This window comes from Enterococcus sp. DIV2449a, assembly GCF_051711225.1.
Classification (GTDB): Bacteria; Bacillota; Bacilli; order Lactobacillales; family Enterococcaceae; genus Enterococcus_D; species Enterococcus_D casseliflavus.
This window is the reverse complement of record NZ_JBIOME010000001.1, coordinates 2,515,733-2,746,418: the sequence shown is the minus strand read 5'-3', so window position 1 is coordinate 2,746,418 and position 230,686 is coordinate 2,515,733. Positions and strand designations below refer to the sequence as shown.

General features: G+C 43.0%; 224 protein-coding genes, 3 tRNA genes, 1 other RNA gene and 2 pseudogenes (1 of these 230 only partly in view). 176 read left to right on the top strand and 54 right to left on the bottom strand.

Annotated features, from left to right (window positions below; all coding sequences use genetic code 11):
- The first annotated feature begins 176 nt into the window (after nucleotides 1–176).
- The 11 genes from IGI76_RS13095 (at nucleotide 177) to IGI76_RS13045 (ending at nucleotide 15,894) form a co-directional block, all read left to right on the top strand.
- Complete coding sequence (locus IGI76_RS13095; RefSeq protein WP_438781603.1) at nucleotides 177–1,691, top strand: extracellular solute-binding protein; 1,515 nt, start codon at nucleotides 177–179, stop codon at nucleotides 1,689–1,691.
- A 267-nt stretch (nucleotides 1,692–1,958) separates the two neighbouring features.
- Entirely contained in the window at nucleotides 1,959–2,627 is a 669-nt protein-coding gene (locus IGI76_RS13090; protein ID WP_231434786.1) for a DUF1961 family protein, read from the top strand.
- Nucleotides 2,627–3,301, top strand: a complete 675-nt coding sequence (locus tag IGI76_RS13085; protein WP_060791381.1) for a YesL family protein — start codon at nucleotides 2,627–2,629, stop codon at nucleotides 3,299–3,301. The genes IGI76_RS13090 and IGI76_RS13085 overlap by 1 nt, the downstream gene beginning before the upstream one ends.
- Entirely contained in the window at nucleotides 3,276–5,789 is a 2,514-nt protein-coding gene (locus IGI76_RS13080) for a hypothetical protein (RefSeq protein WP_060791380.1), read from the top strand. The genes IGI76_RS13085 and IGI76_RS13080 overlap by 26 nt, the downstream gene beginning before the upstream one ends.
- Nucleotides 5,774–6,721, top strand: coding sequence for an ABC transporter permease (locus IGI76_RS13075; RefSeq protein ID WP_005234199.1), 948 nt, complete (start codon nucleotides 5,774–5,776; stop codon nucleotides 6,719–6,721). The genes IGI76_RS13080 and IGI76_RS13075 overlap by 16 nt, the downstream gene beginning before the upstream one ends.
- Nucleotides 6,722–6,732: 11 nt before the next feature.
- Complete coding sequence (locus tag IGI76_RS13070; protein WP_005234200.1) at nucleotides 6,733–7,611, top strand: carbohydrate ABC transporter permease; 879 nt, start codon at nucleotides 6,733–6,735, stop codon at nucleotides 7,609–7,611.
- A gap of 86 nt (nucleotides 7,612–7,697) precedes the next feature.
- The gene (locus tag IGI76_RS13065; protein ID WP_231434784.1) at nucleotides 7,698–9,908 is read left to right on the top strand and encodes a helix-turn-helix transcriptional regulator; all 2,211 of its coding nucleotides are present in this window, start codon (nucleotides 7,698–7,700) and stop codon (nucleotides 9,906–9,908) included.
- 193 nt (nucleotides 9,909–10,101) lie between these two features.
- The gene (locus tag IGI76_RS13060; protein WP_060791378.1) at nucleotides 10,102–12,774 is read left to right on the top strand and encodes a beta-galactosidase; all 2,673 of its coding nucleotides are present in this window, start codon (nucleotides 10,102–10,104) and stop codon (nucleotides 12,772–12,774) included.
- Nucleotides 12,746–13,585: a sugar phosphate isomerase/epimerase family protein gene (locus tag IGI76_RS13055; RefSeq protein WP_438781599.1), complete on the top strand. Its 840-nt coding sequence runs from the start codon at nucleotides 12,746–12,748 to the stop codon at nucleotides 13,583–13,585. Before IGI76_RS13060 ends, IGI76_RS13055 begins: the two co-directional genes overlap by 29 nt.
- Nucleotides 13,586–13,871: 286 nt before the next feature.
- On the top strand, nucleotides 13,872–14,855 hold the full coding sequence (locus IGI76_RS13050) for a LacI family DNA-binding transcriptional regulator (protein ID WP_071859228.1): 984 nt from the start codon (nucleotides 13,872–13,874) through the stop codon (nucleotides 14,853–14,855).
- 271 nt (nucleotides 14,856–15,126) lie between these two features.
- Nucleotides 15,127–15,894 carry a histidinol-phosphatase gene (locus IGI76_RS13045; RefSeq protein WP_060791376.1) on the top strand — a complete coding sequence of 256 codons (768 nt, stop codon included), beginning with the start codon at nucleotides 15,127–15,129 and terminating at the stop codon, nucleotides 15,892–15,894.
- Between the two features lie 69 nt (nucleotides 15,895–15,963).
- On the opposite strand, the gene add is transcribed toward IGI76_RS13045, so the two are convergent.
- The 4 genes from add to IGI76_RS13025 form a co-directional block, all read right to left on the bottom strand.
- Nucleotides 15,964–16,980 (bottom strand): adenosine deaminase, encoded by a 1,017-nt coding sequence (gene add, locus IGI76_RS13040; protein WP_231434783.1) that lies wholly within the window; start codon nucleotides 16,978–16,980, stop codon nucleotides 15,964–15,966.
- Between the two features lie 151 nt (nucleotides 16,981–17,131).
- Nucleotides 17,132–18,238 carry an alanine dehydrogenase gene (gene ald, locus IGI76_RS13035; RefSeq protein ID WP_086295671.1) on the bottom strand — a complete coding sequence of 369 codons (1,107 nt, stop codon included), beginning with the start codon at nucleotides 18,236–18,238 and terminating at the stop codon, nucleotides 17,132–17,134.
- Nucleotides 18,239–18,386: 148 nt separating this feature from the next.
- Nucleotides 18,387–19,109, bottom strand: a complete 723-nt coding sequence (locus tag IGI76_RS13030; RefSeq protein ID WP_086295670.1) for a C39 family peptidase — start codon at nucleotides 19,107–19,109, stop codon at nucleotides 18,387–18,389.
- Nucleotides 19,110–19,209: 100 nt separating this feature from the next.
- Nucleotides 19,210–21,141 (bottom strand): ABC-F family ATP-binding cassette domain-containing protein, encoded by a 1,932-nt coding sequence (locus tag IGI76_RS13025; RefSeq protein ID WP_086295669.1) that lies wholly within the window; start codon nucleotides 21,139–21,141, stop codon nucleotides 19,210–19,212.
- 217 nt (nucleotides 21,142–21,358) lie between these two features.
- Here IGI76_RS13025 and IGI76_RS13020 point away from each other — a divergent pair, with 217 nt between their 5' ends.
- On the top strand, nucleotides 21,359–22,033 hold the full coding sequence (locus IGI76_RS13020; protein ID WP_005228549.1) for a redox-sensing transcriptional repressor Rex: 675 nt from the start codon (nucleotides 21,359–21,361) through the stop codon (nucleotides 22,031–22,033).
- A gap of 93 nt (nucleotides 22,034–22,126) precedes the next feature.
- Here the strand turns inward: IGI76_RS13020 and IGI76_RS13015 are convergent, their stop codons facing one another.
- Nucleotides 22,127–22,489 (bottom strand): thioredoxin family protein, encoded by a 363-nt coding sequence (locus tag IGI76_RS13015; protein WP_231434782.1) that lies wholly within the window; start codon nucleotides 22,487–22,489, stop codon nucleotides 22,127–22,129.
- Nucleotides 22,490–22,709: 220 nt separating this feature from the next.
- Here IGI76_RS13015 and IGI76_RS13010 point away from each other — a divergent pair, with 220 nt between their 5' ends.
- The 15 genes from IGI76_RS13010 to IGI76_RS12940 all read left to right on the top strand — a co-directional run bounded on the left by IGI76_RS13010 (nucleotide 22,710) and on the right by IGI76_RS12940 (nucleotide 34,953).
- The gene (locus IGI76_RS13010; protein ID WP_086295667.1) at nucleotides 22,710–23,657 is read left to right on the top strand and encodes a permease; all 948 of its coding nucleotides are present in this window, start codon (nucleotides 22,710–22,712) and stop codon (nucleotides 23,655–23,657) included.
- 3 nt (nucleotides 23,658–23,660) lie between these two features.
- Entirely contained in the window at nucleotides 23,661–24,491 is an 831-nt protein-coding gene (locus IGI76_RS13005; RefSeq protein WP_005228555.1) for a TIGR03943 family putative permease subunit, read from the top strand.
- Between the two features lie 145 nt (nucleotides 24,492–24,636).
- Complete coding sequence (locus IGI76_RS13000) at nucleotides 24,637–24,903, top strand: IreB family regulatory phosphoprotein (RefSeq protein WP_005228556.1); 267 nt, start codon at nucleotides 24,637–24,639, stop codon at nucleotides 24,901–24,903.
- The gene (gene ruvX / locus IGI76_RS12995) at nucleotides 24,903–25,334 is read left to right on the top strand and encodes a Holliday junction resolvase RuvX (protein ID WP_005234242.1); all 432 of its coding nucleotides are present in this window, start codon (nucleotides 24,903–24,905) and stop codon (nucleotides 25,332–25,334) included. Before IGI76_RS13000 ends, ruvX begins: the two co-directional genes overlap by 1 nt.
- Before the next feature lie 22 nt (nucleotides 25,335–25,356).
- Complete coding sequence (locus tag IGI76_RS12990; protein ID WP_005228559.1) at nucleotides 25,357–25,674, top strand: DUF1292 domain-containing protein; 318 nt, start codon at nucleotides 25,357–25,359, stop codon at nucleotides 25,672–25,674.
- 104 nt (nucleotides 25,675–25,778) lie between these two features.
- A complete protein-coding gene (locus IGI76_RS12985) occupies nucleotides 25,779–26,201 on the top strand; it encodes an NUDIX hydrolase (protein WP_060791370.1) in 423 nt (140 codons plus the stop codon).
- Nucleotides 26,202–26,346: 145 nt separating this feature from the next.
- Nucleotides 26,347–27,450 carry an alpha-hydroxy-acid oxidizing protein gene (locus tag IGI76_RS12980; RefSeq protein ID WP_010749842.1) on the top strand — a complete coding sequence of 368 codons (1,104 nt, stop codon included), beginning with the start codon at nucleotides 26,347–26,349 and terminating at the stop codon, nucleotides 27,448–27,450.
- 177 nt (nucleotides 27,451–27,627) lie between these two features.
- Entirely contained in the window at nucleotides 27,628–28,254 is a 627-nt protein-coding gene (locus tag IGI76_RS12975; RefSeq protein WP_010749841.1) for a glycosyltransferase family 32 protein, read from the top strand.
- 113 nt (nucleotides 28,255–28,367) lie between these two features.
- Nucleotides 28,368–28,877: a GNAT family N-acetyltransferase gene (locus IGI76_RS12970; protein ID WP_010749840.1), complete on the top strand. Its 510-nt coding sequence runs from the start codon at nucleotides 28,368–28,370 to the stop codon at nucleotides 28,875–28,877.
- 122 nt (nucleotides 28,878–28,999) lie between these two features.
- Complete coding sequence (locus IGI76_RS12965; protein ID WP_015510213.1) at nucleotides 29,000–29,842, top strand: DUF368 domain-containing protein; 843 nt, start codon at nucleotides 29,000–29,002, stop codon at nucleotides 29,840–29,842.
- Between the two features lie 258 nt (nucleotides 29,843–30,100).
- Entirely contained in the window at nucleotides 30,101–31,552 is a 1,452-nt protein-coding gene (locus tag IGI76_RS12960; RefSeq protein WP_231434780.1) for an amidase, read from the top strand.
- 12 nt (nucleotides 31,553–31,564) lie between these two features.
- Nucleotides 31,565–32,416 (top strand): transporter substrate-binding domain-containing protein, encoded by an 852-nt coding sequence (locus tag IGI76_RS12955; RefSeq protein ID WP_060792811.1) that lies wholly within the window; start codon nucleotides 31,565–31,567, stop codon nucleotides 32,414–32,416.
- Entirely contained in the window at nucleotides 32,416–33,096 is a 681-nt protein-coding gene (locus IGI76_RS12950) for an amino acid ABC transporter permease (protein WP_060792812.1), read from the top strand. The genes IGI76_RS12955 and IGI76_RS12950 overlap by 1 nt, the downstream gene beginning before the upstream one ends.
- A 277-nt stretch (nucleotides 33,097–33,373) precedes the next feature.
- On the top strand, nucleotides 33,374–34,012 hold the full coding sequence (locus IGI76_RS12945; protein WP_005228587.1) for a GyrI-like domain-containing protein: 639 nt from the start codon (nucleotides 33,374–33,376) through the stop codon (nucleotides 34,010–34,012).
- The gene (locus IGI76_RS12940) at nucleotides 34,009–34,953 is read left to right on the top strand and encodes an ROK family protein (RefSeq protein ID WP_231434779.1); all 945 of its coding nucleotides are present in this window, start codon (nucleotides 34,009–34,011) and stop codon (nucleotides 34,951–34,953) included. The genes IGI76_RS12945 and IGI76_RS12940 overlap by 4 nt, the downstream gene beginning before the upstream one ends.
- A 43-nt stretch (nucleotides 34,954–34,996) precedes the next feature.
- Here IGI76_RS12940 and IGI76_RS12935 read toward each other — a convergent pair whose 3' ends face one another.
- Together IGI76_RS12935 and IGI76_RS12930 are read right to left on the bottom strand one after the other, a co-directional pair.
- Nucleotides 34,997–36,196, bottom strand: coding sequence for an AI-2E family transporter (locus IGI76_RS12935; protein ID WP_231434778.1), 1,200 nt, complete (start codon nucleotides 36,194–36,196; stop codon nucleotides 34,997–34,999).
- Nucleotides 36,197–36,398: 202 nt separating this feature from the next.
- Nucleotides 36,399–36,767, bottom strand: a complete 369-nt coding sequence (locus IGI76_RS12930; RefSeq protein WP_005228593.1) for a PaaI family thioesterase — start codon at nucleotides 36,765–36,767, stop codon at nucleotides 36,399–36,401.
- A gap of 188 nt (nucleotides 36,768–36,955) precedes the next feature.
- On the opposite strand from IGI76_RS12930, the gene menB reads away from it, so the two are divergent.
- From menB to menC, 6 genes are read left to right on the top strand one after another with little or no spacing between them, the layout of a single operon-like run.
- On the top strand, nucleotides 36,956–37,771 hold the full coding sequence (gene menB / locus IGI76_RS12925; protein ID WP_005228595.1) for a 1,4-dihydroxy-2-naphthoyl-CoA synthase: 816 nt from the start codon (nucleotides 36,956–36,958) through the stop codon (nucleotides 37,769–37,771).
- The gene (menE, locus tag IGI76_RS12920) at nucleotides 37,771–39,270 is read left to right on the top strand and encodes an o-succinylbenzoate--CoA ligase (protein ID WP_231434777.1); all 1,500 of its coding nucleotides are present in this window, start codon (nucleotides 37,771–37,773) and stop codon (nucleotides 39,268–39,270) included. Before menB ends, menE begins: the two co-directional genes overlap by 1 nt.
- A complete protein-coding gene (locus tag IGI76_RS12915) occupies nucleotides 39,248–40,612 on the top strand; it encodes an isochorismate synthase (RefSeq protein ID WP_231434776.1) in 1,365 nt (454 codons plus the stop codon). The genes menE and IGI76_RS12915 overlap by 23 nt, the downstream gene beginning before the upstream one ends.
- Nucleotides 40,605–42,317: a 2-succinyl-5-enolpyruvyl-6-hydroxy-3-cyclohexene-1-carboxylic-acid synthase gene (gene menD, locus IGI76_RS12910; protein WP_218213204.1), complete on the top strand. Its 1,713-nt coding sequence runs from the start codon at nucleotides 40,605–40,607 to the stop codon at nucleotides 42,315–42,317. The genes IGI76_RS12915 and menD overlap by 8 nt, the downstream gene beginning before the upstream one ends.
- Nucleotides 42,314–43,153 (top strand): 2-succinyl-6-hydroxy-2,4-cyclohexadiene-1-carboxylate synthase, encoded by an 840-nt coding sequence (gene menH, locus IGI76_RS12905; protein WP_231434775.1) that lies wholly within the window; start codon nucleotides 42,314–42,316, stop codon nucleotides 43,151–43,153. Before menD ends, menH begins: the two co-directional genes overlap by 4 nt.
- Nucleotides 43,154–43,168: 15 nt before the next feature.
- Nucleotides 43,169–44,296: an o-succinylbenzoate synthase gene (gene menC / locus IGI76_RS12900; protein ID WP_231434774.1), complete on the top strand. Its 1,128-nt coding sequence runs from the start codon at nucleotides 43,169–43,171 to the stop codon at nucleotides 44,294–44,296.
- 72 nt (nucleotides 44,297–44,368) lie between these two features.
- On the opposite strand, the gene IGI76_RS12895 is transcribed toward menC, so the two are convergent.
- Complete coding sequence (locus tag IGI76_RS12895) at nucleotides 44,369–45,907, bottom strand: AMP-binding protein (protein ID WP_231434773.1); 1,539 nt, start codon at nucleotides 45,905–45,907, stop codon at nucleotides 44,369–44,371.
- 194 nt (nucleotides 45,908–46,101) lie between these two features.
- On the bottom strand, nucleotides 46,102–46,725 hold the full coding sequence (locus IGI76_RS12890; RefSeq protein ID WP_333718669.1) for a DapH/DapD/GlmU-related protein: 624 nt from the start codon (nucleotides 46,723–46,725) through the stop codon (nucleotides 46,102–46,104).
- A 94-nt stretch (nucleotides 46,726–46,819) separates the two neighbouring features.
- On the opposite strand from IGI76_RS12890, the gene IGI76_RS12885 reads away from it, so the two are divergent.
- From IGI76_RS12885 to IGI76_RS12870, 4 genes are all read left to right on the top strand, one after another.
- Nucleotides 46,820–48,013: an NAD(P)-dependent oxidoreductase gene (locus tag IGI76_RS12885; protein WP_231434771.1), complete on the top strand. Its 1,194-nt coding sequence runs from the start codon at nucleotides 46,820–46,822 to the stop codon at nucleotides 48,011–48,013.
- A gap of 54 nt (nucleotides 48,014–48,067) precedes the next feature.
- Nucleotides 48,068–48,721, top strand: a complete 654-nt coding sequence (locus IGI76_RS12880; RefSeq protein WP_074535519.1) for a GntR family transcriptional regulator — start codon at nucleotides 48,068–48,070, stop codon at nucleotides 48,719–48,721.
- Nucleotides 48,722–48,856: 135 nt separating this feature from the next.
- Nucleotides 48,857–50,071, top strand: coding sequence for a quaternary amine ABC transporter ATP-binding protein (locus IGI76_RS12875; protein ID WP_005228609.1), 1,215 nt, complete (start codon nucleotides 48,857–48,859; stop codon nucleotides 50,069–50,071).
- Nucleotides 50,064–51,788 (top strand): ABC transporter permease/substrate binding protein, encoded by a 1,725-nt coding sequence (locus IGI76_RS12870; RefSeq protein WP_005228611.1) that lies wholly within the window; start codon nucleotides 50,064–50,066, stop codon nucleotides 51,786–51,788. The genes IGI76_RS12875 and IGI76_RS12870 overlap by 8 nt, the downstream gene beginning before the upstream one ends.
- A 118-nt stretch (nucleotides 51,789–51,906) precedes the next feature.
- Here the strand turns inward: IGI76_RS12870 and IGI76_RS12865 are convergent, their stop codons facing one another.
- From IGI76_RS12865 to IGI76_RS12855, 3 genes are read right to left on the bottom strand one after another with little or no spacing between them, the layout of a single operon-like run.
- Nucleotides 51,907–52,743, bottom strand: coding sequence for a histidinol-phosphatase HisJ family protein (locus IGI76_RS12865; RefSeq protein WP_231434769.1), 837 nt, complete (start codon nucleotides 52,741–52,743; stop codon nucleotides 51,907–51,909).
- A gap of 19 nt (nucleotides 52,744–52,762) precedes the next feature.
- A complete protein-coding gene (locus tag IGI76_RS12860; RefSeq protein ID WP_231434768.1) occupies nucleotides 52,763–53,404 on the bottom strand; it encodes a sugar O-acetyltransferase in 642 nt (213 codons plus the stop codon).
- Between the two features lie 13 nt (nucleotides 53,405–53,417).
- Nucleotides 53,418–53,810 carry a VOC family protein gene (locus IGI76_RS12855; RefSeq protein ID WP_016619764.1) on the bottom strand — a complete coding sequence of 131 codons (393 nt, stop codon included), beginning with the start codon at nucleotides 53,808–53,810 and terminating at the stop codon, nucleotides 53,418–53,420.
- Nucleotides 53,811–53,969: 159 nt separating this feature from the next.
- Between IGI76_RS12855 and IGI76_RS12850 the strand changes: the two genes are divergently transcribed.
- The gene (locus IGI76_RS12850; protein WP_060792827.1) at nucleotides 53,970–54,950 is read left to right on the top strand and encodes an ROK family protein; all 981 of its coding nucleotides are present in this window, start codon (nucleotides 53,970–53,972) and stop codon (nucleotides 54,948–54,950) included.
- 89 nt (nucleotides 54,951–55,039) lie between these two features.
- On the opposite strand, the gene rnhC is transcribed toward IGI76_RS12850, so the two are convergent.
- Nucleotides 55,040–55,966 (bottom strand): ribonuclease HIII, encoded by a 927-nt coding sequence (rnhC, locus tag IGI76_RS12845; protein ID WP_167826954.1) that lies wholly within the window; start codon nucleotides 55,964–55,966, stop codon nucleotides 55,040–55,042.
- Nucleotides 55,967–56,182: 216 nt separating this feature from the next.
- Here rnhC and zapA point away from each other — a divergent pair, with 216 nt between their 5' ends.
- From zapA to IGI76_RS12805, 8 genes are all read left to right on the top strand, one after another.
- On the top strand, nucleotides 56,183–56,623 hold the full coding sequence (gene zapA / locus IGI76_RS12840) for a cell division protein ZapA (RefSeq protein ID WP_005228634.1): 441 nt from the start codon (nucleotides 56,183–56,185) through the stop codon (nucleotides 56,621–56,623).
- A gap of 23 nt (nucleotides 56,624–56,646) precedes the next feature.
- Entirely contained in the window at nucleotides 56,647–57,201 is a 555-nt protein-coding gene (locus IGI76_RS12835; protein WP_005228642.1) for a CvpA family protein, read from the top strand.
- 78 nt (nucleotides 57,202–57,279) lie between these two features.
- Nucleotides 57,280–59,643 (top strand): endonuclease MutS2, encoded by a 2,364-nt coding sequence (locus IGI76_RS12830; protein ID WP_128488384.1) that lies wholly within the window; start codon nucleotides 57,280–57,282, stop codon nucleotides 59,641–59,643.
- A gap of 96 nt (nucleotides 59,644–59,739) precedes the next feature.
- On the top strand, nucleotides 59,740–60,054 hold the full coding sequence (trxA, locus tag IGI76_RS12825) for a thioredoxin (protein ID WP_005228645.1): 315 nt from the start codon (nucleotides 59,740–59,742) through the stop codon (nucleotides 60,052–60,054).
- A 281-nt stretch (nucleotides 60,055–60,335) separates the two neighbouring features.
- The gene (locus IGI76_RS12820; protein ID WP_010749815.1) at nucleotides 60,336–60,662 is read left to right on the top strand and encodes a PadR family transcriptional regulator; all 327 of its coding nucleotides are present in this window, start codon (nucleotides 60,336–60,338) and stop codon (nucleotides 60,660–60,662) included.
- Nucleotides 60,649–61,329 carry a DUF2812 domain-containing protein gene (locus tag IGI76_RS12815; protein ID WP_231434767.1) on the top strand — a complete coding sequence of 227 codons (681 nt, stop codon included), beginning with the start codon at nucleotides 60,649–60,651 and terminating at the stop codon, nucleotides 61,327–61,329. The genes IGI76_RS12820 and IGI76_RS12815 overlap by 14 nt, the downstream gene beginning before the upstream one ends.
- Before the next feature lie 17 nt (nucleotides 61,330–61,346).
- Nucleotides 61,347–62,246 (top strand): ABC transporter ATP-binding protein, encoded by a 900-nt coding sequence (locus IGI76_RS12810; RefSeq protein ID WP_005228654.1) that lies wholly within the window; start codon nucleotides 61,347–61,349, stop codon nucleotides 62,244–62,246.
- Complete coding sequence (locus IGI76_RS12805) at nucleotides 62,239–63,492, top strand: ABC transporter permease (RefSeq protein ID WP_005228656.1); 1,254 nt, start codon at nucleotides 62,239–62,241, stop codon at nucleotides 63,490–63,492. The genes IGI76_RS12810 and IGI76_RS12805 overlap by 8 nt, the downstream gene beginning before the upstream one ends.
- A 72-nt stretch (nucleotides 63,493–63,564) precedes the next feature.
- Here the strand turns inward: IGI76_RS12805 and IGI76_RS12800 are convergent, their stop codons facing one another.
- Together IGI76_RS12800 and gloA are read right to left on the bottom strand one after the other, a co-directional pair.
- Nucleotides 63,565–64,278, bottom strand: a complete 714-nt coding sequence (locus IGI76_RS12800; protein ID WP_015510190.1) for a gamma-glutamyl-gamma-aminobutyrate hydrolase family protein — start codon at nucleotides 64,276–64,278, stop codon at nucleotides 63,565–63,567.
- Between the two features lie 87 nt (nucleotides 64,279–64,365).
- On the bottom strand, nucleotides 64,366–64,740 hold the full coding sequence (gene gloA / locus IGI76_RS12795; protein WP_201688537.1) for a lactoylglutathione lyase: 375 nt from the start codon (nucleotides 64,738–64,740) through the stop codon (nucleotides 64,366–64,368).
- A gap of 147 nt (nucleotides 64,741–64,887) precedes the next feature.
- On the opposite strand from gloA, the gene IGI76_RS12790 reads away from it, so the two are divergent.
- Nucleotides 64,888–65,331, top strand: a complete 444-nt coding sequence (locus IGI76_RS12790; protein ID WP_005228661.1) for an NUDIX hydrolase — start codon at nucleotides 64,888–64,890, stop codon at nucleotides 65,329–65,331.
- 44 nt (nucleotides 65,332–65,375) lie between these two features.
- Here the strand turns inward: IGI76_RS12790 and yidA are convergent, their stop codons facing one another.
- The 3 genes from yidA to IGI76_RS12775 are packed head-to-tail and all read right to left on the bottom strand — an operon-like array spanning nucleotide 65,376 to nucleotide 68,379.
- Nucleotides 65,376–66,194 carry a sugar-phosphatase gene (gene yidA / locus IGI76_RS12785; protein WP_005228663.1) on the bottom strand — a complete coding sequence of 273 codons (819 nt, stop codon included), beginning with the start codon at nucleotides 66,192–66,194 and terminating at the stop codon, nucleotides 65,376–65,378.
- Nucleotides 66,195–66,203: 9 nt separating this feature from the next.
- Nucleotides 66,204–67,574, bottom strand: coding sequence for an HD domain-containing protein (locus tag IGI76_RS12780; RefSeq protein WP_010749809.1), 1,371 nt, complete (start codon nucleotides 67,572–67,574; stop codon nucleotides 66,204–66,206).
- Nucleotides 67,558–68,379: a lipoate--protein ligase family protein gene (locus tag IGI76_RS12775; RefSeq protein ID WP_074535534.1), complete on the bottom strand. Its 822-nt coding sequence runs from the start codon at nucleotides 68,377–68,379 to the stop codon at nucleotides 67,558–67,560. Before IGI76_RS12775 ends, IGI76_RS12780 begins: the two co-directional genes overlap by 17 nt.
- 223 nt (nucleotides 68,380–68,602) lie before the next feature.
- Between IGI76_RS12775 and IGI76_RS12770 the strand changes: the two genes are divergently transcribed.
- Both IGI76_RS12770 and rpoE read left to right on the top strand, forming a co-directional pair.
- A complete protein-coding gene (locus IGI76_RS12770; protein WP_005228669.1) occupies nucleotides 68,603–69,040 on the top strand; it encodes a DUF1934 domain-containing protein in 438 nt (145 codons plus the stop codon).
- A gap of 84 nt (nucleotides 69,041–69,124) precedes the next feature.
- The gene (rpoE, locus tag IGI76_RS12765; RefSeq protein ID WP_005234347.1) at nucleotides 69,125–69,733 is read left to right on the top strand and encodes a DNA-directed RNA polymerase subunit delta; all 609 of its coding nucleotides are present in this window, start codon (nucleotides 69,125–69,127) and stop codon (nucleotides 69,731–69,733) included.
- Nucleotides 69,734–69,898: 165 nt separating this feature from the next.
- Here rpoE and IGI76_RS12760 read toward each other — a convergent pair.
- Nucleotides 69,899–69,970: transfer RNA gene (locus IGI76_RS12760), tRNA-Arg, on the bottom strand.
- Between the two features lie 51 nt (nucleotides 69,971–70,021).
- Between IGI76_RS12760 and rpoN the strand changes: the two genes are divergently transcribed.
- From rpoN to IGI76_RS12565, 39 genes are all read left to right on the top strand, one after another.
- Complete coding sequence (gene rpoN / locus IGI76_RS12755) at nucleotides 70,022–71,341, top strand: RNA polymerase factor sigma-54 (protein ID WP_201688539.1); 1,320 nt, start codon at nucleotides 70,022–70,024, stop codon at nucleotides 71,339–71,341.
- Between the two features lie 242 nt (nucleotides 71,342–71,583).
- On the top strand, nucleotides 71,584–72,621 hold the full coding sequence (locus IGI76_RS12750; protein WP_005228675.1) for a sugar-binding transcriptional regulator: 1,038 nt from the start codon (nucleotides 71,584–71,586) through the stop codon (nucleotides 72,619–72,621).
- Nucleotides 72,622–72,661: 40 nt separating this feature from the next.
- On the top strand, nucleotides 72,662–73,663 hold the full coding sequence (gene gap / locus IGI76_RS12745) for a type I glyceraldehyde-3-phosphate dehydrogenase (protein WP_008380858.1): 1,002 nt from the start codon (nucleotides 72,662–72,664) through the stop codon (nucleotides 73,661–73,663).
- A gap of 99 nt (nucleotides 73,664–73,762) precedes the next feature.
- On the top strand, nucleotides 73,763–74,953 hold the full coding sequence (locus IGI76_RS12740) for a phosphoglycerate kinase (RefSeq protein WP_005234355.1): 1,191 nt from the start codon (nucleotides 73,763–73,765) through the stop codon (nucleotides 74,951–74,953).
- A 63-nt stretch (nucleotides 74,954–75,016) separates the two neighbouring features.
- Complete coding sequence (gene tpiA, locus IGI76_RS12735; RefSeq protein ID WP_010749804.1) at nucleotides 75,017–75,772, top strand: triose-phosphate isomerase; 756 nt, start codon at nucleotides 75,017–75,019, stop codon at nucleotides 75,770–75,772.
- Between the two features lie 112 nt (nucleotides 75,773–75,884).
- Entirely contained in the window at nucleotides 75,885–77,186 is a 1,302-nt protein-coding gene (gene eno / locus IGI76_RS12730) for a surface-displayed alpha-enolase (protein ID WP_005228686.1), read from the top strand.
- A gap of 157 nt (nucleotides 77,187–77,343) precedes the next feature.
- A complete protein-coding gene (locus IGI76_RS12725) occupies nucleotides 77,344–78,399 on the top strand; it encodes a hypothetical protein (RefSeq protein ID WP_231434765.1) in 1,056 nt (351 codons plus the stop codon).
- A gap of 525 nt (nucleotides 78,400–78,924) precedes the next feature.
- Nucleotides 78,925–82,776, top strand: coding sequence for a Cna B-type domain-containing protein (locus IGI76_RS12720; RefSeq protein WP_333718667.1), 3,852 nt, complete (start codon nucleotides 78,925–78,927; stop codon nucleotides 82,774–82,776).
- A 139-nt stretch (nucleotides 82,777–82,915) separates the two neighbouring features.
- Nucleotides 82,916–83,872: an alpha/beta hydrolase gene (locus tag IGI76_RS12715; RefSeq protein WP_231434763.1), complete on the top strand. Its 957-nt coding sequence runs from the start codon at nucleotides 82,916–82,918 to the stop codon at nucleotides 83,870–83,872.
- Between the two features lie 17 nt (nucleotides 83,873–83,889).
- Entirely contained in the window at nucleotides 83,890–84,162 is a 273-nt protein-coding gene (locus IGI76_RS12710; RefSeq protein ID WP_015510184.1) for a GNAT family N-acetyltransferase, read from the top strand.
- A 155-nt stretch (nucleotides 84,163–84,317) separates the two neighbouring features.
- Nucleotides 84,318–84,554, top strand: a complete 237-nt coding sequence (secG, locus tag IGI76_RS12705) for a preprotein translocase subunit SecG (protein ID WP_005228700.1) — start codon at nucleotides 84,318–84,320, stop codon at nucleotides 84,552–84,554.
- 123 nt (nucleotides 84,555–84,677) lie between these two features.
- Entirely contained in the window at nucleotides 84,678–85,430 is a 753-nt protein-coding gene (locus IGI76_RS12700; RefSeq protein ID WP_074536100.1) for an alpha/beta hydrolase, read from the top strand.
- Between the two features lie 3 nt (nucleotides 85,431–85,433).
- Nucleotides 85,434–87,794, top strand: a complete 2,361-nt coding sequence (gene rnr, locus IGI76_RS12695; RefSeq protein ID WP_231434761.1) for a ribonuclease R — start codon at nucleotides 85,434–85,436, stop codon at nucleotides 87,792–87,794.
- 15 nt (nucleotides 87,795–87,809) lie between these two features.
- On the top strand, nucleotides 87,810–88,268 hold the full coding sequence (smpB, locus tag IGI76_RS12690) for an SsrA-binding protein SmpB (protein ID WP_008380870.1): 459 nt from the start codon (nucleotides 87,810–87,812) through the stop codon (nucleotides 88,266–88,268).
- Nucleotides 88,269–88,561: 293 nt separating this feature from the next.
- A complete protein-coding gene (gene atpB / locus IGI76_RS12685; RefSeq protein ID WP_008380872.1) occupies nucleotides 88,562–89,281 on the top strand; it encodes a F0F1 ATP synthase subunit A in 720 nt (239 codons plus the stop codon).
- Between the two features lie 32 nt (nucleotides 89,282–89,313).
- On the top strand, nucleotides 89,314–89,526 hold the full coding sequence (gene atpE, locus IGI76_RS12680; RefSeq protein WP_005228705.1) for an ATP synthase F0 subunit C: 213 nt from the start codon (nucleotides 89,314–89,316) through the stop codon (nucleotides 89,524–89,526).
- A gap of 88 nt (nucleotides 89,527–89,614) precedes the next feature.
- A complete protein-coding gene (gene atpF / locus IGI76_RS12675; RefSeq protein WP_005228706.1) occupies nucleotides 89,615–90,139 on the top strand; it encodes a F0F1 ATP synthase subunit B in 525 nt (174 codons plus the stop codon).
- A complete protein-coding gene (locus IGI76_RS12670; RefSeq protein ID WP_010749797.1) occupies nucleotides 90,126–90,668 on the top strand; it encodes a F0F1 ATP synthase subunit delta in 543 nt (180 codons plus the stop codon). Before atpF ends, IGI76_RS12670 begins: the two co-directional genes overlap by 14 nt.
- Nucleotides 90,669–90,691: 23 nt before the next feature.
- Nucleotides 90,692–92,248 carry a F0F1 ATP synthase subunit alpha gene (gene atpA / locus IGI76_RS12665; protein WP_005228708.1) on the top strand — a complete coding sequence of 519 codons (1,557 nt, stop codon included), beginning with the start codon at nucleotides 90,692–90,694 and terminating at the stop codon, nucleotides 92,246–92,248.
- 15 nt (nucleotides 92,249–92,263) lie between these two features.
- Nucleotides 92,264–93,166, top strand: coding sequence for a F0F1 ATP synthase subunit gamma (locus tag IGI76_RS12660; protein WP_010749796.1), 903 nt, complete (start codon nucleotides 92,264–92,266; stop codon nucleotides 93,164–93,166).
- A 26-nt stretch (nucleotides 93,167–93,192) separates the two neighbouring features.
- A complete protein-coding gene (gene atpD / locus IGI76_RS12655; protein WP_231434760.1) occupies nucleotides 93,193–94,599 on the top strand; it encodes a F0F1 ATP synthase subunit beta in 1,407 nt (468 codons plus the stop codon).
- A 31-nt stretch (nucleotides 94,600–94,630) separates the two neighbouring features.
- Nucleotides 94,631–95,053 carry a F0F1 ATP synthase subunit epsilon gene (locus IGI76_RS12650; protein WP_005228716.1) on the top strand — a complete coding sequence of 141 codons (423 nt, stop codon included), beginning with the start codon at nucleotides 94,631–94,633 and terminating at the stop codon, nucleotides 95,051–95,053.
- 160 nt (nucleotides 95,054–95,213) lie between these two features.
- Nucleotides 95,214–95,447, top strand: a complete 234-nt coding sequence (locus tag IGI76_RS12645; RefSeq protein WP_008380880.1) for a DUF1146 family protein — start codon at nucleotides 95,214–95,216, stop codon at nucleotides 95,445–95,447.
- 90 nt (nucleotides 95,448–95,537) lie between these two features.
- Nucleotides 95,538–96,830, top strand: coding sequence for a UDP-N-acetylglucosamine 1-carboxyvinyltransferase (murA, locus tag IGI76_RS12640; protein ID WP_005228721.1), 1,293 nt, complete (start codon nucleotides 95,538–95,540; stop codon nucleotides 96,828–96,830).
- Nucleotides 96,831–96,851: 21 nt separating this feature from the next.
- The gene (locus tag IGI76_RS12635; protein ID WP_005228723.1) at nucleotides 96,852–97,028 is read left to right on the top strand and encodes a DNA-directed RNA polymerase subunit beta; all 177 of its coding nucleotides are present in this window, start codon (nucleotides 96,852–96,854) and stop codon (nucleotides 97,026–97,028) included.
- Between the two features lie 91 nt (nucleotides 97,029–97,119).
- Nucleotides 97,120–97,395: a membrane protein insertion efficiency factor YidD gene (yidD, locus tag IGI76_RS12630; RefSeq protein ID WP_008380886.1), complete on the top strand. Its 276-nt coding sequence runs from the start codon at nucleotides 97,120–97,122 to the stop codon at nucleotides 97,393–97,395.
- 39 nt (nucleotides 97,396–97,434) lie between these two features.
- Nucleotides 97,435–97,893, top strand: a complete 459-nt coding sequence (locus tag IGI76_RS12625) for a GNAT family N-acetyltransferase (RefSeq protein ID WP_061053131.1) — start codon at nucleotides 97,435–97,437, stop codon at nucleotides 97,891–97,893.
- Between the two features lie 123 nt (nucleotides 97,894–98,016).
- Nucleotides 98,017–98,898 carry an ROK family protein gene (locus IGI76_RS12620; RefSeq protein WP_231434759.1) on the top strand — a complete coding sequence of 294 codons (882 nt, stop codon included), beginning with the start codon at nucleotides 98,017–98,019 and terminating at the stop codon, nucleotides 98,896–98,898.
- 33 nt (nucleotides 98,899–98,931) lie between these two features.
- Nucleotides 98,932–99,090: a hypothetical protein gene (locus IGI76_RS12615; protein WP_438781595.1), complete on the top strand. Its 159-nt coding sequence runs from the start codon at nucleotides 98,932–98,934 to the stop codon at nucleotides 99,088–99,090.
- Between the two features lie 92 nt (nucleotides 99,091–99,182).
- Complete coding sequence (locus tag IGI76_RS12610) at nucleotides 99,183–100,370, top strand: ABC transporter substrate-binding protein (RefSeq protein WP_010749790.1); 1,188 nt, start codon at nucleotides 99,183–99,185, stop codon at nucleotides 100,368–100,370.
- 108 nt (nucleotides 100,371–100,478) lie between these two features.
- The gene (locus IGI76_RS12605; protein WP_005228742.1) at nucleotides 100,479–101,357 is read left to right on the top strand and encodes a branched-chain amino acid ABC transporter permease; all 879 of its coding nucleotides are present in this window, start codon (nucleotides 100,479–100,481) and stop codon (nucleotides 101,355–101,357) included.
- Nucleotides 101,358–101,366: 9 nt separating this feature from the next.
- Nucleotides 101,367–102,344 carry a branched-chain amino acid ABC transporter permease gene (locus IGI76_RS12600; protein WP_438781594.1) on the top strand — a complete coding sequence of 326 codons (978 nt, stop codon included), beginning with the start codon at nucleotides 101,367–101,369 and terminating at the stop codon, nucleotides 102,342–102,344.
- Nucleotides 102,325–103,101 carry an ABC transporter ATP-binding protein gene (locus IGI76_RS12595; RefSeq protein ID WP_015510179.1) on the top strand — a complete coding sequence of 259 codons (777 nt, stop codon included), beginning with the start codon at nucleotides 102,325–102,327 and terminating at the stop codon, nucleotides 103,099–103,101. Before IGI76_RS12600 ends, IGI76_RS12595 begins: the two co-directional genes overlap by 20 nt.
- A complete protein-coding gene (locus tag IGI76_RS12590; RefSeq protein WP_015510178.1) occupies nucleotides 103,101–103,802 on the top strand; it encodes an ABC transporter ATP-binding protein in 702 nt (233 codons plus the stop codon). Before IGI76_RS12595 ends, IGI76_RS12590 begins: the two co-directional genes overlap by 1 nt.
- Before the next feature lie 3 nt (nucleotides 103,803–103,805).
- On the top strand, nucleotides 103,806–104,453 hold the full coding sequence (locus IGI76_RS12585) for a CBS and ACT domain-containing protein (RefSeq protein WP_231434757.1): 648 nt from the start codon (nucleotides 103,806–103,808) through the stop codon (nucleotides 104,451–104,453).
- Between the two features lie 126 nt (nucleotides 104,454–104,579).
- Nucleotides 104,580–104,813 (top strand): DUF2969 domain-containing protein, encoded by a 234-nt coding sequence (locus IGI76_RS12580; protein WP_005228752.1) that lies wholly within the window; start codon nucleotides 104,580–104,582, stop codon nucleotides 104,811–104,813.
- An 85-nt stretch (nucleotides 104,814–104,898) separates the two neighbouring features.
- Nucleotides 104,899–104,982, top strand: a tRNA-Tyr gene (locus IGI76_RS12575).
- A gap of 4 nt (nucleotides 104,983–104,986) precedes the next feature.
- Nucleotides 104,987–105,058, top strand: a tRNA-Gln gene (locus tag IGI76_RS12570).
- Between the two features lie 152 nt (nucleotides 105,059–105,210).
- The gene (locus IGI76_RS12565) at nucleotides 105,211–105,378 is read left to right on the top strand and encodes a hypothetical protein (RefSeq protein ID WP_005228760.1); all 168 of its coding nucleotides are present in this window, start codon (nucleotides 105,211–105,213) and stop codon (nucleotides 105,376–105,378) included.
- A gap of 49 nt (nucleotides 105,379–105,427) precedes the next feature.
- Here IGI76_RS12565 and IGI76_RS12560 read toward each other — a convergent pair whose 3' ends face one another.
- A complete protein-coding gene (locus IGI76_RS12560) occupies nucleotides 105,428–106,033 on the bottom strand; it encodes a TetR/AcrR family transcriptional regulator (protein ID WP_086337982.1) in 606 nt (201 codons plus the stop codon).
- Between the two features lie 174 nt (nucleotides 106,034–106,207).
- Here IGI76_RS12560 and IGI76_RS12555 point away from each other — a divergent pair, with 174 nt between their 5' ends.
- Both IGI76_RS12555 and IGI76_RS12550 read left to right on the top strand, forming a co-directional pair.
- Nucleotides 106,208–110,434 (top strand): 2-hydroxyacyl-CoA dehydratase, encoded by a 4,227-nt coding sequence (locus IGI76_RS12555; protein WP_231434756.1) that lies wholly within the window; start codon nucleotides 106,208–106,210, stop codon nucleotides 110,432–110,434.
- 198 nt (nucleotides 110,435–110,632) lie between these two features.
- The gene (locus tag IGI76_RS12550) at nucleotides 110,633–111,340 is read left to right on the top strand and encodes a GntR family transcriptional regulator (protein ID WP_005228765.1); all 708 of its coding nucleotides are present in this window, start codon (nucleotides 110,633–110,635) and stop codon (nucleotides 111,338–111,340) included.
- A gap of 193 nt (nucleotides 111,341–111,533) precedes the next feature.
- Here the strand turns inward: IGI76_RS12550 and IGI76_RS12545 are convergent, their stop codons facing one another.
- Nucleotides 111,534–112,175 (bottom strand): YigZ family protein, encoded by a 642-nt coding sequence (locus tag IGI76_RS12545; protein WP_086337984.1) that lies wholly within the window; start codon nucleotides 112,173–112,175, stop codon nucleotides 111,534–111,536.
- 110 nt (nucleotides 112,176–112,285) lie between these two features.
- Between IGI76_RS12545 and IGI76_RS12540 the strand changes: the two genes are divergently transcribed.
- From IGI76_RS12540 to cls, 16 genes and pseudogenes are all read left to right on the top strand, one after another.
- Complete coding sequence (locus IGI76_RS12540) at nucleotides 112,286–112,579, top strand: DUF7662 domain-containing protein (protein WP_231434755.1); 294 nt, start codon at nucleotides 112,286–112,288, stop codon at nucleotides 112,577–112,579.
- 72 nt (nucleotides 112,580–112,651) lie between these two features.
- Nucleotides 112,652–112,972 carry a PTS sugar transporter subunit IIB gene (locus IGI76_RS12535; RefSeq protein ID WP_005228768.1) on the top strand — a complete coding sequence of 107 codons (321 nt, stop codon included), beginning with the start codon at nucleotides 112,652–112,654 and terminating at the stop codon, nucleotides 112,970–112,972.
- A 106-nt stretch (nucleotides 112,973–113,078) separates the two neighbouring features.
- Nucleotides 113,079–114,389: a DEAD/DEAH box helicase gene (locus IGI76_RS12530; protein ID WP_231434754.1), complete on the top strand. Its 1,311-nt coding sequence runs from the start codon at nucleotides 113,079–113,081 to the stop codon at nucleotides 114,387–114,389.
- Between the two features lie 196 nt (nucleotides 114,390–114,585).
- The gene (locus tag IGI76_RS12525; RefSeq protein ID WP_016608760.1) at nucleotides 114,586–115,062 is read left to right on the top strand and encodes a ComF family protein; all 477 of its coding nucleotides are present in this window, start codon (nucleotides 114,586–114,588) and stop codon (nucleotides 115,060–115,062) included.
- A 137-nt stretch (nucleotides 115,063–115,199) separates the two neighbouring features.
- Nucleotides 115,200–115,757, top strand: a complete 558-nt coding sequence (hpf, locus tag IGI76_RS12520) for a ribosome hibernation-promoting factor, HPF/YfiA family (protein ID WP_005231866.1) — start codon at nucleotides 115,200–115,202, stop codon at nucleotides 115,755–115,757.
- Between the two features lie 185 nt (nucleotides 115,758–115,942).
- Complete coding sequence (locus tag IGI76_RS12515; protein WP_231434753.1) at nucleotides 115,943–116,890, top strand: LacI family DNA-binding transcriptional regulator; 948 nt, start codon at nucleotides 115,943–115,945, stop codon at nucleotides 116,888–116,890.
- 156 nt (nucleotides 116,891–117,046) lie between these two features.
- Nucleotides 117,047–118,312 carry an extracellular solute-binding protein gene (locus tag IGI76_RS12510; RefSeq protein WP_086337986.1) on the top strand — a complete coding sequence of 422 codons (1,266 nt, stop codon included), beginning with the start codon at nucleotides 117,047–117,049 and terminating at the stop codon, nucleotides 118,310–118,312.
- 160 nt (nucleotides 118,313–118,472) lie between these two features.
- Nucleotides 118,473–119,762 (top strand): carbohydrate ABC transporter permease, encoded by a 1,290-nt coding sequence (locus tag IGI76_RS12505; RefSeq protein WP_010749778.1) that lies wholly within the window; start codon nucleotides 118,473–118,475, stop codon nucleotides 119,760–119,762.
- A gap of 2 nt (nucleotides 119,763–119,764) precedes the next feature.
- On the top strand, nucleotides 119,765–120,598 hold the full coding sequence (locus tag IGI76_RS12500) for a sugar ABC transporter permease (protein ID WP_016608756.1): 834 nt from the start codon (nucleotides 119,765–119,767) through the stop codon (nucleotides 120,596–120,598).
- A 10-nt stretch (nucleotides 120,599–120,608) separates the two neighbouring features.
- Nucleotides 120,609–121,424 (top strand): DUF1189 family protein, encoded by an 816-nt coding sequence (locus IGI76_RS12495; protein ID WP_010749776.1) that lies wholly within the window; start codon nucleotides 120,609–120,611, stop codon nucleotides 121,422–121,424.
- A 248-nt stretch (nucleotides 121,425–121,672) separates the two neighbouring features.
- Nucleotides 121,673–124,057, top strand: a pseudogene (gene secA, locus IGI76_RS12490) (preprotein translocase subunit SecA); the annotation flags it as partial.
- A gap of 45 nt (nucleotides 124,058–124,102) precedes the next feature.
- A pseudogene (locus tag IGI76_RS12485) lies at nucleotides 124,103–124,177 on the top strand (SEC-C metal-binding domain-containing protein); the annotation flags it as partial.
- An 88-nt stretch (nucleotides 124,178–124,265) separates the two neighbouring features.
- Nucleotides 124,266–125,373, top strand: a protein-coding gene (gene prfB, locus IGI76_RS12480) for a peptide chain release factor 2 (RefSeq protein ID WP_100214389.1) whose coding sequence is annotated in 2 segments (ribosomal slippage) — nucleotides 124,266–124,337 and nucleotides 124,339–125,373 — 1,107 coding nt in all. Because the reading frame shifts where the segments join, the coding sequence is not laid out codon by codon here.
- Nucleotides 125,374–125,485: 112 nt separating this feature from the next.
- Nucleotides 125,486–126,172, top strand: coding sequence for a cell division ATP-binding protein FtsE (gene ftsE / locus IGI76_RS12475; protein ID WP_005228783.1), 687 nt, complete (start codon nucleotides 125,486–125,488; stop codon nucleotides 126,170–126,172).
- A complete protein-coding gene (gene ftsX, locus IGI76_RS12470) occupies nucleotides 126,165–127,049 on the top strand; it encodes a permease-like cell division protein FtsX (RefSeq protein ID WP_010749773.1) in 885 nt (294 codons plus the stop codon). Before ftsE ends, ftsX begins: the two co-directional genes overlap by 8 nt.
- Nucleotides 127,050–127,171: 122 nt before the next feature.
- The gene (gene cls, locus IGI76_RS12465; RefSeq protein WP_231434752.1) at nucleotides 127,172–128,617 is read left to right on the top strand and encodes a cardiolipin synthase; all 1,446 of its coding nucleotides are present in this window, start codon (nucleotides 127,172–127,174) and stop codon (nucleotides 128,615–128,617) included.
- A gap of 64 nt (nucleotides 128,618–128,681) precedes the next feature.
- Here the strand turns inward: cls and IGI76_RS12460 are convergent, their stop codons facing one another.
- Nucleotides 128,682–128,801: a DUF4044 domain-containing protein gene (locus IGI76_RS12460; RefSeq protein WP_005237290.1), complete on the bottom strand. Its 120-nt coding sequence runs from the start codon at nucleotides 128,799–128,801 to the stop codon at nucleotides 128,682–128,684.
- A gap of 332 nt (nucleotides 128,802–129,133) precedes the next feature.
- Between IGI76_RS12460 and IGI76_RS12455 the strand changes: the two genes are divergently transcribed.
- The 19 genes from IGI76_RS12455 (at nucleotide 129,134) to IGI76_RS12365 (ending at nucleotide 153,850) form a co-directional block, all read left to right on the top strand.
- Complete coding sequence (locus IGI76_RS12455) at nucleotides 129,134–129,502, top strand: DUF3397 domain-containing protein (protein WP_005228786.1); 369 nt, start codon at nucleotides 129,134–129,136, stop codon at nucleotides 129,500–129,502.
- Between the two features lie 198 nt (nucleotides 129,503–129,700).
- The gene (gene mraZ, locus IGI76_RS12450; protein WP_005228792.1) at nucleotides 129,701–130,132 is read left to right on the top strand and encodes a division/cell wall cluster transcriptional repressor MraZ; all 432 of its coding nucleotides are present in this window, start codon (nucleotides 129,701–129,703) and stop codon (nucleotides 130,130–130,132) included.
- 25 nt (nucleotides 130,133–130,157) lie between these two features.
- Complete coding sequence (rsmH, locus tag IGI76_RS12445; RefSeq protein ID WP_010749771.1) at nucleotides 130,158–131,117, top strand: 16S rRNA (cytosine(1402)-N(4))-methyltransferase RsmH; 960 nt, start codon at nucleotides 130,158–130,160, stop codon at nucleotides 131,115–131,117.
- A gap of 5 nt (nucleotides 131,118–131,122) precedes the next feature.
- On the top strand, nucleotides 131,123–131,542 hold the full coding sequence (ftsL, locus tag IGI76_RS12440) for a cell division protein FtsL (protein WP_005228796.1): 420 nt from the start codon (nucleotides 131,123–131,125) through the stop codon (nucleotides 131,540–131,542).
- On the top strand, nucleotides 131,543–133,738 hold the full coding sequence (locus IGI76_RS12435; RefSeq protein WP_333718663.1) for a penicillin-binding transpeptidase domain-containing protein: 2,196 nt from the start codon (nucleotides 131,543–131,545) through the stop codon (nucleotides 133,736–133,738).
- Nucleotides 133,739–133,757: 19 nt separating this feature from the next.
- Complete coding sequence (gene mraY / locus IGI76_RS12430) at nucleotides 133,758–134,720, top strand: phospho-N-acetylmuramoyl-pentapeptide-transferase (RefSeq protein WP_010749769.1); 963 nt, start codon at nucleotides 133,758–133,760, stop codon at nucleotides 134,718–134,720.
- Nucleotides 134,721–134,732: 12 nt separating this feature from the next.
- Nucleotides 134,733–136,091 carry a UDP-N-acetylmuramoyl-L-alanine--D-glutamate ligase gene (murD, locus tag IGI76_RS12425; protein WP_231434751.1) on the top strand — a complete coding sequence of 453 codons (1,359 nt, stop codon included), beginning with the start codon at nucleotides 134,733–134,735 and terminating at the stop codon, nucleotides 136,089–136,091.
- 15 nt (nucleotides 136,092–136,106) lie between these two features.
- The gene (gene murG / locus IGI76_RS12420; RefSeq protein ID WP_010749767.1) at nucleotides 136,107–137,201 is read left to right on the top strand and encodes an undecaprenyldiphospho-muramoylpentapeptide beta-N-acetylglucosaminyltransferase; all 1,095 of its coding nucleotides are present in this window, start codon (nucleotides 136,107–136,109) and stop codon (nucleotides 137,199–137,201) included.
- Between the two features lie 86 nt (nucleotides 137,202–137,287).
- Entirely contained in the window at nucleotides 137,288–138,271 is a 984-nt protein-coding gene (locus tag IGI76_RS12415) for a cell division protein FtsQ/DivIB (RefSeq protein WP_128487821.1), read from the top strand.
- A gap of 153 nt (nucleotides 138,272–138,424) precedes the next feature.
- Entirely contained in the window at nucleotides 138,425–139,747 is a 1,323-nt protein-coding gene (gene ftsA / locus IGI76_RS12410) for a cell division protein FtsA (protein WP_005228814.1), read from the top strand.
- Nucleotides 139,748–139,778: 31 nt separating this feature from the next.
- Nucleotides 139,779–141,023 carry a cell division protein FtsZ gene (gene ftsZ / locus IGI76_RS12405; RefSeq protein ID WP_005228816.1) on the top strand — a complete coding sequence of 415 codons (1,245 nt, stop codon included), beginning with the start codon at nucleotides 139,779–139,781 and terminating at the stop codon, nucleotides 141,021–141,023.
- A 12-nt stretch (nucleotides 141,024–141,035) separates the two neighbouring features.
- Nucleotides 141,036–141,707: a YggS family pyridoxal phosphate-dependent enzyme gene (locus IGI76_RS12400; RefSeq protein WP_333718662.1), complete on the top strand. Its 672-nt coding sequence runs from the start codon at nucleotides 141,036–141,038 to the stop codon at nucleotides 141,705–141,707.
- A gap of 16 nt (nucleotides 141,708–141,723) precedes the next feature.
- Nucleotides 141,724–142,377, top strand: coding sequence for a cell division protein SepF (locus IGI76_RS12395; protein WP_010749764.1), 654 nt, complete (start codon nucleotides 141,724–141,726; stop codon nucleotides 142,375–142,377).
- Between the two features lie 26 nt (nucleotides 142,378–142,403).
- Entirely contained in the window at nucleotides 142,404–142,667 is a 264-nt protein-coding gene (locus IGI76_RS12390; protein WP_005228822.1) for a YggT family protein, read from the top strand.
- Nucleotides 142,668–142,685: 18 nt separating this feature from the next.
- A complete protein-coding gene (locus tag IGI76_RS12385) occupies nucleotides 142,686–143,468 on the top strand; it encodes an RNA-binding protein (RefSeq protein ID WP_005228823.1) in 783 nt (260 codons plus the stop codon).
- A 20-nt stretch (nucleotides 143,469–143,488) separates the two neighbouring features.
- The gene (locus tag IGI76_RS12380; RefSeq protein ID WP_005228824.1) at nucleotides 143,489–144,244 is read left to right on the top strand and encodes a DivIVA domain-containing protein; all 756 of its coding nucleotides are present in this window, start codon (nucleotides 143,489–143,491) and stop codon (nucleotides 144,242–144,244) included.
- A 497-nt stretch (nucleotides 144,245–144,741) separates the two neighbouring features.
- Nucleotides 144,742–147,537 carry an isoleucine--tRNA ligase gene (gene ileS / locus IGI76_RS12375; protein WP_231434749.1) on the top strand — a complete coding sequence of 932 codons (2,796 nt, stop codon included), beginning with the start codon at nucleotides 144,742–144,744 and terminating at the stop codon, nucleotides 147,535–147,537.
- 366 nt (nucleotides 147,538–147,903) lie between these two features.
- Nucleotides 147,904–152,409 (top strand): glutamate synthase large subunit, encoded by a 4,506-nt coding sequence (gltB, locus tag IGI76_RS12370; RefSeq protein WP_438781593.1) that lies wholly within the window; start codon nucleotides 147,904–147,906, stop codon nucleotides 152,407–152,409.
- A gap of 1 nt (nucleotide 152,410) precedes the next feature.
- A complete protein-coding gene (locus IGI76_RS12365) occupies nucleotides 152,411–153,850 on the top strand; it encodes a glutamate synthase subunit beta (protein WP_005228830.1) in 1,440 nt (479 codons plus the stop codon).
- A gap of 83 nt (nucleotides 153,851–153,933) precedes the next feature.
- On the opposite strand, the gene vanS is transcribed toward IGI76_RS12365, so the two are convergent.
- The 11 genes from vanS to IGI76_RS12310 all read right to left on the bottom strand — a co-directional run bounded on the left by vanS (nucleotide 153,934) and on the right by IGI76_RS12310 (nucleotide 165,392).
- Nucleotides 153,934–155,064, bottom strand: a complete 1,131-nt coding sequence (gene vanS, locus IGI76_RS12360; protein WP_311902450.1) for a vancomycin resistance histidine kinase VanS — start codon at nucleotides 155,062–155,064, stop codon at nucleotides 153,934–153,936.
- Nucleotides 155,054–155,749 (bottom strand): vancomycin resistance response regulator transcription factor VanR-C, encoded by a 696-nt coding sequence (vanR-C, locus tag IGI76_RS12355; protein ID WP_005228837.1) that lies wholly within the window; start codon nucleotides 155,747–155,749, stop codon nucleotides 155,054–155,056. The genes vanS and vanR-C overlap by 11 nt, the downstream gene beginning before the upstream one ends.
- Before the next feature lie 98 nt (nucleotides 155,750–155,847).
- Complete coding sequence (gene vanT, locus IGI76_RS12350; protein WP_438781591.1) at nucleotides 155,848–157,950, bottom strand: membrane-bound serine racemase VanT; 2,103 nt, start codon at nucleotides 157,948–157,950, stop codon at nucleotides 155,848–155,850.
- Entirely contained in the window at nucleotides 157,947–158,519 is a 573-nt protein-coding gene (gene vanXY / locus IGI76_RS12345) for a D,D-carboxypeptidase/D,D-dipeptidase VanXY (protein ID WP_087627814.1), read from the bottom strand. The genes vanT and vanXY overlap by 4 nt, the downstream gene beginning before the upstream one ends.
- On the bottom strand, nucleotides 158,516–159,568 hold the full coding sequence (vanC, locus tag IGI76_RS12340; protein ID WP_074933485.1) for a D-alanine--D-serine ligase VanC: 1,053 nt from the start codon (nucleotides 159,566–159,568) through the stop codon (nucleotides 158,516–158,518). Before vanC ends, vanXY begins: the two co-directional genes overlap by 4 nt.
- Before the next feature lie 339 nt (nucleotides 159,569–159,907).
- The gene (locus tag IGI76_RS12335) at nucleotides 159,908–160,456 is read right to left on the bottom strand and encodes a TIGR01440 family protein (protein ID WP_015510154.1); all 549 of its coding nucleotides are present in this window, start codon (nucleotides 160,454–160,456) and stop codon (nucleotides 159,908–159,910) included.
- A gap of 5 nt (nucleotides 160,457–160,461) precedes the next feature.
- The gene (locus tag IGI76_RS12330) at nucleotides 160,462–160,941 is read right to left on the bottom strand and encodes an ECF transporter S component (protein ID WP_015510153.1); all 480 of its coding nucleotides are present in this window, start codon (nucleotides 160,939–160,941) and stop codon (nucleotides 160,462–160,464) included.
- Nucleotides 160,938–161,726, bottom strand: a complete 789-nt coding sequence (locus IGI76_RS12325; protein WP_005237263.1) for a bifunctional hydroxymethylpyrimidine kinase/phosphomethylpyrimidine kinase — start codon at nucleotides 161,724–161,726, stop codon at nucleotides 160,938–160,940. The genes IGI76_RS12330 and IGI76_RS12325 overlap by 4 nt, the downstream gene beginning before the upstream one ends.
- A 103-nt stretch (nucleotides 161,727–161,829) precedes the next feature.
- Nucleotides 161,830–163,356, bottom strand: coding sequence for a glucose-6-phosphate dehydrogenase (gene zwf, locus IGI76_RS12320; RefSeq protein WP_333718658.1), 1,527 nt, complete (start codon nucleotides 163,354–163,356; stop codon nucleotides 161,830–161,832).
- Nucleotides 163,357–163,365: 9 nt separating this feature from the next.
- A complete protein-coding gene (locus IGI76_RS12315; protein ID WP_015510150.1) occupies nucleotides 163,366–164,013 on the bottom strand; it encodes a metal-dependent transcriptional regulator in 648 nt (215 codons plus the stop codon).
- Nucleotides 164,014–164,156: 143 nt separating this feature from the next.
- Nucleotides 164,157–165,392, bottom strand: a complete 1,236-nt coding sequence (locus IGI76_RS12310; RefSeq protein ID WP_015510149.1) for an aminopeptidase — start codon at nucleotides 165,390–165,392, stop codon at nucleotides 164,157–164,159.
- Between the two features lie 231 nt (nucleotides 165,393–165,623).
- Between IGI76_RS12310 and IGI76_RS12305 the strand changes: the two genes are divergently transcribed.
- Nucleotides 165,624–166,199 (top strand): TetR/AcrR family transcriptional regulator, encoded by a 576-nt coding sequence (locus IGI76_RS12305; protein ID WP_005228861.1) that lies wholly within the window; start codon nucleotides 165,624–165,626, stop codon nucleotides 166,197–166,199.
- A 55-nt stretch (nucleotides 166,200–166,254) separates the two neighbouring features.
- Here the strand turns inward: IGI76_RS12305 and IGI76_RS12300 are convergent, their stop codons facing one another.
- Nucleotides 166,255–166,701 carry a flavodoxin gene (locus IGI76_RS12300; protein ID WP_015510148.1) on the bottom strand — a complete coding sequence of 149 codons (447 nt, stop codon included), beginning with the start codon at nucleotides 166,699–166,701 and terminating at the stop codon, nucleotides 166,255–166,257.
- Between the two features lie 176 nt (nucleotides 166,702–166,877).
- Between IGI76_RS12300 and map the strand changes: the two genes are divergently transcribed.
- From map to IGI76_RS12260, 8 genes are all read left to right on the top strand, one after another.
- A complete protein-coding gene (map, locus tag IGI76_RS12295; protein ID WP_005228863.1) occupies nucleotides 166,878–167,642 on the top strand; it encodes a type I methionyl aminopeptidase in 765 nt (254 codons plus the stop codon).
- A 79-nt stretch (nucleotides 167,643–167,721) separates the two neighbouring features.
- Nucleotides 167,722–168,645, top strand: a complete 924-nt coding sequence (locus tag IGI76_RS12290) for a YihY/virulence factor BrkB family protein (protein ID WP_005228865.1) — start codon at nucleotides 167,722–167,724, stop codon at nucleotides 168,643–168,645.
- Between the two features lie 19 nt (nucleotides 168,646–168,664).
- Complete coding sequence (locus IGI76_RS12285; RefSeq protein ID WP_010749745.1) at nucleotides 168,665–169,885, top strand: glycosyltransferase family 4 protein; 1,221 nt, start codon at nucleotides 168,665–168,667, stop codon at nucleotides 169,883–169,885.
- 274 nt (nucleotides 169,886–170,159) lie between these two features.
- A complete protein-coding gene (locus IGI76_RS12280) occupies nucleotides 170,160–171,146 on the top strand; it encodes an aldose epimerase family protein (protein WP_015510146.1) in 987 nt (328 codons plus the stop codon).
- 141 nt (nucleotides 171,147–171,287) lie between these two features.
- The gene (locus IGI76_RS12275; protein WP_060792542.1) at nucleotides 171,288–171,734 is read left to right on the top strand and encodes a CopY/TcrY family copper transport repressor; all 447 of its coding nucleotides are present in this window, start codon (nucleotides 171,288–171,290) and stop codon (nucleotides 171,732–171,734) included.
- Between the two features lie 37 nt (nucleotides 171,735–171,771).
- On the top strand, nucleotides 171,772–171,981 hold the full coding sequence (copZ, locus tag IGI76_RS12270; protein WP_005228873.1) for a copper chaperone CopZ: 210 nt from the start codon (nucleotides 171,772–171,774) through the stop codon (nucleotides 171,979–171,981).
- Nucleotides 171,982–172,107: 126 nt separating this feature from the next.
- Nucleotides 172,108–174,531, top strand: a complete 2,424-nt coding sequence (locus IGI76_RS12265) for a heavy metal translocating P-type ATPase (protein ID WP_311902448.1) — start codon at nucleotides 172,108–172,110, stop codon at nucleotides 174,529–174,531.
- 101 nt (nucleotides 174,532–174,632) lie between these two features.
- On the top strand, nucleotides 174,633–175,160 hold the full coding sequence (locus IGI76_RS12260; RefSeq protein ID WP_010749742.1) for a hypothetical protein: 528 nt from the start codon (nucleotides 174,633–174,635) through the stop codon (nucleotides 175,158–175,160).
- Between the two features lie 164 nt (nucleotides 175,161–175,324).
- Here IGI76_RS12260 and IGI76_RS12255 read toward each other — a convergent pair whose 3' ends face one another.
- Nucleotides 175,325–176,044: a DUF2087 domain-containing protein gene (locus IGI76_RS12255; RefSeq protein WP_074536053.1), complete on the bottom strand. Its 720-nt coding sequence runs from the start codon at nucleotides 176,042–176,044 to the stop codon at nucleotides 175,325–175,327.
- A gap of 178 nt (nucleotides 176,045–176,222) precedes the next feature.
- On the opposite strand from IGI76_RS12255, the gene IGI76_RS12250 reads away from it, so the two are divergent.
- The gene (locus tag IGI76_RS12250; RefSeq protein WP_074536051.1) at nucleotides 176,223–177,392 is read left to right on the top strand and encodes a pyridoxal phosphate-dependent aminotransferase; all 1,170 of its coding nucleotides are present in this window, start codon (nucleotides 176,223–176,225) and stop codon (nucleotides 177,390–177,392) included.
- A 194-nt stretch (nucleotides 177,393–177,586) separates the two neighbouring features.
- A complete protein-coding gene (locus IGI76_RS12245) occupies nucleotides 177,587–178,495 on the top strand; it encodes a phosphate ABC transporter substrate-binding protein PstS family protein (RefSeq protein WP_060792538.1) in 909 nt (302 codons plus the stop codon).
- 147 nt (nucleotides 178,496–178,642) lie between these two features.
- Here IGI76_RS12245 and pnpS read toward each other — a convergent pair whose 3' ends face one another.
- Together pnpS and IGI76_RS12235 are read right to left on the bottom strand one after the other, a co-directional pair.
- A complete protein-coding gene (gene pnpS, locus IGI76_RS12240; RefSeq protein WP_087627809.1) occupies nucleotides 178,643–180,379 on the bottom strand; it encodes a two-component system histidine kinase PnpS in 1,737 nt (578 codons plus the stop codon).
- Nucleotides 180,376–181,083: a response regulator transcription factor gene (locus IGI76_RS12235; protein ID WP_231434849.1), complete on the bottom strand. Its 708-nt coding sequence runs from the start codon at nucleotides 181,081–181,083 to the stop codon at nucleotides 180,376–180,378. Before IGI76_RS12235 ends, pnpS begins: the two co-directional genes overlap by 4 nt.
- A gap of 150 nt (nucleotides 181,084–181,233) precedes the next feature.
- Between IGI76_RS12235 and IGI76_RS12230 the strand changes: the two genes are divergently transcribed.
- The 4 genes from IGI76_RS12230 to IGI76_RS12215 all read left to right on the top strand — a co-directional run bounded on the left by IGI76_RS12230 (nucleotide 181,234) and on the right by IGI76_RS12215 (nucleotide 184,063).
- Entirely contained in the window at nucleotides 181,234–181,707 is a 474-nt protein-coding gene (locus IGI76_RS12230; protein ID WP_010749736.1) for a DUF523 domain-containing protein, read from the top strand.
- A complete protein-coding gene (locus IGI76_RS12225) occupies nucleotides 181,697–182,035 on the top strand; it encodes a putative DNA-binding protein (RefSeq protein ID WP_005228897.1) in 339 nt (112 codons plus the stop codon). Before IGI76_RS12230 ends, IGI76_RS12225 begins: the two co-directional genes overlap by 11 nt.
- 15 nt (nucleotides 182,036–182,050) lie before the next feature.
- Nucleotides 182,051–183,469 (top strand): signal recognition particle protein, encoded by a 1,419-nt coding sequence (gene ffh / locus IGI76_RS12220; protein ID WP_005228902.1) that lies wholly within the window; start codon nucleotides 182,051–182,053, stop codon nucleotides 183,467–183,469.
- Nucleotides 183,470–183,862: 393 nt separating this feature from the next.
- Nucleotides 183,863–184,063: a CsbD family protein gene (locus IGI76_RS12215; protein WP_005228904.1), complete on the top strand. Its 201-nt coding sequence runs from the start codon at nucleotides 183,863–183,865 to the stop codon at nucleotides 184,061–184,063.
- A 46-nt stretch (nucleotides 184,064–184,109) separates the two neighbouring features.
- Here the strand turns inward: IGI76_RS12215 and IGI76_RS12210 are convergent, their stop codons facing one another.
- The 3 genes from IGI76_RS12210 to IGI76_RS12200 are packed head-to-tail and all read right to left on the bottom strand — an operon-like array spanning nucleotide 184,110 to nucleotide 186,547.
- Nucleotides 184,110–185,270 (bottom strand): ABC transporter permease, encoded by a 1,161-nt coding sequence (locus IGI76_RS12210; RefSeq protein ID WP_231434848.1) that lies wholly within the window; start codon nucleotides 185,268–185,270, stop codon nucleotides 184,110–184,112.
- 12 nt (nucleotides 185,271–185,282) lie between these two features.
- Nucleotides 185,283–186,164, bottom strand: coding sequence for an ATP-binding cassette domain-containing protein (locus tag IGI76_RS12205; RefSeq protein WP_015510136.1), 882 nt, complete (start codon nucleotides 186,162–186,164; stop codon nucleotides 185,283–185,285).
- A complete protein-coding gene (locus IGI76_RS12200; protein WP_005228910.1) occupies nucleotides 186,161–186,547 on the bottom strand; it encodes a GntR family transcriptional regulator in 387 nt (128 codons plus the stop codon). Before IGI76_RS12200 ends, IGI76_RS12205 begins: the two co-directional genes overlap by 4 nt.
- Nucleotides 186,548–186,647: 100 nt before the next feature.
- Here IGI76_RS12200 and IGI76_RS12195 point away from each other — a divergent pair, with 100 nt between their 5' ends.
- Nucleotides 186,648–187,217 carry a DNA-3-methyladenine glycosylase I gene (locus IGI76_RS12195; RefSeq protein WP_231434847.1) on the top strand — a complete coding sequence of 190 codons (570 nt, stop codon included), beginning with the start codon at nucleotides 186,648–186,650 and terminating at the stop codon, nucleotides 187,215–187,217.
- A gap of 13 nt (nucleotides 187,218–187,230) precedes the next feature.
- On the top strand, nucleotides 187,231–187,764 hold the full coding sequence (locus IGI76_RS12190) for a dihydrofolate reductase family protein (protein ID WP_438781587.1): 534 nt from the start codon (nucleotides 187,231–187,233) through the stop codon (nucleotides 187,762–187,764).
- Nucleotides 187,765–187,849: 85 nt separating this feature from the next.
- Here the strand turns inward: IGI76_RS12190 and IGI76_RS12185 are convergent, their stop codons facing one another.
- Nucleotides 187,850–188,401 carry an NADPH-dependent FMN reductase gene (locus tag IGI76_RS12185; RefSeq protein ID WP_005228916.1) on the bottom strand — a complete coding sequence of 184 codons (552 nt, stop codon included), beginning with the start codon at nucleotides 188,399–188,401 and terminating at the stop codon, nucleotides 187,850–187,852.
- Nucleotides 188,402–188,655: 254 nt separating this feature from the next.
- Between IGI76_RS12185 and rpsP the strand changes: the two genes are divergently transcribed.
- The 16 genes from rpsP to IGI76_RS12105 all read left to right on the top strand — a co-directional run bounded on the left by rpsP (nucleotide 188,656) and on the right by IGI76_RS12105 (nucleotide 199,527).
- A complete protein-coding gene (gene rpsP / locus IGI76_RS12180) occupies nucleotides 188,656–188,931 on the top strand; it encodes a 30S ribosomal protein S16 (protein ID WP_005228917.1) in 276 nt (91 codons plus the stop codon).
- Nucleotides 188,932–188,942: 11 nt separating this feature from the next.
- Nucleotides 188,943–189,188 carry a KH domain-containing protein gene (locus tag IGI76_RS12175; protein ID WP_005228918.1) on the top strand — a complete coding sequence of 82 codons (246 nt, stop codon included), beginning with the start codon at nucleotides 188,943–188,945 and terminating at the stop codon, nucleotides 189,186–189,188.
- A gap of 113 nt (nucleotides 189,189–189,301) precedes the next feature.
- Nucleotides 189,302–189,559, top strand: coding sequence for a hypothetical protein (locus tag IGI76_RS12170; RefSeq protein ID WP_005228919.1), 258 nt, complete (start codon nucleotides 189,302–189,304; stop codon nucleotides 189,557–189,559).
- An 86-nt stretch (nucleotides 189,560–189,645) separates the two neighbouring features.
- On the top strand, nucleotides 189,646–190,470 hold the full coding sequence (locus IGI76_RS12165; RefSeq protein ID WP_438781585.1) for a hypothetical protein: 825 nt from the start codon (nucleotides 189,646–189,648) through the stop codon (nucleotides 190,468–190,470).
- A 155-nt stretch (nucleotides 190,471–190,625) separates the two neighbouring features.
- Nucleotides 190,626–191,150: a ribosome maturation factor RimM gene (gene rimM / locus IGI76_RS12160; RefSeq protein WP_231434845.1), complete on the top strand. Its 525-nt coding sequence runs from the start codon at nucleotides 190,626–190,628 to the stop codon at nucleotides 191,148–191,150.
- On the top strand, nucleotides 191,140–191,886 hold the full coding sequence (gene trmD / locus IGI76_RS12155; RefSeq protein ID WP_231434844.1) for a tRNA (guanosine(37)-N1)-methyltransferase TrmD: 747 nt from the start codon (nucleotides 191,140–191,142) through the stop codon (nucleotides 191,884–191,886). The genes rimM and trmD overlap by 11 nt, the downstream gene beginning before the upstream one ends.
- Nucleotides 191,887–192,052: 166 nt before the next feature.
- Nucleotides 192,053–192,400: a 50S ribosomal protein L19 gene (gene rplS, locus IGI76_RS12150; protein ID WP_002357176.1), complete on the top strand. Its 348-nt coding sequence runs from the start codon at nucleotides 192,053–192,055 to the stop codon at nucleotides 192,398–192,400.
- Nucleotides 192,401–192,527: 127 nt separating this feature from the next.
- Entirely contained in the window at nucleotides 192,528–193,304 is a 777-nt protein-coding gene (locus tag IGI76_RS12145) for an aminoglycoside phosphotransferase family protein (RefSeq protein ID WP_142968782.1), read from the top strand.
- 344 nt (nucleotides 193,305–193,648) lie between these two features.
- On the top strand, nucleotides 193,649–194,662 hold the full coding sequence (gene adhP / locus IGI76_RS12140) for an alcohol dehydrogenase AdhP (protein ID WP_005229064.1): 1,014 nt from the start codon (nucleotides 193,649–193,651) through the stop codon (nucleotides 194,660–194,662).
- Between the two features lie 100 nt (nucleotides 194,663–194,762).
- The gene (locus IGI76_RS12135) at nucleotides 194,763–195,482 is read left to right on the top strand and encodes a response regulator transcription factor (protein ID WP_174273013.1); all 720 of its coding nucleotides are present in this window, start codon (nucleotides 194,763–194,765) and stop codon (nucleotides 195,480–195,482) included.
- A gap of 260 nt (nucleotides 195,483–195,742) precedes the next feature.
- Nucleotides 195,743–196,147, top strand: a complete 405-nt coding sequence (locus tag IGI76_RS12130) for a VOC family protein (RefSeq protein WP_005229066.1) — start codon at nucleotides 195,743–195,745, stop codon at nucleotides 196,145–196,147.
- 191 nt (nucleotides 196,148–196,338) lie between these two features.
- Nucleotides 196,339–196,764 carry an Rrf2 family transcriptional regulator gene (locus IGI76_RS12125; RefSeq protein ID WP_231435092.1) on the top strand — a complete coding sequence of 142 codons (426 nt, stop codon included), beginning with the start codon at nucleotides 196,339–196,341 and terminating at the stop codon, nucleotides 196,762–196,764.
- Nucleotides 196,765–196,900: 136 nt separating this feature from the next.
- The gene (locus IGI76_RS12120; RefSeq protein ID WP_231435091.1) at nucleotides 196,901–197,548 is read left to right on the top strand and encodes an NAD(P)H-binding protein; all 648 of its coding nucleotides are present in this window, start codon (nucleotides 196,901–196,903) and stop codon (nucleotides 197,546–197,548) included.
- Between the two features lie 179 nt (nucleotides 197,549–197,727).
- A complete protein-coding gene (locus IGI76_RS12115) occupies nucleotides 197,728–198,189 on the top strand; it encodes a GAF domain-containing protein (protein WP_015510123.1) in 462 nt (153 codons plus the stop codon).
- A gap of 178 nt (nucleotides 198,190–198,367) precedes the next feature.
- Nucleotides 198,368–198,595, top strand: coding sequence for a hypothetical protein (locus tag IGI76_RS12110; protein WP_005229082.1), 228 nt, complete (start codon nucleotides 198,368–198,370; stop codon nucleotides 198,593–198,595).
- Between the two features lie 158 nt (nucleotides 198,596–198,753).
- Nucleotides 198,754–199,527 carry a hypothetical protein gene (locus IGI76_RS12105; protein WP_231435089.1) on the top strand — a complete coding sequence of 258 codons (774 nt, stop codon included), beginning with the start codon at nucleotides 198,754–198,756 and terminating at the stop codon, nucleotides 199,525–199,527.
- A 74-nt stretch (nucleotides 199,528–199,601) separates the two neighbouring features.
- Here IGI76_RS12105 and IGI76_RS12100 read toward each other — a convergent pair whose 3' ends face one another.
- Nucleotides 199,602–199,937 carry an antibiotic biosynthesis monooxygenase family protein gene (locus tag IGI76_RS12100; protein ID WP_074536028.1) on the bottom strand — a complete coding sequence of 112 codons (336 nt, stop codon included), beginning with the start codon at nucleotides 199,935–199,937 and terminating at the stop codon, nucleotides 199,602–199,604.
- A 709-nt stretch (nucleotides 199,938–200,646) separates the two neighbouring features.
- Here IGI76_RS12100 and IGI76_RS12095 point away from each other — a divergent pair.
- From IGI76_RS12095 to IGI76_RS12080, 4 genes are all read left to right on the top strand, one after another.
- Nucleotides 200,647–202,308 (top strand): peptide ABC transporter substrate-binding protein, encoded by a 1,662-nt coding sequence (locus IGI76_RS12095; protein WP_231435088.1) that lies wholly within the window; start codon nucleotides 200,647–200,649, stop codon nucleotides 202,306–202,308.
- Nucleotides 202,309–202,496: 188 nt separating this feature from the next.
- Nucleotides 202,497–203,570 (top strand): dipeptide epimerase, encoded by a 1,074-nt coding sequence (locus tag IGI76_RS12090; RefSeq protein ID WP_231435087.1) that lies wholly within the window; start codon nucleotides 202,497–202,499, stop codon nucleotides 203,568–203,570.
- Nucleotides 203,571–203,591: 21 nt separating this feature from the next.
- Complete coding sequence (locus IGI76_RS12085; protein ID WP_231435086.1) at nucleotides 203,592–204,503, top strand: C40 family peptidase; 912 nt, start codon at nucleotides 203,592–203,594, stop codon at nucleotides 204,501–204,503.
- Between the two features lie 36 nt (nucleotides 204,504–204,539).
- Entirely contained in the window at nucleotides 204,540–205,304 is a 765-nt protein-coding gene (locus IGI76_RS12080; protein ID WP_231435085.1) for a serine hydrolase, read from the top strand.
- Nucleotides 205,305–205,357: 53 nt separating this feature from the next.
- On the opposite strand, the gene IGI76_RS12075 is transcribed toward IGI76_RS12080, so the two are convergent.
- Complete coding sequence (locus tag IGI76_RS12075; protein ID WP_074536019.1) at nucleotides 205,358–206,059, bottom strand: GntR family transcriptional regulator; 702 nt, start codon at nucleotides 206,057–206,059, stop codon at nucleotides 205,358–205,360.
- Nucleotides 206,060–206,230: 171 nt separating this feature from the next.
- Here IGI76_RS12075 and IGI76_RS12070 point away from each other — a divergent pair, with 171 nt between their 5' ends.
- A complete protein-coding gene (locus IGI76_RS12070; RefSeq protein ID WP_015510115.1) occupies nucleotides 206,231–207,535 on the top strand; it encodes a PTS sugar transporter subunit IIC in 1,305 nt (434 codons plus the stop codon).
- Between the two features lie 14 nt (nucleotides 207,536–207,549).
- Nucleotides 207,550–208,965, top strand: coding sequence for a glycoside hydrolase family 1 protein (locus tag IGI76_RS12065; protein WP_231435084.1), 1,416 nt, complete (start codon nucleotides 207,550–207,552; stop codon nucleotides 208,963–208,965).
- Between the two features lie 53 nt (nucleotides 208,966–209,018).
- On the opposite strand, the gene IGI76_RS12060 is transcribed toward IGI76_RS12065, so the two are convergent.
- Nucleotides 209,019–210,119: a mandelate racemase/muconate lactonizing enzyme family protein gene (locus IGI76_RS12060; protein WP_333718653.1), complete on the bottom strand. Its 1,101-nt coding sequence runs from the start codon at nucleotides 210,117–210,119 to the stop codon at nucleotides 209,019–209,021.
- 60 nt (nucleotides 210,120–210,179) lie between these two features.
- Between IGI76_RS12060 and IGI76_RS12055 the strand changes: the two genes are divergently transcribed.
- Entirely contained in the window at nucleotides 210,180–210,302 is a 123-nt protein-coding gene (locus IGI76_RS12055; RefSeq protein WP_268259960.1) for a hypothetical protein, read from the top strand.
- 325 nt (nucleotides 210,303–210,627) lie between these two features.
- Here the strand turns inward: IGI76_RS12055 and IGI76_RS12050 are convergent, their stop codons facing one another.
- Nucleotides 210,628–210,996 (bottom strand): ACT domain-containing protein, encoded by a 369-nt coding sequence (locus IGI76_RS12050; RefSeq protein ID WP_010749708.1) that lies wholly within the window; start codon nucleotides 210,994–210,996, stop codon nucleotides 210,628–210,630.
- 491 nt (nucleotides 210,997–211,487) lie between these two features.
- Between IGI76_RS12050 and IGI76_RS12045 the strand changes: the two genes are divergently transcribed.
- Both IGI76_RS12045 and IGI76_RS12040 read left to right on the top strand, forming a co-directional pair.
- On the top strand, nucleotides 211,488–211,733 hold the full coding sequence (locus IGI76_RS12045; protein WP_010749707.1) for a hypothetical protein: 246 nt from the start codon (nucleotides 211,488–211,490) through the stop codon (nucleotides 211,731–211,733).
- A gap of 63 nt (nucleotides 211,734–211,796) precedes the next feature.
- Nucleotides 211,797–211,931, top strand: coding sequence for a 3-oxoacid CoA-transferase (locus tag IGI76_RS12040; RefSeq protein ID WP_438792264.1), 135 nt, complete (start codon nucleotides 211,797–211,799; stop codon nucleotides 211,929–211,931).
- Nucleotides 211,932–212,319: 388 nt separating this feature from the next.
- On the opposite strand, the gene ssrA is transcribed toward IGI76_RS12040, so the two are convergent.
- Nucleotides 212,320–212,683, bottom strand: a transfer-messenger RNA (tmRNA) gene (gene ssrA / locus IGI76_RS12035).
- Nucleotides 212,684–212,745: 62 nt separating this feature from the next.
- Nucleotides 212,746–213,516, bottom strand: a complete 771-nt coding sequence (locus tag IGI76_RS12030; protein ID WP_081116485.1) for a Cof-type HAD-IIB family hydrolase — start codon at nucleotides 213,514–213,516, stop codon at nucleotides 212,746–212,748.
- Nucleotides 213,517–213,661: 145 nt separating this feature from the next.
- On the opposite strand from IGI76_RS12030, the gene IGI76_RS12025 reads away from it, so the two are divergent.
- From IGI76_RS12025 to IGI76_RS12015, 3 genes are read left to right on the top strand one after another with little or no spacing between them, the layout of a single operon-like run.
- On the top strand, nucleotides 213,662–214,012 hold the full coding sequence (locus IGI76_RS12025) for an SdpI family protein (RefSeq protein ID WP_015510109.1): 351 nt from the start codon (nucleotides 213,662–213,664) through the stop codon (nucleotides 214,010–214,012).
- Nucleotides 213,993–214,706, top strand: coding sequence for a response regulator transcription factor (locus IGI76_RS12020; protein WP_010749704.1), 714 nt, complete (start codon nucleotides 213,993–213,995; stop codon nucleotides 214,704–214,706). The genes IGI76_RS12025 and IGI76_RS12020 overlap by 20 nt, the downstream gene beginning before the upstream one ends.
- On the top strand, nucleotides 214,706–216,166 hold the full coding sequence (locus IGI76_RS12015; protein WP_231435082.1) for a sensor histidine kinase: 1,461 nt from the start codon (nucleotides 214,706–214,708) through the stop codon (nucleotides 216,164–216,166). The genes IGI76_RS12020 and IGI76_RS12015 overlap by 1 nt, the downstream gene beginning before the upstream one ends.
- A 116-nt stretch (nucleotides 216,167–216,282) precedes the next feature.
- Here the strand turns inward: IGI76_RS12015 and IGI76_RS12010 are convergent, their stop codons facing one another.
- The 3 genes from IGI76_RS12010 to IGI76_RS12000 all read right to left on the bottom strand — a co-directional run bounded on the left by IGI76_RS12010 (nucleotide 216,283) and on the right by IGI76_RS12000 (nucleotide 219,738).
- A complete protein-coding gene (locus tag IGI76_RS12010) occupies nucleotides 216,283–216,756 on the bottom strand; it encodes a hypothetical protein (protein ID WP_231435081.1) in 474 nt (157 codons plus the stop codon).
- On the bottom strand, nucleotides 216,735–217,472 hold the full coding sequence (locus tag IGI76_RS12005) for a hypothetical protein (protein ID WP_128489347.1): 738 nt from the start codon (nucleotides 217,470–217,472) through the stop codon (nucleotides 216,735–216,737). The genes IGI76_RS12010 and IGI76_RS12005 overlap by 22 nt, the downstream gene beginning before the upstream one ends.
- 181 nt (nucleotides 217,473–217,653) lie before the next feature.
- Nucleotides 217,654–219,738 (bottom strand): LTA synthase family protein, encoded by a 2,085-nt coding sequence (locus tag IGI76_RS12000; RefSeq protein ID WP_050979041.1) that lies wholly within the window; start codon nucleotides 219,736–219,738, stop codon nucleotides 217,654–217,656.
- A gap of 237 nt (nucleotides 219,739–219,975) precedes the next feature.
- Here IGI76_RS12000 and IGI76_RS11995 point away from each other — a divergent pair, with 237 nt between their 5' ends.
- The 3 genes from IGI76_RS11995 to ybaK are packed head-to-tail and all read left to right on the top strand — an operon-like array spanning nucleotide 219,976 to nucleotide 222,445.
- Nucleotides 219,976–221,145, top strand: a complete 1,170-nt coding sequence (locus IGI76_RS11995; RefSeq protein WP_010749701.1) for a class I SAM-dependent rRNA methyltransferase — start codon at nucleotides 219,976–219,978, stop codon at nucleotides 221,143–221,145.
- A 5-nt stretch (nucleotides 221,146–221,150) separates the two neighbouring features.
- The gene (aroD, locus tag IGI76_RS11990; protein ID WP_005229128.1) at nucleotides 221,151–221,903 is read left to right on the top strand and encodes a type I 3-dehydroquinate dehydratase; all 753 of its coding nucleotides are present in this window, start codon (nucleotides 221,151–221,153) and stop codon (nucleotides 221,901–221,903) included.
- Nucleotides 221,904–221,953: 50 nt separating this feature from the next.
- Nucleotides 221,954–222,445: a Cys-tRNA(Pro) deacylase gene (gene ybaK, locus IGI76_RS11985; protein ID WP_010749699.1), complete on the top strand. Its 492-nt coding sequence runs from the start codon at nucleotides 221,954–221,956 to the stop codon at nucleotides 222,443–222,445.
- A gap of 55 nt (nucleotides 222,446–222,500) precedes the next feature.
- Here the strand turns inward: ybaK and IGI76_RS11980 are convergent, their stop codons facing one another.
- On the bottom strand, nucleotides 222,501–223,538 hold the full coding sequence (locus IGI76_RS11980) for a tagatose 1,6-diphosphate aldolase (protein ID WP_231435080.1): 1,038 nt from the start codon (nucleotides 223,536–223,538) through the stop codon (nucleotides 222,501–222,503).
- 137 nt (nucleotides 223,539–223,675) lie between these two features.
- On the bottom strand, nucleotides 223,676–224,938 hold the full coding sequence (locus IGI76_RS11975) for an NAD(P)/FAD-dependent oxidoreductase (RefSeq protein ID WP_010749698.1): 1,263 nt from the start codon (nucleotides 224,936–224,938) through the stop codon (nucleotides 223,676–223,678).
- Nucleotides 224,939–225,098: 160 nt separating this feature from the next.
- Here IGI76_RS11975 and gdhA point away from each other — a divergent pair, with 160 nt between their 5' ends.
- From gdhA to IGI76_RS11960, 3 genes are all read left to right on the top strand, one after another.
- Nucleotides 225,099–226,448: an NADP-specific glutamate dehydrogenase gene (gene gdhA, locus IGI76_RS11970; RefSeq protein WP_010749697.1), complete on the top strand. Its 1,350-nt coding sequence runs from the start codon at nucleotides 225,099–225,101 to the stop codon at nucleotides 226,446–226,448.
- 102 nt (nucleotides 226,449–226,550) lie between these two features.
- Nucleotides 226,551–227,897, top strand: a complete 1,347-nt coding sequence (locus IGI76_RS11965) for a glucose-6-phosphate isomerase (RefSeq protein ID WP_005229134.1) — start codon at nucleotides 226,551–226,553, stop codon at nucleotides 227,895–227,897.
- Nucleotides 227,898–228,258: 361 nt separating this feature from the next.
- A complete protein-coding gene (locus tag IGI76_RS11960; protein ID WP_231435078.1) occupies nucleotides 228,259–228,468 on the top strand; it encodes a hypothetical protein in 210 nt (69 codons plus the stop codon).
- A gap of 61 nt (nucleotides 228,469–228,529) precedes the next feature.
- On the opposite strand, the gene IGI76_RS11955 is transcribed toward IGI76_RS11960, so the two are convergent.
- Nucleotides 228,530–230,332 carry a glycerophosphodiester phosphodiesterase gene (locus IGI76_RS11955; protein ID WP_333718650.1) on the bottom strand — a complete coding sequence of 601 codons (1,803 nt, stop codon included), beginning with the start codon at nucleotides 230,330–230,332 and terminating at the stop codon, nucleotides 228,530–228,532.
- A 172-nt stretch (nucleotides 230,333–230,504) separates the two neighbouring features.
- A protein-coding gene (locus IGI76_RS11950) for a TVP38/TMEM64 family protein (RefSeq protein WP_333718649.1) crosses the window boundary here: on the bottom strand, nucleotides 230,505–230,686 show its 3' end. It continues 418 nt past the right edge of the window; 182 of the gene's 600 nt are visible here — the last part of the coding sequence; its start codon lies beyond the right edge, outside the window — the gene reads right to left on this strand; it ends in the stop codon at nucleotides 230,505–230,507.

The following is a 230,686-nucleotide window of genomic DNA, read 5'->3' as shown; positions in this document are numbered from 1 at the left end:
TCTTTTTCCTATAATTTACGATACCTGCAAATGTAGAGCAAAACTCCCTATCTAGCCATATATCAACGATTAACAAAAAATGTCAATTGCTGGAAATCCTGCTTTTCGTTATGCTTTTGGTATTGAAAGCGGTTTATTTAATCGGGCTCAACAACAAAATCTAAGGAGGAAAAGTAGTGAAAAAATTAAGTACGATTCTTGGTTTGGGGTTACTATCAGTTGCCTTTTTATCGGCATGTGGGAAGGAGGAAGCAGGTTCCACAACAGATTATGATACGATTTCGATTTTATCGCCGTACATTGAAACTGAACCACCTGCAAGTGACAACGAGATTTTGAAGCAATTAGAAGCTTACACTGGCAAAAACATTGATATTACCTGGGCACCCAATACATCCTACGAGGATAAAATGAATATTACGTTAGCTTCGGATGATATTCCAGAAGTGATGGTCATTCAAGGAAAATCAGGAGGGTTTATCAAGTCAGCAGAAAATGGCGCTTTTTGGGATTTGACCGACTATTTAGCTGATTATCCTAATCTCTCTCAATCTAACGAGGATGTTTTGCGTAATTCTTCTGTGAATGGCAAAGTGTACGGAATTTATCGGAAACGTGATGCGATGCGGACGGCGGTGATCATCCGAAAAGATTGGTTAGAAAACTTAAACTTAGATGTACCAGAAACGATCGATGATCTCTATGAGGTTGCCAAAGCATTTACTGAGAACGATCCCGATGGGAATGGTGAAAATGATACGTTTGGTTTGATTATTCCCCAATGGCCTGGCTCGATCAATTCAAATAGTCCTTACGATGTGTTAGCTACTTGGTTTGGGGCAGGAAATGCTTGGAAAGAAATAGACGGCACTTTAGAGCCATCCTTTATGCAACCAGAATACCTAGAATCAATGCAATTTGTTAAAGATATGGTGGAACAAGGCTATGTCAATCGTGATTTTGCAACTATGGCAGCAGATAAATGGGATGAGCCGTTTATCAATGGACGTGGTGGGATCATTATTGATACGTATTCACGAGCAGCACAAATCAGTAATAAATTATTGCAAGCTGGAGAAGAAGACCTCGTCGTCTTTACAGGGAATTTAAAAGATAATAGCGGTACGATGAATGAGTTACCGACAGATGGCTATTCTGGTTTCTTGGCGATTCCTAAGTCGAGTGTCCAGACAGAGGAACATCTAAAAGAGGTGTTGACGTTCCTTGATAAATTAAATGATAAAGAAGCACAGGTATTGCTGAACAACGGAATCGAAGGAATCAATTTTGAAGTAGTGGATGGAATGTCCGTCGCATTAGAAGGATCAGAAGCTGAAGCGTTAGCCAATGCGGTCAAAGGGTACTCACAAATTGGGATGAATGTAACGGAAGATACCCTGTACTATATTGCTAAGCCTGATACAGAAGCGGCTACTGAAAGCTATGAAAAACGATTGTCATTGATGGAAGCTGATTTAGAGCACGCTGTCTTTAACCCAGCAGCCTCCTATAATACAGATACGTATGTAACAAAAGGGGCACAGCTTGATCAGATCATTAGTGATGCGCGGGTTCAATTTATTGCAGGACAAATCGATGAAGCGGGTTGGGAAGCTGCGATCGAACTTTGGAAGAATCAAGGAGGCACGCAGCTGATGGAAGAAACGAATGCCCTTCATCAAGCACAATAACGACAGTCGAAGAAGGTTGAGTGGATCTTGCTCTCAACCTTTTTCTTTTTCAATGATTTTTTTCAGCTAATAAAATGGAGTAATAGTCAGGTGAGACGAGACAGGTAGTAAGAAATCAGAAAAGAAAAAATGGAAAAAAACAAGTGGAAACCCTGATCTAACGCTTGATATCAAGGAATTCAAAAAAAGTCAATTGTTAGAAATGTAGGTCAAGTTTACTATGAAAAGAGAAAAGTAGCTCATATACGCATAAAAGGAGAAGAAGAAATGTTAGCGAAATTGATCTATGAAAATCCGCTGAATCAAGCAGCAGATATTCAACACTTTATTGCTGAAGGAGAGCCCAAGATTACTTTCCAAGACGGGATGATTCTGGCGAATACGTATTCTGAAGAATCAAACAAACAACCACATTTTGTTTTATGGCTGCCTCAACAATTTCCAGCGGACCTACGAATCACCTGGCAGTTTCAACCACTGGCTGAACCAGGCTTATGTATGCTCTTTTTTGCAGCAGCCAATCGCAAGGGTGGCTCGATCTTCGATTCTGGAGTACCCAAACGAACCGGGGCATATCCCGAGTATCATTCTGGAGGGATCAATGCTTACCACCTTTCTTATTTTCGAAGAAAGTATGAGGAGGAACGGGCGTTTGAAACGTGTAATTTGCGCAAAAGCCATGGGTTTCATCTGGTCGCCCAAGGCGCAGATCCACTTCCGAGTGTAGCAAATGCCCGAGGGTTTTATCACCTAAAAATCGATAAGGTAGGTGCAACGATTTCCTTTTGGATCAACGACTTATTGGTGTTAAGGTACCTTGATGAGGAACAGTTTGGTCCCGTATTAACCAAAGGAGCGATCGGATTTCGGCAAATGGCGCCAATGAAGGCCCGCTATAAAGACTTAAAGGTATATTCCTTAGAGGAGGAACGGTGATGAATTGGCAGAAAGCATATCAAGCAGCAGATTTTGTCTTTTATTGTTTGCTGATAAATGTAACCGTTATTATAGGTGCACTAGTAGGTGGGATCATCTTTGGACTGGCGCCTAGCGTACAAGCAGGATTCCACGTAGCAAAGAAAACCCTTAAACAGGAATCGCCGCCTTTTTTTCAAACGTTCTTTGGGTATTACCGCAGGAACTTTTGGCGATCGAATCGCTTGGGCTTACCGATCATTCTCTTTTATTTGTGCCCCATGGTGGTGATCCAGCAAGGATTTTTAGCGGCATTGACTCAAACAGGCTTGATCCTATTGATCGTTAGCCAATGCGTCGCGATCGCTGTGATCAATACATTGCATAGCATGTACGAATATTATGTGCTCCCAACGAAGAAGTACCTAGGCGCTTCGCTACGCTTTCTTTTTTTTCAACCTATTGGCACCTTTTTAGGCGTCCTTTGGTTTGGGATTTGTAGTACGATCAGCTTTTTTCTCCCCGGTCTCCTTCCTTTTTTAAGTATTGGGATGTGGATCATTGGCACAATGGGGATTTACTTGAAATTATTTGATGAAAATGAACAAAAGCTAAAGCAACAAAACGATGCAGTTCAACCTGCAGAGAGGGAAGAGGAGGAGATCGAACATGGCATTGAAATGGCTCAAAAATAAACCTAAGGGAAAACGTGGGCTGAGTTTTGGGTATCCATGGGAAAAAGGGGCTTTACAACCTGAGGTTCTAAGGGAGGAACTGTTTTTGCTGGGGGAGGAGCCGCTGCAAACGAAAGTACTGGCTTACTGGCCAGATGGCAGTGTGAAATGGACAGGACACAGTGGTCTGGTGGCAGAAACGACGCAGTTACTTTTTCAAAGAAAACAGCGTGTCCAGAAGAAACAGGCGATTGCTAGGGAAGCTTACAACGGTATTTATTTTGACAACGGTACGATCAAAGGCTTCTTCCCGAAACATGGGGAAGGGAAAAATGTATTGGACTGGGTAGCGGTCAATGGGCAGAAAAAATTGCAAGATCTTCACGCAATCCTGCAATACCAAAACAAAAAGGTGCAGTCCAAAGTAACGGACTTGATGTTGGAAGAAAATGGTTCCGAGAAAGCCGTTATCAAAGTATCGGGCGTCATTGAGATCAATCAAGAAGTGGTGCAAGAGTTTATTTTACGGTTCCGTATCTTTCGCGAAATCAGCAAATTGGAAATCATTCATACGGTCATTATCATCAAACCACTTGTTTATGAAGGCATGGGGATAGCATTTGATTATGCGTTCACAGGTGAAAATTGGAATCGACAAGTCAAATTTATTGCAGATGCTGTGTATCATGAAGCGGCGCAATTGTTACTTTCACGGCGACACTATCAGCAAAACATTCCCTATCAAGAACAAGCCAGTGGCCAGCTCGTTTCATTGACCCCAGCGGACGAGCCGATGCTGTCTCATGCGGTGGAAAATGCTATTTGGGACAATTTTCGGGTCAATCAAATCAATCATCGGTCATTTGAATTAGAAAAACAGACCGAAGCTGGGTACTGTTGGTTGCCCATTGGGGATGGCGAGCATTATTCAGGTACCTTTTACGCTGGGGGAGAAACCGGCGGCGTTGCTTGCAGCATGGAGAAATTTTGGGAAAAAGCACCATCTGCGATCGAGGTGACAGGCATCACCCAAAAAGAAACCCAAATCACGATGTGGCAGTGGTCACCGAATGCCAAGCCAATGGATTTTCAGCACTATTCCAAACGGGATCATATGCTTAGCGGATACGAAGGAATGGAAGAGATTCGTTCGACCGCAGTTGGTGTAGCAAATACGACGCGTTGTTGGTTGGATCTATATGAAGAAGCCCCGTCAGAAGAAGTGTTGCTGGGCTTAGCTCAAGAAAACCAAGAACCTGCCCAGATCGTTTCATTGCCAGAGCGTTATCAAGAGACGAAGGTTTTTGGCAGGATCAGTTTACCAGATGAATCAACGAAAACGAAACAGTTGCTGGAGCAACAATTGGCTGAGATGCGTCAATTCTATTTAGCAGAAGTCCAACAAAGAAGTTGGTATGGCTATTGGAACTATGGTGATGTCATGCATACCTATGATCAGTTTCGACACCAATGGCGCTACGATCTTGGTGGGTACGCTTGGCAAAACACTGAATTGGTCCCTAACATGTGGCTTTGGCTAGATTTCTTACGGACTGGTGATCCAAGCGTCTACTATCTGGCTGAAAGCATGACGAGACATACTTCAGAAGTCGATCAGTATCATGCTGGTGAATACAAAGGATTAGGGTCACGGCATAATGTCGTTCATTGGGGCTGCCAAGCAAAAGAAGTTCGAATTTCAATGGCGGGTCTCCATCGCTACTACTACTATTTGACAGCGGATGAACGCATTGGGGAGATTATGGAACAAGTCAAAGACAATGAAACCTATGCTTTTGATGCGTTACCACCGATGCGCGAGTTTTATGAACGAGAAACGAAGCGGATACCGATTCGCATCGGACCAGATTGGGCTGCGCTAGTCTCGAACTGGTTTACCCAGTGGGAACGGACGAATGATCCTGTTTACCTTGAAAAAATTCGCACGGGCATCACCTGCATCAAAGCCATGCCCCAGCGCCTATTGTCTGGTCCCACAGTGTTATTTGATCCACAAGACAAAACCTTATCTTATATGGGAACTGGGAATTTTGGCGGCTATCACATGGTCATCTCCTTTGGGGCGCCGCAAGTTTGGTTAGAACTTGCTCAAGTGCTGGAAGACCCCGAGTGGACAGAGATGTTAGGGGAGTTTGGCTGGTTTTATAGCTTGAGTCCTGAGAGAAAAGCAGAAGAATCAAACGGGGGACTGACGGAACCTCATTTTGCCTGGCCAATGTTTGCGTCGACGATGATGGCCTTTGCTGGGCGAGTGCGTAACGATCAAGCAATCAGTCAAAGGGCTTGGCAGTTATTGCTTGATAATGACAAATCGGGTGTTCCATTGCCGATCGAAGCGACCATTGAAGCAGCGACAACGTGGAAAAAAATAAAAGAAATGCCGTGGGTATCGACCAATGTGTTGTCACAGTGGGGTCTAAATACGATTTGTTGTTTAGCACTGATCGGAGCGGAGTTAGAGGAGGAGAATGAATGGAAACAACAATAAAAAAAGTGCCGAAAACGAAAGAGCAATGGGGGAGTTTTCTCAACCATTTTAAACAAAATAAATGGCTCTATATTTTGACGATTCCCGGGATCATCTATTTTGCAGTATTTCGTTATGCACCGATGTATGGGTTGATCATTGCTTTCAAAGATTATGTGCCTTTTTTAGGAATCGCAGATAGTCCATGGGTCGGAACACAAAATTTTATGGATTTCTTCAATAATCCTGATTTCTTTCGGATCTTGTGGAACACGTTGATGATTGCCTTTTTAAACATCTTCTTTTCGTTTCCAGCACCCATCTTTTTGGCACTGTTACTGAATGAATTGCGCAACAAGCTGTTTCAGCGGACCATTCAAACCTTCGTCTATGTACCACATTTTCTTTCATGGACGATCGTCGTTAGTCTTTGGCATATCTTATTCAACATCGATCATGGAGCGATCACTCAATTTATCGCTTCGTTGACAGGCGTTGAAATCGACTTTCTCTCAGACCCGCAATGGTTCCGCCCCATGATCGTAATGCAATCGATTTGGAAAGAGATCGGTTGGGGGACCATTATTTATTTAGCTGCCTTATCAGGTGTGGATCAGGAACAATACGAAGCCGCGATCATGGATGGTGCAGGACGTTTTCGTCGTGTGTGGCACATCACTTTGCCTGCGATTCGTTCGACGATCATCATTATGCTGATCATGCGGATCGGGTCGATTTTGTCTACTGGGTTTGATCAGATTTTCTTGATGACCAATCAGTTGAACCGAACAGTAGCAGATGTTTTTGATACGTATGTGTATATGATGGGGATCACCAATGGCGCTTACAGTTACTCAACAGCCGTCGGATTATTTAAATCGATCGTTGGGATCATCCTCGTACTTTGTACCAATAAATTAGCGAAACGCTTTGGCGAAAGCGGCTTATACTAAGGAGGAAAAAGATGGATACTTTACACAATACGAAGGCAGGGAAAATATTTGACATTTTTAATGCGCTATTTTTGGCATTGATTGGGTTATTCATGGTGATTCCTTTTATTTATGTGATCGCCGGTTCATTTGCTACGGAGTTAGAATTGACCACACGTTCGTTTTTCTTATGGCCAAATGAGATCAGTCTCGACTCCTATCGCTTTATTTTTTCAACCAACACCTTTATCCGTAGTTTGCTTGTAACGGTCGGCGTTACCATCGTTGGCACGCTGGTGCAGCTTTTCTGTACCTTCACCTTTGCCTATCCTTTATCACGCAAGCACCTAAAAGGACGGAACACCTTGTTGAATCTCGTGATTTTTGCAATGCTCTTTTCAGGTGGGATGATCCCAACGTTTATCGTGGTGAAAAATTTAGGACTGATCAATTCTTATTGGGCATTGATTTTGCCAATCGCGATCAATCCGTTCAACTTAATGATCATCAAAAACTTTTTCCAAGAAATGCCGATCGAGTTGGAAGAATCCGCCAAGATGGACGGCTGTACGGAACTAGGGATCTTATGGAAAATCATTTTGCCTTTATCAAAACCAGTGATCGCGACCTTCACCCTTTTTTACGCCGTTGGTATCTGGAACGACTTCATGAGTGGATTGCTCTATATCAACGATTCAGCAAAATGGCCGATTCAGTTATTGTTAAGACAGATCACGATGGCCTCCAGTGGTGCCAATGCGTTAGCAAGTATGGACCCAAACTATGTGCCGCCTGAACAAGGAATCAAATTTGCAGTCATCATTGTGGCGACTTTGCCAATTTTGATCTTCTATCCGTTTTTGCAAAAACATTTTGCCAAAGGAATGCTGATTGGATCCGTCAAAGGATGATACACTTCAATAGTTGTGGATAGGTTGTCATGCGTTTTTTCGCATGACAATTTGTTACATAAAATCTATTACAAGGGTGTTTGGGAATGAAGTACTTTAAAACAGGCGGTTTTCATCGAAAACTGCAGCTAGCCAGTCTATGGATCGTCGTGCCGCTATTAGCCGTTGCAATCTTTTTGCATGCCTATTTGATCGGACCATTACAACGATCGTATCAAGAACTAAATAATCGCCAAGTCGAAGGAATCGTTAGTAACATCAACCAACAGTTCTCGCAGCTGGAAGTGACTTTAAGCGTTTGGGGGCAATCGTTTCAAAGGCGCTACCAAGAAGATTTATTGGAAACGACAAATTATCAGACGCTGATCCAGCTGTCGGAAGAATTGTTTTATTTAACAAATAGCTCCAATTATGTCAATCGAATCGGTATTTATTCACTAGGCGAGACGCCTTTTGGGATTGAAAGTGGCGGCACGTATGAATTAACGCTCGAGCAAACCAAAACAGCATTTGAACGCTATCGGATCGATAATGGTAGGCAGTACCAGTGGAAGATCATTGAAGAAGAGGATGAATTGATTTTTGTACAAAACATTGATAGCCAAGGCGAAGATCAGCCTAAAATTTTTTTAGTTGCAACGATCGACGAGCAATCATTATTAAAGTATTTTTATGATACCCAAATTGAAAATGGACTCGCAGCGATTTCCTTTAATCATGAGAGTTTTCGTTTTATTGGCGATCAGAACTTAGCAAATGTTATCCAACCACTGAGTGAAGAGCATCAAGGAACCTGGGTCGAATCGATCAATGGCAATGATTATAGCATGATCGCCGTAAACAGTACGCGGCTCAACCAAATATGGACCTTTTATACCGTTGTTCCCTTAGCATTGATTACCGAGCCAGTCACTCATTTGGCTAGAGTGCTGATCGTCGTAAGTATTCTTTTTATTGCTTGTGTGGCAGTCATGAGTCTCTTTTTAGCCAAAAAACAATACCAACCTTTTGAAAAAACAATGGATCAGCTCTTTGGTAATACCCAATGGAAAAAAGAAAACGATCTGGAGTTTTTGGTGGACCGTTGGCAACAATTAAGTCGTGAAAAAGGATTGTTACAAAATCAGGCGGAACGCTTTCAAGATTCGCTGAAGCGACAAGTGATCCAACATTTGATGGAAGGGTATTATGGCTATTTGTCAGAGGAAGAATCGCAACAATTACTGCAGCAAAAAAACTGGCGCTTAAGTTACCAAGGGTATCGCTTGTTTTATTTCCAACTCAATGATCTATTAAGCAATCAAGCAAATTCCCAAGATGAAACCCACATTTTGTTTGCGTTAGAAAACATTATAGCGGATGTCACAGCTATGTTTTTCCCAGAATCAACCATCGTTTCGTCAAATGAAGGACGGATTTTGGTTTTTGTGGTCAATCAAGAGCAGCAACTGACAGATTACTTCACGATGGTCACCAAGCAAATCAATTTGATCGTCTGCCGTTATGTCACCATCGTTAGTTCGCAACAAGAAACTGAGATTCGCAAGTTGCCTGAAGTTGCCCAACGTCTCAAAAAGCAAATCCATCTGCAACGGTTGATTCCCGAAAATCAAGTGCTTCAAGGAGAGAACATGCGCCCGCTGCCGAAGTATTCTCTTTCGCAAGAAAATTTGATTTTAACAGCGCTGAAAAGTGGCTATCATGAAGAATTGCAACGAAGTGTCCAGCGATTTTTGGAACAGGTCGTGGCAGAAAACAATCAACAGGCTGCGGTGATCTATGTGGTCAATCGACTGTATGATCAAGTCGATTACCTTTTAAATGAAAATGGGGTCTCACGAACGGATTATGTATCGAAAACGGTTGTGTTAGAGCGAATCGAACGACTTTTAGCCATCAATCAGATCCAAGCCTTTTTGTACCATCATTTCTTAAAGCCCGTCTCCATCCTCTGGCAAGAAAATGTCGCTAATTCTTATAGTGAAATGATCCAAAAAGTAGCGGAGTACATCCAATCTGATTTTCGCAATGAACAAATTTCCTTAGAATATGTTGCGGATCGTTTCGAAGTAGACCCAATCTTTTTGAGTAAGGAGTTCAAGCGTGCCAAGCAGGTCAACTTTATTGATTATTTAACCAATGTTCGCATCGTAGAAGCAAAACGGCAGTTGCTAGAAACCGATCATCAAATCAATGAAATCGCAGAAAACCTTGGGTATAATCCCAGTTACTTCAATCGTTTATTTAAAAAGTGCACGGGAATGACCCCAGGACAATATCGAAAAGGTCAGAGCTGATCACTGTTGGTTGCTGCGGAAAAGCTCGTATTTTCGCAGCTTTTGCTCTGATTTTTCCATGTTTTCGTCAGCCAATGTTTTGTATAATAGAAAAGAAAGCGATTTCTAATGCAGCTTAAGTTCAGCAAGAAAACCAGCGGACTTGTCAAAGCTGTTGGAAATCTGATAGTAAATAGATGGAGGAAGAAAAGAAATGAAAATCGTTCTAGGCGGAGATTCAACCGTGGCGGATTATCCCCTTGATCAACAGCCAATGATGGGCTGGGGACAAGCTTTACCAAGCTATCTGTCCCCAGAAGTAGACGTACACAATTTTGCGAAAAACGGCAGTACGACTCGTTCGTTTATCGAAGAAGGGTTGTTTAAGCAGCTCCTGCAAGAAGTCGAACCGAATACAGTCGTCCTACTGCAATTTGGACATAATGACCAAAAAGAGAAAAATCATGTCACGATGGAGGCGTACATTGCTCATTTGACAGACATGATCCGTCAAATCAAAGAAAAAGCAGGAATCCCGATCCTGTGTACACCTGTTGAACGACGTGTAGGGGAAGAGGGACGACTGGCGCATACGTTGTCAGCGTTTTTATCGGTCTTAAGAGAACTTAGTCGAACGGAAGAAGTGGATTTGTTTGATTTAAATCGCTATACCTATCATTATTATGACACATTAGGACTAGAAGCTTCCAAAGCGCTCTTTGTTTGGTTAGCACCGGATGAGCACCCCAATTATCCTGCAGGTCTCGCAGATGATACTCACTTTTCAAAGGTCGGGGCGCATATGATCGCTCGCTATGTAGCGATTCGTTTACAGGCGTTTTTCCATGAGCAACCACTGTTTCCTGATATTTATTACGGCGCCTGCATGTATCCAGAAGTCTGGTCGGAAGAAATCATGCAAAGTGATAGTCAAACGATGAAAACGTTGGGCATGAATTTTGCTAGAATTGGGGAATTCATGTGGCGTGACTTGGAGCCTCAACCTGGAGAATATGATTTTGCGTTGTTGGAACGTGCGCTAGAACAGTACCAAGCAAATGGCATCGATGTTTGCTTATGTATTCCAACGCCAACTCCGCCCCGCTGGTTTACAAAACAGTACCCAGAAGCTTTAATCACTAATCAAGATGGGACGAAGATGCATCATGGCTCAAGACAGCATGTCTGTACCAACAACGAGGACTTTCGCCGCTATGCCTATCGTTTGACGAGAAAAATCGCTGAGATTGCCGAAAAACATGAAAATGTCGTTATGTTGCAATTGGACAATGAGTTTAAATGTCATGTCGATCTATGTTACTGTACGACGTGCCAAACGCGTTGGCATACGTATTTAAAAGACAACTATCAATCCGTGACCAACCTCAACGAGTGTTGGGGCACGAAGGTGTGGAGTGAGTGGTATGACGCATTTGAGGATGTCGTCTTGCCACTAACGACCCCGTTTTTGCATAATTCTTCCCTGATGAATGCCTTTCGCCGCTTTACCACCGATACGTTGAATGAGTTTGCGCATGATCTTTGTCATTTTATCCGAATGGAGACCGCGTTACCCATTACCCATAACTCCGCTTTTGGTTTTAACTTGCAAAATGATGAGCTATTTGCTGATTTAGATATTGCCGGTTTTGATACGTATGCACCGGCAGACAACTACCCAGCGTATACGATGAACTTGGATCGTTGGCGGAATGTCAAACCGCGCAACAAAGAAATGTTATTGTTAGAAACTTGTACTGCCAATGCTGGTCATATTGAAAATTATGCGACTCCTCGTCCTCATGGGTTTGTCACAAGTGAAGCGTTCATTGGCTATGCTGGTCATTTGAAATCCTTCTGCTTTTGGCATTTTCGTGGACATCGCTATGGTGTGGAGCAACCCCATAGTGCCGTGTTAACTGCTTGGGGAGAGCCAGATTGTGGGTATGAAGAGGTAGTTCGGATTGGCGAACTAAGACAACAGATCGCACCACTTTTAGCGGAAACGAAGTATGTATCGGCAAAAATAGCCATTATCTACTCGGATTACTCGAAACGTTTTTACACGATCGATCATGGGGGTGTTTATGATTATCGCAGCCTGTTTACCGAATTTTACGGCAGTCTGATTCGCCAAGGGATTCGTGTAGAAATCATTCAAGAAAATAGTCCGTTAGAAGAGTATGATGTTGTTCTTGCCCCATTTGTTCGTTGGATCAGTCCTACCTTGTTGAAAAAATTTGCCGCCTTTACTGAAGCAGGAGGTAAGCTGATTTTAGGCCCGATGACGGGGGATCGGACCAAAGAGCTGGCGTGGCCAGCGACAAATGGCTTAGATCGTTTAGGAGAATGGCTCGGGTTTGACGAAATCCAGCAATTTACGGTGAAAGGACTGACTTATCAGCTAACCTATGACGGCCTAAAAGAACCTTTGGATCATTTGGTCACAGTTTTTCATTGCCCAGAAGATTGGGAAACGATCGGACGAGGGAATGACCAAACGCTACTAGCTAAGAAACAACTGGCTCAAGGAGAGATCATCTATTTAGGTGCGCTACCTAGCAATTTAACAGACAGTTTGATATGGCAGTCGTTTTGTCACAAAGAACTTTTCCCTTATGAATCAGAGCGCCTGTTGATCAAATGTTCGGAAGGTGTGATGAAGTATCGCCGAGAGTCAGCGACCCATGTCCAACTCTGGATCAGTAACTTAGGGATGACAACAGCTGACTTTACCTTACATCTCCCCGGTTTCGAACGCTTATCAGGTGAAGCGCTGGCGCGGGGTAACCATAGGTTAGAACCTTATGAAAATTTGATTATTGAATGGGAAAAAACAGTAGAAAGCGAGGAGTCAGATGATTCATTTAGCCATCCGAGGGCATGACCTCTCAGGAGAATATACACCCAAGCAGCTAGCACAAGCGGTAGGAGCAAAGAAAATAAGAAACGTTCAGTTTGCCTTGAATGCGTCTTTTCCAGACCTAAGTGCTCCTGAAAAAATGAGTCCAGGTATGGGGACCTTCTTCAAGAATGAATTCCAAGAACAAGGCGTTCAAATCGCTTTGTTAAGTTGTTATAGTAACTTGATTCATCCCGAACCAGAGGAACGAGAGAAAATCTTACAGAAATTTGAGCGCTACTTATTCCATGCCCGTTATTTTGGTGCCAGCATGGTGGCTTCAGAAACAGGCTCAGTCATTGCCGCGCTGGGATATAGCAAAGAGAATTTTTCGGATGAGGTTTTTGAAGACTTGATCCATGTGATCCAGCGACTCGTTCGAGTAGGAGAAAAACATAAAACCATGGTAGGGATCGAAGCAGGAATGAATCATCCGTTGTATTCGAATCAGCGCATCGCCGAGCTGATTGAACGTGTTCCTTCTGATTATCTAGGGATCATTTACGATCCAACGAATTTGATCACCGCAAAAACGGCTGCTGATCAAGTTGCATTGGTAGAAGAAGCGTTTACTCTTTTTGGCGAGAAAATCGTCTGCTTGCACCTAAAGGATTTTCAACTCTCGAGAGAAGAAGTGATCCCTGTCCCGTTAGGTGAAGGACAAATACGGTATCCAGAAATTTTACAGCTTCTGATCAAACACAAGCCATACTGTTACGTGGTGTTAGAAGAAACAAAAGACGCTGGGATCGATCGTGCGGTGGCGTTGATTGAAGGCTTAGATTTAAAAAATTAGCTGGGTGCTTTTGTAAATGATTGTTTAAGAGAACACGGGAGTGATTTTCTTGTTTTCTTCAAAGACGCTGACATTAATGCAAACTTTTATCGAGCATAGAAAAGTTGTTTATGGTGAGATTTCATCTAAACAGCTTTTTTATTTTCATAAAAACAGAAAATATGATGCAAGGTTTGTTATTATAGAATAAAAAGAAAGCATTTTAGAGTGTTGCATTCGGATAATAGATCAAATGGAAAAGGATTTAACAATTACGAGACATGAAAAAGAGAGAAAGGAGGGACCAATGGCAAACATGCAAGATGTGGCAAAACTTGCCAATGTATCCGTGACTACCGTCTCACGAGTGATCAACAATAAAAAATACGTGAATGAAGAAACAAAGCGGGTTGTGCTAGAAGCAATTCAAGCACTTGATTATGTACCAAATGAATTAGCACGATCCTTTTATTACAATTCTTCAAAGATGATCGGCTTGCTGATCTATGATTTGAAAAATGATTTTTATAATCAATTTATTACCCGAATCGAGTCGCAACTGATTGAGAAAGGCTATAGTTTGATGATTGGTACCACACAAGGAAATCCTGAAAGAGAAGCCTATTTTTTGAACTTGTTTCTCGCAAATAATATTGATGGGGTAATTTTATGTACCAACCTTTGTACGCAAGGTCCGTTGTTGCAAAAGGTTCTCAAATTACCTCTAGTGAGTGTGGGTAGAGTCCTTAGCGATGAAGTATCCTCCGTTTCTGCGGATAATACCTCAGGTGGACAGTTGGCAGCACAGATCTTAATCCAAAATCGTTGTCGCGAGATCCTCTTCGTTAATGGACCAAAGACATTACATTCCGTTCAAGAAAAATCAGCTGGTTTTTATCAAGTGATGGACCAATACCCAGAGATCCATGTTCACGAGGTCATACTCGATTTTGTAAATGTCACGCAAACATCCTTTGATCAACTTTTTCGTCAATGGCCTTCTATCGATGGCATTTTTGAGGCAAGCGATTTTTTGGCAGCCTGCGCTTTAAGTTCCCTTCATTCAGTGGATAAAAAGGTTGGTGAAGCGATTCAAGTGATTGGTTATGAAAACACCAATGTTTGTCTTTGTACTAGCCCTTTGCTTTCGTCCATCGCACGACCTTTAGAGGAGATGGTGGATTGGACGACCCAGCTACTTTTTCAAGAGGTACAAGGAGACAAAACCGCACCAAGACACGTCCTCTTGAAAAATTCATTTGTCCCAAGAGAAACGACTCAATGGAAGTGATGGGAAAAGAAGCAACCGTTTGCAGCTTTCTTTTGATTGTCTTGGGATAGCCGCAATTCTATAATGAAATGGACTGGAATAAATCCAGATTGATGAAGTTGCTAAGTGATAGGTGTTGATAGCTAGGAATATTTTTAAAAAAATGGTTCCGCTTACAAAATGTTCTGTAAAATAGCGAACGGCTTGAAGGATAACGCCTCAAGAAGAGCGTACCTAAAATGCGATCACAAGAACAAATTAACCTAAATGTAATATGAAGGAGTGATTAACCATGTGGAAAGCAAACTATCATACCCACACAACTCGATGCAAACATGCACGGGATTCTGATGAAGACTATGTAATCAAAGCCATCCAAGCTGGCTTTAAGGAAATTGGCTTCGCTGATCATTGTCCCTGGCCCTTTGAGGCTGGGTATGTCTCCCTCATGCGGATGGATGTTGCGCAATTGGAAGATTACGTTTCATCGGTGAGAAGCTTACAGGAAAAGTACCAAGGACAAATCGATGTGAAATTAGGATTAGAGTGTGAATATTTTGAAACAATGATCCCTTGGCTAGTTGCAGAGAAAGAAAGGCTGTCGATCGACTATTTGATTTTTGGCAATCACTTTCCTGAAATCGAAAGCAATCACTATTACGACCATACACCCGGGGATTCGGTAAAAGCGATCAAAGATTATCTCCGTGTTTCTTTACAGGGAATTGAATCAGAAATTTTTGCTTATATGGCACACCCAGATGTGTTCATGCGGGGCTATAAAACCTTCGATTCTCATTGTGAAGAAGTTGCCTACCGCCTATGTGAAAAAGCCAAAGAGTATCAGCTGCCGTTGGAGTATAATTTGGCAGGCTATACGAACGGTGGCTATCCGCATCCTGAATTTTGGAAGATCGCCAAGGAAGTCGGCTGCTCTTGTATTATTGGGATCGATGCCCACGAGAGTGCTGCTTTAACGAATACAGAAATTTACGAAAGAGCTCTTTTAGAAATCGATGCCTTGGGGTTAACACGGATCGATCGGCTCTTCTTTGCGTGAAGGAAAGAAAGTTGATCGTTTTGGAAATAAAACATGGACGCCAGTGGGGATCACTAGCGTCCATGTTTATTAGAATTGCCATTCTTGAATTTTTTTCAAGAGTACCGCTTTGTCGGAAGCTTCCGCAAAGGAATGCTGAACGGCAGTTTCGTTTAAGAAGCGCATCTCTGATTCGGACATGTCGCAATGATGAGCCATTTGCAGGTATTCATTGGTCAATGTCGTGTTTGAGACCGTTCGGTTATCGGTGTTCAAACAAAAAGGGACCTTGGCTTTCAGCCATTCTCTTAATGGGTATGCCGAGTATGTGGGAATCGCACGCGTATGAACATTGCTGGTAGGGCAGCCTTCGATACAGCGATTTTGTTCTCGAACAAACGCTTGAGCAGTAGGATCTCCTTTTAAGGCGATGCCGTGGCCAATCCGCTGCGCACCGCTTTCGATGGCTTGATAAATGTTTTGCACACAGCCGCATTCGCCTGCGTGTAAGGTCAGCTGGACACTTTGGTCCTTGAGGAACACTTGATAGCTGGCAGCTAAATCAGGGACGTACCCGTCTTCTTCTGGACCTGCCAGATCAATGCCGACGACTTTTTCATCGGTAAGAGCGATCGCTTCATCAAAAATCGCCGTAATAGCTGGTAGGTCTTCTTGACGCATCCCAATGACCAAAACATTGCCTTTGATTGGGTAGCGTTCTTCTGCTCGTGCGATGCCTTCGATCACGGCTTGGATGGTCTGGCTGCAAGTGAGTCCTTTGTCCATCGATAAGCTGGGAGCAAAGCGGATCTCAATATAAGCGACCCCATCTTGAGCGGCTTGTTCCATCACGTCATAGGCGGCAGCTGCTAACGCTTCTTGTGTTTGCAAATACGGCCGAACGAAATCAAAGCAGCGAAGATAATCCCTCAGGTCATGACAATCTTTGGGGGCTTGCATCTGTGCTTTCACAGCTTCTATGTCTTGCTCGATCGGTAGTTCTTGCTGATTGGCGATGGCGATCAATGTTTCTGGACGAATGGAACCGTCGAGGTGGCAGTGAAGTTCTACTTTGGGAAATGCTTGGATTTGTTGTTGAGTAAGCACAGTGTTCCTCCTGTCTAGGTCGAATTTTTTTAAGTATGAATATAGCATACTTCCAAAGCCCATGCTACCCAAAAAAGGAAATTCTCATAGAAAGCAAAACAGCAGCCGCGAATTACTTGCGCGGCTGCTGGTTTTATTGTGGGAGAGTGGCTCAAATCAATTCCGATAGATCGGTAAAAGGCAATGACAGATCGTGAGCGGCTTCTTTTGAAGTAAATGCGCCCTCATAGGCGATGACCCCTTTGGCAAGTGCCTGATTTTCTCGCAACGCTGCTAAAGGATCGTTCGCTAGCTGCTGGGCATACGGCAAGGTGGCAATGCTCAATGCGATGGTTGCCGTTTGCGGCACAGCACCTGGCATATTCGCGACTGCATAGTGAATAACTTCTTCCCGGATATAGGTTGGCTCGTCGTGGGTAGTGACTTTGTCTTCGGTCTCAAAAATTCCGCCTTGGTCAATGGCAATATCGACGATCACGGATTTTTCAGGCATCTGTTTCACCATGTCGCGGGTCACTAAGCACGGGGCTTTTTGTCCTGGCAATAAGACGGCTCCTACCACCAAGTCTGCGGATTGGATCGTTCGTTCGATATTCAAGCGATTGGAATACAAGGTTTGAACTTGACCAGAAAACTGTCGATCCAGCTCTTGTAAGCGTGGGATCGAAACGTCTAAAATCGTCACTTGTGCGCCTAAACCTACAGCGACTCTCGCGGCATTCTCACCGGCAACGCCACCACCAATGATCGTTACCCGACCTTGACGGACGCCGGGAACACCTGAAAGCAGGATCCCTTTTCCGCCATATATTTTTTCGAGAAATTGTGCGCCGATTTGAACAGACATTCTTCCAGCGATCTCACTCATAGGCGATAGCAGAGGCAGGGTGCCGTTCGCCAGCTGGACGTTTTCATAAGCAACAGCGATCACTTTGCTGTCGATCAATGCTTGAGCAAGCTGTTGATTGGCGGCTACGTGGAAATAGGTGAATAAAACCAGTCCCTCATGCAAAAAGGGGTATTCTTCTGGTAAAGGTTCTTTGACTTTCATAACCAATTCAGAGGCCCAAACCTCTTCAACGGTAGCAATCGTAGCACCGACTTCCTGATACGCTTGATCAGAAAAGGTTGATCCTGCACCAGCGCCTTGTTCAACGAAGACTTCGTGTCCGTCTTGGACTAACTCATAGACTCCCGAGGGCGGCAATGCCACACGATTTTCATTGTTCTTGATTTCTTTTGGGATACCGATTTTCATAGACTTCACACCTTTCTTTCTTCCATTATAATAGAAAGCGGATTCCTAAGGGGAGAAAGAATGGTTTTTTTATTAAAAAAGTAAGATCCAGTTGCTGCCTACGCCACGACAAAGAAAAAAGCCCCGAAAGGGGACTTTTTTCGATCAATCAGCTGAAGGTCCAAAAGCGTAAGCTTTGATCAGCGATTTCATCTAGTGTGTAATAGATAGCGTAATGGGATTTTTCTGGATCATCATTTGGATCTAAGACAAACACTTGATCGTCCATCATTCCACCTAAGACCATAATATGGCCGCCATCTGTAAATTCCCCTGGAGTCACAGAAACGATGACCGGATGATTTTGTTGCAAGTAAGCTTCAACACTGGCTAGATCTGTGCCAAGATCATAGTAGTTGTAGCCGTTTGCATCGGCAAAATCAGAAAAAATCCGCCAGTCCGTTCCTTGGCCGTCAACGTAATAATGATCTCCTGCCCAATTGAGGACTTCCAGTGGCGAAATGGGATAGCCTTCAAGATAGGATTGAACCATCGCAAGAGAAGCAATCGCACAGCCGTTTTCTGCTAAGGTTTGGCTGCCGTCATTGCCATAGGATCTATCGGCCCAATCTTCGTTCGTCTGCAAGAAAATCGGTGTCGTGATGTCCATTTCCCATAAATAAGCATTGATGTCATCACTAAAGATAGCCTGAGAATAAATATATTCGTCGTCATAACTCTCATCATAGGCAACGACGGTATGCACGTGTTCAGACAACTCTCCGTACAACACGTGATGAGAGATTCGATTGAACCCTATCCAAATCAACACCAATCCTGCCAAAACAACCATTGGCCGACGCTTTCGATAAACATCTGTCTGTTTTTGCATTTTTCCCTCCTTGTTTTACGAATCGTACGTATTCATCCTGTTCTTTTAAGTAAAACAAAGGAGGGGGCGCTTGTCATCGGCCTACAGACCGATTCCTCGATCAACTGTCAAATGCTTCTAGTTCTAAGCTAGTATTTTCCCATGCTTCTAGTAGAGCTTCTTGTTCAGTGCGGGCTTGTTCTAACGCTTGATTCAACGCGGTCAATTTGACATGATCATTCAACGCATCTGGTGCGGTCATGTCTTGTTCCAGTTGTTGGATCGTTTCTTCTATTGCGGCAAGTTCTTCTTCGATTTGGGTGACTTTTCGCTGTAAGGTTCTAACGGCTTTTTGCTGTTCCTTGCTTTGGACAAAGTTTTGCTTGCCCGCTGAGAGGGTGGTTTCGGTTGTTTTTGCTTCCAACATCGCTGCGATTTCAGCTTCTTCTTGTTTCTTTTCTAAATAATAATCGTAATCGCCGAGATAGAGCTTGCTGCCGTTTTCAGACAGTTCCACGACCTTGGTGGCGATTCGATTGATAAAGTAGCGGTCATGAGATACGAAGAACAAAGTGCCTTCATAATCGATCAGGGCATTTTCTAAGACTTCTTTGCTGTCGATGTCTAAATGGTTGGTTGGCTCATCCAAAATCAAGAAATTGTCATGGTCCATGGCTAATTTTGCCAAAGCGACACGGGCTTTTTCGCCGCCGCTTAACAGCGTGATCGGCTTTTCAACATCTTCTCCCGAAAATAAGAAGCTGCCTAATATATTGCGAATCTCGACTTCAGGTGTGGTACTGTGGTCATCCCAAAGCTCATGGAGGATCGTTTTGGTTGAGTGCAGATCGGATTGGGTTTGGTCATAGTACCCGATTGAGACATTGGCGCCAAAATGCACCTTTCCTTGAATAAAGGGGATTTTATGAATCAGCGATTTCAATAAGGTTGATTTGCCGATCCCATTCGGTCCCACTAAAGCGATCGCATCTTTGCGCCGAACATCTAAGTCGATGGGCGCCGATAAAACTTCTTCTTCAGAATAACCGATAGCGGCATTTTCTACTTGCATCACAACATTTCCTGAAGGCTTTTCAATAGAAAAAAGGAAGTGGGCGGATTTTTCATCTCCTTGCGGGCGATCCAGCCGGTCCATTTTCTCTAATTGCTTACGGCGGCTTTGCGCGCGTTTGGTGGTAGACGCACGGACAAGGTTGCGGGCAACAAAGTCTTCCAGTTTATTGATTTCTTCTTGCTGTTTTTCAAAGGCTTTCCATTCACTTTGCAACTGCTCCGCTTTCAGGGTCAAATAGCGGCTGTAATTGCCTTTGTAATGGCGCATTTTTTGACGACTCAGTTCGTAGACTTCGTTGACGACTTTGTCTAGGAAGTAACGGTCATGGGAAACGATCAGCAACGCACCGGCATATCCTTGCAGATAGTTTTCCAACCAAGATAACGTTTCGATGTCTAAATGGTTGGTCGGTTCATCGAGGATCAAGATATCAGGTTTTTGCAGCAGCATTTTTGCTAATGCCAAGCGGGTTTTTTGACCACCAGAAAGGGTGTTGATAGCTTGCGTGTAAAAAGAAGGATCAAACTGAAAACCGTGCAAGACGGAGCGAATCTCATTTTCATAGCCATAACCGTTTTTTTCTGCAAATTCATGTTGCAACTGGTCGTATTCTTTCAGGAGATTGCCAGAGTCAGCAGCAGGATCTGCTTCGGAGATGGCGATCTCTAAGGTACGCATGCGCTGCTCCATCTGCCGAACCGTTGCAAAAGCTCCTAGCATTTCTTCCCAAACGGTGGCCTCACTAGCAAGTCCGGTATCTTGAGCTAAGTAGCCCATCGTAGCGGTCTTGTTTTTAGCGATCGTTCCTTTATCAGGACTTTCGAGTCCAGCAATAATTTTCAGTAGCGTTGATTTACCAGCACCGTTGCGCCCAACAAGCGCGATTCGGGAATTGCTGGCAATCTCTAATTGGATATTTTCAAATAAAACCTCGGCTCCGAAAAGACGGGCGATTTGGTTGGCTTGTAATAAAATCATGTATATGTCATTCCTATCTTTAAGAAACTTGTCTGTATCAAGGTTGCAATACTACAAGTCTATCATATTTTAAGGGAAACGGCGATTGGGAAAAAGTTTGATTTTACCATTATAAAATTTATATTTCAAATTATGAGCATTCAAATTGATTTTTGAACAATGTATTTGTTATGATAGCTTCATCACAAGTGAATTTTTCACAATGGGGGAGTATTCTTTGAAAGATCATCAAATTCCAAAGGCAACAGCGAAGCGATTGCCTTTATATTATCGTTACTTGCGTATTTTGCACCAAGCTGGCAAATTAAAAGTTTCTTCGACCGAACTAAGTGAAGCTGTTCAAGTTGATAGTGCGACGATCCGCCGCGACTTTTCCTACTTTGGTGAATTAGGAAAACGCGGCTATGGCTATGATGTTGAAAGCTTGATGCAGTTCTTTGCGAAGACATTGAACGAAGACCACATGACGAATGTAGCTTTAGTCGGTGTCGGAAACTTGGGGAGCGCCTTGTTGAAATACAAATTTCACCAAAGCAACAGCATTCGGATCAGTGCCGCATTTGATGTCAACGAAGATCTAGTTGGTCGAATCGTAGATGGTGTGCCGGTCTATCCAATGGATGACATGAAGGAACAAGTGAAGATCCAGCAGATCGATGTGGCTATTTTGACGGTTCCCGCACAACATTCACAAGATTTAGTGAACGAGCTTGTGAAAGCTGGCATTAAAGGAATCTTGAACTTTACACCTGCACGGATCACTGCACCAAAAGGCGTGCTGATTCAAAACGTTGACTTAACCAATGAATTGCAAACGTTGATTTATTTCTTGCATTCAGGCAACGTCTTGTCCCATGAAGAACCAGTAGAAGAACCATCACTAAGCGAATAATCGCATCACATAAATAGGAACCAACAAAACAGCTGCCAGATCGTAGTATATACAACGATCTGACAGCTGTTTTTTGCTTTTTCACCACTGATCTTACTCGTCTAACTGGTCAAAAAGTGATTCGTAGGAATCTTGCTCTTCAACGCTTGTGAGCGCTTCTTGATATCGCAAGATTTGTTGAGTCAAACGTGTGAAATCGATGATGCGGGCTTCACGATGCACTTCTTTCCCATTCGCGAACAAGAGGACGACAGGAACCGTCAAGACCGAAAATAAAGTGGCTGCTTCTGGCTCTGCCAGCGTATTGATGGTAAATAGGGGGAGTTGCTGGGATTGTGCCAGTTTTTGGATGCGTGGTTTGTCTGCAACACAAATACTGCAATTCGGTTGAGAGAGATAGAGTAGTGCCAACGGTTGTTGGGCGAGCTGCTCTTGGATCGGTTGATTTTTTTGCATAAGTCATTCCTCCATGGAAAATGTACGCTGTTCTTGAGGAAAAGTCAAAATATCTGCTAGCAGCTGATCGCTTAGGTGAGTAAGAAGGATTCAAAGATAAGGGAAATCTAAAGCAACGATTAAAAAAATAGGCTGCTTTAAAAAAAACGTTGTATAAAAAAAGGAAAAAACGTATAGTAATTCCAGCGTTTCGAATTTATTGATAAAGAAGGTTAAAGTTATGTTTCAGGCATTACCGAATTCTGTCCTGCAAATGAGTGTTATTTTTTTATCTATCGTCATTGAAGCCTTGCCGTTTGTCCTATTGGGCTGCTTGATCTCAGGTGCCTTACAAGTCTTCTTGACACCAGAAAGAGTCACGAGACTCTTACCAAAAAACAAATTGGCATCGATCACAGTTGGTTGTGGTCTGGGGGTCTTTTTTCCTTCCTGCGAATGTGGGATCGTACCGATCGTTAATCAGTTCGTAAAAAAAGAGGTGCCAGTGTATACGGCGTTTGCCTTTATGCTGACTGCACCGATCATCAATCCAATCGTGATTTTTTCTACATTCATTGCCTTTGGAAATTCCGCGAAGTTCGCCTTTTTGCGTGTACTGGGCAGCTTATTGGTCGCAATGGTCGTGGGGATCTGGCTGGCGTATTTTAACAAACAAGAGGTCTTAAAAACACGGCTTGCCAATCAATTAAGTGGCGGGAATGAGCAGGCAGCTCACCCACACCATCAGGGGCATGATCACGCCCACCATCAAACGGAAAAGAGCAGTCATCCGCTCCTTCGGCAGATTCGTCATTTGCTGCAGCATAGTTTGGATGAGTTTTTCGATACTGGGCGTTATTTGATCATTGGTGCGTTGATCGCCTCAGCGATGCAGACCTATCTGCCAACTGGTTTGATGCTGACATTAGGCTCCACGAAGCTGTTAGCGGTCTTCGTCATGCTGCTGTTAGCATTAACGTTATCCCTATGTTCCGAAGCAGATGCCTTTATCGGCTCTTCGTTGTTGAGTTTATTCGGCACTGGACCAGTCGTCGGTTTCCTGGTTTTTGGTCCAATGGTAGATATTAAAAACCTGTTGATGATGAAGCGGTACTTTTCGGGGCGTTTTATCGCTTCTTTAGTTGGATTAGTCGCAATCGTCGTTTCAATTTATGCATGGGTGGTGTAAAGAATGGTTCGTTTTTTGATCTTATCAGGCTATTTTGAATTGATGATGTACTTGCAAGTGACGGGCAAACTCAATCAGTTTATCAACATTCATTATCGCTATCTCGCTATTTTATCCATGATCATTTCTTTATTATTGGCTTTGGTCCAGCTGTATTTTTGGGTCAAACAAGAGCCTGAGCATCATCATGACGATGAGCATCAGCATGGATTGGAGAAAAAACACCAACGAGTGATTGCGTATTTTCTATTAGCCTTACCGATCATCGTGGGTCTCTTTTTCCCCACCGTTAGCTTGGATACGACGATCGTTGAAGCAAAAGGGTTTAATTTCCCCCTAAGTGAAGAATCTGTGGGGGATCCAGAAATGACGACCCAATATCTGAAACCCGATACAAGTCTTTATTTTAACAAAGAAGATTATGACACTCAGATGGATGCAGCGTTGGCACGTTACGCCAAAGATGAGACGATTGCGGTAACGGAAGAAAATTACTTGGAAGTCATGGAGTTGATCTATACGTACCCGAGCGAATTTATTGGCAAGAAAATCACCTATGATGGATTTGTGTACCATGCAGATCAAGATGATGCCAATGAAATCTTTTTGTTTCGTTTTGGCATTATCCATTGTGTGGCTGATTCAGGCGTTTTTGGCTTGCGAGTGGAATTACCGCAACAAACAACGGCAGAAAATAACCAGTGGCTCCATGTAGAAGGGACGATCCAATCGAAGTACTATCAACCCTTTAAACGAGACTTACCGATGGTGGTAGCAGACCAAGAGAAGACGATTGAAGCACCAGAAAACCAGTATGTCTACCGCGCTTTCTAGCTTTTTTTAAGAAAGTTCATAAAAACATCATAAACCTTTGTTATAATGGAGAAAATCTAAGCATATGTTTGTAGTTTTATCAAACGTTTAGTACAATATAGTAGGAACATATGCTAAAATCTATACAAAAGAGAGGTGTCGTGAAATGGGTTTTACAGATGAAACAGTTCGCTTTGATTTTGATGATAGCCGTAAAAAAGAAGTCAGCGAAACATTAGCTATCGTCTACCGAGCATTAGAGGAAAAAGGATACAATCCGATCAATCAAATCGTCGGTTATCTCCTTTCTGGCGACCCGGCTTACATTCCTCGTTATCGGGATGCCCGGAATTTGATTCGTCGTCACGAACGGGATGAGATCATGGAAGTTCTGATCCGTTATTATTTAGGCAATCACGGGATCAACCTATAATGAGAATCATGGGATTGGATGTTGGTTCGCGGACAGTCGGCGTGGCGGTCAGTGACCCAATGGGCTGGACAGCACAAGGGATCGAGATCATTCGCATCAATGAAGATGAAGGCAATTTCGGTTATGATCGACTTGCTGAATTGGTGAAAGAATATGAAGTCTCACGTTTTGTGGTAGGACTACCTAAAAATATGAATAATACGATCGGACCTAGAGCGGAGGCTTCTATGGCTTACGGCGCAGCGATCGAACAGCAATTCGGTTTGCCGGTCGTTTACCAAGACGAACGTCTGACGACCGTTCAAGCAGAACGAATGCTGGTAGAACAGGCGAATACATCGCGTGCCAAACGAAAAAAAGTGATTGATAAATTAGCAGCAGTCATGATTTTGCAGAATTATTTAGATGGTGCTGGGAAACAGCTGTTTTAATTTACAGAAAAGAGGAAAATAAATGTCAGAACATACACACGATCATAACCACGATCACGATCATGAAGGACATGAACACATTACTTTAATCGATGATCAAGGAAATGAAACCTTATACGAAATTCTATTAACGGTTGACGGTACAGAAGAATTCGGCCGCAACTACGTCTTGCTTTATCCAGCAGGCGTACCAGAAGAAGAAGACGTTGAATTACAAGCGTACGCTTATATTGAAAACGAAGACGGTTCTGAAGGTGAATTAGAACAGATCGAAACAGAAGCAGAATGGGATATGATTGAAGAAGTCTTCAACACATTCATGGCGGAAGAAGAAGAGTAATAAGTTGCAAGTGCTGACCCTTTCCATAAGGGATCAGCACTTTTTTTGATTTAACGACTGTTTATTTTAGAAGCATGTCTGCTTTTTTGAAAGGAATGAGAAAAATGAGTAACGTAACGATATTCGAGCTTGAAAAGATCGCAGAAGAGCAGCTAGTTTTTGCCGTGATCATCAGCAAGTACCAAGAAAAGTTCGTCTATGTCAAACACAAAGAACGAGACACCTTGGAGATTCCTGGAGGCAAGCGAGAACTAGGAGAAAGCATCACAGAGTGTGCTGCCCGTGAATTAAAAGAAGAAACAGGCGCCAAGCACTTTACCCTAGAACCGTTATTTATCTATGGTTTAGAAAAAAACGGGGAGGCCGATTACGGCTTGGTGTTTGAAGCCCAGATCACGGACTTGCAGGATGAATTGACCTCAGAGATCGAAGCAATCTATGTAATGGCAGAGCCGCCTGCCAACTGGACATATCCAACGATTCAGCCGTTGTTATTGGCAGAATATTTCGTACGAACAAAAAAATAATTCAGCCCACTCAAATGGAGGGCTGTCTTGAGTGGGAAAGTAAAAGAAGCCTATTTGACAGGAGTGAGCGAATGAGTTGCGTGATCCTGCAATCAGGGGTAGGATGAAAATGTAAACGTTATCTTATTGGAGAGTAGGGAAAGGCATGGAAAAAATTTATCAAGCAAGTACCGCAGAAGGAGCAATCGATTTTATCAATATGCGCGATTTGGAGATCGCGGCAGAGGAAGTGATTCCTAAAGGTGGGTATGGCTATATCAGCAGTGGTGCGGGGGATATTTTTACCTATCAAGAAAATGAACGCGCCTTCAATCACAAATTGATCATTCCTCATGTCTTAAAGGACATTGAATTACCGGACACAACGTTGTCCTTTGGCGGCGATACGTTGTCAGCGCCAATCATTATGGCGCCTGTTGCCGCCCACGGCTTAGCAAATGTTGCGGCAGAACAAGCGTCAGCCAAAGGTGTTTCACGTTTTGGCACGATCTATACGGCGAGTTCGTATGCCTCTTGTACGTTGGAAGAAATCCGAGCAGCTGGTGGTCAAGAAGCGCCGCAGTGGTTCCAATTTTATATGAGTAAAGACGATGGCATCAATAAAGACATCTTGGCGATGGCAAAACGCAATGGCGCCAAAGCGATCGTTTTGACCGCAGATGCAACTGTTGGGGGCAATCGAGAAACGGATCGCCGCAATGGCTTCACCTTTCCGTTGGCAATGCCGATCGTTCAGGCCTATCAATCAGGGATCGGACAAACGATGGATGCCGTTTACGGCTCCTCAAAACAAAAATTAAGTCCCCAGGATGTCGCTTTTATCGCCAAAGAATCTGACTTGCCAGTTTATGTCAAAGGGGTGCAATCAGAAGAAGATGTGGAACGAGCTTTAGGGGCAGGTGCACAAGGGATTTGGGTCTCAAATCACGGGGGACGCCAATTGGATGGTGGTCCAGCTTCCTTTGATTCCTTACAGATCGTGGCTGAAGCAGTGGCAGGTCGGGCGCCGATCGTCTTTGATAGCGGGGTACGGCGAGGACAGCATGTCTTTAAAGCGATTGCTTGCGGAGCAGATCTAGTGGCGATCGGCCGCCCAGTGATCTATGGGTTGGCTCTAGGTGGTGCTACCGGTGTTCAACAAGTCTTTGATTTCTTCAAAAAAGAATTGGAGATGGTCATGCAGCTTGCGGGGACGCAAACGGTGGCAGATATTAAAAAAGCCGTTTTACGGGACAATCGCTATTTATAAGTAATCCCTCAAAAAGGCGCTAGAATCGCTGATTCTGGTGCTTTTTTTAATGGATTTTTCTGATCATGCCCAGGAGCAGGAGCAACTGCTTTCGCTGAAAAAAGTGTATATGATTTTGAAACAATTGCAAAATCAGCTACACTTAAAAGAGACCAATAAACTAAAGGAGAGAGATTGATGATTCCAAAAATTATTCATTATTGCTGGTTTGGCGGCAATCCATTAGGTGAACAAGAAAAGAAATACATGGATACCTGGAAAAAATATTGTCCGGATTATGAGATCAAACGTTGGGATGAATCAACGATCGACCTTTCAAAATTCGGTCCTTATCTAAAAGAGGCCTATGACCAAGAAGAATGGGCCTTTGTGTCAGATGTGGTTCGTTTGTATGCGTTAGTGACAGAAGGCGGTATTTATATGGATACCGATATCGAGGTGGTCAAACCTTTAGATGAGCTCTTGACACTGGAGGCATTTATGGGCTTTGAGATCGAAACCAAGATTTCTACTGGGATCATTGGAGCGGTGCCGCATCATCCCTTTATGGAAGAATGGTACCACGATTACGATGACCGAAAATTTGTCCGGGCAGAAAAAACGGAAGATGTCGTCACCAATGTGATCCGAGTGACGGAACTGTTGCAAAACCACGGATTAGAATTGAATAATCAACGACAAACCGTTAAGGGTGTAGAAATCTTCCCGCAAATGACGTTTTCACCAAAAAGCTATATCACTGGTGAGGTCGAGGAAGATCCGAGTACGATGGTGATCCATCAGTTTTCTGGCTCTTGGTTATAAAAGAGTAAGTCTATGAAAGGACGGACAGTGGGGAAAGCTGTCTGTCCTTTTTGCTTTTGCAAGGGATGATGGAGATGTGATAGAATAGCTTGAAAAAATGAGGAGGCGTTTTGATGGCTATCAAACGATGTACTTTGGCAGATTTAGAAGAATTGGGAGAAATCAGCGTATCCACCTATTACGATACATTTGCTCCTTTCAATACGGAGGAAAATACTCGTATCTATCTAGAAGAAGCCTACAATCTGCCGAAACTGACCCGAGAGTTAGAAAATCCGCAGTCGGCGTTTTATTTTTTACAAGATAATGATCAAACCGTAGGATATATCAAACTTAACTGGGGTGAGGCGCAAACGGAAGCAATCGCCCCAGAGGGGTTGGAAATTGAACGAATCTATATTAAAAAAGAACATAAGCGCAGAGGCTATGGCAAAACACTGCTGCTGTTTGCCCAAGAGACCGCTAAAGAGCTGCAGAAAAAGTCGATCTGGTTAGGCGTTTGGGAATTTAACGACAATGCGTTGGCTTTTTATCATACGATGGGCTTTGAAAGAGTTGGCAGTCACTCCTTTTTTATGGGGGATGATGAGCAGACGGATTTCTTGATGCTGAAAGAACTTTGAATTCTGCCTTTGTATGAGGAATTAGAAATTACTTTCCATTTTTTTGGCAATCAAGTATAGTTAAAGGGATTGATGAAAAAAGAACGATTGGTGAAAACCATCGCTAAGGAGAGCAATTGTAAATGGAAAAACAGAGAAACGAAAGTATTTTGTCACGTTTTCTTAAAGGCGTGGTGATTGCCTTGGGCTTTATCTTGCCTGGTGTTTCAGGTGGCGTATTGGCAGCCATCTTAGGCATTTATGAGCGGATGCTGCGCTTTATGGCACATCTGACGAAGAATTTTAAAGAGAATCTCCTCTTTTTCCTGCCAGTAGGGATCGGGGGAATCGTAGGGATCGGGCTTTTATCAAAGCCATTAGAGTGGCTGCTGCAAAACTATCAAATCATCGTTTTGTGGGGCTTTGCGGGGGCAATTATTGGGACGTTACCAGCACTTGCTAAAGAATCGACCTTGAAAAGCAAACGGACAACCGGCGACCTGCTTTGGTTCTTCGGCAGCATGGTCATCGGCTTCTTGTTCCTCTATTTTATGGGTGATATCTTAGGAACGATCCCTGCCAATTTCATAGGTTTTGTGATCGCCGGCGGTCTGATCGCGTTAGGTGTTTTGGTTCCTGGCTTGAGTCCTTCAAACCTTTTGCTCGTTTTGGGACTTTATGATCCGATGTTGAAAGGCTTTAAGAGCTTTGACATCATGGGGGTCTTTCTACCGATCGCCATTGGCGGCTTGGCAGTGATGCTGCTGTTTTCGAAATTGATGGAGTGGCTATTGACCCATTATCATTCAAAAGTCTATCACTTCATTTTAGGGATCGTTATTGCCTCAACGATATTGATCGTGATTCCTCCGGTGGCAAACTATAGCGGCTTTACTTGGGTAACGGCTGTCATCGGAATTATTTTGTTTGTCTTGGGGGCTTGGTTAGGTCTTTGGATGAGCAAGCTGGAAGAAAAATATAAGTAAATCAAAACGGCACATCGTTTGGCGATGTGCCGTTTTTGTTAGGTAATGATGGGGACAGCTAAGAAGAAGCGTTGGTCGACAACTGGTAGTAAAAAGATGGGAACGTTTGATAACGATATGATACAGGTTTAAAAACTGTTCTATTTTTGTTGAAAGATTTCCTAGTGTTTGGTATATTGTAGTCTATATAAAGAAGAATTTTTCATGTGTTACAGTTTAGATAATTGTTTGAGGGTTTGAGGAAAAGGAGGGGCAAGCATGCAAGATGCGACCTATTGGGCGGAACAATTGCGGCAAGGAAAAATCAGTTTTGCAGAGCGGGTGGCGATGATCGAAGAAAAAGTCAATCAACAAAATCCGCTTTTGAATGCGCTTGTAACATTTGATCCGCAAGCAGCGATCCAGCATTACGAGCAGCATCTTCAAAAAACGGTTTTTGGGGGACAACCCATGCCGTTAAAAATACTCGGCCAAACCAAAGCAGGGTGGCCAGCAACGTCAGGAGCCAAACTGTTTGCTAAAGCACGAGCCAGCCGCACGGCACATTTTGTCTCTCGTTTAGAAGAGGCAGGCTTTGTGCCGTTAGGGCAAACCAATGCACCAGAATTTGGATTCAAAAATATCACTGATCCAACATTGTATGGGCCTACACGTAATCCGTGGAATCCTGCCTATTCAGCTGGTGGTTCCAGTGGTGGTGCGGCAGCGGCAGTGGCTTCGGGGATGTTTCCGATTGCGGGTGCCAGTGATGGCGGCGGATCGATCCGCATTCCAGCATCCTTTAGCGGATTGATCGGTTTGAAGCCAACCCGTGGCACGATGCCAGTGGGTCCTAGTGAATGGCGCAGCTGGCAAGGCGCTTCTATCAACTTTGCGTTGACGCTTTCCATGCGTGATACGGAACAGTTGTTTTATGCGTTGCGGACGTCACAGCCGACTGCCCCTTATCAGGCACCGCAAGTAGAATGGCATCATCAGCAAGCGAGTCAAAAAACGCGGTTGAAGGTTGCTTTTACTACCGCATCGCCGACCGGTGGCCAAGTGTCTGAAACCGCCATCCAAGCAGTCCGAAGTGCAGCCGCATTTTTAGAAAAGCAGGGGCATGAAGTCGTTGAAGTGGGCTATCCAGTGGCTGGTCAGCAAATGATGACCACCTATTACGCCATGAATGGCGGCGAAACAGCTGCGATGTTTGCTGAGATCAATGCTGCTCGTCAAGTACCGGTCAGACGGGAAGAGATGGAATTGATGACCTGGGCACTTTACCAATATGGCAAAAAACTGCCTGCCGCCGATTACGTTCTTGCCTTGCAGTGGTGGGATCAATTGGCAGAAAAAATGGAAGAAGTCTTTTCAACCTATGATCTCTTTTTGACCCCGACGACGGCTTATCCAGCCCCTTTGATTGAGGAAGCCTTACAAAGCGATAGCATTCGCCAAAGACTGCATGAGATCGAATCGCTTGGAAAAAGTGCTGCGGGTGAGTTGATCGAAGAAATGTTTGCCAAGAGCTATGCTCTGACACCTTACACTCAATTAGCCAATTTAACGGGGCAGCCAGCCATCAGCTTGCCAACTGCTCTTAGCGAGGAAGGGTTGCCGCTAGGGATCCAATTTATGGCGTCTAAAGGCAGAGAAGATCTACTTTTCCAAGTCGGCTATTTATTTGAAACACAGCAACGATTTCTGTTGCCAAAACAAGGAGACTAAGAGGAGGATATTATGAAACAAGTTAGAAAAGGGAAAATCGTTGCAATGGTTGGCTTTTTAGGTTTATTTGCGGGAGTCTTGTTAAGTGCCTGCAGCAAACCAACGGAAGAAGACACCAGTCTAAGCAAGGTGGAAGAAGCCAAAACATTGGTTGTTGCTACTTCGGGAACCTTGTATCCATCGTCTTACTATAACGATGAAAATGAATTAGTGGGCTATGATGTCGATGTGGCAAAAGAAGTCGCCAAGCGATTAGGCGTAGAGATCACATTTAAAGAGTACAATGTCGATGGACAAGTTTCTTCTTTAACACGTGGAGAAACTGATTTTGCTGCCAACGATTTTGGTTTGACGGATGAACGGGCGGAAAAATTCAGTCTCTCAACGCCTATCAAATACTCGTTCGATAGTATGATCGTGCGAAAAAGTGATGACTCTGGGATTGCTTCTTTAGAAGATTTGGATGGCAAAAAAGCTGCTGGTGAACCGAATACCAGCTACATGCGCTTAGCGGAATCCTATGGGGCAGAATTAGTGACTTACGACAACGCAACGAATGATCAGTATTTGACAGATGTTGCGAATGGTCGAACGGATGTGATCTTGAATGATTACTATTTGCAAAAAATGGCAGTCGCTGCTTTGCCAGATATCCCTGTAAAAATTTTGGAAGATGTCTACTTTAATCCGAATGAAACGGGCTTCTTATTCGTGAAAGATCATCAAGCATTACAGGAAAAAGTGGATGCTGTTTTAGCAGAAATGAAAGAAGACGGCCGTTTAAAAGAACTTGCGGAAACGTATTTTCAAACCGATATTTCAGTAAAATCTGATCAAGCGATCCAAACGGTTGAAACAGACTAATGTATATTCCAACCCTTGATTTGCCGTTGATGTGGGAGTCATTGCCCTATTTGCTGTCGGGCTTGTCCTATACGGTCGGCATTGCTGTCGTTTCGTTTCTAGGAGGCAACGTATTAGGGATCACACTCACCTTCTTAGGGATGTTGGAAAATCCATTCATTAGAGGGTTCGTGCGGGGCTACCTCTCATTTCTAAGAGGCGTCCCAGCGTTGGTCTTGTTGTTCCTACTGTATTTTGGCTTGCCTTATCAATTGTCGGCGCTCAGTGCTGCGATCATCTGTTTTACATTGACCAGCAGCGCATTTATCGGGGAAATCTACCGAGGATCAATTGCTGGTGTGGATCGTGGGCAATTTGATGCTGCCTATGCGTTAGGGTTATCCTTTACGAAAACGATGCGTCTGATTATTTTGCCACAAGCCTTTCGTATTTCTGTACCGGCATTGAGTAATGTGGCAATGGATTTGCTGAAAGGAACCTCCTTGGCAGCAATGATCACGATTCCTGATATTTTTCAAAAAGCTAAGATCGTTGGCGGACGAACCTTTGATTACATGTCCATGTATGTGCTAGTTGCCATCATCTATTGGCTGTTGTGCATTTTGATTGAAGCCGGGCAAAAGCGATTAGAACAACATTTTTCAAAACGCTTTGCCGCTAATGAGGCTGTAAGACAATAAAAAAAGAGCCGAGGCTCGATCACTGCAGAAATCACTTTCTTCTTGAATTGATTTCTGCAGTTTTTGTTTTTGAGAAGATAGAAGAAAGGAGATTTTCATAGTAAAACAATGAGCGAAGGCAAGGAAGATAGAGGAATTTCTGTAATGTCAAACTAGTTGTTAGTATGAAAATGGTGCTGCCCAAATTATTTTCCTTCACTTAAACAGCCTATATTTCATTCGTTTGGTTCAAGTGATTCATGGTAAAATAAAGAAAAGCAAATCGAGGAGGGTCCTTATGAAGTATGAATGGCGCAAACTAGAAAAAGAGCTCTATCTTCCCAAAAAACCAACAGTGATCGAGGTGCCAACGTATCAATTTATCAGTTTGAGCGGCAGCGGCAATCCGAATCGTCCTGAATTCAGCGAAGAGATCGCCGCTTTATATACGATTTCTTATTCACTCAGGATGGGATTGAAAAAAGGGGCTTTTGGCAATGAACCCTTTGAATACACGGTCTTTCCTTTAGAAGGCGTATGGACCTCTCTGACAAAGCCAGACGGTGCCGTCAACAAAGAAGAATTGATCTACAAAATCATGATTCGCCAACCAGAACCAGTCACGGAAACACTGTTTCAAGAACAGCTCTTGGCAGTCAAAGAGAAGAAAGACAATCCAAATCTAGAAAAGCTTATCTTTGAGCGCTATGAAGAAGGATTGTGTCTGCAAGCGATGCATACAGGTTCTTTTGACACTGAAGCGGAAACATTTGCGAAAATGAAGGAGCTGTTAAAACAAGAACAGTTAGTGATCCGTCCAACGATGGACACGTTCCAGCATCGAGAAATCTATTTGTCTGATCCGCGAAAAGTCTCACCAGATAAAGCCAAAACCGTCCTGCGATGGGCAGTAGAAGCAGAGGGTGGGATTCAGTGAATAAAAACTATTTAAGCATCGACATCGGCGGCACGAAAATCAAATCGGCTGTCATTGATCGCTCGGGGAATATTCTGACGCGAGGACGGATGGATACGCCGAAAAATCTTACGGAATTTCTGACAGGGATTGAAACGATCGTTGAGGACGTTCATGGAAGCATTCGGGGCATTGCTGTTAGTACCCCAGGAAAAGTCAACCCAGAGACAGGGACGATCTCGTTTGGCGGGGCATTGCCTTTTTTAGATGGAGTCTCCTTAAAACAACTGCTGGCAAAGTACCAAGTGCCGCTGGCTGTGACCAACGATGGCAAGGCAGCCGCATTAGCTGAATGGTGGCTAGGAAACCTTAAAGGGATTCAAAATGGGGCTGCCATAACATTAGGTACTGGTTTGGGTGGTGGTGTGATCGTTGAAGGAAGACTGATCCAAGGTGCACATTTTCAAGCAGGGGAATTAAGTTTTCTACTAAATGCCACTAAGAGAAGCGATGCTCAAGAAAACGCTGAGCAACCAAATAATCAGGGATTGACCCTGCAGCAATTGGCAGGTTTTAGCGGTTCAGCGGTCGCCATGATTCGCCGCAGCGCCCAACTGCTAGGCTTAGCTGATCTTGCGGATGGTGAAGCAGTTTTTGACGCTATCAATCAAAAAGAGCCCCAGGTCTGGGCGCTGTTTACAGCGTATTGCCGAGAAATCGCGTGTGTCATACTCAATGTTCAAGCCGTGATCGACTTAGAGCGCTTCGTGATTGGCGGTGGCATCAGTGCCCAAGCGATCGTGGTGGAAGAAATCGACCGTCAGTATCAACAACTGCTGGCTAGTTTACCGATTTTGCAGCAGACCTTGACGAAGCCGGAAATCCAAGCCTGCAAATTTCAAAATGACGCCAATTTATTAGGGGCGCTCTATCATTTCTTTTTGGAACATGAGATGAAATAAAATAGACAAAAACTGCCGCGAACCAACGATTCGCGGCAGTTTTTTAGGCTTTTTTCTTGGTGTCTTTGTCTTCGTCACCTAGGTAATCTTTGCTAGTGAAGGCACTGTGGAAGTATTTGCCCTCTTGACCGTAATAGCGGTTGTAGCGCTGCTTGAATTTGCGGAACACGTAAACGACAAGAACTTTTAGCAGACAATAAATCGGGATTCCGAAAATCACCCCAACGATCCCCATCAAATCACCCATTACTAATAAAACAACCAGAATCGTAATAGGATGGATTTTCAATCGGTCACCCATCACACGGGGCACGACTAAATCGCCATGAAGCAGCTGTACAGCAAACCAAGCAATCAAAAACTTAACCAACATCCCGGTGGAATCTTGTGCGGCAATGAAAAGCCCCGGGAAAAAGACGATAAAAGGTCCAATATAGGGGATGATACAAAGCAGACCAGCGGCGATCGCCAGAATACTGGCATACTCTAAGCCAATCAATAGGAAAACGACCCAATAGATCGCCCCTAAAATCAAGGATGAAATGATTTGTCCTTTCAAAAAGGCACCGACTTGTAAGTCAGAGATCTTGACGATTTCATTAAAGTCTTTGCGAAAACGAGGTGGTACTAATGAGAGGACCGAAAAATAAAACTTGTTGGGGTTGCGCAATAAAAAAAAGGCAATGATCGGTCCAGTAAACAAAGCAATGAACAAGGTCGAAATGGTTGAAAACAAACTGCTGAGCCCAGCGGCACCAGTTTGCCAATAGTCTCCAATAAAACTCATGATATTACTGGTGATATTTTGTAGTGTGTCTGTAATTTGTACCATCTCATCTTGAAATGGGGTATTTTCTAAAAAGGCGGTCGCGTTTTTCTCAAAGTCACTGACCAAACTTGGTAAGCTATTGATCAGATCGGTGGTTTGCTGCTCCAAAATCGGATAAAGCTGGAAACCAGCAAAGACGATCAACAAAAGAATCAACAGATAGATCCCAGCAATCGAAACACTGCGGGGAATTTTTTTCGATTCCAATTTATCGACCACCGGGTTAAACAGATAGTAAAGGATCAGCCCAAATAAAAAGGGTGGGATAATAGCTGTAAGTATGGCTGAAAAGGGTGTAAATAAAAAAGAAATCTGATTTAGCAAAAAGACAGCAACTGCCGACAAGATAATCAGTCCTAAGACATAATAGCTTGTTTTGCTGCCTAAAAAGTGGATCAATCGGTTATTTTTCATAATAAGCCTCGCTTTCTTAGCTACATTATAACGAAAGACCCCCATTCTGTAAAAAAACAACGTACCTTTCGAAAAAACCACGCTCACATTCTCAATAGCTTTATAATGAAAGAATATCTTTAATAAGGCGTTGACTGGTGACCTCTTTCTTCAAAACAGACCAAAAAACGCTCCCGTGAGCACAATGCAGGAGCGTAAAGGATTATTTGCGTACAGTCGTTAAGGTGCAACGCCCAACGGCAGTTTTTAACCCGCTAGCTAACCAAATAGTGGCTTGCCAAGTTTGGATACGAGCGCCGATGCGATCAGGACTAGCTTCTACGATCAGAGTTCCTTCTTGGGCGGCGGCTAGATGGTTGACTTGCAGGTCAACGCCGGCGGCAAAGGCCTCTTCTTGAGCCAAGGCTTGATTGGCACCGATGCTGCAGGCGGTCTCGATCAAAACACCGTTAATACCACCGTGAACGAGACCAAAAGGCTGTTTGTGCTGCGCTTTGATCGGCATCCGTAAACGAACAAAATCGGCTGTTGCTGCTTCTACTTCGATTTCTAAGGCTTCCAGTAAATTCATTTTTTACTCCTTTTTCTAAGAAAGTTACCATGATTATAGCACGAGTTTTGGTAGAAATAGCCGAAGATCTCAGAAAGTCGGCAACAGGGGGAGAAGTCTTAAGAAATTCCCTTAACCAAAGCAATTTCTAACGAAAAGCGACTAGATATGTGTATAATAGAGCTATGTGAATTGAGGAGGAACAAGTAATGAGAGAATGGAAAACCTTAAAAGAGTACGATGAAATTTTGTTTGAACAACATGGAAAAGTGGCGAAGATCACGATCAACCGCCCAGAAGTCCACAATGCGTTTACACCAAAAACGGTGTTTGAAATGATTGATGCATTTTCGATCAGTCGCGATGAACCAGGCATCGGCGTGATTATTTTGACAGGCGCTGGCGATAAAGCCTTTTGTTCAGGCGGAGACCAAAAAGTCCGTGGTCACGGTGGCTATGTTGGGGAAGATCAGGTTCCTCGCTTAAACGTATTGGATCTGCAACGCTTGATTCGCACGTTACCAAAACCGGTGATCGCCATGGTCAAAGGCTGGTCGATCGGCGGCGGAAATGTTTTACAATTGGTTTGTGATTTAACGATCGCCGCTGATAACGCTAAATTTGGTCAAACAGGACCAAATGTCGGTAGTTTTGATGGTGGCTATGGTTCGGGCTATCTTGCACGGACAATCGGACATAAAAAAGCCAAGGAAGTTTGGTTCATGACAAAACAATATACTGCCGAAGAAGCATTGGCGATGAACTGGATCAATACAGTCGTTCCTCTTGATCGAGTAGAAGATGAAACGATGGAATGGGCCGAAACGATGCTGCAAAAGAGCCCGTTGGCGTTACGCATGATCAAAGCATCAATGAACGCCGATACGGACGGATTAGCTGGCATTCAGCAATTGGCCGGCGATGCGACCTTATTGTATTACACGATGGATGAAGCCAAAGAAGGTCGTGACGCGTTTAAAGAAAAACGTCAACCAGACTTCGACCAATTCCCTAAATTCCCATAATGACTGGGAGTTGGCTGCAAAGGCAAGCACAACTTCATCCAGAACGACCAGCTTTTTATTGGCATGAAAAAAGCTGGTCGTTTGCTGCCTTGCAAAAAGAGGTTTATGCTTACGCTGCTTATTATCAAGCCCAATTCGTTGATCAGCCAAACCGGGTAGCTCTTTTTAGCAATAACTCCCCTGAAATGGTCTTTACGATCCTTGCGTTATGGGAGTTGGGGATCGAAGTCCAGCTGCTGAATACGCGATTGACAGCCGCTGAAATCTCCTTCCAATTGCAAGATGCCCACTGCGACTGGGTGATCACGGCGGATCAGGCTGCGGTTTCGGGTGTTCGCAACTTGACCTTTGGACAAGCGATCAAACAGGCGGAGGCTTTTATCGGTTCTGTTGTTCCTTCGTTTGTTCCTAATGAAGCAATCTATCAAGCAGAGCAAGTGGCTTCAATTATGTATACATCTGGTACGACTGGCAATCCCAAGGGTGTGCCTCAAACCTTTGGGAATCATCTAGCAAGTGCCGAAGCGACGCAAAAAAACTTAGCCATCACTAGCGAGGATTGTTGGCTTTGTGCAGTTCCGCTGTATCATATCAGTGGGTTATCAATTCTCTTACGGTCCTTGCGACTTGGGATGAGTGTTCGTTTATATGAGCGCTTTGATGCTGGAGAAATGGCAAAAGACCTTGAAGCAGGGAAAGGGACGATCGTTTCTTTGGTGGCAAAAATGTTGACAGATTTGCTGCCCTTGGTGCCCAAACAAGGCTTTGATTCGTTGCGTTATGTACTGTTAGGCGGCGGTCCGATTGCTAAAAGTGTATTGGAAAAATGCCAGCAAAAACAGCTTTCTGTGATCCAATCCTATGGGATGACAGAAACCTGTTCACAAGTGGTGGCATTGCCGCCAGAAAAAGCTTCAGAAAAAATCGGCTCCTCAGGGGTTCCCCTGCAAGGTGTCCATTTACGAATTGCGGTTGATGCGAAAATGGCAGATCATCAGACTGCTGAAAGTACCCAGTCGATCGGAGAGATCCAACTGCAAGGACCGGCGATCACGACCCGTTACTTAAACGATCGCAGTCCACAGCAGTGGGACCAAGAGGGCTGGTTTGCCACAGGAGATCTAGGGTATCTTGATCAAGAGGGCTTTTTGTATGTAGTCAGTCGTGCAAGCGAACTGATCATATCTGGTGGAGAAAACATCTATCCCGCAGAAGTGGAGCAAGCCTTGTTGCAGCATCCAGCGGTCAAAGAGGCAGCTGTGGTGGGGGAACCAGACGAGGAGTGGGGACAATCTGTCGCGGCTTATTTAACGTTAAATCAACCGATCCACTTCCAAGCTTTATTGGATACGTTAGAAGGGCAGATCGCCCATTATAAATTTCCGCGCCGCTTTTATCACGTGCGAGAAATGCCGCGCACAGCAAGCGGTAAAGTTTTAAAAAGGCTATTGCTGAGTGAAGAAAGAGTGAACTACATTGAACAGCAAATCAACAAGTAATTATGAGGCAGCGATCGCTGCCGGGAAAACCTATTTGAGTGAGTATCAACCTATAGAAAGGTGTGACTTACTGGCTCTTTATGCAGCGGCACAAGAATATCGAGGGGAACGCTACTTCTGGCGTACCCCTGATGAAACGACCAGTATAGTAGGGTTGGGTTGGTTAGCCACTTTTTCGCAACCCAAACTTGCAGACTTTTCAGAAGTCCGCTCTCTCTTAAAGCAAGCCCACTATCAACCAGAGGCACCTTTTCAGGCGCAGTTAGTTGGCGGCTTTGCTTTTGATGAACAGGCAGAAGTCAGTCAGGATTGGGCTGAGCTAGGTGCTGGTCTCTTTGCGTTGCCAGAAATACTGGTTCGCAAAATTGGCGATCAGTGTGGCGTCGTTTATACAGTAGCCGCTTCTTCCGAGGAACAACGACAACAAAAAGTCGCTGCCTTACAGGAAAAAGTCGCAAGCTGGTTGCATGCCAACCCGGACAAGAGTCTTGTAGCAGAAACGCCTGCTTTTCAGGCACAAGAGGAACTAGATGTGCCCCAATGGCTGCAAGCGGTCGAAGAGACAGTGGCAGCCATTCGCTCAACTGAAACACCGTTGAAAAAAGTGGTTCTGGCAAGACGAATGAAGGTAGAAACGAAGCAGTCGATCATTAGTACTGCGGTGTTGCAACGGTTGGCGCAACAGCAGCCGAATACCTATCTTTTTGCCATCGAACATGGGGGCCATGTTTTTGCTGGTGCGACGCCAGAACGCTTGCTAAAAGCGACTGTCGATCAATTTGAAACGGTAAGTATCGCAGGTTCCGCACCAAGAGGCAAAACCAAAGAAGAAGATGAGGCACTGGCACAAGCCCTCTTAGCGGACGCAAAAAATACCCATGAACATCAAGTAGTTGTCGATCGCTTAGAAACGGCATTGGCCACTTTGTTAGCTGACGGCTTTCAATCAGAAGCCCGTTCCGTGATCAAAAATCGTGACATTCAGCATTTGTTTGTTCCTTTAGCAGGGCAAAGAAAGGCAGGGGTCAACTTTCTGACCGCCGTGCAAAAACTACACCCGACCCCAGCATTGGGGGGAGAACCGAAAGAAGCAGCCGTCTCATGGATTCGTACCCATGAACCAGCCAGCAGAGGGATGTACGGTGGACCGATCGGTTGGTTGGGTATTCAAGAAGATATTGGCGAGTTTGCTGTGGCGATCCGCTCAGGATTCTTTAGCGGCAATCAAGCAACGCTGTATGCGGGCTGTGGGATCGTTGCCGATTCAGATGCGGAATCCGAACGTCAAGAAACACGGTTAAAATTTCAACCGATGAGGAGAGGGATCTTAGGAGATGAATAATCAGACAGTCATGACAGACTATTTATTAGCGGCGATCCAAGGACTAAAAGCAGCGGGTGCGAAGCGAGCAGTCATTAGTCCCGGTTCACGCTCCACGCCATTGGCGCTACTATTGCATCGTGATCCTGAGATCACCTGTACGGTGGCTGTCGATGAACGTTCGGCTGCTTTTTTTGCTTTAGGGATGTCCAAAGTTGATCTCCAGCCAACGATCTTACTGTGTACTTCTGGAACTGCAGCAGCCAATTATTATCCAGCTGTTTGTGAAGCAGAAGCTACCAACTTGCCACTGATCGTCTTAACGGCTGATCGCCCACCAGAACTGCGGGGCGTTGGGGCGCCACAGGCAATGGATCAACAGAATTTGTATGCCTCTCATGTCAAAAAGATGGTAGAGATGACGGTGCCAGAAAACGATCCTGCTTTGTTGCGTTATAGTTTTTGGCAAGCTGCAACTTGCACGATCGAAGCGCAAAAACAGCCGAAAGGCCCTGTCCAAATCAACTTTCCATTACGGGAGCCGCTGTTGCCTGACTTTAGTCGCCAATGCAGTATGCAGCAAGACGTGAGCTATCTGGCACCACAACAAGAGCTGTCAGCAGAGATGATCACCCAGCTAGCCCCTTACTTTGATAAGAAAGGTATCCTGATTGCTGGAGAAAGCCTTACGATCGAAGAAGCGCAGCAGTTGCTGGCTTTTTCGGAGAAATTAGGCTGGCCGATCGTCGGTGATCCATTGACCAATCTGGCGACAGCCGGTACCAAAGTAGGAACATTTATCAGTCAAGCCGATCTTGTTTTCCCGCAATTGACTTCTGCCTTCCAACCAGAAGTGGTCGTGCGTTTTGGTCGCTTACCAGTCACTAAAAATGTCCTATTATGGTTGAACAAAGCAGCGGATACGACGACGTGGCTCTTTGTTGATCCATCAGGGCAGTGGCAAGATCAGCTGCATCGGGCAAACTATTTGATCGAAGCAGCGATCAGCGCCTTCGTGGCGGCCATCACCCAGTTGCCGATCGTCAAACATACGGCGTGGCAACAACAATGGCAAGCACTTCAAGCGCGGGCAGATCAGGTGATTGCTGCAAGTCCCCAGTTGCAACAATGGGATGAGAGCAGCGCTGTGCGCATGCTCCAACAATGTTTGCCTGAAGAAGCGCAAATTCTTTTGGCAAACAGCAATGCGATCCGTTTTTTTGATCGCTACGGCAGCAAAACTACCTCCACTTATCGAGTGTATGGAAACCGAGGCGTCAATGGGATCGACGGCCTTGTCTCGACCGTGGCTGGGATTGCTTCCGCCAGTCAAAAGCCTACCTACTTGTTGATTGGTGATTTAGCGTTGTACCATGATATGAACGGCCTACAACTACTGCGCCAGTATCAATTGCCAGTAACGATCATTTTACTGAATAATAACGGTGGTGGGATCTTTTCCTTTCTGTCACAAAACACCTTAGAACCAAACGACTTTGTCCCGCTCTTTGGTACTCCGTTAGATCTTGAGTTTCAAAAAGTGGCGGCCTTATATGAGGCAGATTGGCACACACCGACCTCTTTGCTAGAGTTTCAAACGATTTTAGCGGAAACAAGTCAACAGCCGCGCTTTCAAATAATCGAAGTGAAGGGTGAGCAAAAAGATCCGGTCAATACTTGGCAAGCACTCCAACAGCAGTTTAGCGAGGCGGGAGCGCAGCAATGAAGGACACGATAAATGGCGTCAGTTATTTTTATCAGTGGCTGCAGCCGTATCGACCATCCTTACCAACCCTTGTGGCATTGCATGGCTTCACGGGTTCTTCGGAAAGCTTTCGACCGGTTTTTGCAGAGGTAGGTTCTTACAATGTATTGGCAATCGATTTGATTGGACATGGACGCTCATCGATTTATGTCCATCCCATGCGTTATGAACTTCCTTTACTGGTGGAGGATCTCGCACACCTTTTAGCGAAGTTAGGGATTGAACGTTATGGCCTGTATGGCTACTCGATGGGGGCGCGAATCGCACTTGTCTGGGCGGTCATGAAACCAACGGCAGTGACCCATCTTTTGCTTGAGAGTGGTTCACCTGGGTTAGCTGATCCAGCGGAACGACTCGCTCGTCAGCGGCACGATCGTCGCTTAGCGTTGCGCTTACTAAGGGAGCCTTTGGTCGATTTTGTCGATTACTGGCAAGAACTGCCGTTGTTTGCTAGTCAAAAGGAGCTACCTTTAGCGCAGCAGGTTGCTGTACGGCAAGGACGCTTGCAGCAAAACAAATTTGGCTTGGCAGTAAGCTTGATTTACGGTGGTACTGGCAAACAGCCAAGCTGTTGGTCGGCACTTCCGCAGCTAGCTTGTGAAATTCTTTATTTAGCGGGGGAAAAAGATGTAAAGTTTCGTAAAATCGCCCACCAAATGAAGCAGCTGCAACCAGAGATGACCATCAAAGTCGTTGCTAATGCTGGACATTGTATCCATTTAGAACAGCCGACACAGGTTCGTCATGAAATCGATCAATGGTTTGTAAAAGGATCGGGGCCACAGTCAGCTGATTGACAAGGAGAGAACGCAATGAAGATTGAAAAAATTGAACGCATCGCCTGTCGCTTGCCCCTCAAACAACCCTTTGTGACAAGTTATGGACAATTAACAGAAAAAGCTTTTGATCTTTATTTGGTGACAACAGAGGATAAAACGATGGGCATCGGTGAATTGGTCGCTTTTGAGCAGCCAGATTACATTGAAGAAACCCTCTTTTCTGCTCGACAAGTGATTGAAACAGCACTGATCCCATTATTGATTGACCAAGAGATCGAGCATCCGCAAGAAGTTTGTCAGCTGTTTCAAACGGTCCAAGGAAACTACATGGCAAAATCGGCTTTGGAAACAGCGATTTGGGATCTATATGGCAAGCAAACGCATCAAAGTGTGAAAGAGCTTTATACCGCAACCCGACCGAGTGTCGCTGTTGGCGTTAGTCTTGGCATACAAGACTCTGTCGAAAAACTAGTGGCTCTTGTTGCCGATTATGTCGCCCAAGGGTATCAACGAATCAAATTAAAAATCAAGCCTGGGCAAGATCTGGTACCCTTGCGAGCGATTCGACAAGCCTTTCCAGAATTGCTTTTGATGGCAGATGCAAACGGAGCCTATCAGAGTGAGCCAGAACGCATTTTGGCACTTGATGACTTTGGCTTGGTGATGATCGAGCAACCCCTTAAGGTACGAGATCTGGTGGGGCACAGTCAGCTGCAGCGTCAGATGAAGACGCCTCTATGTTTGGATGAAGATATTCGAACGGCAGAAGACGTCGATACCGTCGCAGCCCTGGACAGCTGCCGTGCGATCAACCTGAAAATCCCCCGTGTCGGTGGGATCACCGAAGCCTTGCGAATCCTTGATCGATGTCAAACCCATGGACTACTCGTTTGGTTAGGCGGCATGTTTGAGTCTGGTGTGGGGCGAGCCATGAATTTGCAATTTGCGAGTCAAGATATTTTCCATTTTCCTGGGGATCTTTCCGCTTCTGATCGTTACTTTTATGATGATGTCATTACACAGCCTGCAACTTTGCATGAAGGCAAGCTGCTGGTACCTGATGGAAAGGGCTTTGGCATCACGTTAGCAGAAACAAAGCTAAGTCAGTATGGGCAACCTAAAGAATGCATCTACTCAAGAAAACGATCAGCGAAAGAATAACATCATCAAAGAAAAAACAGTAAAAATAAAAGAAATGGCCAGCAGGGAAATCTGCTGGCCATTTCTTTTGCTTTATTCTGCGTTTTTGAATTCTTTTTCAATTTGTAGTCGTTGGACTTTCATGGTTGCTGTTCGTGGGATATCTTCGTAGTCGCGTAAAATTGGCTGATTGAGGTGAGGGAGATCTTCCACCATTTTCCACCAAGCATCCCAATCCATTTGACGATTTGGTGCTAAAGCAATGATTGGTTGCGGTGAGTTTTCTTTGTCGCGAACGATCACGACTTCGGCAAGGAAGTCTAAATGATCCAGCAAAAGGTCTTCCAAGGCAAGATTGCTTTCAATATTTTTGATCAAGTCCACTTGACGGTCTTTTAAGTAAAGATGTCCCTGATCATCCATCTTGCCGTAATCACCACTGTCCCACCAAGCGCCATAGACATTGTCAGCAAAACGCTGATCTTCTTTATAATAGGTCAACGCGCGTCCTTTTGAAAGGAAATGGATGTGCCCATCGGTATTGGCTGGCAGCTCGTTGCCCTCGGCATCGGTGATCCGCGCTCTCGTTAAGTCCTCCAGACCGACACCCATATCACGGGCATCGTTGGTAGTGATGCTTTCTAAGGTATGTGCTTTTAGAATCATTGGCCCGCACTCACTTTGGCCATAGACTTGTAAAAAGAGTGCTTCTTTTGTTGCTGAAGTATTTAAAAAAGTCGCCATTGTTTGATTGTTGATAGCATCAAAGGTTGAGTGATAGTAACGAATATTAGCAAAAGCATCTGGTTGTTCTTTTGCCACAAAGCTCCATTGGACAAAATTGTTTGGATGAGTTTCCAAAGCGATCGGTGGGTATTCTTTTAACATGCCTACGACATGAGCACCGTTGGCATTGGCTAATGGCATCATCGGGAAGCCCATCGCCATCAAGGAGGAGATACCGATATTGAAGCGGGAGTGCACCGGTGAAATATGGAACGCAATTAAATCAGAGTCAGCTTTGGTGCGATCGATCTTGGTGAAGATCGTTTTTTGCCATTTTGTCCGCCAGCCCATGGAGTTTGCTGAATGACAAATCAATTTTGGAATACCCGTCGTTCCAGAAGTATGGGTCATATAGGAAATTTGATCCACCGGTAATTCAGTTTGTTCCACTGGTTCCTCTGTTTGTTGTAGCAAATGGCGAACAGCGATCTGTTTGTCAGTACTGCTATTTTTCACTTGTGCGACGCGGCCTTCGGTTTCTTCATCAAATAAGATGTAAGGATCTTCTAAGCGATCCACAAACACTTCGATGGTTTCAGCAGGAAAATGATAGGAGATCATAGCAGGAACGGCACCAAGGTAAGAAGCAGCCGTTGCTAACAAATACGTATCGAATTTTGAAGATTTATACAGAATGATTTTATCTCCTGCTTGCACGCCAAGTGAGGCAAGTTGATAAGCACGCTTTAAAATCATTTCATGGCTCGAACGGTAGGTACTACGATAGCCAAGCTCAGGAAATGCTGGCAACACTTCATCATGGATGATGGGGGTGTCAGGAAACGTCTCAGCAGCTTCGCGATAATTGGTGTATAGATTCAATGGACGATAGTCTAAAATGGACAAATAGAACACTCCTTTAAAAGTTCGTGAAAAACTTCATTTGATTTCTCCATTTTAGCACAGGAATTCCTCGATACAATAGATATTTTGTGTTTTTTATTTATTTCTAAAAAATCATCCGGGTAAAGACTTTCGAAGAATGAATGACTGTGATGTGTTATCATTCATTCCTCGTAGTAAGCGGAAAAAGTGCATAATCAACGGGTGTATTTTGCTACAAAATCTTCGATTGGGAGGCGAAAGTCTAAATAGCGTGCTTCTAATTCTGCACGATTCCAATTCCACAAAGCGATTTCTTGCAAAGCAGTGATCGTTTCTGGATCAAAGCGGTATTTGATCACTTTTGCTGGAACCCCGCCGACGATCGCATAAGGCGGCACATCTTTGGTTACGACTGCGTTTGAGGCGATCACGGCACCATCACCGACGGTCAAACCAGATTGGATCACGGCACCGTGGCCGATCCAGACATCATTGCCAATGACGGTCGTTTTTGCTTTGCGTTTTTCTAAGAAGGACTCGTCCTTTGGCGCAAATCCATAGCCTTCGCCATTATAGGCAAAAAGATGCTGACTAGGGCGTTCATAGGGATGATTGGTGGGGCCGATGCGGACCATCGCTGCGATACTGATAAAACGTCCTAATTGACTGTTCTGAATGAAGCAATATTGCCCCGTATAGGTATAATTGCCGATGGAAGAATGATCAATGTGATTGGCTTCGCCAATTTCGACATAGTCTCCTAAAGTTGTGTCTTGAAGCTGCGAGTCTTTACCAACGATCGGCTGTTCATCTGGAAAATTTGTGATCGATAGGTGCATAGAAATCATCCTCTCTTGCGTATTGCTATCATTTTACCGCACTTTTTTGTACTATTTGACTAATACGCACTAAAGACAAAAGGAGGTCTGCTTTATGGAGTCGATTTATCAGTTAGATAAGATGACCGAAACGATAGCTAAGCGAGCAATCAAAAAAGGATACTCGTTAAAAAATCAAGCGGCCCCAGAGGCGCTGTTTGTGCGCAGTTCAACGGTTCCTAACGAATTGATCACTCCAGAATTAGCTGTGATCGCTCGCTCAGGAACAGGCACCAATACGATCGATTTGGCACGGTGTACTCAAAATGGCACAGTAGTTTTCAATAGTCCTGGTGTCAATGCCAATGCAGTCAAAGAGTTGGTGCTATCCAATTTATTTCTCAGCGTTCGCCCCTTATTCAAAGCGATCCAGACGGTAGCCGATTTACAAGAAGAACTAGCGTCCGGTCAAATTGAAGCAGAAGAGGTGTTGAAGGTAGCTGAAGAACGGCGAAAAGAAGTGATTGGCGAAGAATTAGCTGGAAAAACCATCGGTATTCTAGGGTTAGGAGAGATCGGTGAACGGGTGGCAAAAGCCTGTCATCAGCTAGGGATGGAGGTTTTGGGCTATGCCCGAACGAAGAAAGCAGCACACGATTACGAGCAAGTCAGTGACCTGCAAATGCTGTTGACCGAATCAGATTTTGTGGTGGTCTTGCTCCCTTTAAGTCAAGAGACCAAAGGCATGCTGAATCGACAAACGATTCAGCAGATGAAAAAAAATGCAGTGTTGATGAATTTTGGTCGCGGGGAAATCGTGGAAGAAGCAGCCGTCTTAGAAGCATTAGCCAAAAATCAGCTCAAACAATACATCACTGATTTTCCTAGTGCGGGCTTGATCGGACAACCGAAAGTGTTGTGTTATCCGCATATCGGCGGCAGTACTACCAATGCCTTGGAAAAGGGGGATCACGTAGTTTTTGATCGCATGCATGCCTATTTACGCGCTGGGACGATTCAAGAATCGGTCAATTTCCCCCATGCAGAGTTGCCTTTTTTGGCACCGTATCGCTTAGCGCTGTTTTATCACGACAAGCCTGGTGCTTTTGCCCCATTATTGCGGATCATTTCTGAAGCAGGCGTGGATATCGATAATTTGACAAGTGAAAGAAAAGCCGGAGTCGCCTATACCTTGATCGATCTTGATGAGACAAATGAAACGCTGCTTCAAGATCTGCAAAAACAGATGCAGCAGGCAGGGGCAATCATTCGTGTGCGCTTGATCAAAAATCCGCGAACCAGTGAATAGTTGCCACCAACAATGTTTCTTGTTATGATGAAAAAAAAGTAAAGGAAGTTCATCATGACGAATAAGTTTCAAGATAAAAAGAAGGTCGCTTTGCCTCGTTATCAGCAGATTGCCGTAGCGATCGCGGAACGAATCGTTGAAAATCGCTACCAAGTTGGGCAAAAGATCCATGCACGCTCAACGTTAGCCAGCAATTTCAATGTCTCTCCTGAAACAGCCCGCAAAGCGATCAATGTATTAGTTGATTTAGAAATCATGGACGTCCGTCATGGCAGCGGCGCCTATATTGCTTCAAAGGAAAAAGCACAGGCCTTTGTGGAACAATACCAAGATGTGCAGTCGATCCAAGAAATTAGACAAGATATTTTAGACAGTGTGGAGCGGCAGCAGCAAGAGCTGGATAATTTTTCTGACTTGTTGAACACGCTAGTGCAGCAAACCAAAAAGGTACACCACATGAGTCCGTTTGTGCCCTTTGAGCTTCAGCTGACGGAACAGGCGCAGCATTTGGAAAAAAGTATCAATGAATTGAATGTTTGGCAGGCCACAGGGGCGACGGTCATCGCGATCCAAACAACCGAAGAATTGTTGTTGTCACCAGGACCTTATGCGAAATTCAGTGCAGGCAATACGATTTATTTTGTCGGGAATGAATTGGCGTTGCAGCGCATGACCAATTTCTTCTATCCAACGGACCATTCAGCGTAATTCTTTTTCCTGATTCCCATGCTTTTTTTGCAAAAGAAAAAGCATGGGGAAATTTTTTTTGACAAAGTGACCACATCTTGTTAAGATAGTATGGTCACTTTCGTGAAATTTTTCAGAAAAAGGAGTATTAATCATTTGAGTAAAGTTAAAGTGGAACACTTAACCAAAATCTTCGGTAAGAAAAAGCAGCAAGCTCTTGCCATGGTCAAAGAACAACGCAGCAAAAACGAGATTTTAGAAAAAACGGGTGCCACCGTTGGGGTCTATGATGTGAACTTTGAAGTCAACGAAGGCGAGATTTTCGTCATCATGGGCCTTTCTGGAAGCGGGAAGTCAACATTGATTCGACTATTGAATCGATTGATCGAGCCGTCTGGCGGAGATATTTACATAGATGGCGTGGATGTTGCCAAAATGAGTAAAGAGGAACTACGAGAAGTTCGCCGTCACAAAATCAACATGGTTTTCCAAAGCTTTGGCCTTTTCCCTCATCGGACAATTTTAGAGAACACAGAATACGGACTAGAAGTCCGTGGGGTCTCGAAAGAAGAACGAACAGCGAAAGCGGAAAAAGCGTTAGAAAACTCAGGATTGCTTTCTTTTAAAGACCAATACCCTGACCAGCTGTCTGGAGGGATGCAACAGCGTGTAGGACTTGCCCGTGCGTTAGCCAATGATCCAGAGATCCTCTTGATGGATGAGGCCTTTTCAGCATTAGATCCGCTGATTCGCCGTGAAATGCAAGATGAACTTTTAGAATTGCAAGCCAATGTTCAAAAAACGATTATCTTTATCACCCATGATTTGAACGAGGCCTTGCGGATCGGTGACCGGATCGCTTTAATGAAAGATGGTCAGATCATGCAGATCGGTACAGGAGAAGATATTTTGACGAATCCTGCCAACCAATACGTGCGTGATTTCGTGGAAGATGTCGATCGTTCCAAAGTCTTGACTGCGCAAAACATCATGGTCCCAGCATTGACGACGAACATCGAGATCGATGGACCAAGCGTAGCATTGAACCGGATGCGGAAAGAAGAAGTCAGCATGCTGTTAGCCGTCGACAAACGTCGTCACCTAAAAGGAAGCCTGACAGCCGAGTCTGCTCGTGAGGCACGGAAAAACAATCTGACCTTGAAGGAAGTTATTGATAAAAATGTTAAAAAGATCGATAAAGATATGCTGGTAACGGATATCTTCAATTTGATCTATGATTCGCCTACACCTTTAGCTGTGGTAGAAAACGATCGTTTGATCGGAGTCGTGATCCGCGGAAGTGTGATTGAAGCATTGGCTGAGACTGATTCAGCCGCTCAAGCAGAGGAAGGGGTAGTGACAAATGGATAATTTCTTACAACATACGATTCCGGTGGCTGATTGGGTCGAAAACTTTACTGATTGGCTAACAGGAACTTTCAGTGGATTGTTTTCAGCCTTACAGTCTTTCGGACAATTTATCATGGACGCTATTACAAATGTATTACTGTTTGTACCACCGTTATTAATGATCGTCTTATTGACGGCTGCTGCCTTTTTCGTTTCACGCAAAAAATTCGGCTTGCCAGCCTTTACTTTTGTCGGGTTGCTGTTCATCTATAACCAAGGGTTATGGACAGACTTGATGAACACCGTGACGTTGGTCTTATTGTCGAGTTTGGTTTCGATCATCATTGGGATTCCACTAGGGATCTTAATGGCGAAAAGCGAAAAAGCGCAAAGTATCGTGACGCCGATCTTAGACTTTATGCAAACGATGCCTGGTTTCGTTTATTTGATTCCTGCGGTTGCTTTCTTTGGGATCGGGATGGTTCCAGGGGTCTTCGCCTCAGTGATCTTTGCTCTACCACCAACCGTTCGGATGACGAACTTAGGGATTCGCCAAATTTCTCGTGAATTGGTGGAAGCCTCTGATTCCTTCGGTGGGACTGGCTGGCAAAAACTGATCAAATTAGAATTGCCACTAGCCAAAAGCACTATTTTGGCTGGGGTCAACCAAACCACGATGCTGGCATTATCAATGGTCGTGATCGCGTCAATGATCGGTGCTCCTGGGTTAGGGCGCGGCGTCTTGTCCGCCTTGCAACGAGCACAAGTCGGTAACGGATTTGTCAGTGGGGTATCCTTAGTTATTTTGGCGATTATCATGGATCGCTTTACCCAGAATTTGAATCGTTCGGCACATCAAAAAGCAGCCAGCAAGACAAGTCGCAAACAAAAACGTCTTTTTGGCGGGATTGCTGCAGCGGCAGTCGTTGCTTTGATTGGAGCATCGTTTGCCTTTGGAAATGTTTCTGACAGCAAAGGCACGGTGAACTTGGCGTATGTCGAATGGGATACGGAAGTTGCATCTACCCATGTGGTGGCAGAAGTCTTGTCGCAAATGGGCTACGAAGTCAACACGACGCCTTTGGATAATGCCATCATGTGGGAATCGGTGGCAAAAGGGGAAGTTGACGGGATGGTTGCTGCTTGGCTGCCATCTACGCATCAATCCCAGTATGAACAGTACCAAGACCAAGTTGAAAACTTAGGTCCTAACTTAGAGGGGGCAAAACTGGGGATCGTTGTACCAAGTTATATGGATGTAGATTCCATCGCAGACCTTTCTGACGAAGCTGGAAAAACCATCACTGGTATCGAACCAGGCGCTGGTGTCGTAAATGCAGCGGAAAATACGGTTGCAACGTATGACAACCTTTCCGATTGGAATGTCGCTACCTCTTCTTCAGGAGCGATGACAGTGGCATTAGGCCAAGCCATCAAGAACCAAGATGAGATCGTTATTACTGGCTGGTCTCCACATTGGATGTTTGCGAAATATGATCTGAAATATCTGGATGATCCAGAAGGAACAATGGGTGAAGCAGAAAGCATCAACACTGTTGTACGCCAAGGATTAGCAGATGACATGCCAGAAGTCTACGAAGTACTTGATCGTTTCAACTGGACACAAGAAGACATGGAAGAAGTCATGTTAGCAATCAATGACGGAACGTCAGCCGAAGATGCAGCCAAAGATTGGGTAGCCAATCACCCAGAAGAAGTTGCTGCTTGGACGAACTGATTTCTAAAAAAGAACGACCGCAGATTGAAGCGGTCGTTCTTTTTATTGTTTAAAATACTTAGGTTCATAACGAAAGACGAGGGGATGATTTTTGCAAAAGATCGAGCTTTTGTGCAGGTTAAGCAAAACGATGAAAAATCGGCTGCATCTGTTCAAACGTACAGAGCTTAGTAAATCCTAATGACCGTAAAAGATCTTGTCCCTCTTTGATTTGAAACCCGAGGTGTTCTGGTTTATGACTGTCGCTGCCGATGGTTATCACGCTTCCCCCCAAGTCACGATAAAGCTTGAGGATCTCGATCGATGGCGTATACCCGTTGATTCCGTAACGGTGGGAAGAGGTATTCAGTTCAATGCCTTTGCCATTTTTGATCACGACTTTCAAGATCTCTGCGATTTGTTCTTTCGTTTGTTCAAAAGCGTCCTTCTCTTTATCTAAATAACGACGAATCAAATCCATATGGGCTAAGACGGAATACTCTTTATATGTCGTGACTAGCTGATACATTTCATCATAATAGCGCTCGTAGCATTCCTGTTGGCTGCGTCCTTTTTGAAATTCTCCAGTCCAAAATTCTTGATCGTCTACCTGATGAACGGAAAGTAAAATGAAGTCAAAGGGATGCGAATGATAAAGACGGGTAAATTGTGGGATCGTGTGCATTTGTATCCCAAATTCCAGCCCAGTTTTTAGCTTGATTTGGTCACTGTATGTTTCCTTTAAGCGTGACAGTTCGTTAAAATACAAGTCGTAGTAGACATTTTTTACAACTTTATTGGCCCCGACGAGGTACGTATCCGTCGCTTGCCAGTCTTCTTTGACTCCATAATCCACATGATCGGTAAAGCAGATTTCTGCTAAGCCTAGTTTAATGGCGTCTTTGACTACATCTTCCATCAAATACCAAGAATCATCGCTGTAATCACTATGGACGTGATAGTCTGTAAAAATCATGGCGTCTCCTTTTGTTTCGTTATTTTTGCTGCTTCTGCCAGTCTGCTCGTTTTTGATGATAGAGCTGGGCGGCAGTTTCCCAATGTTCTTTGTCAGCCGGCTGAATCTCACGGATCACACGGGCTGGATTGCCGCCGACGATCGTATTCGGCGACACATCTTTTGTGACGAGGGAACCAGCAGCGACGATGGCATGTTTGCCGATCGTTACACCTGGTAAAATCGTACTATTGCCCCCGATCCAAACGTAATCTTCGACGGTGATCGGGAGACCAAATTCCAAATCTTGACTGCGGACCACAGAATCGATCGGATGACCGGCGGTATAGAAGCTGACCCGTGGTCCCACCATCACATGATCACCAATCAGAATCTTATTGACATCTAAAAAAATGCAATCCATATTGGCATAAAAGTGATCACCAATCTCAACATGGCGACCATAATCAACAAAAAGGGGTGGTTGGACAAAGCAATGCTGCCCAAATTTGCCAAAGAGTGCTTTTTCTTTGGCGATGATTCCTTCTCGGTCATCGACTGGTAAATGGTTGATTTCCTGGGCACGTTTTTTTCCCTCTGCTGAGCCATTCTCAGGGAGAATGCCAGCAGCTTGATACAATTGACCAGCCAACATCGCTTGATAATCAAAGTCTTCTTTCATTGCAAAATCCTTTCTAAGACGGTAAATCGTCGGTGGTTAATTCAATCAAATTGCCTTCGGGGTCTTGGACAACTGCTTCATAATAGCCATCGCCTGTTGTACGAGGACCATTTAAAAGAGGGTAGCCATCTTCAACAAACCGTTGAGCATATCGATCGACGTCAGCTTGATCACCAACTGCAATCGCAAGGTGAGTGTAGCCTAAGCTCTCGCTGACACGAGGGCTTAAAAATTTCTTGGTCGTTAATTCTAACCGACTTCCAGAATCAAAAGTCAAAAAATAGGATTGAAAGCCTGTTTTCGGATTATGGTATTTTGGGTTGCTGACCGCCTGAAAGTAGGTTTCATAAAATGTCCTCATTTTTTCCAAATCATTGACATATAGTGCGATGTGTTCAATTTTCATTATCGACAACTCCTTTAATAAGCAACATAAATCGTTTTTTTTTGAACTTAGTAAACTTTGTTTAATAAGTTGCTTCTATTATACCTTTGTTAACAAAATTAATAAAGGTATATTCCCAGCTTTTTATCTGTTAAAATAGGAGCGTTGAGGGGGAGAAAAATGAAAGCTTATCAGCCAACGACCATTAAATTACATAATCAGGCAGTATTGCTGGATTTGCTAAAACAGCAGCAAGCGCCTATGACCAAGCGCCAACTGGCAGATGCCTCTCAATTAAGCGTGGTAACGATCAACAAGCTGCTTCCTGAATTGATTGAAAAGCAGTTGCTTTTGACGACGGATCAACCGCAACGAACGGGAGGACGTCAAGCTGCGGCTTACCAGTACAATGCGCAACGGACACTGTTGTTGATCATTCAGTTTATCGAAGAAGACCAGCAGATCGTGATTCGTTTTTCAGTCGTCGATCTCATCGGGAACATTTTGCATCATGAGCAGTCAGCAGAGGGCCGATTGCCGCAGTTCTTGCAAGTGATTCGTCAGATAAAACAGGAATACCCGAAAATCAGCTTGGCAGTCGTGGGAATTCCTGGTGTGGAAATTGCTGGAAGACTGAAGATCATGGATGCTCCAGCATTTAAGGACATGGCGCTAGGGGAATTGATTGAAAAGGAGATCGCGGTAAAAACGCTTATTGAGAATGACGTGAATGCAGCGGTATTCCATTTCAAAGAAGAGAAAAAAATCGTGGCTGGCATTTATTTTCCGAAAAATTATCCGCCAGGTGCGGGACTGGTCATCGACCAACAGCTCTTTAAAGGAGCCAACCATTTAAGTGGCGAAATCAAGCATTTGCCGCATCTCTACACGGCTTCTTACCCTTTGGCAACAGAGGCGATCCCAGAACAAGTGACTGCCACTCTTCAAGCGATCGTGGCAGTGACGGACCCGCATCAAGTCATTTTGTTTTTGCCCTCTGAATGGCAGGCGCTCGTGTCGCGCTCCTTTTTGGAAAAGCAGCTGGCAGCAGTGTTTCAATATGGCGTCTTGCCAAAATTACACTTTTCCGATCGGTTTTCAGAAAATTATTTGGCTGGGTTGATCACGATGGGAATCGAAGCAGCGGGCTTAGGGCTTTGATTCCCAGCATTCAACTGGTACTGAGGACAAAAACTGCCGCTGCTTCCTTTATTCAGAAGTAGCGGCAGTTTTTTTGAAAATACGATAACTCACAGCTTGGCGAGTTTCTGTGCTTTTTCGGTATTCGCAAAATGCAGTTTGGCATATTGGCCTAATAGTGCTATGCCACCTTGCTGCAGTAATTTTGCTGCAACTTGGTCAGCAGCTGCGTGGGCGCCAGAAGGCAAACGCATACCGACTTCTTTGGAGGCTGCATCTAATTCATCCAAAAAGACTGTACGGCATAAAATAGAGGCTGCCGCTACTGCTAGATGATATTGTTCCCCTTTCGTCGCAAAATAGAGCTTTTCAGTGACCGCTGCTTGTTCCGACTTTAAATAGGTGCGATAATTTTTTTCGCTCGTGAACTGATCGATCAAAATGGCATCTGGTGTCTCAGGAGCAATTTTTTGCAAAAGCAAACGAATGGCTTGATTATGCAAAGCAACTTTCATTCGGACCGTGTTGTATTTTGGTTGGATCTCGTTGTATTTTCTGGGCGTGACAGTGAGCAATTGGTAAGGAACCAATTCTTTGATTTTCGGCGCCATCTTACGGATCTCTGGATCTGTCAGCATTTTTGAGTCCTTGACACCTAAGACTTTCAGCTGTGGCAATTGCTCTTTTTTGGCATAGACGGCACAGACCACCAAAGGACCGAAATAACTGCCGTTGCCGACCTCGTCACTGCCGACGACGCTTTTTTCGCTAAATCCTGCTGGCAACGCAGTGGTTGAAACAGTCGCTTTTTTCTTATCCGGTACAGCACTAGCCGTATCGCCCCATAAGGAAGCTTCTTTTTCAGCAGTCGCTCCTTGAAACATGACTTTTCCAGACGTATAAGCAGTGATCGTCGTTGGCCCTTTTTTGGCGACAAACACTGTATAAGGAACTTTCTTCGCCAGCAATTCTCGTTGATAAAATTGCTGCATTTTTTGGATAGTTGAAGTTGGTACTTTGATAACGATCGTACTCATTTGATTCCTCCTGATTTTTTGTCTTTTTTTAGGTAGACAAAAGGATACTTTAAGATTTTACCATACTTCTTATTCTTTTTTACTAAGACGATCAGCAAACAAACGATTGGCATGGAAATTCATAAGAAAATCACGTATAATAGTTAAGAGTTTGCGACACATGTTCAATAAGTGATAGAATAGAGCAGAATGTAAGCAATGGGAGGAAATATTCCTATGACGGAGCAAAAGAAACGCTATAAAGCAGTTATCGCGAATCAAAGTTACACGATTATTGGACGCGAAAGCAAAGAACACATGGATATGGTGACAAGATTGGTCAATGACCAACTGCTTGAGATCATGCAATTATCGCCACAAACCGATCAAGAACAAGCGTCGATCTTATTAGCGATCAACGCTGTTTCCGACCAGCTGAAAAAACAAGAACAGCTGTTGGTCCTACAAAAAAAAGTGGACGAGTTGCGGGGACAAGCCATTAAAGCAACGGAGCTTGAGAATCGCATCAAGCGGATCGAAGCGATCGAATCCGAAGCACGGAAAGTTCTCGATGAGACAGGTCGCAGTGATGTGGAGATCCATAATCATGTGGAAGCACAACAGATCTTAAATGAACAAAGGAAACGAAAAATTCAAGAAAAGACAGCCCATGGGTAGTGCGGCGTAGAAAGGATTCCTAAATGATTGGATTATTTGTCTTGGTTTTGTTGTTGGCAGCCTTTTATGGCGGCGCGCGGCGCGGAACCAGTTTACAATTGGTCTCAGTTTTGGGCTATTTGATCTCTTTTTTCTTTGCAGTTGCGAATTACCAAGAAATTGCGAAAAAAATTGAGCTCTATGTTCCTTATATGTCAGTAACGGCGGATTCAAAGTTAAAATACTACGATATGGAACTGGCTTTAGATTTAGACAAAGCCTATTATGCAGCCATCGCTTTTGTGATGGTGCTCTTTGCTGGATGGCTGATCACAAAACTAGTGGTGATTTTTGCAGACAGTTTGCGTTACAAACGCCTACGTTTTTTAGGTGGTTATGACTGGGCAGTTGCGGGTGTTTTGAATGTTATCTTGATGTATATCAATTTGTACATGTTTTTCATGATTCTCTCAATGATCCCGTTTGCCACGATTCAAAATCTGTTTGAAACGAGCGGAACTGCGAATTTCATCGTTGATCGGTCGCCGATTCTCTCAGATTACTTCTATCGATTGTGGATCACAGATGTGATTGGGTAAAAAGCAGGCAGATGGTTGCAGAGCCATTCTGCCTTTTTCTTAGGAACAAAAAGTTAAAACAAAGCAGGTGAGAAAAGAATGAATACTAAGATCCTTGATGTTTTAGGATTTGAACAAGTAAAGAGTCAAATCGGTCAGTATATTGTAACAGCCCAAGGAAAAGAAGCCTTAGCAAAGCTTGCGCCATCAAGTGATATGCAAGTCATTTCCTCTTGGCTAGCAGAAACAGAAGACGCGATCAAGATCCAACGTTTAAGAGGCGGAATCCCTGTACCAAAGATTGAGAATATTCGTCCCCAAATGAAACGGATCGAAATTGGCGCCGATTTAAATGGCATTGAGTTGGCACAAGTTGCCCGTGTCTTATCAACTACGCAGGAATTGAAACGCTTTTTTGCTGATTTGTCTGAAAGCGAGATTGAATTTTCCCGCTTGTATCACTGGGAAGAACAGTTGGTGTCTTTGCCAACCTTGAATCGACGCTTGAAAGAAGCTATCGATGAGGATGGCCGAGTCACAGATGATGCCTCTCCAGCACTACGTGGAATTCGCCAATCGATCCGACGAGCAGAACGGACGATTCGCGAGACATTGGATGGCATCGTCCGAGGTGGCAATGCAAAGTATCTAAGTGATACGATCGTAACCATGCGAAATGAGCGTTATGTGATTCCAGTCAAACAAGAGTACCGAGGTGTTTTCGGCGGGGTAGTCCACGACCAAAGTTCCTCTGGTCAAACCTTGTTTATCGAACCGAAACAAGTAGTGGAACAAAATAACCGTTTGCGCCAGCATCAAATTGCGGAACGGGATGAAATTACACGTATTCTAGCAGAATTGTCAGCAGAGTTAGCCCCATATCAAAGAGAGATTCTCCATAATGCGTATGTGATCGGGATCATGGATTTCATGAATGCCAAGGCTCGTTTTGGAAAAGAGATGAAGGCAATCGTACCAGCGATCAATCAAGACAACCATGTCTTTTTTAAGCAAGCACGTCATCCATTGATCGATCAAGAAAAAGTCGTTCCTAACGATATTACGATTGGAAAAGACTATCAAGCCGTTGTCATTACTGGGCCGAATACCGGTGGGAAAACCATCACCTTAAAAACATTAGGGCTATTGCAGATCATGGGCCAAGCTGGTTTACCAATTCTGGCAGAAGAAGAAAGCCAAATGGGTGTCTTCAATGAGATTTTTGCGGACATTGGGGATGAACAATCCATTGAGCAAAGTCTATCGACCTTTTCTTCTCATATGACAACGATCGTTGAAGTGTTGAAAAAAGTCGACGAGACAAGCTTAGTTCTCTTTGATGAATTAGGCGCAGGAACCGATCCTCAAGAAGGGGCGGCACTAGCGATTGCGATTTTGGACGAACTTGGGGCTAAGTCGGCTTATGTCATGGCGACGACCCATTATCCTGAATTGAAGGTTTATGGCTATAACCGATCCAATACGATCAATGCCTCTATGGAATTTGATGTTGATACCTTAAGTCCGACCTATCGCTTGTTGATCGGGGTTCCAGGACGAAGCAATGCGTTTGAGATTTCGAAAAGACTTGGCTTGCCAGATACGATCATTGATCAAGCCAAAGAGATCATGGATGGAGAAAGCCAAGACCTGAATGAAATGATCGCTGATTTAGAAAATCGAAGAAAAATGACGGAAACCGAGTATCTTGAAGTCCGTCATCATGTAAAAGAAGCGGCCCGCTTGCACCAAGAGCTAGAAGCAGCCTATAGTTATTTCTTTGAAGAACGTGAAAAAGAATTGGCGAAAGCTCGGCAAAAAGCCAATCAGATCGTTGAAGAAGCCAAAGAAGAATCTGAAAAAATCATTGCCGATATTCGTAAAATGCAGTTAGCCGGCGGTCAAACGAAGGTCAAAGAACACGAGCTGATCGACGCGCGCACCAAGTTATCAGGACTGCAACAAGAAGAACATCTGCAAAAAAACAAGGTTCTGCAAAAAGCCAAAGCAGCCAAGACGCTGAAAGAAGGAGACGAAGTGCTTGTAACATCTTATGGTCAGCGCGGGGTCTTATTGAAAAAAGCAGGCAAAAATCAATGGCAAGTCCAAATCGGTATTTTGAAAATGAATTTGCCAGAAACAGATCTCCAACCAGCAGCGCCAGTGAAGGAGCCTACACAGCGTATCGTCAATACGATTCGTTCTGCTGACAGCAGTCCAGTGGTCAATCAGTTGGATTTACGCGGTAAGCGGTACGAAGAAGCCCTCAATGAAGTGGATCAGTATTTAGATGCAGCGATTTTGGCAGGCTATCCGCAAGTGACGATCGTCCACGGAAAAGGAACCGGTGCGCTGCGTCAAGGGATTACCGATTATTTGAAAAATCATCGCTCGGTGAAAAGTTTTGAATTTGCGCCAGCAAATCAAGGGGGCAATGGGGCGACCATTGTGAAGTTTAACTAACCTTTAAGAACCCTTACCTTTTGTAAGCAGACGATTTTAAAAAACTTCCGATACGTGGTATACTTTTTTTAGTTTTAAAAATGGAGGGGAAGTACGATGGCAAAAGAAATTACTGATAAAACTTTTTCAGAAGAAACCGATAAAGGCTTAGTCCTTATTGATTTTTGGGCAACTTGGTGTGGTCCATGTCGGATGCAAGCGCCGATCTTGGAACAATTAGCGAACGAATATGAAGAAGACGAATTGAAGATCGTGAAAATGGATGTGGATGAAAATCCTGAAACACCAGCTTCATTCGGGATCATGTCTATTCCAACTTTGTTGTTGAAAAAAGACGGCCAAGTCGTTGATAAAGCAATTGGGGTGCATACAAAAGATCAATTGAAAGCTTTAGTTGCGGAACATATGTAATAGAAGAAACGTTTTTGAAGCAATAGCCGAAAGTGGCTATTGCTTTTTTTATTTTGGGGACAAAGTCTTTGAAGAATGCCTTTGACGTTTCTAACTTCTACTCTTTGTTCCATGCACTGCTGCTGGGGTTCACTCAATTGCTAACGAGAAAAGTGAGAATGAACATTAAGAAAGCAGTCATTCTCCAGCAATGTTAGCAGATCAGAAAAAAAGATTGACGCTGGTTATATCATTCGATAATATATCATTAAGTGATATAGCTAGTGGGACGGAGGAATCAAATGGATGAGGCATTGACAGATTCAACCTATTTGATTTTATTAGCGCTTTTAAAGCCGAAACATGGGTATCTCATCATGAAACAGATCCATGAGCTAAGCCAAGGGACGTTTGAGATTGGTCCCGCAACGATGTATACGATTTTAAAGAAGCTGACGAAAAAGGGGTGGATCGATTTAGAGGAGAGCGTTGACCGAAAAAAAATCTATCAGATTACACCAGAAGGAAGACAAGTTCTGGAGAGAGATATTCAACGGCGCAAATTATTTTATCAAATCGGAGAACAGGTTTTCGAAGCGTTAGGGGGAGAGCAAGATGGGCATCAATAAGAAATACCTTCTTTCACTTGGTGTAGCCTATTACCCAGAAAAGGAAATGGTTCGTCTGCAAAAACAAGCGTCGTTAGGGTGGCACTTTGTGAAGATGAATCGGTTAGGGTTTTTGAAGTTTATCAAAGGAGACCCAGAAACGACCAAATATGCAGTAGACTTTTTCGAAGGAGAGCCCTCTGAGATCGTTGATTACTTAGCGATGTATCAAGCAGGAGGCTGGACTTATATCAGCAATTATAAAGATCGCTATTTTTATTTTAAAGCGTCTCCTGACACACCAGCGATTTTCAGTGACCAAGAAAGCTATCAAGAACGGATCGATAATGAAACACGGTATTTAATGAAAAAATCGATTCTACTTTCGGTGATCAGTTTAGTGATATTAGCAGCAATTTATTTTCTGATCCGTTATTTCAATATTCGCACAAATCCATTTTGGTCCTTTGGACTAGGATTGATTACGGGGCTGGTGTTTATCCCGATTGGGGTAGGATTGACCACGATCCTGATGAAATTCTTATATAAAAATCGAGCAAGTTATTACAATGAACCAGAGAAACTGGCGAAGCGTCAACGAGTGATCCGCGATACCGTCATCTTGATGTTTGTCGGAGCGCTCATTGGCGCCGTTATCGGCTTTTTCTTTAGTGATATATTTTATTAGATAGGGAAGGTGAGCATGTGTTAGAAGCAAAACAATTAGTAAAAACATTTGGCGATTATACAGCAGTCGATCAATTGTCCTTTACCATCAATGATGGACAGATCATGGGCTTGATTGGTCAAAATGGTGCTGGTAAAACGACGACATTCCGATTGATCTTGGATTTCTTGAAAGCCGATCAAGGGGAAGTATTGTGGGATGGCCATAAAATTAGTGAAAAAGAATACAATATTATCGGCTATCTGCCAGAAGAACGCGGCTTGTTTCCAAAAGTAACGATTGAAGATCAATTGATCTATTTCGCGCGGTTACGAGGCAAGAAGAAAGAAGACATCGTACCAAAAATCGACTATTGGATGGACAAATTTAAAGTCAAGGGCAAGAAAACCGATAAAGTCAAATCGCTATCAAAAGGAAATCAGCAAAAAGTTCAGCTGATCTCAACGTTGATCCATGAACCAAAATTGGTGATTTTAGATGAACCATTTAGTGGGTTAGACCCCGTCAATGCAGAACTGTTGAAAAATGGGATCATTGAACTGAAAAAAAATGGCTCATGTGTCATTTTCTCCAGTCATAATATGGATAATGTGGAAAAAATCTGCGATCACTTGATTATGCTGCGGGATGGTCAAACTGTCTTAAACGGAAAAGTTCATGAAATTCGTGAATCCTTTGGGCGGACGAAAGTCTATTTAGAATCCAACTTGACGAAAGAACAGCTCTTGGCAGTGGCAGGTGTCGAGGAAGTTCTTGCCAGAGAAGATGGCAGCTATGATATTACGATCGCTGATCCTGCAGTAGGAAAAACCTTATTTGATTTAGCAACGGCGGATGGTTATATCCCTATGTTCAATCAACAACCGCCAACGTTAGAAGAAATCTTTAAGCGGAAGGCGGGAAAAATAAATGAGTAAGTTTTGGGTAATCGCATTAGATGTTTATAAAAAAAATATCAAATCAATTTCGTTTTTGATTATGATTCTCGTGCCATTTATTGCAACGGGGGCATTTTATCTCATTGGTTATTTTGCTGATGGTATGAACAGTGTCGACAAAATTGCCGTTTATGCGAATGAACCAGCCATTGCGCAGACCTTTGTGGACCAAAGCGGCGATGATTTTGAATTTGAAATTGTTGACAGCGAAGAACAAGGGCAGCAACAGATGGCAGACAAAGATGCTGATGCTTTGTTACTTATTACTGCTTCTGGGGATACGCTGCAAGGGGAATTATTAAGCGAGTCCTCGATGGGGCAAGCTTTAGAGCTGACGATCCAACAGTTATTGACGGGTTTGCAGTCTTCCTATAGAGCTAGTGAGCTTGGCTTGACTGCTGAGCAAGTGGCAGTCCTTAGTGAAGTCGCACCGCTTGATCGTCAAAAAGTTTCCTTCGGTGAAGATGGCGAAATGACTTATGGGGAAGACAATACCGCGATGCAATCACTAGTAAGTATGATCGCAACAATCATCCTCTTTTTCTTTATCATTACTTACGCACAGATCATTGCACAAGAGATCGCTTCTGAAAAAGGAACACGCATCATGGAAGTCATTTTGTCTAGTACACGGGCGCAAATCCATTACTATGCCAAATTGACTGGTGTAATCATGGTTGCAGCGACCCAGCTAGTTGCTTATGTTGCGATTTTTGGCGGGAGCTATTTCTGGATCAAGGATAACCCAATGGTAAAAGACTTGTTGGCAAACTTTTCGACAGATGGCATTTTTGGTCCCTTCCTGGTGTTTGCGATCGTTTTCGTCTTCTTAGGAATTTTGATCTACTCGGTCTTGTCAGCCCTTTGCGGGTCGTTAGTGAACAAAGCAGAAGATACGGCGAAAGCCATCATTCCAGTAACGTATCTTTCATTAGGCGGGTATATGCTTGGAATCGTGCTAGGCGGTATGGATCCTCATAACGTGGTCTTGCGAGTAACTTCCTATGTACCATTTTTATCTTCCTTCATTATGCCAGTACGGCTTGCTAATGATACAGTGGGTATCGGCGGTGCATTGATTTCAGTAGGGATTCTTGCTGTTACCACAATTGTCCTGATGCTGGTTTCTGCAAAAATGTACAAATCAAATGTCTTGATCTATAACGACAATGGCATTTTAGCAACGTTGAAACAATCACTAGTGTTAATGAAAAACGAGAAATAAGCAAAACGCCCGATCCTTTTCGTGATCGGGCGTTTTTTATTCGCTAAAATCTAGAAAACAAGGGGCAAGACTTTAGAATTCCTGCACAAAAAAGTTGAAGATCGATTGCTCAGAAGGCAGCTTGTGAGCGGCTAGCTCAGGATGCCACTGAATGCCTAAGATCGGTGCGCCATAGGCAGTGGATTCAATGGCTTCAACGACACCATCAGGAGCGGTGGCAATCACGTTGAAATCATCCGCAACTGTTTTGACCGCTTGGTGATGAAAAGAATTGACGTGATAGGTTGTGCCTAAAAGAGCAGCCAAACGACTGTCTGCCTTGATTTTTACCCGATGTGTAGGGAATTGAAAGAACGTCGGCAATTGCACGTGTTTGATCGTTGGGTGATCGATCAAAGAGAGATCTTGGTACAAACTCCCACCAAATGCGACATTGAGTAACTGCATGCCGCGGCAGATTCCAAAGATCGGTTTGTTTTGAGCCACTGCTTCTTTGATCAATGCCAATTCAAAGACATCACGATCAGGATGAATGCCTTGAATCAAGGGATGAGGATCTTCGCCATAGTGAACAGGGGAGACATCGTGACCACCGGCTAATAATAGTTTATCGATTTTGCTGATGTAAGTTGCAGCATCTTCCACGACACCCATTGGTAATAATAGGGGAATGCCTTGGGCTTGTTGGATATGGGTCACAAAATTTTTGGGTGTATATGACAACCAATGTTCTGCTTCTTCAATCATTGGTCGTTCATTAGCAGCGATGCCGATAATGGGTTTCATTTGATCAAACCTTTCTACTAGTAAATGAATCGAAATGAATCGAAAAAGAAAAAAGGACACGGGGTCCTTTTTTCGATCACCTTCGCTTTATTTTTCGCGAATAACTTCGATTTTGTAGCCATCAGGATCTTTCACAAAATAGTAAGAAGGAGAAGTTCCTGGGAGTCCTTTCAGGTCAGTGACATCAAATCCAGCCGCTTGGTGCTTCTCATGAAGCGCTTCTAGATCATCGGTACTGATGGCGATATGGCCATAGCCGTCGCCTAACTCATAGCCAGGATGGTCATAGTTATACGTCAACTCTAGCTCGTAATCATCACCAGGCAAAGTTAAGTAAACCAAAGTAAATTTATGTTCAGGAAAATCACGACGGCGAGATTCTTCAAAACCAAAGGCAGTTTGATAAAAATATAGAGAAGCCGTTAAGTCTTTGACGCGGACACATGTGTGAGCCATTTTCATGGGTAAATCATCCTTTCGATCTTGATAGTTGTATGATAACATATTTTCTCTTTTTGTAACGAATAAAAGACAACCGAGCGTTATTTCCAGCTTGTCCAGACTATTGGCATAGGGTAAAATGGAAAGAAAGTGTTGGTGGAGGGAATCATGCCAGAAAAGGAAATTGTGTTCGGGGAAAAAGAAGCGGGGAAACCATACAAATCAAGATATGGGGCGTATGTCGTTCTTCCAAACGAAAAAAATGAAGTGATCTTGGTGCAAGCACCCAACGGCGCATACTTTTTGCCCGGTGGTGAAATTGAGCCAAATGAGAGCAAAGAAGAAGCGATCCAACGAGAATTGATTGAAGAACTTGGATTTGAAGGGGAGATTGCTGAGTATCTAGGGGAGGCAGTTGAATACTTCTATTCGCGCCATCGCGATACATTTTACCATCACCCGGGCTATTTCTATTTAATGACACAGTGGAAAAAAGTTTGCGAACCGACAGAAGAAACCAATCAATTGTCTTGGCACACGCCAGAAGAAGCGATCCAACGATTGAAACGCGGCAGCCATAAATGGGCAGTTGAACAGTGGTTGGCAAAATAAAAAAGTCAGGTTTCCGATAAAAAGGAAACCTGACTTTTTTGCACTTAGTTATTTGTTAAAACATACTTGTTGATTACTTCTGCTACACCGTCTTCTTCATTTGAAGCGGTTAGGACATCTGCGGCATTTTTCACGTTTTCAGTAGCATTGGCCATCGCCACACCGATACCAGCATATTCCACCATGGTTAAATCATTTTCATTATCGCCGATCGCCATGACTTCTTCTTGTTTGATGCCTAAGTGCTCCGCCAATTTTTTGACAGCAGCTCCTTTATGGGCTTGTTTATTTAGGACTTCCAAGAAGTATGGAGCACTTTTAACCACATTGTAGTTGTCGGTCAAACTGCTCGGCAATTGTGGGATGATCTGATCCAGTATTGCGGGATCATCGATCATCATCATTTTGATGATATTCAAGTCAGCAGTCATTTCTTCTGGTGTCCGATATTTCAATGGCATGTTGACTAAGAAGGCTTCATAAATCGTGTAAGGACTGATATCGCGGTTAGCGGTATACATGGTATCCTCAGTTTCTACATGAAGGTGAACCCCTAATTTTCTCGCAGTCATCTCAACAAAGAGATAGTCATCTTGGGACAAGCCGAATTCAGAGATGATCTCTTGATTTTTGGTTTTTTGAACCAAAGAGCCATTGTAGGTAATCACGAAATCATTGTCCGTAAATAAGTCTAGTTCCTTCAATAAATCTTGGACACCAGTTAAGGGGCGTCCCGTACACAAAACGATGCGCACGCCTTGTGCTTCTGCGTCTTTTAATGCTTTGTAAACTGCTGGAGTGATCTTGCGGTCGTTGTTCAGCAGGGTACCATCGATATCGATGGCGATCAGTTTGATACTCATAAGTTCCTCCTAGTGGCTTGGTTTGATCAAAGCACCATTGCGAATGTGCTTGGCAAACTCTTGATACGTCTCTCCAAATAAATCATAGTGATTTTGGATGTTGGGGTCAATCATTTCTTTTGGAAAATAAAAGCGTTGGTCACCTTGGGTTTGTCCCGCTAAGGCTGCAACAAGTTGACTGGCTTGGGATAATTCTACAAGGGAACCATCTTTTTCCTGTAATTCGATCTGTGTCCGATGCTTACCAGAAGTTGGTCGATAAAAATCATAAGGCAGATCGAAGCTTGAATTGATGGCAGTATAGTAGCGGGGATTGAAGCCGACTTTTTCCACCAGTCCCTGCATTTCTTCAATCATCGGCAACTGTGTCTCATCGTCAAAGCGAGCGGATTTTAGCGGTTTACGATTTAAGAACCGCTTGGCTAAATCGCTGAGGATCGGATCATTCTCTTCCGTCCATTGGGTAAAGTAGGTATTCAACACGCCATCGTCGAGTTTCAAGTATTCATCTAAAGTGAATTCTTGTTTTAAAAATGGGAGAAGCAGTTGCGAATGGCTTTGAAACATTTCCTGATCCACTTGATAAAGTTCTGCAGCACGATCCAGCAAGTGGGCTAAGATCACTTCCATCCCTCGAGAACTCGCATGGAAATAAACTTGCACATACATTTGGTAACGACTGACGATGTAGTCCTCCACAGCGTGCATGCCATTCATAGAAAAAGCAATACCGCCTTCGTACGGACGAATCACTCGTAAAATTCTGGTCAGATCAAACGTGCCGTATTCAGTGCCGGTAAAATAAGCATCGCGCAGCAAGTAGTCCATCCGATCAGCATCGATTTGACTGGAAATCATTTGAACGACTTGGGGATTTGGATAGGTTTTAGTGATGACACTTGCCACTTTCTCAGGAAATCCAGCCTCCACTCGGTTCAATATCTGATGAACTTCCGTTTCAGGAGAAGTGATGATCGCCACTGTGATGGCTTCATGGTCTGTATGGAAAATATGCTCAAAGGTGTGGGAGTATGGACCATGGCCCACATCATGAAGCAATGCTGCACACAAGGTCACTAAACGCTCCTTATCATCCCAGCCGTTCGGTCCAACTTTTTCAATCGAATAATTGCGTTGGAAAATATCGCAAATGCGGCGGCTGATTTCATAAACCCCCAAGGAGTGAGAAAAGCGGCTGTGTTCTGCTCCGTGAAAGGTGAAAGAAGCAGTCCCTAGTTGTTTGATTCGTCGCAAACGCTGCACTTCTTTGGAATTGATCAAGTCTAAAATCACTTGGTGCTGCACATGGACATAGTTATGAACAGGGTCACGAAACACTTTTTCTATCGCTAAGGTTTGATATTTATATGGTAGGCTCATCGCTAAACTCCTTTATTGGGTGATTTCGCTTTTCCATGCCAGCTAAGCGTTGCTGCATTTGTTCGCTAAGGTCATTTTCTGAAAGCCATTGATCCAGTGACTCAAGCGGATATAGGGATTGGTCTGTGATCAAGAAAAGCAGGGCTTTTTGCAAGCGGTCAATCACCTCTTGTGTGGTAAACTTACGGCCGAGAGCCGCTTCTAAAGTGGTCATGCTCGCAGGATTGACGGCTGGATAGCCATCCGTACCAAAGCGCTCTTTTAAACCTGCTTGGTAAAAACGACGAACGAGAGAGCCGCGGGCTGGTTGGTCGCCATTGATACTCAGATACATCATGACAGCCACGCCGTCTTTGATCCGTCGTTGTGCTGTACCAGCAATTTTTTTCCCATCAATACTCAGGTCATAGGTGCCTGGGCAATACGAGTCAGCAATTTCATAAGCCAAAATTGTCCGCTCAGGAAAGGCTGTTTGCAACAATGTCGCCATCATTTCATAGGCTGCATCCGTAGTGGCAGCCAAATGTTTAGGGAAAATGAGGGAGACATTCAAAATACCGGCATCATTGATGACCCCAAGCCCGCCTGAGTTGCGGATGATCGAGGCATAGCCAGCTTCTTTCAAAACCTGCAGACCAGCTGTCAAAAAAGGCAACCTGGTATCTTTCATTCCTAAAATCATCGTATCGGACAACTGCCAAAAATGACAATAAACTTGTTCCTGTTTGCCAGCAGCTTCGGTGGCAACATCGGTGAAGGCAAATGGCTCATAAGGATTGTGGATACGTGGTAAGGTTTGATCCATTATATAGATAGTCAAATCGGTTAAACTCCTTTAAAAGTAACTGTTATCCTTATTATATACGATTCTTGGAAAATTACTTGGAGAAAAGAATGAAAACTTGCTTTTGTTTTCGCTTTTTTATTTTCAATGAAGAAATAGACCAAGGAGAATCAACTGAAATGATTGACAAACGAATGAAAAAAAGCAAGAATGAAACTGAAATCTTCAAAGGAGGCACACGTACATGCAAGAATTATCAAAAGGAATCCCAATCTCGATTCATTTAACAACCAATGTACGACAAGCAGGGGAAACAGAGAACTTTCTGTTTGATCTGCAAGGACAAGCAGTCAAGATCGGTGATACCTTATATATCCGTTACAAAGAGATCCAGCCAGACGGTACCGACGTTCCCGTCACGATGAAAATCATGCCAGACGGATTGATTCAATTGATTCGCTCAGGGGAAATGCGCATGCGCTTGAAATTTTCTTATAAGGAACGTTTAGAGACGAGCTACCAAACCCCGTATGGCTTGATGATGTTCCACACCTTCACCAATCATTTGCACGTTAGCTTGAAAGACCGTCCATATTCGGGAAAGATCGATATCGATTATGACTTGTTCATGGCTGCTGACAAAGTCGGCGAATACAAACTATCTTTAGAATTTACCGCTTGATCAAAGGGAAATTGAAAGAAAAAATTGCAATTTGAGACGTAATTTTGTATGATTAGGAGTAGACTGTGAAAGGACGTGTCCCGTTTGGAAATTAATGTATTTGAAGGTGTAAATAAAAACGAATTGTCGATGATTGAAGTTGCCCATGCGATTTTAGAGCAGCGCGGTGACGTGATGGATTTTTCTGATTTGGTCAACCAAATTCAAAACTATCTTGAAACTTCAGACAGCGAGATTCGTGATTCATTGGCGCAGTTTTATACAGACTTGAATATCGACGGTAGTTTTATTTCTTTAGGCGACAATCGTTGGGGCTTACGTTCATGGTACGCCATTGATTCGATCGATGAAGAAGTCAACCATGGCATCGAAGACGAGGATGAAGATACACCACGTCGTCGCAAACGTAAAAAAGTCAATGCCTTTATCAACGATGATGAAGACGCAATCGATTATAACGATGATGATCCTGAGGATACTGATTTGTCAGATGACGAAGAAGATGATCTCTTTGATGATGATGATGACGAGGATGAAGAAATCTCGGCATACAATTCAGACTTGCAAGAAATCGGCGCCGACAATAGCACCGATGATGAAGAAGAATTACCTGACAGCATTGAGGAAGATCTAACCATTATCGATGACGATGATGAAGATGATTTTGCGGATGAAGAGGAAGAAGAGGAGTAATCCTCTTCTTTTTTTCGCCTTTGGGCTGCAAGCAGCTTTTAATCGCTGAAGGACGATTTCGTCTTCTTACATAGATACAAATAAAAAAAGGAACCGCATCAGCGGTCCCTAAGTGCTTTTGAATTATTGATTTGAATCGAGTATACTTGTAACGAAAAGAAAAAACGCGCCTTGAGGGAATCGAACCCCCGTCTCAAGAACCGGAATCTTACGTGATATCCACTACACTAAAGGCGCGAAGCACAAATATTAGTTTAACCAATTTCAGTGAAAAAAACAAGAGGTAGAATGATGAAATTTCAACAGCAATTTTCACAACAACAAAAACAGACGCAAAAGCTTGCTATGACGCAGAAATTACAGCAATCAATCCAAGTGCTGCAATTTTCTGCAGACGAATTATTGTCCTTCATAGATAACCAAGCATTAGAAAATCCATTGATTGATCTGGGGGAATATGATTCGCCCATCACACCAAGCAAAAGCAATGGCTCATCAGAACAATTGATGGATTATTTAAGCCAGATCCCTGACCAGCATACGTCTTTATTCGAATACCTCATCGATCAAGTGCATTTAAACTACCGAGATACCTTCTTGCGGACGATCGTTTTATTTTTAGTCGAGTACATTGATTTAAACGGCTTTTTGACGATTGATCTGGAAGAAGCTGGAAAACTTGTTGGTGGGACCCCAATCCAAATGCTTGATGCCTTGACCTTGATCCAGCAGCTAGATCCAGCAGGCGTCGGTGCTCGTGATCTAAGAGAGTGTTTGATGCTACAAACGGAAAGAGATGATTATGCGCCGCCAATGGCCTATCTCATTTTAGAAGAATTCTTCACGGAAATGGCAGAGCGCAAGTGGGATAAAATCAGCAAAGCACTGCAGATTCCCTTAACTGAGATCCAAAAGGTCTTTGATTATGTTCAAACATTGACTCCCACACCAGGGGCGGCGTTCGGTTCAACGGATGGGCTTTACATCGTCCCTGACCTGCGAGTGACGGTTGAAAAAGGACAACCAATCGTGAAATCAAACAAGCGCGCCTTACCAGAAGTTCGCTTTCAGCAGCAGTACTTTGACCAATTGAAGCAAAGCGGTGATCCAGAGGTTTTAAGTTATTTAGACAATAAAGCCCAAGAGTTCGAGTGGCTAAAGAAGACCTTGCAACAACGAGGAGATACCATCTATCGTGTCGGCGTGCAGATCGTTGCGCGGCAAAAGGAGTTTTTCACTCAACCAGATCGCCCATTAAAGCCATTGGTTTTAAGAGAAGTTGCCGAAGAGTTAGGCATTCATGAATCAACGGTCAGCCGGGCAGTCAATGGGAAATACTTGGAAACCTCCTTTGGGGTGTTTGAATTAAAACTATTTTTTGGACAGAAAGTTTCGACACAAGAAAGCGGTGATGACCTGACGACGGCATCGATCAAACAGCTGCTAAAAGCACTGATCGATGAAGAAAACAAAAACAAACCATTGTCAGACCAAAAGTTGACAGATGCTCTCAAAGCCCAGGGTATCGATATTTCCAGACGAACGGTGGCAAAGTATCGTGAAGCCATGAATATCCCTGGTTCTTCCAAGCGGAAACGATTCGAGTAAAGCAAAACGTACTATTAACGAGTAGGAAAGGCAGCAAAGCCTTTCCTTTTTTATCGATCCTTTCCTCTTTTTCAAATTATGACGATTTTATGAAAAGCAAGATTTTGTGACTGAAATAGTTGCGTATCAAGGCGATAAGTGCTACTATTATTGGTGTAGGAAACAGATTTAAATTTTTTTTGCAATCGATGGGTCATTTTAAGTCATTGTAGGACGAAAATTGTCCAACGGGAGGATATAAAATGCTCGATGAATTAAAATTGATTGAGGCAATCACCCCGGATATTCTCGCTGTACTCCAGGAACGTTACCGTATCTTAAGAAATATTTATTGGATGCAGCCCGTTGGCCGCCGGACACTTTCGGAAAGTTTATCAATGACGGAACGCGTGTTGAGGACGGAAACAGATATCCTTAAAAAGCTAAAACTGATCGACTCTTCAAAAAGCGGCATGCAATTGACCGCCTATGGAGAAGAAGTGTACACGAAGATCGGTGCACTGATGGATCAGCTGTTCGGAATGCACCAAATCGAAAAACGATTATCAGAGACCTTTGGCATCGAACGTTGTTTGATTGCGAGCGGCGATGGTGATCGACAACCGAAAGTGATTGCTGAATTTGGCCAGTTGCTGAATGAATCGTTGGATCTCTTATTGCCAGAAGGCAAAAACACCATCGCAGTGATGGGAGGGACGACAATGGCGAAAGTTGCCGAGGAATTGGGCAATTTGGAAACCGCCAAACGTCATAACTTGTTTGTTCCAGCCCGTGGCGGTATCGGAGAATCAGTCAACGTGCAAGCAAACTCAGTCAGCTCAGTAATGGCGATGCAGACAAACGGCGATTATCGCTCCTTGTTTGTACCAGAACAATTAAGCATGAACACCTACGAGTTTCTCTTGAAAGAACCCGCCATCGTTGATGTCTTAAACTTGATAAGTCAAGCGAATTGTGTTATTCATAGTATTGGACGGGCGTTGCATATGGCGGCTCGACGAAAAATGTCAGAACAAGAAATTCTGATGTTAAAACAAAAAAATGCAGTTGCAGAATCCTTTGGGTATTTCTTTAACGAAGCTGGCGAGGTCGTCTACAAAGTTCCTCGCATCGGACTTCAATTAAAAGATTTGCAAAAAGTCCCAATCATTTTTGCGGTCGCTGGCGGACAATCAAAAGCCAAAGCGGTCAATGCATACATGAAAAATGCACCAAAACAAACCTGGCTCATCACCGATGAAGCTTGCGCAAATGAGATTTTAAAAGGGGCAACCCTTTAAAATAAATATTTTTATGATTTTCATAAGGAGGAAATCTTAAATGACAGTTAAAGTAGGTATTAATGGATTTGGACGTATCGGACGCTTAGCATTTCGTCGTATCCAAGAAGTAGAAGGAATCGAAGTTGTGGCTATCAATGACTTAACAGATGCTAAAATGTTAGCTCACTTGTTAAAATATGATACAACACAAGGACGTTTCAACGGTACAGTTGAAGTTCACGAAGGTTCATTCAATGTGAACGGAAACGAAATCAAAGTTTTAGCTAACCGCAACCCTGAAGAATTGCCTTGGGGCGAACTAGGTGTTGAAATCGTGTTAGAATGTACTGGATTCTTCACTTCTAAAGCAGCTGCTGAAAAACATTTAACAGCTGGTGCAAAACGTGTAGTTATCTCAGCTCCTGGTGGAAACGATGTTCCAACAATCGTTTACAACACAAACCATGAAACTTTAACAGGTGAAGAAACAGTTATCTCTGGTGCTTCATGTACAACAAACTGTTTAGCTCCTATGGCGAAAACATTGAACGACAAATTTGGTGTGATTGAAGGATTAATGACTACAATCCACGCTTACACAGGTGACCAAATGACTCTAGACGGACCACACCCTAAAGGTGACTTCCGCCGTGCCCGTGCTGCTGCTGCAAACATCGTGCCTAACTCAACTGGTGCTGCTAAAGCGATCGGCTTAGTAATCCCAGAATTGAACGGCAAATTAGATGGTGCTGCTCAACGTGTTCCTGTTGCAACTGGTTCATTAACTGAATTAGTTACTGTTCTTGACAAAGAAGTAACTGTTGATGAAATCAATGCAGCAATGAAAGAAGCTTCAAACGAATCTTACGGTTACAACACAGACGAAATCGTTTCTTCTGATATCGTTGGTATGACTTACGGTTCATTATTTGATGCAACTCAAACAAAAGTTATGACTGTTGGCGACAAACAATTAGTTAAAACTGTTGCTTGGTACGACAATGAAATGTCATACACTGCACAATTAGTACGTACTTTAGAATACTTCGCTAACCTATAAGAGTTGCGAACGACTTTAATTTAAACCATCGCAAGAGAAAGCGGGGAAGCATCGCGCTTCTCCGCTTTTTTTAACAATTATGCTAGGAGGAATCTGTTCATGGCGAAAATGACAGTTCAAGATATCGATTTAAAAGATAAAAAAGTTCTTGTACGTGTGGACTTCAACGTTCCATTGAAAGATGGAGTGATCGGAGATGATACACGGATCAAAGCAGCATTACCAACAATCAATTACGTGATCGAAAACGGCGGAAAAGCAATTCTTTTCTCACACTTAGGTCGTGTGAAAGAAGAAGCAGATAAAGCTGGAAAATCTTTAGCGCCAGTTGCGAAACGTCTAGGCGAATTGTTAGGCAAAGAAGTAACTTTCGTGGATGAAACCCGTGGCGAAAAATTAGAAGCAGCGATCAACAACATGCAAGATGGCGATGTCGTTGTTTTTGAAAACACTCGTTTCGAAGACATCGATGGCAAAAAAGAAAGCAAAAACGATCCTGAACTAGGTAAATACTGGGCTTCTTTAGGCGATGTTTTTGTAAATGATGCCTTTGGTACCGCACACCGCGCACACGCTTCAAACGTAGGGATCGCTTCAACAGGTATCCCAACAGTTGCTGGTTTCTTAATGGAAAAAGAAATCAAATTCATCGGTGAAGCAGTCGAAGAACCAAAACGTCCAATGATCGCGATTCTTGGTGGAGCAAAAGTATCTGACAAAATCGGCGTAATCGAAAACTTGATTCCTAAAGCAGACAAAATCTTGATCGGCGGCGGAATGACGTATACGTTCTACAAAGCAAAAGGTATGGAAATCGGTAATTCTCTTGTGGAAGCAGACAAAGTAGAATTAGCAAAAGAATTGATCGAAAAAGCTGGCGATAAATTAGTATTACCAGTTGATTCAATCACTGCTGCTGAATTTTCAAATGATGTTCCAACAGAAGAACATACTGGTGATGTTCCTGAAGGACAAATGGGCTTAGATATTGGACCTGAAACCATCGCTTTGTTTGCTGAAACATTAAAAGGCGCAAAAACAGTCGTTTGGAACGGACCTATGGGTGTGTTTGAAATGTCTAACTTCGCAAACGGTACGATCGGTGTTTGTGAAGCAATTGCCAACCTTGAAGATGCAACAACGATCATCGGTGGCGGTGACTCTGCAGCTGCAGCAGAACAATTAGGTTTTGCTGACAAATTTACCCACATCTCAACGGGTGGCGGTGCCAGCCTTGAATTGCTAGAAGGAAAAACACTTCCTGGCCTAGCTGCGATCAACGATAAATAATCAATGACAAGCCGTGCAAAGGATCTCCTTTGCACGCTTGATAACGAAAAGGAGTGCCAGAACATGCGCAAACCAATTATTGCCGGAAACTGGAAAATGAACAAAACTGCGAAAGAAGCAAAAGAATTTGCTGAAGCAGTCAAAACAAAAATTCCTAGCAACGATACAGTTGACTCTGTGATCGGTTCGCCAGCTCTATTCTTAGAAACATTAGTGAATGCTGCTGAAGGAACAGAATTAAAAATTGCTGCTCAAAACAGCTACTGGGAAAATGAAGGTGCCTTTACTGGTGAAACTTCACCAGCAGCTTTAGCAGATCTAGGTGTTGACTATGTCATCATTGGTCATTCAGAACGTCGTGAATACTTCCATGAGACAGATGAAGACATCAACAAAAAAGCCAAAGCAATCTTTTCAAACGGCATGATTCCAATCCTATGCTGTGGTGAATCTTTAGAAACCTATGAAGCTGGCAAAACAGCGGAGTGGATCGAAGGACAAATTACTGCTGGCTTAGACGGTTTAACAGACGGTCAAGTAAGTAATCTTGTGATTGCGTACGAACCAATCTGGGCGATCGGTACTGGTAAATCAGCGGATGCAAACATCGCAGACGAAATTTGTGGCGTTGTCCGCAAAACCGTTGAAAAATTATACGGCAAAGAAGTTTCAGATAGCGTGCGTATCCAATACGGCGGTTCTGTAAAACCTGAAAACATTGCTGAATACATGGCAAAAGAAAATGTTGACGGAGCATTAGTTGGCGGCGCAAGCTTGCAAGCTGATTCATTCCTAGCATTATTAGATGCTGTAAAATAATTTCATTTTCATGAAAATAACATTTGCAGAATCGTGATTTTTTCACTACAATTAAGTTGTTCGCAAGGGGCTTTCCCCTTAAGATAAAACAAACTCAAAGGAGAGACAAAACATGTCAATTATTACTGATGTTTACGCACGCGAAGTCTTAGACTCACGTGGTAACCCAACTATCGAAGTAGAAGTCTACACAGAATCAGGTGCTTTCGGCCGCGGAATGGTTCCTTCAGGAGCTTCAACAGGTGAACACGAAGCAGTTGAATTACGTGATGGCGACAAAGCTCGTTATGGCGGTAAAGGTGTAACGAAAGCAGTTGACAATGTAAATAACATCATTGCAGAAGCTATCATCGGCTACGATGTACGTGACCAAATGGCTATCGATAAAGCAATGATCGCTTTAGACGGAACTCCTAACAAAGGCAAATTAGGCGCAAACGCGATTCTTGGTGTTTCTATCGCTGTTGCTCGTGCAGCTGCTGATTACCTAGAAGTACCTTTATACCACTACTTAGGCGGATTCAATACAAAAGTATTGCCAACTCCTATGATGAACATCGTCAACGGTGGTTCTCACTCTGACGCACCAATCGCTTTCCAAGAATTCATGATCTTGCCTGTAGGCGCACCTACATTCAAAGAAGGCTTACGTTGGGGTACTGAAGTATTCCACGCTTTGAAATCAATCTTGTCTAAACGTGGTTTAGAAACTTCAGTAGGTGACGAAGGTGGTTTCGCTCCTCGTTTTGAAGGAACTGAAGACGGTGTTGAAACAATCTTAGAAGCAATCAAAGCTGCTGGTTTAGAACCAGGTAAAGATGTATACCTAGGATTTGACTGTGCATCATCAGAATTCTACGAAAACGGTGTTTACGACTACTCTAAATTTGAAGGCGAAAACGGCGTAAAACGTACTGCTGCTGAACAAGTTGACTACTTAGAAGAATTAGTTAACAAATACCCAATCATCACTATCGAAGACGGTATGGATGAAAACGACTGGGATGGTTGGAAACTATTAACTGAACGCTTAGGCGACAAAGTTCAATTAGTAGGGGATGACTTGTTCGTTACAAATACTGAAATCCTTGAAAAAGGAATCAAAAACGGTATCGGTAACTCAATCCTGATCAAAGTTAACCAAATCGGTACATTGACGGAAACATTCAATGCTATCGAAATGGCGAAAGAAGCTGGTTACACTGCAGTCGTTTCTCACCGTTCAGGTGAAACAGAAGATTCAACAATCTCTGATATCGCAGTTGCAACAAACGCTGGCCAAATCAAAACTGGTTCTCTTTCACGTACTGACCGTATTGCAAAATACAACCAATTACTACGTATCGAAGACCAACTTGGTGAAGTTGCTGAATACAAAGGCTTGCAAGCTTTCTACAACTTAAAAAATAAATAATTTTAGTTTGATCAAACATTTTCGTTTGACTGTACTGAAATTATGGTAGAGTCCCCCCATGTGTAATTGACATGGGGGGACTTTTTTACGAGTTTTATCGGTATGCTAATTGTATGATAGACTATAGGAAAACTTAGTATTTTAGGAGAGAACGCTGATGAAAAAATTGTACATAAATAATGTAGTATCAAAGGAAGTAGAACATATTGTTTCGGCTGCAGGAATTATTGACCTATTTCCAAAAGAAGTGATCCTCCAGTATAATTGGCTGATTACCGATTATTCAGGTGACATAAGTATTTTGCATTCGATTGAAAAGAAGAAAAATGGAAAGTCGCTTATTTGGCTGAGCGGCCATAATTTATTGGATGCAATCAAAGATACTTATCTTTATGAAGGGGTGCTAACTGGTTTTTTACCCAGCATTTCTTTGGATGATCTTTTGATCTTTGATTCTTATCCTGAGTGGGAAGGCTGGAATCGTGATGTAGATCTTCCGTACATTCAGCATACATTAGGCAGCTTAGAATTAATCATTGATGATGGTAGCTCATATTCTGTCGTTACAGACGATACAGATCTATTGGTATATATAGAAAAGCATTGTAAGGATATAGCTGTGTCTGATTCATGTGATGAAAGACCAGACAGATCGTTTGGCGATCTTTATAGTCAACAGTTGCTACCCACAACTGTTGGCAACTGGTGGTTAACCTTTAACGGGGAGCCGATTTCTTTTAAAGTAATCGATGGTCATAGCAATTTTTCGAGTGACTACGGTGAAAGTCATCCAGATTGGGTCAACGAAATAATCGGTCGCTTTATCTTATTGCCTAATTTAAAAATGATCAAAAGGAAGGGAAAACTTGAGATAAAAACGAATCTTCCTCGACACTCTTTCCGTGATTTTGAAATCGTTAGTGGGCAAAGATACTATGGCGCGCAATATTTGTTAAAAAAATCTGCCAATAACCTTAATTTTGCTGTAACTCAATATTATGACGATGAGTGTTTCCTGAAAAAATCCGGGGGTGTATATCAACTTGACAGATCTGACTCGGGATTCCCAGCTTATTATATTGAGGGGAATCAAAGTCCAGCTGATTTAAGATTTTGTTTGTCATGGGGTGCATTGGCTACTGCAGATTCTTTGTCCTTGGATGTGGCTTGTGACTTTGATCAAGAGGAGATTGTTCAAACTTTTAGTAATTAAAAGTGAATGAAAGCTATATAGAAAAAATCTGTTTCTAGTAGATGAACAAGGAACAGTTTTTTTCTATAGAATGTAAGTTGAAAAGTTAAGAGAACTTATTAATAGAGGGGAAATAACAATAAGATTTTAAAGAATCTGCTAAAATTTTTGTAACCAAAAATGAAAATAATATGATTATTTATGAAAATTTTCATTTTCAGTTTACAATTATTTTTTTTTGACAAGTGAAATTTTAGCGAGTAGCCAATCACTCTTGGTGTTTAAGAGTTTTCAATGAAAGAACTTTTATCACAAACAAAAGATTCTTTCTGGATTTTGAGTATTTATCATGAAAAAAATATTCTATTGTTTTTCAAACAAAAGAAATCCTATTTCATTTTCACAAATTTCCTTGAGAGCAGGACCCATTTTTCGGTTTTTGCTCTCATTTTTCTCACAGAATCAAAATTTGGGTCATTTTGCATTTTCTCTTTTTTCCGATTAGGATAATCACCTGAGTAAAATTTGTTGTTTGGAGGAAGAGAAATGTGTACTTATGTGAAAAAAATAGCTTACCCAATGTTCATGCTGTCCTTACTTATGTTATCCTATTTGGCGCCTTTATTATCAGTCATCACAGCCAATGCAGACACCGAGGAGAATCCTAAAACAATCCTATTTCAAAATGAAAAAGGAACAGCGCAAGTGACCTCATCACCAAATCCTACGACAGGAGAAATCACTTGGACGATCGAGGTAGAAAAGAATCAGCAATCTGCTGCTAATCAACTGGCATTCAGCTTGAGTGAAGGAGAACGAACGGTTCTGCCAGAATCAATCCAAAGCAACGGCACGCCATTTACATATGATCCGCAAAGACAGCAGCTGATGGAAGAAAGTACTAGCAGCTCCTTTAGCCAAATGACGCTAACGTTTCAAACAAAAGCTCTTGAAACATTGACAATCAAATCCGCATTTCTTCAAGCAGAGGAAGAAAATGGACAAGTGAAAGAAGACATTATCAACACAACAGATGTAGCAGTTGTTCTACCTGACAATCAATCCACAGAAGCAACGAGTGCCGAAGCAGTGCTTGCTGACAGTCAGGAACAAACAGAAGCTTCCGAAAAACAGCCTGCAACAAAAAGCAGCGAACCACAACCACAAGCAGAGTCAACTACCGCATCAACAGCAATAGAATCAACGACTGATACACAAGTAAGTGCGCCATCAGCTGTACAACTATCAAGTGGCGGCAGCTTTAAAAATGATGTGCCAGAAGTTGATGACGCACTTCTAGGAGAAGCCCAATATTTTCATATTTTTGCTAACCATGCGACGCTAAATACCCACACGAACGGAAACTTAGCAGTGGGAGAACTAAATGGAAATGTCAATTTTGGAACCAGTATTCAGGATGGTTCGTTGGCAACAGAAATCAATTATATTCAAAAGGTCAATACGATCGCAAATTCTTCTTTTGTGTCAGGAACTGATAGCAGAAAAAACAAAGTTGTCTTTGGCCCATCAGTCACAGTAGATTTAGCAGATCAAAATCAACAACCTGCCGTTTTTGTAAATGGACAGAGAATGGATCACTTGAAAACTTCCGAAGTTTTCCAAGATCAATCTGCAAGTGAACCGTATATAGATTTTAAAAAGGTATTTTCAACGTTACAGGCGACGTCAGAAAGGCTAGGAGCCTATCCGCAAACACCCGGTGTAACCAAAGATTTTACTGATAATAATCAGCGGGTCATTAATACCGCCCGTGCTGAAAATGATACGCAAGAGGTGGTGTTGACCTTAACGGATGAACAAGGAAACCCGCTTGATGACGGTGTCTACGAACTTCAAAATAAAAAGACACATAAAGAGGTTGATGAAGAGGTCACAAATGATGATGGACAAGTAATCGAAACGGATCTTCCAGAAGGGGACTATTCCTTTGTTGAAACAGAAGCGCCAGACGGTTATCTAATCGACAAGAAACCAATTTCCTTTTCGGCAGACACTATTGATGAGGAAGATCAAAAGGTAGTCGTTACTCTTTCAAAAACAGAGTTAGAAAAAGATACACCCATTACCATCAAAGGGCTAACAAAAGGCACGTCTCCTGTACTCATCAATGTGGATACTGAAGGAGCAAGTACCGTTAATATCAAGTCGCAAATCAAACTAGAATATACAGATGGTACGACGCGCAATAGTCATGAAACAGAAGATTTTGATGATGCCGTTATACTATGGAATTTTATTAATCAGCCAGAAAATCAAATGCTTTCGATTAATAGTCCCTTCCAAGGAACGATTTTGGCTGTTGGTGATACAGTTGATGTCCATCAAAATGTTGACGGTAGTATCATTGCTGATACGGTATTGGTCAATGCGGAAACCCACCGCTGGGATCTTCAAGCCAATGAAACGGTTGTACCGATAATCAAACTAGCTGCAATGAATCACCTGCTGTCTCTTGATACAACGACAATCAGCGGAACCAAAACGTGGGACGATTATGACAACAAATTTAATACCCGTCCGACAAGCATTACGGTTCAATTACTGCAAAACGGTGAAGTGTTCCAAACAAAAACGGTTACCCCAAATAAAGAGGGGGAATGGCATTATGAATTTACCGATCTACCAACAACCGACGAATCTGGTCAGACCTATGACTACGCAATTCAAGAAACACCCGTTGAAGGATACACCACCAAAGTAAATGGCTATGACCTAATCAACACCTACCGTAATACCGAAACGACAGAAGTATCAGGAACAAAGACATGGAATGACTACGACAACAAGTACAATACCCGTCCTGAAAGCATCACTGTCAAACTGATTCAAAATGATAAGGAAATCGACAAGCAAGTCGTAAAAGCAGATAAAGATGGGAACTGGACCTATCGCTTTGACAATCTGCCTAAATACGATGCCGTAGGAGAAGCCTACACTTACACGATCCAAGAAGAAAATGTTCCAGAATACACCACCAAAGTAAATGGCTATGACCTAGTCAACACCTACCGCAATACTGAAACGACAGAAGTATCGGGAAAAAAGACATGGAATGACTATGACAATAAGTTCAATACCCGTCCTGAAAGCATCACTGTCAAACTGATTCAAAATGATAAGGAAATCGACAAGCAAGTCGTAAAATCAGATAACCACGGCAACTGGACCTATCGCTTTGACAATCTGCCTAAGTATGATGCCGAAGGAAAAGCCTACACTTACAAGATCCAAGAAGAAAATGTTCTAGGATACACCACCAAAGTAAACGGCTATGACCTAGTCAACACCTACCGCAATACTGAAACGACAGAAGTATCAGGAACAAAGACATGGAATGACTACGACAACAAGTACAATACCCGTCCTGAAAGCATCACTGTCAAACTGATACAAAATGATAAGGAAATCGACAAGCAAGTCGTAAAAGCAGATAAAGATGGGAACTGGACCTATCGCTTTGACAATCTGCCTAAATACGATGCCGTAGGAGAAGCCTACACTTACACGATCCAAGAAGAAAATGTTCCAGAATACACCACCAAAGTAAATGGCTATGACCTAGTCAACACCTACCGTAACACCGAAACGACAGAAATATCAGGAACAAAGACATGGAATGACTATGAAAATAAGTTCAATACCCGTCCTGAAAGCATCACTGTCAAACTGATACAAAATGATAAGGAAATCGACAAGCAAGTCGTAAAATCAGATAACCACGGCAACTGGACTTATCGCTTTGATAAGCTGCCAAAATACGACGCCGAAGGAAAAGCATATACTTACAAGATCCAAGAAGAAAATGTTCCAGGATACACCAGTGAAATCAACGGTTATGATCTAGTCAATACGTACCGCAATACGGAAACAACAACAGTTTCAGGTACGAAAACATGGAATGATAACAACAATCAGCTCAATATCCGACCAGAAAGTATTACTGTCGAATTAATGCAAAACGGTAAAGAGATCGACAATCAAATCGTAAAAGCAGATAAAGAAGGCAACTGGACCTATCGCTTTGATAAGCTGCCAAAATACGATGCCGAAGGAAAAGCCTATACCTACACGATCCAAGAAGTAAAAGTTCCAGATTACACCACCAAAATAAATGGCTATAACTTAGTCAACACTTATACAGGGCCAGAGACACCGAAAACCCCGAGTGATCCTAAAAAGCCGCAGGTCCCGTTATCACCTAAAAAGCCAGATACATCTAAACAACCGGAAGATGACAACAAGAATGACGCAAACCATGCGACTACTGAAAAACGATTGCCTAAGACAAACGAGCGCTCTTCTTATGTGTGGAGTATCCTTGGAAGTATTTTACTCGTTACAAGCGTTGGGATACTTTATCGACGAAAACATAGTTAACCAATCAAAACTTTGTCCTGCTTCTCTGCTAGAAGTCAGGGCAAAGTTTTTTTAAAAGTATAGGACTTAATTAAGACATGCGACAAAACTTTGGCTGAAATCCATTGTAAATGGTAAACTAAAATTAAGGGGGGATCCTATGGTTTGGCTATTGCTACTACTGCTTATTTTTGGTTTTTTGGTGTACTATGTATATCGCACGTCTGTTTTGAAAAAGGGCGTACGCTATTTTGTTTCGGCGATCATTATGCGAAACAATGAATGGTATGAAAAAGAAGGCAGAAAGAAACTGGGGATTCCATACAAAGAGCGGATCGCAACAAAGAGTTCGGCTTTTTGGGCACAAGGTTCGGAATGTACGGTAACGACCGCCGATGATCTGATCCTAACAGCGAAAGTCTTTGATCAGTGTGCAAAAACGTGGGTGATCTGCTTGCATGGGTATCGCAGTGATGGGCAAGCAGATTGTCAAGAGGCGGCCGAGAAATTCTGGTCTGCTGGTTACAATGTTTTAGTTCCTGATTTGCGTGGACATGGCCGCAGTGAAGGCAAAGAGATCGGTTTAGGGTGGCTAGATCGGATGGATCTGCTTTTGTGGATCGATAAGATTTTGGAAAAAGACCCACAAACACAAATCTTCCTCTATGGTTTAGGAATGGGGGCTGCGACCTTGCTGCTGGCTAGCGGAGAAGTCATGCCGGTACAAGTGGCTGGGTTGATCTCAGACAGCAGCTATACGTCTGTTTACAGTGCGATCCGATCAAGCTTGCCGCAATTTTCTCGGTTACCGATCAAACGCTTTTTGCGCTTAGCGAATCGCTATAGCAAACAATTAGTCGGTTATCCCTTCTTGCAGATCTCGGTGACCCGACAAGTCGGCAGCAACCATTTACCTGTGCTGTTTTTACAAGGAGAAAAAGATTCGTTTCTTTCGGAAAAAGAGATCAATACCTTAATGGAAGCAACGGCTGGACCGAAACAAAAAGTCCTCTTTGCGAATATGGGACATTTACAGGCAATTAAAGATGCACCAGAATATTGGCCAACCGTTTTGCAATTCATTGAGAATATCAAACAAAATACAGACATCGTCTGATAGAAAGGAAGAAAGCAATGGAAATCAAAGAAGAAAATAAACGTTTTGCTTTGTATGATGGAGAAAAAGAGGTGGGAGAAATCACATGGCAAGAAACGCCAGATGATGTTCTAGAAGTAGACCACACCTTCGTTAATCCTGATTATCGCGGCCAGCAATTGGCGCAAAAATTACTCAAAGCGGTTGTTGAAAAAGCAAGACGGGAAGAGAAAAAAATTATGCCTGTCTGCTCCTTTGCGGTCAAAGAGTTCAAAGAAAAACCAGAATACGATGACGTACTCGTTCGCTGATTTGAACGAAAGTGATTTATGAGAAAAAGGCTGTCAGAAAGGACAGTCTTTTTTTAAACCGTCCTGCAACGGTCAATGACAAAAAGAGAGTAGTAATTTCCAGCGGAAAATGCTAAAATGGAAAGGACGACTTTAGCAAGCAAGGAGGAGCTAACGTGTATAACATCTTATTAACTGCTGTGATCGTTATTTCGATTTTAATGGTCATTACGATCATGATGCAGCCTAGCAAGCAAAATAGTGCAGCTAGTGCCTTTACTGGCGGTGCAGATCAATTGTTTGGTAAGCAAAAAGCCCGTGGATTTGAAGCGGTGATGCAGCGTTCAACGGCCATTTTAGGTTTTGTTTGGATGGTCTTGCTCTTTATTTTGGCTTTTCTTTCATCAAACTAATCACTTTGTTAGCGAACCTCTCGTAAAGAGAGGTTTTTTTCTTTTTAACGGGAAGATTTTGATCGCATTTGTCGAAGTATTCTTGCTAACTATGGTAGAATTGGACGTGAGGTGAAAGGAAACATGAAAACATTTAATCAACCAAAACCGGTTTTTGCTGAACACGGCAAACGAGCGGTCATTTTGTTCCATGCCTATTCAGGCAGTCCTAACGATGTGCGCATGCTTTGTCGTTCGTTAGAACAAAAAGACTACACGGTTTATACACCGATGTTTACTGGACATGGTACACCGAATCCAGATGATATCTTAAATCAAGGAATGACTGTTTGGCAGCAGGATGCTGCGGATGCAGTTGCTTATGTGAAAGAAAAAGGCTATGAGGAAGTTGCCGTTCTTGGACTTTCGATGGGTGGGATTTTAGCGATGGATCGTTTGACGCAAGACCCAACATTGATGGGCGGCGGTCTTTTTTGCTCACCGTTATTTGAAACCAAGAACGAAGTACCAGTCAATTTTGAAAAGTATGCTGAAATGGTCATACCCTACGCTGATTTAGATGAGGCGACCCAAAAAGAAATATTGGCAGAAGTCCCTCGCAAGGTCAGAGAACAACTGCAAGGAATCGAAACAGTCGGACAAACCACAGCCGAGCATTTAGGAAAAATCGAGCGCCCAATCTTCCTGGCGCAAGCAGGAAGGGACCAAATGATCGATCCACAGACGGTTTTCAAAACCGCAGCGGCATTGTCCCATGTTCCCTATACGCTTCAATGGTATCCTCAAAGTGGTCATGTGGTGACAGTTGGACCAGAACGGAAAAAATTAGAGCAGGATGTGTTTGCTTTCTTAGAAACACTTGCTTGGAAAGAGTGAGTTATGACAGAAACGATTAAAACAAAAATTATTCAGTTTCTCGAAGAAAGCCGTAAAAAAAGTTTTTCAATGGAAGAAATTGCTGAAGGTCTAGGACTTCAAAAAAGTACAGACTTTAAGAATCTTGTCCAGACAGTAGCGGCGATGGAACGAGAAGGCAGTGTGATTTTTAACAAAAAAGGCAAAGTGAAATTACCAATGAAACGAGTGTTTGTGGAAGGAACCTTCCGTGCCAACGAGCGGGGCTTCGGCTTTGTCACGTTGGATGAAGAAGAAGACGATATTTATATCCCTAAAGAAGCAACAGGCTATGCCATGGACGGCGATACCGTTGCTGTAGACATCGTGCATGTTGCCGATCCTTTTTCAGATCGCGGCGCAGAGGGAAAGGTCGTAGAAATCAAGCAACGCGCCATCAGTCAGTTGGTCGGCGAGTTTACATTATTTGACGAAAAAGAGATCGAAGAATCGGATCTATATGGCGTTGTTCAACCTAAAGATAAAAAACTAAGCGATTTAAAGGTGTTTATCGGCGCCCAAGGAATTCGTCCAGTAGACGGCAGCATCGTGATCGTTGAGATCAGCCATTATCCAGAAAAAGGCTATTCGAAAAGCTTAGAGGGGTTGATCACAAAAGTTGTGGGGCATAAAAACGATCCTGGAATGGATATTTTATCGATCGTCGTGGCGAATGGGATTCCCACAAAATTTGAGGAAGAAACCTTGGCAGCGGCAGATGCAGTACCCGATACGATCGATCCTGCTGACTTTCCAGAACGACGGGATTTGCGAGATCAACAGATCGTAACGATCGATGGAGCGGATGCCAAAGATTTGGATGATGCGGTGACGGTAAAAGCATTGCCTGACGGCAGCTTCTATTTGGGCGTGCATATCGCAGATGTTTCTTATTATGTGACAGAAAACAGTGCGTTGGACAAAGAAGCTTTTGAGCGGGGAACGAGTGTCTATCTAACGGATCGAGTGATCCCGATGATCCCACAACGTTTATCAAACGGGATCTGTTCGTTGAATCCGAATGTCCCAAGGTTGGCCATGAGCTGTGAAATGTGGATCAACCAAGAGGGGATCGTCACGGATTACAATATTTTCCAAAGTATTATTCAAACAAGTGCCCGCATGACTTATCAGGCAGTCAATCAAATTATTGAAGACAATGATCCAGAAACCAGCAAAGAATATGCGAAACTAGTACCGATGTTCCATGATATGGCCGCCTTGCACCACGTGTTAGAAACGATGCGGATCAGACGTGGGGCGGTTTCTTTTGAAGACCGCGAAGCGAAAGTCTTGGTCGATGGAGAAGGACACCCGCAAGAAATCGTTCTGCGAGAACGTGGCGTCGGCGAACGATTGATCGAGTCCTTCATGTTGGCAGCCAATGAAACCGTGGCGCGCCATTTCAATCGGAAGCATTTACCATTTATTTATCGGATCCATGAGGAACCAAAAGAAGAGAAAATGCGTCGCTTCTTTGATTTTGCTTCTGCTTTAGGGATTGTAGTCAAACAAACCAACGGCTCGATCTCACCAAAACAACTGCAAAAAGTGGTTGAAGATGTCGCAGATAAGCCAGAGGCAATGGTTGTCAATACGATGCTGCTCAGAAGTATGCAGCAAGCGAAGTATTCAGAAGAAAACGTCGGCCACTATGGTTTGGCAGCGGAAGATTATACCCACTTCACGTCACCGATCCGTCGGTACCCCGACTTGATCGTGCATCGCTTGATTCGTTCTTACAGTGAAGATGTCTCTGAAGCCAACCAAAACAAATGGGCTGAAATCTTGCCTGACATCGCAATGCACAGCTCCCAAATGGAACGACGAGCAGTCGATGCAGAAAGAGAAGTCGATGCGCTTAAAAAAGCTGAGTATATGGCCGATAAAGTAGGAGAAGAGTTTGACGGTATCATCAGTTCCGTCGTTAAGTTTGGCTTGTTTATTGAATTGCCTAACACGATTGAAGGGCTGATCCATATCAATAATCTGAAGCAAGATTACTTCCATTATTTGGAAAACCATCTGGCACTTGTAGGTGAACGGACAGGCTTGACCTTTAAAATTGGTCAAAAAGTTCGTATCAAAGTCGTGAAAGCTGATCCTGAAACAAGAGAGATCGATTTCGAATTGGTAGCAGCAGAAGAAGTCGAAAAACTGCAAGCACCAAAAGCCAACAAACGAAACAACCATCAAAAAAATGAAGCGAACCGTCGCGGGAAAAAACAACACAACCCTGAGAAAAAACAAGGGAAACGCTTTGAACAAACCGGTAAAGGCAAGTCAAAGAAAGCTGGCAAAGTGAAAAAGAAAAAACCTTTTTACAAAGGAATCAAGAAAAAATAATTGGAGGGATGGCCCGTGCCTAAAGGAGAAGGGAAATTAATCGCCCAAAACAAAAAGGCCCGCCATGATTACACGATCCTCGATACGATCGAAGCGGGGATCGTCTTACAGGGAACAGAGATCAAAGCGATCCGTAACAGTCGGATCAATTTGAAAGACGGCTTTGTACGCATTCGCAATGGTGAGGCATTCTTAGTCAATGTGCATATCAGCCCATACGAGCAAGGAAACATTTTTAATCATGATCCACTACGGACAAGAAAACTGTTACTGCATAAAAAGCAGATTGCTCGTCTGATTGGCGAAACAAAAAATACAGGCATGACGATCGTTCCGTTAAAGGTGTATATCAAGGATGGTTATGCCAAAGTTTTGATTGGTTTAGCGAAAGGAAAACGCGAATATGACAAGCGGGAATCCTTGAAACGCAAAGATCAAGAAAGACAAATTGACCGAGTTCTTAGAAATTTCTAATTTTCTAAGAACTTCTTTTAGAATCCGATAGAGGTTATTGCTTTGAAAATCGCGCTAAATTTGGTAGCATTTAAGGGAAAGCTGTTGATATAACAGGCTTTTTCTTCCACATAGCGACACGGGAATTTTTCATTTAATTTAGGATTTTTGGCATTGTGAGTTTTTTGTCTAATTTTCTTGAAAATGCTTTGAAATTTTCCATTCGTGGTGGTATGATACCGATTGTTATGAGAGGAAACGCATTGTAACACCAGATTTTTTTCTGGAGATGACAGGAAAAGAGGTGAGAAAGATTGGAAGATAAATCGCTTATGTTTCATATCGGTCCTATATGGTTTGATGGAACTGTAGCTATGATGACAATCATTTCTTGTATTATTGTTTTTTTGGTGGTCTTTATTTGTACACGTAATCTGCAAATGAAACCGAAAGGGAAGCAGAACTTCATTGAATGGGTCATTGACTTTGTTCGCGGTATCGTAGCGGACAATCTACCAGGATCTCAAGTGAACAACTTTCATTTGCTCGGTGTAACAATGTTTCTTTTTGTGTTTGTGGCAAATGAGATCGGGTTAGTCACAAAAATCGTGACGACAGATGACATTACCTTATGGAAAAGTCCGACAGCAGACCCGTTTGTTACACTGACACTCGCACTTATGGTTATTTCCTTGACACATTTCTTTGGGATCAAGTCGTTGGGCTTCAAAAATTACTTGATCAATTCGTACTTGAAACCGGTGGGGTTCTTATTACCGCTAAAAATCATCGAAGAATTTACGAATGTCATCACGTTAGGCTTGCGTTTATATGGAAATATATTCGCGGGGGAAGTGTTATTAGGATTGATTGCCAACATGTTTATTAGTCTTGGTTGGTGGTCATTACCGATCGTGATGCCGCTAGAAATGATCTGGATTGGCTTCTCACTCTTTATTGGAGCGATCCAAGCTTATGTATTTGTTACATTGACCATGGTATTTATGAGCCACAAAATCGTGGCAGAACATTAATCGAATCGACATACAATTAGGAGGAAAAAAGAATGAACTTTATTGGAGCAGGATTAGCAATTATCGGAGCAGCAATTGGTGCAGGGTATGGTAACGGACAAGTAATCGCAAAAACGATCGAATCAATGGCACGCCAACCTGAAATGTCAGGTCAACTACGTTCAACAATGTTTATCGGGGTCGCGTTAGTCGAAGCTGTACCGATTCTAGGGGTAGTTATCGCGCTGCTATTAGTCTTCCGATAAGACAAGCACGAAAAGGCAGAAACGAACAATTGCACTCGTTTTTGCTTTTTTCTAATGAAACAATGACTTTCAGAAAGGAAGAATCGTTATGCTAAATCAGTTGGTTATAGCGGAAGTTCAAAATCCAATGCTTGGCAATATTATCGTTGTCAGCGGATCAATTCTTCTTTTGCTATTCTTATTGAAACATTTTGCATGGGATGCCATCAGCAGCATGATGCAAAAACGGGAAGATAAAATCGCCAATGATTTGGATTCAGCGGAACAATCACGCTTGAATGCAGCAAAATTAGAAAAAGAACGCCAAGAAAAATTGGCACGTTCTCATTCTGAAGCTGCGGAGATCATCAAGAGCGCCAAAGATAGCGGGGAATTGAGTCGACAAAATATTTTGAGCGAGACCAAAGAAGAAGTGGCTCGTTTGAAAGAAAAAGCAAACTCAGATATCACCCTTGAAAAAGAAACTGCGTTAAAAGAAGTGAAAGATGATGTTGCAGAACTTTCGCTTCAAATCGCAGAAAAAATCTTAGGACGCGAATTGACTCCCGAAAATCATGAATCCCTAATCAATCAATATATCGAAGGATTGGGTTCAGTTAATGAAACTCGATAAATTCACAGTGGGAAAACGCTATGGAAAAGCCTTGTTCGAATTGGCGATGGAAGAACAGCGCTTGACAGAAGTTTACCAAGAATTAATGACCTTGCGTCAGATTTATCAGGAGATTCCAACATTCGGTCAGATCGTGACGGATAACCGCTTGGATCTCCATGAAAAAAGACAATTAGTCGATCAATTGCTGAAGGGCTTTGAAGGCTTGGTCAGAAATTTCTTAGAGATCGTTTATGAATATGATCGCATGGATGATCTATTGCTGATCATTGATGAATACGAACGTCGTTACGATGAATATCAAGGTCTTGTTCTCGGAACGATCACAACGGCTGTTGCTTTGTCAGCAGAACAAAAAAGCAAAATCGAAAAGCAAATCGCCGATAAGCTTGGGTACAAGCAGGCACAATTGAAAGAAACGGTCGATCCAACGATTTTAGGCGGAGTCATCGTTGAAGCAAATCATCAAGTGATCGACGGTAGTATTAAGAGCCAACTGGATTATCTGCGACAAAAAATCGGCAGATAAACAAGAGATAAGAGGTGAATCGGATGGCCATCAAAGCAGAAGAAATTAGTGCCTTGATCAAAGAGCAAATTAAAAATTATCAGAACGAACTTTCTGTAGAAGAAATCGGTACTGTCACATATGTTGGGGACGGGATCGCCCGCGCCCACGGTTTAGAAAATGCCATGAGTGGAGAATTGCTTGAGTTTTCAAACGGTTCTTATGGGATGGCACAAAACTTAGAATCAAACGACGTCGGGATCATCATCCTAGGTGATTTTGAAACCATTCGTGAAGGAGACAAAGTAAAACGAACCGGTAAAATCATGGAAGTTCCTGTCGGCGATGCATTAATTGGCCGGGTAGTGAATCCATTAGGGCAACCGATCGATGGCTTAGGTCCGATCGAAACAGACAAATCACGCCCAGTTGAAGCAGCCGCACCAGGTGTAATGCAACGGAAATCCGTATCGGAACCAATGCAAACAGGGTTGAAAGCTATTGATGCTTTAGTGCCAATCGGACGTGGCCAACGGGAATTAGTCATCGGTGACCGGAAAACCGGGAAAACAACGATTGCGATCGATGCGATCATCAACCAAAAAGGGCAAGACATGATCTGTATCTATGTCGCTATTGGCCAAAAAGACTCAACGGTTCGTGCACAAGTAGAAACATTACGCCGTTACGGTGCACTTGATTACACGATCGTTGTTTCAGCAGGTGCTTCACAACCAGCACCATTGCTTTACATCGCGCCTTATGCCGGGGCAGCAATGGGGGAAGAATTCATGTATAACGGCAAACATGTTTTGATCGTCTTTGATGACTTATCAAAACAAGCAGTCGCTTACCGTGAACTTTCTCTACTTCTACGCCGTCCGCCAGGTCGTGAAGCATACCCAGGGGATGTCTTCTACTTGCACTCTCGTTTATTGGAACGTGCAGCGAAATTAAGTGATGAACTAGGTGGCGGATCAATGACGGCACTGCCGTTCGTTGAAACGCAAGCGGGGGATATCTCAGCCTATATCCCAACCAACGTGATTTCTATCACAGATGGACAAATTTTCTTAGAAAATGACCTGTTCTATTCAGGTGTGCGTCCTGCCGTAGCGGCTGGATTGTCCGTTTCACGGGTTGGTGGTTCTGCACAGATCAAAGCGATGAAGAAAGTTGCTGGAACCTTGCGTTTGGACTTGGCAAGTTACCGCGAACTAGAAGCCTTCACACAATTTGGGTCTGATCTAGATGCTGCGACACAAGCCAAATTAAACCGCGGTCGTCGCACCGTTGAAATCTTAAAGCAAAAACTACATGAACCATTGGCAGTCGAAAAACAAGTCGTGATTCTTTATGCGTTGACGCATGGATTCATTGATAGTGTACCTGTCAATAAACTATTGGACTTTGAAGCAGAATTATTTGAGTATATCGAAGCAAACGCAGCAACGATTTTTGAAACCATTCGGACAACGAAAGACTTGCCAGAAGAAAGCTTGTTAGATGACACCATTAAAGCATTCAAAGATATTTTCATGGCATCCAACAGTTCTCGGGTGACACCGCAAGATAAAATATCGACAATGCAAAACGCATAAAAGAGGTGAGAGAAAATGGCTGCTTCATTAAATGAAATCAAGCAACGAATTGCCTCAACAAAGAAAACCAGCCAAATCACAAAGGCCATGCAAATGGTTTCAGCTGCAAAATTAACAAAATCTGAAGCTCATTCGAAACAGTTTCAAGTGTATGCCAACAAAGTACGTGAAATCGTTACGCATTTGACTGCGCAGCAGCTTTCCGATCTTGCAGGTTCTGGTCCTAAAGATGGTGTGAACTATAACAGTATGTTGGTTAGTCGCCCGGTCAAACGCACAGGCTATATCGTCATCACTTCTGATGGCGGTCTAGTGGGCGGCTATAATAGTTCCATCTTAAAACAAATGATGGCCATGCTGGATGAAGACCATGCAAAAGAAGAAGAGTATGTCATGATTGCCATTGGTGCAACTGGCGCTGACTTTTTCAAAGCACGGGGCATCAATTTGGCGTACGAGTTAAGAAACCTTTCGGATCAACCAAGCTTTGATGAGGTACGTAAAATCGTAACATTGGCAACCACGATGTACCAAAACGAAGTCTTCGATGAATTATATGTGTGTTATAACCATCACATCAATTCATTGACTAGCCAATTTCGTGTGGAGAAAATGTTGCCGATATCCGATTTAGATCCTGAAGAAGCCGAAAGTTATGAACAAGAATACTTGTTTGAACCTTCCAGAGAAGCGATTTTGAATCAATTACTGCCTCAATACGCTGAAAGCTTGATTTATGGTGCGATTGTTGACGCAAAAACAGCCGAGCATGCTGCCGGAATGACAGCGATGAAAACAGCAACAGATAATGCCAAAAATATTATTGGGGACTTGACGATCTCATACAACCGAGCGCGCCAAGGAGCGATCACCCAAGAAATTACTGAAATTGTGGCGGGGGCATCCGCGTTAGAATAGTTTCAAGAACGAATGGAGGAATACGAATGAGTTCAGGCAAGATTGTTCAAGTCATTGGTCCCGTTGTTGACGTGGAATTCTCTCTAGACCAATCATTACCAGATATCAACAATGCGTTGATTGTTTACAAAAAAGATGAGCAGAAAACAAAAGTTGTGTTAGAAGCTGCCCTAGAACTTGGCGACGGCGTTATCCGTACGATTGCCATGGAATCAACAGATGGCTTACAACGAGGAATGGAAGTAATCGATACAGGCGCCTCCATCTCTGTTCCAGTTGGGACAGAAACATTAGGACGGGTATTTAATGTCCTAGGCGATACCATCGATTTAGAAGCACCATTTCCTGAAGAGGCAGCCCGCAGTGGGATTCACAAAAAAGCACCTGACTTTGATGAATTGTCAACAAGTACGGAGATCCTTGAAACTGGGATCAAAGTCATTGATTTGTTAGCTCCTTATTTAAAAGGGGGGAAAGTTGGACTTTTCGGTGGTGCCGGTGTTGGTAAAACCGTCTTGATCCAAGAATTGATCCACAACATCGCCCAAGAGCATGGTGGGATCTCTGTCTTCACAGGTGTTGGTGAACGGACACGTGAAGGAAATGACCTTTATAATGAAATGAAAGAATCTGGCGTTATCGAAAAAACAGCCATGGTGTTTGGACAAATGAATGAACCACCAGGTGCCCGGATGCGGGTAGCCTTGACTGGTTTGACATTAGCCGAGTACTTCCGTGATGTGGAAGGACAAGACGTGCTTTTGTTTATCGATAATATCTTCCGCTTCACTCAAGCAGGTTCTGAAGTATCTGCCTTACTAGGTCGGATGCCGTCGGCCGTTGGGTATCAGCCAACATTAGCAACTGAGATGGGGCAATTACAAGAACGGATCACATCGACGAAAAAAGGTTCCGTTACGTCTATTCAAGCCATCTATGTCCCTGCCGATGACTATACAGACCCAGCACCTGCGACTGCTTTTGCCCATTTGGATGCAACAACCAACTTGGAACGTAAATTGACCGAACAAGGGATCTATCCTGCCGTTGATCCACTGGCGTCTTCTTCTAGTGCGTTAGCACCTGAAATCGTTGGTGAAAAACATTATGAAGTAGCGACTGAAGTACAGCATGCGTTGCAACGTTATCGGGAATTACAAGACATCATCGCCATCTTAGGGATGGATGAACTGTCTGATGATGAAAAAACCTTAGTTGCCCGCGCACGCCGCATTCAATTCTTCTTGTCACAAAACTTCCACGTAGCGGAACAGTTTACGGGACAACCTGGTTCTTATGTGCCAGTTGAAGAAACCATCAAAGGATTTGCAGAGATTCTTGAAGGAAAATATGATGATCTTCCAGAAGAAGCCTTCCGCAGTGTTGGACGAATTGAAGATGTCATTGAAAAAGCGAAAAAAATTGGCTATTAATTAACCAGCCTTGAAGAAAGAGGGGAACCTCATGGATCAATTTTTAACAGTCAATGTGGTGACACCTGCTGGTTTGGTTTACGATCATCACGCGAAAATCGTGGTTGCACGTACGACAGATGGTGAGATCGGTATTTTGCCACACCATGCCCCAATCATCGTTCCATTGACGATTGATGAAGTCCGGGTCAAACGGATCGATTCAGATACCCATGTCGACTGGGTCGCTGTCAACGGCGGTATATTAGAAGTGCGAGACAATGTTGTCTCGATCGTAGCCGATAGTGCGGAACGTGATCGTGACATCGACGTTTCACGTGCAGAAAGAGCAAAACAGCGTGCAGAACGCCAAATCGAAGAAGCCAAACAAGTCGAGGATATCGATCAGCTTCGGCGCGCAACGGTTGCTTTGCACCGCGCCATCAATCGAATCAACGTGTCAAAACATTCCTAAAAAACAAGGGCATCTTGCCTTTGTTTTTTTGTTTCTCCAAGAAAACGTTTTAAAAACTTTTTAAAGTCTTTTCATGAAGGTTTCAAGAAAGATTATTTTTTATCTTGACATCTTTGTGGTATGATAGGAATGTTCAATTATGAAAAAAGGAGCAGAAAGTATGCAAGTGTATGGAATTGATGCAATCATTCGAATCGTGAGTCATTTAGCGTTCATCTATTTAGCATTTTGGGCATTGCAATCTGTGCGGATCGATGCTTTTTTTAAAGCCTTACGAACGACTCAGATACGAATGGTCATGGTGTTTCTTGCGATTGCATTAGGCTACACCGCCAGTACTTTTTTCCTTGAGTTGATTGCGCTATGTCGTAATTTATTTTTAACAGGTTTTTAAGAATTTCATTAATATATGCAAAAACACCGAATATTATGCTATAATTGGCAAGATTTGTGTGAGTCACTGCATTATTTGGAGGGAACATAAATGGAAGAGATGATCGTTCAAGGTGGTAATCGATTAACTGGAACAGTGAAGATCGAAGGGGCAAAAAATGCTGTTCTACCTATCTTAGCGGCAAGCTTATTAGCGGAAGAAGGAACAACGACATTAACAAATGTACCGATCCTTTCCGATGTATTAACAATGAAAGAAGTGATTCGGCATTTAAATGTCGCAATCGATTTTGAAGAAGAAAACAACACAATGACGATCGATGCGTCACAAGAATTAGCAATCGAAGCACCGTATGAATATGTGAGCCAAATGCGCGCTTCAATCGTAGTCATGGGGCCTTTGTTAGCCCGTAATGGACATGCCAAAGTGGCAATGCCTGGCGGCTGTGCAATCGGCAAACGACCAATTGATTTACATTTGAAGGGATTTCAAGCACTAGGCGCGCAAATCATCCAAAAAGATGGATACATAGAAGCGATCGCCGATGAGTTAAAAGGCAATAGCATTTACTTGGATTTCCCAAGTGTCGGCGCAACGCAAAATATCATGATGGCTGCCGTAAAAGCTAAAGGCATCACCATCATCGAAAACGTCGCTCGTGAGCCAGAAATCGTTGATTTAGCAAACATTTTGAATAAAATGGGTGCCAAGGTCTTTGGTGCAGGAACCGAAACGATGCGTATTGAAGGTGTCGAACACCTGCATGCAGTAGATCATTCGATCGTGCAAGACCGTATCGAAGCAGGAACCTTTATGGTTGCAGCAGCGATGACTCAAGGAGACGTTATTATTAAAGATGCGATCTCAGAGCACAATCGTCCATTGATTTCAAAATTGATCGAAATGGGCGCAGAAGTGACTGAAGTCGCTGAAGGGATTCGTGTCGTTGGACCTGAACAATTGAAGGCAACAGATGTAAAAACAATGCCTCATCCAGGTTTTCCTACGGACATGCAAGCGCAAATGTCTGCTATTCAATTATTAGCGCAAGGAACGAGTGTTGTGAATGAAACGGTATTTGAGAATCGTTTCCAACATTTAGAAGAAATGCGTCGCATGAATGCCCATGTGAAAATTGACGGCAACGTTGCAGTGATCGAAGGCGGTCATGAATTACAAGGCGCGCTGGTCTATGCGACAGATTTACGTGCCGCAGCAGCGTTGATTTTATTAGGTCTGCGTTCAACGGGACGGACGCGTGTCCGCAATCTAAAATATTTGGATCGCGGCTACTACAAATTCCACGAAAAATTGCAACAATTAGGGGCATCTGTTGAACGAGTTTCTGACGCAGTAGAAGAAGTCGTACCAGTTAACGCCTAATAGGAGTAGGAGAGAAAAAAAGTGAAGTTGAACCGTTATATTTTAACTAGCTTGATAAAAATTCTAATCGTCATTTTATTAGCTATTTTATTGTTCCTAGCAGGAACGATGATCGGCTATGGAGTGATCGGTGACGGCAGTCCTTTTAAAGTATTCTCTCCAAGTCTTTGGAATCATATCTTTGAGTTTATGAAATAAACGATAACTAGGACTTACGCCACGTGCTGAGTCCTAGTTTTTTCTATCTATCTTTACTGAATCGTACGCTAAAAAGAAAGGCTGGCAAGGAATGAGTAAACTTTTGATCGGCTTTGTTCGTTTCTATCAACGTTTTATTTCCCCATTATTTCCTCCTAGCTGTCGTTATTATCCGACTTGCTCAGGATACATGATCCAAGCCATCCAAGTCCATGGAGCAGCCAAAGGAGGTTTGATGGGGGTAGCTCGTATCTTACGCTGCCATCCCTTTGTAAAAGGCGGAATAGATTACGTACCCCAGACGTTTACTTTAAAACGAAATACGCAAGACAAAGTCAAACCAACGTACCGTTATCGGAAAAGTTAAAAGGAATCAACAGAAATATAAAAAAGGAGCCAAAAAGCCATGATTCGTCCAATCACCCCTAATGAAGCGTATCCTTGGGCGTTGCTGCTGGATGCAGATCCTGAAAAAGCAGTCGTAGAAAGCTATCTATATAATAGCCAAACACTTGTTTATGAAGAAGCTGGAGAAATGATTGGTGTGTTAGTTTATCAAAATCAAGGCAAGAACTGGGAGATTATGAATGTGGCTGTTTCTCCAGAAAAGCAAGGAATGGGCATCGGTCGTCAATTGCTACAAGCTGCCGAAGAAGCGATCCTCAGTCAGCACCTCGGGGCAAAACGGCCGATCGTAGTGATCAAAACTGGTAGTCTGCCCTCTGCAGCCTTGACTTTGTACCAAAAGCAAGGCTATGTTGAAAAAGAGCGGGTGAAGAATTATTTCACCACCCACTATGTCGAACCGATTTTTGAGAATGGGCAGCAGCTGTTCGATCAAGTGATTTTGGAAAAACAACTCTAATGGATGAAGAGACAGTCTAAGTGAATGAGACTGTTTTTTCTTGTCCTCGGAAATCGCTTTCTTCAAGCGCCGACTTGCGGTAAAATAGACAGTATCAGAATAATAAAGGATTGAGGGAAAAAAATGGTGATTTTAGTCTTTGATATGGGTGGTTCAGCAGTAAAATATGGCGTCTGGGCACAAGATTCTTTGGTGAGTAAAGGGAAGTTCACTACTCCAAATACTTGGGAGGAAATGAAAGCACAGCTGCAGCAAGTGAGGGCAAGTGTAGATGAAGAGATTGAAGGCGTTGGAATCAGTGCGCCAGGTGCGGTCAATGCCCAAGAACGGCGGATCGACGGCATTAGTGCGATCCCTTATATCCATGGGTTTGATATTTACTCAGAACTCGAAGCAGCGTTTGGGGTACCCGTAACCATCGAAAATGATGCCAATTGCGCTGGGATGGCTGAATTTTATCAAGGAGCGGGCAAAGAGTATCAGCAAGCAGCCTTCGTTGTGATCGGAACAGGCGTTGGCGGTACCCTGTTTCAAAATGGTGAGCTAGTCCGTGGGGCACATTTATACGGTGGCGAATTTGGGTTGATGATCCTAGATCAAGGCAAAACATTTTCGCAACTAGGGACAGCGGTTCAGATGGCCTGGCGGTATTGTGATCGGATCGGAGTGGATCGAACGACGATTACCGGTGAAGAGGTCTTTCAACGTGCAGAAGATGGCGATGCCATTGCGATCGAGGAAGTCAATAAATTTTACAACTATTTAGCACAAGGACTGTTCAGTATTCAGTTTGCTTTTGATCCTGAAGTGATCATTATCGGCGGTGGTGTCAGTGCCAAAAAAGGCTTGTTAGAAGAAGTTGACCAGCGCTTGAAAAAAATGTTGGCGGATCAAGCATTAAATGATTTCGTCCCACTGATCAAGCTATGTGACTATCGCAATGATGCCAATTTAGTTGGGGCGGCGGCAAATTTTCAAGCATTGTATCCACGAAACAGCTGCTAACATGAGGATGTAATGTTTTCAAACGTCCGTTTGATGAAAAAAGTAGCGAATCAAAGCATACCAGCAGCAAGCAAAGGGGAAAAAACTTTGCTTGCTTTTCTTTTTATTCGAAAATTAGAAAAGCGATTCCATTGTTGCTGGATCAATGTTTTAAAAACACCATTTTTTATCGGCGAAAAAAATAAATTCTGAATAGGTGAAATATTCTGATAATTCGTTGACATTTCCTAGATTTTTCAGTATATTGGATAACATATTCAGGGGAAGTAAAGGAGAGGAAAATTATGAAAAAGAAATTTGCATTTTTGTTTGCGAGTTTGTTTTTATTGACAGCTTGTAGTGCAGGACCAACAGGTGGACCAACGGATAGCAGTGGTGCTGCTGAAGGTGGCAATAAACAAGAGGGAGATACCATTAAGATTGGTGCCAACTTAGAGTTGTCTGGAGCAGTTGCTGCTTATGGGACGGCTGAAAAAGAGGGGATCGACTTGGCAGTCGAAGAAATCAATGCTGCCGGCGGCGTTCTTGGAAAACAAATTGAAATCATTTCGAAAGATAACAAATCAGATAACAATGAAGCTGCGACAGTAGCAGCCAACTTAGCAACCAACGATAAAGTCGTTGCCATTATTGGACCAGCAACTTCAGGTGCCACAAAAGCGGCTTTACCGAATGTGACGAGAGCCCAAGTACCGATGGTCACTCCTTCAGGTACCGATGATGCGATTACTTACACCAGTGGAAAAGTCCAAGAATTTGCATTCCGTTCTTGTTTCCAAGATAGCTTCCAAGGAACAATCTTGGCAAAATATGCAGCAGAAAATTTGGATGCTTCAAAAGCCGTAATCTTGGGTGATAACTCAAGTGACTACGCAATTGGTTTGACGGAAGCATTTAAAGAAAGCTACCCAGGCGAAATCGTCTTAGAGGATAACTTTACCGAAGGCGACAAAGATTTCCAAGCAGTTCTTACAAGAATCAAAGATGTCGACTTCGATGTCTTGTTCATTCCAGGCTACTACACAGAAGCTGGTTTGATCATCAAGCAAGCGCGAGAATTAGGAATTGATCAAGCAATCATTGGTGCGGATGGATTCGGTGATGAAAAAATGGTTCAAACAGCTGGTGCAGAAAATGTCAGCAATGTTTACTATACAGGTCACTTCTCTACCAAAGCACCAGCAAACGACAAAGTTGAGCCGTTTGTGGCAGCTTTCAATGAAAAATATGGCAAAGAACCTTCTGCTTTTAATGCATTAGCCTATGATGCTGTTTATATGATCAAACAAGCGATCGAAGATCAAAACTCAGCAGATTCATTGGCGATCGCAGCTGGTTTGTCTGAACTGAAAGACTTTGTCGGTGTGACCGGTGAAATCACGATGGATGAAAATCATAACCCTGAAAAATCAGCAGTTGTTTTAGGATTGACTGACGGGAAAGAAACCTCAGCAGACACTGTGGAACCTTAAAAAACCCGCAGTTGTTTGGCAGTGAAAACTGGGACAGACCTGATGTGTTTGTCTCAGTTTCTTTTCTCTAAAAGAATGACCATAATAAATGATATTGGAAGTGAGTATATGGAAATGATGATCCAACAATTGATCAACGGCTTGTTTCTAGGCAGTATCTATGCCTTGTTAGCGTTGGGTTATACGATGGTGTATGGCATCATCAAGTTGATCAACTTCGCCCACGGAGAAGTTTACATGATCGGTAGTTTTATCGGTTACTTTTTGATCAATCAATGGCAATTAGGGTTTTTCCCCGCGTTGTTCATTTCAATGATCGCCAGTGCAGCTCTTGGGGTAACGATCGAATTTTTAGCGTATCGTCCCTTACGCAATTCCACGCGAATTTCGGCACTGATCACGGCAATCGGGGTTTCTTATTTTTTGCAAAATGTCATGATCTTTTTCTTTTCAGCCAATGTGCGCCCCTTTCCGCAAGCGATTGAACGACAAACTTATTCCATCGGGTTTGTTCAAGTAAGTAATGTCCAGTTATTGATCTTGGCTGTTTCGGTTACCTTAATGATTCTCTTGCAATTGATCGTGAAAAAGACCCGTATGGGAAAAGCGATGCGGGCAGTAAGTGTTGATGCAGATGCAGCGCGTTTGATGGGGATCAATGTCAATCGAACGATTTCCTTTACCTTTGCCTTAGGCTCGGCTTTGGCTGCAGCTGGCGGGATGCTGATCGGTTTGTATTATAATTCCATTGATCCATCAATGGGCGTCGTTCCTGGTCTGAAATCTTTTGTTGCAGCGGTTCTCGGCGGGATCGGGATCATTCCTGGAGCAGCCTTAGGTGGCTTTGTGATCGGTTTGGTGGAAACAGCAGCGACAGCGCTTGGTTTTTCTGATTATAAGGATGCTTTAGTGTATGTCATTTTAATAATTATATTGTTGGTTCGTCCAGCTGGGATCCTCGGCAAAAATATCAAAGAGAAAGTGTAGGTGGCAGAAATGAAAAAGAATTTACGTTACAACTTAATCTGGCTCGCTCTGGCAGCTATTCTTTATTTTGGATTATTTGCAGCCTACAATGGCGGAATGATCAATTTGTTCTCTGATGCCATCATCGTCAATATCGGAATCAATATCATCTTGGCAGTCAGTTTGAATCTGATCATCGGCTTTTCAGGGCAATTCTCCTTAGGACATGCTGGATTTATGGCAATCGGTGCTTATGCTGGCGCGATCCTGTCGGCAAGCAATCCAACCTTTGGTGGCTTTTTAACTGGTTTACTGGTGGGGGTGCTGGTTTCTGGTGCAGTCGCATTAGTGGTTGGGATTCCGACCCTCCGTTTAAAAGGCGACTATCTAGCGATCGCTACCCTAGGTGTGGCAGAGATCATTCGGATCTTGTTGGTGAACCTACGAGGCTTGACCAATGGTCCTGCAGGAATTTTCGGATTGCCCCAATTCAGTAATTGGCAGATCGTCTTTCTCTTTGCCGTTTTATCGATTCTTGTCGTGTCAAACTTTATCCATAGCGGATCAGGTCGGGCGACTTTAGCGATTCGGGAAGATGAGATCGCTGCAGAATCAATGGGGGTCAACACAACGAAATACAAGGTAATTGCGTTTGTAATGGGGGCAGTGATGGCAAGCATTGCTGGTACCCTTTATGCCAGCTATCAGCAGTCGGTTTTCCCACGAGATTACGGTTTTATGAAATCGATCGATGTATTGATCATCGTCGTTTTTGGAGGGCTTGGGAGTACCACAGGAGCAGTTGTCTCGGCAGTAGTGCTAGGAATCTTAAATATGTACTTGCAAGGCTTCTCTGATTTGCGCATGATCATTTATGCATTGGCTTTGATCATCATCATGATCTTTAAACCAAGCGGACTTTTAGGGACATGGGAATTCTCCGTAAAAGGACTGCTGGATAAATTTAGAAAAAAGGGGGATGACAACGATGCCTCTATTAGAAGTTAAAAGCTTAACGAAAAACTTTGGCGGTTTAGCTGCTGTTTCTCATGTAGACCTCCATTTAGATACCAATGAGCTGGTCGGATTGATTGGACCAAACGGTGCTGGCAAGACAACGCTCTTTAATCTCCTGACAGGTGTGTATGAACCTAGTGAAGGGGAAGTGCTTTTTGAGACCCAAGGTAAGCCAAAACGTTTAAATGGCGTGAAGCCCTATAAAATTGCGGATTTAGGTCTTTCAAGAACCTTCCAAAACATTCGCTTGTTTAAAAATTTGACTGTGATGGACAACGTCTTGATCGCTATGAACAGTAAGCATAAAGAAGGACTGCTGACTAGCATCCTGCGTTTGCCAAAGTACTACAAAAACGAAGCGTCCATGAAGAAAAAAGCCTTAGAGCTATTACGGATCTTTGATATGGATGGCAAAAGTCAAACGTTAGCGAAAAATTTGCCTTATGGCGAGCAGCGTCGGTTAGAGATCGTACGCGCATTGGCTACAGAACCAAAAATTCTGTTTCTTGACGAGCCGGCTGCGGGGATGAATCCTCAAGAAACAACAGAACTGACAAAGTTGATCTATAAGATCCAAAAAGATTTTCAATTGACGATCCTCTTGATTGAGCATGATATGAGTTTGGTCATGGAAGTGTGCGAACGGATCTATGTGCTGGAATACGGCCAAGTCATCGCCCACGGTGAACCAGAAGAGATCAAAAACAATCCGCGGGTGATCGAAGCTTATCTAGGAGGGGAAATCTGATGCTGGAAATTCAAAATTTAAGTGTACACTACGGCATGATCCAAGCGGTCCATGATGTTTCCTTCCACGTCAATCAAGGGGAGATCGTTTCACTGATTGGTGCCAATGGTGCAGGGAAAACCACGATTTTACGGACGATTTCTGGATTGATCCGCCCCTCAAATGGCTCAGTCACTTTTGAAGGAAAACGAATTGAGAAAGAAGCACCGCAAAAAATCGTCGCAAACGGCTTGTCGCAAGTGCCAGAAGGGCGGCACGTCTTTTCAGGATTGACGGTTCAAGAAAACTTAGAGATGGGCGCCTTCTTGCGTAAAGACAGTGGTGTCAAAGAAGACTATGAACAAGTTTACCGCAAGTTTCCTGTATTGAAAGAACGTCTCTCGCAAGATGCGTCGACATTATCTGGCGGTGAGCAGCAGATGTTGGCAATGGGGCGGGCATTGATGTCAAAACCGCGCTTGCTTTTGCTGGATGAGCCCTCGATGGGCTTGGCACCGATTTTTATCAAAGAAATTTTTTCAATCATTCAAGAAATCAAGCAGCAAGGAACGACTGTGCTGCTGATTGAACAAAATGCAAAAATGGCTTTATCGATTGCCGATCGCGGCTATGTATTAGAAACGGGGAAAATCGTTTTAGAAGGTACTGGAGAAGAATTACTAGCAAGTGATGAAGTAAGAAAAGCGTATCTAGGAGGCTAAACAATGAGTGTAAGTGATTTTATGACGAAGACGGTCGTCACCGTCGATTCGCAGACACCGATCTTTGATGCAGTAGATTTAATGAAGCAGCACGATATCCACCGTCTGCCCGTCGTTGACGATGGTAAATTAGTAGGGTTGATCACAGAAGGAACGATCGCTGAAGCAACTCCCTCAAAAGCGACAAGCTTAAGTGTTTATGAAATGAACTATCTCTTAAATAAAACGACTGTCGCTGATATCATGTTGAAAAAAGTGACCACGATTGAACCAGATGCACTATTAGAGGACGCCATTTCCGTCATGCGTAGTGAAAACGTGGGGGTTTTACCAGTCATGGATGATGATACCCTAGTGGGAATCATTACCAACAATGATATTTTCTATGCCTTTTTGAAAATCACTGGCTACCATGATGGTGGAACCCGAGTGTCCATCGAGATCACGGATGACCATGTAGGCGTGTTAGCAGACGTGACCAAGCTGCTTGCCGATCATCAGATGAGTATTTTGACCATCGTAGTCAATCGGATGGCGCTAAAAACGATTGTTGAGATCCAAGTAGAGTCGCGCCAAGTCGCAGCGATTGAGAAAATCTTAAGCGATGCGGGGTATACCGTAACCAGTGCTGTCTTGACGAACCAGAAATGAGACAAAGCAGCAAAAGTAGTCGATCACAACGATTGACTACTTTTTTTCGTTCCAGATGAGATTTTCTTTTTCTTTTGCTGGTTTTCTGTTAAAATAGGAAGGTGCTGTAAAGAAAGAGGTGCAATCATGTCTAAGAAAAATAAAGATATCGAAGTCCGTATTGAAGAAACAACGAAAGCCATTCATGGCAAAGACTATACCGTCAATGAATTATTTATTGGTAAAAAACGTATCGGTGAGATTTTAACGACTGGACCGAAAGAATTTCAAAGCTTTTTAGGGGATGAAGATCTAGGTTCAAGCAGAAGTTTAGAAGCTGCGATCGAGATGATTATTCGCCAATGGAATTTACATGAATAATTTCTAGAAAAATTTACTTTTTGCTCTTGCAATTTGTTATCTTTTTCGGTATTATAACTATTGTCAGGTTTGAGAAAAACCTTTTGGAGGAGTAGCGAAGTGGCTAAACGCGACGGACTGTAAATCCGTTCCTTAGGGTTCAGTGGTTCGAATCCACTCTCCTCCACCATTATTGGGGTATAGCCAAGCGGTAAGGCAACGGACTTTGACTCCGTCATGCGTTGGTTCGAATCCAGCTACCCCAGTCAGATGAATACGCAGAAAAAACAGCAAGTAGTCTTGCTGTTTTTTTTCGTTATTTAACCATTATTTTTTTTGGTTTGAGGAAGGGCTATAAGTTGAAGATTTTTTTTATTTGCGATACGCTAGTAGTAAAGCATTCGGGAGATGAAAACACATGAAATTTAAACTGAATCTAAAAGAAAAAGTAACGGAAGTTGCCGAGCATGTCTATGACGTTGTCAAAAAGGAAGACTATGCGATTCGTGTGGCTCCAAAAGGAATCAAAGTAACAAAACAGCGTAAGACAAAAGACACGATCAAATGGCGCGCAAAAAATCATTGATTGAAGGGCAATTAGCATGAGAGAAACTGCATATAGGCAGTTTCTTTTTTTATTCCTCAATTTCAATCCCCAAGACAGTTAGGTGACCGTTTGCCACTAGTTTGATGACGAGTTTTGCTAAATGGTCGGCGTGCATCGTTGTTTCTGCCGTTAGCCACCAATGCAGCGTGCCAACAAATATTGAGGTCATATAATCAATAATGAAGTCTAAGGGCACTTCAAGATCGCCTTCTGTAATCTTCAAGGTTGAAAAGATCTCTTGATACCGTTCCGTTAAAATTAGCCCCAGTTTTTTACGAATGATCTCAATGGCAGAGGCATCCATGATCGTCAAATAAAAAGAGCGATTCTTTTGAATGTGTATAAAAAGTTCGGTCATGGCCGCTTCGATTTTACGGATCTTGATTCGATTGCCTTGAACGAAATCTTCAAAGTCAAGGATCGAGGTAAAAGATTCGACGGCCAAGTCAAATATTTTTTCATACAAGTCTTGCTTGTCTTTGTAATGGGCATAGAAGGTCGCGCGGTTGATCATGGCTTCGTCTGCGATATTTTGGACAGTCACTTGCTCGAAGCCTTTTTCTTCAACTAAGCGAATAAAGGCTTCAATAATGTACTTATTGGTTCGTTTAACACGTAAATCCAATTTTTTCATATTGTGAATTTCCTTTCAAAATAAACGACAAAAAACGTCTAATTGTTGTTTATCCCACACCTTCGTTGGAATTGTTTGTTGAATTATCAATTAAAAGAATTAAAATGAACATAAGTATTATAACAAACGGCTTGTTAGATAATCAACAAAGTGTTGTTTAGATGGAGGCAACAAATGAAAAAATATAAGGCGGGCATCGATGTCGGTTCAACAACGGTCAAGATGGTTCTGTTAGATGAACGCAATCAAACGTGTTTTTCAAGGTATGAACGACACTATGCAGACATCCAAAAGGCAGCGGAAAAAATTATTAAAGAAGCGCAAGCAGTAATCCAAGATCAGCCAGTTGCGCTGGCGATTACCGGATCAGGCGGAATGGGGCTGGCGGAAGTTTTGCGGATCCCTTTTGTCCAAGAGGTCATCGCTTGTACCAAAACAGTCGAGACAGTGATCCCAGAAACGGATGTGGCGATCGAATTAGGTGGTGAAGATGCGAAGATCACCTTTTTTGAAGGTGCGTTGGAGCAGCGGATGAATGGCAGTTGTGCCGGTGGGACCGGTGCGTTTATTGATCAGATGGCGGTTTTATTGAAAACGGATGCCAATGGGGTCAATGAGCTAGCCAAGGGATACCAAACCCTTTATCCGATTGCCTCACGCTGCGGGGTCTTTGCCAAAACTGATGTGCAGCCGCTGATCAATGAAGGAGCGGCAAAAGCGGACATTGCTGCGAGTATTTTTCAAGCGGTGGTCAATCAAACGATTGCTGGCTTAGCAGCTGGTCGTAAAATCAAAGGCAAGGTAGCCTTCTTAGGCGGTCCACTGACGTTTATGTCGGAATTGCGTCAACGATTTATCGATACGTTGAACCTGCAAGAAGCAGATATCATTTTTCCCGAGAATCCAGAACTATTTGTGGCGATGGGGGCTGCACTGTATGCAGAAGAAGCGCAGCAGCTTTCTGTACTATGCGACCGCTTAGCCAATGAAGAAGACGGCACACTTGCGCCAACAGATACGCTAGATCCTTTATTCAAAGACGAAGCAGAACTGGCTGTTTTTCGTGCCCGCCATGCCCAAGCGGTTGCTACAGAAAAACCTTTGTCGGAGCATAAAGGTGCTGCTTATTTGGGTATCGATGCTGGATCAACGACAACGAAAGTTGTCTTGATCAATGATGCAGGGGATTTGTTGTTTTCTTTTTATGGCAACAATGAAGGCGAGCCGTTAGCGACAACGATGGCGGTTTTACAAGAGCTTTATCGTCAGATGCCTTCTGACGTTTACATCGCAAAGTCAACGATCACAGGGTACGGTGAGCATCTGATCAAACATGCACTGAAGGTCGATATCGGTGAAGTCGAAACAATGGCCCATTACAAAGCTGCTGAACATTTCCAGCCAGGGGTTGATTTTATCCTGGACATTGGTGGGCAAGACATGAAGGCGATGACAGTCAAAGACGGTGCACTTTCTTCGATTCAGCTAAATGAAGCCTGTTCGTCAGGATGCGGCTCGTTCATTGAGACCTTTGCCAAATCTATGAATCAGGATGTTAAAGAATTTGCGCTGGCAGCGACAAAAGCCCAAGCGCCGGTTGACCTGGGTTCGCGTTGTACCGTCTTTATGAACTCAAAAGTCAAACAGGTCCAAAAAGAAGGAGCCTCTGTTGGCGACATTTCGGCTGGCTTGTCTTACTCGGTCATAAAGAATGCTATCTATAAAGTGATCAAGGTTCGGCGCCCCGAAGATCTTGGCGAGAAAATCGTCTGCCAAGGAGGGACTTTCTATAATGAAGCGGTTCTGCGCGCCTTTGAATTGATCAGCGGCCGTGAAGTCGTACGACCATCGATCGCTGGCTTGATGGGCGCTTATGGGGCGGCGTTGATCGCGTTAGAAGAAGCGGCGATCGACGATGTCAGTACGTTGTTGTCTCCTGCAGAAATGGCCGATTTTCAAGCAGAAAAAGAATTTACAAATTGCGGTCTTTGCGAAAACAATTGTTTATTAACCGTGACCCTCTTTTCGGATGGTCGAAAATTCATTACGGGGAATCGCTGCGAACGTGGTGCGCGGATCAAAATCAAAAAAGAAGACCGCAAAGTCAATCTCGTGGATGAAAAATACCGCCGCTTGTTCAAGTACCGTTCTTTGCGTAAAAAAGATGCCCTCCATGGGGAAATCGGCTTACCAAGAGTGTTGAATCTTTATGAAAATTATCCGCTATGGCATACCTTTTTCACCCAGTTAGGATTTCGAGTAACCTTGTCGCCGCGTTCTAATAAAGAACTATATGAGCAAGGGATCGAAACGATTCCTAGCGATACCGTTTGTTACCCAGCCAAACTAGCCCATGGACACATCCAAGCACTGATCGATCAAAACATACCGTTGATCTTTTATCCAGGAGTCATTTTTGAGCGAGTAGAGAACACTGCCGCTGAAAATCATTTTAACTGTCCAATCGTACAAAGCTATCCAGAAGTGATTCGTAACAACGTCGATGCGATTCGTGAAGGGGCGGTTGACTACCGCTGTCCATTTTTAAATCTGGCAGATGAAGCCTCAATGGTCAAAACCTTAATGGAGACGTTTCAAGATTTTGGTTTTTCTGAAGACGAAATTGCCCAAGCGCTGCGCAGCGGCTTCGAGGAACTAGATCAGTTCAAAGCAGATATTGCGCAACGGGGAGAAGAAACGCTGCGAATGCTGATGACGACCAACCAAAAAGGGATCGTTTTATCTGGAAGACCGTATCATTTGGACCCTGAAATCAACCATGGGATAGCGGAAGTCATTACCCAAGAAGGCTTTCATGTACTGACCGAGGACAGTATTGCTCATTTAGCAAATGTCGGCGATCTGCGGGTCGTGGATCAATGGGTCTATCATTCACGGTTGTATGCGGCTGCACGAGTGGTGGCGAAAAACAAGCAGTTGGAATTGGTTCAATTAAACTCCTTCGGCTGCGGGATCGATGCAGTGACCACCGATCAAGTCGAAGAGATCATGGCGCAATATGGCAAGCTGTATACGGTGTTGAAAATCGATGAGGGTGCAAACCTTGGGGCGATTCGGATTCGGTTGCGTTCCTTGAAAGCAGCAGTCAACGAACGGGATAAACAGCACTTTGTTCCTAAAAAGCAATACGAGGAACCAGCAAAGATTATTTTTACCAAAGAAATGCGAAAGCAGCACACGCTCTTATTGCCGATGTTGAGTCCCATCCACCAAAGCGGATTAGTAGATGTCGCTTTGCAGGCTTCCGGGTATCAAGTGGTCTGTCTGTCCAGTGAAGATCGAGAAGCAGTCAATGTCGGTTTGCGCTTTGTCAATAACGATGCCTGCTACCCGGCCATCATTTCCATTGGACAGCTGGTAGAAGCGTTACAAAGCGGGGAATATGACGTCGAAAACACCAGCGTATTGATGACCCAGACGGGCGGTGGGTGTCGCGCAACGAACTATATTCCCTTGTTACGTAAAGCATTGAACGATGCAGGATTTCCGCAAGTACCGGTGGTATCTATTTCGATGGGCAATACTGGTGTTGAATCAAATCCTGGCTTTCGCTTTACCTTGCCGATGATGAAACGCTTGGCGGTGGCATTTTTATACGGAGATCTCTTTGAACGGGTCGTTTATCGCACCCGTCCATATGAGCAAGAAGCAGGGGCTGTCGATCGGCTCCACCAAGAATGGCTGGAAAAAATTGCCAAAAATGTCCGCAATGGCTCCTTCAGCCTCTTTAATCGCAATATGAAGAAAATCATTCAAGACTTTGATCAAGTGCCGTTAAATGCTATCAAGAAGCCACGTGTCGGTGTCGTGGGAGAGATTTTAGTGAAGTATTCACCGACTGCCAATAATGATGTCGTTCGCCTGTTAGAAGCAGAAGGAGCGGAAGCGGTCGTACCAGATATTGTCGGCTTCATGAATTATTCCCTCTACAATCAGATTTGGCGCTACGAGCATTTGGGGATGGCGAAGAAAAGCAAAATGATCGCTGATTTTGCGATCATGGCGATTGAACGGCTCCAAAAACCAATGGATAAAGCGTTGCGGGCGTCAACGCGCTTTGAGGGCATTCATTCGATCCATCAGCTTGCCGAGCAAGCGAGCGAGATTGTTTCCATCGGCAATCATACGGGAGAAGGCTGGTTCTTGACCGGTGAGATGATTGATCTGTTGGAAAATGATGTCAACAATATCATTTGTCTGCAACCATTTGGCTGCCTGCCTAACCATGTAGTAGGAAAAGGTGTTATGAAAGAATTACGTCATCAATACCCGCAGGCGAACATTGCAGCGATTGATTACGATCCAGGTGTCTCGATCGTCAATCAATTGAATCGTATCCGCTTGCTGATGGCAACTGCCAATAAAGCGCTGGCTGAATAAATTCTCAAGCCAGCGACCGAACCAATTTAAAAGCAAAGAGACTGCTCTTGTTTGGACAATTTGTGATAACTTCTTTTTCTGCCTATAAAATGGGGAAAGAGTTCGCACAAATTGAGAAAAACTGAGCAGTTTTTGCTTTTTTTATTAGCTATTTAGGTATATACCAGTTATAATAGGAGGGGAACGGAGGAATGTGTAGTGGTGGAAAAATTACCTGTTTATATCCAGATTCATGATCAAATCAAAGCCAATATCGAAAACAATACATACAAAATCGGGGATCGTCTGCCTTCAGAACGGGAGTTGTCAAAACAATTCGGCGTGAGTCGCATGACGTTGCGGCAAGCGATCCAAACCTTAGCGGATGAGGGGATTCTTGAGCGCAAAATCGGTTCTGGCACTTATGTGGCTCGCCAAAAAGTACAGGAGAAAATGACGGGCACGACGAGTTTTACCGAAATTATGAATTCTCTTGGTCGTAAGCCTTCCAGCAAAGCGGTCGCTTATTTCTTGACGGCACCTAGCTCCAGTGAGATGGAAAAGCTGCAATTAGAAGGACACGAAACGATTTTACGGATGGAGCGGATTCGGTATGCGGATGATGTGCCGATCTGTTTTGAAGTAGCGAGTATCCCTGAAAAGTTTATTCATGACTTTAGCAAGGAGGAGATCATCTCTTCCCTCTATAAAGTGTTGGAAGAAAAAGGACAGCGGAAAATCGGCGGCGCTTCGCAAACGATCTCAGCTATGGTCGCTTCCGAGCAAATTGCTGATTATTTACAAATCAAACGCGGCGATGCGATTTTACGTATGCGGCAAATCACTTCATTTGAAGATGGGCAACCATTTGAATATGTGCGCACCCAATATGTCGGCAATCGTTTCGAATTTTATATGGAAAAATAAGCTGCCTGAGACGGCTGGAAACAAAAAAGACGCGAAAAAGCCGAAAGGACACTGCGAGCATACGTGCTGTTGCTCCGCATCGGTCAATTCGGTTTTTCAACGATTGGGCGTTCCTGCATTCGCTGCAGCAAGCGGCATAAGGGTCCCCGCTTTGAGGAAAAAAGCAAACCTGACCGGTGCTTGCCCTGCATAGTTACTCGGTTGGCTCCTCGATGAGGCGCTCTACATATTCGGTCTTGCCTTTGTTTAGCTGCACTTGCCCTTGCAGCAAATCAATCAAAGCGGCTTCTTGGTCGGCAAGCGTTGCTTCGGGAATCATTAAGGTAACAACGATTTTCTCGGTATAAGCAATGTCTTTTACGTAGATGTTCTGCAGTTCTAAATAGTTTTGCAGCTTACCTAAAAGGGGATAATCAATGGTCAATGCAAGCTCTTGATGCAAAACGCCTTCGACAATTCCCACCGCCTTGATGCCAGCGGAAGCTGAACTGGAATAAGCGCGGATCAATCCGCCAGCGCCAAGTTTCGTTCCACCGAAGTAGCGGGTAACGACAGCGACCATATTGATCAAGTCATTTTTCTTCAATACTTCTAAAATCGGTACTCCAGCGGTGCCGCTAGGTTCACCATCATCACTGCTGCGTTGGATCTCATGGTTTTCACCCAATACATAGGCGCTGCAATGATGATTCGCCTTCCAATGTTCTTTTTTGAGGGCTTGTATAAACGCTTTGGCTTCATCTTCTGATTGGATTCGTTTTAACGAACAGATGAAACGCGATTTTTTGATTTCTATTTCCGTTTCTCCATCTTGTCGGATCGTTCGATAAGTCACGCGTACGATCGCCTCCTTTATGTTTCTAGTATAGGCAATCGGAAGGAAAGTTACAAATAGAAGAAAGAAAAAGGCACCAACACAGACCTGAAAAAGAGGAGGCAGTTGCTTTGGGTAGACGCAAAAAGTACGATACGATCACGCACTATTTAAAAAACAACGGCGGTTCACAAATTACGTTAACCTTTACACAGTTTGATGAATTTCTTTTCCCAGCATCTGGCTTGCCCAAAAGTGCCCGCAAGAGTACGGATTGGTGGGCAAATGATTACCGACATCCTGAAAACGGGGCCTATGCGTGGCTGAATGCCGGCTATGAGGTAGTCCTCGTCAATTTAAAAAAAGAGTATGTCGTTTTTAACCGTTTAGTAAAATCAAACTGGCTGCTGGATAGAAAGCGTTGACAAATTTCAAACTTGTTCTATACTAGAGATAGGAAATGTTATCTTATTCTTAAAATTCAAGGAGTGTTCGATATGGCGAAAAAAACAATTATGTTAGTTTGTTCTGCAGGAATGAGTACAAGCTTATTAGTAACAAAAATGCAAAAAGCAGCTGAAGCAAAAGGATTAGAAGCAGATATTTTTGCAGTTTCCGCTTCAGAAGCAGATCAACATTTAGAAAGCAAAGACGTAAATGTTTTATTATTAGGACCACAAGTTCGTTTCATGAAAGGCGATTTTGAGAAACGTCTAGCGCCAAAAGGAATTCCTTTAGAAGTAATCAACATGGCAGATTACGGCATGATGAACGGCGAAAAAGTCTTAGATCAAGCTTTGACATTGATCGGCGAATAAGCAAGACCTGCTGTTGAAGCAAACAAGAAACCTGTAATCGGTTCAAGTACTTTTCAAAAAGTAGTTGAACCGATTTTTTTGCGTACTTAAAACTGAGGTGTATGTTATGACCAATCAAAAAGGAAGACAATTTTTTGTTTTAGATGAAACAATGAATGTAGGAAAACCCTTTGATTCTCGACCGGCAATGCTCGAGCAGGGGCAGAGAATCGTTTGTCAGCGATGCGGTTCTTCCCACCGCAAGCCGTCGGTGCAATTACCGATAGGCAGCTATTACTGTCCAACCTGTATTCGCTATGGTCGGATCACATCAAATAGGCGACTGGTGATTCAACCTACGGATAGTCCAGCCATTGATCACCACATCGTCTGGCCAGGAGCATTGACGCAGTTCCAGCAAAAAATTTCCCAGCAATTGGTGTCTAATTGTCGACAAAAGCGATCCTCGCTTGTTTGGTCGGTCACGGGTTCAGGGAAGACCGAAATGATCTTTGAAACGATCCGCTACGTTCGGCAAGAAGGTGGTCGAGTGGCGATCGTCTCACCTCGGATCGATGTTTGTCGTGAATTGTTTCCGCGGATTCAGCAAGCATTTCCACAAGAGGAAAGCTTGCTCCTTTATGGAAAATCAGAAGAGCCTTATCGCTACACAAACATCCTTATTGCCACCACCCATCAGCTACTGCATTTTTATCGGAGCTTTCAACTGATCGTGGTGGATGAGGTAGATGCATTTCCCTACGAGGGCGATGCGCAGCTGCGTTACGGATTATACAATGCCTTAGCCAAAAACGGGTGTCTGATCTATTTAAGTGCGACGCCTTCAGAACGACTGCTGCAAGAAATTCGTGGAAAATTCGCTGTCTTGAGAATGCCGCTGCGGTTTCATCAGCGTCCATTGATCGTTCCAAAACCTGTTCATTATAGTCACTGGGCGCAGGCTTATCGCAGAAAACGTTGGCTGCGACCATTGCTGCAGCAGTTGCAGCGGCTGCTTCAAAAAAACTTTGTCTTGGTGTTTTGTCCAAGCATTGCGCTGATGAAGGAAGTAGAAGCGGCTGTCCGCCGACAAGGCACGTCATGGTCTTTGACTAGCGTTTCGTCGCAAGATCAAAAACGGAGCGAAAAAGTAGCGTCTGCTCGTCGACAGATTTACAAGGTGTTGTTTACAACGATGATTTTAGAGCGTGGGGTGACGTTTGAAAACGTCTCAGTCATCGTATTGGGTGCTAATCATCCAGTCTTTACAAAATCGGCGCTCGTGCAAATTGCTGGTCGTGTCGATCGTAAAGGGGCCTATACGGAAGGGGAGGTCATTTTTTTCTACGACCAAATGACGGAAGCGATCCGAAAAGCACTCAACGAAATCAAGGAAATGAACCAATTGGCAAAAAGCTGGCTGACCGATGGTGTGTAGTTGGTGTAAAAGGACTTTTCCTAGAGAACGAACGATCATTGAGGTGTTGGCTCCTTGGCGTATCCCAGAAAATGAATTGTGCCCGCAATGTGCCCAACAGTTTTCAGTGATCGATTGGCGAACCTGCTGCCCTTCGTGTGGAAAAAAAGAAACTGAGTTTTGCAGCGATTGTCTCTATTGGGAAGAAACGTGTCCCATGATACAATTGCAGCACCGAGCGCTATTTGCTTACGATCAAGGAATGAAGGATTGGCTTCACGAATACAAACTGATGGGAAACTATCAGTTGCGGGGGACGTTTGCGCCTGTGATCAAACAGAAACTCAACAGGTTTGACTATGAGTGTTTGATTCCCATCCCACTATCGGCAGAGCGTTACCAACAGCGAGGGTTTAATCAAGTCACCGCTGTGCTGGAAGCCGCCGGAGTCAGATTTCAAGAGTTACTGGAGAAAGTTGTTGATACCGCACCACAGGCACAACGTTCTCGCAGGCAACGATTAGTAGAGGCGCAACCCTTTGCAGTGAAGCCAGATGTAGCGTGTGAAATCAAAGGGAAAAAATTATTGTTGATCGATGATGTGTATACTACCGGTAGAACGTTATATCATGCAGCTGAAGCACTGCAGTCCTTTGGCCCCCAGTCGATTCGTTCTTTTTCTATTGCTCGTTGAAACGTTATTTTGAAAACGCTTAAAGAAAATTGTTCGATTTACTAGGCAAATGACCAAGAGTTCGATATAATAGAGTTAAGAAGAAGAAAAGAGTGGTCCTTTTCCTTCTTTACTGGTAGACGAAAGGGGTAATTTTTATGTTTAGATATAATGTGCGTGGCGAAAATATCGAGGTAACAGAAGCGATCCGTGATTACGTCGAGAAAAAAGTAGGTAAATTAGAACGTTATTTTAATGATGTGCCAGAAGCGACAGCACACGTTAATTTGAAAGTTTATACAGAAAAAACTGCAAAAGTAGAAGTAACGATTCCTTTACCATTCCTAGTTCTACGTGCGGAAGAAACTTCACCTGATCTATATGCTAGTATCGATTTGGTTGTTGACAAATTGGAACGCCAAATCCGCAAATTCAAAACAAAAATCAATCGCAAATCTCGTGAGACAGCGTTGGTTCCGCCAACAGATGGTGATTTGTTCACAACTGAAGCAAACGATGAAGAAACCAATGGTTCTGATTTAGACATCGTACGTACAAAACGTTTGTCTTTAAAACCAATGGATAGTGAAGAAGCTGTTTTACAAATGAACATGCTTGGACACAACTTCTTTATCTTTGAAGATGCGGAAACGAATGGAACGAGCATTGTGTATCGTCGGAAAGATGGTAAATACGGGTTGATCGAAACGGATTAACACGTGTGGGATCCTTTTGGCGACACCCCAAAAAAAAGTCTTTTTTGACAGAGTAGCTGAGAAGCTGCTCTGTTTTTTTATCTTTTGGAATGAAGCAAGAAATCTTTCTATATAAAAGTTGGCTTTGTTTCTCTTTTGTTTTATTGTGTTATACTATAGATGAAATCATACAGGGAGAGTGAATCATGACTACGTTAGCAGATGTCGCCAAAAAAGCAAATGTTTCCGCAATGACCGTTTCTCGAGTGATCAACCATCCAGATAAAGTGACCGAAGAGCTAAAGCAGCTCGTTCATCAAGCAATGCTAGAACTGGATTATCAACCGAATATTGCTGCCAAATCATTAGTTTCCAAGCGTTCTCATATCATCAAAGTGTATATCTTAGAGGAGATGGACACGACGGAGCCATACTATATGAATTTATTAGTGGGGATCGCTCGTTCCATCGGCAAAGCGCATTATTCGTTGCAGCTGGTTACGACGGATGGGGTGGATCGTGGCCCAGCAGATGGTTGTATCATTACGGGATTTCGCCAAAAGGATATGGACTGGATAAAAAATTTAAAGAAACCCGTCGTTCTATTTGGTGAAAATGAAGCTGGATTCAGCTTTGTTGATAGTGACAACTACCAAGGGATCGTTTCTGCTTGTAAACACGCCCTCGATACTGGCTATCAACACTTGGTCTATATTGGTTTAGAGTTGGAAGAAGCATTTACGAAAAGCCGAGAAAAAGGGTACATAGATACAGTCACAAAAACAGGACAAGCACCAAAAATCCATCGTTTTGAGAACCGTTCTTCCGCAGCCCGCACCTTTATCACAGCACAGAAGGAGCAATTTGCGGAAAATACTTGTTTTATTTGTGCGACGGATCGTTTGGCACTAGGCATCAATCAAGGCTTGCAGTCGATTGGCGCGCAGATACCAAAGGATTTTGGGATTGTCGGCTACGATGGGGTATTCCTGGATCAGGTCAGCTCGCCCAAGTTGACGACTATGAAGCAAGCCATCGTTGAGATGGGCGAAGCTTGTGGTGAATTACTGATTCAAAAAATTGAACAGAACGATACGAGCCTGCGACAACAGCGCTTTTTACCGCAACTCATGGTTCGTGAATCCACAAGGTGAAAAATTAAGCAAATGGTTGCGCAATTTCTTTTCAATTCCTCAATATCTTAATTTAAAGGCTTTTTCAATTTTTGTTATCGCTAACATTTAGAAAATGTTTGCCATTTTAAGAAACCGGTTGCATAATAGAGTTACAAATTGCAGGAGGTAAACAGGATGAAAGTGAATTGGAAAAAGGCAGCTCTAGGATTAGTTTCAGGAAGTGCATTGTTAGCGCTTGCAGCATGTGGCGGCAACGGCGGTAGTACCGATGGTAGTAATGCAGATGCAGGTTCAGGTAGCGATGAAAAAACGATCACGGTCTCTGTAGGCGCAGACTATATTGATTATATCAATGAAGTGAAATCTGACTTTGAATCTGAAAATGATGTCACCATCAACGTTGTGGAAATGGACATGTTCGATCAAATGGATGCGCTTCAACTAGACGGTCCTGCTGGGAAAGGCCCAGATGTTACGATGTCTCCTTATGACCGTGTGGGTCAAGTAGGCTCCCAAGGGCATTTGGCAGAAATGACTTTGCCAGATGATGGACGGTACAGCGATACAGACAAGCAACAAGTGACCATCGATGATAAGATCTATGGCGCACCAGCAATGATCGAAGCGGTTGTCATGTTCTACAACAAAGACTTGATCGATGAAGCACCAGCAACTTTTTCTGATTTAGAAGAACTAGCAAAAGATGATCGTTTTGCAGAAGGCGATGACAATGTTGGTTTCTTAGCTCGTTGGACGGACTTTTATTATACGTATGGTCTATTAGCGGGGCATGGCGGGTATGTCTTTGGTGATGAAGGAACAGATCCATCTGATCTAGGGCTGAACAATGAAGGTTCTGTTGAAGCAATCACGTATGCAACTGATTGGTTCCAAAATGTCTGGCCGCAAGGAATGCTTGATGTATCAGCCAACGAAAACTTGATGTTGGATTACTTCAATCAAGGCAAAACAGCAGCTATCATTTATGGACCATGGGGCGTGAACGGCTTTGAAGAAGCAGGCATCAACTATGGTGTAGCGAAAATCCCAACGCTGAGCAATGGCAATGATTATGAAACATTTGGCGGCGGAAAAGCGTGGGTGGTATCTAACTACTCACAAAACAAAGACGTTTCTCAACAATTTGTCGAGTATTTGACCAACGAAGCCAATCAAGAGAAATTGTATGACATGCGTCATGATATTCCAGCGAACATTATGGCTCAAGAAACAGTCGCTGCTTCTGATGATCCAGTAGCAAAAGCAGTGATTGAGCAATACAGTGTTTCACAACCAATGCCAAATATCCCTGAAATGTCTGAGGTTTGGGTAGGGGCTGAAAACATGCTGTTTGATGCAGGTTCAGGCAATATGACTCCTCAAGAAGCAGCGGATAATGCTGCCAAAACAATCGAAGAAGCGATTGAGCAGAAATACTAATAATTAGCCGATTACGGTCTGTCATTCATGTCGACGATTCTATAGAGGATGTTTGTCAAAAGGATTCCTTGCAACGTAGCACGCAAGAAATTGCTTGACGAGATTGTTTTCTATCGATCGTCGGCCGCTTGGCAGACTTTCGATTTTAAGGAGGATACATATGAGGACGAATTCACAAGCCATGCAGACAGCGCTTCTTTCAATCATCCCTGGTGGGGGACAATTCAAAAATGGTCAGAAATTCAAAGCGGGTCTCTTTTTTGCAGCCTTTCTGATTTTTCTGGTCGAAATGCTTTTGTTTGGTGGACAAGCACTTTATAACTTTGTCACACTCGGATCAGTACCGATGGAAGACAACTCTTTGTTCTTGTTGATTGAAGGAACACTGCAGGTCATCGTTACCGTTATTTTCATTATCTTTTGGGTTTTAAATATCAAAGATGCTTATCAGGTTCGGCAAAGCATTGAAAAAGGCTTCCCGGTAGCTGTTACGAGAAAAGAATTTTTCAAAAAATTATACGAAGATGGGTTCGCGTACTTACTGACGATCCCTGCCTACTTGGTAATGATCGTAGCAATTATTTTTCCAGTAATGGTGACGCTCTTTATGGCATTTACCAACTATGATTTTCGACACATTCCGCCAGCAAACTTAATCGACTGGATCGGTTTTTCGAATTTCACGAATATCTTCACCTTAAGTTCTTACCGCGACACCTTTGTAAAAGTATTCAGTTGGACGGTGATTTGGACCGTTTTAGCAACCACCTTGCAAATTACACTCGGCATACTGACAGCAGTTGTTGCCAACCAAAAATTTGTGAAGTTTCGTCGCGTCTTTGGGGTGATTTTCTTGCTTCCTTGGGCGGTGCCAGCGTTTATCACAATCATGAGTTTTTCAAATATGTTTAATGATACCGCAGGAGCGATCAATACGCAGGTGATCCCGCTATTGAACAATCTGCCTTTTGTGGATATTGGGAACATTGCTTGGAAGACTGATCCGTTTTGGACGAAAACGGCGATTATTTTGATTCAGGGTTGGTTAGGGTTTCCTTACATCTATGTAATGGTTTCGGGGATTTTACAATCCATTTCCGAAGATTTGTATGAAGCAGCAAAAATGGATGGAGCCAATGCGTTGCAGCGTTTTCGGAACATTACGCTGCCGGCAATCTTTTTGGTAGCAGCCCCAACCTTCGTTACGCAATATACAGGGAACTTTAATAACTTCTCGATGATCTATCTATTTAACGAAGGTGGACCAGGGAGTTTAGGCGGAAATGCTGGATCGACAGATATTTTGATTTCATGGATCTACAAACTGACGACCGGCGGCTCACCACAATATTCGATTGCTTCTGCATTGACCTTGATCATTTCCTTTGTGGTGATCTCCATTTCATTACTGGTGTTTAAAAAGACGAATGCATTTAATATGGAGGATTGAGGATGAAAAAGAAGAAGTTTTCTTTCAGCAAATTATTTACCTACTTGTTTATGATCGCGTTATCGATCATTATCATCTATCCCTTGTTGATTACCGCAACCTCAGCCTTCAAGGCAGGGAACATGATCGCTTTTCGCTTAGATTTTGATGCGGATTGGACATTGAACAACTTTCGACGTTTATTCAATGAAACCCCGTATTTGACATGGTATAAAAACACCTTGATCGTGGCCGTTTCGACGATGATCATTCAAGTAATGATCGTAACGTTAGCAGGGTATACTTACAGTCGTTACCGTTTTGCTGGTCGTAAAAGTAGTCTGATGGTGTTCTTGATCGTTCAAATGGTACCGACAATGTCGGCGTTGACCGCTTTTTATGTTATGGGCTTATTAGCAAACGGTCTAGATAGCTTCTGGTTCTTGACACTGATTTATATCGGTGGTGGGATTCCGATGAATACTTGGCTGATGAAGGGGTACTTTGATACGGTACCCATCGACTTGGATGAATCAGCAAAACTTGATGGTGCAGGGCATTTTCGTATCTTTTGGCAAATCGTTTTGCCCCTCGTAAAACCAATGGTTGCCGTCCAAGCATTGTGGGCCTTTATGGGACCATTCGGCGAATTCTTGCTGGCGCGATTCTTGCTTCGCTCACAAGAGCGTTTGACCGTCGCAGTCGGGCTACAAACCTTTATCAATGATGCCCGTAACCAACGGGTCGCACTCTTTGCGGCAGGGGCGATTTTGATCGCCGTACCGATCGCTGCACTGTTTTTCTTCTTACAAAAATACTTTGTTTCAGGTTTGACCTCTGGCGGAACAAAAGGATAGGAATGATAGGATGTCTGAACAACGATTTCCCTTAACGTACTTTGGGGCCATTTTTTCTCCAACAAAAGTCTATGCATGGCGTAAAAAATTAAATCGCTGGCAGCAAGTGTTCGTCTATGTTTTCTTGATGTCCTTGCTGATGATCCCGTTGACCTTAATGATCAGCAAGCAAACGGATCAAGCCTTTGCGGCATTTTTTCCCCATGCAAAAACACTCGTGACGGCAGAAACGGCAGCAAAATACAATGAGTTGCAGCTGGAAGATGGCAAACTTTTAGCGGATGAGTCACAAGTCTTTTCCCAAACAGAAGCGGGGATCATAGGCGTTGCGCTTTCAGAAGCGGCTCTTGAAAAAGCAAAATACGCCATCAATTTTCGGGAAACAGACTGGACCATCAAAGAAGAAATCGATGGACAAACTTATCACTATGAAATGCGTTACACGGCGGAAATGGCACCTGATCAAGTAGATGATGCGGCTTCGTTTCAAAAAGCAATCGAAGACGGCTTCTATCGCAACAACGAGACAGCGATTTTCTTCAGTCAGACGATCACAGTGGCATTTTTATTGGTGGCAATGAATAGTATTCTAGTCATAGGCGCAGCGTTTTTCCTTTGGTTGACGAAAAAATCACGACTATCGACAATCGGCAGCTTCAAAGAAAGTACGAACGTGATTTTAAATGCACTGGGGGCAGGCTCTCTCGTTGCGATGTTGGCAGGATTTATTGGCGCTGATATCGTCTTGATGATCGGGATTCAGTCTTTAGGCATGCTACTGATGCTCTTCTTAGCTTTCTTAAAAACCCGTTTTAAAACGGCATAATTTGCAAACCTTCGCAACAAGACGTTTGGGCGTGTGCTGGACTTTCAGCGCCGATCAATGGCTTGTTGCGTGTTTTTTTTCCCGCGTTTCTTTAAAATCTGTGAAAAAAGGTTAAGAATCCGTTTATCACGCAAGATTGATGCGATAGTTCTATCGAAAAATATTTCATTTATGGTGAACTAGTGCTAAAATAGTTAGGAGAGTTTCCAGCTAGGATAATGCAGAAGTAAAAGGAGAATTATTAAGGTATGGCCAATTTTTTTAGAAAATTAATCGAAAACGACAAAAAAGAATTAAAACGTCTTGACCATATTGCGAATCAAGTTGAATCACATGCGGATGAAATGGCCGCTTTATCTGATGAACAATTACGCGGGAAAACCGATGAATTTCGTCGTCGTTTCCAAGAGGGAGAGACTTTGGATAAATTATTACCTGAAGCCTTTGCAGTAGTACGTGAAGCTGCAAAACGCGTTTTGGGCCTTTATCCTTACCACGTCCAATTAATGGGTGGGATCGTCTTGCATGATGGGAATATCCCAGAGATGCGTACGGGTGAAGGGAAAACCTTGACGGCGACATTACCTGTTTATTTGAATGCTTTGAGCGGTCAAGGTGTCCACGTCGTAACTGTCAATGAATACTTGGCAACTCGTGACTCGACTGAGATGGGGGAGCTGTACAACTTTTTAGGGTTGACGGTCGGCTTGAACATTAACTCAAAATCAGCAGAAGAAAAACGTGCGGCATATGCTTGTGACATCACTTATAGTACAAACAATGAATTAGGGTTTGATTATTTGCGGGACAACATGGTGGTTTACCGTCATCAAATGGTACAGCGTCCATTAAACTATGCCATCGTCGATGAGGTCGATTCGATCTTGATCGATGAAGCGAGAACACCGTTGATCATTTCAGGACAAGCAGAAAAATCAACTGCGCTTTACAATCGGGTCGACAATTTTGTCAAACGCTTGACGGAAGAAGAAGACTACAAAATCGATATCCAATCAAAAACGATCGGTTTGACAGAACGTGGGATCGAAAAAGCGGAAGAGACCTTCGGCTTAGAAAACTTGTATGATATTGAAAACACGGCATTGACCCATCACTTGGATCAAGCACTACGAGCGAATTACATTATGATTCGCGATATCGATTATGTCGTGCAAGATGGGAAAGTAATGATCGTTGACCAATTTACAGGTCGGATCATGGATGGTCGCCGATATTCTGATGGGCTCCATCAAGCGATCGAAGCGAAAGAAAGTGTCGAAATCGAAGATGAAACCAAAACGATGGCGACGATCACATTCCAGAACTACTTCCGGATGTACAAAAAACTGTCTGGGATGACCGGTACAGCAAAAACGGAAGAAGAAGAGTTTCGAGAAATCTATAACATGCAAGTCATTCAGATTCCTACAAACAAACCAATCTTACGGGATGATCGTGCGGACTTGCTTTATCCAACGCTTACGAGCAAATTCCAAGCAGTCGTTCAAGACATCAAAGAGCGTCACCGCAAAGGACAACCCGTGCTTGTAGGGACGGTCGCTGTTGAGACTTCTGAATTACTGTCATCGATGCTTGATCGTGAGAAAGTTCCTCATGAAGTATTGAATGCCAAGAATCACTTTAAAGAAGCAGAAATCATTTTGAATGCGGGACAAAAAGGTGCTGTAACGATCGCGACCAATATGGCTGGTCGGGGAACGGATATCAAGTTAGGTCTTGGTGTTGCAGAACTAGGCGGCTTGGCAGTTATCGGTACTGAGCGTCATGAATCACGACGGATCGATAATCAGTTGCGGGGACGTGCGGGACGTCAAGGAGATCCAGGGATGTCGCAATTTTACTTGTCGTTAGAAGATGATTTAATGAAGCGTTTTGGTTCTGAACGAATCAAAGTGTTCTTGGATCGGATGAAGATCGATGAAGGCGACGCCGTGATCCAAAGCAAGATGCTTTCAAAACAAGTAGAATCTGCCCAACGACGAGTGGAAGGCAATAACTACGATACTCGGAAAAACGTCTTGCAATACGATGACGTGATGCGAGAACAGCGGGAAGTTATTTACGGACAACGTCAAGAAGTGATCATGGAAGAAACGGATCTTTCACCACAATTAATGAATATGGTGAAACGTTCCATCAGCCGAGTCGTCGACAGTCATACGCAATTAGAAGAAAGCAATTGGAACTACGAAGGAATCGTTGATTTTGCGGCGAATGCACTTGTTCATGAAGATACTATCAGTATCGAGGACATCAAGGGCAAATCAGCTCAAGAGATCAAAGACTACCTAAACCAACGGGCAGAAGAAGTCTTTGAACAAAAGAAAGCACAACTTAATAGTCCAGAACAATTACTGGAATTTGAAAAAGTCGTCATCTTACGAGTTGTCGATACGAAGTGGACCGACCACATCGATGCTATGGATCAGCTGCGTCAATCGGTTGGGTTACGGGCTTATGGACAAAACAATCCATTAGTTGAGTACCAAACAGAAGGATTCAATATGTTTGAGAACATGGTTGGAGCGATCGAATATGAAGTAACTCGTCTCTTTATGAAGGCAGAGATTCGTCAAAACGTTCAACGGGAACAAGTTGCTCAAGGGGAAGCACAAGGGGTAGAAGAAGCACCTGCTGCCCAAGCACCAAGTTTCAAAAACGTTGGTCGTAACGATCCTTGTCCATGCGGCAGCGGGAAAAAATTCAAGAATTGCCACGGGAAAAATATGTAACACGTTTTGAAAAAGTTGAGAGTAGGCTGGCAGACGTTTTTGTCCAGTCTACTTTCGTTTGTAAGAAAAAAAGAAAGAAGGAATTTTAATGGAAATCGCAGATATTCGGAATCAATTGACCCAGATGAATGAAAAAATAATCAGTTTTAGGGGGTCTCTTTGACTTAGATCAGTTAGAAGAGGACATTGCGGAAGCGGAACACCAAATGGCAGATCCCACCTTTTGGGATGACTCAGAAAAAGCTCAACAAGTCATTAACGCAAACAATGCCAACAAAGAGACCTACGATCAGTTCAATCAGTTAGCAGAAGAATTGGAAGAGCTGGAAGTGATGTTGGAAATGATTCAAGAAGAAGCAGATCCAGAAATGGAAGCAGAACTTGAAGCACGGATCACGAAGCTAAACGAGAAAATGGCGTCTTATGAATTGTCGATGCTGTTAGATGAACCCTATGATCGAAATAACGCCATCATCGAGCTTCATCCTGGTGCAGGCGGTACCGAATCACAAGACTGGGGCAGCATGCTGTTACGGATGTATACTCGTTTTTGCGAACAACACGGGTATCAAGTAGAGACCCTCGACTATCAAGCTGGTGATGAAGCGGGGATCAAAAGTGTCACTTTACTTGTAAAAGGCCACAACGCCTATGGGTATTTGAAATCGGAAAAAGGCGTTCATCGTTTAGTTCGGATCTCACCTTTTGATTCAGCCAAGAGACGGCACACGTCATTTTGCTCGGTGGATGTGATGCCAGAATTAGATGGGGCGATCGATGTGGAAATCAACTCAGATGATTTGAAAATCGATACGTACCGCGCAAGTGGTGCGGGTGGACAGCACATCAACAAAACCGAATCTGCTGTGCGGATCACCCATATTCCGACAGGAACGGTCGTTGCTAGCCAAGCCCAGCGCTCACAATTGAAAAACCGTGAGCAAGCGATGGGGATGTTGAAAGCCAAGCTGTATCAATTAGAAGTGGAAAAGAAAGAGCAAGAGGCAGCAGCCTTGCGAGGCGAGCAGTTAGAAATTGGTTGGGGCTCGCAAATCCGTTCTTATGTCTTCCATCCCTATTCGATGGTCAAAGATCACCGAACGAATTTCGAAACTGGGAATGTACAGGCAGTCATGGATGGCGATTTGGATGGCTTTATCGACGCGTATTTGAAGCTGAAACTGAATCAAAAATAACCTTGTGTGACTTAAACAGATTGAAACATAATTGTAATCTGTTGCAAGCAAGGTGAAATATATTCATGCTATAATAAGCCAGAATGAAAATTTGAGATGGAGAGATAGCTGTATGATAGAAATGAAAGATATAATGAAAAAGTACTCTAATGGTACGACTGCTATCCGTAACCTTTCGATTTCAATTGATCAAGGAGAGTTTGTTTATGTCGTGGGCCCATCGGGTGCCGGTAAATCAACCTTTATCAAATTGATGTATCGGGAAGAAAAAGCAACCAAAGGCGTTTTGAATGTCGCAGGATATGATTTGGTCGGCATGAAAAACCGCGAGATCCCATTGATGCGTCGGGAAATCGGCGTGGTCTTTCAGGATTATAAACTTTTACCACGGAAAACGGTCTTTGAAAATGTTGCTTATGCAATGCAAGTTATCGGCCGCAAACCTCGTGATATCAAAAAACGGGTGATGGAAGTGTTAGATTTGGTCGGCCTGAAACATAAGGTGCGGGTATTTCCAAGTGAGCTTTCCGGTGGGGAACAACAGCGGGTGTCGATTGCTCGTGCCATCGTAAATACGCCGAAAGTATTGATTGCGGATGAACCAACGGGGAATCTAGATCCTGAAAACTCATGGGAAATCATGAAGCTGCTTGATCGGATCAATGCCCAAGGAACAACGGTCGTTATGGCGACCCATAATAGTACGATCGTAAATACGATTCGTCATCGCGTGATCGCGATTGAAAATGGCCGCATTATTCGCGACCAAGCGGAAGGAGAATATGGTTACGATGATTAGAACATTTTTCCGTCATCTCCTGGAGAGTATCAAAAGTTTAAAGCGTAACGGCTGGATGACTATTGCGTCATTGAGTGCGGTTACGATCACACTGACATTAGTCGGTATTTTTCTAGGTGTAATCTTAAATGCAACAAAACTAGCCGAAGACATTCGCGAGAATGTGGACGTTTCGGTTTTCGTTGATATTGGTACGGAACAAGAAGACATGGATGCTTTGGAACAGTCCTTAAATGATCTGCCGAACGTTTCAGAAGTGAAATTTTCTAGCCGAGACGAAGAATTGCAGAAGATCCAAGATGCAATGGGGGATTCATGGAACTTGTTCGAAGGCGACAGCAATCCGCTGTATAACGTGTTTGTCGTCAGTGCAACAGATCCAGAGTATACGACAGAGATCGCTGAGCAAGCTGGCGAATTGCCAAATGTTTTCAAAGCCGATTACGGCGGAGATTCTTCTGACCGAATCTTTGAATTGTCTGCTGCTGTGCGGACTTGGGGCTTAGCTGCTGCTGTCTTATTGATTTTTGTGGCAATGTTCCTGATCTCTAATACGATTCGGATCACGATTTTGTCTCGTCAAAGAGAAATTCAGATCATGCGTCTGGTGGGGGCGAAAAACGGATACATTCGTTGGCCATTCTTCCTTGAAGGCGGCTGGATCGGACTCTTAGGTTCGATCGTTCCGATTGCATTAATGTACTTCGGCTACCACCAAGTTTATGCAATGGTCAATCCATCCTTACTGCGTTCAAATTACAGTTTAATTGCACCAAATATGTTTCTATTACAAGTTTGCGGTGTAATGGCGCTGATTGGGATCGTGATCGGTTCACTTGGTTCCGTCTTATCAATGCGCCGTTTCTTAAAATTCTAAACCGATGTTTTTTTAGTCGATCGTCAAGATCGGCTTTTTTTGTTTCATCACAGTGTTTCTTTACTTTAGGTACTATTTTTTGATATGCTTTAGTAGCGGGAAATCGGGGAAGAGGTGGAGAAATGGTTGTAATGGATAATTTGGTAACCATTTTATTTATAGTCAATATTTTGTTATCAATCATTATCATTTTCAGAGAAAGGCGGCAGACTGCTCAAACGTGGGCCTGGCTTTTGGTCTTGATGTTCATTCCAATCGTTGGCTTTGTGCTTTACTTTTTCTTTGGTAGAGGGATCTCTAAAGAAAAGATCTTTGATATGCGCTCACAGGCAAAGGTGGGGCTGAATGTTGAATTAGAAGAACAAAAACAAGCCCTCGCTCGTCAGCTGTTTCCGCATCCGCCGACCGCGCAGGTAGAAGTGCAGAAGCTGGTCTACCTGTTGACAGTCTTTGGGCAATCCCTGTATACGACAGCGAATAGTATGACGCTTTATACTGACGGACGGCAGAAATTTGATGCCTTGATCGCGGATATCGAACAGGCAAAAAATCACATTCATATGGAATATTACATTTATCGCAGTGATACATTGGGAAATGAAGTCAAAGAGGCACTGGTGCGCGCGGCGAAGCGGGGCGTAAAAGTAAGAGTCTTATTAGATGCTTGGGGCAGCACCCAAGTATCATTGAAGTTTTTTGATGAGTTGCGTCTACATGGCGGTCAAATTGCCTTCTTCTTTCCTTTATTCGTTCCTTATGTCAATCCGCGAATCAATTATCGAAATCATCGGAAAATCGTGGTGATCGATGGAGAAATTGGCTATACAGGCGGTTTTAATGTGGGAGATGAATATCTAGGGCAAGTGGAAAAATTCGGTTATTGGCGAGACAATCACTTGCGAATTGCCGGTTCCGCTGTCTATTCGCTGCAAAATCGGTTTTTGATGGATTGGAATTCACAACATGCGTTGGAGATCAAATATGATCCTTCCTTGTTTCCTGAAATCAAACAAGTCGGGACAATTGCAGCCCAAGTCATCACGAGTGGTCCTGATACGGAACATGAAGAAATCAAAATGACCTATCTGAAAATGATCAACTTAGCCAAAAAGGAAATCTTGATCCAAACACCTTATTATATTCCGGATGAAGCCATTCACAATGCCTTGAAGTTGGCACTGCTTTCTGGGGTGAAAGTTCATATACAAATCCCTAACAAACCGGATCATCCCTTGGTATATTGGGCGACCTATTCCTTTGCGGCTGAGCTGCTGCATTTTGGGGCAGTCATCGAAACTTATGAGAAAGGGTTTATGCATGCAAAAACGATGATCATTGACAGTGGGCTCGTTTCGATTGGTTCAGCAAATATCGATGTTCGTTCGTTTCGTTTAGACTTTGAGGTCAATACGATCATCTATGATGCACAACTCGCAACGCAAACGAAGGAAGCGTTTCTGGCGGATTCGATCGATTCCAAGCACTTAACGATCGAAGCGTATCAGCAAAGAAAGCTGACGATCAAAATCAAAGAAGGCTTGGCACGCCTTGTGTCACCCTTGCTGTAAAAAAAGTGCCCTTTTCCAAAAGATGGAAGCCATCATTTTGGAAAAGGGCACTTTTTTAATAGGATTAACCCATAATACTTGTGTATGCTGCTAAGAAAATCGAGCCAACAGTGAGAATAAGCATGGTCCAGATCACGACTTGCGTGATTTTTGCAAAGGTACTTTTTGGTTTTTTCTCGTTCATTCTAATCCACCTTTTAGAGTTATTCTAGTGACAGTTTACCCTCAAATACACAAGAACTCAAGTTGAACCAAGGAGAAATTAAGAAATTTTCAATTTCAGGACAAAAAAAATCATTAGAATGGCAAGATAGACTTGTTGAAGATACGCCCTTCTGTTTTAATAGGTAAAGAAATGCATTCTTCAAGACTTTCAAAAGTCAGTTGGTGAACAAAGAGGCTCCTTAAAAAATTTCATGACTGTCTTATTCCAGCTCAGATTTTTAAAAGAACTGAAACACGGATGTAAAGAAAATAAAGTATAGTGACACTAGTTGTTAGAAAGGATTTTGCTGTATGTCTGGATTTAATCCAATCGTTTTGTTTTGGTATATCTTCCCTGTGCTCGTCTATTTCGCCTGTCGGTTTATTGTTTCCGCGTTGTCCTTGAATGATCGTTACCACGTGAAGGCACCGGATTTAGCAGTACCGTTTTTGATGGTCGGGATTCATCAATTATCAAAGTATACTTTTGATCAAGCGATCACATTGTATTATTTGATCTCCATTTTTTTATTAGGGATTCTGCTGGCAGTTTTTCAGGCATATTACTATGAGGAGATCCAATATGGTCGCTATTTAAAGATGTATTGGCGTAGTATTTTTCTATTTACGATCATTTTTCATGTCGTTTTGATCATTCTAAATATTGTTAGTTACTTATAGTGTTTTGACTCTTGATAAACGCCCATTTTTTCACTTAAAGTTTTTTTAAAAACTTTAAGTAGTCGGTTTTCCTCTTTTTCCTCATTTGGTAAAGAAAAGTCAAACAACTTCCCTTTCAAATTTCATATAATTTGTGGTAGAAAGTGGGGGATTGTGGTAGACTGTGAATATCAGGTGGAGATCGGGGGTTATTTATCGATGTTTATGGGTGAATTTCAACATTCGATAGATGCAAAAGGCCGACTAATCGTCCCTTCAAAACTACGAGAAAAACTCGGAGAAAAATTTGTTGTGACACGTGGATTAGATGGCTGTTTATTTGGCTACCCCTTATCTGAATGGGAAAAACTTGAAGAAAAACTAAACGAAATGCCTTTAGCGAAAAAGGACGCTCGGACATTTGTCCGCTTCTTTTATTCTGCTGCAACAGAGTGCGAAATCGATAAACAAGGACGAATCAATATCCCTGTTACATTGAGAAATCATGCAGACCTTACCAAAAGCTGTGTGATCATCGGCGTTTCAAACCGAATCGAGATTTGGGATGAAACGCGTTGGCAAGCATTCTCTGAAGAAGCAGAAGAAAACTTTGATGAAATTGCTGAAACAATGATTGATTTTGGCTTATAGGCTTGATAGGAAGAGGAAAAAACACATGGCAGATTTTCAACACTACACCGTTATGCTACAGGAGACCGTTGATGGGTTAAAGATTCGTCCAGAAGGCGTCTATGTCGATTGTACATTAGGTGGAGCCGGTCATAGTGAATATTTATTGTCGCAACTGTCTGAAGAGGGACATCTCTTTGCTTTTGATCAAGACCAAACTGCTATCGATCATGCGAAAGAACGTTTAGCACCATATGTTGCTAAAGGAATGGTTACGTTCATTAAAAGTAATTTCCGCTATTTAAAGGAAGCATTGCATCAACACGGTGTGAGCCGAGTCGATGGGATTTTGTACGATTTAGGTGTTTCCTCACCCCAATTAGATGAAGCCGAACGCGGCTTTAGCTACCACCAAGATGCACCGCTGGATATGCGGATGGATCAAACTGCAACATTGACTGCCTATGAAGTAGTCAATCAATTCGACTACCACCAATTAGTCAAAATCTTCTTCCGTTATGGAGAAGAAAAATTCTCGAAACAAATCGCTCGTGAAATCGAGCGGGTGCGACAAGATCATCCAATCGAAACAACGGGTGAGTTGGTCGATATCATCAAAACAGCCATTCCGGCGCCAGCAAGAAGAAAAGGCGGACACCCTGCAAAACGGGTTTTCCAAGCCATTCGCATTGCAGTCAATGATGAGCTAGGTGTGATTGAAGAATCACTTGAACAAGCGATTCATCTTTTAGCAGTCAACGGACGTGTGAGTGTCATCACGTTTCACTCTTTAGAAGATCGCATCGTGAAATCGATGTTCAAGGAATACAGCACACCGAAGGATATGCCGCCAGGTTTGCCGATGATACCAGAAGAATTCCAACCAACACTTAAACTTATAACAAGAAAACCACTTCTTCCAACTGAGGAAGAAGTAGCTGAAAATAATCGTTCTCGCAGTGCGAAACTGCGAATCGCGGAAAAAATCAAGGAAAGCGAAGGGTAACAACTATGGCAGAACTAAAAGTTCATGACTATGAATTCAGAGAACCACTTGAATCACAACCTATGGAACACTCTGAACCGACAACTGAAAAACTGCCTACTGATCCCCAGCGTCCTGAGGTCATCCGCGTACCAGCATCTCCGGCTCGTCGGTTAAAAAGCATTTCTACTCTGGAAAAACTGATCGCTGCCTTTGTGATCATCTCTGTATTGACGTTGGCGATCTTGACCATCAATATTCGAACCAATATCAGTCAAGTCGAACACGATATTTCTTTGATCCAATCGGATATCAATGAAAAAACAACACAAGCAGAACAGTTGGAACAAGAGAAAAATGAACTTTCTAAAACCGAGCGCATCCAAAAGATTGCTGAGGATAATGGATTGTCGATCGATGACGGCAATTTAAGGAAAGTGGACTAAATGAAGTTAACAGATAAATTCAAGCAATACTTAAAAAAGAACAATCAAACTACAACGAACAATCGCAAAAAAGTAGGTATTATTCTCTTTGCTACGAGTATTGGATTGTTCTTTTTGTTTGTCACGCGTTTGAGCTACATCGTCATTGTCGGAGATGTCGCTGGGACTTCCTTAGCTGAAAAAACGAAAAATCTTTATGAAGGCAGTGAAGTCATCAAAGCGAAACGTGGAACGATCTATGACCGCAATGGGATTCCAATTGCTGAAGATGTGACTTCCTATTCAATTTACGCTGTTTTGAACCAAAATTACAAAGATGGCAAAAAGAATCTTTTTGCAGAAAAAGCAAACTTCAATAAATTGGGCAAAATCTTGTCGGATGTATTGTCCATCGACCAAGAAACAGCAGTCAATACATTAGAAGAAGGGCTTGAGCAACAATTATGGCGTGTTTCTTTTGGAAGCAAAGGGAACAATATTACATTAGAACAAAAGAATGCGATTGAAGATGCAATGGAAAAAGAAGGGATTGCTGGCTTTCATTTTGACAGTCATCCAGCTCGTCTTTATCCGAATGGTGTCTTTTCTTCTCACTTTATCGGGTATGCTGTTGCCAATGATGACGATACTGGTCTAGTTGGGAAAACGGGACTAGAAGCTGCGTACAATGACGTGCTTTCTGGGACCGATGGCGAGATCGTTTATCAAAAAGATAACAATCAAAATCCGTTGCCAGGAACCGTAGCCGAAACTGTTGCAGCGGTGGATGGAAAAGACGTCTATACGACCATCGATAGTCGAATCCAAAGCTACTTGGAAACGCTGATGGACAGTGTCTTTAAAGAAAACAAACCAGAAAACTTAACAGCGAACTTGATGGATGCAAAAACGGGTGAGATCGTGGCGATGGCGCAGCGGCCAACCTATAATCCAGAAAATTTGGATTCCATCAATGATTGGCAAAACCTATTAGTTGAGGACAACTACGAGCCAGGATCAACCATGAAGATCTTGACGACGGCAGCAGCGATCGATCAAGGGATCTTTAATGAAAACGAAACTTTTACCCCAAGCCCTGATGGAATGAAACTTTATGATGCAACCATCAACGACTGGGACTTCGGTCAAAAAGGAACACTGACGATGCGCCAAGCACTTTCATGGTCGAGTAATATTGGAATGGTGACCTTGGAACAGCGAATGGCAGATCGTTGGCAACAATACTTAAAAGAATTTGGTTTTGGTCGCAGTACCTATTCAGGATTGCCTAACGAAAATACTGGGATCACACCAGAGGATAACCCTGTCAGCCAAGCGATGACGTCATTTGGTCAAGCGATTGGTGTGACGAATTTCCAAATGATGCAGGCCTTTACGTCGGTGGCAAATAACGGAACGATGTTAAAACCACAATTTATTAGTAAAATCGTTGATGGCAATACAGGAGAAGAAACGGTCACACAACCAGAAGAAGTTGGCCATCCCATCACAGCAGAAGCGGCAACAAAAGTACGGGAATATATGCGTGATGTTGTCGAAAGTGAAAATTACGGAAGTGCTTATGGTGTCTATGAACTACCGGGCTACAATATTTCCGCGAAAACGGGGACAGCCCAAGTAGCCGATCCAACGACCGGTAAGTATTTGTCTGGTGGTACCAATTATCTGTATTCTGTTGTTTTGATGTTTCCTTCAGAAGAACCTGAATATATTTTGTATTTGACGATTAAATTGCCAGAGAAGCACGAAAGCACCGTGTTGGGTGAAATTGCCAATCCATTGATGAAACGAGTCATGGATCTGAAAAATTCTGCATTAGAAGATAGTACAACCTCTGGTAGTGAAACGACTGTAGGGGATTATCGTAATCTTGATACAGAATCAGCGGCAACTGATGTTCAAAAATCTGGGTTGACCCCTGTTGTCATCGGTGATGGCGAGAAGGTCATCGCACAGTCCGTTGACAGCGGCACTTCGATCATGCCTGGCGGACGGGTACTGCTGATTACGGATAGCGACAAGTATTACATGCCTGATACGACCTCCTGGTCCAAAGCAGATTTGATCAAATTTGGCAGTCTGTTGAATGTGGACGTCAGTTTTGAAGGGGACGGCTATTGTACCAAACAGAGCGTGGAGCCTTATACTGAGTTATCGGGACAATCGATCAAGTTTACACTAAGCGAAAACGAATAGAATAATAGGAGAGAACGATATGGAATGGACAGAGATGATATTACCTTTGGCAAGCGGCTTTGCGATCGTAACAGCCGCAATGCCTTTGTTTATCGGCTATTTTCAAATGAAGAAATACGGACAGGAAATACGTGGTGACGGCCCTAAATGGCATAACGTAAAGGCTGGTACACCAACGATGGGTGGGTTTGTATTTTTGATTTCTGCAATGATCACTGCAATTTGGGTAGGGGCATGGCAAAATCAACTGACTGCTTCATTGTTCATTCTTTTGTTCATTACCTTGGTTTATGGTGCATTAGGATTTCTTGACGATTTCATCAAGATTTTCCGCAAAAGAAATATGGGCTTAAACTCGCTGCAAAAATTGATTGGACAAATTTTAGGCGGACTCGTCTTTTACTTTGTTTTTCGAGCGGAAGGCAATGCAGACGTGTTAAATTTCTTTGGGATCGATGTGCCACTGTCGATCTTTTACGGAGTGTTCGTCATCTTTTGGCTGGTCGGTTTTTCAAATGCAGTCAACTTGACCGACGGTATCGATGGTCTGGTCGCAGGACTGGGCACGATTTCTTTTTCAACTTACGCACTGATTGCTTGGCGGCAAGATCAAATTGATGTATTGATCGTTTGTCTAGCAATCATTGGCGGATTGATCGGCTTCTTTCCGTACAATCGCAAACCGGCTAAAATTTTTATGGGGGATGTCGGCTCGCTGGCTTTAGGCGGTCTGCTGGCAGCAATTTCGATTCTTTTACACCAAGAATGGACCCTCTTGCTTGTCGGACTGGTCTATGTTTGTGAAACAGCAAGCGTGATGCTGCAAGTTGCCTCATTCAAATTAACGGGCAAACGAATCTTCAAGATGTCACCCATCCACCATCATTTTGAAATGAGCGGATGGTCTGAGTGGAAGATCGACACTGTTTTTTGGTGTATTGCGTTAGGTTGCTCGTTGCTCACAATAGCCCTTGTATGGTAGGAGATGAAGAAAATGAAAAAAATTAAAACATATCAAAATAAAAAAGTTCTTGTGCTAGGATTAGCGCGTAGTGGATTCAGTGCGGCCAAATTGTTACATGATTTGGGCGCACTTGTGACCGTTAATGACGGCAAGCCATTTGCTGAAAATCCCGAAGCACAAGATCTTTTGGCGTTAGGGGTCAAAGTGATCACTGGCAGCCACCCAATCGAATTATTGGATGAAGGCTTTTCGTTAGTTGTGAAAAATCCCGGAATCCCTTATTCACAGCCCCTTGTTCAAAAAGCTTTAGAGAAAAAAATTCCTGTAATCACGGAAGTGGAGCTAGCGTATCAAATCTCTGAGGCTCCGATTATCGGCATTACTGGTACGAACGGAAAAACCACCACAACGACCATGATCGCCAATGTCTTAAACGCCGGGATGCAAAAAGGGCAGGCACTGCTTTCTGGGAACATTGGGTTTCCTGCAAGTTCCGTTGCTCAAACGGCCAAAGCGGAAGACCGATTAGTCATGGAATTGTCTAGCTTCCAATTGATGGGGATCGATACTTTGCGACCAAAAATCGCCGTGATCACCAATATTTATGAAGCCCATATCGATTACCATGGCAGTCGTCCAGAGTATGTCCTAGCAAAGTGGCGGTTGCAACAGCGAATGACTGCAGATGATTATTTGGTGATCAACTGGAACCAGCCAGAACTAGAAGCACTGTCGGCAAAATCAAACGCGCAAATCATTCCTTTTTCCACCAAGGAAAAAGTAGCAGGCGCGTACATGCTTGACGGTATCCTCTATTATAAAGAAGAAGTGATCATGGCAGCTGATGAACTTGGCGTGCCAGGAGATCATAATATTGAAAATGCATTAGCAGCGATTGCTGTCGGTAAACTTTGCGATATGCCAAACGAAGCCATTAAGCAAGCGTTACAAACCTTTACAGGCGTGCCCCATCGGACTCAGTATGTCACCACCATCAATCAGGTGAAATTTTTCAATGACTCTAAAGCAACAAACATTCTAGCCACAGAAATGGCATTAGGCGGCTTTGACAATGAGAAACTGATTTTATTGGCAGGTGGTTTGGATCGGGGGAACAGCTTTGATGACTTAGTTCCCGCACTAAAAGGGCTAAAAGCCATCGTGTTGTTTGGTGAAACAAAGGAAAAATTAGCCGCTGCTGCTCAAGCAGCAGGGGTAAAAACAATTGAAATGACAGACCATGTTGAAACAGCCGTCCCATTAGCCTTTTCTTTAAGTGCTGCTGGAGATACGATTTTATTGTCACCTGCGAATGCAAGTTGGGATCAATACCCTAATTTTGAAGTTCGCGGCGACAAATTTATGGCGGCAGTAGCAGAACTTAAATAGAAATGAGTGACGGATATGAAAATACTTGTGACTGGCGGCGGTACTGGCGGACATATTTATCCAGCGTTGTCTTTTGTCGATTATGTAAAAGAGATTGACCCGACAGCCGAATTTTTATACATTGGTGCAACAAGGGGCTTGGAAAATAAAATCGTCCCTCCAACAGGTATTCCTTTTAAAACATTAGAAATCCAAGGCTTTAAGCGTAAGTTGTCCTTCGATAATGTAAAAACGATCCAACTTTTCATGAAAAGTTATTACGCAGCCAAAAAAATCATCAAGGAGTTTCAACCGGATGTGGTGATCGGCACCGGCGGCTACGTTTCTGGCGCGGTGGTCTTTGCTGCAGCGAAGTTGAAAATTCCTACAATTATTCATGAACAAAATAGTGTTCCCGGGATCACGAATAAATTTCTAACCAAATATGTGGATAAAATCGCCATTGCATTTCACGATGCGTCCCAGTACTTTCCAGCGAAAAAAACAGTGCTGGTGGGGAATCCCAGAGGTCAAGAAGTACGCAACAGTCAAAAGTCAGCGATCTTGTCTTCCTACGATTTAAATCCGGCGAAAAAGACGGTCTTGGTTTTTGGTGGGAGTCAAGGAGCACTGAAAATCAATCAAGCGATCATTGATGCGCTGCCGCTGTTTGCTCAAAAAGAGTATCAGCTTCTCTATGCGTCAGGTGAACGGTATTACAAAGAGATCGAAGAAAAAATCGGCATGTCAAAAGATGCCTTTCCTAATATCAGTATTCGCCCTTACATTGATCAGATGGCGGAAGTGATGGCAAATAGTGATTTGTTGATTGGACGAGCAGGAGCCACATCGATCGCAGAATTCACTGCATTAGGGATTCCAGCGATTTTGATTCCTAGTCCTTATGTGACCAATGACCACCAAACGAAGAACGCCCAAAGTTTAGCCAATGCAGGAGCAGTCAAAATGATTGCCGATCATGAACTAAACAGTCAAAACCTCGTGGAAGCAGTAGACAGTATCATGCAAGATGAAGCCCTTCGTAGTAAGATGGCAAAAGCCTCAAAAGAACAAGGGATCAGCGATGCCTCAGAACGATTATTTCGACTTGTGCAAGAGGTAATCAAATAGTACAATGTGTGGGATAGAAAGGAGCGATTATCATTAGTAAAGACAAAACACCTCATGATGATCAAACCCCCTCGTCAACGGAAGAGTTGACCCCTTGGCAAAAAGAAAATCTAAAGTATTTGCAAGAAAAAGGCAATCAGCCAGCTTGGTCTTCTCCTGCTCCTGAAGAAACAGAAGATACGTCCAAAGACCATGAAGACGAGCAAGAAGAAGCGTTTTTTGAAGCAGATGAAGCAATGGAAGAGTCCGTTGATGAGAAGGAAGCATTGCCAGAGCCAGAAAATAAGGCCCGCTCCTTTGCTGATCGGCTGCCTAACCTAAAGGCGTACCGCAACCAAGTGTTGATTCGCCGTTTAGCCTTGATTATTGGATTGTTGATGATTCCTTTATTGATTGTTTTGTATTTCGTTTCGCCCCTTAGTCGTTTGGCGAATGTGGTCGTCAAAGGCAATCATGAAGTATCCGCAGAAGCAATTCTCGAAAATTCGGACCTAACCGTCAATGAAGAGATGTGGCCGCAATTTTTCGAACGTAATCAAAGCGTGTCTGCCATCAAAAAAGAATTGCCACGTATAAAAAATGCCTCAATTTCTCTATCTGGTATCAATCGCTTCGATATCACTGTCACTGAATTTCAAGAAGTTGCTTTACTAGCCCAAGATGGTGGCTATGCGCCGGTTTTAGAAAATGGCGTTGTGTTAGATGAAATCAGTGAGCAGCCAGTGGAAGGATTGCCGGTTTTAGAAAATTTTTCGGCTGAAGATAAAATCAAAGCAACACTTAGTGCCTATCAAGAATTAAGTTCAGAAATTCGCGATGGCGTTTCTCAAATCAAATATACCCCCCGTGACAGCAATGATGAGCTGCTGACTCTCTTTATGAATGATGGCAATCAAGTGATCGTCAACATTTCGAATATGGTGAGTCAAATGCAGTATTATCCGCAAATTGCCAAAGATTTGACCGAGGACAGTATTGTGGATATGGAAGTTGGAATCTTTACTTACCCAATTTCAAATACACAAGAAGACGATGCAGACGAAAATCAAACAGCTGATAGTGATTCTTAGGAAAAATTCAAGAGTTTTTTTCATTAACTTGTTTCTAAAAAGCGCCATTATATGGTAGAATTGGTAACAGTGAACAAATTATTCGAATGAACTCTAAAAACGGACTGTGATGGTTCGCTATATATCCAATTTAAGTAGGAGGGAACCCCATCCATGGCAAAAACGGGAATGTATGTTGGCCTTGATATCGGTACGACATCTGTAAAAGTTGTAGTAGCCGAATACGTTGACAGCCAAATGAATATCATTGGTGTAGGTAATGCAAAATCAGAAGGAATCAACCGTGGGATCATTGTAGATATCGATAAAACGGTACAAGCCATTCAAAGAGCAGTAAGACAAGCAGAAGAAAAAGCAGGAATTCAAATTCGCAGTGTAAGTGTTGGTGTACCAGCCAATCTTCTTGAAGTGGAAAATTGTCAAGGAATGATCGCTGTCAATAGTGAATCAAAAGAGATCACCGACGAAGACGTGCGTAATGTTGCCTCCGCAGCACTCGTTCGTTCTACCCCTCCTGAAAGACAGATCATTGCTATTTTACCGCAGGAATTTACCGTTGATGGTTTTGAAGGAATCAAAGATCCTCGTGGCATGATCGGGGTTCGCCTAGAAATGTTTGGTGTTGTGTATACAGGACCAAAAACCATCATTCACAACATTCGCAAATGTGTTGAAAAATCTGGTTTGATTGTTAATGAAGTAGTCATTACGCCATTAGCACTAACAGAATCGATTTTATCAGACGGTGAAAAAGATTTTGGTACGATCGTCATTGACATTGGTGGCGGCCAAACAACCACAGCAGCGATGCACGACAAGCAATTGAAATTCACCCATGTGAACCAAGAGGGCGGCGAATTTGTCACAAAAGACATTTCGACGGTTTTAAATACCTCTTTCAACAATGCAGAAGCATTGAAGATCAATTATGGGGATGCGTATCCTGAACGCACTTCAGCCAGTGAAGAATTTCCGGTTGATGTGATCGGGAAATCAGAACCAGTGAAAATCGATGAACGCTATTTATCAGAAATCATTGAAGCCCGTATGGAACAAATCTTCACCAAATCAAAAGAAGTCCTAGACGAAATCGATGGGCTTGATTTACCGGGTGGCGTGATCTTGACTGGTGGCGCTGCAAGTCTTCCTGGTGTCGTAGATCTTGCTCAAGAAGTATTCGAAACAAACGTCAAGCTTTACGTTCCTAATCATATGGGACTTAGAAATCCTGTTTTCACGAATGTGATCAGTATCGTTGACTATTCGGCAAACTTAAGCGAAGTGTACCAGCTTGCCAAAAGTGCGATCACTGGTGAAAAAACAGTGGCGCAACAGCCCGTTGCTATTCAACAACAAGAAGTGCATTACGAACAATATGAAGCGCCAGAAGAAACTTATGAAGAAGCAGAAGAAGAGAAAAAAGGTGAGTCGATCACAAACCGAGTAAAAGATTTCTTCTCAAATATCTTTGAATAATCTAAAACGATTCTCAGGAGGAAGATAAATTATGGAATTTTCAATTGATAATAACATCAATGACGGCGCTGTGATCAAAGTCATCGGAGTCGGTGGCGGTGGCGGCAACGCAGTCAATCGTATGATCGAAGAAAATGTCAAGGGCGTAGAATTTATTGCAGCCAACACTGACGTTCAAGCGTTAAAAAACTCAAAAGCAGAAACAGTCATTCAATTAGGCCCTAAATATACCCGCGGACTTGGTGCTGGCTCTCAACCAGAAGTTGGTCAAAAAGCAGCGGAAGAAAGTGAAGATTCTATTCGCGAATCATTAGAAGGCGCAGACATGATTTTCATTACCGCTGGTATGGGTGGCGGAACCGGAACAGGTGCTGCACCGATCGTAGCGAAAATCGCTAAAGAAATCGGCGCGTTGACAGTCGGTGTCGTTACTCGTCCGTTTACATTTGAAGGACCAAAACGTGGCCGTTTTGCGGCTGAAGGCATCGCTAAATTAAAAGAGAATGTCGATACCTTATTGATCATCTCAAACAACCGTTTATTAGAAGTTGTTGACAAGAAAACGCCAATGCTTGAAGCATTCCGTGAAGCCGACAATGTCTTGCGTCAAGGGGTTCAAGGGATCTCAGACTTGATCACTGCACCTGGCTATGTCAACTTAGACTTCGCTGATGTGAAAACAGTAATGGAAAATCAAGGCACAGCCTTGATGGGAATCGGTGTTGCTAGCGGGGAAGAACGTGTGATCGAAGCAACGAAAAAAGCGATCTCTTCACCATTACTAGAAACGTCGATCGATGGCGCAGAACAAGTGCTATTGAACATCACTGGCGGATTGGATATGACTTTATTTGAAGCACAAGATGCTTCTGATATCGTCGCTCATGCGGCAACAGGCGACGTAAACATTATCTTAGGTACATCAATCAATGAAGACTTAGGCGATGAGATCCGTGTGACAGTCATTGCAACCGGCATTGACCCTTCAAAAAAAGAACGGGGTTCTCGCTCTAGCAGACAAAGCCAAGGTCAAATTCATTCTATCCCTCAAAAACCAACATTAGATATGGATCAAGCACGCCCAGCGCAAGCAGAAGAAAGCAATGGCTTTGGTGATTGGGATATCCGCAAAGAACAAAATGTACGACCTAAAGTAGAAGAAAACACATTTGAAAATGTAGAAAAGAAAGAATTCGATACCTTCAGCCGTGATGAAGTACGTTCGAATGATGACGACGAATTAAGCACACCACCATTTTTCCGTCGTAAACGCTAGGGGGCAGAGCACATGATTTCTGAGAACTTGCACAAGATTCAGCAAGAGATACAGGATTCCTGTGCTCTTGTTTCTAGAAATGCCAATGATGTCTGTTTGACAGCTGTGACAAAATCCGTCGATACAGAAACAACAAGAGTCCTTTTAGAAAATGGTGTGCGGGATTGTGCAGAAAATCGAGTAGAAAAACTACTTGAAAAGAAGGCAGCACTAAAGGATTATCCAGATGTCCGTTGGCATTTTATTGGCAATTTGCAACGCAGAAAGGTAAAATCAATTATAAATGAGATTGATTTTTTCCATGCGTTAGATTCAATCAAACTGGCACAAGAAATTCAAAAACGAGCAGAGCATCCGATCAACTGCTTTGTGGAAGTGAATGTTTCGCAGGAAGCAACGAAACAAGGGATTTTTGTTGAAGAGGTAATGGCTTTTATTGAAGCACTTGCTTCGTTCGACAAAATTCGTGTTGTTGGATTGATGACGATGGCCCCGCTCACTGCTTCCAAAGACGAGCAGCATCAGATTTTTAAAGAATTAAAAAGGATTCAACAACAGATCGCTGACCTGCATCTTACACATGCCCCTTGCTTAGAAACGAGTATAGGAATGAGTAATGATTTTCCCATTGCGATTCAAGAAGGTGCAACATTTATTCGTGTAGGAACAGCATTATTTCAATAAAAAAGGAGGTTGACCGATGTCGCTCAAAGAGAAACTGACCAATTTTTTTGGATTGACTGACGAAGAAGATTACTACGAAGAAACATTTGCCACGGAAGAACCGGCACGCACAGCGTCTAAACAAGCTGTGAACCAAGGAGGAGCTTTTACAGCCCCCAGAGCAACCACGAATACGTATGCATCTGGCCAAGCGGCAACACGTACAACAAGTCAACCACAAAATCAAGCCTATCAATACAGACAGCAACCACAAGCAGCTGTCTATCAACAAGCCTCAGCTGCGGCTGAACGGGTAAGACCGGTGACGAAGACGGAAGAAAAAGTCGTTCCGATGGCACAACAAAGAAGCAATACGAGAGTCAAAGAAACAAAAGCAAAAGAAACACCCGCACAAGCAGCTGGTAAAATAACGATCGTAGAGCCACGCGTCTATTCCGAAGCGATGGGGATTGCCAAGCAGGTCATCAATGGGGATGCTGTACTTGTTAATTTTCATTTAATTGAAGAGTACCAAGCTCGTCGAATAGTTGATTTTTTAACAGGAACAGTGTACGCTGAAGATGGTGATATCAAGCGTGTTGGCGATGAAATTTTTCTTTGCACGCCTAAGGGTATGGAAATTGAAGGCACTGCCCAAACATTAGCAGATACCAATTTTTTTGATATCTAAAGTGAGGAGGAACGCCAATTTTATTTTTGAGATTCGTTAAATTACTAAGTGATGCTGTTTATCTGTATACCATTTTATTAGTGATCTATGCACTTTTGTCTTGGTTTCCAGGAGGGTATCAATCCGCTTTTGGCCGTTTCTTAGCAAAAGTGTGTGAACCGTATTTGAGTTTATTTGATCGATTGAAATTAAGTTTTGCTGGTATTGATTTTACGATTGCGTTTGCAATTATCGTCTTACAGCTAGCATCACAAGCATTGATATTGATCTTACAATCAATTTTATTTTAACGTAAGGGGTGGTTATCGGTGAACGCAAATGTCTATCAACATTTTCGAAACGATGAACGCCCTTTTATTGATTCCGCTCAAGGATGGATCGAACAAGTGCAAATGCAGTATGCGCCTTACTTAACTGATTTTTTAGATCCGAGACAAGCGTATATTTTAGAAAGCTTGATTCGTCAATCAACGGATTTAAGCTTCCGCTTTTTTGGTGGTTACGAAGCTGCTGAAAGACGACGTTGTTTGATTTATCCCGATTATTATGAGCCCACCACCGATGAGTTTGACATGACTTTGTTTACGATTCAATACCCGAAAAAATTTACGGTGTTGAGTCATGGAAAAGTTCTAGGCACGTTAATGGGGACTGGAGTCAAGAGGGAATACTTTGGAGACATTCTTTCCGATGGTGAAATATGGCAAGTATTCGTTGCTACTGAAGTCAGTCATTTTATCCAACTCCAAGTGGATAAAATCGGAAACGTCTCGGTGCGCTTGGAAGAAACAAAATACACCGAGTTGATCGTTCCTAAAGATGGCTGGACCGAGGAAAGAGAAACGGTTAGTTCATTGCGTCTTGATACAGTGATCTCTGCCGTATACAACATCTCACGTCAGCGTTCGAAACAGTTGATCGAATCAGGAAAAGTAAAAGTAAACTGGACAGAAGCACTACGACCAGATTTTGTTCTGGATTTACTGGATATCGTTTCAGTAAGAGGATTTGGTCGGATTCAAATACAGGGGTTAGAAGGAACCACGAAAAAAGAAAAAGTTAGATTGTTATTAGGTGTATTACGTAAATAAATCAAAGAGGTGTATAGAATATGGCATTAACTCCATTAGACATTCAAAATAAAAACTTTTCAGTAAAAATGAGAGGATACAACCAAGACGAAGTCGATGACTTTTTGGATATGATCGTCCGCGATTATGAAGAAGCGGTTCAACGCAATCGCGAGTTAGAGAAATCATTGAAACACGCCGAAGAAAAACTAGAGTATTTCAATGAACTGAAAGACGCCTTGAACCAATCCATCATCGTGGCTCAAGATACCGCGGATAAAGTAAAAACAAGCGCAAGCAAAGAATCAGAAGTGATTGTTACGTCTGCCCAAAACCGTGCGGATGAAATGGTTGCTACTGCAGAAAAACATGCCCATGCCTTGATGACCTCAGCGGAAGAAAAAGCCAAAGAGATTTTGACGGATGCAACAGACAATGCCCGTCAATTGGCAACAGAAACAAATGACTTGAAGAAGAAAACCAGAGTCTTCCACAACAACTTATTGGTTATGTTACAAACCCAATTAGAACAAGTGAAGAGCCCCGAGTGGGAAGAGATTTTGGCGCCATTTTCAAGCTACGTACAAGATTCCCATCAAGTAATCAGAGAAGTTTTATCAAAAGAACTTGACAGTGAAAATGGTTCTGGAGTAAACTCAGAAGCAGTGGACACATTTGATGTGGACGTTGTTGAATCAGATGAAAAAATCGTTGATGTAAGCGAAAGCCCTGAAGTGAAAACATTAGATGATGCGAGAAACTTATTAGACGAATTGAACAAAACAGATAACAACTAAGACACAGAACAGAAAAATTTCTTATATTTTTCAAGCGAGTTTGGGAGAGTGGAAGCCAAATAAAACCCTGTAAGAAATCAGATCATCTGTGAGTTGCGTTCTTTAAAGAGCCGATTATCCAAAGACTCAAGTAGAGAACGACGCCTGATCCCGTTACCGATCATCAAAGAATTGTCTAACGACAATAAAAATTTGGGTGGTACCACGAACACGTTCGTCCCTTGCCAGGGACGGACGTGTTTTTTGCTGTTCATCATCTGCTCTGGTCCGCAATGCGGAACAGAGCAGATGATGAACAGTACTAGGCGACCGTAGGGAGCGTAGTAACCAAACGAGGAATCACTAGGATTGATTTTTAAAATCAGTGAGACCTAAACACAAGGAAGTCATGGCAACCAATCCATTTTGATACGTTCAATAGAAGCAATTGATTGGTCGAGTCAATGGATTTAGAAATTATACGGAAACGTAGTGAGACGAAAAGGAGCGAAACAAGAATGAAAATGAAAGAAACACTGCATCTTGGAAAAACCGCTTTTCCAATGCGAGGCAACTTGCCGAACCGCGAAGTGGATTGGCAAAAAGAATGGGAAGAAAATCGATTGTATCAACGCCGTCAAGAATTAAATGAAGGCAAGCCAACCTTTGTCTTACACGATGGTCCTCCTTATGCAAATGGGAACATCCATATCGGACACTCATTGAACAAAATCAGTAAAGACATTATCGTACGTTCCAAATCAATGTCAGGTTTCCGTTCCCCTTATGTACCTGGTTGGGATACCCATGGTTTGCCGATCGAGCAAGTGTTGACAAATAAAGGAATCAAGCGCAAAGAAATGAGCTTGGCAGAATACCGCAAAAAATGTGAAGAATATGCTTTGACCCAAGTGGATACACAAAGAGCTGACTTCAAACGTTTAGGGGTTTCTGGTGACTGGGAGCACCCATACATCACACTGACGCCCGATTATGAAGCTGAAGAAATTCGCGTTTTCGGAAAAATGGCAGAAAAAGGCTATATCTACAAAGGATTAAAACCAATCTACTGGTCACCATCTAGTGAATCATCACTAGCAGAAGCCGAGATCGAATACAAAGATGTGAAATCACCATCCATCTATGTTGCTTTCCCAGTCGCAGATGGCAAAGATTTGCTTGATTCAGATACATCTTTTGTTATCTGGACGACGACGCCATGGACCTTGCCAGCGAATCTAGGAATCTCTGTGAATCCAACCTTTGCCTATGTTCAAATCTTGGCTGATGGTCGTAAATTTGTCGTGGCAAAAGATTTATTAGAAACCGTGACGAATGAGATTGGTTGGGAATCTGTCGAAGTATTGCAAGAATTGGCAGGCGATCAATTAGAAAAAATGACGGCGCAACATCCTTTCTATGACCGTACGTCTCTGTTGATGTTAGGGGATCATGTGACATTGGATGCCGGTACTGGTTTGGTCCACACTGCACCAGGACACGGGGAAGATGACTACATCGTCAGCAAAAAATATGGGCTAGATGTCTTATCGCCAGTCGATAGCCGTGGGGTCTTCACAGAAGAAGCACCAGGATTTGAAGGGGTCTTTTATGACAAAGCCAATCCAATGATCACTGCGCTTTTAGAAGAAAAAGGGGCGCTATTAAAACTAAACTTCTTTACTCACAGCTATCCACATGATTGGCGGACGAAAAAACCAGTCATCTATCGGGCAACGCCACAATGGTTTGCTTCAATTGATAAGTTCCGTCAAAACATTTTGGATGAGATCGAAAAAGTAGATTGGATCATTCCATGGGGCAAAACCCGTTTATACAATATGATTCGCGATCGCGGCGACTGGGTGATCTCTCGTCAACGTGCGTGGGGTGTACCATTGCCAATCTTTTATGCAGAAAACGGCGAAGCCATCATCACGCCTGAAACGATCGAGCATGTGGCAAACTTGTTTGCTGAACATGGTTCAACGATTTGGTTTGAAAAAGAAGCCGAAGAATTGCTGCCGGCTGGCTTTACGCATCCAGGCTCACCAAACGGTAAATTCTCGAAAGAAACTGACATCATGGATGTTTGGTTTGATTCAGGTTCTTCTCACGAAGCCGTGTTACGTCAACGTCCAGAATTGACGTTCCCAGCTGACATGTATTTGGAAGGTTCTGATCAATATCGCGGGTGGTTCAACTCAAGTATCACAACTAGTGTGGCGATCAATGAAGTCGCACCATACAAAGCCGTCTTGTCTCAAGGCTTCACCTTAGATGGCGAAGGCCGTAAGATGAGTAAATCTCTTGGAAATACCATTGCACCAGAAAAAGTGATCAACCAAATGGGTGCGGATATTTTGCGCCTTTGGGTCAGCAGTGTTGACTACGAAGCGGATGTTCGAGTGTCTATGGATATCTTGAATCAAGTATCAGAAGTCTATCGGAAAATTCGCAATACCATGCGTTTCTTATTGGCTAACACGAATGATTTTGATCCAGCAAAAGACAGCGTACCATTTGAAAACTTGCGTTCTGTTGATAAATACATGATGGTTCGTTTGAATCAAACGATCAAAACGATCCGAGAAGATGGTTATGAAAAATACAACTTCTTGCATATTTACCGAACAGTCATCAACTTCTTGACAGTCGATATGTCATCCTTCTATTTGGATTTTGCGAAAGATGTCGTTTATATCGAAGCTGAAAATGATTTCCAACGTCGCGCTATGCAAACCGTCTTTTATCAAACAGCGGTTGCGTTGACGAAATTACTAACGCCGATCATTCCGCATACGGCAGAAGAAATCTGGTCACATTTGAAAGAAGAAGAGGAATATGTCCAATTAGCGGAGTTCCCTGGCTATGATACATTTGCTAACCAAGAAGAGCTGCTTGATTTATGGCGTGCTTTCCTTGATTTCCGTGACAATGTCTTAAAAGCATTGGAAGAAGCGCGTAATGCAAAACTGATCGGGAAATCGTTTGAAGCAAAAGTGACTGTCTATCCAACCGAACCGGTTGCGGCATTACTAAAAGCCATTGATTCAGATATCGCTCAGTTGCTGATCATTTCACCGGACTTCTTAACGATCAAAGAAGCAGGTGAAGCAGCACCAGAAGCGGCCTATCAATTCGAAGACGTGGCGATCTTAGTGGAAAAAGCCGAAGGTGAAGTCTGCGAACGTTGTCGTCAAGTCCGTGTGGATGTCGGTGTAGAAGAGCAGCTACCAACACTTTGCGGCCATTGCGCAGCCATTGTCAAAGAAAACTATCCTGAAGCGGTTGCAGAAGGCTTTGAAAAATAAAAAAACGGAAAAAGATGATCCCATTGTGGGTCATCTTTTTTTTGAAATCAATCAAGCTTGTTCCTTGAAAATGGGACATAAGCAGCTGTTTGTGACATCCAAATGAGAAAATCCGCGTTAATTGATAACGATTCTCATTTGTTTGCAATAATTTTACGATAGTTTATTGTATAATAAAAAAACCTTATTAGACGAAGACTCCTGCCTGTGATTTACAAGTAACTACTTGTTCAATGGATGTAAGTAACCCTTGAAGGAAGAAAGCAACGAGATCGGATCAAGTAAAAAAAACTTGCCAGATAGAAAATCAGGTTGTAAACTGTTAAAAATCGGAATATTCAGAAAATTGAAAGAAAGTGTGATTCCATGAGTGATTTAGAGATGATGAAAACAACGAACCAAACGATGTACGATGCCGCTTTTGAAAAAGATGCTTGTGGGATGGGGTTCATTGCTCAGAAAAATGGTCATTATTCCCGAGAGCTCGTCCAAAATGCCTTAACGATGTTAGAACGGATGAATCATCGAGGGGGAACTGGCGCTGAACCTGACACGGGGGACGGAGCAGGAATCTTGATGGCGATGCCAGATCCTTTTTTTCAGCAGCGGGCAAAAGAGGCAGGAATCCCATTACCTGAAAAAGACGCCTATGCTGTTGGGATGTTTTTTTTACCGAAAGAAAAGCTCCGAGCAGCACAGGTCCAAGAAGAAGTAACTAAAGACATTCAACAAATGGGTTTTACGGTTTTATGGCAGCGCGACGTTCCATATGATTATTATCAGTGTGGGCCAGGGGCGCAAAAAGTCATGCCATCTTTCGTGCAAGTCTTTATTGAAAAGCCTGTCGATGTAGCAGCTGGCCGTCCCTTTGAAGATCAGCTTTATCGGCTACGGCGTAAACTGGAAAAAACATATCATACCGATGAGCTGTCTATTTGCAGCTTGTCCAGTAAGACAGTTGTTTATAAAGGGATGCTGCATGCCTATCAAGTTGGCTTGTTTTTCAAAGATCTTCAAAGCCCAGAAATGACTTCGAGTATTGCTTTGACCCATTCTCGTTTTTCAACGAATACCTTTCCAAGCTGGAGTCGGGCGCAACCTTTTCGTTTCTTAGCCCATAATGGCGAAATCAACACGTTACGCGGGGCGGAAAATTGGATGCATGGACATCAGATCGAAGTCTACGATGACGAAAACTCCGATTCTGCGAAGCTGGAAAATTGTATGGAATACTTGTATCGTCAAGGTCGAGACATTCCCCAAGCACTGTTGATGATGGTGCCAGAAGCGTGGTCTAAAGAAGCTGGCTTGACGCCAGAACTGACGGCTTTTAATGAATACAATGCAAGCTTTATGGCTCCTTGGGATGGACCAGCAGCTTTATGCTTTACCGATGGGGAGATGGTGGGAGCTGCCCTTGATCGTAATGGATTGCGACCATCTCGCTACTCAATCACGAAAGCTGGTTTTGTTGTCGTGGCCTCTGAGTCAGGCGTGGTGGATCTGCCAGCGTCGGAAGTGATTGAAAAAGGGGTGCTTGGACCAGCAAATATGTTTTTGGTGGATACCCAAAAAGGGATGATCTTACGAAATCAAGAAATCAAAGCGCATTATGCGAATGCCCATCCTTACCAGGAGTGGCTAGCGGAACACCTATTGACACCAGAGCTGCTTCCTGGGACTGAGAAGCAGGAAGAAACAGCAGATGATGCGATTCAGACCCTTTGGAAACGAAATGGCTACACGGATGAGATCATACGCACGTTGATTTTACCAATGGCTCAAACGGGAGAAGAACCAGTGATCTCCATGGGGTTTGATTCACCCTTAGCTATTTTGAGCGAACGTCCCCAATCCTTGTTTACGTACTTCAAGCAACAATTCGCCCAAGTGACCAATCCACCCATTGATGCGATTCGCGAAAAATTAGTAATCGGTACCGAGCTGTTTTTAGGTCGAGATGGGGATGTTTCAAAGGACATCCGAATCAATTGTAATAAGCTGAAGATTGCTAGTCCTGTGTTAAAAACGAGTGAATATGAAAAGATCAAACAGTTAAATCAAAATGGTCAAAAAGCGGTTTTACAGTCGATTCTTTATGATTATGTACCAGAAAACGGGGTAGCTTTGCAACAAGCGTTAGAAGCGCTTTTTAAAGAAACGGAGCAAAAAATCGATGCTGGGGCAACAATCGTCATTTTAAGTGATCGGGAAGTCATCCAAGCGCAAGAAGGAAAAGTGGCGATTCCGATTCTCTTGGCGGTATCAGGCCTGCACAATTATTTGGTGCGAAAAGGCAAACGTTCCTTGGCATCGATCGTTGCGGATACAGCGGAAGTCTGTGAGGTCCATCATTATGCCATGTTAGTCGGCTACGGAGCAAGTGGGGTCCATCCTTATGGGGCTTACCAGACATTGGCGCATTTTGAGCTTTCAGAGAAGATCGAAAGTTACCGCAAGGCATGTGAAAAGGGCATTGTCAAAATCATGTCACGAATGGGAATCTCAACGATCGCCGGTTACCACGGGGCACAATTGTTTGAAGCGGTTGGCATCTCTGAGAAAGTCATCGCTGAATATTTTACCGGCACGGTTACCCGTATCGGTGGACTCTCATTAGCGCAAATCGAGCAAGAATATCTGACGCGTTATGAGGCAGCATATGGTGAAAAACGAATGGATTATCTTGATTCTGGCGGTAGTTTCCAGTACAAAGCCGATGGGGAGCATCATTTGTTTAATCCAAAAACGATCTATGGGTTCCAAAAAGCCGTTCGCACAGGCAGTTATGAGCTTTATAAAGAATATGCGGCGGAAATGAATCAAGAGGCATTGGACAATCCAACGACGTTACGGTCTATGTGGACCTTTGCGAACACAAGACGCAGTATTCCGTTAGCTGAGGTGGAGCCTGTCGAAACGATCGTCAAACGATTTAAAGTCGGGGCGATGTCCTACGGCTCACTAAGTGAAGAAGCGCATCGCTGTATTGCTGAAGGAATGAATGCGATCGGGGCAAAATCCAACAGTGGAGAAGGTGGCGAAAACCGAAATCGTTTCAAACCAGTAGAGGGCATTAATTATAATAGTCGCATCAAACAAGTAGCTTCAGGCCGTTTTGGTGTCAACGCCGAATATTTAATGAGTGCAGATGAACTTCAGATCAAAATGGCGCAAGGGGCGAAACCTGGAGAAGGCGGCCAATTACCAGGCAATAAAGTCTTCCCGTGGGTCGCCGAGATTCGAGGGTCTACGCCTGGTGTTCGATTGATTTCACCGCCACCACATCACGACATTTATTCGATTGAAGATCTAGCCCAGCTGATCTATGACTTAAAAGCCATCAATCCGTATGCACGGATCAATGTCAAATTGGTTTCTAGTACGGGCGTGGGTACGATCGCTACCGGTGTCGTCAAAGCTGGCGCAGACGTAGTCGTGATCTCAGGCTATGACGGTGGGACTGGTGCTTCTCCGAGAAATTCGATCCGTGATGCCGGCTTGCCTTGGGAGATGGGGCTTGCAGAAGCCCATCAAACGTTAGCTATGAATCATTTGCGGCAGCGAATGACCTTAGAGACAGATGGAAAATTGATGACGGGTCGGGACATCGCCATTGCTGCTCTTTTAGGAGCAGAAGAATATAGCTTTGCCTCTTTAGCGCTAGTTGCGGTTGGTTGTGTCATGATGCGGGTATGCAGTATCAATACATGTCCTGTTGGCATTGCTACACAGAACCCAGCGTTGCGAAAATTTTTTGCTGGAAAACCTGAGCACATCATCAACACGATGTACTTTTTAGCAGAAGATCTACGGGAAACGATGGCTGAGTTAGGCTTTCGTACCATCGATGAGATGGTAGGACATGCGGAATTGTTGACACCACGCTTCGTTGCTAAAGGCAAAGCAAAGTCATTAGACTTTTCGAAAATGATTGGGACGACGATCCCAATCGAACGCAAAGTGACCGATCCATTCCTTGAGAAACGTCAATGGCCAGAATTAGATGCTTTTGCACAAGCTGCTATCGACAACAATCAAGAAATCGTGACGAATCATACGATCAATAATGTTCAACGCTCAGTCGGCGCGCGTTTAGGAGGCTGGATCGCGGAACGTTTTGGCAATTATGAAGTTACCCCAGGTCTGTTGCAATTTACGTATCGAGGTATTGCTGGACAAAGCTTTGGGGCTTTTGCCACCCAGGGCATCCAGTTGAAACTGATCGGTGAGGCCAACGATTATGTAGCCAAAGGGTTAAGCGGTGCCCGCTTGATCATTGTGCCACCTGAAGATGCCGCTTATGACGCAGAGCATTCACCAATTGTTGGTAATGTAGCGTGCTTCGGGGCAAATCGAGGCGAAGGCTATTTCCGAGGCATTGCTGGCGAACGCTTTTGTGTTCGTAACAGTGGAGCCAATGTCGTTGTCGAAGGTGTTGGCGATCATGGCTGTGAGTACATGACTGGCGGTGTCGTGGTGATATTAGGAAAAACCGGCCGCAACTTCGGTGCTGGAATGTCCGGTGGCGTGGCGTATGTTTACGACCCCGATCAAACCTTTGCCGATAAATGCAATCGGGAAATGGTTGATTTATATCGGATTGGCGAAAGCGGCGATGACCACCAACTAAAAGAGATGATCCAGCAGCATTTCGCCTATACAGATTCATTGAAGGCGGCTGAGATCCTAGAAGATTGGGAAAATCAGCAGCACCATTTCATCAAAGTCTATCCGACAGAATACCATCAGATGATCCAAGCGACGGAGACCTTGGCGGACCAAGGGTTTGTCGGAGATGAACTTGTGACGAAAGCCTTCGAAGCTGTCGTCGGTCCACAATTGACCATCCCAGGAAAGGAGCGTGACTAATATGGCAGATCCATTTGGTTTTTTAAAGTACCCAAGAGTAGAAAATCCTACCCGACCAGTGGCAGAACGAATCGAAGACTGGCAAGAATTACAGACGCCATTGCCTGAAAATGAGCGTCAAGAGCAAGCAGCACGCTGTATGAACTGCGGGATTCCTTTTTGTCATACCGGTTCTTTTTACGGGGGGCAACGAGCGGTTTCAGGTTGTCCCAATGACAACCTGATTCCTGAATGGAATGACTTGGTTTATCAAGGGCGTTTCCAAGCCGCTTTTGAGCGTCTTGCCAAAACCAACCCATTACCTGAAATGACTGGTCGTGTTTGTCCAGCTCCTTGTGAAAAAGGCTGTACCGAAGCACTGAATGGCTCAGGTGTCACGATCCACGACAATGAACGCTTTATTATCGATACTGCTTTTGAAAATGATTGGGTCAAAGCCTCGGGATTGCCTCAAGAAGCGACTGGGTTCAAAGTTGCCATCGTCGGCAGCGGACCAGCTGGTTTATCCGCTGCATGGCGCTTGAATCAACTAGGGCATCAAGTGACGGTCTATGAACGCAGTGATCGCTTTGGCGGTTTACTGATGTACGGTATTCCAAATATGAAATTAGATAAAGACGTCGTTCAGCGACGGATTGACTTGATGGCAGAGCTAGGCGTGACCTTTGTCGCTAATACGGAGATCGGTCGTGACTTGTCAGCAGAAGAATTGGCCGCTCAGTATGATCGGGTCATCTTGGCAACAGGAGCTAGTGTTCCTCGTGACTTGAAGATTCCAGGTCGTGAATTGACTGGGGTGCAATTTGCAGTCGATTATCTGACGGAAGCAACCAAAGATGTGTTAAAGCATGGCAAAGCGGCAACAAGTAAAAAACTTGCTGGCAAGCATGTTATCGTGATTGGTGGCGGCGACACTGGAAATGACTGTATTGGTTCAGCGATTCGGCAAGGAGCCGCTTCTGTGCGTCAATTGGAGATCACGCCCCAACTGCCATTGACACGGACCGACAGCAATCCTTGGCCAGAATACCCAATGACAGCCCGCACAGGATATGGGCAAGAAGAAGCGGCTGAAGTGCTACAAACACAAGTGACGTATCATGGGGTGTCTACAACGGCCTTTATCGGCGCCGAACGCGGCCAGTTGATCGCCATCGAAACAGTCTCAGTGGATCAACAGTTTCAGCCGATCCCTGGCACAGAGCAAGTGATCAAAGCGGATTTGGTCTTGTTAGCAATGGGCTTTGTTGGTGCAGAGACCCAACTCTTCGATGCCTTTGGTGTGCGAGAAGTGTACGATGATTACACGACGAACAATGAACGAGTGTTAGTCGCAGGAGATGCCAAACGAGGACCGAGTTTAGTTATCTGGGCGATTCGTGAAGGACGCTTAGCGGCAGAAAAAGTCGATCAAGCGTTACGATCATTGGTGTATCAATAAGCAATCAATAAAAAACAACCTGAGCAGCTATTCCTCCTTCAGAATTAGAAGGGGAGCAGCGAAATGCTCAGGTTGTTTGCCTGTTAAGCGATTGGTTCAGATGGATGGGGCTTAGACAGCTGTTCATTTTTTTCCATTGCTGCCTTTGGTAGGCGAATCGAAAAGACGATGGTTTCATCACGGCTTTCCGCCCAGATCTTTCCACCTAATGCTTCAACGATTTCTTTGGCGATCGGCAAACCAAGACCCGTCCCACCCGTCGCTGTTGCTCGGGAAGCATCCATGCGGTAGAAAGGCTCAAAAATCAAGCCGATCTTTTCAGCTGGGATCGTTTTTCCTTGATTGGTCAAACGAATCAGGATATCATCAGACTCGCTGATGGCTAATCGCAAAGGGGAGTTAGGATAGCTATAATTGATGGCATTGCGGATCAAGTTATCAAAAACGCGTTCCATTTTCTCCGTATCAACGGTCGCAAAGACTTTTTTCTGTAGCTGAAGTTGCCAATGGAGGTTTTTTTCTTCTAACAGCGGCAAAAATTCAAACGTCAACTGTTCCAGCATCAAGCTCAGATCCGTGGTTTCAGTTTGTAAGGCGATCGTTGTAAGATTAAAGCGGGTGATTTCGAAAAATTCGCTGATCAATAGTTCCAGCCGTTGGGCTTTTTGCAAGGCGATCTTCGTATAGCGTGCGCGTAGTTCGGTAGAAAGCTGCGGTTCCTCTTCTAAAAGCGTCAAATAGCCGATCACACTGGTCAAAGGCGTTCGTAAATCATGTGCGAGATAGACGATCAAATCATTTTTTCGTTGTTCCGCTTCTTTGGCGGCTCGTTGATCCTGTAAGTTTTTCTCCCGCAACTGGTTCATTTCTTCTTGCACATCAATCATATTGCTGGAAAGAACGATTCGCTTCGTGGGTTCGGCAATCAGTTGGTTTGTGGCTTGGATCGTTTCATTCAAATAACTGATAGCTTTGCTCATATAATAAATCGTTGTGCTCACCCAAATCAGTAAGGCCCCGATGGCTAAGCAAAGAAGCCAATAGTCAGCAAAAAGTCGTAAAATTTGATAAATGGGTTCATAGCCATACCAGACCCTCATTCCAGCAACGAAGCGTACTGCGAAAGGAATGATGATCAAGATCGCCATCAAGATGCCCGTGGTGATAAAGTATTGGGTCAAGAGCTTGCGGATCAATGGATTTCTATTTTTCAATGATATAGCCGACCCCCCATACGGTTTTGATTAATTTCGGTTTGCGGGGTTGTTCGTTCAGTTTTTCCCGCAAACGGGCGATATGTGCCATCACTGTGTTATTGTTGTCTAAATACTTTTCTTTCCAAACTGCTTCAAAAAGGGTTTCCGAGGCAACGACCGATCCTTGGTGTTCAAATAAGTAAAGCAAGATTTTAAATTCGATGGGGGTCAAGAAAACCTCTTTGCCATAAAGAAAACATTGGTGGCTGTTGATTTTCAACAGTAAGCCTTCCTTTTCGTATTCTTCAATCTTTTGGGGATTCGCTGACTGGTTGTAACGCTGGTATCGCCGCAGCTGCGTTTTGACCCGAGCAACGACTTCTAAAGGATTGAAGGGCTTGGTCACATAATCATCTGCCCCAAGGCTTAGACCGGTGATTTTATCCAAGTCTTCCCCTTTTGCCGTGAGCATCAATACTGGGAAAAAGTGGGTCTTACGAATTTGCTGCAGCAGCTGAAAGCCGTCGATATCCGGCAGCATCACATCTAAAACCGCCACATCGACCGTTTCTTTTTCAAGATAAGCCAAAGCGCTCGTTCCATCATAAAAAGGTTCTACTTGGAAGCCTTCATTCCTTAGAAACGTCGTGACTAACTCCGCGATTTCTTTTTCATCATCAACAACAATTATTTTTTCTGCCATCCTTGATTCACTCCAACTATCTACGATCATTTTTCATTTACACTACCATTTACTCTACACCCATCATACCGTAATCGGTAAGCGAATGCATTCGTTTTCTACTTTGAACTAGAGGTGATGCGGGAACCTAGGCGGCTGATCAATTCATTGGTAATGGTTTGTGCTTGATCAGCGGTAGTCGTCCAATCGCTGATTACTTCGAGCGAACTTTCGACCGCCAGTTCTGGATAGTCCGTTAAATCGATCAAGAGCATATCCATACAAACCAACCCAATCTGCGGGAGTAAAGCACCTTGATAAGAAAGCTGGAACCCTTGGTTTGATAGGGCACGTGGAACCCCGTCGCAGTAGCCGATGCTAACGATCCCGATCGTGGCTGGTCGATCAAAAACAGAGCCTAATCCATAGCCGATCGCTTCACCAGCGGCAACTGGTTTTTTGTCTACCAGTAAGGCTTTGAGTGTCAAAATCGGCTGTACGTTTATCTTCTGCTTCGTTGGTTCGTTCGGGACGCTCAATGAACCAGTTAGAAGAATACCTGGACGTACATAATCATAGTGTTTCTCTGGGTAATTCAATATTCCGTAGCTGCTTTGCAGATGTGTCAGTCCATAGGCGATATTTCTAGCTGATAAGCCAGCCAACAGATCATCAAAACAAGTGATTTGGGCTTGTGTCCGCAAGATACTTGCCGTATCCAGCTGATCTGAAGAGCCTAGATGGGAAAAAATGCCCGTGATCTTGAGAGATGGCAAGGCGTAAAGTCCAGTAACTGTCTCAAGATCAGGTGCAACGCCTAAGCGGTGCATACCAGTATCTACCGCTAAATGGCATTCGATCGGAATTCTTGTTTGGGCTAAAGCATGCCCATGGGCCTCACTAACAATGGTTTGAATCAAGGAATAATGTTTCAGCTCTTTGGCACGTTGGGCAGAAGTGTACCCTAAAATCAGTAAGCGACTTTTGATGCCAGCTCGCCGTAATTCAATGGCTTCTTCAAGGGTAGCAACGGCAAAGAAATCAACGCCGGCTCTTTCTAGGGTACTGGCGACCGTCTTCGCATCACAACCATAAGCATCCGCTTTAACCACCGCCATCACTTTTGTTGTTGCTGGGATCAATCGCTTGATTTCCTGCAGGTTGTGCAACAAAGCGGGGGCGGAAAATTCTTTGGCTGCTCGCTGCAATTTGGGCGGCGTTTTTTTCGAAAACGGGAACAGCTTTTGCAAAGCAAAGAGACCTTGCACCACCCCAATGGTCAGTCCTAAGACCACGAAGAAATTGATCAGATTGTTTTGCAGCAAGGGCAGCTTTTGACTAAGAAAATGGGTCACTGCAATGGTATAAGGATGGAGCAAATAGAGCCAAAGGGACAGTCGACCCGCTTGTTTCCAGATTATGGGTGCTTGCCATTGCTGGATGATCGGAAATAAAAACAACAGGACGAAGGGCAAAAAAACATACATGCTGTCATGTTTCGGCGTGGTAAAGTGATGCAAAAGGTAACTTTCCAAAAGCAAGCAAATCAGACTGATCAGCAGATAACTATAGCGATGGGGAGAAACTGGTTTCTTGGAAAATCTTCTGGCTAGTACCCCTAAGATCAAAAACAAAGGAGCAAAAAAAATGCCGTTGCGAGTTCCATCCAATAGTTGAAAAATCAGTGAATAGACTGGCGTAATGGGTGTTTGTGCAGCCAGGCCAGACCAACTGTCCCCACCTAAACCAACCACATACAAACCGACAGCAATGAAAAACACCTGCTTGAAAGAAAGCCGTGTCAAGAGGCCCATCACTAGTAGACTGCCGGTAATGATCGCAGGAAAATACCAAAGATGGTAAAGAATGCCAGTGACCAACAATGTTTGGATAAAGGTGCCCAGCGGCATGTTCAACCCAAGCATGCCGCTGTACCAAGCAAGCGGCAAAAAGAGCAGTGTGGCTATGAGGTAGACTTGCAGCTGCTTTTTAATAAACTGCCAGACACGCTGTCTGGCAGGATAGCTGTTTTGGGTGGCTAAGTCGCTGAACACGTAATATCCGCTGATCATAAAAAAGAAGGGGACGGCAATTCTGAAGAACGTCAACGTGATCAGGATATCACCGTCAGGCCATAAGCGGTGAAGAGGCAGACAGTGGATCGCCACCACCATCATCGCCAAAATCACCCGGAATTGCTCGATTCCTTGATTCTTCTTCATGCGAACTGCCTCGCAGTTTGTTCAAGGTATTGATGGTATTCTTCCAAGGTCCACTGTTGACTGGCGATGATTTGACTATGAGGCAGACCAACATAACGAAAATGCCACGGTTCATAGCCAATCCCTGTAATTTCCTGTTTGTCTGCGGGATAGCGTAAAATAAACCCATAGTTCATCATTTCCTGGGTAAATAAATCAGCGGCTGCGCTGTCACGAAATCGTGGGCAGATCAAATCATCCTGGCTGCCCTTTAAACCAACATCGATCGCTAAGCCTAACTGATGTTCACTGCAACCGGGCAACGCCACAAATTGTTTCGTATAGGCTAGCCCATTTTCTTTCAAGGAATATTCCCATAAATACCGTTGCTGCTTTTCGGTTCGGTAGCCATCTAACAAGCAGATCTCGTCTTCAAGCTTTAAGGATTTGACGAGCCGTTTCCATTGTTTGGCTGCTTCTGGCTGCAAGTAAATCTCGTCTTCGCTGAAGGCAGCAAGGACTAAATGAGGCGGCTCTTGGTTTTTTTCTAACGGAAATTCTTTGCTAACTAACTGTAGATAGGGATTCATTTGACTTCCTCCTTTGCTAAGACAAGCAGTTTTTGTAGTAGTTCTTGATAGGATAAGCCGACCGCTGCCATCATGGCAGGATAACGGGAGTGACTCGTAAAGCCCGGCATAGTATTGATTTCATTCAAGTATAGTTCTCCTTGATCCGTGACAAAAAAGTCGATGCGAGCAAGACCTTTAAGACCAAGACTACGATAGAGCAGCTGAGCTTGTTCTTTGACCTTGGTTTCAATCGTTTCAGGCAATGGCGCAGGGACGGTGATTTTGGCGCTGATCAGCTGGTACTTTTCTTCAAAATCGAAAAAGCCGTCTACTAATGAAATGGCGTCACAAGCACCGACAGTCAAAGAGTCGTTGCCCAAAATACCGCAACCGATCTCAACACCGGCAATATTTTTTTGTAGGAGCACTGCGGAACAATAAGTAAAGGCTTTTTTTAAGGCAGAAGCGATTTCTTCAACGCAGGTGACTTTAGTGATCCCTTTTGAAGAGCCCGCTTCATTAGGCTTAAAGAAAACTGGGAAGCCATGGGTCTGGATAAAAGCTTCGATTTGTTCTTGCTGGTTGGCTTGATTTGTCAAGAGAATCGTAGGAGCACTTTGTACGCCAATGGCTGCTGCAGCTTGATGCAGCAGCCATTTGTTCATACATAAGGCAGAACCTGCCACCCCGCAACCTACATAAGGTAGTTTCATCAATTCAAACAATCCTTGGATACTGCCATCTTCCCCGTATTTGCCATGCATAATGGGAAATAAAATATCAGGTACTAACGTTTGCTGCTCTTCACTTAGCCAAAAGCCGTTTCCTTCGAATAGCGGCTGGATTTTCTGTTTATGTTTCGTATCCAACAACCACGTGTCTTGTCGGATGTTTTCCAGTTCTCCTGTATACAAGTACCAATCCATAGCATCTGGGGCGATCCCGATCAAAGAGAGGTCGTAGTCATAGGGAGATGATTGGAGTGCTTCGATTGCGCTAGTTGCTGAGGCTAAAGAAACGGTGTATTCCGGTGAATTGCCTCCAAAAATAATGGCGATTTTTTTCATGTTTTTCTTCCTTCCGCTTTTCGATTCTTACTACATTCAGTCTATCAAGGAAAGAAAAAAGAAATTTGCGGGCTTACTGGTATCTTTCTTTTCTTTTTGTGATGAAATTCTGACGAATTTATGACAAAAGGAAAGCGACAGCTGCCGCTCCTTTTACACCAGAAAGAAACTTGCCTTTGAAGTAGAAAAAGCTGCCATAAAATGGAATGGAAAAAATAGTGAAAAAAGAGCACTCTGAAGGAAAGGGGGAGGCAATAGCAGGAACGTTGACACAAAAAAAGCATGCCGAAGCATGCTTTTTCTTTTTGATGATGGCTTTTCGATTATTATACGATTTGCTTATTGTGCGTAATGCGCACGAGGACCACCAATATATTTGGGCCGTGATCCCAGAGCTGTGACATGGGCAGCGCCGAGGGACTTGATAGAGGGACGGATCGGGATTTGAACATGTTTGACATGCATGCCGATTGCTGTGTCGCCAATATCGATGCCAGCTTTTGCTACTATGTGCTCCACTTCAATAGGTTCATCGAACAGCTGGAAAGCGGCAACTGAGCAAGCACCGCCTGCATGCAACTGGGGCACTACTGCGACTTCTTCTAATTGATATAGTCGAGCCGTTTCACGCTCAACAGCTAAAGCCCGATTGAGATGTTCACAGCCTTGAACGGCTAAATGAATATTTTTGGGACGCAAGATCGCTCGTAGTGTTTCAACGATAACCATGCCTACTTCTTGACTGGAATTTTTGCCAATCAAGCCGCCCACGACTTCACTTGTTGAACAACCAAGGACAAAAAGATCATTTTCACCAACGTTCGCTGTCGTAATGACTTCTTCAACGATCGTAGTTAAATCCGTTTTTAATTGATTGATATCTGTCATAAGAATCACCTTTCATTTAAAGAAAACTTTTTCGTGCGGCGCAAAGCATGCGTCAGGGGTAAAGCAACGATGCTGCCAAAGACCGTTTGGATCAAATTACTTGGGATCGAGGCGATCCCAGCGCCTAAACCGAATAGCAAAACCGTTGCTGCTGCATAGCCGGCGATCATGATTAAGCTACCGACAATGACGGCTGCTAGTGGCCGATGGCTCATTCTACCTACGATCCAGCCTTGCACACCATGGATCACGATGGAAAAGAAGGCCCATTCAGGGTAACCTGATAGAAAATCAATGATGCCGCCGCTCATTCCACCGACGAAGGCACCGGCGCTAGGTCCGAACAACAGGGCCGAGATATAGATCCCTGCTTCACATAAGGTCACAAAGCCCTTCGTTTGCGGAACAGGAATGATAAAGGTCAAAGAAAGTGCACACGTGAGTGCCGTCAGCATAGCGATCGTCGTTAGGTTTCTTACTTTCATAGGTGTTCCTCCTTTTTAAAATAGGCGAGCTGATTGACGTTGCCAGAGGTACCTAAAGGCAGACCGTCTTCAATCCCTGCCCAAACAAATGCTTTTGCGGTTTGGATAGCTGCTTCCAACGAAGTGCCTTTAGCAAGCATTGCGGCAATCGCTGATGAGAGGGTACAGCCAGCACCGTTGGTTGTGGTTCGCGTACTTTTTTCTGCCTCAAAAACGGTAAATTGTCCTTCTTGATACAAAACATCATAGGCTGTTTCCCCAGTTAGTCGACTGCCACCTTTGATCAGAACATTTGGGGCACCCAGCGCATGGATTTTTTTTGCCGCCGTTTTCATCTCTGCTAAAGAGGTAATGCTTTGTCCAGATAAGTGTTGTGCTTCGAGTAGATTAGGTGTCACTAATGCTGTGTAAGGAAACAATGAGATCAATCCTGCTTGATAGGAGTGGTTAAAGGCAGTATCTCCTTCTTTGAAGGCGAGAACGGGATCGAGCACGATCGGTCCGGTAAATGTTTGTAAAAAATCTCGCAGCAATTCAATGATGGCGGTTTGATGAAGCAGCCCGATTTTGATTGCATCTAGGGATACGACCGAACGCAGTGAATCCAGTTGTGCTTGGATCACAGGCTCAGGGAGATCATGGAACATAAGATCATCCTTGATGGCGACCACACATGTTAATAGGGCATGGCCAAACACCCCGAATTCCTCAAATGTTTTCAAATCAGCCGTCATGCCGCCACCTGCCAAACTGTCGAGACCGGCGATCGATAAGACTTGTTTCATGTCTGCTGCTCCTTTCATTTCTCATTTCTTTCTATTATAAACAGTCGGTAAAAAAGAAAAACGGCCAATTGGATGTTTTTTCCTCATCCAATTGACCATTTGCTTATTTCTCATTTAGTAAATCTCGCTCACGATACCATTCATCGGGACGCCAGATCCATTCAAAGCCATCGGCAGCTAAGAGATCATAGGCTGCTTGGGGGCCCATCGTTCCTGCGGCATAATTTGGAAAATCAGGTGTTTCTTGGTCCCAAGCGTGACGGATCACATCAACGATGCGCCAAGATTGGGCAACTTCATCCCAGTGGGTAAAGTTAGTGCCATCACCGTTCAAGGCATCTAGAATTAGTTTTTCGTAAGCTTCAGGGGTGTTTTCGACGATTTCAGTACTATTTCGGTAATCGAGCTTCACTGGCAATGTCTCAAACCCTTGGCCAATTTCTTTTCCGTTCAAGGAAAGAGAGAAGCCTTCCGTCGGTTGAATGTAAATCGTCAGCACATTCGGTGCCAAACTCTCGATTTGCTTTTGTTCATTCAGGTCTTGCTTAAAGACATTGACTGGGACTTGTTTAAAGACAATGTTGATGCGAGTGCCTTTTTCCGTCAACCGTTTCCCAGTGCGTACATAAAATGGTACGCCGGACCAGCGGAAGTTATCGATCAAAAATTTCCCAGCAACGAAGGTTTCCGTTGCCGATTCTTCATCCACATTGGCTTCTTCACGGTAGCCAACAAATTTCTTGTCTTCTAATTGTCCCTTATCGTATTGACCACGAACGAAGTGTTGTTTCACTTCTTCTTCGGAGTAGATACGGATCGCATTTAAGGCTTTGATTTTTTCTGTCCGTAATTCTTTTTCAGAAAAAGCCACTGGCGGTTCCATGGCTAATAAGGAAAGAATCTGCAGAATATGATTTTGGACCATATCCTTCAAGGCACCGCTCTTATCATAATAGCCGCCGCGTTCTTCTACGCCTAAGTTTTCTGCGATATTGATCTGAACATTGTCAATGTAACGATTGTTCCACATTGACTCAAAAATGTTATTGGCAAAACGAATCGCAGAAATATTTTGGATCATTTCTTTTCCTAAATAGTGATCGATTCGGTAGATTTCTTGTTCCGTAAAGACTTGATTGATCTCTTCATTCAATTCTTTTGCTGAATTATAGTCGCTTCCAAACGGTTTCTCGATGATCACCCGATGGTAGCCCTCAGTATCCAGCATTCCTTGGGATTTCAAGTGAGAAACGATCGTCCCAAAGAAATTAGGGGACATTGCTAAGTAAAAAATCTGATTGCCTTCTAAATGGTATTTCTGATCTAAGGTTTCCGCCAAATCCTTTAATGAATCATAATGGCTCGTATCTGTTACATCATGTGATTGGTAGTAGAAATGAGAAGCGAATGTCTCTGCTTGTTCTTGTGAGTCACTCAATTCTTTGATTGTACCTATCACCACTTCACGATAGTGTTCATCCGACCAAGGACGGCGTGCAGTACCAATGACTGCAAAATCTTCTTTCAAATCGCCTTTTTTGTACAACCGAAACAAAGAAGGATATAGTTTGCGTTGGGCAAGGTCGCCCGTACCGCCAAAAATCGTAAAAAGGACCTTTTTTTCCATCATCTTCACTCCTTACAGTTTATCGACAAAAATCGTGCTGGCGGCTTTGTAGCTGACAGCAATTTCTTTTGTGTCATTTTTGATCGTAATCGGACCCTCGTATGCTGCCGCATCGATGATCTCGTATTCTTCATGAATATTCAATTTGATCGAAACGAGATAATCCAGCAGTTCTCGTTCGTCAAGGACACGGGCGATACGAATCTTGGTTCCTACCGGATAAGAACTCATGGTGTTTTTTTCGCCTTCGTGAATGAGTTCTCCTTGTTCAGGAATCATTCCCCCATGTGGGCAATACCGAGGATGATCAAGGTAGGCTTCTAAGCGGCTCGCCAACGTTTCTGAGGTGACATGTTCTAAAACTTCTGCGTCATCATGAACTTCATTCCATGAATAATGCAGGTGCTCCACAAGAAAGACTTCCCATAAACGATGCTTACGAATGAGGGCACTTGCAGAAGCTAAACCAGTTTCAGTCAACTGTACCCCTTGATAAGGTGAATGTTCCACTAAGCCTTCTTTTAATAATTTTGAAATCATTTCACTTACTGAAGCTGCTGAGACGTCCAGACCTGACACGATTTGTTTGTTATTGATCTTCTTTTGGTCACCACCAAGCTCTAAGATGAGCTTTAAATAATCTTCACGATTTGGTGTCATCGGATCCATCCTCTCTTATCAAAGACTATCAAAGTAGATTTTATCAAAAAAGCCAGCTGATTACTATGAAAAAAGCCGCCGGTTCTCAATATTCTATGTAAAAAGAAGACCGAGGGGAGCTACTCCACCTCAGCCTTTTTTTATTAAGCCCAATCACCATTGCGGAAGACAGGAACTGTGGTGCCATCTTCTTTGATGCCATCGATGGACATTTGGTCAGAGCCGACCATGAAGTCTACGTGGGTTTGGCTGCGGTTTAAACCAGCCGCTGCCAGTTCTTCTTCACTCATCTCAGTGCCGCCTTGTAAGCTGAAGGCATAAGCAGAGCCTAAAGCCAAGTGGTTTGAGGCATTTTCATCAAACAACGTATTGAAGAAGATGATGCCAGATTGTGAGATAGGGGAAGGGTCAGGGACTAAAGCGACTTCACCTAAAGATTTCGCTCCTTCATCGATCGCTAGCAATTTGCCTAACACTTCTTCGCCTTGTTCTGCAGAAAAGTCCACGACTTTACCGTCTTTGAAGGTGAATTTCATGCCAGAAATAATCGTACCTGCGTAGCTCAATGGTTTCGTACTTGAAATATAGCCATCGATGCGACGATTATCTGGGGCAGTAAAGACTTCTTCTGTCGGCATGTTCGCCATGAATTTTTCATTGCGGGTGTTGTAGCTGCCAGCACCTTCCCACAAGTGATTTTTTGGTAGGCCGATGATCAAATCGGTACCCGGTGCTGTATAGTGTAATGCGCTGAATTGTTCTTTGTTCAATTCTTCTGCCTTGACTTGCAGTGTTTCATCATGTTTTTTCCAAGCAGCAACAGGATCTTCTTCGTAGATACGCGTCGTTTTGAAAATTTGATCCCATAGCTTGTCTTGTGCTTCTTCTGGGGAAGCATCAGGGAACACTTTTTGTGCCCAATCTTGACCTGCAGCAGCAACAACGGTCCAGCTGACTTTGTTGGCTTGTGTTGCTTGACGCAGTTTCATCATCGCCTTACCAGAAGCTGCTTGGAAAGCGGCGACCCGATCTGAGTCAACGCCCGCTAACGCATCGGGATTGGCAGAAACGACACTGATGCGGCTCGCACCTTTTTCGACCCAATCTTCTGTCTGATCAATTTTGTGTTGAGGGATCGTAGACAAACGATCCTCAGCTGCATGCGCAAGAAATTCTTTTTGAACCACATCGTCGGTCCATTGAACGATTACTTCATCAGCGCCTAGCTCATACGCTTTTTTTGTCAATAGTCGAGCTAACGGTGCTTGGTCCACGGCGATTTGGATGACGATGGTGTGCCCTTTTTGGACATTTACACCAACTTCTGTGATCAGTTGGGCATATTTTTCAAGGTTCTGATTAAAGTTTGGTAAAACCATTAAAATTCCTCCATTTATTCTAAAATTATAACTGTCTTCATGATAGCACTAAGTATTTTTGAAAACAAACGAAAAAGAGAGCAAAAAAACAGAGGTCTTCAAATTGAAAAACTGGAAACACTAGGGGCAATAATTTTAAAAGTTTTTTTGCAAACTTAAAAAAACATGATACAATAAGTAAAAGGTATTTCTGAAAGCGATGTATAGCAGAATTAAGGAGATTAAAAAATTATGGCAAGAAAGAAAACTATTACTAGAGACCAGATTTTAAAAGCTGCCTATGAAGTTGTCGCAACCGAAGGATTTACACGTTTTACCGCACGCAATATCGCAGCGAAGATGAAATGTTCAACGCAACCGATCTACTTAGAATTTAAAAATATGGATGACTTAAAAAATGCATTGATCAATCAGATTTACGACTACTTAGCGACAGAAGTTTTTCCAGTTGAAAGACGGGGAGATGTCATCGTTGACTTAACGTTAAATTATATTGGCTTTGCAAATAAAGAAAAACGATTATACCGAGCGCTATACTTAGAAGAGCATGGTGGTGGGGATTCCATGCAGCAGTTTTCATTTGACCTTTTTGTGAAATCAGTGAAAAAAGAACCAAAGTATCAAGATCTATCGGACGTGAAATTACAGTCCTTGCATACTGGTGTCTGGATCGTCGCTACTGGCTTAGCGGCATTGATGTCTTCGGGGATCATTCATCCCACAGAAGATCAGATTGCTAAGCTGATGACGGAAACCACCGATAATATTTTAGCAAGAGAAACACCCATCGATATCAGTTATCATTAAGCAAACAAGAAAACCTCCGACAGAATCAAGTGATTTTGTCAGAGGTTTTCTTGTTTTATTCTGCAAATGCTTCCGCTAGCTTTTTGGCAAAGGCTTCTAAGTTTTGAATATCGTCTTCTTCCGCAGCCAAGTCGACCTTGACGCTATCTGCCCCTTTTGTTGCACCTGTCTTACTAAAGACGGCTTCAAAGTCATCGACGGACTTACAAAAGTCATCATAAAACGTATCGCCAGAGCCGCAGACCCCAAAGATTTTGCCACTTAAATCAAGTTCTTGCAAATCTTCGTAAAAATCGACGATCTCATCAGGCAATTCACCGTCACCGTATGTATAGGTTGCGACGATACAGATATCGGCGTCTTCAAACTCATCGGCATCCACTTGGGTACACTCATTCATTTCAACTTCCATGTCAAGATTTTCAAGGGCTTCAGAAACGATATCTGCAATTTCTTCCGTATTCCCCGTCATACTCGCATAGACGATTTTTGCTAAAGCCATGGGCTTTTTCCTCCAATCTCATTCCTATTCTCAAGGAAAACTCTCTTACAGATTATAGCAAATGCACGAAAGATTGAAAACAAAACTTGAAAAACTCTTTACAATGTCTGTGAATTTTGTAAAATAAGGGATTTCTATGGTAAAATAAGAGGAATTTAATTAAGGGAGACGAGAACATGATTACATTAAAATCTGCCAGAGAAATAGACCGCATGGCCGAATCCGGCGCGCTGTTAGCAGATGTCCACAAACAATTACGCAGCTTCATCAAACCTGGTATCACCAGTTGGGATATCGAAGTGTTTGTCAGAGATTATATTGAAAGCCATGGCGGAATTGCCGCCCAAATTGGTTTTGAAGATTACAAATATGCCACTTGCTGCAGTATCAACGATGAGATTTGTCACGGGTTCCCCCGAAAAAAACCATTGAAAGATGGCGATCTGATCAAAGTTGATATGTGTATTGATTTAAAAGGCGCCATTTCTGATTCTTGCTGGAGTTATGTGGTAGGAAACTCGACGCCTGAGATCGATCGTTTAATGGAAGTAACCAAAAAAGCGTTGTATCTAGGAATCGAACAAGCCCAAGTTGGCAACCGAATCGGTGACATCGGTCATGCCATTCAAACCTATGCGGAAAAAGAAGGCTACGGTGTCGTGCGCGATTTCGTTGGACACGGCATTGGTCCAACGATCCATGAAAGTCCGATGATTCCTCACTACGGAGAAGCCGGCAAAGGGTTACGTTTAAAAGAAGGAATGGTTATTACCATCGAACCTATGATCAATACAGGGACGTGGAAAATGAAAATGGATCCTAACGGCTGGACCGCCTATACTCTAGATGGTGGCTTAAGTTGCCAATACGAACATAGTTTGGCGATCACCAAAGAAGGGCCACGCATTTTGACTTCTCAAGGAGAAGAAGGAACCTACTAAATTTTGGCGGTAGGAGACTTCTGATTGTTACGTATGACAAAGAAAAAAAGGCAGATGATTCGCTGGCGGAGGAAGAAACATGAAAATCGTTGATAAAGTAAAAAGCAATCAAAAGCTGATGCGTTTCATTGAAACAACGCAAAATAGAATAACGGATTCAGAGATGGGGACCACATCGGTCGTCGTCGCCTACTATTTATTGCTTTCACTTTTCCCGTTAATGATTGCGCTGGGAAATCTGTTGCCTTATTTATCGATTGATCCGAACACGGTTTTATCTTATGTACAAGAATTGATCCCTAGTCAAATCTATGACTTTATCGGACCAGCGATCGAAAACCTCCTCACCACAAGCTCTGGCGGGTTGTTATCGATTTCCGCCTTGGCTGCGTTGTGGTCTGCGAGTCAAAGTATCAATGCCTTGCAAATTGCGATGAACAAAGCCTTCGGTGTGGACCAACGTTCCAATTTTATCGTGGTGCGCGCAGTATCATTTGTGATCATCCTGCTCTTTATGATTGCGATCGTTGGTGTTACGATGGTATTTGGGCTTGGAAAAATCATTCTTGATTTTTTGCAGCCGATTTTTAAGTTTCAAGACAATCTGATCGATACGTTCCAAACAGTCAAATGGCCAGTCACGATCGTTGCTTTGCTATTTATCATGATGCTGATCTATTGGTTAGTGCCGAATGCAAAGGTCAAGTTGCGTTCGACTTTGCCAGGGGCGATCTTTGCAACGATTGGCTGGATGTTGCTGTCACAAGTGTTTGGCTTATACGCCCGTTACTTTGCTGCGAAAATCATTGGCTATCAAATTATTGGAAGTTTTATTGTTTTAATGATCTGGTTGAATCTTGCTGCGACGATTATTATCTTGGGTGGAATCATCAACGCAGTGGTAGAAGAGTATGTGTCGGGACAAGAGATCAAAGAACGAACAGATCCTGTTCAGCGGATTTCTTCGAAAATCGAAGATACATTTACCAATAAAGAGAAATAACGGAAAGCGAGAATAAACGATGGATTTTGCATTCAAATTTGTAATGCGCTTATTTATAACAATGATCGTGTCTTTATTATTGACACCAGTCATCAAATTGATATCTTGCAAGATTGGCGCAGTTGATCGCCCAGGAGAGCGTCGGATCAATACGAAGACCATGCCTTCAGCTGGGGGATTAAGTATTTTTTTAGCCTTTTCCTTTGCGCTGCTTTGGGAATTTCGAACAATGATTCCTTTCGACTTCGTTTGGCCGATTCTTTTAGGTGCAACAATAGTGGTGATTACAGGATTGTTGGATGATATATTTGAACTGTCGCCAATGCAAAAATTAATAGGTCTGACATTCGCAGCGCTGGAAATTTATTTCGTTGCTGGAATAAAAATCAGCACAGTCACGATTCCTTATTTTGGCTTTATTGATCTGGGATGGTTTGCCTTGCCTATGACTTTGATTTGGATACTGGCAATTACCAATGCGGTGAACTTAATCGATGGTCTCGATGGGTTGGCGAGCGGCGTCTCTATTATCAGTTTGACGACGATAGGGATTATCAGCTATTTCTTTCTGCCGAATTTTGTGGAAGTACCAATGGTCATTTTTACTTTGATCGCAGCAATCATCGGTTTCTTTCCATATAATTTTTATCCAGCAACCATTTTTCTAGGAGATACTGGAGCATTGTTTTTAGGATTTATGATCTCTGTGCTCTCACTACAAGGATTGAAAAACGCAACTTTTATTTCTGTTCTGACGCCCATGTTTATTCTCGGTGTACCGATCACGGATACCGTTTATGCGATGATCCGAAGAAAGTTTAATAAACAGAAGATTTCCTCTGCCGATAAAATGCACTTGCATCATCGATTGTTGTCGTTAGGGTTTTCTCATCGCGGCACAGTGCTAACGATCTATGCCTTAGCATTAGTCTTTTCTTTTATTGCTTTACTAATGAATTACGCGAGCAATACAGCGATTGTTTTATTAATCATTAGCACAGGATTTGGAATTGAGCTGTTTATTGAGCTGATTGGATTAGTCGGTGAAAATCGTCAACCACTCATGTGTGCGTTAAAGTTTCTGGGAAATCGGCGATTCAGACAAAGTGTACTAACTGAACGTGCTGAAAGAAGAAATGCTGATCAAGAAAAAGAAAACAAAGATTTGGCTGCTAATGTTTCTCAGACTAAAGAAAAGCGGCGAAAGAGAAAACATTACCAAGCAAAACACAAAAAATAAACGATGACAGTTGCGGCAAAAGAACCCAACGGATGAAATGGATATTGATAGAAACCAAACGGTAAAAAATCAGGCCGGGAATCCTGATTTTTGCCGAGCAGCTGCGTATCAATGATTCTTAAAAATCAGTGGGGTGCTCTTGCCGCTTTTTTGAAGTGGCAGAAGCAAAGCCGTTTCCTGTCGAATTCTTCCGTCTTGAATTGACGGATCTAGCCCTAAACGTCTATACTTAAAAAGAGCAGCAGACTAATCAAAGAAAGAAGGATATGAACGAATGCCAAATGTGAAACAACTGACGTCAGAAAGAATGGGAACAATTTATGAGCTTTCCAATGATAGCGGTACCATCGTAAGGCTAAGTCCTGAAGGCGCACGCTTATTGGATTGGGTCGTTCCAGTAGAAGAAGGTCGCGACATTGTGGTCGGTTATGACACGATCGAAGGACATCGCCAAGCACGTTATTATGGCGCAACGATCGGCCCTGTGGCGGGAAGGATCGCAGGTACTCGCTTTGAGATCGACGGACAAGAATACCAAACGGAAGACAATGATGGCGGCAATACGCTTCATGGCGGTTCAAAGGGGCTGGATACTGATACATGGATCACTGAAACCTTTGAAGAAGCAGACAAAGCTGGGGTGATTTTTACTACCACACGGCAAGATGGCGATGGCGGGTTTCCTGGGAATGTTCGTTATCAAGTCACCTATACGTTGACGAATGACAATGAACTATTGCTTGCTTATGATGCCAACACTGACAAAGCGACTTTATTTAACCCAACGAACCACGGTTATTTCAATTTGACAGGTGATACCCAACAGCCGATCGATGACCACTTGGTTCAAATCAATGCCGAACATGTGGCTGAAACGAATGACGATGTGACGACGACCGGTGAAAAAACGCCTGTCGCAGGCACAAAGTTTGATTTTAGACAAGAACGCCCGATGGGAACGACGATGTTGGATGATCCGTTCTTATTAGACCATACGCAAGAGTGGGATCTAAAAGTAACCAGTCCCGATCAAAAAGTGCAGCTGACTGTAACTACTGACCGTCCTGCCGTTGTTATTTACACAACGGGTGAGGGAGAAGCTGGTGCATCAATGAAGACTGGTCCTTTTGCCAATCATGGCGGGATGGCGATCGAAACACAAGGTGTTCCTGGTTCTGAGAAATTTACCCACTTTGGTGAGATCGTGTTGCGTCCAGAAGAACCCTTCCACTCTGTGACGACGTATCAGGTCCACTTTTAAGCATAGGAACCAAATCATTTTTAATGAAATAGAAAAAAGCATTGTCAAAACGCAGAAAGTTTGGCGATGCTTTTTTTTGACAAAATACGATTACAGATGTAAACTTAAAAATGTGAATCACTTATGAAAGGAAGTGGACAAATGCAACCTGTGGTCGAACCAATCAAAATCAGCGATTCTGAATGGGAAGTCATGCGTGTGATCTGGACATTAGGACAATCCGACGCGAAAGAGATCACCGCTTTATTGAGCGAAAATAAAAATTGGAAAGCAGCAACGGTCAAGACGCTTTTAGGACGACTCGTCAAAAAAGGCGTATTGAAAACAGAAAGCCAAGGGAAAAAATTTGTTTATTCGCCGCTTGTTTCCGAAGAAGCAACCGTTCGCAGCGCAGCTGAGAATCTTTTTTCTCATATTTGTGCCAAAAAAGTTGGGCAGACATTAGCAGAAATGATCCAAGAAGCAGCATTGACGGCAGAAGATTTGGCGATGCTCCAAGCAGCAGTCGACCAAAAAGTGCCAGTAGCAGCGATCTCATGTAATTGTATTCCTGGTCAGTGCCAATGCAAAACCCATGCAACAAAATAAGTAGCCAACGAACTGTTAAAAGAAATGAGGAATCGTAATGAAAAAAAACATGCAAATCAGCGGAATGAATTGTGCCCATTGTGCCGCAAAAGTTGAAAAAGCGCTTAGTGAAGTACCGGGTGTGAAAAAAGCCAAAGTGGACTTGAAAAAAGCTCGCGGAACAGTCAAGTTTGACGAGTCGCAAGTGACAGAAACAGCCTTAGTCAATGCGGTCACCGAAGCGGGTTATCAAGGGGTATTTGAGTAAGCAATGGAATTGCTAAAGTGAAAATGAAAAATCAAAACAAATGAAAAGTGTCCAGCCGCTTGAAGCTTTTGTATGAAGGAGCAAGACTGTACGCACATTCAGTGAAATAGGAAGGGGAATACTAGGATGAATCAGAAAAAAACGTCTTCCGCAAGTAATAGTCAGACGTCAAGCCATCATAGGCATGAACCTGCTTTGAATGAGCGGGATAATGGTACACAGGGACAAGAGCAACATACGCAATCACAGCTGGCAGAAGTCCCTGAGCCTAGCCATGAGATGAATGGGATGGATCATCACAGGGCGACATCAAAACAGCAGGAGCATGAAAGCTCCGATAGTAACCATGGTCCTATGGATCATGAAGTGTCCAGCATGAACTATAGCCATAAGGACCATGAGATATCTGGCATGGATCACGGCCACAAGGACCATGAGATGTCTGGCATGGATCACGGCCACAAGGACCATGAGATGTCTGGCATGAACCATAGTCACATGAATCATGAGATGTCTGGCATGAATCATAGTCACATGAATCATGAGATGTCTGGTATGGATCATGGAATGGGTGGCATGGATCATAGTATGCATATGGGAAATTTTAAGCAAAAGTTTTGGCTTTCCTTGGTTTTGGCGATTCCAATCGTCATTTTATCACCAATGATGGGCATCGAATTGCCCTTTCAGTTCACGTTTCCCGGATCAGATTGGGTCGTATTGATTTTAGGAACGATCCTGTTTTTCTATGGAGGGCAGCCGTTTTTAAGTGGTGCGAAAATGGAATTGAAACAAAAAAGCCCAGCCATGATGACGTTGATTGCTATGGGGATCACGGTTTCTTATTTTTATAGTCTATATGCGTTTATCGCCAATCATTTTCTTGCTGTTCCTCATGTAATGGACTTCTTCTGGGAACTAGCGACTCTGATCGTGATCATGTTGTTGGGGCATTGGATCGAGATGAATGCCGTTTCTAATGCTGGCAATGCATTACAGAAATTAGCAGAACTATTGCCAAAAGAAGTGATTCGGAAAAATGCGGATGGATCAGAAGAACAGATTCCATTAGAAGAAGTGACCAACAAAACACAGTTGATCGTTCGCTCAGGAGATAAGATTCCTACAGACGGAACGATCCTTGAAGGAGAAACAACGATCGATGAGTCGGCAGTGACTGGTGAATCCAGACGGGTACCTAAAACCATCGGCAGTACTGTCATTGGAGGATCTGTCAACGGCAACGGTACCATCACGATGGAAGTCACAGGAACTGGGGAAGACAGCTACTTAGCGAAAGTCATGGAAATGGTGCGAAAAGCCCAAGCTGATAAATCCCGCTTAGAAGCACTTTCGGACAAAGTGGCAAAATGGTTGTTTTATATTGCGTTAGTTGCTGGTGTCTTGGCATTTGCTGTATGGCTGTTTGTTGCTGATCTACCGACTGCTCTTGATCGAATGGTCACGGTATTCGTCATTGCCTGTCCCCATGCGTTAGGGCTAGCGATTCCCCTCGTAGTTGCTCGTTCGACATCGATCGCTGCCAAAAATGGCTTGCTCTTAAAAAATCGCAACGCACTGGAGAATGCGCATCATGTTGATTATCTGATCCTCGATAAGACCGGTACGTTAACAGAAGGAACGTTTACCGTAACTGGCATCGAGGCGACAGGCAGTCTTTCTGCATCAGAAGTACTAGCTTACCTAGCAGGTCTTGAGAAAACCGCCAATCATCCGATCGCAGAAGGCATTTTAGCCGAAGCTGAAAAGGAAAACATCACAGCCAAAAAGGCGACTGATGTTCAAACAAGGACAGGGATTGGTCTGGAAGGCGTGATCGATGGACAAAAGTGGTTGATCGTCAATCAAAAAGGATTGGAGCAATTAGCCATTCAGTATCAAGGGAACTCCTTGAAAAATTATCAAGAACAGGGCAATACCATCAGCTATTTGGTTCATGACGGCAAAGTGGAAGGTATCGTCGCATTAGGGGATAAGGTGAAACCAGAAGCGAGTCAATTTATTCAAAAAGTGAAAGACTTAGGCATCACGCCAGTTATGGCTACTGGAGACAACCAAGAAGCGGCGCAAGCCGTAGCCGATTACCTAGGAATCGAAGCCTTCCATGCGGCAATGTTGCCAGACGATAAAGAACGTCTAGTCAGTGACTATGTCAAAGAGGGCAAGCGCGTCGTAATGGTAGGCGATGGGATCAATGACGCCCCAAGTCTTGCAAGAGCGACGATCGGGATTGCGATCGGAGCGGGTACCGATGTAGCGATCGATTCAGCCGATGTCGTTTTGACGAATAGCGAACCTCAAGACATCTTGCACTTCTTGACGTTGGCGAAAAAAACAAGACGTAAGATGATTCAAAATCTCTGGTGGGGCGCAGGATACAATATTTTTGCCATTCCTTTGGCAGCTGGCGTGCTCGCACCGATCGGGATCATTTTGAACCCAGCAGTCGGAGCTGTCTTGATGTCTATGAGCACGATCATCGTTGCCATCAATGCAATGACCTTATCAATCGAAAAAAGCGGCGATTAGCCGCTTTTTTGTTTCTTTTCCTAGGAGCAGTGAAATACCTCTATAATCTGCTTCTGGATTTATGCTATAATGTGTTCGTTGAGACAAGGAGGACGTTGATTATGGAACTGAAGAAATTGGATGTTCCCACTACTTCAATTACTGAAGTAAAAAAATCTCCGATGGATGTATTTAATCAAGCGCGAGAAGCAGGAACAGCAGTATATGTATTCAATCGTGAAAAAGTGGCGGGGGTCATGTTGACACAAGAGCAGTATGAAACGTTATTGCAGGAATTAGATTATTTGCGTCAGCGACCGATGATGGAAGAAGAACCCGAACAGCCGCCAGTGGCAGGGCTAGAGGAATTCTTACAAATCATGCGGCAAGCGCTGATCACCGGTGCGAGCATCTCGGCAAAAAATTTAGATGAGCGAATGGTGGCGCTAGGGTTCATCACTCGTAAAACTGGTTTTGGCGGTGTCGTTGACATGGTGAACGAATTGAAAGAAACAGGCAAGATCGTTTACCAGCTACGTAAAAAACAAGATGGTAAATCGGTGACCGCTGAAGTCATTGGAGAACAAGACAATCAAACGCAATTATTTGATAAATTGATCATCAAAAAAATCTTTCTAAAAGAAAAATAAACGCTGGAACTTGTCCCAGCGTTTCAGACGGTAGACAAAGTACGGATGATTTCGTACTTTGTCTTTTTTTGTTGTAAAAAAGTGGAGATTATTAACTTTTTTTAAACTGTGAAAGATACTGCTCATCCAACCAACAAAAGTTCCAGCCAGTTACAGACTAGGTTTTAAGTCAGCCAGTAAGTTTTCCCGTCTTTCGTCCGTTGCATAAATCCGTATTCGATCAAATAACGTCGGACAGTGACATAATCGGTGATCGCTTGTTTTAATACATCGTTGACAGCAGCTTCTGAATAATTTTTCTTCGGATCAAATTTTTGTGCCAGTACACTCAAGACAACAATCTTGCGCTTTTCTTTGCTGGGAAACTGTTTGATAAACCCCGTTTCATCAAAATAAGTGGCAATGATCTTTTCTCTTTCACTAGCCGTAATGGCATAGCGATCATCAAGCATCGTCGCCCCTTTATGAGGCGGCAGCAACGGGGTATCTTGCAACAAGGACATGATACTTAAAAAAACAGTCGCTTGTCGCTGTTTTTCTTTTAGTTTAAAGCGATGATTCCTGACAGTCGAAGAAGAGATACCTAAGCGCTGGGCAATCACAGTATCGCTAACATCTTGGGCAAACAGTTGTAAAATCTCCTGTTGGCTCTCTGATAAGCCTGTTTGTTCTTTGGGTAAAGCCAACAATGCGGACAAAACGGTTCCGTGATGGTCAGTAATATGCTGCATCATTCGTTTTTTTGCTGTAAAAAAGGCGCCATCAACGGGATAGATTTCTTCTTTGTCGAAGGTCTCCTGACAAAATACGCAACAATATTCCGTTGGTGTTGCGACATATCCTTGCTGATAATCAGAAATGGTAAACTCTTGATAAGGTTTCATTTTGGGTTCTCCTTTTATTGTTTAGATATATACTAACATAAATTGATTTCGTTTGTAAATGAGCAAACGAATTTATCGTTATTAGATTAATTTCATCCGTTGCTTAAAATTGTCGCCTTTTTGTGTTAGGATTAACAACAATAGCGAATGAATTTGCTTAATTCAAAGGAGTGATACTATGGCAGACGTAAGCCAACGCTTCAATCACGAAGTGTACAATATAGCTGTTTCATTGATTCGTAAATTTGATGAACGGGTTTCTTCAATTCCTGATATTTTAAAGTTAACGTTAGGCGAGCCGGATTTCAACACACCGGAGCACGTGAAAAAATCGGGTGTCCAAGCAATCGAACAAAATTTCAGCCACTATTCTGGAATGGCAGGCTTAGCAGATGTTCGGCAAGCAGCCAGCCTCTTTTTGAAAAATAAATATCAGCTTGATTACGACTTTCAATCAGAAGTATTAGTGACGATCGGTGCAACGGAAGCAATCTCAGCTTCTTTATTAGCCACGCTGGAACCTGGTGATAAAGTGATTTTACCAGCACCAATTTATCCAGGCTATGAACCAGTCATCCATTTAGCTCATGCCAAACCGATTTATCTTGATACGACGGATAATGACTTTGTTTTAGCGCCAGAAGTTTTAGAAGCAGCCTTAAAAGAACATGGGGAGCAAGTCAAGGCAGTCATTTTAAATTATCCTAGCAATCCAACAGGGGTTGTTTATACCCGAGAACAAGTCAAAGCATTGGCAGAAGTTTTAGAAAAATACCCCGTTTTTGTTATTAGCGATGAAATTTATAGTGAGTTGACTTATGATGAAACCCATGTGTCCATTGCTGAATACTTGCGGGATCAAACGATCGTGATCAACGGCTTGTCGAAATCACACGCGATGACTGGTTGGCGCGTCGGCTTCATTTTTGCACCAGCAGCGTTGACTGCTCAGATCATTAAGGTCCACCAATACTTAGTGACCGCGGCCTCAACGATTTCTCAAAAAGCCGCAGTGCGGGCATTGATCGAAGGCATCAATGATGCAGAAGTCATGAAAGCCGATTACCGTGAACGCCGAGATTACTTGTTTGAAAAGATGACTGCCCTTGGTTTTGAAATGGCGAAGCCATCTGGTGCATTCTACATTTTTGCCAAAATACCAGCAGGTTTCAACCAAGATTCCATGGCTTTTTGTGTCGACTTAGCCGAAAAGAATCAATTAGCAATCATTCCAGGGATCGCCTTTGGTCCCGAAGCAGAAGGCTATGTTCGTTTAAGCTATGCGGCAAGTATGGAGAACTTGGTGGAAGCGATGGATCGCTTGACACGCTATATGCAAAGCAAATGATTCTACAGACATTTCTTTAGTTCATAAGTGTTAGATAAAGTAAGCCCCCTCTGATGGATGCAGCGGGGGCTTTTTTAGGCAATCGACGAACTTTACAAAATATTTACATCGCTTTATCGATTCTTTACATGAAATCCATCAAGGGTTTACACCGCCTTGCTAAACTAAGCATATAACGAAAGGAGATTTACTAAATGAAAAAATTGGGACTTTTATTTTTTGCAACTGGATTATTATTAGCTGGCTGTGGGAGCGGTGGCGCAAGCACTGAGAGCAGTCAAGCATCAGGCGGATCTTCATCAGGTGCCGCATCAAATGAAAATGTAGAAATTTTAGCTGTGGGCTCAACGGCATTGCAACCCTTGGTTGAAGCAGCAGGTGAAAGCTTCTCAGCAGACAATCCCAATTATACAATTACGGTTCAAGGTGGCGGCAGCGGAACTGGCTTAAGTCAAGTAGAAGCAGGCGCGGTGACGATCGGCAATTCCGATGTGTTTGCGGATGAAAAAGATGGTGTGGATGCTAGCAAATTAGTTGACCATAAAGTAGCCGTAGTTGGTATGGCACCAGTGGTAAATAAAGACGCAGGCGTTACGGATCTTAGCCAACAAGAATTGATCGATATCTTTACAGGCAAAGTGAAGAATTGGTCTGAACTAGGCGGAGCAGATCAAGAAATCTCTGTAATCAACCGCGCATCAGGCAGCGGTACGAGAGCGACCTTTGAAAAATGGGGCTTAGATGGTGCAGAGACGATCCAAACACAAGAGCAAGATTCTTCTGGAACAGTCCGTAAAATCGTTGCTGAAACACCAGGAGCAATCAGCTACCTTGCTTTATCCTATTTGGACGATTCGATCCAAGCGCTATCTCTTGATGGGGTAGAAGCGACTCCTGAAAATATTGCAGATAACAAATGGCCAATCTGGTCTTACGAGCATATGTACACGAACGGCGAGCCAGATGCAAACGTCAAAGCCTTTCTTGATTACATCATGACAGACGATGTCCAACAAGGAATCGTTATCGAATTAGGTTACTTGCCAATCACTGATATGAAAGTAGAACGCAGTGTAGACGGCGAAGTAACGAATGTTGAATAGTGAAATGACCGAAGAAGGAGAATGCTCCTTCTTTTTTTGTGTTTAAAGCATCAAGAAGATGCTATTGACTGATGCTTCATTTGGTAATGAAAAACAACTACAAAAACAGCCGATAACAATTATTCACCTGTTATCGGCTGTTTTTTATCAATAATCATCTTTTTCATGAAGCGGCAAAGTCACCGTAAAGGTAGAACCAATTTTGGGGAAACTGTCAACCTTGATGCTGCCACCTAATAATTTGGTATAGTCTTTAACGATAGCCAGCCCAAGTCCAGTGCCGCCAGAATTGCGGGCGCGGGCTTTGTCCACCCGATAAAACCGCTCAAAAATCCGTTCCTGATCTTCTTCATCGATGCCGATGCCTTGATCCTGCACTTGAAATAACAGCTGGTCGTCTTGCTCTGAATAGGATAATGTGATGACACCACCAGGTTTTGAATAGGTGACAGCATTTTCTACCAGATTTTTTACGATGGGCTGCAGCAGCTCTTTTTTGGTAGATAAAATGAAGGGTTCGGGTCCTTCAAATTGAAAGGTCAATTGCTTCTTAGCAGCTGCGGGACCATAGGTTTGAACGACTTGTTGCAGCAGCTCAGAAAAGTTGATCGGTTGGTCGACATACTGGAAAGAATCACTGTCTTGAGACAGTTGGATGATATCTTGTATTAGATTTTTCAAGCGATAAGCATCTTTTTGAATGATCTCTAAAAAGGTCTGCAATGTTTCTGGGTCTTCTTTGGCGCCGTCCAGCAGTGTTTCGGTAAACCCAATCAAGGAAGTTACCGGCGTTTTTAATTCATGGGAAACATTGCCGACAAAATCTTTTTGCATTTTTTCTAATTGTCGGATGCGCGTCAAGTCATAAGAAATACCAATCAACTGGTTTTCTTGGAAGCTTCGCAAGGTAACATCCAAGACTTTTGAACGTTCCCCGCTAAGGGTGGTTTCCGCATGGAAAATAGGGGTCTCGTCGTTAAATTGATAGATCAATTGGATCAGTTGTGTGTCATGAATCACTTCAGTGAAGGGCTGCGGCAAGGTTGGCGCAGTTTCCATCCCCAACTGTTCTTGCATCGTCGGATTCAACAGCAGCAGTTGATTTTCTTCATTAATGATAAAGACACCGATCATCAGTTCACTGAGCAAGCCGTACAGCTGTTGTTCAGATGCCGCATAGGCACGATAGGTCTGGCTCATTTGTTCGCTCAGCTGATTGATCAGTTGATACAACTCGTCATGTTCAGGGGTTTCTTGCATAATGATTGCTTGTTGATCGGGCGAGGTGATCATTTTTTTTACGACGGGCAGAATCGTTTGGATTGGACGATTCCGCTGACGCAGCGTGTGAAAAATCAGCAGGCTGATCAAGAAACAAAAGACAAGATAGACAATCAAGATCGATTGCTTGATTCCTTGGTTTTTCGCAAAAAAAGCAGCAGTCGGTTCTGCGATCCGCAAGATTTGAGTTAAGTTTCCATCTTCTTTGACAGGAATCGCCACGTAAAGCAATTCTTCATGCAAGGTGTCGCTTTCCCGCAACGATTGACCAACGGCGCTTCCGCGCAAAACGGCTTGAACTTCTGGACGATCGGAGCGGTTTTCATGGAGGGTATGATCATAAGTATCGAAAATGATTTGGCCTTGATCATCTAACAAAGTGATGCGGCTATTGCTATCTTGAACATAGGCATCGGCAAATTGTTCGAGCGCTGCGGTTTGGTTATCTGAGAGATTCAAAAACACAGCGGCTTTCTCTTGCAGAAAATCCACTTGCTGGGCGATGACTTGCTGACGGTAAAAACTGCTTAGAACTTGCCAACACAGGAAAAAAATCAGCAATAGACCGATTGACCATAAACCATAGCCATAGCGTTTTTTCATTGGGGCGGCTCCTGAAATTTATACCCAAATCCTCGAACGGTCACCAAGTATTCTGGACGCTTTGGATCAGCTTCCAATTTTTCTCTTAAATGACTGATGTGAACATCCACGATGCGACTTTGTCCATCAAAGTCAAAATTCCAAATACGATTGAGTAAGGTATCGCGATCGATCACGCGGCCTTTACGTTTCATAAAGTAAACCAGCAGCTCGAACTCTTTCGGGGTCAGGAAGATTTTCTCCCCATCCACACTGACCTGGAAATTGGTCAGATCGGCTTGAATTCCGCCGATTTGCAAGATTTCTGCAGGTTGATCTTCTTCTCGTGCTTGTTGACGAGGTTCTAAGCGACGGAAGATGGCCTTCATTCGAGCCAATACTTCTCGAGGGCTGAAGGGTTTCGTCAAGTAGTCGTCAGCCCCGATCTCTAAGCCCAAGATCCGGTCGATCGGATCATCTTTTGCGGTCAAGACGAGGATCGGTGTCTCGATTTTTTCTTGACGTAATTTCTTTGTGATTTCGATACCGTCCAAATTCGGCAGCATGACATCCAAGATGATAAAGTCAAAAGGTTTTGACAACGCCAAGTCGAAGGCTTTTTGACCATCTGAGGCGGAAACGACTTGGTAGCCCTCTTTTTCTAAATTAAAGGTTAAAAGTGTGACGATTGAAGGTTCATCATCGACAACGAGTATTTTTTTCATGATAGACTCCTTTCGTTTCTTTTTTTCAAGAAACGATTAAATTTCAACGAACAAGTCCTATTTTAGCATGAATAGACAATTGGTACTATTGCAACCACTAAATAAATGCTATAATAAAGGACGATTTCATAGGAAAGCTGAGGGTGCTAAATGATTGGAATCAGTGCGTGTCTAGGCGGTGCCCTTTGCCGCTACGATGGAAAACATCAAGCAGTACCACAATTGATCGAACTTGTTCGTGCGGGTCAAGCCATGATGGTCTGTCCAGAAGTTCTTGGCGGCTTGCCGATTCCACGTGAACCGGCCGAAATCGTCGGTGGCGATGGGGTGGATGTTTGGGCGCAACGAGCGAAGGTCGTCACCATTTCAGGAGAAGACGTGACGGAACAATTTACTAAAGGCGCGAAAATTGCTTATCAAAAATTGCAAGAGCAAGGCATCACCCAACTGATCCTAAAAGAGAAAAGTCCCTCTTGTGGCAGTCAGACGATTTATGATGGCAATTTTTCTGGAATCAAAAAAACAGGGGTCGGTGTCGCTTGTGCCTATTTTCGACAAAAAGGCATGACTGTTTTGTCCGATGTCGAATGGCTTGCAAAACAGGAGGAAGCAAATGGAAATTGAAAAGACCAATCGCATGAATGCGTTGTTTGAGTTTTATTCCACGTTATTGACGGAAAAACAGATGAATTACATGGAATTGTATTACGCAGATGATTTTTCTCTAGGAGAAATCGCTGAAGAGTATCAAGTTAGCCGTCAAGCAGTCTATGACAACATCAAACGCACCGAACGTATTTTAGAAGACTATGAAAAAAAACTACATATGTTTTCGGATTATATCATGCGGGAAGACTTGCTGGATCAGCTAAGCGAGTATACGAAAACCCACTATCCAAAAGACGAAACCTTACAGGGGTTTATTCAACAGCTCCAAGAAATTGAAGAATAAAGGAATGAAAAAAAAATGGCATTTGAAAGTTTAACTGAACGCCTCCAGCAGGCAATGAGCAAACTGCGCAGAAAAGGAAAAGTATCTGAAGCAGATGTAAAAGAAATGATGCGTGAGATTCGTCTAGCTTTATTAGAAGCCGACGTCAATCTGCAAGTTGTAAAAGAGTTTACCAAAAATGTCCGTGAACGGGCAGTGGGGGTAGAAGTATTAGAAAGCCTATCTCCAGCGCAACAAATCGTTAAGATCGTTGATGAAGAATTAACCAAAACATTAGGATCAGAAACAGTTGGGATCGAAAAATCACCGAAGATCCCAACGATCATCATGATGGCTGGTTTGCAAGGGGCAGGGAAAACCACCTTTGCTGGGAAATTAGCCAACCATTTGATCAAAACCGAAAACGCACGTCCATTAATGATCGCTGGTGACGTGTACCGACCAGCTGCGATCGACCAGTTGAAAGTATTAGGGCAACAATTGGATGTACCTGTTTTTGATATGGGAACTGATGTCAGTCCAGTTGAAATCGTCCGCCAAGGATTGGCTTTGGCTCGGGAAAAGAAAAATGACTACGTTTTGATCGATACGGCGGGTCGTTTGCATATCGACGAAAACTTGATGGAAGAGCTAAAACAAATCAAGGACTTGGCACAGCCAAATGAAATTTTACTGGTAGTGGATGCGATGACAGGACAAGATGCTGTCAACGTGGCGGAAAGCTTCAATCAACAACTGGGGATCACAGGGGTAGTCATCACCAAGCTAGATGGCGATACTCGTGGCGGGGCGGCATTGTCGATTCGTCAAGTTACGGGCGCTCCAATCAAGTTCACTGGTACCGGTGAAAAATTGACCGACCTTGAAGTATTCCATCCAGATCGGATGTCTAGTCGGATTCTCGGTATGGGTGATATGCTGACTTTGATCGAAAAAGCACAGCAAGATTACGACGAGAAAAAAGCAGAAGAACTTGCTCAAAAAATGAAGGAAAACTCCTTCGACTTCAATGACTTTGTTGAACAGATCGATCAAGTCATGGGCATGGGCCCAATTGAAGATCTTTTGAAAATGATTCCGGGAATGAGCCAAATGCCTGGCATCGAGAACGTCAAAGTTGATCCAAAACAAATTGCCCGTCAAAAAGCCATGGTTTATTCTATGACACCAGCTGAACGGGAAAATCCTGATTTGTTGAATCCAAGCCGTCGCCGCCGTATTGCTGCTGGTTCTGGAAACAGCGTCGTCGAAGTCAACCGTATGATCAAACAATTCAAAGAATCTCGCAAAATGATGCAGCAAATGAGTAAAGGGAATATGAACATTCCTGGCATGGATCAAATGTTTGGCGGTGGGGTCAAAGGGAAACTTGGAAAAATGGCCATGAACCGCATGGTCAAGAAACAAAAGAAGAAAAAGAAAAAACGCAAATAATCGTTTCACACTGATAGGAACTGAGAACTGAACCTTATCTTCGTGTAATTAAAAACATGATCTGAAAAGGCACCAAATCGAGAAGCTGTACCTGCTGATTCTAGCAGTTGCAGCTCCTCAGATTGCCTTCTTCAGGTCATGGTTTTTTTATGCTCACAGCTTCCTCTTTAAATGAACTTCTTCAAAGAACATCAAATTGAACATCTAAAGAACATCCCTTTTTATAGAGAAAGCCAGCTTTCTACCGAATATCTCAAATCGTCCAAGAGTCAAAAATAGCGATCAACTATCGTTGCGGACAACTCTAAGAATAGGATAGAAGCAGAACATTCGTGCTTTCTGTTAAATGGTGCTACTATTAATTTATAGCAAGTATGAAAGGAGTTTTTTACGATGACAAACAAAGATCGCATTGAAGGAAAAGTAACCGAAACAAAAGGGAAACTTACAGGAGATGACTCCGAAGAATTAAAAGGCAAAACCCAAAATAAATATGGGAAAGCCAAAGATAAGGTTGAAGATTTTGCGGATGATGTTTCTCGTAAAGTAAATGACTTCTTTGACAAAAAAGACGACGACAAACCTAGACATTAAACTTAAAAGCATCCCTGCAACAAGAAAATGTTGCAGGGATGCTTTTTTATATTCCACTGATTTGTTTGTTTTTTCGTTTGTACCACCAATTCATCAGCGCTTTAGGATAGACAAGCAGCAAACTGATGAATAAGCAGGCAACCAGTAATAAACCGAGCCGAAGGGCGATGTTCCAAAGACTGACATCATACCCCTCATAGAGATTACGGTAAAAAATTTCTAGTGGGTAATAAGAAATCATGGATAAATAGAACCAAGTTCCCAAAGAAAGCAGCCAATAAACTGGTGCGCGCAATTTAGGGATCGTTATATAATCACCGTCATTTTCTAAAGAGATTTTCGAGAACACTTTTTCGGCAGCAAGAATCAGTAAGCCGCTCAAGCCGAGGTAAAGGAGCAGCAGCCACCAAGGGTAGACATATCCTTGCGGCCAATCGATCCAGGTTTGAAAAGGAATCAGAAAATCCCCATGACCAAGAAACACAAAACTAAAAAACTCGCGGGTACATTGGAAAAAGCTATACCCCATTGATCCTAGCGAAATAGTGAAGAAGACCGAGAGCACGCCAGTAAACAGATTCCCCAGCAAAACGCCTAACAAGAGACCTGCAGCAAATACTAGCAGATTCGTTGACAAGGTACTAAGGGCAGAAAGCAGCACGTCTTGAAGCGGCACAGCGAGATAGCGAGCTGGGATCATCGTGTATTCGATCAGGATATGACCTAACAGCCCCAACACTAAACAAGCGGTCAAGGGTAAGCCGATAAAAAGCAGTTTCTTGTGAAAGACGTGCTTTCTGCTAAAGGGTAAGGCAAATAAAAAGCGATTGAAATTGGTGCGGCCATCGACAAAAAAGGATAAGAAGCCCCAAATAAACAGGAAGACAATCACAAATTGATTCATGGTGGTCATATAAGGGCGATTGTAATAAATCTCATCAGGGGACTCATTGCTGATCGTCAATACCGCATCGCGGTATTCTGTTGCCGAATCAAAGTAAACCGGGGTTTCACCCTTGTAGTTTTTGACATAGTACTCTCGATTTTCGTTGAAATCTTTGATAAATTCTTCAGATGTCAAATAGCGTTCTTGCTGATGCCAGGCTTTTTGTGATTGCCAGCCATCACCAAGATACATTAAGAGTAAGACAAAACAAAAGCCGATCAGCAGCTTGCCGTAGCGTTCTTTAAATATATTGCTTAACATCGTTTTCCACCTCTATCCTTCCACTAATGCCTCTTGTCGTAAATTTGCTTCAAACAGATCTTCCAAGGTCAAGGGCAATTCTTCGAAAACCAAAGGGTCAAGCTGCTGGATCTCAGCCGCCAGCTCTTTTGTGTAATTGTCAAACAAAGCGGTCAAGACTCGACCTTGTTTTTGAATCAGCTTGGAGCGCTGCTTGATAAGGGGAGGAATCTGCTTGCTGCGAAAGACGAGTTGAAGTTTGCGAGATTGTTCGCGAATCGTTTCCAAACGGTAGTCTCCTTCAATCGTTTTCCCTTTGATCAACAAGGCACGATCAATAATATGCTCTAATTCATTTAGATTATGGGAAGCGATCAATGCGGTACGATTCGACTCGCTGAGGCTTTCCAGCAATAGTCCGATCACTTTTTTACGGACGATCACATCAAGCCCATCAAAAGGTTCGTCTAACAGTAAGAACGTCGCATTTGAAGCGATCGCTAGAATCATCTTATAAAGACCTTGCATTCCTTTTGACATTCGCCGGTAAGAAAGCGTTAGCGGCAGACCATGGCTTTGCATCAATTCTAAATAAAGATTTTGATCAAAATTTGGATAAGCAAGCCGATAAAATTGATTGATTTTTTTTAACGAGTAGGCAGCCAGAAAGTTTTCTTTTTCATCGATATAAAAAAGCTGTTCTTTTAATTCCGGGTGCTGATCCAGGCGTTGGTTATCGATCGAAATCTCGCCATCATCTAGTAAATAATGTCCAGCGACCGTCCGAAACAACGTGGTTTTCCCAGAACCATTGCGGCCGATCAATCCTACGAGTTCTCCTTTTTCCAAAGAGAAGTTCACGTTTTCTAAGATAATTGTTTGTTCCATTTTCTTGGTCACATGTTCGATCTTCACTGTGGATCGCCTCCTAACTCTTGTTCAAAGCCATTCATCCAATCGCTCAGCTCACGCATGCTGATCTGTAAATGGCGTGCTTCGATCACCAATTCTTTCAAACGTTCTTTCACTTGTAAGATCCGAATCTCATCGCGTGGCAGATCCTCAGTAACTTTCACAAAGGTGCCTTTTCCTTTGATGGTGACAAGCACTTGCTCATTTTCCAATACTTTGTAGGCTTTGCTGACGGTATTTGGATTCATCAACAGGTGCTTGGCCATTTCACGAACCGAAGGTACTTGGTCTCCAGCGGTTAGAACACCGTTCAGAATATCTTCTTTGATACTTAAAACCAATTGCTCATAGTAAGGTTTGCTGCTGGCTTTGTTAATGCGAACCACAAAATCAGCTCCTTTCATTTATGTGTACTAGTATACGTAGTACAATAGTGGAAGTAAAGTCTTTTATGATAAAATAAACAAAAAGGAGCTGATGAGGACAATGGAACGATGTGAGTGGGCCAACAGTACACCAGCAATGCAGGAGTATCATGATACAATCTGGGGGAAACCTGAGTATGAGGATCAGCAGTTGTTTCGAAAATTGGTGTTAGATATGAATCAAGCAGGGTTGAGCTGGCAAACGATTTTAAATAAAATGGCGAATTTTGATGCGGCGTATGATCAGTTTGAAATCACCAAAGTAGCGAACTATACGGAAGAAAAAGTGGAAGAACTGATGATGAATCCAGGCATCATCCGCAATCGGCGAAAGATTGAAGCGGCGATCAGCAATGCCCAAGAAGTTTTAAAAATCCAGCAAGAATATGGTAGTTTCTCCACATTCTTGTGGCGATATGTCGATCATCAGCCGATCATTAATGAATTTGAGCAGCAATCCGATGTACCGACCCATTCGGAAATCTCTGATCAGCTAGCGAAAGATTTGAAAAAGCGAGGGTTTAAATTTGTCGGAACGACCATTATTTACGCCTTTATGGAAGCTGTCGGCATGGTCAACGACCATTTAGTCACTTGTGTTTGTCGAACATCAGCAGCAAACAAAGAATAAAGGAGCGAGCATAATGGGAAAAGTGATATTCTATGGTGCGATCAGCCTCGATGGCTATTTAGCAGGTCTGAAGGATCAACTGGACTGGCTGTTTCAAACCGATACCGGTGTCGCCACGACCTATGAAGCATTTTTTGCGACTATCGCCACGACCGTGATGGGAAGAAAAACCTATCAAGAAGCGAAAAAACTGATGGATGAGGGACCGTTGTATCCTGAAACGACAAATTATGTTTTTTCCCATACCCGAAAAGAACCGCTGCCGGATGCAATCCTAGTGGCATCGGATCCAGTTGCATTTGTTTCAGCATTGAAACAAGAGAAAAACGTATGGGTAGTGGGTGGGGGTTCCCTATTAAAACCATTGCTGGAAGCTGATTTGATCGATGAATGGTTTATTCAAATCGCGCCGGTGTTTTTAGGAGAAGGCAAGCGACTGTTTGAACCGGGGGAATATTCGAGACGCTTGACGTTTGTTGAAACAAAACAGATGGGGGAACTGACAGAGCTTCATTTTGTCCGAAAGTCTGTGTCAGGCAGCGAGTAAAAAGCGCAAACGATTATTCTTTACAGTGAAAAAAGACCAAGAAGCTCAGTGACGAGTTTCTTGGTCTTTTTGTATGGATTCTTCATTAGTTGAATCGTTGAAAGAATTCAATATATTTTGCAAGGATCGTTTCGAAGAAGCTTACTGTATCTGGGTTGATCTCATTGTTTTCATCGATCAAGTTTGTGATACCGCCAATGTAGGCTTCTGGTTGTTGTAGAGTAGGCATATCCAAAAAGACTAATGATTGACGCAAGTGATGGTTCGCACCAAATCCAGCGATCGCTCCTGGAGAAACGCTGACGACTAATGCTGGTTTGCCACCCCAACTGCTCGCACCGTAAGGACGAGAACCAACGTCTAAAGCATTTTTCAAGGCTGCTGGAACAGAGCGGTTGTATTCTGGTGTAAAGAAGAAGACACCATCAACGGCGCTTAATGCTTCCCGAAATGCTGTCCATTCAGCAGGAACTTTTCCTTCAACTTCCAAATCTTCATTGTAAAAAGGCAAGTTGCCGATTTCGATGAAAGATGCTTCAAAACCTTCTGGTAATAATGATGCGAATTTTTTCGCTACGAGTTTATTGTAAGAACCTTCCCGCAAGCTGCCGACGATAAAACCAATTTTTTTTGTCATGTAAAATTCCTCCTTGTTGTTTTCTACTCATTTAGCTTACCAAAAGTAAGTGAATGGTGCAAATAAAACGATTTGTTCTTAAAAAGGTTTCTCTAGTATTCATGATACGCGTCCAGATTCATTCTGGCAAAAGATAACCATGCCGAAAAAACAGGAAAGAAAAACTTTTTTCTGCTGTAAAGAAAAAACTCTTTACACCATCAGAAAAACCTGTTAAACTAGCTCTTGTGATTAAATCAATGGAGGTGTAAATAATGGCAGTAAAAATTCGTTTAAAACGCATGGGTTCTAAAAAGAAACCTTTTTACCGTATCGTCGTAGCAGATTCACGTTCTCCTCGTGACGGACGTTTCATCGAAACAGTTGGTACTTACAATCCTTTACTAGACCCAGCTGAAGTAACAATCAAAGAAGATCTAGTTCTTGATTGGTTATCTAAAGGTGCGCAACCTTCAGATACAGTTCGTAACATCCTTTCTAAAGAAGGCGTTATGAAAAAACACCACGAAGCAAAATTCACTAAGAAATAAGGTGACTTTGGATGAAAGATTTGCAAGAATTAGTCTTAACGATCGTTTCACCACTTGTTACCAAACCTGAGGATATCAAGCTTGAGCTGGTAGAGTCAGATGATTTCTTGGAATATAATCTTACTGTGGCACCAGAAGATATTGGTCGTATCATCGGTAAACAGGGGCGGGTTGCCAAAGCAATTCGAACGATCGTTTACAGTGTACGGACAAATGGACCAAAGAAAGTTCGTTTGAATATCATTGATGGTAAATAAGCAAGAATGAAAAGCATTTCTCTTTGAGGAATGCTTTTTTTGTAAAATTCATGCTTAAGATGGAGGACAAAAAAAGGTGGTTTTGAGATAATCAAAAATGAGGAGGTGCTTGTATGTCTCAACTAATCGCATGGATCGTTGTTCTTTTGATTCTCGTCTTTATTTATAAAATCGGTTCTTTTCTTTGGCGAACGCTAGGGATCTTGCTACTACTTTTTTTGATTTGGGTCTATCGTGAGGAGATCATGACGCAATTGAACCAATGGACACAAAACTTTCGTTGGGGCGACCTATCGACGATCGCCAATCAAGTTTGGCAATGGATCAAGGATGGCTTTCAATCACTGCAAAATTGGGTGACAAATCTTTAAAAAATCAACAAAAAAATGACAGACAATCTGACTTGTTTGTCATTTTTTTTATTGAGGGGTATCCTTTGTATAAGGAGGGGAACATCATGAAAAAAGAACTAGGATTATTTGTTACGCTGCTAACGATTGGAACCTTGGCTGGCTGTAATAATCAAAAAGACCAAGAAACCAGTCAAGCCAGTACAGCTGAAACAACAGCAACGACTATGGTGGAAAGTACCCAAACACAAAAAAGTAGTCAATCAGAAACCAGTCAATCAACTGCATCGACTAGTCAGGCGGTTTCTGAGGATTCTTCAAATACGAGTAGCACCACAGACATCTATAGCCAAATACAAGCGGTATTCCCTGATCTTGTCTTGCCAAAGGACGTTCCGCTTGCTTCGGGTAAAGTGTTGAATGCTGCCACAGCTGGCAGTCAATCCGATGCCTCGATTCTTTATTATGGACTTGATCAGCAATTGTCTCTCAATGACAAGGCTTTGAACGAAGAAACACCGCTTGCTGCTTTTCAATCAAAAGAGTATCAATCAGCGGATGAAGCTGCTGCAGCGGTCAATGTAACAGCGGATGATGGCGGACAAGCCGTTGATCTCGGATATGGCATTACTGGGCATATGCAAGGAGCTGCTGGCTCCAGTTATTTAAGTTGGCAAGAAGGAAATTGGTCATTGACTGTTCGAGCAGTCAACCAAGAGGAACAAGATCCTGTGCCGGTTGCTAAAGAAGTGGTAGCGTATCTAGAAGAAGCCATGCTTCCAGCACCTGAGGTCGGTCAAATCACTATCGATATGGGAAAAAATGACCATACAGCAACTACCGTGGTCTGGCAACAAGAAACGATCCTTCGAACGGTACAACATCAAGATGCACGTTCAGCATTGGAAATGGCCGTTTCAATGAAACAATAAGTTTCAGATTAGGACATTGCCCCTTTGATCAAGCGTCGAAGGGGTGTTTTTCGCGCGATGATTTTGAGGAAAACAGAGGGCGCTAGGAAACGGCTAGAATTCGCTACTTTGCTATGCTAAAATAGAACAGAAGTTAGAAGAAATGGGGAACGAACGTGACAGAATATTTAAACGTAGGGAAAATCGTCAATACACATGGGATCCGTGGAGAAGTACGAGTGATATCACAAACGGATTTTCCAGAAGAACGCTACCGTAAAGGGGCTGAATTGACACTTTTTCGTGAAAATAAAGAGCCATTACCATTGATTGTTTCAGGTCATCGCAAACATAAAAATTTTGATTTGTTAACGTTTGAGGGCTATCCCAACATAAACGACGTTGAACCGTTTCGTAACGGCATTTTAAAAGTTACCAAGGATGATTTGGTGGATCTAGCAGAAAATGAGTTTTACTACCATGAAATTATTGGTCTGGAAGTCGTCGAAGAGGATGGCACAGTCATTGGTAATGTCAAAGAGATCCTTTCACCAGGCGCCAATGATGTTTGGGTGGTACAGCGAAAAGGGAAGAAGGATGCCTTGATTCCTTATATCGAATCTGTTGTTCATACCATCGATCTTGAAAATGGTCAGGTCATCGTTGAGATCCCAGAAGGGTTGTTAGACGATGAGAATTGATGTGCTGACACTATTTCCACGAATGTTTGAAGGGCCTCTTGGAGAATCGATCATCGGTAAAGCACGGGAAAAGGAACTGTTAGAAATCAACGTCTCTAATTTCCGTGACTATTCCGACAACAAGCATCAAACAGTGGATGACTATCCTTATGGTGGCGGAGCAGGAATGTTATTAAAAGTCCAACCTGTCTATGACAATATCAAAGCGATCGAAGAAGCGACACCAGAAACGAAAAAGCGTGTGATCCTATTAGACCCAGCGGGAAAACCCTTTGATCAAAAGATGGCGGAAGAATTCTCTACTGAAGAGCACCTTGTTTTTATTTGCGGTCACTATGAAGGCTATGATGAACGAATCCGTTCATTGGTCACTGATGAAGTGTCACTGGGCGATTACGTCTTGACTGGCGGCGAATTGGGGGCAATGGTCATGATCGATGCGACGGTCAGGCTATTACCAGAAGTTTTGGGCAATCAAACCTCCGCACAAACTGATTCTCATTCCACTGGTTTATTAGAGCATCCGCAATATACACGCCCGGCAGAGTTCAAAGGCATGAAAGTGCCGGAAGTTTTGATGAATGGCAATCATAAATTGATCGAGCAGTGGCAATTAAAAGAATCATTGCGCCGAACGTATCAGCGACGTCCAGATATGCTGGAAACTTATCCGCTGACCGCTGAAATGCAGAAGCTTTTAAAAGAAATTGAAGACGAAGCGAAGACTGGCAAGTAAAATAGTGCCAGTTTTTTTGATATTCTGTGCCATGACAAGAAAATTCTCTTTACAGCCTATGGTCGACTGTGGTAAGATATTTCAGTGAGTGTAAACTCAACTATTACGATGTTCCGCTGGAGCTTTCATGCTTTAAGAATGTTTGGGAATAAGGAGAATGATAAACATGAATCCATTGATTCAAGAACTAACTCAAGAACAATTACGTACTGACATCCCAGCTTTCCGTCCTGGGGACACTGTTCGCGTTCACGCGAAAGTTGTCGAAGGAACTCGCGAACGTATCCAGTTATTTGAAGGTGTTGTCATCAAACGCCGCGGTGCTGGTATCAGCGAAACTTATACAGTTCGTAAAGTATCAAACGGTGTAGGTGTTGAACGTACCTTCCCATTGCACACACCACGTGTTGCACAAATCGAAGTTGTTCGTTACGGTAAAGTACGTCGTGCAAAATTGTACTACTTGCGTGCATTACACGGAAAAGCAGCTCGTATCAAAGAAATTCGTCGTTAATCATTTATTATCAGATGAAGCAAAAGCCCTTGATTTCAAGGGCTTTTTTCTTTTGTCTGAGATGGAAAAAACTTTCTATTCGTTGTGATAAAATGAAGAAACGACTATACAAATAGGAGGGGTTTTATTGAATGAAAGAAATAACAATCTTGGACGAGAAGAAATAATCATCGAAAAGGAGTTCGTCAGACGGCCAAAGGTTCCATGGTCGAAGGACGTCCAACGCTTTTTACGTTTTTTGCAAGATCAGCAGATAAATTATGTGCCGAAACCATTAGGGTTTGATCAGGAAGAACATGAGTTAGTTTCTTTTGTTCCAGGGGAGGTATATGATCAGCCATTGCCGGATGAACTTTATACTGATGAGGTTCTTTGTTTGGTAGCTGAACGATTAAGAGATTTTCATGATCGAAGTGTTGGTTTTCTGGAAAGGCTAACTGGTGAGGAACAGTGGATGCTGGAATACTCTGGTCCGACAGAGGTGATGTGCCACAATGATTTTGCTCCGTATAATATGACGATCGTGGATGGGGAGCCTTTTGGGCTTTTTGATTTTGACACAGTAAGGCCAGGAAGCAGGTTATGGGATGTTTCTTATGCTGCGTACCGCTGGGTACCCTTGTATTTTGATGGGAACAGTCGTCTGAGTGAAACACAATGCCATCGATTGAAACTTTTTGTGGATACTTATCGGCTGTCCAATAATGACAGAGTACAGATTGTCGATTGTTTGATCGACCGCCTTTGTGCACTAGTTGCTTTTATGAGTAGAAAAGGAGAAGAAGGGAATGGAAATTTTCAGAAAAACATTGACGAGGGACATCTTGCTAAATACCAATATGACATTCAGCGCCTGAAAGAAAATAAATCGCAAGTCATCGAAGGGATAAAAATAGAAGAATAGAAGAACAGTGAGTACAAATCATCCTACAGTCTTCTATCAGATCGTCTTGGTGTTTTTTATTGAAACGATTGTTATTTATATAGATGAATTATCTCTATCTTTTTAATTTTTAATTTTATGTAATCTGGAAATAAAGAAAAAATTTTGAATGATTTCATTATTGTTTTCTAATAAATGATTACAGAAAAAAAGCAATAAATTCCCCTTTTTTTGATGATTTCTATGGTAATCTTCTCGATAGAGAACTTTCTTTTATCTAGCTATTGCTGACCTCTATGCGTTAGTTAATTACTTCACAAATAAAAGAAAGTTCTTTATTTAATCGAATTGAAAGAGGTGTCTTTGTGAAAGCAGCTGTAGTATCTAAAGATAAGGTTGTAAAAATCGAGGAAAAAGAATTAAGAGCGCTTCGTCCGAATGAAGCATTATTGAAAATGGAGTGTTGCGGTGTCTGCCATACTGACTTGCATGTAAAAGATGGCGACTTTGGAGATGCATCTGGGATCGTACTCGGACACGAGGGAATCGGTAAAGTGGTTGCAATCGGTGATGATGTTACTTCTCTAGCGATCGGTGACCGTGCAAGTGTCGCTTGGTTGTATGAAAGCTGTGGATCATGCGAATACTGTGTGAACGGGAATGAATCATTATGCCGTTCGGTTAGAAATGCCGGCTATTCTGTAGATGGTGGTATGGCTGAAGAATGTATCGTTGTAGCTGACTATGCAGTGAAAGTTCCAGAGGACTTAGGTTCTGCTGAAGCCAGCAGCATTACTTGTGCAGGTGTAACCACATATAAAGCGGTAAAAGTTTCTGACATTAAACCAGGTCAATGGATCGCCATCTATGGTTTAGGGGGACTAGGAAACCTAGCCTTACAATATGCTAAAAATGTCTTTAATGCAAAAGTGATTGGAATCGACATCAACGACAAACAGTTGGACTTCGCAAAAGATCATGGCGCTGATCTTGTAATCAATCCTGCGAAAGAAGATGCGGCAAAAATCATTCAAGAAGCAACCGGAGGCGCACATGCAGCCGTAGTAACAGCTGTTTCAAAAGCAGCCTTCAATTCTGCTGTTGATGCTGTTCGTGCGGGCGGTACGATTGTAGCGGTCGGTCTCCCACCAGAAAGCATGGACTTGAACATACCTCGACTTGTATTGGATGGGATTAAGATTGTCGGTTCCCTTGTTGGAACACGAACTGATTTAGCAGAAGCTTTCCAATTTGCAGCGGAAGGAAAAGTTGTTCCTAAAGTTGTCATGCGTCAGTTAGAAGAGATTAACGATATTTTTGATGAAATGCTTTCTGGAAAAATCAAAGGACGGATGGTCATTGATTTTCAAGAAAAATAAACGAAAATAGAGAAATCAACTATGAATTTTTAGCGAAGGAGAAAATTTCGTGTGTAATTTATTGATCATTGACAGCGAAGAGCGAAGAGCAGTTAGCGAGATGATTCGTTTGATTGATCGTCATTTCCCAAATGTCATCTTGCTTCCAATGGTTGATTCGAAAAAAGCACTTCAGCGTACCTGTCTTGAGCAGATGGTTGACATTGCAGTGATCAATGCGGATGGCGAAGAAGACTGTTTTGAATTATACAAAGAATTGCTTTCTTTTTACCCGAATGCAAAAGCAATTTTGTATTCTGTAGTAGAAAGCTTTGCTATCGCTCAAAAAGCGTTGCGTTACGACTTGATCGATTATTTGGTCGAACCGATCACCAATGATTTTGTTTATGCATTGGACCGAGGGATTCAATCCATCAATCAGATTTCCTTGCTGCACGTCGAGAAAAACAATGAAGCTTCTCCTTCGCTTTCTTTAAGACATAAGATATTGCGCTATATTCATGAAAATTATAGAGAACATATTACGTTAGACACTTTAGCAGATCATCTGCATTTAAGTCGGTATCACACCAGCCGTTTGATCAAGAATACATTAGGAATGACCTTTTCATTATACTTGATGATTTATCGTATTGAAGTTGCCAAAAAAGAACTCTCAACAAGTGATCGATCAATCAGTGAAATTTCTGTTAGAGTAGGATTCAATGATCCAAATTATTTTAGTAAGAAATTTAAAAAAGCAACTTCTTATACGCCCAAAGAGTATCGAAAAATTTATCGTGGGAAAGTAACCGTGATCGACTCAAGACTTGAGCTTTGAGTATTAAATAAAGTAGTTTGGGCTGATTGTATTAGCGAAAACATGATTCTTTGCTAATGCTTATCAAGTTACTTTTTCATAGATGAGAAAAGCTAAAAGGCCTATGCGTGCAAGGTCTTTTTTACTTGAAAAAAATTTTGGATCAGGTTTTTCAGACTAGCAGCAGAGGACAAAGACTGATGTTTTTGTGAATGAACCGATAGGTGCTATAATGAGAACGGATTCAGCAGTGCAGCTTACCAAAGAAAGGAAGCAAGAAAATGGCGAACAAAATGGTGTTTATTAACTTGCCTGTCACTGATATCAAACGTGCAACATCCTTTTATGAAGCGCTGGGGTTTGTAAAAAATGAAGAGTTCTCAAACGAGACCAGCAGTGGAATGGTTTGGAGTGAATCGATTTGGTTAATGCTATTAGAACATGCGTTTTACCAACAATTTCTAAATGGTAGAAGTATTGCAGATACAAAGAAGACGAGTGGCGCATTGATCGCGTTTAGTTTTGACACACCAGAAGAAGCAAAGAATTTTGCGAAAATTGCTGAAGAAAATGGTGGACAGTCGTTCCAAGTTGATATGGGGATTCCAGAGGACATGATGGTCGGCTATGAAATCGTTGATCCTGACGGCAATCAGATTGAGTCTGCTTGGATGAAAGGCTATTAGTAAAGTGCTCGTTTAAATAAAAGGAAAAAAATGGTTCAGTATGCAGTTCCCTCAAGAAGTTAGGCTTTTGTGCTAACTTTTTGAGGGCTGCTTTTTCTTGACGGGATCCTCGAGTTTTGTAAGATTGGTCAGTACCCTTTGTCTAAATTTGAAAAAAGAGGTATGATACAAGAAAAAGGAGTGGAGACGAAGTGAAATATTCAACGAAATACAGCGACGCCATTCACATCCTCGCTTACATCCACCTCTTTAAAGGAACTGATCTATCAAGTGATCGGATCGCCCAGAGTGTTGAAACGAATCCTGCTTATGTTCGCCGGATTATGAGTGATCTGCGTATTTCAGGATTGATCGAAAGCCAAAGAGGAAAACCAAACCCTAAACTAACGAAGGAACCATATGAGATTTCTTTGTTGGACATCTATGCGAGTGTTGAAAAAGATCAGCATCTTTTACATGCGGACAAAAAGACCAATCCCAATTGCTTGATTGGGGGGAATATCCAAACGGTATTAGAGGAAACTTACGATGTGCTGCAAAAGAAAATTGAGCAGGAAATGAGCGCTATCTCGCTGCAATCCATCATTGACGGCATTCAAGTAGAAGCCAATCATTAAAAGAGTCACATGGAAGGCTGTAAAAAAGAACTTTCACCTGCTAGGCAAATTCTTGACAGGGAAGAAAGTTTCTTTTATACTCTAGTTGTAACTTGATTAGTAACAACTTATTTTGAAAAAAACAAAAGTAGGAAGGATGATCATTATGAAAATCGGTATTATTGGCGCAACAGGGAATGCAGGTTCAGCAATTTATCAAGAAACAGTACAGAGAGGACACGAAGTGACTGCTATCGTGAGAAATGAAGCGAAGGCCAAAGAACAACTTGGTGAAACGGTCAAAACACTTACAAAGGATGCTTTTTCTCTCACAGAAGAAGAGCTCAGTGACTTTGATGTGCTTGTTGACGCGTTTGCGACAAGTCCTGACAAAGCTTACTTGCATGTGGATATGGCAGCAAAATTAGTGCACCTGTTTCGAGAAAAAAACACTCGTTTGTTCTTCATCTTAGGAGCCGGCAGTTTATTCAATGAAGCGGGGGAACGTAATCTCTCTGAGTTGAAAAAAGCACCAGGAAGCGAAAGTTGGATTGCGATTCCAGAAAATCAGCTAGACGAATATCTCTTTTTAGAAACAGTCAAAAATGTCCCTTGGGTGGGGATTTCTCCTGGGAATGTCTTTCAAGAAGGACCAGCTAAACCAGCGATTTTAGGGAAAGATCACTTACTATTCAACGAACAAAAGGAATCGGTGACATCTAGCGGTACGTTAGCTAAGGCAATTATCGATGAGATCGAAACAGTACAACATGAAAACACTCGCTTTACTGTGATTGATGCCTAGTAAGTTTTCAAAGACGACTGAGAAGGAAATGCTATGAGTAGCGTTGACTATTGGTACGAGTGGATGGATAGGCTATTTTAGGCAACAGTTCTTTTTTCACATTATTGTTTCCCATACTCAGTAATTTAGACAAGACAAATCCTCTGTCTTTGCTTATAATCAAGGACAGAGGTGAGAAAATGAATAAAAAAATCGAAGCGTATGAATTGATGCTTCTGCAATTAAAAGGATTATTAGAAGCAGAGAGTAATTGGATCGCTAATCTAGCAAACTCTTCTGCTTTATTAAATGAAACATTGGAAGATACGGTGTTTGCCGGCTACTATTTGTTTGAAGAAGGCGAACTGATCTTAGGCCCGTTCCAAGGAAGAGTATCTTGCACCAGAATCACTATGGGCAAAGGGGTTTGTGGAGAGTCAGCGGCAAAACAAACGACATTGATCGTCCCGAATGTCAAAGAACATGAGAACTATATCTCTTGTGACTCGGCAGCTATGTCTGAAATCGTTGTTCCCATGATAGCTGATGATCAATTGATTGGTGTGTTGGATATCGATAGTGGCAAAACGAACAGCTATGATGAGATCGATCAGAAATATCTGGAAGAATTTGCGGCGATCCTAGTAGCGAGTCGTAAGTAAATCGTTATTTCTTAATAATTAGTAAAAAACAATATAATGTTTAAAAAGTAAGTGTTCATTGAATAATGGGCACTTTTTTCATTTTTGTTTTAAATGGACATGCATATCGCTTTATTTTATTAGAATTAGATGATAAGATGATAATACAATTAGAGAAATGAGTAGTAAGGAGCGCATTATGGAAGCAGAAACAATTGTATTAGGTAAAGCATATGAATGTAAACCAGTTGGCTTAGAAAGCCGCGTTATCGGAGAAGTGGTCAGAAAAATGGAACGTTGTGCCGTTTTGCATGTGATCCGTTATGAAGAGACCGATCATGACGAGCTTGAAGAACGTTGTGGACGAGTTGTGGCAAAATACAACGAGATCTATCAACCAGCATTGGTTGAATGCTTTTCTAGCTAAGGGTTAATCCCAATCAAACGAAGCCATGCACGTAAACCAATTCCCTTAACAAAGGGGCTGTTTCTTGGAAGCAGCCTCTTTTTTTGATTCTTGGACACCGCTGCGTAGAAAAATGCATGCTATAATGGGCGAGAAACTAGCAGAAAGCAGGGAGCGAAATGGAATTAGAAAAAACGGTCATTGATGACAAACAGATGCTTTTTGAATTGCCGAAGGAAGCAGGGCAACTGCAAATTGTTAAAGGAAAACTTATTGAAACAAAAGACAATACCGTCCTCTTAGCCATAAAAGAAGGCCAATTACTATCAGTAGCAGATGAGAAATCATTTGATGACAAGCAAGAATATGATCGCTTAATGATCCTTACACCACCTTGGGAGATCATGGCGCCATACTTAGCAGCCTATTACCAAGAGAAATATCATTTGTCCAATGCTTCCAACGCACCTATCGTGATTCCACAGGAACTGCAACAAGGGGTCGCTGTTTGTGCGGAATCATTTGATTGCTTGATCGATTTTCTGGGGTATGTATCCACCAGTAAAAAGGAAACGAAAGCGGTGAAAAAAGGGGGCAAGCCTCGTCATAATTGGTCAAAAGAATTACAAGATGAACCCTTTATGGTGGATTATCAAGGAAGTACAGCAACGGTCTATTGGCAGAAACGCAACGAGGTTCGAATTGAAAAAGGCGCTACCTTGCGTCAAGAGGTCCCTTTGAACAAAGACGGCTCGGTGGGCTTTTCAGCTCGATTAGCAGAAAAGATACGGCAAGAGAATCAATCAGCGATCAAAGAGGGACGAACGATTGAAGACGTCGTATTAAAAAGTGTCAATGAGGTCGGCATGTTTCTTTACTATGGGGGGACCAATGGCTGGCTTCAATTAAAAGATCAGCAAGGAAGAACCCTGAACGAGCGAACGGTGGAATAGAAAAGAGAGATACTGAACAAGAAAGCGATCCACCAAAGCGAACGGAATCAGCTTTGGTGGATCGCTCGTATCGTTTAACTAGGAGTAGGCTCTTCATCGATCAAGACAAATTCTTGACCTGTTTTGGACAAAACAAGGCTCGGTTTTGCAGTTCCTTCCTTTTCTGCTCGATACGCCTCTCGGTGCTTTTGCAGATGTTCAGGGCGTTTTAACCAAGCTTGAAATGCTTTTTTCTCAGTCCATTTTGACACCAACTGGAAAACGAGGCTGTCTTTTGATTCTGAAAACCAAGCTTCAGCAGAGTGACACCCAGCGAATGTTTTCATTGAGGCGGTATCTTTTTTCATTTTAGCAAGAAAGATGTCTTTGCCTTCTGGAATGACTTCAAATGCGACGGTACGGATATACATGAAATTCCTCCTTTGACTGTGAGTGATTTCATTTAGTATAGCGCTAATTGAGAATCATTGTCAATTAGCGTGGGGATTTTTACTTTTTTATCGATTTTCACTTTTTGATTAAATCTTTCAAAAGCCTTGAACAAATGAAAAAAGTACGTATAATTAATATACGTACTGAAGAGTCCGAAGAGTATTGGAGAAAATGGATACTTGGGGAAGTCTTTCTTTTCTCACGTGCAATACTCTTCGTTTGTTTAGTGTACCACTCCCATTTTAAAATAGATACGTTTTTTTTACTTTCTGAGGAGATTTCTTTTACTCCTTGAGTTGAAAGGCAAAAAAGTGGGAAGGTTCTGAGAAAGCGCTATGAAGACGAAATTTATGTCTTCTTTTTTTGTGTGAAAGGAAAGGAAAATTAAGAAAGTTTTTTTATCCATTTTACCTGCGAAATGATGTATAAGAAAGTATCAAAAGTTCTGATTACTAGAAGATCAGGACTTTTTTGTATGCTTTCTTGGCATGACTCCTTTCAACGATATTCAGCATAAAGTCGCTCTTTTCTACTTTTTACATTCAGAAGAGCGTTTCTGACACAACCGTGTAACCTCTTACATTTTTTGGTCGTGTTAAATTGACAGGCTGCATAAACATGCGGTAAACTCGGTACAACAAACAGAATTTTTTGAATTATCTGAATGTTAGAAGGGGATGAGTAGAAATGGGGAAACGTAGCAAATATGCAGTATCGCTTGTGTTACTAGGCAGCTTATTTTTAGCAGCTTGTCAAAATGGCAATCAAGATAACGAGACGGATTCATCAGCAGCTTCTTCTGCAGAGCAAGTGATCAATGTGCAATTTTCGGCAGAGATGGGCAGTGCAGATATTTCTTTAGCAACCGACTCTTACAGCTTTATCACGTTAAACAACGCCTATGAAGGTCTTTATCGCTTAGATGAAAACAATGTTCCTGTGATCGCTGGTGCAAGTGAAGACGCTGAAGTTAGTGAAGATGGGCTTTCTTACACCATTTCACTGCGAGAAGAGGCAAAATGGTCCAATGGCGATCCAGTTACTGCAGCTGATTATGTTTTTAGCTGGCAGCGAACCGTTGATCCAGCCACTGCTTCCAATTATGCTTATATGCTGGCACCCGTTAAAAACGCTGCCGCTATTTCAGATGGGACGCTAGATAAAAGCGAGTTAGGGATCGAAGCAGTCAATGATTATCAATTGAAAATCACGTTAGAAAAACCGACGCCTTACTTTTTATCTTTACTGGCTTTTCCAACCTTCTTCCCGCAGAACGAGCGTGTCGTGGAAGAGTTTGGTGATCAATATGCCTTAACCAGTGAAAACGCGGCGTACAATGGACCATTCCTATTGACCAATTATGCTGGACCAGGCACCGACATCCAATGGACATTGGCGAAAAATCCCGATTATTGGGATGCCGATTCGGTCAAACTTGAAACAATTAACTTTGATGTCGTGAAAGACTCATCGACCGCTTATAACTTGTACGAAAGCGGACAAGCCGATGACATTATTTTAAGCGGTGAATTGGCGATGCAGAATGTGAATCATCCTGATTACATTGTTCAGCCTAGTGCAACCACTCAGTATTTAGAAATGAATCAAGCACCAGAAGATTCGCCTTTTCGAAATGCGAATCTGCGCCAAGCAATTTCGTATAGTATGAATCGACAACAAATCGTTGACAATATTTTAGGCAACGGCTCCTTACCAGCTGTCGGCTTTGTTCCTTCTGACCTAGCGTTCAATCCAGAGACAAAGGCTGATTTTGTCGAGGATGCGGCAACCAGGTTAGCCTTTGACGAAGAAAAAGCCCAAGAATATTGGGAAAAGGCAAAAGCTGAACTGGGTATCGATACATTGTCTTTTGAACTATTGACATCAGATACCGACCAATCGAAAAAAATGGCGGAATACATTCAAGGCACCTTGCAGCAAACACTGGATGGGCTGACTGTCGAAGTCACAAACGTTCCATTTTCTGTGCGCTTGGATCGTTCAAATAGCGGCGATTTTGAGATGGTCATGAACAACTGGATCGGGGATTATGCAGATCCAATCAACTTTTTGGAATTGTTCAAAAAAGACAGTTCCTATAATCGTGGAAAGTGGCTAAATGATGACTACAATCAATTGATCGAACAAGCCTCCAATGAAAATGCTAACAATCCAGAAGCTCGTTGGGAAAATATGGTAGCAGCAGAAAAAATCTTAAACGACGACTTAGGCGTTATTCCACTCTTCCAAAGTGCTGAAGCACATCTACGGTCGCCAAAAATCAAAGGCCTCATCGTTCATAGTGTTGGCGCGGCCTATGATTATAAAAATGTCTTTGTCGAAGAATAAGGAGAAAAAAGCTCCTTTTGTCTATTCATTGTCTGACTTCGCCAAAGAGGGCAGCAGACGAGAAAAACGTTACTAGAATGTTTAGCAACTTGATAACAAGGAATAAAGCAGTTCTTTTTCTAGCAGCGAACAATGACGTATTCATTTTAGCTAGATAAGAACTGTTTTTCTTTTTGGGAGGAACACCAATGAAAATCACAGCAGTTGAAACCAAACGAATTCCGATCCAGCTGAATGCACCGTTTAAAACGGCCCTCAGAGAGGTGCACGCCGTCGAAGTGATTCGAGTGCTGCTTTTTTTTGATAATGGGATCGTTGGCATCGGAGAAGCAGCACCTACCGAAGTGATCACCGGTGATACAAAAGAAAGTATTTTAAAAGATATCGAAACGGTCTTTGCCCCGTTCCTGTTAGGCAAAAAGGTAGATGCCCAATTGCTAGTAATGGATGAGCTTCATGCGTTGATCCAGCATCATACGAGCCCAAAAGCGGCGATTGATATCGCGATGCATGATGCACTGGCAAAAGCGGCAAACTTGCCTCTTTATCGCTATTTAGGTGGTTCTGCCAATACACTGACAACCGACTATACGATCAGTGTTGGCTCACAGGAGCAGATGCTGCATGATGCCCAAGCGAAAGTCCAGGCGGGATTTCGCTCCTTGAAAATCAAACTAGGGGCAGGAACGATCGAAGAGGAAGTTGCGAAAATTCGCCGCATCAATGAACGCTTGGCAGGAAAGATCCCCTTTCGAATCGATGCGAATCAAGGCTGGACCAAAGAAGAAGCGGTGCAGATTTTAGACCAATGGCAAGACATTCCGATCGAGTTTGTTGAACAGCCAGTAAAAGCCCATGATTTTGCTGGACTCAGCTATGTGACTGCTCGTACGACGATTCCAATCATGGCCGATGAAAGTCTTTTTTCCTATGAGGATGCCAAGCGTTTGATTGCTGAAAACTGCTGCAATTATTTGAACATTAAATTGATGAAAAGCGGCGGGATCAAAGAGGGACAAAAAATTTATCACTTGGCAAAAGAGCATCAAGTGCCGGTGATGGTCGGTTCGATGATTGAAGGGTATGGGGGAATGGCGGCAGCCGCCCATTTTGCTTTGGGGATGTCTGATGTCCAATTTTATGATCTGGATGTTCCTTTTATGTGGGAGACCCAAACGACTTCCCCTGAAACACAAGGGATTCTTCAGCGTCCAGGAAGCTTGAGCGTCACCGAACGCATCGGGCTAGGAATCAACGAATAAACAGTTATGAGAGGAGCAAAGATGAAACAAATTGTTCAGGCTGGCTCTTCCTTCTTATGGAAGGAACCCAAAGAAAACAAAGTACTAGCAAAAATCAAAGCATTTCCTTTAGAAGCGCTGCACACTTTTTTGACTGATGAAGATACGATGCGGCTTTACCAGGAAAGCTTAGTGGACTCCGAAGTATTATATGGGACGATAGTAGAAGTCATCGCCCAAACGGATGGTTGGTCACATGTGATCGTCTTGGATCAAATAAGCAATAAACACCCACTCGGGTATCCCGGTTATCTGCCGAACGAGGTATTGAAGCCATTGCCACCAGATTATGCAACAGCTAAAAGAAGGATTGGTGTGATTGCAAAAGAAGCCGTGCTTGTTTTTGACTCGACCACACGACTCGTTTCTTTTGGAACAGTTTTACCACTTGTTGGGGAAACCGCAGATTCCTATCAAGTGGCTACGCCTAATGGACTAGCAACGATTGCTAAAGCTTTTGCACACGACCTATCGGATACATGGGCAAAGCTCCCAGAAAAAATGGTTGCTTTAGCCGAACAATTTATAAACCAGCCCTATGTCTGGGCAGGCATTAGCGGCAGTGGCTTTGATTGTTCTGGATTCATGTATTCGCTGCATCGACTTCATGGTATTTTGATCCCCCGTGATACGATCGAGCAAGCACAACAAGCAAACACCGTACCTTACAGTCAGGCACAACCAGGGGACCTGCTGCTGTTTGCTTATGAAGAAGGAAAAGGCGAAGTCCATCATGTTGGGCTGTACTTGGGAGATGATGAAATGATTCATTCAAGAACACCCGGATCGCGGGTCATGAAAACCAAAATCACTGGCTCTAATTATGAACCAGAGCTCGCAGTTGTGGCGCGTTATTGGCAAAACCAGCCGAATGAATCACAGGAATGCTCATGAACATTCTTTTCATGAACGTAAGGAAAGGGGCATTTGATGGGAAAAGATGACTTGCGTGTAGCAATTAAGCCTATTCTAAAAAACTATCAGACAACCTTGGAAATGGGTTTATGGATCGGTACGCCAACGGAATGTCTCATTGACTATCAGAGTCAAAAGTCGTTTTCGGCAGCGAGTATCAGTAAGCTTGTTTTGTATGCCTATTATCTTGAACAGATTATCGAAGAAAAAATCGATCCGCAACAGCTGATCGGTGTGAACGCCGTTGATCTGACAGGGGGTGCTGGGGTGATCCGTCTTTTTCCTCAGAAGAAAGGTTGGACCATCAGTGAGCTTCTCACGGCGATGATCGCCGTATCTGATAATACTGCGACCAATGTACTATTGGACTTAGTAGGGTTGCCCACGCTTCAGGCCTGGATTCAGGAGCCAGAGATTCAATTTGAACGGTATATGATGCGACCGATCAAAGACAAAGAGAACCGCTTGACCCCCTCGGCGGCTGCCAAACTACTACTAAGGTGTGTTAAACGAGAAGAAGCTGCACTAGGATTTTCACCTTTAAATCAGCAGCAATTTCAAGAAGGATTAGCGGGAAATTTTGCGGAAACTGCGCAGCCTGCTTGCCGCATTTTTAATAAGACAGGCCGTCTTGACCGCATCGAACACGATGTAGCGTATTTACAAGCCAATGAAACGACGGTCATCATTGCGGCGTTTTCCTATGATAAAACCGGTAGTGGTCAAGGGATCAGTTGGCTAAGAGAAATTGGTCAAACAGTTTATCAGCAATATTTTTAAGTAAAATGCGCTGCGTATCGATCCTCACTCAGAGGCACTCGATCCGCAGCGTATTAATTATTTACAACAATAAAATCCCCCATATCATAGCGGTGCCGTGATTGGGAAAATTCAAAAGGCGTCCCATCGCCGAGGTAAACCGTTTGCTCAACTTCTAAAATGGGATCGGTGGCAGCACAAGCTAAGTATTGCTGGTCATAGGTGTCTGCGCGATCCGCTTTGATACGACGGACAGATGTTCCAATCGAGGAGTGGAGTTGGTTTGTGATGTAGCTATAGACGGAAGAGGATAAGACTTCTTCGGTAATGCCAGGAATGACATGAAGCGGCATGATGGTATATTCTAAAACCACGGGTATATCGTCAAATAGACGCAGACGAACGATATCATAAATTTGCTGGTCACTGCGAATTTTTAGTTTTTCTTGTTCTTTCTCATCGGGAAAAAGAATGGCAAAAGAAATGATCTTGCTGGTGATTTTTCCTGTCTCTCCAAGGCGCTTGGTCAGCCCACGATTGATCTTGGCGTTGTAATCGAAGGTTGAATAGGAATCACTGATAAACGTACCCGTGCCTTTTTTACCGTAAATAATGCCTTCCATTTGTAAAATATTCAATGCTTTTTGAATCGTCACGCGGCTCGTTTGATAATCCGCAGCCAGTTCGGATTGCTTCGGCAATTTTTTCTCTTCTTCGTAAAACCCGTGATTGATTTTGCTCCGTAAATCGGCAGCGATGTCATGGTAGTTCGCCATTTGCTTCACCTCAAAATAATAATAAGTGATAAAACGAAGTATGTAAACTTGGAGCTTTACATACCCTGTTTTGAAGGCTTTTCCTGCGTTTACATTCTTCAGGAAATGAATTACATTTGTAATGTAATCGTTTTCTAACAATTGAAGAATAGGGGTATAGGAGGGAGTTTTATGCAAGGATTTATGGATCGACTCGCTGACGTTTTAGGAAAGTTTGCCAATAGGATCAACAATTTACGCTACATCATGGTCATTAAAAATGCTTTTGCTGCTTTGATTCCAGTAATCATTACAGGGGCGTTTGGTACATTATTTTCAGCAATGGTTTTTGATGCTGAAAATGGATTGGCACAAATCGAGGCACTGCGCTTTTTAGAAAGTTTAAAACCGATCTCATCTGCGGTCAGTTATGTGACGTTGAGTTTCTTAACGATCTATGCAGTGTTTCTGATTGGGATTGAGCTAGCAAAATTAAATAAGATTTCTGGGGTCTTTCCAGGAATCATCGCAGTGATGTCTTATCTTTCTGTTAATCCAATGATCTTTGAATTTTTGCACGAAGATGCGACGGTGGTTGCCGAAAACGTGCTGGCTAAGCAATATACTGACACGAAAGGCCTATTTTTAGGCATGTTCGTTGCGATCGTTTCCATCGAGCTTTATGCGTGGTTAGGAAGACAAAAACGGCTGCAGATCACGATGCCTGATAGTGTTCCAGGGAATGTTTCGGCAAGTTTTTCGGCATTGTTTCCAACGATTTTCACCGTGACCATCATCGCCACCGCTGGTTTTGCTATCAAAGCACTCACAGGGATGTATGCCTACGATATCATCTACAATGTCGTCCAACGACCACTGGAAGGAATCGTCCAAGGCTTACCAGGCATCTTGTTGTTGATGTTTATCGCACAAGTCTTTTGGGTCATCGGGATTCATGGGAACCAGATGGTCAAACCCATTCGAGAACCATTGTTGCTGGCAGCGATCGCCGTCAACACGGAAGCTTTTGAAGCTGGAAAAGAAGTACCCAATATCATTACGATGCCGTTTTGGGATATGTATATGAGTATGGGTGGCTCTGGCGTGACGATTGGTTTGCTGATTGCGATTTTGATCGTCGGTAAACGAGAGGACATGCGCCAAATCACTAAATTGTCATTAGCACCTGGGATTTTCAATATCAATGAGCCAGTGATCTTCGGCATGCCAATTATGCTGAATCCCATTTTGGCGATTCCCTTTATCCTGACACCGTTAGTAACAGGAACGATTGGGTACGTGGCGACAAGTCTAGGCTTTGCCGCTAAAGCGGTGGTAATGGTCCCATGGCCGATGCCACCGATCGTCAATGCTTATCTAGCTACTGCTGGGGATATCGGGGCTGTGATCACGCAAGTTATCTGTATTGTCGTGGCGATTTTGATCTATCTACCTTTTGTTTTGGTAATGAATCGTACGACCAATGAAGTTGCATAAAGGAGTTTTGAAAAATGGTAAAAATACCTGAAACATTTATTTTAGGGGCTGCTTCGTCTGCTTGGCAGACAGAAGGCTGGCAAGGAAAGAAAGAAGGGCAAGATTCGTATCTCGACCGCTGGTACAAAGAAGAACGCTTTGTCTGGCATAATGGCTACGGGCCGGCTGTTGCAACGAATTTTATGGAAAAGTTTTCAGAGGATGTTGAACTGATGCAGGAGGTTCATTTGACCCATTACCGAACATCGATCAACTGGGCGCGCTTCTTTACCGACCATGAACAGCTGATCGTTGATGAGGATTATGCTGCTCATATCGATCAGCTTATCGACCAATTGCTTGCGGCTGGGGTCGAACCGATGCTTTGTTTGGAACATTATGAACTGCCAGCTAGTTTGATGGATGCCTATGATGGCTGGAGCTCGCGTAAAGTGGTCGATCTATATACTCGTTATGCCGAAATCGCCTTCGAGCGTTACGGTGATCGAGTCAAACAGTGGTTCACCTTCAATGAGCCGATCGTTATTCAGACTCGTTGCTATCTCGATGCGATACGTTGGCCCCATGAGCAAAACACAAAAAAATGGATGCTTTGGAACTATCACAAAGTATTGGCATCCGCCCAAGCGGTGGCTGTCTATCATGAAAAAGGCTACGAGGGGCGCATCGGTTGTGTACTGAATCCAGAAATGGTTTACGCACGCTCTTCCTCACCGGAGGATCAAAACGCACAAAAAATGTACGATCTTTTTTTCAACCGAATCTTTTTTGATCCAATGGTCAAGGGGCATTATCCAAATGAACTTATCACACTTTGCCAAACCTATGACATCTACTTTGATCCGACAGAAGAAGATTTGGAAACGATCCGCACCCATACGGTGGATTTCTTAGGGGTCAATCAGTACTACCCGAAACGCGTGCGGGCACCACGATATCAATGGCATTCGGATACACCATTTCATCCAGAAATGTTTTATGAGACCTTTGATTTGCCAGGAAAACAAATGAATAACTCCCGTGGCTGGGAAATCTATCCGAAGGTCATGTACGATATGGCTAATTATCTTAAAGAAAATTATGGCAATATTCCATGGCTGATCACTGAAAATGGTATGGGGCGGGAAAATGAAGAACAGTATTTGGATGCCACAGGTCAAGTCCAAGATGATTATCGGATTCAGTTTATTACCGAACATCTTTACTGGCTGCTAAAAGCCGTCGAGGAAGGCGCCAACTGCGAAGGCTATATGCTTTGGGCATTTACCGATTGTGTTTCACCTATGAATGCGTTCAAAAACCGCTATGGTCTCGTACGAATCGAGCTAAATGAAGAACGGACTCGGTCATTAAAAAAATCAGCCGCTTGGTATCGTTCCCTGATTGATGAACGGTGGCTTCCATTTGAAGAAAAACCATTGATTCTGTAATAAAAACCCACGCTGATTTCCTCATCCTAAAGGAAATCAGCGTGGGTTTTCAGTTAAAAGGGTTGTTTATGAGGAGCAAGTTTCTCCCAGTCAAAGGTGACGCCAATCCCTGGTTCTTCTGGGGCAATCGCACAGCCATCGGATGGATCGATCACTAACGGTCTCGTGGTGTATTGATCGATTGGGAAACTGTGCATTTCGAGATACCCAGCATTAGGCATCGCTGCCAGTAGACTAACGTGCAATTCTTGCATGCCATGTGTAGAAACAGATAAGTTACTTGTTTGTGTTAAGGCAGCAATTTTCAACCAGCCGGTGATCCCACCGCAATTGGAAGCGTCGGGTTGCGGAAAATCGACATTGCCATATTTGATCATATGAGCAAATTCGATAGGGGTGCGCAAGTTTTCTCCGCCTGCAACCGCAATTTGTCCTTCTTTAGCGATACGAGCGTAGCCTTCGTAATCTTCGGGGATCGTTGGTTCTTCAAGGAACAAAATGTCATAAGGCGCCATCAGTTTGGCGGCTTTGATCGCTTTTTCAACAGACCAGCTCATGTTGGCATCCACCATAAAGACAACATCGGGACCAATCAATTCTCTGACCGCTTTTATTCGAGCAATATCTTCGGCAAGTGTTTTTTGTCCCAATTTGATTTTGACCGCTTTTAATCCCATGTCTAAATATTTTTGATTATTGGCTAAGAGTTTTTCAAGAGGAAAGTTTAGATCAATCGCACCACCATAGCATTTGACTTTGTTGCTTGCGCCGCCTAAAAGTTTGTAGAGGGGTTCTTGTGCTTTTTTCGCACGTAAGTCCCACAAGGCGATATCACAAGCCGCAATGGCGAAACTTGCTAAACCGCCTCTGGCAACATAGTGGATTCCCCAGTTCATCTGATCCCACAAGGCTTCCACACATGCTGGATCTTTCCCTGAAAGGATCGCTTTTAGTTCTTTATCGATCAGTTTGGCGATCGATTCGCCACCGAAGCCACCAGTATACGTATAGCCGACCCCATCGCGTCCATCATCAGTAACGATCTTGACGATAGGCACTTCAAAGTGGGTGTGTAAGCCGTGCTTCGCATCTTCCATGATTTCTGGAAGAGGTATCCGATAATACGCTGTTTGTACATCTGTAATTTTTGCCATTAAAAATCCTCCTCAAATTAATGTTCACGTGTGCATTTTAATGTTAACGTTTGCATAACCATGGTAGCATGGGAAGGCGAGATTGACAAGGCTGAATTTCCTCAAATTCAAAACTTTAAAAGAAGGAGGATCGCTATCGAAGGGATCGCATCTCATCAACTGATGCTTCATGGAACCATTTAGAATATAAACAGATATAGGGAATATTAGCTAGAAACGAAGTGAAACCCCTATAAATTGTCACAAAATAGCATTTTGTTTATTTTTAAAGCATAGTTATTGAATAAAAATCATTTTTGTATTATGATTATCTTAACAACGAGCAATGAAGAGTACTGGGGCAAATGAAAGCTTGGGGAAGTCTTTTATTTGGGATACCCAGTACTCTTATCTTTGTTAAACGACAAGTGAAATACAAAAGAACGACTGAACTTCTTTGGTTCAGTCGTTCTTTTGTATTTCATAAAGCGAGCGAGAGTAACTTATCGTAAGGAAGAACAAGTTTTTCTCAATTGACAAAGGAATAATCATTGGCGGTTAAAACAGTACGAGCTTGTTCTACCTGATGTTCCTTGATTAAAATATAATCAGTATTGAAGGTAGAAACAGCAAAAATACTGATTGACTCCTCGGCTAGAAGGGAAGAGATTTTTGCAATAATGCCAATTAAGCTAAAATCCAGCACACCAATTATTTTCATCGCTTTCCATCCATCTTCTCTGTTTAGTGTTTCAGCTGGAACCTTTGCCGTTGGTAACACCAAAGAAAGTTCTTCTGACGTATGGGCAAAAAATAGAGGAACGATCTTCAGTATCGAAGGATCAATACGCTCTACTTGGATGACAGAAAAAGAGGGTGCCAATAAGGTCAGTTTCATTTAATCACGTCCTTCGTTTGATGCAATCATCATATCAAAGGATAAGAAAGAAGGGAAGGCGATTATCATTTGATCACGTACGATTCTAAGCGTTGTGTCCTTTCTGCGAGACGTAACAGACGGGTAGATTCTATACAGAAGAAAATAAGCGGTTAAAACTGATGGGTATACCTCTGTTTCTGGAGAAGAAGAAATATCAATTGGATCCGCAATCTATGCTGAATCAGATTTGAAATCAATCGAGTTAATAGAAGATAAATAGCACTCAATCATAAATCAATGGTTGAGTACTATTATTGTACATAAAATTATGGTGGACAGAGGAATGGAATATAAATCACTAATTGTTTGATTGGAAGAAAAATTGATACTGAGGATCATAAAGAGAAGAAGGAACATGCTAAATTTTACGAAGACCTTACAAGATTCAAGGAGAAGGTAAAGAACGCTCTGTAATATTTTGATAAACTTTAGTCAAGGAGGTGTGATAAATGGATAAATTTTTCAACTTTATTGAAAAAGGACTTTCCGAAGAAATTAATTTTTTTATGTTTTCCATAGATTTGGAACATTATTTAGTCGATCACTACGAGGAAATGTATACCGAAAACAAAGAAGCTACATTGTACCTGAATGATTTACTTCCTGATGAGGCTGAGAAAATGGAACCTGGAATGAATCCAGATAGTTTTTGTGAACGAGTAAAGGAAATTGTAGAGAAATCGAAAACACTTTAATTAGCACTTTTTTTGCTGAGGCAGAGTCAGATCAAGCCAGCAACGAACTATCATAGATTGTTGATGATCAAGCAGATTATGAAACTTACATCAAGCTTTGATGATAAGAAACATCTTCAAAAAATTTCATGCGATGAGGCAGGGAAAATAACTATTGTAGAAGCAAAGAAAGCCGTTGATAACGCAAAACAGGAGTGAAAAAAAGTGTGTCTAAAGATACTAAGGAGTAAAAAGCCTTAAATCAAACATAGAGTAAAAAAATCAGCCCAAGAAAAACTCGCAAAAAAGAGATTCGTATACAATTTGGTGAAAAGGTACGCCATTGAAGAGCATTGATTGCTTAAAAAAAGCATCTGACTTCACTTGAACAATTAATGTAGGTTCAATCGGTATAAGAAATACAATCTAAGAAAAGCGAGGAATAGCACATCGGTTTAAAGCTGATAATTAACCACCATTTGACTACCAAACAAGAAAACTACGAAAAACATTGTGGAACTGAAAATACAAAAAAAGTGTTCAAAACCTCTTTAAATCAAGGCTTTGAACACTTAGGAAAAACTACAAAAATCTAATCGATTTTTCTTTATGGAGATGGCGGGAGTCGAACCCGCGTCCAAACATATTGCTACCTAAAAATCTACGCTCATAGTCAACTCATTTGAAGGTTCGCTTTACAGCTTGCCGAGTGACAGGCAGTCTGTATCGCTAGTCTGATGCTCTCTTTTTTATCTTACAGACGGAAAGATAAAACGTATCCCACTTAGAATAGGACCCTTACTCGAGCACATGGGCGATGCCGAGAGGATCTACGCTAACTGTTTTTAGGCAGCTAAAGCGTAAGAGTTTTCGTTTTTAGCAGTTATATTTAACTGTAACGTTTTAACGTAGACGTAACCTACGAAGCGCAATTCAGGCTCAACTATGCCTGTCGAATCCGTAACATCCCCTTGATAAAAGGGGTATCGCTACCATTCATTAGTATACCATAGTTTTACCTGTATGCAAAGAATCAGATTAAGTCAAAGTGTTTCAGGGCGTGCACGATCCCGCCTTCGGTATTTTTCAGGGTCACGAAGTCTGCCAACTCTTTCAACTCTTGAATTCCATTTCCCATTGCAATTTTGTGGTCGCAGGCTTCTAAAAGAGCGAAGTCGTTGCTGCCGTCACCAAAGCCGAAGGTAGGTACATCTTCTAGACCCAACAATTCTACCAAGGTTTTTACGCCCGTCCCTTTAGAGGTGCCAGATTTTACGACATCGATGGAAAAGGGGGTATTACGATAAAAAGTTAATTCTGGAAAACGCTCATGATAATAAGCATCGTTGCCGACACCTAAAACCAACAACATATTGGTCCGATCTGTTTCATAATGCAGAGGATCGATTTCTGGTAAAGGGCTGCGGACATAGTTGTACGCACCAATCATTTCCGCGGTATGTCCAGTCGCCCAATAGCCTTTCTCATTGTAATAGCACAGTTCATCGCCATTGTCTTTGACTGCTTGGAACATCCGTGCGCAAAGTTCAGGTTCAAGGGTATCGGAAAAAACTTCTTTGCCGTCAATACGGATAAAGGCGCCGTTCATGACGATGTTCGAGGTGATCCCAGCTGCTTCACGAATGGCGGTAACTTCAGGTTCGGTTCTTCCTGTTGCAATGATCGGCAGTACTTGGTTTTTTCGCAACATCGCCATCGCTTCAGCGATTTCGGATGTGATTTGCGAGTGTTCATCTAAAAGCGTACCGTCAAGATCAAAAAAAGTTAATGCTTTATAGGTCATGTATCTTACTCCTAAGGTTTATAGTCATAGTCCACTCACAATCTTATCAAAGATTGAAAAAAAGGCAAACCTTTATGAATAATCGGTGAAGTTGTTGGTAGAAGAAAGAAATTCGAGTATACTATAGGAAGAATGGAGTGAAACGATGATTTTTTTAGTAATTGGCATCATTTTTTTCTTGATTGGTCTCACTTTTTTTCTTTTTCCATCAAAAAAAATGAACCTTATTTATGGCTACCGTTCCTATTTAGCAAAACAAAATGAACGCAACTGGCGGCATGCTCAGAAACTATGCGCCCGTTATTTTCTGCTTTTTGGCGGAATCATGGCGGTCATTGGGTTTGTCTTGAAATGGCAAGAATGGACCAATTTTTTCCTAGTTGAAATGATCGCGATCCCTTGGTTCATCGTGCCGATCTTTGGCCTGATCGAAGAGAATCTGCAACGATTTGATAAAGAACATAGAGGTGAAGAAAATGAATATATTAATGATTGAAGACAACGAATCTGTTTCTGAAATGATGCAAATGTTTTTCTTGAATGAAGGATGGGAAGCGGCTTTTAAGTACGACGGCAAAGAAGGACTGGAAGCCTTTGCTGCTGAACCAGACAAATGGGACATGATCACCCTTGACTTGAACCTTCCTTCCATGGATGGCATGATGGTGGCGCGCGAAATTCGCAAAATCTCCAGTACAGTACCTATTATTATGTTGACGGCCCGTGATTCAGAAAGCGATCAAGTCATCGGGTTGGAGATGGGGGCAGATGACTATGTGACGAAACCTTTTAGTCCACTGACCTTGATCGCGCGGATCAAAGCCTTACACCGCCGCAGTGAGTTGGTTGAAAAAACAACGCCTGAAGCTTCCGATGCAACTTTTGATGTTGTGACCGATCATTTCAAAATGAACACAAAAACACGGGAAGCCTATTTAAATGGCAAACCCATCGATGGGTTGACGCCGAAGGAATTTGATTTGCTTTATACGTTAGCGAAAAAACCGCGGCAAGTCTTTTCACGAGAGCAATTGTTAGAACTAGTTTGGGATTACCAATATTTTGGTGATGAACGGACGGTTGATGCGCACATCAAAAAACTAAGACAAAAAATAGAAAAAGTGGGACCTCAGATCATTCAAACCGTCTGGGGTGTGGGGTATAAATTTGACGATGCAGGTGCTGCTTAATGCGCTACTTGTATCAACAGCTGATTGCGTTTTTTGTTGTGATCTTCGTGATTTTGATGACGATTGGTATTGCGTTTACACAAATGACGCGCCAAACATTACAAGAACGAAATTATGAGCAGTTAATGGGGTATGCTTCGTCGGTCGCGACGATTTCGCAAATCAGCGATTCAGAATATTTGCAGCAAAATATGACGCGAGATGGCTATCTGCAATATTCTCTGCATTTGGCTGAAAATATTTTGAGCAACCAAGACATTTCTTTTGCTTTCTTTAAAAGCCCCGATGACATCATTTATCCATTAGATACGACTCGTGCGGTAGATTTTCCAATTTCTGAAAAAGACTGGCAATCCTTAGAAAACGGGGCGCGTCTGCAACTGACGTCGCCTACGAATCTATATGGGGGAAAAGAACTGACTTCCTATGTTTTGATTCCTTTTTCTGTCAACCGAACGGATTTTTACGGGGTGATGGTGGTTTCGCAATCGGCAAGCAGCATCTTGAATCTTGTCAGTGCTTTTAACCAAAACTTGTTTAAAGTATGTTTGATCTCGATCGTCGTTTCCTTATTGATCAGTTACCTATTTGCTACGTTCCAAGTAAGGCGGATCAATCGCATGAAACGAGCAACCAAGGAGATCACCAATGGCAATTTTGATATCTTCTTGCCAGTGCATAATCGGGATGAATTTGATGAGTTAGCCGAAGATTTTAATTTAATGACGAAATCCTTAAAAGAGTCGCAAGAGGAAATTGAACGACAAGAAGAACGTCGTCGACAATTTATGGCAGACGCTTCGCATGAGATGCGTACGCCTTTGACGACCATCAATGGCTTATTGGAAGGGTTGGAGTACAACGCGATTCCTGAAAATCAAAAGGACAATGCGATCCGTTTGATGAAAAATGAAACCAATCGCTTGATTCGATTAGTCAACGAAAACCTTGACTACGAAAAAATCCGAACCAATCAAATCTCGATGGTCATCAAAAAATTCGATGCAACGCAAACCATTAAAAATCTGCTGACGCAACTTGAGAGCAAGGCAGAAATCGCCAAAGATGTGTTGATTTTAGAAACAACAGAGCCAATTGACGTCTATGCCGACTACGATCGTTTCGTCCAAATCATAGTCAATATTTTACAAAATGCGATCCAGTTTACGGAAGATGGAGAAATTCGGGTTCGAATCGAAAAAGGCTACTTGGAAACGATCATCGAAATCAGTGATACGGGAATCGGCATGTCTGAAGAACAAGTCAAGAATATTTGGGATCGTTATTACAAAGTCGATCCTTCCCGTAAAAACCGTCAATTTGGTGAATCAGGTTTGGGCCTATCGATCGTTGAACAGCTCGTACGCCTGCACAAAGGAAAGATCAGTGTAGAAAGTGAACTTGGCAAAGGCACGACGTTTAAAATCTCTTTTCCTGATATCGACTTAAATGAAGAATAGCAATCGACCGGCAGCAATTCGCTTAGCCGGTCGATTTTTTTGCGGTTCATTGGCAGCAGTCCAAACAAAAAGACCTGCTTTTGCAAGCAAGCCTTCTTGTTCGGGGGCTATGTAAACTACAGATAAGTAGTATAAGGGGTATGGGCAAAGCATTCGTCTTCATGAATCAAATAGATGGCAACAGCAAATTGTTCGGCGATTTCTTGACACAAGGGCAGCAGGGTTTGAACCTCGTTCGTTGTTAATGTGCTCAAGACATTTTCGATTAAAAGGGTTTCTCTTTCTGAAAGTAAAGCTAAGAGCAGTTGAATTTTGAGCTCCTCAAAGGGCGTTAACTCTGTTCGATTTTTTTTCAAAGCCGATAAGGGAAGCTGTACATAAGGCAGCACATCCTCTAAATCGCCCCCCTTTTTATTTGCAAGAGATACATTGTCCATGACCGATAAAAAGGGGACGGAGGGCCACTGTGCGCGAATCAAGATTGCTTTTTTTTGTGAAAGCAGCAAACTTAATTCAGATGTTTTTGTTTCATTGTCTTTCGCAACATAAAAGAAACCAATTGATTTCGTTAGCTGAGTTGGTTTTTCCATTGTTTTTTCCTCCAATACAGACTATGTCCGCTAGCAATCAGACCAGTAAAGCTGGTAACCGCGGCAATCAATACGATAAGTGTGTGGCGCGTACTTTCAAATAAAATAGCCAGCCAGGTGGTGCTGTTCAAGTCAACATTTTGGACAAGAATTTGACTGTTTTGTGGGATCGTAATGGCGAATTCTTGACCGGGAAGACTTTGAACAGCCTCCCAAAAGTGATCCGAAGCACGCTCACGATCAAGAGCGATGATATGCCCGCTAAGCAATTCTCGCTGGAAATAAGGCTGGAAGAGCAGCAACAACACAAAGGCGATCACGGCAGCTGCTAAAAGCGGCAAGAGCATTTCAAGCAACTGCATCGCCACCCATTGTCTGGTGGTGGCACCACTTGCTAACCAGGCAGTGTATTCTGAGCGTTTCGATAATTGGTAATAAACTTGAAAGCCGATAAAGACCAGTGTAAAGGCGCTAAAAATCAAATAGAACAGTTGATGATAGATCGTCGTGACTGGTTGGATCTCTTCCGCTACTTTCGTTTGCAAATCTTCTGTTGTTAAGAGATCTCTGGTTTGAGCGATTACTTGATCCATTGAGTAGATCAAAGCGAAGGTCACGATCAAGCCAATCACGGCAAAGAAGGATACAAGCGTATAAAGCACCATGGCTTTTTTATGATAAAATATGCTGGCAATCGCAAAATGTATAGTTTTCATCTAGTTCACCTCATCCTATTTCATAGTATAAAAGGGGAGTTTGAATAAAGTATGAAGTTCTTGTAGTAAAATATCGAAGCTAAAAAAGCAATAGAAAAAATCGGGTTTTTACGAACAAAACAGCCGAAAAAAATCCAGCAAAGCATCCGCCTTGCTGGATCGATCTTGTAGTACTTATAGGTTATTCTCCGCTATCTTGTTCCGTCATCTGCTGGTATTCTTGGAAGGTTTTTGTTTGGTACAGATCGACGGTCGATTGATTGCCGTTTTGAGAAAAGGCGCTGGTTGAATCACTGCCTAGATTCTTTTCGATATCCATCATTTGCTGAAGGGCGTCTTTGTAATTATAGGTCGAAGGATCGACTTCTTCTAAACCGCTCTTCGCATAGAAACGTAAGAGATCACCATTGTTGATCTGATCAGAAACCGACAGCTGTTTGTCAACTTTGGCTTTCCACTCATCGACTTTCGCTTGCAGTTCATCGGATGGATCGTTGATCGGCATGCCGGTACGATTGTCATACAATGTACTGCTATAGTAAGTGTAGTCTGGTGTCACAAAGTCGCCATCGCGGAAGGCAACCAGTTGTTCATTTTGATCAGAGAATAAATCTTGTCCCAATTGAATATAGTTCGATGTATCTACACCGAGTAAGTGCAAGAGGGTTGGCAATGCATCAACTTGGCCACCATACGTATGATTGATGCCGCCGTTTGATTGTCCTGGAATATGGATCATATAAGGGACACGTTGCAATGAAGCATTGTCAAAGTTTGTCCAAGTCGAACTTGTTTTTCCAAGCAATTCTGCTAAGTTGCGGTTCCGAGAATTGGAAATTCCGTAATGGTCACCATATAAAACGATGACTGAGTTTTCGTACAAGCCGCTTTCTTTCAAGTAATTAAAGAACTCTTCTACGGCTTTATCTAAATAATTCGCGGTTGCGAAATACCCATTGATCGTTTGATCCGAAGTGTTCGCTAGCGGGAAGCCGCCTTCTTCATTGGTAAATTCAGAATATGGGTAGTGGTTAGAAACTGCAATGAATTTTGAATAGAACGGTTGTTGCAGACGTTCTAAGTATTGTACCGATTGTTCAAAGAACGGTTTGTCATGTAAACCGTATTGGAATGAATTTTCATCATTGACATCATAATACGATGCGTCGAAGAAATAATCATAGCCAAACCGTTTGTAGGTTTCATTTCGGTTCCAGAAGGTACCCGTATTTCCGTGGAAAACCGCACTGGTATAGCCTTGGGTTTGACCTAAAATATCTGGCGCTGCCTCAAAGGTATTTTTCCCACCCAGTTGAGTGAATAATGCCCCCTGATTCAATCCGAACAAGGAATTTTCGAATAACGTTTCCGCATCACTGGTCTTCCCAGCTTTTACTTGATGGAAGAAGTTATCGAAACTAAAGGTACTATCGCTATGATACAAACTATTGATAAATGGCATGACTTCATGTTCAACACCATTTTCATCTTTTAATTTATAATCGATCAAGAATTGCTGAACACTTTCTAAGTGAATATAAATGACGTTCTTGCCTTTTGCGATACCGAACAGATCATCATTCGGTTCCGCGTAATGTTCTCTGACATAGCTTTCTACTTCGTTCATGTCGTTGGGACTTGCTTCGGCACGTACTTGCGAAGCTTGATAGGTTTGCACGCCATCATAAACCGTAAAGGCGTTGATCCCAAGGTATTTCACTAAATAGTCACGAGAAAACGTTCGAGTAAGCAGTTCAGGACGATCCGCTTCTGCTAAGAAAAGATTGGCAGAAAAGACCATGACAGCTAAGGTTGAGATCGCAAAAGCCATCCGTGCCCGCACAGGACGAGTGTCCATTTTGATTTTTTTCATTGAAAAGGCTGCAATCAGCACGATAAAGTCAATGAAGTACAACACATCGTAGGGACGGAACAAGCGAATTGCGCTTTCTCCTAGACCACTTGCTACTTTTCCTACACCGAGCATCGTGTTGATGGTGATAAAGTCAGTGAATTCTCGATAGTACGAAACATTAGAGAACAACAGCAGAGTCATCAAGAAATAGATCACAAGCATCGTGATATAAGCTGCTTTGGTTCTTCTTACGTACAATGCGATCGACAGCAGCAACAAAGTCGTTGCGATCGGATTGATGAATAAGATGAAGTACTGAATGCTGCTTTCAATACCTAGGTGGAAGTCCACCATATAGGCAAAGATATTTTTTAGCCAAAATAATAGGGCTAATAGGAAAAAAAAGCCCATTCTTGTATTCACAAAGGTGGATACTTTATTTTTTTTCAAAGGAATCGTCCTCTCTTTTTCCAGTATAACCGGTAAATTACGATTTTACATCACAGTACATTTTACTAGGCTGTGAAAGACGTGTCAAATGAATTCCTTGTCATGACGCGGAATTAAGTATTTCTTTACTTTCAAGGATACAGACAATACAGTCGCTTTTTGCTATACTAAAAAGGAGAATGAATGGAGCAGATGAACATGAAAATAAAACTAACGAAGCAAGGATCAGCGAAGCTTCGCAAAAAGAATCCGTTGATCCAACGAGAAGATCTTCAACAAGCAATCGAGACGAAGGAGTGGGTCACCTTTATTGATCAGGCCAACCATTTCTTAGGTGTCGGCTATCTTGGGGAACAAAATAAAGGGATCGGATGGGTCGTATCCTTTGAAGAAACAGTGATCGACCAAGCATTCTTTGCGCAACGCTTTGCGAAAGCAAAAGGCAAACGCATTGCTTACTATCAAGATGACCTGACAGATGCCTTTCGTCTGTTTAATGGCGAGGGGGATCAATTGGGGGGACTTACCGTAGATTTGTATGGCGAGTATGTCGTTTTTTCTTGGTACAATGCCACCCTTTATCAACATAAAAAAGCGATCGTGGCGGCTTTTCGTCAAATATTTCCCGAGATCAAAGGGGCTTATGAAAAAATCCGCTTTACGTCTGAACTGCCTGAATCAGCATGGGTCTATGGAAAAACGGCACCTGAACCCTTACTGGTGAAGGAAAATGGCGTCACGTATGCGACGTATTTGAACGAAGGACTAATGACGGGCATCTTTTTGGATCAAAAAGAAGTTCGTGGGCAACTTGTTGATGGCTTGGCAGCTGGCAAGACGGTTTTAAATATGTTCAGTTATACGGGGGCGTTTTCTGTCGCTGCTGCTGTCGGTGGCGCTGCTCAAACAACGAGCGTCGATTTGGCAAAACGCAGTCTAGAAAAGACCCGCGAACAATTTGCAGTCAACGGCATTGATCCAGATACCCAGCGTATCCATGTCATGGATGTTTTCAATTACTTCAATTATGCCAGCAAAAAAGACTTGCGCTTTGATGTGATCGTTTTAGATCCGCCGAGTTTTGCCCGCAACAAGAAAAAGGTCTTCTCGGTTGCGAAAAATTATGGCGACTTAGTCACTGATAGTTTGGCGATTTTAGCGCCTGATGGCTTGTTGATCGCCTCAACGAATGCGGCCAATCTTTCACCGAGGAAGTTTCAAGAAATGATCGAAGCATCCTTAGAGAAAGCACACGTTGCTTATGAATGTATTCAAAGTTATCGTCTACCAGCTGATTTTGCGGTAGATAAGCATTTTTCCGAAGGGAACTATCTGAAAGTATTCTTTTATCAAATGAAAAAGGAGTGAAGTAGATGAGCCGATCAAAACCAGTAACGTTAGACGGGAAAACACCGTTGATTTGTGTGCCATTGATTGGGAAAACCAATGAAGAGATCTTGAAACAAGCCATTGCTGCTGAGGAATCAGAGGCACAGATCGTCGAATGGCGTGTTGATCATTACAAACATGTCGAAGACCAGCAAGCGGTCTTAGATGCGTTATCACATATTCGCACGACATTAAAGCACAAAGAGCTGCTCTTCACTTTTCGAACCTTGGAAGAAGGAGGCGAGCGAGCGTTCACATTGACCCAGTACAAAGAATTGTGTTTAGCTGCTGCTGATTCAGGCTTGATCGATTGGATCGATGTCGAATTAGAGAAAGCTGAATTTTTAGGTCGAGCCTTTATTCAAGAAATCAAAAAGGCACAGGTAAAGCTGATATTGAGCAATCATGATTTTGAGAAAACGCCAGAAGATGCTGTGTTGATTTTAAAGATCGGCGTAATGAATCAATTTGGTGCCGATGTTGGCAAGTTAGCGATGATGCCCAAGCAAGTCCAAGATGTTTTACGTTTGATGGGGATCATTACTAAAGCGCGTGGCTTCAACCAACTGCCGTTGGCGATCATGTCGATGGGGGAGCTGGGGAAAATCAGCCGGGTTAGTGGGGCATTGACTGGTTCGGTCTTTACTTTTGCTTCGTTGCAAGGTGCTTCAGCACCTGGACAAATACCGATCGAACGAATGACCAACTACTTACAAGAATTTTCACTCAATGAGTAAGACCAGCCAAGGCCTTCTCTTAAAAGAAACCAAAACAAAAGAGGGATAAAATGGCGAAGAAGAAACAAAAAACCAATGCGATCCGTCAAGTAGAACAACAGAAAATCGCTTATAACGAATACACCTATGAGTGGTCGGAAGACCATCTCGATGCGCAATCCGTCGCTGTGCAACTAGCACGCCCGCAAGCCATCTACAAAACGCTGGTGGCAGTGGGCAACAAAACAGGTCCGCTGGTGGCTGTGATTCCTGGAAACAGAGAAGTGGATCTGAAAAAGTTAGCCAAAGTCAGTGGAAACAAAAAAGTAGAGATGCTGCATCTGAGAGATTTAGAAGAAACGACTGGCTATATTCGCGGCGGCTGTTCGCCGATCGGGATGAAAAAGCTCTTTCCTACTTATATTGATCATAAGGCAGAGACACTGGAAGAAATCGTGGTTTCTGCAGGAAAGCGCGGGTTGCAGATGGGGCTTGCCCCACAAGCGTTGCAACAATTGACTAGGGCGGTCTTTGCCGATTTGTTGGCACCTGAACACGAATAAAAAATCCCCGTGAACCATCTTGAAATGCCGTTCACGGGGATTATTTTGTACTATTTTATTCCATTACTTCAATATCGAAAACCTCAATATTTTCTAAACCACCATAAAAGTCAAACCATGGAGTGGCATATTGTTTTAGAATGGCGTTTAATTCTTCAACATTTTCTTTCCCTTGGGTGTCCAGCCATTCCAGTAATGCTTTGGCGCCTTGCTTCCCATAGATTTCCACACTATCGCGCCAAGTTGCTCGTCCACCTAAGATTCCTGAGAATTTAGCACCATGTTGACCAGCAAAGGTCAATTCATCGCGAAAGACATTCGCTGGGACACCCGCACTCAAATAGATAAATGGTCGCGTCGCAGCGTCACTAGCTTCTTTGAAGTAATTGGCGGCTTCTTCTTGCGTATAGACGGCCTCTAAGCCTTCTTTTTGGAAACCTTCAACTAAGTCGAACTGAACCGGTACTTCGACTTTCAAAATATCGATATGGTAGTGATCTTTCGTCAGTTCCTGAATGGTTCGGATGACCTTGCTCGGTTTGATCTTGGCAAAAGCAGGTGATTTGTCATCTGTGATCTCATCGTCGTAAACGATTGGCTCTACAAATAACGGAATATCGGCCGCTTGTGCCTCCGTACCTAAACGTTCTAAAAACGCATGTTTGGTATCTAAAATCTCTTGCGGTTCATCTGGATTATAATAAACCAAGACTTTCGCAGCATCTGCCCCTTTTTTCACTAAGCGCTGCAGCGATTCATTGGGTAGAATTTCTGGCAAACGACCCTGCGTATTGACATCATACCCTGTTTTTTCATAGGAAAGGATCAAGCCAGCGTTGGGATTCTTTGCTTCGATCCCTAAGAAGCCATATTCCTCGTCTAACAAAATACTGCTGACATATTTGGTCAATTCTTGGGAAACCAACTGCTTGAATTCATAAATGTGTTCCATCGTAAAGTCATCCGGTCCAGTTGCCGCCTTCATCATTTTTTTCATGGAACCACGTTGGTCGATCGCTAGTGCGGCAATCACACCATCCTCATTTGAAAGTTTTTGCATTCGTTCAAATTTACCTCTTGAAATTCGTTTCATTAAAAAAACCTCCCTCGATCTTGCTATCTTTAGTCTACGCCTACTTTGAGAAAAACCCAACTAATAAGCAAAAAGAGAGGAGACCCAGGTGTTGGTAGCAACGGCAAGGATATTGCTGCCAACACCTGGGTCATCGATCAATAACTGAAATAACTAGCTGTTTCTGCTGCGTTTTTCCCTGAAACATGTCCAGTACAAAACGCTGCTGTAATGTTGAAACCACCTGTATACCCATTGATATCCAATAATTCACCAGCAAAATACAAGCCGTTGATTTTCTTGCTCTCCATGGTTTTTGGATTGATTTCTTTCAGATGGACCCCGCCACCAGTCACGAAAGACTTTTCTAACGGGAACGTGCGAACGATAGTGACTGAAAAGCCTTTGATCAAGGAAGCGAGCGCAGCCAACTGTTCTGGTGAGGCTTTTTCAGCAACCAGCTCATGCAGGTCTAGCTGCTGCAAAAAGAAGGTCATCAAGCGCTCAGGCAAAAAGCCAGCTAAAGCATTCGGCAATTGTTTCTTCGAAGCCGCAGACTGAATCAATTCCTGGGTCAAGGCTTCATGGGATTTTGCTGGCAGACAATCCAGAACAACCGTCACGGGTTGTTGCTTTTTCAATTCTTGGTTCACAAAAGAGGAACAGCGTAAAGCAGCTGGACCAGATAACCCAAAGTGGGTAAACAAAAGATCCATGGTATGGGCGACGATGGGCTTTCCTTTTTGATCCAAGACACTCAACGTGATGTCTTGCAAGGAAATGCCTTGCAACGTCCGCTCTTGAATAAAGGAGTCTTCTGAAACAAGCGGCGATTCGGTTGGATAAAGTGGCGTAATGGTATGGCCGACTTTTTTTGCCATCTTATAGCCGTCCCCCGTTGCGCCCGTGGAAGGATAGGTGCGGCCACCTGTCGTCAAAATCACACTAGGGGCAGAGAACTCATCGGTTTCGGTTCGCACGCCGCGAATTTGACTGCCGTCATGGATCAGCTTTGTGACGACTGTGTTCGTCAATAGGGTGACGTGATGATCGTTGATTGCTTGAAGCAACGCTTCGACGATGGTTTTTGATTTGTTCGTCACAGGGAACATCCGTCCGTGGTCTTCTTCTTTTAAGACGACACCTAAGTCTGCGAAAAACGCCATTACATCATAATTATTGAATTGAGAAAACGTGCTATACAAAAACTTGCCGTTTCCTGGAATATGAGCAACTAAATCATCTACCGGCCGATTATTGGTTACATTGCAGCGTCCGCCGCCAGTCATCAATAATTTCTTGCCGATTTTTTTGTTTTTTTCGATTAATAACACCCGCGCACCTTGTTTGGCAGCAGTGATCGCAGCCATCATGCCGCTCGTACCTGCACCAACAACAATGACATCATAGGTTTTTTCCATTCTTTTCACCTCTTTGGGATTGTAACACATCGGCTATGAGTGCTGAAAGGATTGGTCGTTTTTTTTCGAATAATAAAAAATTCTGACAATTCTAAAAAAAAGCGTGCAATTTCAGAAAATTTCTTTAAAATAGAAAATATCTTAAAGGAGGTAATGCACTATGACCAAAGCTTCAGCTTACGTGAAAGAAATTCAAGCGAAGATTCATGAGAAAGACCAACACCAACCGGAATTTCTTCAAGCAATTGATGAATTTTTGCCTACGATCGTTCCCTTTTTAGAGGAGCATCCAGAATATATTGAATCAAATATCCTTGCACTCTTAACTGAACCAGAACGTTTTATCCAATTCAGAGTCCCGTGGCAAGATGATCAAGGCAACTGGCAAGTAAACCGTGGCTATCGGATTCAATTCAACTCGGCAATGGGGCCTTACAAAGGCGGCTTGCGTTTTCACCCAAGTGTAAACTTGAGTATCTTGAAGTTTTTGGCGTTTGAGCAAATCTTCAAAAACAGCTTGACAGGTCTGCCGATCGGCGGCGGCAAAGGCGGAAGTGATTTTGATCCAAAAGGCAAATCCGATGCCGAAGTGATGCGTTTTTGCCAAAGCTTTATGACGGAGCTGTCAAAACATATCGGACCTGACTTAGATGTTCCTGCTGGCGACATTGGTGTCGGAGGCCGAGAAATCGGCTATTTGTTTGGTGCCTACAAACGATTGAAACAATACGATGCTGGTATTTTAACTGGTAAGCCATTAGACTTCTGGGGCAGTAAAAACCGCACAGAAGCAACGGGTTATGGCGCCGTGTATTTCGTTAAGCATTTATTGACAGACCTAGGTGAAACCTTTGCAGGCAAAAAAGCGATCGTTTCTGGAAGCGGCAATGTTGCGATCTATGCAATTGAGAAATTGCAAGAATTAGGTGCGATCCCTGTCACGTGTTCTGATTCCTCTGGTTTTATCTATGACAAAGACGGCATTGATCTGGCCTTGTTAAAAGAGATCAAAGAAGTGAAGCGTGAACGGTTGACGGCTTACGCCAAGGAACGTCCATCAGCCGAATATCATGAAGGGGCATCTGTCTGGGATTTTGATACACCAGCGGAATTAGCCTTTCCTTGCGCGACCCAAAACGAGATTGATCTCTCACAAGCCAAACGTGCAAAAGCCAATGGTGTCCGGGTCGTTTCTGAAGGCGCGAATATGCCTAGCTCATTAGAAGCAGCAGAATATTTTATTGAAGAAGGAATTTTCTACTGCCCAGGAAAAGCAGCCAATGCTGGCGGCGTAGCCGTTTCTGCGTTAGAAATGAGTCAAAACTCCCAACGACTGCAATGGGAAAAAGCTGAAGTCGATGCCAAATTGGACGATATCATGAAGTCGATCTATGAAGCATGCCGTGATACTGCTGAAACCTTCGATCAAAAAAATAATTTTATGTTAGGTGCGAACGTCGCAGGCTTTGAAAAAGTTGCTAAAGCAATGTTTGCTCAAGGACTTGTCTAAAATCACCCAACAGGCTACCTATCAGGAATTACTTGAAAAAAGTTGAAAAAAAACGTAAAGTAGGTAGTGTATGAAAAACTATTTTTTCAAGGAGGACAAATCATGTCACACATCAAGTTTGACTATTCGAAAGTAGCACCATTCGTGAACGAATACGAATTGAGCTACATGCAAAGTCAAGTTACAGCAGCAGACAAACAATTACGCGAAGGAACAGGTGCTGGTAGCGACTTTTTAGGTTGGATCGACCTTCCTAAAAACTATGACAAAGATGAATTTGCGCGTATCAAAAAAGCGGCTGAAAAAATTCAATCTGATTCTGAAGTATTAGTCGTGATCGGGATCGGCGGATCTTATTTAGGAGCGAAAGCAGCGATTGATTTCTTAAATCACTCTTTCTTTAACTTGCTACCAAATGAAGAACGCAAAGCACCACAAATCTTTTTTGCAGGTAATTCGATTTCTTCAACATACTTAGCAGATTTGATCGAAATCATCGGTGACCGTGACTTCTCTGTGAATGTGATCTCAAAATCAGGAACAACTACTGAGCCAGCGATCGCTTTTCGTGTTTTCAAAGAACGTTTGATTGAAAAATACGGCAAAGAAGAAGCCAACAAACGGATCTACGCAACAACGGATAAAGCGAAAGGTGCAGTAAAAGTTGAAGCAGATGCTGAAAACTGGGAAACCTTTGTGATTCCAGATGACGTCGGCGGCCGTTTCTCTGTATTGACTGCTGTTGGTTTATTACCAATAGCTGCCAGCGGAGCGGATATCGATGCCTTGATGCAAGGGGCTGCAGATGCTAGCGATGCTTACGCAAGTGACGACCTTGAAAAAAATGAAGCGTATCAATATGCAGCAATGCGTAACATCCTTTATCGTAAAGGCAAAGTAACCGAATTGCTGATCAACTACGAACCAGGCATGCAATACTTCTCAGAATGGTGGAAACAATTATTCGGCGAGTCTGAAGGAAAAGACCAAAAAGGGATCTATCCTTCAAGTGCAAACTTCTCAACAGATTTGCATTCTCTTGGGCAATACATCCAAGAAGGCCGTCGCAATATCTTTGAAACAGTTGTTAAAGTTGAAAAACCACGCAAATCAATTGCGATCCCTACACAAGAAGCAGATCTTGATGGTCTTGGCTACTTAGAAGGAAAAGAAGTTGATTTTGTTAATACGAAAGCCTTTGAAGGAACATTACTTGCACATACAGATGGGGATGTACCAAATCTGTTAGTAAAAATTCCTACAATGGATGCATACACGTTAGGTTACACCATGTACTTCTTTGAGATCGCTGTGGGTATCTCTGGCTACTTAAATGGCGTGAACCCATTTGACCAACCAGGGGTTGAAGCGTACAAGAAAAACATGTTCGCCTTACTTGGCAAACCAGGTTTTGAAGATCTTGCAAAAGAATTGAACGAACGTCTATAATTCGATAAAGAAACGCCTTGAGCCAGTCTGATTGGCTCAAGGCGTTGTTTTATTTTCGTATTTGTTGTGTTACTAGTTCGTTGGGCCAATAAATCAGCGGTCTTCTTTTAATCCCCAAAGCAACGCAGCAGACAATAGTCCAAAGATACAGGTTTGAATAATTGGCATTTGGCTCATCTCCTTTTGATTTCCTTTAGTATAAAATGCTTTTTAAGAAGTGGCACGAACAAACCAGTGTGTTTCAACGAACGAAACTGTCATTTCTTGGTGACAAATGCGTGATGAATTGAAATAAAACGTTTTCAATTTGATGCTTTTTTGTTATTATATCTTTAAGAAAGAAAACGGTTGAGGTGAGGATATGGAGAATATTACGATCGGTGAAAAATATGTCTGCCAACCTGTCGGGGCCAGCAAGCCTCTGATTGGTGTGGTGGAAAAACTATACGTAAATACGGCGTTGATCGTCGTTTCAAGTTATGAAGAAGAAGATCAAGTACAAGTAGAAGCTTGTAATCGTCGGATGATCGTCAGTTTCAATAAAATTTGTACGCAAACGAACGTTGCCTAACCAACTAGCAAAAAATGCTGCTCAACGGAACACCGTGAGCAGCATTTTTCTTCGTGTGAGATCAGCCAACGCCGATCACAAAATTCAATAGTTTGTCTGAATAAGTCATATCTTCTTCCGTCACACTCAACTCTTCATTTAAGATCTCCATCTGGTCAGTAATGATCCCGTCCACCCCGTAAAAACGCATCCGGCTGATAGTATCCGCATCATTCGGGGTCCAAACGAACACTTCCTTGCCATCGGTTCGGGCAGAAGCGATGAAGTTGCGGTTGATCGTACTGTATTCCATCGTCAGAAAATCAGCACTGGTCAGTGGTGGCCCCACGACATTGAAGGGCATGATGTAACCTGAAATCAATTGAGGCGCCTGAGCCTTTAATTCCTCAACAACTGTATAGGAGAGACTTTGCATAATATGACCATTTGCAAGGAGGTCCTCTTGATATCTTGCTAAAAAGGCATTTACAAGTTCCGCGGTATCTTTTCGCTGCGTTTTGATCTCCACCAGCAGTTTTTGGTCCAATTGGTTGGCAAGTGCCAAGTACTCATCAAAGGTTGGAATACGCGCTGTCTGATTGTTTTCCGAAACTGTCAGTGATTCGGCGTAACTCAAAGGCAATTGCTCTGGTTTGCCATGACCACCTGTCAACGGACGGTAAGAAAAATCATGATAAACAATAAAATGACCATCACTGGTTTGCTGGACGTCCATTTCAACATAATCCGGTTGGTACTTCTCGCTAGTAAAGCGTAGTGCTTCAAGAGAATTTTGGACCCCTTGTCCGTCGCTGACCCCTCGATGGGAGATCGTTACCGGATGGATCGAAGCAGCTGAAGTCAGATAGTTCATATTATATAGACTAACACCGACACCGAAAAGCACCGTTACCAAGGTAAACAACGAACTTTTTAGACCTAAGAAGTGACGCTGGTTCAATGGTTCTTGGTGGAACCATGAAGGAATCTCTGGTAAAAAGCCTTCATCATCCATGAAATCAACGATGATGTAAAAAATGGCTACCGTCGATAAAATGACATTCAGTAACAAGATAAACTGCAAGAAAGTCATAATAAAAACAGCACTATACAACGCATAGTTCGGTGTAATAACTTCAATCACCGCCTGAATGGTAATCAGCAAAGTGAAGCCCAGTGTCGAAATCAACAAGATGCTGCCACCGATAAAGACAAATTGTCCAACGATGGCAAAAAAACGGCGTTTTGTTACTTGGAGGCTTTCTTTGATCGCTTTTCGAAAGGGCAGATCACGTAATATCATTTCTGGCAAGGCAAAGATCACGCGAATCCCCAAGTAAATCAACAAAACATAAACCAACAGCACTGCCCCGATGATCAAGACACGGTTGGCAAAAATGAAATCCATGATAAATGCGGGAATTTTGATTTTTGCGAGTAAATCAGAATTAAAACTCAACCCACCGATCGGTAAAATCAGTAAGAAGTAAAACAGGAAAAATAAAAAGGTCATCGGCCGTAATTTACGCAACTGCAAAACAGTCATCCGTAACAATTGCCGCAAGCTGATCGGCTGTTTCTTTTTAATAAAATAGACACTTAGCAGCAAAAAAGTAAACTCAAAAAAGACGGCTAATAAAATCAAAAGTAAAATCAGTGTTAATGAGAGCAGCACGACTGGGTGGTCGGTAAAGATACTGCCAATATTATCAAAAGAAAGGTAAGGCAAGCCCCCACGTTTTATGACGAACTTGGTGGAAGCCGATAAGATTGGGATCACTAAGAACAACAAAGCACCGTGCATCAGTAACACATCACGGAAGTAGGCATTGCTGTCTTTCAAAAAATCCCAAGTGTTGACTAAGCTGTTTTTTAAATAATTCATTGTCGTCATCCTAACAAAAGTAAGTATTTTGGTTCCTATTTATTCTAAAAAGGCGGAAAAAAAGAGTCGAACAGTTTCAGAAGCACATTCGCCACAGGTATAGATCCCTGTATGAAAAGCAGCTCCTTCATGTTCGGCTCAATGAATTGATCGTTTTTCTTACCTATTTTTCTTATCCGCCTAACAAACCAGTTAAGAATGTTCCACCATAAATCAAAGCCATGCTGTACAAGAAAATTGAAGCAGGTTTTGCCAACAAAATAATCAGCGTAAATTTCTTCACTGTCATGTTGGTCAAGCCAGCCATTAGACAAAGGGCATCATCTGGGGCGACTGGTAGAAAGATTGCAAGGG

Bases quoted from the DNA above. Each gene is read 5' to 3' on its own strand.
- IGI76_RS13090 (WP_231434786.1), top strand. From the start codon at position 1,959: ATGTTAGCGAAATTGATCTATGAAAATCCGCTGAATCAAGCAGCAGAT.
- IGI76_RS13085 (WP_060791381.1), top strand. From the start codon at position 2,627: ATGAATTGGCAGAAAGCATATCAAGCAGCAGATTTTGTCTTTTATTGT.
- IGI76_RS13080 (WP_060791380.1), top strand. From the start codon at position 3,276: ATGGCATTGAAATGGCTCAAAAATAAACCTAAGGGAAAACGTGGGCTG.
- IGI76_RS13075 (WP_005234199.1), top strand. From the start codon at position 5,774: ATGGAAACAACAATAAAAAAAGTGCCGAAAACGAAAGAGCAATGGGGG.
- IGI76_RS13070 (WP_005234200.1), top strand. From the start codon at position 6,733: ATGGATACTTTACACAATACGAAGGCAGGGAAAATATTTGACATTTTT.
- IGI76_RS13065 (WP_231434784.1), top strand. From the start codon at position 7,698: ATGAAGTACTTTAAAACAGGCGGTTTTCATCGAAAACTGCAGCTAGCC.
- IGI76_RS13060 (WP_060791378.1), top strand. From the start codon at position 10,102: ATGAAAATCGTTCTAGGCGGAGATTCAACCGTGGCGGATTATCCCCTT.
- IGI76_RS13055 (WP_438781599.1), top strand. From the start codon at position 12,746: ATGATTCATTTAGCCATCCGAGGGCATGACCTCTCAGGAGAATATACA.
- IGI76_RS13050 (WP_071859228.1), top strand. From the start codon at position 13,872: ATGGCAAACATGCAAGATGTGGCAAAACTTGCCAATGTATCCGTGACT.
- IGI76_RS13045 (WP_060791376.1), top strand. From the start codon at position 15,127: ATGTGGAAAGCAAACTATCATACCCACACAACTCGATGCAAACATGCA.
- ald (WP_086295671.1), bottom strand. From the start codon at position 18,238: ATGAAAATCGGTATCCCAAAAGAAATCAAGAACAATGAAAATCGTGTG.
- IGI76_RS13030 (WP_086295670.1), bottom strand. From the start codon at position 19,109: ATGCAAAAACAGACAGATGTTTATCGAAAGCGTCGGCCAATGGTTGTT.
- IGI76_RS13025 (WP_086295669.1), bottom strand. From the start codon at position 21,141: ATGATTTTATTACAAGCCAACCAAATCGCCCGTCTTTTCGGAGCCGAG.
- IGI76_RS13015 (WP_231434782.1), bottom strand. From the start codon at position 22,489: ATGCAAAAAAATCAACCGATCCAAGAGCAGCTCGCCCAACAACCGTTG.
- IGI76_RS13010 (WP_086295667.1), top strand. From the start codon at position 22,710: ATGTTTCAGGCATTACCGAATTCTGTCCTGCAAATGAGTGTTATTTTT.
- IGI76_RS13005 (WP_005228555.1), top strand. From the start codon at position 23,661: ATGGTTCGTTTTTTGATCTTATCAGGCTATTTTGAATTGATGATGTAC.
- IGI76_RS13000 (WP_005228556.1), top strand. From the start codon at position 24,637: ATGGGTTTTACAGATGAAACAGTTCGCTTTGATTTTGATGATAGCCGT.
- ruvX (WP_005234242.1), top strand. From the start codon at position 24,903: ATGAGAATCATGGGATTGGATGTTGGTTCGCGGACAGTCGGCGTGGCG.
- IGI76_RS12990 (WP_005228559.1), top strand. From the start codon at position 25,357: ATGTCAGAACATACACACGATCATAACCACGATCACGATCATGAAGGA.
- IGI76_RS12985 (WP_060791370.1), top strand. From the start codon at position 25,779: ATGAGTAACGTAACGATATTCGAGCTTGAAAAGATCGCAGAAGAGCAG.
- IGI76_RS12980 (WP_010749842.1), top strand. From the start codon at position 26,347: ATGGAAAAAATTTATCAAGCAAGTACCGCAGAAGGAGCAATCGATTTT.
- IGI76_RS12975 (WP_010749841.1), top strand. From the start codon at position 27,628: ATGATTCCAAAAATTATTCATTATTGCTGGTTTGGCGGCAATCCATTA.
- IGI76_RS12970 (WP_010749840.1), top strand. From the start codon at position 28,368: ATGGCTATCAAACGATGTACTTTGGCAGATTTAGAAGAATTGGGAGAA.
- IGI76_RS12965 (WP_015510213.1), top strand. From the start codon at position 29,000: ATGGAAAAACAGAGAAACGAAAGTATTTTGTCACGTTTTCTTAAAGGC.
- IGI76_RS12960 (WP_231434780.1), top strand. From the start codon at position 30,101: ATGCAAGATGCGACCTATTGGGCGGAACAATTGCGGCAAGGAAAAATC.
- IGI76_RS12955 (WP_060792811.1), top strand. From the start codon at position 31,565: ATGAAACAAGTTAGAAAAGGGAAAATCGTTGCAATGGTTGGCTTTTTA.
- IGI76_RS12950 (WP_060792812.1), top strand. From the start codon at position 32,416: ATGTATATTCCAACCCTTGATTTGCCGTTGATGTGGGAGTCATTGCCC.
- IGI76_RS12945 (WP_005228587.1), top strand. From the start codon at position 33,374: ATGAAGTATGAATGGCGCAAACTAGAAAAAGAGCTCTATCTTCCCAAA.
- IGI76_RS12935 (WP_231434778.1), bottom strand. From the start codon at position 36,196: ATGAAAAATAACCGATTGATCCACTTTTTAGGCAGCAAAACAAGCTAT.
- IGI76_RS12930 (WP_005228593.1), bottom strand. From the start codon at position 36,767: ATGAATTTACTGGAAGCCTTAGAAATCGAAGTAGAAGCAGCAACAGCC.
- menB (WP_005228595.1), top strand. From the start codon at position 36,956: ATGAGAGAATGGAAAACCTTAAAAGAGTACGATGAAATTTTGTTTGAA.
- menE (WP_231434777.1), top strand. From the start codon at position 37,771: ATGACTGGGAGTTGGCTGCAAAGGCAAGCACAACTTCATCCAGAACGA.
- menD (WP_218213204.1), top strand. From the start codon at position 40,605: ATGAATAATCAGACAGTCATGACAGACTATTTATTAGCGGCGATCCAA.
- menH (WP_231434775.1), top strand. From the start codon at position 42,314: ATGAAGGACACGATAAATGGCGTCAGTTATTTTTATCAGTGGCTGCAG.
- menC (WP_231434774.1), top strand. From the start codon at position 43,169: ATGAAGATTGAAAAAATTGAACGCATCGCCTGTCGCTTGCCCCTCAAA.
- IGI76_RS12890 (WP_333718669.1), bottom strand. From the start codon at position 46,725: ATGCACCTATCGATCACAAATTTTCCAGATGAACAGCCGATCGTTGGT.
- IGI76_RS12885 (WP_231434771.1), top strand. From the start codon at position 46,820: ATGGAGTCGATTTATCAGTTAGATAAGATGACCGAAACGATAGCTAAG.
- IGI76_RS12880 (WP_074535519.1), top strand. From the start codon at position 48,068: ATGACGAATAAGTTTCAAGATAAAAAGAAGGTCGCTTTGCCTCGTTAT.
- IGI76_RS12870 (WP_005228611.1), top strand. From the start codon at position 50,064: ATGGATAATTTCTTACAACATACGATTCCGGTGGCTGATTGGGTCGAA.
- IGI76_RS12865 (WP_231434769.1), bottom strand. From the start codon at position 52,743: ATGATTTTTACAGACTATCACGTCCATAGTGATTACAGCGATGATTCT.
- IGI76_RS12860 (WP_231434768.1), bottom strand. From the start codon at position 53,404: ATGAAAGAAGACTTTGATTATCAAGCGATGTTGGCTGGTCAATTGTAT.
- IGI76_RS12855 (WP_016619764.1), bottom strand. From the start codon at position 53,810: ATGAAAATTGAACACATCGCACTATATGTCAATGATTTGGAAAAAATG.
- IGI76_RS12850 (WP_060792827.1), top strand. From the start codon at position 53,970: ATGAAAGCTTATCAGCCAACGACCATTAAATTACATAATCAGGCAGTA.
- rnhC (WP_167826954.1), bottom strand. From the start codon at position 55,966: ATGAGTACGATCGTTATCAAAGTACCAACTTCAACTATCCAAAAAATG.
- zapA (WP_005228634.1), top strand. From the start codon at position 56,183: ATGACGGAGCAAAAGAAACGCTATAAAGCAGTTATCGCGAATCAAAGT.
- IGI76_RS12835 (WP_005228642.1), top strand. From the start codon at position 56,647: ATGATTGGATTATTTGTCTTGGTTTTGTTGTTGGCAGCCTTTTATGGC.
- IGI76_RS12830 (WP_128488384.1), top strand. From the start codon at position 57,280: ATGAATACTAAGATCCTTGATGTTTTAGGATTTGAACAAGTAAAGAGT.
- trxA (WP_005228645.1), top strand. From the start codon at position 59,740: ATGGCAAAAGAAATTACTGATAAAACTTTTTCAGAAGAAACCGATAAA.
- IGI76_RS12820 (WP_010749815.1), top strand. From the start codon at position 60,336: ATGGATGAGGCATTGACAGATTCAACCTATTTGATTTTATTAGCGCTT.
- IGI76_RS12815 (WP_231434767.1), top strand. From the start codon at position 60,649: ATGGGCATCAATAAGAAATACCTTCTTTCACTTGGTGTAGCCTATTAC.
- IGI76_RS12805 (WP_005228656.1), top strand. From the start codon at position 62,239: ATGAGTAAGTTTTGGGTAATCGCATTAGATGTTTATAAAAAAAATATC.
- IGI76_RS12800 (WP_015510190.1), bottom strand. From the start codon at position 64,278: ATGAAACCCATTATCGGCATCGCTGCTAATGAACGACCAATGATTGAA.
- gloA (WP_201688537.1), bottom strand. From the start codon at position 64,740: ATGAAAATGGCTCACACATGTGTCCGCGTCAAAGACTTAACGGCTTCT.
- IGI76_RS12790 (WP_005228661.1), top strand. From the start codon at position 64,888: ATGCCAGAAAAGGAAATTGTGTTCGGGGAAAAAGAAGCGGGGAAACCA.
- yidA (WP_005228663.1), bottom strand. From the start codon at position 66,194: ATGAGTATCAAACTGATCGCCATCGATATCGATGGTACCCTGCTGAAC.
- IGI76_RS12780 (WP_010749809.1), bottom strand. From the start codon at position 67,574: ATGAGCCTACCATATAAATATCAAACCTTAGCGATAGAAAAAGTGTTT.
- IGI76_RS12775 (WP_074535534.1), bottom strand. From the start codon at position 68,379: ATGGATCAAACCTTACCACGTATCCACAATCCTTATGAGCCATTTGCC.
- IGI76_RS12770 (WP_005228669.1), top strand. From the start codon at position 68,603: ATGCAAGAATTATCAAAAGGAATCCCAATCTCGATTCATTTAACAACC.
- rpoN (WP_201688539.1), top strand. From the start codon at position 70,022: ATGATGAAATTTCAACAGCAATTTTCACAACAACAAAAACAGACGCAA.
- IGI76_RS12750 (WP_005228675.1), top strand. From the start codon at position 71,584: ATGCTCGATGAATTAAAATTGATTGAGGCAATCACCCCGGATATTCTC.
- gap (WP_008380858.1), top strand. From the start codon at position 72,662: ATGACAGTTAAAGTAGGTATTAATGGATTTGGACGTATCGGACGCTTA.
- IGI76_RS12740 (WP_005234355.1), top strand. From the start codon at position 73,763: ATGGCGAAAATGACAGTTCAAGATATCGATTTAAAAGATAAAAAAGTT.
- tpiA (WP_010749804.1), top strand. From the start codon at position 75,017: ATGCGCAAACCAATTATTGCCGGAAACTGGAAAATGAACAAAACTGCG.
- eno (WP_005228686.1), top strand. From the start codon at position 75,885: ATGTCAATTATTACTGATGTTTACGCACGCGAAGTCTTAGACTCACGT.
- IGI76_RS12725 (WP_231434765.1), top strand. From the start codon at position 77,344: ATGAAAAAATTGTACATAAATAATGTAGTATCAAAGGAAGTAGAACAT.
- IGI76_RS12720 (WP_333718667.1), top strand. From the start codon at position 78,925: ATGTGTACTTATGTGAAAAAAATAGCTTACCCAATGTTCATGCTGTCC.
- IGI76_RS12715 (WP_231434763.1), top strand. From the start codon at position 82,916: ATGGTTTGGCTATTGCTACTACTGCTTATTTTTGGTTTTTTGGTGTAC.
- IGI76_RS12710 (WP_015510184.1), top strand. From the start codon at position 83,890: ATGGAAATCAAAGAAGAAAATAAACGTTTTGCTTTGTATGATGGAGAA.
- IGI76_RS12700 (WP_074536100.1), top strand. From the start codon at position 84,678: ATGAAAACATTTAATCAACCAAAACCGGTTTTTGCTGAACACGGCAAA.
- rnr (WP_231434761.1), top strand. From the start codon at position 85,434: ATGACAGAAACGATTAAAACAAAAATTATTCAGTTTCTCGAAGAAAGC.
- atpE (WP_005228705.1), top strand. From the start codon at position 89,314: ATGAACTTTATTGGAGCAGGATTAGCAATTATCGGAGCAGCAATTGGT.
- atpF (WP_005228706.1), top strand. From the start codon at position 89,615: ATGCTAAATCAGTTGGTTATAGCGGAAGTTCAAAATCCAATGCTTGGC.
- IGI76_RS12670 (WP_010749797.1), top strand. From the start codon at position 90,126: ATGAAACTCGATAAATTCACAGTGGGAAAACGCTATGGAAAAGCCTTG.
- atpA (WP_005228708.1), top strand. From the start codon at position 90,692: ATGGCCATCAAAGCAGAAGAAATTAGTGCCTTGATCAAAGAGCAAATT.
- IGI76_RS12660 (WP_010749796.1), top strand. From the start codon at position 92,264: ATGGCTGCTTCATTAAATGAAATCAAGCAACGAATTGCCTCAACAAAG.
- atpD (WP_231434760.1), top strand. From the start codon at position 93,193: ATGAGTTCAGGCAAGATTGTTCAAGTCATTGGTCCCGTTGTTGACGTG.
- IGI76_RS12650 (WP_005228716.1), top strand. From the start codon at position 94,631: ATGGATCAATTTTTAACAGTCAATGTGGTGACACCTGCTGGTTTGGTT.
- IGI76_RS12645 (WP_008380880.1), top strand. From the start codon at position 95,214: ATGCAAGTGTATGGAATTGATGCAATCATTCGAATCGTGAGTCATTTA.
- murA (WP_005228721.1), top strand. From the start codon at position 95,538: ATGGAAGAGATGATCGTTCAAGGTGGTAATCGATTAACTGGAACAGTG.
- yidD (WP_008380886.1), top strand. From the start codon at position 97,120: ATGAGTAAACTTTTGATCGGCTTTGTTCGTTTCTATCAACGTTTTATT.
- IGI76_RS12625 (WP_061053131.1), top strand. From the start codon at position 97,435: ATGATTCGTCCAATCACCCCTAATGAAGCGTATCCTTGGGCGTTGCTG.
- IGI76_RS12620 (WP_231434759.1), top strand. From the start codon at position 98,017: ATGGTGATTTTAGTCTTTGATATGGGTGGTTCAGCAGTAAAATATGGC.
- IGI76_RS12615 (WP_438781595.1), top strand. From the start codon at position 98,932: ATGAAAAAAGTAGCGAATCAAAGCATACCAGCAGCAAGCAAAGGGGAA.
- IGI76_RS12610 (WP_010749790.1), top strand. From the start codon at position 99,183: ATGAAAAAGAAATTTGCATTTTTGTTTGCGAGTTTGTTTTTATTGACA.
- IGI76_RS12605 (WP_005228742.1), top strand. From the start codon at position 100,479: ATGGAAATGATGATCCAACAATTGATCAACGGCTTGTTTCTAGGCAGT.
- IGI76_RS12600 (WP_438781594.1), top strand. From the start codon at position 101,367: ATGAAAAAGAATTTACGTTACAACTTAATCTGGCTCGCTCTGGCAGCT.
- IGI76_RS12595 (WP_015510179.1), top strand. From the start codon at position 102,325: ATGCCTCTATTAGAAGTTAAAAGCTTAACGAAAAACTTTGGCGGTTTA.
- IGI76_RS12590 (WP_015510178.1), top strand. From the start codon at position 103,101: ATGCTGGAAATTCAAAATTTAAGTGTACACTACGGCATGATCCAAGCG.
- IGI76_RS12585 (WP_231434757.1), top strand. From the start codon at position 103,806: ATGAGTGTAAGTGATTTTATGACGAAGACGGTCGTCACCGTCGATTCG.
- IGI76_RS12580 (WP_005228752.1), top strand. From the start codon at position 104,580: ATGTCTAAGAAAAATAAAGATATCGAAGTCCGTATTGAAGAAACAACG.
- IGI76_RS12565 (WP_005228760.1), top strand. From the start codon at position 105,211: ATGAAATTTAAACTGAATCTAAAAGAAAAAGTAACGGAAGTTGCCGAG.
- IGI76_RS12560 (WP_086337982.1), bottom strand. From the start codon at position 106,033: ATGAAAAAATTGGATTTACGTGTTAAACGAACCAATAAGTACATTATT.
- IGI76_RS12555 (WP_231434756.1), top strand. From the start codon at position 106,208: ATGAAAAAATATAAGGCGGGCATCGATGTCGGTTCAACAACGGTCAAG.
- IGI76_RS12535 (WP_005228768.1), top strand. From the start codon at position 112,652: ATGGCGAAAAAAACAATTATGTTAGTTTGTTCTGCAGGAATGAGTACA.
- IGI76_RS12530 (WP_231434754.1), top strand. From the start codon at position 113,079: ATGACCAATCAAAAAGGAAGACAATTTTTTGTTTTAGATGAAACAATG.
- IGI76_RS12525 (WP_016608760.1), top strand. From the start codon at position 114,586: ATGATACAATTGCAGCACCGAGCGCTATTTGCTTACGATCAAGGAATG.
- hpf (WP_005231866.1), top strand. From the start codon at position 115,200: ATGTTTAGATATAATGTGCGTGGCGAAAATATCGAGGTAACAGAAGCG.
- IGI76_RS12515 (WP_231434753.1), top strand. From the start codon at position 115,943: ATGACTACGTTAGCAGATGTCGCCAAAAAAGCAAATGTTTCCGCAATG.
- IGI76_RS12510 (WP_086337986.1), top strand. From the start codon at position 117,047: ATGAAAGTGAATTGGAAAAAGGCAGCTCTAGGATTAGTTTCAGGAAGT.
- IGI76_RS12505 (WP_010749778.1), top strand. From the start codon at position 118,473: ATGAGGACGAATTCACAAGCCATGCAGACAGCGCTTCTTTCAATCATC.
- IGI76_RS12500 (WP_016608756.1), top strand. From the start codon at position 119,765: ATGAAAAAGAAGAAGTTTTCTTTCAGCAAATTATTTACCTACTTGTTT.
- IGI76_RS12495 (WP_010749776.1), top strand. From the start codon at position 120,609: ATGTCTGAACAACGATTTCCCTTAACGTACTTTGGGGCCATTTTTTCT.
- ftsE (WP_005228783.1), top strand. From the start codon at position 125,486: ATGATAGAAATGAAAGATATAATGAAAAAGTACTCTAATGGTACGACT.
- ftsX (WP_010749773.1), top strand. From the start codon at position 126,165: ATGATTAGAACATTTTTCCGTCATCTCCTGGAGAGTATCAAAAGTTTA.
- cls (WP_231434752.1), top strand. From the start codon at position 127,172: ATGGTTGTAATGGATAATTTGGTAACCATTTTATTTATAGTCAATATT.
- IGI76_RS12460 (WP_005237290.1), bottom strand. From the start codon at position 128,801: ATGAACGAGAAAAAACCAAAAAGTACCTTTGCAAAAATCACGCAAGTC.
- IGI76_RS12455 (WP_005228786.1), top strand. From the start codon at position 129,134: ATGTCTGGATTTAATCCAATCGTTTTGTTTTGGTATATCTTCCCTGTG.
- mraZ (WP_005228792.1), top strand. From the start codon at position 129,701: ATGTTTATGGGTGAATTTCAACATTCGATAGATGCAAAAGGCCGACTA.
- rsmH (WP_010749771.1), top strand. From the start codon at position 130,158: ATGGCAGATTTTCAACACTACACCGTTATGCTACAGGAGACCGTTGAT.
- ftsL (WP_005228796.1), top strand. From the start codon at position 131,123: ATGGCAGAACTAAAAGTTCATGACTATGAATTCAGAGAACCACTTGAA.
- IGI76_RS12435 (WP_333718663.1), top strand. From the start codon at position 131,543: ATGAAGTTAACAGATAAATTCAAGCAATACTTAAAAAAGAACAATCAA.
- mraY (WP_010749769.1), top strand. From the start codon at position 133,758: ATGGAATGGACAGAGATGATATTACCTTTGGCAAGCGGCTTTGCGATC.
- murD (WP_231434751.1), top strand. From the start codon at position 134,733: ATGAAAAAAATTAAAACATATCAAAATAAAAAAGTTCTTGTGCTAGGA.
- murG (WP_010749767.1), top strand. From the start codon at position 136,107: ATGAAAATACTTGTGACTGGCGGCGGTACTGGCGGACATATTTATCCA.
- ftsA (WP_005228814.1), top strand. From the start codon at position 138,425: ATGGCAAAAACGGGAATGTATGTTGGCCTTGATATCGGTACGACATCT.
- ftsZ (WP_005228816.1), top strand. From the start codon at position 139,779: ATGGAATTTTCAATTGATAATAACATCAATGACGGCGCTGTGATCAAA.
- IGI76_RS12400 (WP_333718662.1), top strand. From the start codon at position 141,036: ATGATTTCTGAGAACTTGCACAAGATTCAGCAAGAGATACAGGATTCC.
- IGI76_RS12395 (WP_010749764.1), top strand. From the start codon at position 141,724: ATGTCGCTCAAAGAGAAACTGACCAATTTTTTTGGATTGACTGACGAA.
- IGI76_RS12380 (WP_005228824.1), top strand. From the start codon at position 143,489: ATGGCATTAACTCCATTAGACATTCAAAATAAAAACTTTTCAGTAAAA.
- ileS (WP_231434749.1), top strand. From the start codon at position 144,742: ATGAAAATGAAAGAAACACTGCATCTTGGAAAAACCGCTTTTCCAATG.
- gltB (WP_438781593.1), top strand. From the start codon at position 147,904: ATGAGTGATTTAGAGATGATGAAAACAACGAACCAAACGATGTACGAT.
- IGI76_RS12365 (WP_005228830.1), top strand. From the start codon at position 152,411: ATGGCAGATCCATTTGGTTTTTTAAAGTACCCAAGAGTAGAAAATCCT.
- vanR-C (WP_005228837.1), bottom strand. From the start codon at position 155,749: ATGGCAGAAAAAATAATTGTTGTTGATGATGAAAAAGAAATCGCGGAG.
- vanT (WP_438781591.1), bottom strand. From the start codon at position 157,950: ATGAAGAAGAATCAAGGAATCGAGCAATTCCGGGTGATTTTGGCGATG.
- vanXY (WP_087627814.1), bottom strand. From the start codon at position 158,519: ATGAATCCCTATCTACAGTTAGTTAGCAAAGAATTTCCGTTAGAAAAA.
- vanC (WP_074933485.1), bottom strand. From the start codon at position 159,568: ATGAAAAAAATCGCCATTATTTTTGGAGGCAATTCACCGGAATACACC.
- IGI76_RS12335 (WP_015510154.1), bottom strand. From the start codon at position 160,456: ATGACAGATATCAATCAATTAAAAACGGATTTAACTACGATCGTTGAA.
- IGI76_RS12330 (WP_015510153.1), bottom strand. From the start codon at position 160,941: ATGAAAGTAAGAAACCTAACGACGATCGCTATGCTGACGGCACTCACG.
- IGI76_RS12325 (WP_005237263.1), bottom strand. From the start codon at position 161,726: ATGAAACAAGTCTTATCGATCGCCGGTCTCGACAGTTTGGCAGGTGGC.
- zwf (WP_333718658.1), bottom strand. From the start codon at position 163,356: ATGATGGAAAAAAAGGTCCTTTTTACGATTTTTGGCGGTACGGGCGAC.
- IGI76_RS12315 (WP_015510150.1), bottom strand. From the start codon at position 164,013: ATGACACCAAATCGTGAAGATTATTTAAAGCTCATCTTAGAGCTTGGT.
- IGI76_RS12310 (WP_015510149.1), bottom strand. From the start codon at position 165,392: ATGGTTTTACCAAACTTTAATCAGAACCTTGAAAAATATGCCCAACTG.
- IGI76_RS12305 (WP_005228861.1), top strand. From the start codon at position 165,624: ATGGCAAGAAAGAAAACTATTACTAGAGACCAGATTTTAAAAGCTGCC.
- IGI76_RS12300 (WP_015510148.1), bottom strand. From the start codon at position 166,701: ATGGCTTTAGCAAAAATCGTCTATGCGAGTATGACGGGGAATACGGAA.
- map (WP_005228863.1), top strand. From the start codon at position 166,878: ATGATTACATTAAAATCTGCCAGAGAAATAGACCGCATGGCCGAATCC.
- IGI76_RS12290 (WP_005228865.1), top strand. From the start codon at position 167,722: ATGAAAATCGTTGATAAAGTAAAAAGCAATCAAAAGCTGATGCGTTTC.
- IGI76_RS12285 (WP_010749745.1), top strand. From the start codon at position 168,665: ATGGATTTTGCATTCAAATTTGTAATGCGCTTATTTATAACAATGATC.
- IGI76_RS12280 (WP_015510146.1), top strand. From the start codon at position 170,160: ATGCCAAATGTGAAACAACTGACGTCAGAAAGAATGGGAACAATTTAT.
- IGI76_RS12275 (WP_060792542.1), top strand. From the start codon at position 171,288: ATGCAACCTGTGGTCGAACCAATCAAAATCAGCGATTCTGAATGGGAA.
- copZ (WP_005228873.1), top strand. From the start codon at position 171,772: ATGAAAAAAAACATGCAAATCAGCGGAATGAATTGTGCCCATTGTGCC.
- IGI76_RS12265 (WP_311902448.1), top strand. From the start codon at position 172,108: ATGAATCAGAAAAAAACGTCTTCCGCAAGTAATAGTCAGACGTCAAGC.
- IGI76_RS12260 (WP_010749742.1), top strand. From the start codon at position 174,633: ATGGAACTGAAGAAATTGGATGTTCCCACTACTTCAATTACTGAAGTA.
- IGI76_RS12255 (WP_074536053.1), bottom strand. From the start codon at position 176,044: ATGAAACCTTATCAAGAGTTTACCATTTCTGATTATCAGCAAGGATAT.
- IGI76_RS12250 (WP_074536051.1), top strand. From the start codon at position 176,223: ATGGCAGACGTAAGCCAACGCTTCAATCACGAAGTGTACAATATAGCT.
- IGI76_RS12245 (WP_060792538.1), top strand. From the start codon at position 177,587: ATGAAAAAATTGGGACTTTTATTTTTTGCAACTGGATTATTATTAGCT.
- pnpS (WP_087627809.1), bottom strand. From the start codon at position 180,379: ATGAAAAAACGCTATGGCTATGGTTTATGGTCAATCGGTCTATTGCTG.
- IGI76_RS12235 (WP_231434849.1), bottom strand. From the start codon at position 181,083: ATGAAAAAAATACTCGTTGTCGATGATGAACCTTCAATCGTCACACTT.
- IGI76_RS12230 (WP_010749736.1), top strand. From the start codon at position 181,234: ATGATTGGAATCAGTGCGTGTCTAGGCGGTGCCCTTTGCCGCTACGAT.
- IGI76_RS12225 (WP_005228897.1), top strand. From the start codon at position 181,697: ATGGAAATTGAAAAGACCAATCGCATGAATGCGTTGTTTGAGTTTTAT.
- ffh (WP_005228902.1), top strand. From the start codon at position 182,051: ATGGCATTTGAAAGTTTAACTGAACGCCTCCAGCAGGCAATGAGCAAA.
- IGI76_RS12215 (WP_005228904.1), top strand. From the start codon at position 183,863: ATGACAAACAAAGATCGCATTGAAGGAAAAGTAACCGAAACAAAAGGG.
- IGI76_RS12210 (WP_231434848.1), bottom strand. From the start codon at position 185,270: ATGTTAAGCAATATATTTAAAGAACGCTACGGCAAGCTGCTGATCGGC.
- IGI76_RS12195 (WP_231434847.1), top strand. From the start codon at position 186,648: ATGGAACGATGTGAGTGGGCCAACAGTACACCAGCAATGCAGGAGTAT.
- IGI76_RS12190 (WP_438781587.1), top strand. From the start codon at position 187,231: ATGGGAAAAGTGATATTCTATGGTGCGATCAGCCTCGATGGCTATTTA.
- IGI76_RS12185 (WP_005228916.1), bottom strand. From the start codon at position 188,401: ATGACAAAAAAAATTGGTTTTATCGTCGGCAGCTTGCGGGAAGGTTCT.
- rpsP (WP_005228917.1), top strand. From the start codon at position 188,656: ATGGCAGTAAAAATTCGTTTAAAACGCATGGGTTCTAAAAAGAAACCT.
- IGI76_RS12175 (WP_005228918.1), top strand. From the start codon at position 188,943: ATGAAAGATTTGCAAGAATTAGTCTTAACGATCGTTTCACCACTTGTT.
- IGI76_RS12170 (WP_005228919.1), top strand. From the start codon at position 189,302: ATGTCTCAACTAATCGCATGGATCGTTGTTCTTTTGATTCTCGTCTTT.
- IGI76_RS12165 (WP_438781585.1), top strand. From the start codon at position 189,646: ATGAAAAAAGAACTAGGATTATTTGTTACGCTGCTAACGATTGGAACC.
- trmD (WP_231434844.1), top strand. From the start codon at position 191,140: ATGAGAATTGATGTGCTGACACTATTTCCACGAATGTTTGAAGGGCCT.
- rplS (WP_002357176.1), top strand. From the start codon at position 192,053: ATGAATCCATTGATTCAAGAACTAACTCAAGAACAATTACGTACTGAC.
- IGI76_RS12135 (WP_174273013.1), top strand. From the start codon at position 194,763: ATGATTCGTTTGATTGATCGTCATTTCCCAAATGTCATCTTGCTTCCA.
- IGI76_RS12130 (WP_005229066.1), top strand. From the start codon at position 195,743: ATGGCGAACAAAATGGTGTTTATTAACTTGCCTGTCACTGATATCAAA.
- IGI76_RS12120 (WP_231435091.1), top strand. From the start codon at position 196,901: ATGATCATTATGAAAATCGGTATTATTGGCGCAACAGGGAATGCAGGT.
- IGI76_RS12115 (WP_015510123.1), top strand. From the start codon at position 197,728: ATGAATAAAAAAATCGAAGCGTATGAATTGATGCTTCTGCAATTAAAA.
- IGI76_RS12110 (WP_005229082.1), top strand. From the start codon at position 198,368: ATGGAAGCAGAAACAATTGTATTAGGTAAAGCATATGAATGTAAACCA.
- IGI76_RS12105 (WP_231435089.1), top strand. From the start codon at position 198,754: ATGGAATTAGAAAAAACGGTCATTGATGACAAACAGATGCTTTTTGAA.
- IGI76_RS12100 (WP_074536028.1), bottom strand. From the start codon at position 199,937: ATGTATATCCGTACCGTCGCATTTGAAGTCATTCCAGAAGGCAAAGAC.
- IGI76_RS12095 (WP_231435088.1), top strand. From the start codon at position 200,647: ATGGGGAAACGTAGCAAATATGCAGTATCGCTTGTGTTACTAGGCAGC.
- IGI76_RS12090 (WP_231435087.1), top strand. From the start codon at position 202,497: ATGAAAATCACAGCAGTTGAAACCAAACGAATTCCGATCCAGCTGAAT.
- IGI76_RS12085 (WP_231435086.1), top strand. From the start codon at position 203,592: ATGAAACAAATTGTTCAGGCTGGCTCTTCCTTCTTATGGAAGGAACCC.
- IGI76_RS12080 (WP_231435085.1), top strand. From the start codon at position 204,540: ATGGGAAAAGATGACTTGCGTGTAGCAATTAAGCCTATTCTAAAAAAC.
- IGI76_RS12075 (WP_074536019.1), bottom strand. From the start codon at position 206,059: ATGGCGAACTACCATGACATCGCTGCCGATTTACGGAGCAAAATCAAT.
- IGI76_RS12070 (WP_015510115.1), top strand. From the start codon at position 206,231: ATGCAAGGATTTATGGATCGACTCGCTGACGTTTTAGGAAAGTTTGCC.
- IGI76_RS12065 (WP_231435084.1), top strand. From the start codon at position 207,550: ATGGTAAAAATACCTGAAACATTTATTTTAGGGGCTGCTTCGTCTGCT.
- IGI76_RS12060 (WP_333718653.1), bottom strand. From the start codon at position 210,119: ATGGCAAAAATTACAGATGTACAAACAGCGTATTATCGGATACCTCTT.
- IGI76_RS12055 (WP_268259960.1), top strand. From the start codon at position 210,180: ATGGTAGCATGGGAAGGCGAGATTGACAAGGCTGAATTTCCTCAAATT.
- IGI76_RS12050 (WP_010749708.1), bottom strand. From the start codon at position 210,996: ATGAAACTGACCTTATTGGCACCCTCTTTTTCTGTCATCCAAGTAGAG.
- IGI76_RS12045 (WP_010749707.1), top strand. From the start codon at position 211,488: ATGGATAAATTTTTCAACTTTATTGAAAAAGGACTTTCCGAAGAAATT.
- IGI76_RS12040 (WP_438792264.1), top strand. From the start codon at position 211,797: ATGATCAAGCAGATTATGAAACTTACATCAAGCTTTGATGATAAGAAA.
- IGI76_RS12030 (WP_081116485.1), bottom strand. From the start codon at position 213,516: ATGACCTATAAAGCATTAACTTTTTTTGATCTTGACGGTACGCTTTTA.
- IGI76_RS12025 (WP_015510109.1), top strand. From the start codon at position 213,662: ATGATTTTTTTAGTAATTGGCATCATTTTTTTCTTGATTGGTCTCACT.
- IGI76_RS12020 (WP_010749704.1), top strand. From the start codon at position 213,993: ATGAATATATTAATGATTGAAGACAACGAATCTGTTTCTGAAATGATG.
- IGI76_RS12015 (WP_231435082.1), top strand. From the start codon at position 214,706: ATGCGCTACTTGTATCAACAGCTGATTGCGTTTTTTGTTGTGATCTTC.
- IGI76_RS12010 (WP_231435081.1), bottom strand. From the start codon at position 216,756: ATGGAAAAACCAACTCAGCTAACGAAATCAATTGGTTTCTTTTATGTT.
- IGI76_RS12005 (WP_128489347.1), bottom strand. From the start codon at position 217,472: ATGAAAACTATACATTTTGCGATTGCCAGCATATTTTATCATAAAAAA.
- IGI76_RS12000 (WP_050979041.1), bottom strand. From the start codon at position 219,738: ATGGGCTTTTTTTTCCTATTAGCCCTATTATTTTGGCTAAAAAATATC.
- IGI76_RS11995 (WP_010749701.1), top strand. From the start codon at position 219,976: ATGAAAATAAAACTAACGAAGCAAGGATCAGCGAAGCTTCGCAAAAAG.
- aroD (WP_005229128.1), top strand. From the start codon at position 221,151: ATGAGCCGATCAAAACCAGTAACGTTAGACGGGAAAACACCGTTGATT.
- ybaK (WP_010749699.1), top strand. From the start codon at position 221,954: ATGGCGAAGAAGAAACAAAAAACCAATGCGATCCGTCAAGTAGAACAA.
- IGI76_RS11980 (WP_231435080.1), bottom strand. From the start codon at position 223,538: ATGAAACGAATTTCAAGAGGTAAATTTGAACGAATGCAAAAACTTTCA.
- IGI76_RS11975 (WP_010749698.1), bottom strand. From the start codon at position 224,938: ATGGAAAAAACCTATGATGTCATTGTTGTTGGTGCAGGTACGAGCGGC.
- gdhA (WP_010749697.1), top strand. From the start codon at position 225,099: ATGACCAAAGCTTCAGCTTACGTGAAAGAAATTCAAGCGAAGATTCAT.
- IGI76_RS11965 (WP_005229134.1), top strand. From the start codon at position 226,551: ATGTCACACATCAAGTTTGACTATTCGAAAGTAGCACCATTCGTGAAC.
- IGI76_RS11960 (WP_231435078.1), top strand. From the start codon at position 228,259: ATGGAGAATATTACGATCGGTGAAAAATATGTCTGCCAACCTGTCGGG.
- IGI76_RS11955 (WP_333718650.1), bottom strand. From the start codon at position 230,332: ATGAATTATTTAAAAAACAGCTTAGTCAACACTTGGGATTTTTTGAAA.